The 229,514-nt window shown below is 67.1% G+C and carries 187 protein-coding genes, 1 tRNA gene and 1 riboswitch (2 of these 189 only partly in view); of the genes, 84 read left to right on the top strand and 104 right to left on the bottom strand.

Annotated features, from left to right (window positions below; translation table 11 throughout):
- From KSS95_RS17405 to KSS95_RS17430, 6 genes are all read right to left on the bottom strand, one after another.
- Window positions 1-2,975: the 5' end (the start) of a non-ribosomal peptide synthetase gene (locus tag KSS95_RS17405; protein ID WP_225935522.1), read on the bottom strand. Its footprint begins 6,163 nt before the window's first position; the window shows 2,975 of its 9,138 coding nt (coding positions 1-2,975); its start codon is at window positions 2,973-2,975; its stop codon lies off the left edge, out of view.
- 13 nt (window positions 2,976-2,988) lie between these two features.
- Complete coding sequence (locus tag KSS95_RS17410; protein ID WP_367616926.1) at window positions 2,989-6,378, bottom strand: non-ribosomal peptide synthetase; 3,390 nt, start codon at window positions 6,376-6,378, stop codon at window positions 2,989-2,991.
- Between the two features lie 11 nt (window positions 6,379-6,389).
- On the bottom strand, window positions 6,390-18,695 hold the full coding sequence (locus KSS95_RS17415; protein WP_217848304.1) for a non-ribosomal peptide synthase/polyketide synthase: 12,306 nt from the start codon (window positions 18,693-18,695) through the stop codon (window positions 6,390-6,392).
- 5 nt (window positions 18,696-18,700) lie between these two features.
- A complete protein-coding gene (locus tag KSS95_RS17420) occupies window positions 18,701-21,772 on the bottom strand; it encodes a non-ribosomal peptide synthetase (protein ID WP_217848305.1) in 3,072 nt (1,023 codons plus the stop codon).
- Window positions 21,773-21,785: 13 nt separating this feature from the next.
- Entirely contained in the window at window positions 21,786-22,844 is a 1,059-nt protein-coding gene (locus KSS95_RS17425; protein WP_217848306.1) for a TauD/TfdA family dioxygenase, read from the bottom strand.
- 69 nt (window positions 22,845-22,913) lie between these two features.
- Entirely contained in the window at window positions 22,914-32,105 is a 9,192-nt protein-coding gene (locus KSS95_RS17430; protein WP_217848307.1) for a non-ribosomal peptide synthetase, read from the bottom strand.
- A gap of 235 nt (window positions 32,106-32,340) precedes the next feature.
- On the opposite strand from KSS95_RS17430, the gene KSS95_RS17435 reads away from it, so the two are divergent.
- From KSS95_RS17435 to KSS95_RS17470, 8 genes are read left to right on the top strand one after another with little or no spacing between them, the layout of a single operon-like run.
- Window positions 32,341-33,540 carry a PepSY-associated TM helix domain-containing protein gene (locus KSS95_RS17435; protein ID WP_217848308.1) on the top strand — a complete coding sequence of 400 codons (1,200 nt, stop codon included), beginning with the start codon at window positions 32,341-32,343 and terminating at the stop codon, window positions 33,538-33,540.
- Window positions 33,537-34,076: a PA2404 family protein gene (locus KSS95_RS17440; protein WP_217848309.1), complete on the top strand. Its 540-nt coding sequence runs from the start codon at window positions 33,537-33,539 to the stop codon at window positions 34,074-34,076. The genes KSS95_RS17435 and KSS95_RS17440 overlap by 4 nt, the downstream gene beginning before the upstream one ends.
- Entirely contained in the window at window positions 34,073-34,390 is a 318-nt protein-coding gene (locus KSS95_RS17445) for a hypothetical protein (RefSeq protein ID WP_217848310.1), read from the top strand. The genes KSS95_RS17440 and KSS95_RS17445 overlap by 4 nt, the downstream gene beginning before the upstream one ends.
- Window positions 34,387-34,956: a DUF6162 family protein gene (locus KSS95_RS17450; RefSeq protein WP_217848311.1), complete on the top strand. Its 570-nt coding sequence runs from the start codon at window positions 34,387-34,389 to the stop codon at window positions 34,954-34,956. The genes KSS95_RS17445 and KSS95_RS17450 overlap by 4 nt, the downstream gene beginning before the upstream one ends.
- A 16-nt stretch (window positions 34,957-34,972) precedes the next feature.
- Window positions 34,973-35,881 carry a metal ABC transporter substrate-binding protein gene (locus KSS95_RS17455; protein WP_217848312.1) on the top strand — a complete coding sequence of 303 codons (909 nt, stop codon included), beginning with the start codon at window positions 34,973-34,975 and terminating at the stop codon, window positions 35,879-35,881.
- Entirely contained in the window at window positions 35,878-36,627 is a 750-nt protein-coding gene (locus tag KSS95_RS17460) for a metal ABC transporter ATP-binding protein (RefSeq protein ID WP_217848313.1), read from the top strand. Before KSS95_RS17455 ends, KSS95_RS17460 begins: the two co-directional genes overlap by 4 nt.
- The gene (locus tag KSS95_RS17465; protein ID WP_217848314.1) at window positions 36,624-37,523 is read left to right on the top strand and encodes a metal ABC transporter permease; all 900 of its coding nucleotides are present in this window, start codon (window positions 36,624-36,626) and stop codon (window positions 37,521-37,523) included. The genes KSS95_RS17460 and KSS95_RS17465 overlap by 4 nt, the downstream gene beginning before the upstream one ends.
- On the top strand, window positions 37,520-38,389 hold the full coding sequence (locus KSS95_RS17470) for a metal ABC transporter solute-binding protein, Zn/Mn family (protein WP_217848315.1): 870 nt from the start codon (window positions 37,520-37,522) through the stop codon (window positions 38,387-38,389). Before KSS95_RS17465 ends, KSS95_RS17470 begins: the two co-directional genes overlap by 4 nt.
- A gap of 139 nt (window positions 38,390-38,528) precedes the next feature.
- Here the strand turns inward: KSS95_RS17470 and KSS95_RS17475 are convergent, their stop codons facing one another.
- The 6 genes from KSS95_RS17475 to KSS95_RS17495 form a co-directional block, all read right to left on the bottom strand.
- The gene (locus KSS95_RS17475) at window positions 38,529-39,611 is read right to left on the bottom strand and encodes a DUF1615 domain-containing protein (RefSeq protein WP_437179622.1); all 1,083 of its coding nucleotides are present in this window, start codon (window positions 39,609-39,611) and stop codon (window positions 38,529-38,531) included.
- On the bottom strand, window positions 39,608-40,159 hold the full coding sequence (locus tag KSS95_RS17480; RefSeq protein ID WP_217848316.1) for an isochorismatase family protein: 552 nt from the start codon (window positions 40,157-40,159) through the stop codon (window positions 39,608-39,610). The genes KSS95_RS17475 and KSS95_RS17480 overlap by 4 nt, the downstream gene beginning before the upstream one ends.
- Window positions 40,160-40,167: 8 nt before the next feature.
- Entirely contained in the window at window positions 40,168-40,431 is a 264-nt protein-coding gene (locus tag KSS95_RS24875) for a hypothetical protein (RefSeq protein ID WP_437179557.1), read from the bottom strand.
- Between the two features lie 658 nt (window positions 40,432-41,089).
- Window positions 41,090-41,809, bottom strand: a complete 720-nt coding sequence (locus KSS95_RS17485) for a thioesterase II family protein (RefSeq protein ID WP_217848317.1) — start codon at window positions 41,807-41,809, stop codon at window positions 41,090-41,092.
- A 4-nt stretch (window positions 41,810-41,813) separates the two neighbouring features.
- Window positions 41,814-42,029: an MbtH family protein gene (locus KSS95_RS17490; protein WP_134693884.1), complete on the bottom strand. Its 216-nt coding sequence runs from the start codon at window positions 42,027-42,029 to the stop codon at window positions 41,814-41,816.
- A gap of 80 nt (window positions 42,030-42,109) precedes the next feature.
- The gene (locus KSS95_RS17495; protein ID WP_217848318.1) at window positions 42,110-42,358 is read right to left on the bottom strand and encodes a helix-hairpin-helix domain-containing protein; all 249 of its coding nucleotides are present in this window, start codon (window positions 42,356-42,358) and stop codon (window positions 42,110-42,112) included.
- A gap of 88 nt (window positions 42,359-42,446) precedes the next feature.
- On the opposite strand from KSS95_RS17495, the gene KSS95_RS17500 reads away from it, so the two are divergent.
- Window positions 42,447-43,064, top strand: a complete 618-nt coding sequence (locus KSS95_RS17500; protein WP_217848319.1) for a LysE family translocator — start codon at window positions 42,447-42,449, stop codon at window positions 43,062-43,064.
- Between the two features lie 3 nt (window positions 43,065-43,067).
- On the opposite strand, the gene KSS95_RS17505 is transcribed toward KSS95_RS17500, so the two are convergent.
- The 4 genes from KSS95_RS17505 to KSS95_RS17520 all read right to left on the bottom strand — a co-directional run bounded on the left by KSS95_RS17505 (window position 43,068) and on the right by KSS95_RS17520 (window position 46,400).
- A complete protein-coding gene (locus tag KSS95_RS17505) occupies window positions 43,068-43,463 on the bottom strand; it encodes a hypothetical protein (protein ID WP_217848320.1) in 396 nt (131 codons plus the stop codon).
- Window positions 43,464-43,637: 174 nt separating this feature from the next.
- Window positions 43,638-44,471 (bottom strand): IS3 family transposase, encoded by an 834-nt coding sequence (locus KSS95_RS17510; protein WP_217848111.1) that lies wholly within the window; start codon window positions 44,469-44,471, stop codon window positions 43,638-43,640.
- Entirely contained in the window at window positions 44,468-44,764 is a 297-nt protein-coding gene (locus tag KSS95_RS17515) for a transposase (protein ID WP_217848088.1), read from the bottom strand. Before KSS95_RS17515 ends, KSS95_RS17510 begins: the two co-directional genes overlap by 4 nt.
- A gap of 934 nt (window positions 44,765-45,698) precedes the next feature.
- Window positions 45,699-46,400 carry an NrtR DNA-binding winged helix domain-containing protein gene (locus KSS95_RS17520; RefSeq protein ID WP_217848321.1) on the bottom strand — a complete coding sequence of 234 codons (702 nt, stop codon included), beginning with the start codon at window positions 46,398-46,400 and terminating at the stop codon, window positions 45,699-45,701.
- A gap of 144 nt (window positions 46,401-46,544) precedes the next feature.
- Here KSS95_RS17520 and KSS95_RS17525 point away from each other — a divergent pair, with 144 nt between their 5' ends.
- Together KSS95_RS17525 and pncB are read left to right on the top strand one after the other, a co-directional pair.
- Entirely contained in the window at window positions 46,545-47,195 is a 651-nt protein-coding gene (locus KSS95_RS17525; RefSeq protein ID WP_217848322.1) for a nicotinamidase, read from the top strand.
- Entirely contained in the window at window positions 47,192-48,391 is a 1,200-nt protein-coding gene (gene pncB / locus KSS95_RS17530) for a nicotinate phosphoribosyltransferase (protein WP_217848323.1), read from the top strand. The genes KSS95_RS17525 and pncB overlap by 4 nt, the downstream gene beginning before the upstream one ends.
- A gap of 86 nt (window positions 48,392-48,477) precedes the next feature.
- Here the strand turns inward: pncB and KSS95_RS17535 are convergent, their stop codons facing one another.
- The gene (locus tag KSS95_RS17535) at window positions 48,478-48,747 is read right to left on the bottom strand and encodes a hypothetical protein (protein ID WP_217848324.1); all 270 of its coding nucleotides are present in this window, start codon (window positions 48,745-48,747) and stop codon (window positions 48,478-48,480) included.
- 265 nt (window positions 48,748-49,012) lie between these two features.
- Between KSS95_RS17535 and ppnN the strand changes: the two genes are divergently transcribed.
- Together ppnN and KSS95_RS17545 are read left to right on the top strand one after the other, a co-directional pair.
- Window positions 49,013-50,386 (top strand): nucleotide 5'-monophosphate nucleosidase PpnN, encoded by a 1,374-nt coding sequence (gene ppnN / locus KSS95_RS17540; protein ID WP_217848325.1) that lies wholly within the window; start codon window positions 49,013-49,015, stop codon window positions 50,384-50,386.
- Between the two features lie 277 nt (window positions 50,387-50,663).
- Window positions 50,664-51,314, top strand: a complete 651-nt coding sequence (locus KSS95_RS17545) for a TIGR04211 family SH3 domain-containing protein (protein ID WP_217848326.1) — start codon at window positions 50,664-50,666, stop codon at window positions 51,312-51,314.
- Window positions 51,315-51,403: 89 nt separating this feature from the next.
- On the opposite strand, the gene KSS95_RS17550 is transcribed toward KSS95_RS17545, so the two are convergent.
- The 4 genes from KSS95_RS17550 to KSS95_RS17565 form a co-directional block, all read right to left on the bottom strand.
- On the bottom strand, window positions 51,404-52,339 hold the full coding sequence (locus tag KSS95_RS17550; RefSeq protein WP_217848327.1) for a 5'-nucleotidase: 936 nt from the start codon (window positions 52,337-52,339) through the stop codon (window positions 51,404-51,406).
- A 31-nt stretch (window positions 52,340-52,370) separates the two neighbouring features.
- Entirely contained in the window at window positions 52,371-53,069 is a 699-nt protein-coding gene (locus KSS95_RS17555; RefSeq protein WP_217848328.1) for an MOSC domain-containing protein, read from the bottom strand.
- A 178-nt stretch (window positions 53,070-53,247) separates the two neighbouring features.
- Window positions 53,248-53,517, bottom strand: a complete 270-nt coding sequence (locus tag KSS95_RS17560; RefSeq protein ID WP_217848329.1) for a PA2433 domain-containing protein — start codon at window positions 53,515-53,517, stop codon at window positions 53,248-53,250.
- 140 nt (window positions 53,518-53,657) lie between these two features.
- Window positions 53,658-54,539, bottom strand: coding sequence for a LysR family transcriptional regulator (locus KSS95_RS17565; RefSeq protein WP_217848330.1), 882 nt, complete (start codon window positions 54,537-54,539; stop codon window positions 53,658-53,660).
- A 178-nt stretch (window positions 54,540-54,717) separates the two neighbouring features.
- Here KSS95_RS17565 and argC point away from each other — a divergent pair, with 178 nt between their 5' ends.
- The gene (gene argC, locus KSS95_RS17570) at window positions 54,718-55,656 is read left to right on the top strand and encodes an N-acetyl-gamma-glutamyl-phosphate reductase (RefSeq protein WP_217848331.1); all 939 of its coding nucleotides are present in this window, start codon (window positions 54,718-54,720) and stop codon (window positions 55,654-55,656) included.
- A 152-nt stretch (window positions 55,657-55,808) separates the two neighbouring features.
- On the top strand, window positions 55,809-56,495 hold the full coding sequence (locus tag KSS95_RS17575; RefSeq protein ID WP_217848332.1) for a GNAT family N-acetyltransferase: 687 nt from the start codon (window positions 55,809-55,811) through the stop codon (window positions 56,493-56,495).
- A gap of 102 nt (window positions 56,496-56,597) precedes the next feature.
- Here the strand turns inward: KSS95_RS17575 and KSS95_RS17580 are convergent, their stop codons facing one another.
- The 5 genes from KSS95_RS17580 to KSS95_RS17600 are packed head-to-tail and all read right to left on the bottom strand — an operon-like array spanning window position 56,598 to window position 61,035.
- Window positions 56,598-57,353, bottom strand: a complete 756-nt coding sequence (locus tag KSS95_RS17580) for an ABC transporter permease (protein ID WP_217848333.1) — start codon at window positions 57,351-57,353, stop codon at window positions 56,598-56,600.
- Entirely contained in the window at window positions 57,353-58,558 is a 1,206-nt protein-coding gene (locus KSS95_RS17585) for an ABC transporter substrate-binding protein (protein ID WP_217848334.1), read from the bottom strand. The genes KSS95_RS17580 and KSS95_RS17585 overlap by 1 nt, the downstream gene beginning before the upstream one ends.
- The gene (locus KSS95_RS17590) at window positions 58,545-59,366 is read right to left on the bottom strand and encodes an ABC transporter ATP-binding protein (protein WP_217848335.1); all 822 of its coding nucleotides are present in this window, start codon (window positions 59,364-59,366) and stop codon (window positions 58,545-58,547) included. The genes KSS95_RS17585 and KSS95_RS17590 overlap by 14 nt, the downstream gene beginning before the upstream one ends.
- Entirely contained in the window at window positions 59,363-60,427 is a 1,065-nt protein-coding gene (locus tag KSS95_RS17595) for an acyl-CoA dehydrogenase family protein (protein ID WP_217848336.1), read from the bottom strand. Before KSS95_RS17595 ends, KSS95_RS17590 begins: the two co-directional genes overlap by 4 nt.
- 47 nt (window positions 60,428-60,474) lie before the next feature.
- Complete coding sequence (locus KSS95_RS17600) at window positions 60,475-61,035, bottom strand: carboxymuconolactone decarboxylase family protein (protein ID WP_217848337.1); 561 nt, start codon at window positions 61,033-61,035, stop codon at window positions 60,475-60,477.
- Window positions 61,036-61,137: 102 nt separating this feature from the next.
- Here KSS95_RS17600 and KSS95_RS17605 point away from each other — a divergent pair, with 102 nt between their 5' ends.
- Both KSS95_RS17605 and KSS95_RS17610 read left to right on the top strand, forming a co-directional pair.
- On the top strand, window positions 61,138-62,055 hold the full coding sequence (locus KSS95_RS17605; RefSeq protein WP_217848338.1) for an AraC family transcriptional regulator: 918 nt from the start codon (window positions 61,138-61,140) through the stop codon (window positions 62,053-62,055).
- Between the two features lie 347 nt (window positions 62,056-62,402).
- On the top strand, window positions 62,403-63,398 hold the full coding sequence (locus KSS95_RS17610) for a hypothetical protein (RefSeq protein ID WP_217848339.1): 996 nt from the start codon (window positions 62,403-62,405) through the stop codon (window positions 63,396-63,398).
- 362 nt (window positions 63,399-63,760) lie between these two features.
- Here the strand turns inward: KSS95_RS17610 and KSS95_RS17615 are convergent, their stop codons facing one another.
- A complete protein-coding gene (locus KSS95_RS17615) occupies window positions 63,761-64,300 on the bottom strand; it encodes an RrF2 family transcriptional regulator (protein WP_134693863.1) in 540 nt (179 codons plus the stop codon).
- Window positions 64,301-64,557: 257 nt separating this feature from the next.
- Between KSS95_RS17615 and KSS95_RS17620 the strand changes: the two genes are divergently transcribed.
- Both KSS95_RS17620 and KSS95_RS17625 read left to right on the top strand, forming a co-directional pair.
- Complete coding sequence (locus tag KSS95_RS17620; protein ID WP_217848340.1) at window positions 64,558-65,757, top strand: NAD(P)/FAD-dependent oxidoreductase; 1,200 nt, start codon at window positions 64,558-64,560, stop codon at window positions 65,755-65,757.
- Window positions 65,758-65,992: 235 nt separating this feature from the next.
- Complete coding sequence (locus KSS95_RS17625) at window positions 65,993-67,603, top strand: methyl-accepting chemotaxis protein (RefSeq protein ID WP_437179623.1); 1,611 nt, start codon at window positions 65,993-65,995, stop codon at window positions 67,601-67,603.
- 203 nt (window positions 67,604-67,806) lie between these two features.
- Here the strand turns inward: KSS95_RS17625 and KSS95_RS17630 are convergent, their stop codons facing one another.
- Both KSS95_RS17630 and KSS95_RS17635 read right to left on the bottom strand, forming a co-directional pair.
- Window positions 67,807-68,907 carry an alkene reductase gene (locus tag KSS95_RS17630; protein WP_217848342.1) on the bottom strand — a complete coding sequence of 367 codons (1,101 nt, stop codon included), beginning with the start codon at window positions 68,905-68,907 and terminating at the stop codon, window positions 67,807-67,809.
- A gap of 34 nt (window positions 68,908-68,941) precedes the next feature.
- Window positions 68,942-70,135 (bottom strand): MFS transporter, encoded by a 1,194-nt coding sequence (locus tag KSS95_RS17635; RefSeq protein WP_217848343.1) that lies wholly within the window; start codon window positions 70,133-70,135, stop codon window positions 68,942-68,944.
- A 238-nt stretch (window positions 70,136-70,373) separates the two neighbouring features.
- Between KSS95_RS17635 and KSS95_RS17640 the strand changes: the two genes are divergently transcribed.
- The 3 genes from KSS95_RS17640 (at window position 70,374) to KSS95_RS17650 (ending at window position 73,256) form a co-directional block, all read left to right on the top strand.
- On the top strand, window positions 70,374-71,297 hold the full coding sequence (locus KSS95_RS17640; protein ID WP_217848344.1) for a LysR family transcriptional regulator: 924 nt from the start codon (window positions 70,374-70,376) through the stop codon (window positions 71,295-71,297).
- 95 nt (window positions 71,298-71,392) lie between these two features.
- A complete protein-coding gene (locus tag KSS95_RS17645; protein ID WP_217848345.1) occupies window positions 71,393-72,190 on the top strand; it encodes an SDR family NAD(P)-dependent oxidoreductase in 798 nt (265 codons plus the stop codon).
- 82 nt (window positions 72,191-72,272) lie between these two features.
- A complete protein-coding gene (locus tag KSS95_RS17650) occupies window positions 72,273-73,256 on the top strand; it encodes a zinc-binding dehydrogenase (protein ID WP_217848346.1) in 984 nt (327 codons plus the stop codon).
- A 99-nt stretch (window positions 73,257-73,355) separates the two neighbouring features.
- Here KSS95_RS17650 and KSS95_RS17655 read toward each other — a convergent pair whose 3' ends face one another.
- Window positions 73,356-74,408: an NAD(P)-dependent alcohol dehydrogenase gene (locus KSS95_RS17655; RefSeq protein WP_217848347.1), complete on the bottom strand. Its 1,053-nt coding sequence runs from the start codon at window positions 74,406-74,408 to the stop codon at window positions 73,356-73,358.
- A gap of 176 nt (window positions 74,409-74,584) precedes the next feature.
- Between KSS95_RS17655 and KSS95_RS17660 the strand changes: the two genes are divergently transcribed.
- Entirely contained in the window at window positions 74,585-75,490 is a 906-nt protein-coding gene (locus KSS95_RS17660; RefSeq protein WP_217848348.1) for an AraC family transcriptional regulator, read from the top strand.
- 92 nt (window positions 75,491-75,582) lie between these two features.
- Here KSS95_RS17660 and KSS95_RS17665 read toward each other — a convergent pair whose 3' ends face one another.
- Complete coding sequence (locus tag KSS95_RS17665) at window positions 75,583-76,179, bottom strand: TetR/AcrR family transcriptional regulator (RefSeq protein WP_217848349.1); 597 nt, start codon at window positions 76,177-76,179, stop codon at window positions 75,583-75,585.
- Window positions 76,180-76,271: 92 nt separating this feature from the next.
- On the opposite strand from KSS95_RS17665, the gene KSS95_RS17670 reads away from it, so the two are divergent.
- Window positions 76,272-76,871: an NAD(P)H-dependent oxidoreductase gene (locus tag KSS95_RS17670; RefSeq protein WP_217848350.1), complete on the top strand. Its 600-nt coding sequence runs from the start codon at window positions 76,272-76,274 to the stop codon at window positions 76,869-76,871.
- A 3-nt stretch (window positions 76,872-76,874) separates the two neighbouring features.
- Here KSS95_RS17670 and thpR read toward each other — a convergent pair whose 3' ends face one another.
- Window positions 76,875-77,420 (bottom strand): RNA 2',3'-cyclic phosphodiesterase, encoded by a 546-nt coding sequence (thpR, locus tag KSS95_RS17675; protein WP_217848351.1) that lies wholly within the window; start codon window positions 77,418-77,420, stop codon window positions 76,875-76,877.
- Window positions 77,421-77,635: 215 nt separating this feature from the next.
- Here thpR and lpxO point away from each other — a divergent pair, with 215 nt between their 5' ends.
- The 3 genes from lpxO to KSS95_RS17690 all read left to right on the top strand — a co-directional run bounded on the left by lpxO (window position 77,636) and on the right by KSS95_RS17690 (window position 79,689).
- Window positions 77,636-78,535 (top strand): lipid A hydroxylase LpxO, encoded by a 900-nt coding sequence (gene lpxO / locus KSS95_RS17680; protein WP_217848352.1) that lies wholly within the window; start codon window positions 77,636-77,638, stop codon window positions 78,533-78,535.
- A gap of 167 nt (window positions 78,536-78,702) precedes the next feature.
- Window positions 78,703-79,041, top strand: coding sequence for a carboxymuconolactone decarboxylase family protein (locus KSS95_RS17685; protein WP_217848353.1), 339 nt, complete (start codon window positions 78,703-78,705; stop codon window positions 79,039-79,041).
- A 78-nt stretch (window positions 79,042-79,119) separates the two neighbouring features.
- Window positions 79,120-79,689, top strand: coding sequence for a GNAT family N-acetyltransferase (locus KSS95_RS17690; protein ID WP_217848354.1), 570 nt, complete (start codon window positions 79,120-79,122; stop codon window positions 79,687-79,689).
- Window positions 79,690-79,806: 117 nt separating this feature from the next.
- On the opposite strand, the gene KSS95_RS17695 is transcribed toward KSS95_RS17690, so the two are convergent.
- Complete coding sequence (locus tag KSS95_RS17695) at window positions 79,807-80,553, bottom strand: outer membrane beta-barrel protein (RefSeq protein WP_217848355.1); 747 nt, start codon at window positions 80,551-80,553, stop codon at window positions 79,807-79,809.
- Between the two features lie 160 nt (window positions 80,554-80,713).
- Window positions 80,714-80,919, top strand: a riboswitch (cobalamin riboswitch).
- A 109-nt stretch (window positions 80,920-81,028) separates the two neighbouring features.
- Between KSS95_RS17695 and KSS95_RS17700 the strand changes: the two genes are divergently transcribed.
- The 11 genes from KSS95_RS17700 (at window position 81,029) to KSS95_RS17750 (ending at window position 94,575) form a co-directional block, all read left to right on the top strand.
- On the top strand, window positions 81,029-83,152 hold the full coding sequence (locus KSS95_RS17700) for a TonB-dependent receptor (protein ID WP_217848356.1): 2,124 nt from the start codon (window positions 81,029-81,031) through the stop codon (window positions 83,150-83,152).
- Between the two features lie 1,296 nt (window positions 83,153-84,448).
- Window positions 84,449-85,288, top strand: coding sequence for a glutathione-dependent disulfide-bond oxidoreductase (gene yghU / locus KSS95_RS17705; RefSeq protein WP_217848357.1), 840 nt, complete (start codon window positions 84,449-84,451; stop codon window positions 85,286-85,288).
- 157 nt (window positions 85,289-85,445) lie between these two features.
- Window positions 85,446-86,027, top strand: a complete 582-nt coding sequence (locus KSS95_RS17710) for a hypothetical protein (protein ID WP_217854017.1) — start codon at window positions 85,446-85,448, stop codon at window positions 86,025-86,027.
- 15 nt (window positions 86,028-86,042) lie between these two features.
- Window positions 86,043-86,627, top strand: coding sequence for a hypothetical protein (locus KSS95_RS17715; RefSeq protein ID WP_217848358.1), 585 nt, complete (start codon window positions 86,043-86,045; stop codon window positions 86,625-86,627).
- Window positions 86,628-86,846: 219 nt separating this feature from the next.
- Window positions 86,847-88,550: an amidase gene (locus KSS95_RS17720; RefSeq protein ID WP_217848359.1), complete on the top strand. Its 1,704-nt coding sequence runs from the start codon at window positions 86,847-86,849 to the stop codon at window positions 88,548-88,550.
- Between the two features lie 98 nt (window positions 88,551-88,648).
- Window positions 88,649-89,350 carry a helix-turn-helix transcriptional regulator gene (locus tag KSS95_RS17725; RefSeq protein WP_217848360.1) on the top strand — a complete coding sequence of 234 codons (702 nt, stop codon included), beginning with the start codon at window positions 88,649-88,651 and terminating at the stop codon, window positions 89,348-89,350.
- Window positions 89,351-89,365: 15 nt separating this feature from the next.
- A complete protein-coding gene (locus KSS95_RS17730; RefSeq protein WP_217848361.1) occupies window positions 89,366-90,280 on the top strand; it encodes a pyridoxal-phosphate dependent enzyme in 915 nt (304 codons plus the stop codon).
- A gap of 119 nt (window positions 90,281-90,399) precedes the next feature.
- Window positions 90,400-91,029, top strand: a complete 630-nt coding sequence (locus KSS95_RS17735; RefSeq protein ID WP_217848362.1) for a TetR family transcriptional regulator C-terminal domain-containing protein — start codon at window positions 90,400-90,402, stop codon at window positions 91,027-91,029.
- A 30-nt stretch (window positions 91,030-91,059) separates the two neighbouring features.
- Window positions 91,060-91,725, top strand: coding sequence for a M24 family metallopeptidase (locus tag KSS95_RS17740; RefSeq protein WP_217848363.1), 666 nt, complete (start codon window positions 91,060-91,062; stop codon window positions 91,723-91,725).
- A gap of 472 nt (window positions 91,726-92,197) precedes the next feature.
- Window positions 92,198-93,295 (top strand): carboxynorspermidine decarboxylase, encoded by a 1,098-nt coding sequence (locus tag KSS95_RS17745; protein WP_217848364.1) that lies wholly within the window; start codon window positions 92,198-92,200, stop codon window positions 93,293-93,295.
- A 35-nt stretch (window positions 93,296-93,330) separates the two neighbouring features.
- The gene (locus KSS95_RS17750) at window positions 93,331-94,575 is read left to right on the top strand and encodes a saccharopine dehydrogenase family protein (protein ID WP_217848365.1); all 1,245 of its coding nucleotides are present in this window, start codon (window positions 93,331-93,333) and stop codon (window positions 94,573-94,575) included.
- A gap of 51 nt (window positions 94,576-94,626) precedes the next feature.
- Here KSS95_RS17750 and KSS95_RS17755 read toward each other — a convergent pair whose 3' ends face one another.
- Window positions 94,627-95,673 (bottom strand): class I SAM-dependent methyltransferase, encoded by a 1,047-nt coding sequence (locus KSS95_RS17755; RefSeq protein WP_217848366.1) that lies wholly within the window; start codon window positions 95,671-95,673, stop codon window positions 94,627-94,629.
- A 185-nt stretch (window positions 95,674-95,858) separates the two neighbouring features.
- Here KSS95_RS17755 and KSS95_RS17760 point away from each other — a divergent pair, with 185 nt between their 5' ends.
- Window positions 95,859-96,347, top strand: coding sequence for a signal peptidase II (locus KSS95_RS17760; protein WP_217848367.1), 489 nt, complete (start codon window positions 95,859-95,861; stop codon window positions 96,345-96,347).
- A 150-nt stretch (window positions 96,348-96,497) separates the two neighbouring features.
- Here the strand turns inward: KSS95_RS17760 and KSS95_RS17765 are convergent, their stop codons facing one another.
- Window positions 96,498-97,343, bottom strand: coding sequence for a type 1 glutamine amidotransferase domain-containing protein (locus KSS95_RS17765; protein WP_217848368.1), 846 nt, complete (start codon window positions 97,341-97,343; stop codon window positions 96,498-96,500).
- A gap of 13 nt (window positions 97,344-97,356) precedes the next feature.
- The gene (locus KSS95_RS17770; protein WP_217848369.1) at window positions 97,357-97,662 is read right to left on the bottom strand and encodes a putative quinol monooxygenase; all 306 of its coding nucleotides are present in this window, start codon (window positions 97,660-97,662) and stop codon (window positions 97,357-97,359) included.
- A 96-nt stretch (window positions 97,663-97,758) separates the two neighbouring features.
- Here KSS95_RS17770 and KSS95_RS17775 point away from each other — a divergent pair, with 96 nt between their 5' ends.
- Window positions 97,759-98,685, top strand: coding sequence for a LysR family transcriptional regulator (locus tag KSS95_RS17775; RefSeq protein ID WP_217848370.1), 927 nt, complete (start codon window positions 97,759-97,761; stop codon window positions 98,683-98,685).
- Here KSS95_RS17775 and gspF read toward each other — a convergent pair.
- Genes gspF through gspG form a run of 7 tightly spaced genes read right to left on the bottom strand, consistent with a single transcriptional unit; the run spans window position 98,666 to window position 106,489 of the window.
- Window positions 98,666-99,871: a type II secretion system inner membrane protein GspF gene (gene gspF, locus KSS95_RS17780; protein ID WP_217848371.1), complete on the bottom strand. Its 1,206-nt coding sequence runs from the start codon at window positions 99,869-99,871 to the stop codon at window positions 98,666-98,668. The two genes, KSS95_RS17775 and gspF, sit on opposite strands and share 20 nt — an antisense overlap.
- Window positions 99,871-101,292 carry a type II secretion system ATPase GspE gene (gene gspE / locus KSS95_RS17785; RefSeq protein ID WP_217848372.1) on the bottom strand — a complete coding sequence of 474 codons (1,422 nt, stop codon included), beginning with the start codon at window positions 101,290-101,292 and terminating at the stop codon, window positions 99,871-99,873. The genes gspF and gspE overlap by 1 nt, the downstream gene beginning before the upstream one ends.
- Entirely contained in the window at window positions 101,289-103,661 is a 2,373-nt protein-coding gene (gene gspD, locus KSS95_RS17790) for a type II secretion system secretin GspD (protein WP_217848373.1), read from the bottom strand. Before gspD ends, gspE begins: the two co-directional genes overlap by 4 nt.
- Window positions 103,658-104,179 carry a type II secretion system protein M gene (locus KSS95_RS17795; RefSeq protein WP_217848374.1) on the bottom strand — a complete coding sequence of 174 codons (522 nt, stop codon included), beginning with the start codon at window positions 104,177-104,179 and terminating at the stop codon, window positions 103,658-103,660. The genes gspD and KSS95_RS17795 overlap by 4 nt, the downstream gene beginning before the upstream one ends.
- Window positions 104,169-105,089, bottom strand: coding sequence for a GspL/Epsl periplasmic domain-containing protein (locus KSS95_RS17800; protein WP_217848375.1), 921 nt, complete (start codon window positions 105,087-105,089; stop codon window positions 104,169-104,171). Before KSS95_RS17800 ends, KSS95_RS17795 begins: the two co-directional genes overlap by 11 nt.
- The gene (gene gspK, locus KSS95_RS17805) at window positions 105,086-106,018 is read right to left on the bottom strand and encodes a type II secretion system minor pseudopilin GspK (RefSeq protein ID WP_263974799.1); all 933 of its coding nucleotides are present in this window, start codon (window positions 106,016-106,018) and stop codon (window positions 105,086-105,088) included. The genes KSS95_RS17800 and gspK overlap by 4 nt, the downstream gene beginning before the upstream one ends.
- Window positions 106,019-106,042: 24 nt before the next feature.
- Window positions 106,043-106,489, bottom strand: coding sequence for a type II secretion system major pseudopilin GspG (gene gspG / locus KSS95_RS17810; protein WP_217848377.1), 447 nt, complete (start codon window positions 106,487-106,489; stop codon window positions 106,043-106,045).
- Window positions 106,490-106,636: 147 nt separating this feature from the next.
- Here gspG and gspI point away from each other — a divergent pair, with 147 nt between their 5' ends.
- Window positions 106,637-106,996, top strand: a complete 360-nt coding sequence (gene gspI / locus KSS95_RS17815; RefSeq protein WP_217848378.1) for a type II secretion system minor pseudopilin GspI — start codon at window positions 106,637-106,639, stop codon at window positions 106,994-106,996.
- Window positions 106,997-107,142: 146 nt separating this feature from the next.
- On the opposite strand, the gene KSS95_RS17820 is transcribed toward gspI, so the two are convergent.
- Window positions 107,143-108,138 (bottom strand): bile acid:sodium symporter family protein, encoded by a 996-nt coding sequence (locus tag KSS95_RS17820; RefSeq protein WP_217848379.1) that lies wholly within the window; start codon window positions 108,136-108,138, stop codon window positions 107,143-107,145.
- 80 nt (window positions 108,139-108,218) lie between these two features.
- Here KSS95_RS17820 and KSS95_RS17825 point away from each other — a divergent pair, with 80 nt between their 5' ends.
- The 4 genes from KSS95_RS17825 to KSS95_RS17840 all read left to right on the top strand — a co-directional run bounded on the left by KSS95_RS17825 (window position 108,219) and on the right by KSS95_RS17840 (window position 111,439).
- Window positions 108,219-109,013 carry an AraC family transcriptional regulator gene (locus tag KSS95_RS17825; RefSeq protein ID WP_217848380.1) on the top strand — a complete coding sequence of 265 codons (795 nt, stop codon included), beginning with the start codon at window positions 108,219-108,221 and terminating at the stop codon, window positions 109,011-109,013.
- Between the two features lie 21 nt (window positions 109,014-109,034).
- The gene (gene ampC, locus KSS95_RS17830) at window positions 109,035-110,174 is read left to right on the top strand and encodes a class C beta-lactamase (RefSeq protein WP_217848381.1); all 1,140 of its coding nucleotides are present in this window, start codon (window positions 109,035-109,037) and stop codon (window positions 110,172-110,174) included.
- A gap of 1 nt (window position 110,175) precedes the next feature.
- Window positions 110,176-110,799, top strand: coding sequence for a glutathione S-transferase family protein (locus tag KSS95_RS17835; protein ID WP_217848382.1), 624 nt, complete (start codon window positions 110,176-110,178; stop codon window positions 110,797-110,799).
- A 307-nt stretch (window positions 110,800-111,106) separates the two neighbouring features.
- Window positions 111,107-111,439 carry a hypothetical protein gene (locus tag KSS95_RS17840; RefSeq protein ID WP_217848383.1) on the top strand — a complete coding sequence of 111 codons (333 nt, stop codon included), beginning with the start codon at window positions 111,107-111,109 and terminating at the stop codon, window positions 111,437-111,439.
- Between the two features lie 132 nt (window positions 111,440-111,571).
- Here the strand turns inward: KSS95_RS17840 and KSS95_RS17845 are convergent, their stop codons facing one another.
- From KSS95_RS17845 to KSS95_RS17855, 3 genes are all read right to left on the bottom strand, one after another.
- A complete protein-coding gene (locus KSS95_RS17845; RefSeq protein ID WP_217848384.1) occupies window positions 111,572-111,877 on the bottom strand; it encodes a hypothetical protein in 306 nt (101 codons plus the stop codon).
- Between the two features lie 221 nt (window positions 111,878-112,098).
- Entirely contained in the window at window positions 112,099-112,287 is a 189-nt protein-coding gene (locus tag KSS95_RS17850) for a hypothetical protein (protein ID WP_134693981.1), read from the bottom strand.
- 138 nt (window positions 112,288-112,425) lie between these two features.
- A complete protein-coding gene (locus tag KSS95_RS17855) occupies window positions 112,426-112,746 on the bottom strand; it encodes a YbjQ family protein (protein ID WP_217848385.1) in 321 nt (106 codons plus the stop codon).
- A gap of 133 nt (window positions 112,747-112,879) precedes the next feature.
- Between KSS95_RS17855 and KSS95_RS17860 the strand changes: the two genes are divergently transcribed.
- Window positions 112,880-114,313 carry an MFS transporter gene (locus tag KSS95_RS17860; RefSeq protein ID WP_217848386.1) on the top strand — a complete coding sequence of 478 codons (1,434 nt, stop codon included), beginning with the start codon at window positions 112,880-112,882 and terminating at the stop codon, window positions 114,311-114,313.
- Window positions 114,310-115,050, top strand: coding sequence for a class I SAM-dependent DNA methyltransferase (locus KSS95_RS17865; RefSeq protein WP_217848387.1), 741 nt, complete (start codon window positions 114,310-114,312; stop codon window positions 115,048-115,050). The genes KSS95_RS17860 and KSS95_RS17865 overlap by 4 nt, the downstream gene beginning before the upstream one ends.
- A gap of 187 nt (window positions 115,051-115,237) precedes the next feature.
- Here the strand turns inward: KSS95_RS17865 and ribD are convergent, their stop codons facing one another.
- The 7 genes from ribD to KSS95_RS17900 are packed head-to-tail and all read right to left on the bottom strand — an operon-like array spanning window position 115,238 to window position 122,175.
- Window positions 115,238-116,152, bottom strand: a complete 915-nt coding sequence (ribD, locus tag KSS95_RS17870; RefSeq protein WP_217848388.1) for a bifunctional diaminohydroxyphosphoribosylaminopyrimidine deaminase/5-amino-6-(5-phosphoribosylamino)uracil reductase RibD — start codon at window positions 116,150-116,152, stop codon at window positions 115,238-115,240.
- On the bottom strand, window positions 116,149-116,808 hold the full coding sequence (locus tag KSS95_RS17875) for a class I SAM-dependent methyltransferase (protein WP_217848389.1): 660 nt from the start codon (window positions 116,806-116,808) through the stop codon (window positions 116,149-116,151). The genes ribD and KSS95_RS17875 overlap by 4 nt, the downstream gene beginning before the upstream one ends.
- A 12-nt stretch (window positions 116,809-116,820) precedes the next feature.
- On the bottom strand, window positions 116,821-118,512 hold the full coding sequence (locus KSS95_RS17880; protein ID WP_217848390.1) for a WD40 repeat domain-containing protein: 1,692 nt from the start codon (window positions 118,510-118,512) through the stop codon (window positions 116,821-116,823).
- A gap of 24 nt (window positions 118,513-118,536) precedes the next feature.
- Window positions 118,537-119,133, bottom strand: coding sequence for a GTP cyclohydrolase II (locus KSS95_RS17885; protein WP_217848391.1), 597 nt, complete (start codon window positions 119,131-119,133; stop codon window positions 118,537-118,539).
- A 34-nt stretch (window positions 119,134-119,167) separates the two neighbouring features.
- Window positions 119,168-120,178 carry a formylglycine-generating enzyme family protein gene (locus KSS95_RS17890; protein ID WP_217848392.1) on the bottom strand — a complete coding sequence of 337 codons (1,011 nt, stop codon included), beginning with the start codon at window positions 120,176-120,178 and terminating at the stop codon, window positions 119,168-119,170.
- A 60-nt stretch (window positions 120,179-120,238) separates the two neighbouring features.
- A complete protein-coding gene (locus KSS95_RS17895) occupies window positions 120,239-121,132 on the bottom strand; it encodes a VOC family protein (protein WP_217848393.1) in 894 nt (297 codons plus the stop codon).
- Window positions 121,132-122,175 (bottom strand): methyltransferase, encoded by a 1,044-nt coding sequence (locus tag KSS95_RS17900; protein ID WP_217848394.1) that lies wholly within the window; start codon window positions 122,173-122,175, stop codon window positions 121,132-121,134. Before KSS95_RS17900 ends, KSS95_RS17895 begins: the two co-directional genes overlap by 1 nt.
- A gap of 313 nt (window positions 122,176-122,488) precedes the next feature.
- On the opposite strand from KSS95_RS17900, the gene KSS95_RS17905 reads away from it, so the two are divergent.
- A complete protein-coding gene (locus tag KSS95_RS17905) occupies window positions 122,489-123,133 on the top strand; it encodes a helix-turn-helix transcriptional regulator (RefSeq protein WP_217848395.1) in 645 nt (214 codons plus the stop codon).
- A gap of 14 nt (window positions 123,134-123,147) precedes the next feature.
- Here the strand turns inward: KSS95_RS17905 and KSS95_RS17910 are convergent, their stop codons facing one another.
- The 5 genes from KSS95_RS17910 to KSS95_RS17930 form a co-directional block, all read right to left on the bottom strand.
- On the bottom strand, window positions 123,148-124,542 hold the full coding sequence (locus KSS95_RS17910; RefSeq protein ID WP_217848396.1) for an efflux transporter outer membrane subunit: 1,395 nt from the start codon (window positions 124,540-124,542) through the stop codon (window positions 123,148-123,150).
- Window positions 124,539-127,622 carry a MexW/MexI family multidrug efflux RND transporter permease subunit gene (locus KSS95_RS17915; protein WP_217848397.1) on the bottom strand — a complete coding sequence of 1,028 codons (3,084 nt, stop codon included), beginning with the start codon at window positions 127,620-127,622 and terminating at the stop codon, window positions 124,539-124,541. The genes KSS95_RS17910 and KSS95_RS17915 overlap by 4 nt, the downstream gene beginning before the upstream one ends.
- An 18-nt stretch (window positions 127,623-127,640) precedes the next feature.
- The gene (locus tag KSS95_RS17920) at window positions 127,641-128,735 is read right to left on the bottom strand and encodes an efflux RND transporter periplasmic adaptor subunit (protein ID WP_217848398.1); all 1,095 of its coding nucleotides are present in this window, start codon (window positions 128,733-128,735) and stop codon (window positions 127,641-127,643) included.
- Window positions 128,736-128,749: 14 nt separating this feature from the next.
- Entirely contained in the window at window positions 128,750-129,235 is a 486-nt protein-coding gene (locus KSS95_RS17925; RefSeq protein WP_217848399.1) for a DUF2165 family protein, read from the bottom strand.
- Window positions 129,236-129,486: 251 nt separating this feature from the next.
- The gene (locus tag KSS95_RS17930) at window positions 129,487-130,374 is read right to left on the bottom strand and encodes an EamA family transporter (protein ID WP_217848400.1); all 888 of its coding nucleotides are present in this window, start codon (window positions 130,372-130,374) and stop codon (window positions 129,487-129,489) included.
- 250 nt (window positions 130,375-130,624) lie between these two features.
- On the opposite strand from KSS95_RS17930, the gene KSS95_RS17935 reads away from it, so the two are divergent.
- The 3 genes from KSS95_RS17935 to KSS95_RS17945 all read left to right on the top strand — a co-directional run bounded on the left by KSS95_RS17935 (window position 130,625) and on the right by KSS95_RS17945 (window position 134,891).
- Entirely contained in the window at window positions 130,625-132,022 is a 1,398-nt protein-coding gene (locus KSS95_RS17935; protein WP_217848401.1) for a purine-cytosine permease family protein, read from the top strand.
- Window positions 132,023-132,267: 245 nt separating this feature from the next.
- Window positions 132,268-134,388 carry a TonB-dependent receptor gene (locus KSS95_RS17940; protein WP_217848402.1) on the top strand — a complete coding sequence of 707 codons (2,121 nt, stop codon included), beginning with the start codon at window positions 132,268-132,270 and terminating at the stop codon, window positions 134,386-134,388.
- A 251-nt stretch (window positions 134,389-134,639) separates the two neighbouring features.
- Window positions 134,640-134,891 carry a hypothetical protein gene (locus tag KSS95_RS17945; RefSeq protein WP_217848403.1) on the top strand — a complete coding sequence of 84 codons (252 nt, stop codon included), beginning with the start codon at window positions 134,640-134,642 and terminating at the stop codon, window positions 134,889-134,891.
- 9 nt (window positions 134,892-134,900) lie between these two features.
- Here the strand turns inward: KSS95_RS17945 and KSS95_RS17950 are convergent, their stop codons facing one another.
- From KSS95_RS17950 to KSS95_RS17985, 8 genes are all read right to left on the bottom strand, one after another.
- Entirely contained in the window at window positions 134,901-135,911 is a 1,011-nt protein-coding gene (locus KSS95_RS17950) for a DUF2955 domain-containing protein (protein WP_217848404.1), read from the bottom strand.
- A complete protein-coding gene (locus tag KSS95_RS17955; protein ID WP_225935524.1) occupies window positions 135,901-136,980 on the bottom strand; it encodes an HlyD family secretion protein in 1,080 nt (359 codons plus the stop codon). The genes KSS95_RS17950 and KSS95_RS17955 overlap by 11 nt, the downstream gene beginning before the upstream one ends.
- A complete protein-coding gene (locus tag KSS95_RS17960) occupies window positions 136,977-138,473 on the bottom strand; it encodes an efflux transporter outer membrane subunit (protein ID WP_217854019.1) in 1,497 nt (498 codons plus the stop codon). Before KSS95_RS17960 ends, KSS95_RS17955 begins: the two co-directional genes overlap by 4 nt.
- Window positions 138,474-138,486: 13 nt before the next feature.
- On the bottom strand, window positions 138,487-139,584 hold the full coding sequence (locus tag KSS95_RS17965) for an AI-2E family transporter (RefSeq protein WP_217848406.1): 1,098 nt from the start codon (window positions 139,582-139,584) through the stop codon (window positions 138,487-138,489).
- 26 nt (window positions 139,585-139,610) lie between these two features.
- Entirely contained in the window at window positions 139,611-141,335 is a 1,725-nt protein-coding gene (locus KSS95_RS17970; protein WP_217848407.1) for a monovalent cation:proton antiporter-2 (CPA2) family protein, read from the bottom strand.
- A gap of 69 nt (window positions 141,336-141,404) precedes the next feature.
- Complete coding sequence (locus KSS95_RS17975; protein WP_217848409.1) at window positions 141,405-142,295, bottom strand: DUF2950 domain-containing protein; 891 nt, start codon at window positions 142,293-142,295, stop codon at window positions 141,405-141,407.
- Complete coding sequence (locus tag KSS95_RS17980) at window positions 142,292-143,644, bottom strand: DUF3300 domain-containing protein (protein ID WP_217848411.1); 1,353 nt, start codon at window positions 143,642-143,644, stop codon at window positions 142,292-142,294. The genes KSS95_RS17975 and KSS95_RS17980 overlap by 4 nt, the downstream gene beginning before the upstream one ends.
- 200 nt (window positions 143,645-143,844) lie before the next feature.
- The gene (locus tag KSS95_RS17985; protein ID WP_217848413.1) at window positions 143,845-144,738 is read right to left on the bottom strand and encodes a LysR family transcriptional regulator; all 894 of its coding nucleotides are present in this window, start codon (window positions 144,736-144,738) and stop codon (window positions 143,845-143,847) included.
- A 164-nt stretch (window positions 144,739-144,902) separates the two neighbouring features.
- Between KSS95_RS17985 and KSS95_RS17990 the strand changes: the two genes are divergently transcribed.
- From KSS95_RS17990 to KSS95_RS18000, 3 genes are read left to right on the top strand one after another with little or no spacing between them, the layout of a single operon-like run.
- Window positions 144,903-146,261: an MFS transporter gene (locus KSS95_RS17990; RefSeq protein ID WP_217848414.1), complete on the top strand. Its 1,359-nt coding sequence runs from the start codon at window positions 144,903-144,905 to the stop codon at window positions 146,259-146,261.
- Complete coding sequence (locus KSS95_RS17995) at window positions 146,251-146,703, top strand: DUF4440 domain-containing protein (protein WP_217848415.1); 453 nt, start codon at window positions 146,251-146,253, stop codon at window positions 146,701-146,703. Before KSS95_RS17990 ends, KSS95_RS17995 begins: the two co-directional genes overlap by 11 nt.
- Window positions 146,704-146,723: 20 nt before the next feature.
- Complete coding sequence (locus KSS95_RS18000; RefSeq protein ID WP_217848416.1) at window positions 146,724-147,203, top strand: isochorismatase family protein; 480 nt, start codon at window positions 146,724-146,726, stop codon at window positions 147,201-147,203.
- On the opposite strand, the gene KSS95_RS18005 is transcribed toward KSS95_RS18000, so the two are convergent.
- Window positions 147,193-147,636: a YMGG-like glycine zipper-containing protein gene (locus KSS95_RS18005; RefSeq protein WP_217848417.1), complete on the bottom strand. Its 444-nt coding sequence runs from the start codon at window positions 147,634-147,636 to the stop codon at window positions 147,193-147,195. The two genes, KSS95_RS18000 and KSS95_RS18005, sit on opposite strands and share 11 nt — an antisense overlap.
- A 146-nt stretch (window positions 147,637-147,782) precedes the next feature.
- On the opposite strand from KSS95_RS18005, the gene KSS95_RS18010 reads away from it, so the two are divergent.
- From KSS95_RS18010 to KSS95_RS18020, 3 genes are all read left to right on the top strand, one after another.
- Entirely contained in the window at window positions 147,783-148,472 is a 690-nt protein-coding gene (locus KSS95_RS18010; RefSeq protein WP_217848418.1) for a response regulator transcription factor, read from the top strand.
- Between the two features lie 5 nt (window positions 148,473-148,477).
- On the top strand, window positions 148,478-149,647 hold the full coding sequence (locus tag KSS95_RS18015) for an ATP-binding protein (protein ID WP_225935525.1): 1,170 nt from the start codon (window positions 148,478-148,480) through the stop codon (window positions 149,645-149,647).
- 156 nt (window positions 149,648-149,803) lie between these two features.
- Complete coding sequence (locus KSS95_RS18020) at window positions 149,804-150,121, top strand: hypothetical protein (protein WP_217848419.1); 318 nt, start codon at window positions 149,804-149,806, stop codon at window positions 150,119-150,121.
- 59 nt (window positions 150,122-150,180) lie between these two features.
- Here KSS95_RS18020 and KSS95_RS18025 read toward each other — a convergent pair whose 3' ends face one another.
- The 3 genes from KSS95_RS18025 to KSS95_RS18035 all read right to left on the bottom strand — a co-directional run bounded on the left by KSS95_RS18025 (window position 150,181) and on the right by KSS95_RS18035 (window position 153,411).
- The gene (locus tag KSS95_RS18025; RefSeq protein WP_217848420.1) at window positions 150,181-152,373 is read right to left on the bottom strand and encodes an OsmC domain/YcaO domain-containing protein; all 2,193 of its coding nucleotides are present in this window, start codon (window positions 152,371-152,373) and stop codon (window positions 150,181-150,183) included.
- A gap of 102 nt (window positions 152,374-152,475) precedes the next feature.
- On the bottom strand, window positions 152,476-152,928 hold the full coding sequence (locus KSS95_RS18030) for a hypothetical protein (RefSeq protein WP_217848421.1): 453 nt from the start codon (window positions 152,926-152,928) through the stop codon (window positions 152,476-152,478).
- A gap of 138 nt (window positions 152,929-153,066) precedes the next feature.
- Complete coding sequence (locus KSS95_RS18035; protein ID WP_217848423.1) at window positions 153,067-153,411, bottom strand: hypothetical protein; 345 nt, start codon at window positions 153,409-153,411, stop codon at window positions 153,067-153,069.
- A 209-nt stretch (window positions 153,412-153,620) separates the two neighbouring features.
- On the opposite strand from KSS95_RS18035, the gene KSS95_RS18040 reads away from it, so the two are divergent.
- Both KSS95_RS18040 and KSS95_RS18045 read left to right on the top strand, forming a co-directional pair.
- On the top strand, window positions 153,621-154,913 hold the full coding sequence (locus tag KSS95_RS18040; protein WP_217848425.1) for an MFS transporter: 1,293 nt from the start codon (window positions 153,621-153,623) through the stop codon (window positions 154,911-154,913).
- Between the two features lie 9 nt (window positions 154,914-154,922).
- Complete coding sequence (locus tag KSS95_RS18045) at window positions 154,923-155,696, top strand: substrate-binding domain-containing protein (RefSeq protein ID WP_217848427.1); 774 nt, start codon at window positions 154,923-154,925, stop codon at window positions 155,694-155,696.
- On the opposite strand, the gene KSS95_RS18050 is transcribed toward KSS95_RS18045, so the two are convergent.
- Both KSS95_RS18050 and KSS95_RS18055 read right to left on the bottom strand, forming a co-directional pair.
- A complete protein-coding gene (locus KSS95_RS18050; protein ID WP_217848429.1) occupies window positions 155,682-156,590 on the bottom strand; it encodes a LysR family transcriptional regulator in 909 nt (302 codons plus the stop codon). The genes KSS95_RS18045 and KSS95_RS18050 overlap by 15 nt on opposite strands.
- A gap of 123 nt (window positions 156,591-156,713) precedes the next feature.
- Complete coding sequence (locus KSS95_RS18055) at window positions 156,714-156,908, bottom strand: DUF1289 domain-containing protein (RefSeq protein WP_217848431.1); 195 nt, start codon at window positions 156,906-156,908, stop codon at window positions 156,714-156,716.
- Window positions 156,909-157,080: 172 nt separating this feature from the next.
- Here KSS95_RS18055 and KSS95_RS18060 point away from each other — a divergent pair, with 172 nt between their 5' ends.
- Window positions 157,081-158,829: a S8/S53 family peptidase gene (locus KSS95_RS18060; RefSeq protein WP_217848433.1), complete on the top strand. Its 1,749-nt coding sequence runs from the start codon at window positions 157,081-157,083 to the stop codon at window positions 158,827-158,829.
- Window positions 158,830-158,834: 5 nt separating this feature from the next.
- Here KSS95_RS18060 and KSS95_RS18065 read toward each other — a convergent pair whose 3' ends face one another.
- The gene (locus KSS95_RS18065) at window positions 158,835-160,163 is read right to left on the bottom strand and encodes an alpha/beta fold hydrolase (protein ID WP_217848435.1); all 1,329 of its coding nucleotides are present in this window, start codon (window positions 160,161-160,163) and stop codon (window positions 158,835-158,837) included.
- A gap of 279 nt (window positions 160,164-160,442) precedes the next feature.
- Here KSS95_RS18065 and KSS95_RS18070 point away from each other — a divergent pair, with 279 nt between their 5' ends.
- The 3 genes from KSS95_RS18070 to KSS95_RS18080 all read left to right on the top strand — a co-directional run bounded on the left by KSS95_RS18070 (window position 160,443) and on the right by KSS95_RS18080 (window position 162,665).
- Complete coding sequence (locus KSS95_RS18070) at window positions 160,443-160,907, top strand: VOC family protein (protein ID WP_217848437.1); 465 nt, start codon at window positions 160,443-160,445, stop codon at window positions 160,905-160,907.
- Window positions 160,908-160,989: 82 nt separating this feature from the next.
- Window positions 160,990-161,607 carry a hypothetical protein gene (locus KSS95_RS18075; RefSeq protein ID WP_217848439.1) on the top strand — a complete coding sequence of 206 codons (618 nt, stop codon included), beginning with the start codon at window positions 160,990-160,992 and terminating at the stop codon, window positions 161,605-161,607.
- A gap of 47 nt (window positions 161,608-161,654) precedes the next feature.
- Window positions 161,655-162,665, top strand: coding sequence for a DUF1176 domain-containing protein (locus KSS95_RS18080; protein ID WP_217848441.1), 1,011 nt, complete (start codon window positions 161,655-161,657; stop codon window positions 162,663-162,665).
- 112 nt (window positions 162,666-162,777) lie between these two features.
- On the opposite strand, the gene KSS95_RS18085 is transcribed toward KSS95_RS18080, so the two are convergent.
- Window positions 162,778-173,583 carry a peroxidase family protein gene (locus tag KSS95_RS18085; protein WP_217848443.1) on the bottom strand — a complete coding sequence of 3,602 codons (10,806 nt, stop codon included), beginning with the start codon at window positions 173,581-173,583 and terminating at the stop codon, window positions 162,778-162,780.
- Window positions 173,584-174,199: 616 nt separating this feature from the next.
- Between KSS95_RS18085 and KSS95_RS18090 the strand changes: the two genes are divergently transcribed.
- The 4 genes from KSS95_RS18090 (at window position 174,200) to KSS95_RS18105 (ending at window position 180,093) form a co-directional block, all read left to right on the top strand.
- Complete coding sequence (locus KSS95_RS18090) at window positions 174,200-175,936, top strand: type I secretion system permease/ATPase (RefSeq protein WP_217848445.1); 1,737 nt, start codon at window positions 174,200-174,202, stop codon at window positions 175,934-175,936.
- A gap of 6 nt (window positions 175,937-175,942) precedes the next feature.
- Window positions 175,943-177,283 carry an HlyD family type I secretion periplasmic adaptor subunit gene (locus tag KSS95_RS18095; RefSeq protein ID WP_217848447.1) on the top strand — a complete coding sequence of 447 codons (1,341 nt, stop codon included), beginning with the start codon at window positions 175,943-175,945 and terminating at the stop codon, window positions 177,281-177,283.
- Between the two features lies 1 nt (window position 177,284).
- On the top strand, window positions 177,285-178,613 hold the full coding sequence (locus KSS95_RS18100; protein WP_217848449.1) for a TolC family outer membrane protein: 1,329 nt from the start codon (window positions 177,285-177,287) through the stop codon (window positions 178,611-178,613).
- A gap of 331 nt (window positions 178,614-178,944) precedes the next feature.
- A complete protein-coding gene (locus KSS95_RS18105; RefSeq protein ID WP_217848450.1) occupies window positions 178,945-180,093 on the top strand; it encodes a M14 family metallopeptidase in 1,149 nt (382 codons plus the stop codon).
- A gap of 27 nt (window positions 180,094-180,120) precedes the next feature.
- Here the strand turns inward: KSS95_RS18105 and KSS95_RS18110 are convergent, their stop codons facing one another.
- The 7 genes from KSS95_RS18110 to KSS95_RS18140 form a co-directional block, all read right to left on the bottom strand.
- Complete coding sequence (locus KSS95_RS18110; protein WP_217848452.1) at window positions 180,121-181,086, bottom strand: Csu type fimbrial protein; 966 nt, start codon at window positions 181,084-181,086, stop codon at window positions 180,121-180,123.
- On the bottom strand, window positions 181,083-183,416 hold the full coding sequence (locus tag KSS95_RS18115; RefSeq protein WP_217854021.1) for a fimbria/pilus outer membrane usher protein: 2,334 nt from the start codon (window positions 183,414-183,416) through the stop codon (window positions 181,083-181,085). Before KSS95_RS18115 ends, KSS95_RS18110 begins: the two co-directional genes overlap by 4 nt.
- A gap of 68 nt (window positions 183,417-183,484) precedes the next feature.
- Window positions 183,485-184,261, bottom strand: coding sequence for a fimbrial biogenesis chaperone (locus tag KSS95_RS18120; RefSeq protein WP_217848454.1), 777 nt, complete (start codon window positions 184,259-184,261; stop codon window positions 183,485-183,487).
- A 38-nt stretch (window positions 184,262-184,299) separates the two neighbouring features.
- Window positions 184,300-184,794 (bottom strand): Csu type fimbrial protein, encoded by a 495-nt coding sequence (locus tag KSS95_RS18125; RefSeq protein WP_217848455.1) that lies wholly within the window; start codon window positions 184,792-184,794, stop codon window positions 184,300-184,302.
- Window positions 184,795-184,799: 5 nt separating this feature from the next.
- Window positions 184,800-185,333 (bottom strand): Csu type fimbrial protein, encoded by a 534-nt coding sequence (locus KSS95_RS18130; RefSeq protein WP_217848456.1) that lies wholly within the window; start codon window positions 185,331-185,333, stop codon window positions 184,800-184,802.
- Between the two features lie 17 nt (window positions 185,334-185,350).
- Entirely contained in the window at window positions 185,351-185,887 is a 537-nt protein-coding gene (locus tag KSS95_RS18135; protein WP_217854022.1) for a Csu type fimbrial protein, read from the bottom strand.
- Window positions 185,888-185,911: 24 nt separating this feature from the next.
- Window positions 185,912-186,439, bottom strand: a complete 528-nt coding sequence (locus KSS95_RS18140; RefSeq protein WP_217848457.1) for a Csu type fimbrial protein — start codon at window positions 186,437-186,439, stop codon at window positions 185,912-185,914.
- A gap of 260 nt (window positions 186,440-186,699) precedes the next feature.
- Between KSS95_RS18140 and KSS95_RS18145 the strand changes: the two genes are divergently transcribed.
- From KSS95_RS18145 to KSS95_RS18155, 3 genes are read left to right on the top strand one after another with little or no spacing between them, the layout of a single operon-like run.
- Window positions 186,700-188,949 (top strand): ATP-binding protein, encoded by a 2,250-nt coding sequence (locus KSS95_RS18145; protein WP_217848458.1) that lies wholly within the window; start codon window positions 186,700-186,702, stop codon window positions 188,947-188,949.
- A 15-nt stretch (window positions 188,950-188,964) separates the two neighbouring features.
- A complete protein-coding gene (locus tag KSS95_RS18150) occupies window positions 188,965-189,426 on the top strand; it encodes a response regulator (RefSeq protein ID WP_217848459.1) in 462 nt (153 codons plus the stop codon).
- A gap of 11 nt (window positions 189,427-189,437) precedes the next feature.
- Window positions 189,438-191,822, top strand: a complete 2,385-nt coding sequence (locus tag KSS95_RS18155; protein ID WP_217848460.1) for a response regulator — start codon at window positions 189,438-189,440, stop codon at window positions 191,820-191,822.
- 79 nt (window positions 191,823-191,901) lie between these two features.
- On the opposite strand, the gene KSS95_RS18160 is transcribed toward KSS95_RS18155, so the two are convergent.
- A tRNA-Gln gene (locus KSS95_RS18160) sits at window positions 191,902-191,976 on the bottom strand.
- Window positions 191,977-192,300: 324 nt separating this feature from the next.
- Between KSS95_RS18160 and KSS95_RS18165 the strand changes: the two genes are divergently transcribed.
- A complete protein-coding gene (locus KSS95_RS18165) occupies window positions 192,301-192,543 on the top strand; it encodes a hypothetical protein (protein ID WP_217848462.1) in 243 nt (80 codons plus the stop codon).
- A gap of 108 nt (window positions 192,544-192,651) precedes the next feature.
- Window positions 192,652-193,752, top strand: a complete 1,101-nt coding sequence (zapE, locus tag KSS95_RS18170; RefSeq protein WP_225935526.1) for a cell division protein ZapE — start codon at window positions 192,652-192,654, stop codon at window positions 193,750-193,752.
- 29 nt (window positions 193,753-193,781) lie between these two features.
- Here the strand turns inward: zapE and KSS95_RS18175 are convergent, their stop codons facing one another.
- Window positions 193,782-195,671, bottom strand: a complete 1,890-nt coding sequence (locus KSS95_RS18175) for a propionyl-CoA synthetase (RefSeq protein ID WP_217848464.1) — start codon at window positions 195,669-195,671, stop codon at window positions 193,782-193,784.
- 153 nt (window positions 195,672-195,824) lie between these two features.
- Here KSS95_RS18175 and KSS95_RS18180 point away from each other — a divergent pair, with 153 nt between their 5' ends.
- Both KSS95_RS18180 and KSS95_RS18185 read left to right on the top strand, forming a co-directional pair.
- Entirely contained in the window at window positions 195,825-197,099 is a 1,275-nt protein-coding gene (locus KSS95_RS18180) for a leucine-rich repeat-containing protein kinase family protein (RefSeq protein ID WP_217848466.1), read from the top strand.
- Between the two features lie 276 nt (window positions 197,100-197,375).
- Window positions 197,376-198,242, top strand: coding sequence for a LysR family transcriptional regulator (locus tag KSS95_RS18185; RefSeq protein ID WP_217848468.1), 867 nt, complete (start codon window positions 197,376-197,378; stop codon window positions 198,240-198,242).
- Here KSS95_RS18185 and KSS95_RS18190 read toward each other — a convergent pair.
- The 5 genes from KSS95_RS18190 to KSS95_RS18210 all read right to left on the bottom strand — a co-directional run bounded on the left by KSS95_RS18190 (window position 198,216) and on the right by KSS95_RS18210 (window position 202,201).
- Window positions 198,216-199,373 carry an HPP family protein gene (locus KSS95_RS18190; RefSeq protein WP_217848470.1) on the bottom strand — a complete coding sequence of 386 codons (1,158 nt, stop codon included), beginning with the start codon at window positions 199,371-199,373 and terminating at the stop codon, window positions 198,216-198,218. The two genes, KSS95_RS18185 and KSS95_RS18190, sit on opposite strands and share 27 nt — an antisense overlap.
- 220 nt (window positions 199,374-199,593) lie before the next feature.
- Entirely contained in the window at window positions 199,594-200,913 is a 1,320-nt protein-coding gene (locus KSS95_RS18195) for a sensor histidine kinase (protein WP_217848472.1), read from the bottom strand.
- Window positions 200,910-201,578, bottom strand: coding sequence for a response regulator transcription factor (locus KSS95_RS18200; protein ID WP_217848474.1), 669 nt, complete (start codon window positions 201,576-201,578; stop codon window positions 200,910-200,912). The genes KSS95_RS18195 and KSS95_RS18200 overlap by 4 nt, the downstream gene beginning before the upstream one ends.
- Window positions 201,579-201,893 (bottom strand): PepSY domain-containing protein, encoded by a 315-nt coding sequence (locus KSS95_RS18205; RefSeq protein ID WP_217848475.1) that lies wholly within the window; start codon window positions 201,891-201,893, stop codon window positions 201,579-201,581.
- Window positions 201,893-202,201, bottom strand: coding sequence for a PepSY domain-containing protein (locus KSS95_RS18210; protein ID WP_050705079.1), 309 nt, complete (start codon window positions 202,199-202,201; stop codon window positions 201,893-201,895). Before KSS95_RS18210 ends, KSS95_RS18205 begins: the two co-directional genes overlap by 1 nt.
- 311 nt (window positions 202,202-202,512) lie before the next feature.
- On the opposite strand from KSS95_RS18210, the gene KSS95_RS18215 reads away from it, so the two are divergent.
- Both KSS95_RS18215 and queD read left to right on the top strand, forming a co-directional pair.
- Entirely contained in the window at window positions 202,513-203,592 is a 1,080-nt protein-coding gene (locus KSS95_RS18215) for a patatin-like phospholipase domain-containing protein (protein ID WP_217848476.1), read from the top strand.
- 53 nt (window positions 203,593-203,645) lie between these two features.
- Window positions 203,646-204,002, top strand: a complete 357-nt coding sequence (gene queD / locus KSS95_RS18220; protein ID WP_217848477.1) for a 6-carboxytetrahydropterin synthase QueD — start codon at window positions 203,646-203,648, stop codon at window positions 204,000-204,002.
- 9 nt (window positions 204,003-204,011) lie between these two features.
- Here queD and KSS95_RS18225 read toward each other — a convergent pair whose 3' ends face one another.
- Together KSS95_RS18225 and KSS95_RS18230 are read right to left on the bottom strand one after the other, a co-directional pair.
- Window positions 204,012-204,548 (bottom strand): hypothetical protein, encoded by a 537-nt coding sequence (locus KSS95_RS18225; protein WP_217848478.1) that lies wholly within the window; start codon window positions 204,546-204,548, stop codon window positions 204,012-204,014.
- A 183-nt stretch (window positions 204,549-204,731) separates the two neighbouring features.
- Window positions 204,732-205,199: a DUF1289 domain-containing protein gene (locus tag KSS95_RS18230; protein ID WP_217848479.1), complete on the bottom strand. Its 468-nt coding sequence runs from the start codon at window positions 205,197-205,199 to the stop codon at window positions 204,732-204,734.
- Window positions 205,200-205,604: 405 nt separating this feature from the next.
- Here KSS95_RS18230 and acnB point away from each other — a divergent pair, with 405 nt between their 5' ends.
- The gene (acnB, locus tag KSS95_RS18235) at window positions 205,605-208,214 is read left to right on the top strand and encodes a bifunctional aconitate hydratase 2/2-methylisocitrate dehydratase (protein WP_217854024.1); all 2,610 of its coding nucleotides are present in this window, start codon (window positions 205,605-205,607) and stop codon (window positions 208,212-208,214) included.
- Between the two features lie 123 nt (window positions 208,215-208,337).
- Here the strand turns inward: acnB and prpD are convergent, their stop codons facing one another.
- The 6 genes from prpD to KSS95_RS18265 all read right to left on the bottom strand — a co-directional run bounded on the left by prpD (window position 208,338) and on the right by KSS95_RS18265 (window position 216,822).
- Window positions 208,338-209,822, bottom strand: a complete 1,485-nt coding sequence (prpD, locus tag KSS95_RS18240; RefSeq protein WP_217848481.1) for a 2-methylcitrate dehydratase — start codon at window positions 209,820-209,822, stop codon at window positions 208,338-208,340.
- Between the two features lie 72 nt (window positions 209,823-209,894).
- On the bottom strand, window positions 209,895-211,085 hold the full coding sequence (gene prpF / locus KSS95_RS18245) for a 2-methylaconitate cis-trans isomerase PrpF (RefSeq protein ID WP_217848483.1): 1,191 nt from the start codon (window positions 211,083-211,085) through the stop codon (window positions 209,895-209,897).
- 154 nt (window positions 211,086-211,239) lie between these two features.
- Entirely contained in the window at window positions 211,240-213,828 is a 2,589-nt protein-coding gene (gene acnD / locus KSS95_RS18250) for a Fe/S-dependent 2-methylisocitrate dehydratase AcnD (RefSeq protein WP_217848485.1), read from the bottom strand.
- A gap of 157 nt (window positions 213,829-213,985) precedes the next feature.
- Window positions 213,986-215,113 carry a bifunctional 2-methylcitrate synthase/citrate synthase gene (prpC, locus tag KSS95_RS18255; protein WP_217848487.1) on the bottom strand — a complete coding sequence of 376 codons (1,128 nt, stop codon included), beginning with the start codon at window positions 215,111-215,113 and terminating at the stop codon, window positions 213,986-213,988.
- Window positions 215,114-215,218: 105 nt separating this feature from the next.
- On the bottom strand, window positions 215,219-216,109 hold the full coding sequence (gene prpB / locus KSS95_RS18260; RefSeq protein WP_217848489.1) for a methylisocitrate lyase: 891 nt from the start codon (window positions 216,107-216,109) through the stop codon (window positions 215,219-215,221).
- Window positions 216,106-216,822, bottom strand: a complete 717-nt coding sequence (locus tag KSS95_RS18265; protein ID WP_217848491.1) for a GntR family transcriptional regulator — start codon at window positions 216,820-216,822, stop codon at window positions 216,106-216,108. The genes prpB and KSS95_RS18265 overlap by 4 nt, the downstream gene beginning before the upstream one ends.
- A 286-nt stretch (window positions 216,823-217,108) precedes the next feature.
- Here KSS95_RS18265 and rloA point away from each other — a divergent pair, with 286 nt between their 5' ends.
- The 5 genes from rloA (at window position 217,109) to KSS95_RS18290 (ending at window position 222,595) form a co-directional block, all read left to right on the top strand.
- Entirely contained in the window at window positions 217,109-217,645 is a 537-nt protein-coding gene (rloA, locus tag KSS95_RS18270; RefSeq protein ID WP_134690189.1) for a retropepsin-like aspartic peptidase RloA, read from the top strand.
- Window positions 217,646-217,650: 5 nt separating this feature from the next.
- The gene (rloB, locus tag KSS95_RS18275; protein ID WP_217848493.1) at window positions 217,651-219,183 is read left to right on the top strand and encodes an osmotic stress tolerance membrane protein RloB; all 1,533 of its coding nucleotides are present in this window, start codon (window positions 217,651-217,653) and stop codon (window positions 219,181-219,183) included.
- Window positions 219,183-220,163, top strand: coding sequence for an alpha-L-glutamate ligase-like protein (locus KSS95_RS18280; RefSeq protein ID WP_217848495.1), 981 nt, complete (start codon window positions 219,183-219,185; stop codon window positions 220,161-220,163). Before rloB ends, KSS95_RS18280 begins: the two co-directional genes overlap by 1 nt.
- A 242-nt stretch (window positions 220,164-220,405) precedes the next feature.
- Window positions 220,406-221,749, top strand: coding sequence for an aminodeoxychorismate synthase component I (gene pabB, locus KSS95_RS18285; protein WP_217848496.1), 1,344 nt, complete (start codon window positions 220,406-220,408; stop codon window positions 221,747-221,749).
- Between the two features lie 111 nt (window positions 221,750-221,860).
- Window positions 221,861-222,595: a phosphoadenylyl-sulfate reductase gene (locus KSS95_RS18290; RefSeq protein ID WP_217848497.1), complete on the top strand. Its 735-nt coding sequence runs from the start codon at window positions 221,861-221,863 to the stop codon at window positions 222,593-222,595.
- 123 nt (window positions 222,596-222,718) lie between these two features.
- Here KSS95_RS18290 and cysB read toward each other — a convergent pair whose 3' ends face one another.
- From cysB to KSS95_RS18305, 3 genes are all read right to left on the bottom strand, one after another.
- The gene (gene cysB / locus KSS95_RS18295; protein WP_166888404.1) at window positions 222,719-223,693 is read right to left on the bottom strand and encodes an HTH-type transcriptional regulator CysB; all 975 of its coding nucleotides are present in this window, start codon (window positions 223,691-223,693) and stop codon (window positions 222,719-222,721) included.
- A 127-nt stretch (window positions 223,694-223,820) separates the two neighbouring features.
- The gene (locus KSS95_RS18300) at window positions 223,821-224,318 is read right to left on the bottom strand and encodes a universal stress protein (RefSeq protein ID WP_217848498.1); all 498 of its coding nucleotides are present in this window, start codon (window positions 224,316-224,318) and stop codon (window positions 223,821-223,823) included.
- Window positions 224,319-224,422: 104 nt separating this feature from the next.
- Window positions 224,423-225,370: a putative 2-dehydropantoate 2-reductase gene (locus KSS95_RS18305; protein WP_217848499.1), complete on the bottom strand. Its 948-nt coding sequence runs from the start codon at window positions 225,368-225,370 to the stop codon at window positions 224,423-224,425.
- A gap of 221 nt (window positions 225,371-225,591) precedes the next feature.
- Between KSS95_RS18305 and KSS95_RS18310 the strand changes: the two genes are divergently transcribed.
- Window positions 225,592-226,668, top strand: a complete 1,077-nt coding sequence (locus KSS95_RS18310) for a 3-deoxy-7-phosphoheptulonate synthase (RefSeq protein ID WP_217848500.1) — start codon at window positions 225,592-225,594, stop codon at window positions 226,666-226,668.
- Between the two features lie 57 nt (window positions 226,669-226,725).
- Here the strand turns inward: KSS95_RS18310 and KSS95_RS18315 are convergent, their stop codons facing one another.
- Window positions 226,726-227,007 (bottom strand): GNAT family N-acetyltransferase, encoded by a 282-nt coding sequence (locus KSS95_RS18315; protein WP_217848501.1) that lies wholly within the window; start codon window positions 227,005-227,007, stop codon window positions 226,726-226,728.
- A gap of 497 nt (window positions 227,008-227,504) precedes the next feature.
- On the opposite strand from KSS95_RS18315, the gene oprI reads away from it, so the two are divergent.
- Window positions 227,505-227,756, top strand: coding sequence for an outer membrane lipoprotei OprI (gene oprI / locus KSS95_RS18320; RefSeq protein ID WP_003259780.1), 252 nt, complete (start codon window positions 227,505-227,507; stop codon window positions 227,754-227,756).
- A 127-nt stretch (window positions 227,757-227,883) separates the two neighbouring features.
- On the opposite strand, the gene KSS95_RS18325 is transcribed toward oprI, so the two are convergent.
- The 3 genes from KSS95_RS18325 to KSS95_RS18335 all read right to left on the bottom strand — a co-directional run.
- Window positions 227,884-228,858, bottom strand: coding sequence for a L,D-transpeptidase family protein (locus KSS95_RS18325; RefSeq protein ID WP_217848502.1), 975 nt, complete (start codon window positions 228,856-228,858; stop codon window positions 227,884-227,886).
- A 106-nt stretch (window positions 228,859-228,964) separates the two neighbouring features.
- Window positions 228,965-229,246 (bottom strand): hypothetical protein, encoded by a 282-nt coding sequence (locus KSS95_RS18330; protein ID WP_217848504.1) that lies wholly within the window; start codon window positions 229,244-229,246, stop codon window positions 228,965-228,967.
- Between the two features lie 58 nt (window positions 229,247-229,304).
- On the bottom strand, window positions 229,305-229,514 hold the end of the coding sequence (locus tag KSS95_RS18335) for an arylesterase (RefSeq protein ID WP_217848505.1). Its footprint extends 396 nt past the window's final position; the window shows 210 of its 606 coding nt (coding positions 397-606); its start codon lies beyond the right edge, outside the window; it ends in the stop codon at window positions 229,305-229,307.

Genomic DNA, 229,514 nt, shown 5'->3' on the forward strand with positions numbered 1-229,514 from the left:
GGCAGCGCCGCAAGGAACACCAGCTGGTTGGGCACCATGTAGTCGGGCAGCACCGCCAGCAACTGCTCGCGCAGGGCTTCGCGCAGCTGGGCCTGGGCCTCGCCGGGCGCCAGCGCCGAGCTGGCGGCCGGTACCAGGTAGGCGACCAGTTGCTGGCCATTGGCGCTGGGCATGGCCAGCACCGCGGCCTCGACCACGCTGTCCAGCTCCAGCAGGCGCGCCTCGATCTCGCCCAGCTCGATGCGCAGGCCGCGGATCTTCACCTGGTGGTCGATGCGGCCGTTGTACTCGATCACGCCATCGGCGCGCTGGCGTGCCAGGTCGCCGGTTCGGTACAGGCGCTCGCCGGCCAGGAACGGGCTGACCACGAAGCGCTCGGCGGTGAGCCCAGGGCGGCGATGATAGCCTCGCGCCAGGCCGATTCCGCCCAGATAGAGCTCGCCGCTCACCCCCACTGGAACCGGCTCGAGTTCATCGTCCAGCACATAGGTGGCCAGGTTGGCGATCGGCTGGCCAATCGGCACGCTGTCGCGACCTTCCTCGCGGCAGGTCCAATGGGTGACGTCGATGGCGGCCTCGGTCGGGCCATAGAGGTTGTACAGGCGCGCCCCTGGCAGTTTGCCGAACACCCCGTGCTGGGCATCCACCTGCAGCGCCTCGCCACTGCAGACGATGCGCTTGATCGAGGTACAGCTGGCCACCTGCGGGTCGAGCAGAAACACCTGCAGCATCGAGGGTACGAAGTGCAGCGTGGTCACCGCCTCGCGGTTGATCAGGGCGATCAGGCGCGCCGGGTCCTTGTGTTCGCCGGGCGCTGCCAGCACCAGGCTGGCGCCGGTCATCAGCGGCCAGAAGAACTCCCACACCGACACGTCGAAGCTGAACGGGGTCTTTTGCAGCACCCGGTCGTGCGCCCCTAGCGCATAGGCCTGCTGCATCCAGCACAGCCGGTTGCTCAGCGCCCGGTGCCGGTTGCCGGCCCCCTTGGGCTTGCCGGTGGAACCCGAGGTGTAGATCACATAGGCGAGGTTTTCCGGGTGCCCCTGCCAGCTCGGCGCGTGCGCCGGCCAGGCGTCCACCGCGTCGTCGAGCAACAGCTGGCGCACCTGGCCCAGCTCGGGCAGGCGCGCGACCAGGTGGGCCTGGGTCAGCAGCAGCGCGATGCCGCTGTCCTCGAGCATGTAGGCCTGGCGGTCCTGGGGGTAGTCCGGATCGATCGGCACATAGGCACCGCCGGCCTTCAGCACTGCCAGCAAACCGACCACCAGCACCAGGCTGCGCTCGGCGGCGACGCCGACCAGCACCTCGGGGCCGACCCCCTGCTCGATCAGGCGATGCGCCCAACGGTTGGCCAAGGCATCGAGCTGGCCATAGCTCATGCGCTGCCCTTGGCAAACCAGCGCGGTGGCCTCCGGCGTGGCGCGCGCCTGCGCCTCGAACAGCTGGTGCACACCTTGCTCCAGCGGGTAGTCGGTCGCCGTGCGGTTCCACTCGACCAGCTGGCAGGCGCGCTCGTCGGCCCCCAGCAAGGGGATCTGCGCCAAGGGGCGCTGCGGTTCGGCCAGCACCGCTTGCAACAGGCCAATCCAGTGCGCGCCCATGCGTTCGACCGTGGCGCGATCGAACAAGTCGAGGGCGAAGGTCAGGCCAGCCGACAGTTCATCGCCACTTTCGTGGGTGTCGAGCATCAGGTCGAACTGCGAGGTGCCCTTGTTCCAGCGCAGCGGCTCGATCCGCAGGGCCTGGCCCTCGACCTGCAGCGCGCGCTGCGCCGGGCCGTCGCTCTGGTGGTTGAACATCACCTGGAACAGCGGGTTGTGGCTCAGGCTGCGCTCCGGGCGCAGCGCCTCGACCAGTTGTTCGAACGGCAGGTCCTGGTGGGTCTGGGCGTCGAGCACGGTCTGGCGCACCGCCTGGAGCAACGCGTGAAAGCTTTGCCCGGCGGTGAAGCAGGTGCGCATCACCTGGGTGTTGACGAAGAAGCCGATCAGCCCCTCGGTTTCAACCCGGTTGCGGTTGGCCGACGGCACCCCGACGCGGATATCGTCCTGGCCACTGTAGCGTTGCAACAACGCTTGGAAGCTGGCCAGCAACAGCATGAACAGGGTGACGTTTTCCGCCGCGGCCAGGCCCTTGAGGCCACGCACCAGTGCCTGCGGCAGGTGCAGCGCGACACGCTCGCCGCGAAAGCTCTGCACGGGCGGCCTCGGGCGGTCGCCGGGCAGTTCGAGCAGCGGGTGCTGGCTGCCCAGCTGGGCGGTCCAGTAGGCCAGCTGGCGTTCACGCTCGCCGGCCTCCATCCACTGCCGCTGCCACAGGGCATAGTCGGCGTACTGCAGGGTCAGCGGCGCCAGGTCGGCGGCGCGCTGCTGGCAGTCGGCGCCATACAGCTCGATCAGCTCGCGCAGCAGCAACTGCATCGACCAGGCATCGGAAACCATATGGTGCTGGACCAGCACCAGCAGATGCTCGTCAGCGGCCAACCTGAGCAATCGGGTGCGCAGCAACGGGCCCTGCCCCAGGTCGAACACCTGCGCCACCTGCGCCTCGACGAAGGCCCGCAGCGCGGCTTCGCTGCCGGCCTCGGCCTGGCCGCGCCAGTCGAGGCAGGCAAAATCGATGTCCACCTGCTGCTGGATGACCTGCAAGGCCCGTTCGCCTTCCTGCGCGAACGTGGTGCGCAACACCTCGTGGCGGGCATGCAGGGCCTCGAGCGCCCGCCGCAGCGCCGCCGCATCCAGCTCGCCGTGCAGGCGCAGGGCTAGCGGGATGTGGTAGTTGGCGCTGTCAGGCTCCATCTGCCAGAGGAACCACTGGCGCTCCTGTGCGTAGGAGAGCAGCAATGGCTCCTCGGGCTTTCTCCTGAACATCGGCGCGACATTGAACAGGTTGATCCCTTTTTGCTTCAGCAGTATCGCCAAGGCTTTGCGTTCTTTTGCCGAGAGCGCTTCAACGGCCCCGATCAGCTCTTGCACACCCAGATCCTCATTAGGAAATTAGCTTTTCAAGTTCATCTCCTGTTAAACGTTTGAGTGCTTCCAGAGATTTAGCCAATTCATCCTCCACCGGCGCGTGATCGTCCTGCAGGGCTTGTACCACCTCGGCGAACGCCCCCAGCACAGAGGCCTGGAACAGCTCGCGCAGCGGCACCTCCAGGCCCAGTTGCTCACGCACCCGGACCACCACCTGGGTCGCCAGCAGCGAGTGCCCGCCCAGGCCGAAGAAGTCGTCATCCAGCCCGACCCGCTGCACCTGCAGGACCTCCTGCCAGATCGCTGCCAGCTGCTGCTCCAGCGGCGAGGCCGGCGCCAGCCAGGGGCGCTGCGCCTGTTCGGCGTCGAACGCCGGCAAGGCCTTGCGGTCGAGCTTGCCGTTGGCGGTCAGCGGCCATTGCGCGACGAACATCATCCGTCCCGGCACCATGTAGTCCGGCAGGCTCTGCTGCAAGGTACGGCGCAGTTGCTCGAGGCGTTCGCGCTCGGCGCCTGGCGCCACCGGCGCATCAGCCGCGGCGATCAGGTAGGCGCCCAGTTGCGGGCCGCTGGCGCTGTCGAGCACCAGCACCAGCGATTCGCGCACCGTTTCCAGTGCATCCAGGCGCTCCTGGATCTCGCCCAGTTCGATACGGAAACCGCGGATCTTCACTTGATGGTCGATGCGCCCGGTGTACTCGACACTGCCATCGGCGCAGAACCGCGCCAGGTCGCCAGTACGGTACAAACGCTGGCCCGGCGCGCCGAACGGGTCGGGCACGAAGCGGCTGGCGCTGAGCCCACCGCGGTTCAGGTAACCCCGCGCCAGCCCGGCCTGGCCGACATACAACTCACCCACGCAGCCGCGCGGCACCGGGTTGAGCTGGCCGTCGAGCACATACCAGCTCAGGTCGCGGATCGGCAGGCCGATCGGGCTGCCGGGCACCTGCAAGTCCTCACGCGACAGCGGCCGGTAGGTCACGTGCACCGTGGTTTCGGTGATGCCGTACATGTTGACCAGGCGCGGCGAGCGATCGCCGAAACGCTCGAACCAAGGCGCCAGGCTGCGCACCTCCAGCGCTTCGCCACCGAATACCACATGGCGCAGGGCCAGTTCCGGCCGCGTGCGCGCCGGTGCGCAGGCCACCTGCATCAAGGCCTTGAACGCCGAAGGCGTCTGGTTCAATACCGTCACCCGCTCGCGGGCGAGCAACGCCAGGAACGCCTCTGGGTCGCGGCAGGTCTGCTGCGGCACGATCACCAGGCGCCCGCCATGCAGCAGCGCACCGAAGATCTCCCATACCGAGAAGTCGAAGGCGAAGGAGTGGAACAGCGTCCAGCTGTCGCGGTGATCGAAGGCGAACTCATCGGCGGTGGCGGCGAACAGGCGCAGCACGTTGCCATGGGCCAGCAAGGTGCCCTTGGGCCGACCGGTGGAGCCGGAGGTGTAGATCACATAGGCCAGGTTGTCCGCCTGCAGCGCCACCTCAGGGTTGTGCTCGGCGCCACCGGCCAGAGCGTCGATGGCCAAGCTGCGCACGCCGGCAGGCAGCGCCAGGCCCGGCAGCAGGTGGGCCTGGCCGAGCAACAGGGCGATGCCGCTGTCCTCGATCATGTAGGCCAGGCGATCCTGCGGGTAATGCGGGTCGAGCGGTACGTAGGCGGCGCCGGCCTTGAGAATCGCCAGCAAGCCGACCAGCAGGTCCGGATGGCGCTCGCTGACCAGGCCGACCCGGCAATCCAGGCCGACGCCCAGTGCGCGCAACTGGTGGGCCAGACGGTTGGCCCGCAGGTTGAGCTCACGGTAGCTGAGCTGCTGGTCGTCGAGGCTGACCGCGATGGCATCGCCATCGCGGGCCACCTGGGCTTCGAACAGCGCCGGCAGGCTGCCGTGCACCGGGAACGGGGTCGGCTGCGGATTCCACTGGGCGATGCTGGCCTGGCGCTGGGCCGGGGTTTCCAGCGCCAACTCGCCCAGGCGCTGCCGCGGTTCGGCGACAATGGCCCCAAGCAACTGCTCGAAGTGCATCAGCAGGCGTTCGGCCGTGGCCGCCTCGAACAGGTCGGTGGCGTAGTTGAGGTTGACGTGCAACCCGTCCGCGGCCAGCGCGGTGGTCAGGGTCAGGTCGAACTGGGCATCCTGGCTCTCCCAGGCCACCGGCTCGACGCGCAGCCCCAGCTCGGCCTGCCCTGCCCCATCCGCCGCTTCGCTGCGGTGGTTGAACATCACCTGGAACAGCGGGCTGTGGCTCATGCTGCGTTGCGGATGCAATGCCTCGACCAGTTGCTCGAACGGCAAGTCCTGGTGCGCCTGGGCGCCTACCGCGGCCTCGCGCACCTGGGCCAGCAGTTGCACGAACGACTGCTGCGGGTCGACCTCGGCGCGCAGCACCTGGGTGTTGACGAAGAAGCCGATCAGGCGCTCGGTCTCGGGCCGGTTGCGATTGGCCACCGGCACGCCGACGCGAATGTCGCGCTCGCCGCTGTAGCGCGCCAGCAAGGCCTGGAACGCGGCCAGCAGCACCATGAAGGGCGTGGCCTCGTGCTGACGGGCCAGGTCGTGCACGGCCCGCCCCAGATCGGTGGCAAAACGCCGCGCCAGGCGCGCGCCCTGGTAGCTGCGGGTCGCCGGCCGTGGCCGGTCGCTGGGCAAGCTCAGCACCGGCTGCGCCTGGCCCAGGCGCTGCAGCCAGTAGGCCAGTTGCCGCTCGCGCTCGCCGGCCTCCATCCAGTGCCGCTGCCAGATCGCATAGTCGCTGTACTGCACCGCCAACGCCGGCAGTTGCGCCGGCACCTGGCGCACCTCGGCGGCGTACAGGGCCACCAGTTCCTCGACCATCACCTGCATCGAACGGGCATCGGAAACGATATGGTGCTGGGTCAGGACCAGCACGTGGTCATCCTCGGCCAGGCGCAGCAGCTTGACGCGCAGCAGCGGCCCGCGGGCCAGGTCGAACAACTCGCGGGTCTGCTCCTGGATGTAGGCCTTGAGCGCCTGCTCCTCGGTCTGGCCCGGGGCACGGGGCAGGTCCAGCCGATCGAGCAACAGGTTGGCCTGGGCATCGATCACCTGGCAGGTGCCCTCGCTGTCCTGCACCAGGCGGGTGCGCAGCGTCGCGTGACGCTCGGCCAGGCGCGTCAGCGCCTGTTGCAGGGCAGCGGCTTGCAGCGCGCCGCGCAGGCGCAGCGCGGTGGGGATGTGGTAGGCCGCGCTGTGCGGATCGAGCTGCCAGAGGAACCACTGGCGCTCCTGGGCGAAGGACAGCGGCAGGCGCTCGAAGCCGGCGCTCACCGGCGGGATCGGCAGGTTGGCCAGGGTCACGCCTTCGGCCTGCATCTTTTCCAGGTACAGCCGGCGCTTGTCCAGCGGCAGCAGGATCACGCGCTGGGCAATCTTCAATGCCATGTCCCGATCCATCACAGCGCCTCCATTTCATCGAGCAAGGCGTCGAGCCGGTCGAGTTTGCCGCTGTCGAGCGCCGGACCGCCATCGGCCAGTTGTTCGACGAAGTGCTCCAGCTGCGGATGCTGGAAGAGAGTCTGCGCAGTCAATTTCATACCTAGCTCAAGTTGGATCCTCGAGACCGCGCTCACCACCAGCAACGAGTGGCCGCCCAGTTCGAAGAAGTTGTCGTTCAGGCCAACGCGCGGCACCTGCAGCACGTCCTGCCAGATGGCCGCCACCTGGCAGGCCAGTGGCGAAGTCGGCGGCACATGGCCGACAGTGCGCGGCAGGCTGTCCAGGCCAGGCAAGGCCTTGCGGTCGAGCTTGCCGTTGGGGGTCAGCGGCAGGCACTCGAGGAACAGCACATGGCCGGGCACCATGTAGTCGGGCAACTGCTGGCGCAGCTCCTGGCGCAGCCGCTCGGCCAACGCCCGGCGCTCGTCGGCGACCGCGGCCACCACATAGGCCACCAACTCGGCGCCACGGGGGCCGGCCAGGGCCAGCACCGCGCATTCGCGCACGGCCTGCAGACGCCCCAGGCGTGCCTCGATCTCGCCCAGCTCGATGCGGAAACCGCGGATCTTCACCTGGTGGTCGAGGCGGCCGATGTACGTCAGCTCGCCGTCGTCGCGATAGCGGCACAGGTCGCTGGTCCGGTACAGCCGCCCACCGGGTTCGCCGAACGGGTCGGGGATGAATCGCTCGGCGGTCAACCCAGGGCGCCCGAGGTAGCCACGGGTGACGCCGGCACCGGCCAGCATCAGCTCCGCCGCGCCGCCCAGGGGCGCTGGTTGCAACTGGCTGTCGAGCAGATAGGCCTGGGTATTGCCCAACGGCCGGCCGATGCTCGGCGTGCCGCCGGCCTGGCGCTGGGTCCAGGTGGAATAGGTGGTGTCCTCGGACGGGCCATACAGGTCATAGACCCGCTCGATGCCCGGCAGGGCGTACAGCTCATCCACCAGCGCCTGGCGCAATGGCTCGCCGGCCAGGTTGACGATCCGCACACTCGGCGGGATCTGCCCGGCGCGTGCCAGCGCGGCGATCGCCGATGGCACCGTGTTGACCAGGCTGACCTGATCGCGCGCGGGCAGGCTCGCCAGCTCCAAGGCGTTGCGCGCCATGATCACCCGACCGCCGTTGGCCAGGGTGACGAACAGCTCCCACACCGACAGGTCGAAGCACACCGAGGTGGACGCCAGCACGCCCTGGATGTCCTGCTGGTCATAGACCCCGGCCGACCAGGCGATCAACGCCGCAACGTTGCGGTGGGTGATGCTCACGCCCTTGGGCCGGCCGGTGGATCCGGAGGTGTAGATGACGTAGGCCAGGTTGTCGGCGCTCACCGGGACCGCCAGGTCCTCGCACTCGGCCTGCTCGGCCGGCGCCTGGGCCGGCACCTCGAGCACCGCCACGCCCGCAGGGACCTGCAACTGGCCAAGCACCTCGGCCTGGCTGAGCAGCACCTTGGCCTGGCTGTCCTCGAGCATGTAGGCCACACGCTCGGCCGGATAGTCCGGGTCCAGCGGTACATAGGCGCCACCGGCCTTGAGTACCGCCAGCAGCGCCACCAGCAGCTCGGCGCCGCGCGGCAGCGCCACGCCGACCCGCACTTCCGCGCCGACGCCAAGCGCCACCAGGCGCCGCGCCAGGTGGTTGGCCCGCTGGTTCAGCGCCGCGTAGCTCAAGCACTGCTCACCGGCGACCAGGGCGACAGCCTCGGCACGCACGCGCACCTGCGCCTCGAAGTGCTGATGGATGCAACGCTCGCCGGCAAACGCCAGGCGATTGTCGTTGCGCTCGCACAGCAGCAGGCCGCGCTCGTGCTCGCCGAGCATGTCCAGTTCACCCAGCGGCCGCAATGGCTCGTCGAGCATGCCCTGGAGCAGCTGCTGCAGGTGCCCGGCCATCGCAGCGATGGTCGCCTCGGTGAACGCGGCATGCTGGTGATTGAACTGCAACGTCACCTGCCCCTCGTGTTGCGAGACCAGCAAGGTCAGCGGGTAGTGGGTCTGTTCCCGGCTGTTCAGCGCACCGAAGCGCAGGGTGTCACTGCTGCCCTGGGCCAGCGCCTGCGACACCGGGTAGTTCTCGAATACCAGGATGCTGTCGAACAACGGCTCGCCGCTGCGCCCGGCCCAGCGCTGGATCTCGAACAGCGGGGTGTGCTCGTGTTCGCGCAGGTCGAGGTTGCGCGCCTGCACCGCTTGCAGCCATTGCGCCACCGGCAGCTGCGCCGGCGGTGTCGCCACCACCGGCAGGGTGTTGATGAACAGCCCCAGTTGCCGCTCGGCATCGACCAGCTCCACCGGGCGCCCGGCCACCGTGGCCCCGAAGGTCACGCAGGCCTGGCCGCTGTAGCGCTGCAACAGGACCAGCCAGGCGGCCTGGATCAAGGTGTTGAAGGTGATCTTCTGCTCGCGGCTGAAGGCTTGCAGGCGCTCGCCCAGGGTTGCCGCCAGCTCCAGGCGGAACTCGCCCTGCCCGGCCGGCGCATCCGCGCGGCCGGCGACGGCCAGGCGCGTGGGCTCGACCAGCTCACGCAGCTGTTCGCGCCAGAACGCTTCGCTGGCCTGGGCGTCGCGCCCCTGCAGCCAGGCGATGTAGTCGCGGTAACGGGCCACCGATGCCGAGGGTTGCTCCCCTCGATAGCGTTGCAGGACCTGGCCCATCAACTGCGAGTTGCTCCAGCCGTCCATCAAAATATGGTGGCTGGTGTAGATCAGCTGGTGGCGCTGTTCGTCGCAGCGCACCAGCAACAGGCGCAGCAACGGTGCCCGAGAAAGGTCGAAGCCCTGCGCGCGTTGCGCCTCGGCCAGCTCGGCCAAGGCCTGGGCCTGGTCGGCACGCCCGCGCCAGTCGAGCACCTGGAACGGCAAGTCCACCTGGCGGCGCACCCGCTGCAATGGCCGGGCCAGATCGCCCTGCCAGATGAAATCGCTGCGCAGGATGTCCTGGGCATCCAGGGTCTGCTGCCAGGCCTGGCCGAAGCGCTGCTCGTCCAGGCCGAACACCTCGACGCTCATCTGGTTCACATAACTGCCGGCCGCTTGCCCGTCCAGGCTATGGAACAGCATGCCGGCCTGCATCGGCGACAGTGGGTAGAGGTCTTCGCAGTTGCGCGCATCCAGCGCCAACGCATCGAGCTGCGCCTGGTCGAGGCCGGCCAGGGGCAGGTCCGAAGGGGTGAAGGCGCGGTTGCCAGCATCGCTGCAGTGCGCCACCACCTGCACCAGCTCGGCGACGTAGTCGTCTGCCAGGCGCTGCATCAGCGCCGGGTCGAACATCTGCTCGCTGAACGTCCAGCCGATGCTCAGCGCGCCCTCGTAGATACGCCCGTTGACCAGCAGCCAGTTGCCCAGCGGCGAGCCTTCGGCCTGTTCAGCGCCGCGTGCCTCGCCGGTGGGCAGGAACAGCGGCGTCTGTTCGCCGAAACTGCTGTCGAACTGGCCCATGTAGTTGAAGGTGATCCGCGGTACCGGCAAGGACGCCAGTAGCGCCTGGTCCTCGGCTTCGCCCAGGTAGCGCAGCAGGCCATGGCCCAGGCCCTTGTCGGGAATGGCGCGCAGTTGCTCCTTGACCCCCTTGACCGTCTCGCCCAGCGACTCATGGGCGGTCAGGCGCACCGGGAACAGGCTGGTGAACCAGCCCAGGGTGCGGGTCAGGTCGATGTCATCGAACAGCGCTTCGCGGCCATGCCCCTCGAGCTGGATCAGCGTGTCGGCACGCCCGGTCCAGCGGCTGACGACCCGCGCCAAAGCGGCCAGCAGCAGGTCGTTGACCTGCGTGCGGTAAGCGGCCGAGGCCTCTTGCAGCAAGCGTCGGGTGGCCTCGCTGTCAAGTCGGGCGCTGACGCTGTGGACATGCCGGCCGTCCAGCGAGGCGTCGGCGCGTAGGCAAGGCAGGTCGGTGTCCAGCCCTTCGAGCTGGCCACGCCAGTAGGCGCCCTGCGCTCGCAGCGCGGCGCTGCGGGCATGGCGCTGCATGCGCTCGCCCCAGGCCTGCAGCGAACTGGTCCGCGCCGGCAGCGCCGGCGCTTGCCCCGCCAATGCCGTGGCATAGGCTGCGGACAAGTCTTCGAACAGAATCCGCCACGACACGCCGTCGATCACCAGGTGGTGCACCACCAGCAGCAGCCGCTGGGTATCCGGCAACTGCAGCAGCACGGCCTTGAGCAGCGGGCCGTGGCTCAGGTCAAGGCTTGCCTGGGCCTGGGCCGCCGCCACTTCCAGCGCCGCCAGGTCGGCCACCGGCACCACCTGCAGCACCGGCTGCGCCGCCCAGGCCTGCTGTTGCGCCTGCTGCGAGCGGTAGGCGGCCTGCCACTGGCCCTGCTCTTGGGTAAAGCCCAGGCGCAGCGCATCATGGTGCAGCACCAGCGCCTGCAGGGCCTGCTCCAGGGCAGCTTGCTCGAGCGCCGCGGCCGGCTTGAGCAGGATCGACTGGTTCCAGTGATGGCGGGCCGGCAGCGGCATTTCGAAGAAATGCGCCTGGATCGGCAGCAACGGCACCGCGCCGGTCGCCGGCGCCTGGTCGATCTGCTGCACTGGCGCCGCCTGCTCGATGACCGCCGCCAGGCCTTGCACGGTCTGATGCTCGAACAACTGCTTGGGGGTGAAGCGGATGCCCTGGGCCCGTGCCCGGCTGACCACCTGGATCGAGACGATCGAATCGCCGCCGAGTTCGAAGAAGTTGTCGCCGCGCCCTACTGGCGCGCACCTGAGCACTTGCTGCCAGATGGCCGCCAGCTGGTTTTCCAGGGCTCCCTGGGGGGCGACGAAGGCTTGCGTGGACACCGCCTCGACCTCGGGCAGGGCCTTGCGCTCGAGCTTGCCATTGGGGCTTAACGGCATGCGCTCGAGCACCACGAACTGCGCCGGGACCATATAGTCAGGCAGGTTGTCCTGCAGGTGGCGCTCGACGCTGGCGCGCCAGTCGCCGACGTCAGCGGCCAGCACCAGGTAGGCCACCAGGCGTTGCTGGCGGGCCAGCACCACCGCCTCGCGCACGCTCGGGTGTTCAGCCAGGCGCGCCTCGATCTCGCCCAGTTCGATACGCAGGCCGCGAATCTTCACCTGGTGGTCGATGCGCCCGGCGTATTCGATCACCCCGTCGGCGCGGTAGCGCGCCAGGTCACCGGTGCGATACAGACGCCCGGCGCCGAACGGGTTGGCGACGAAGCGCTCGGCGGTCAAGCCGGGCCGGCGGTGGTAGCCACGCGCCAACCCCTCGCCGCCCAGGTACAGCTCGCCGACCACCCCGGCCGGCAGCAGCTGCAAGCTGGCATCGAGGATCCAGGTCTGCAGGTTGGCGATCGGCTCGCCGATCGGCACGCTGTCGGCGCCCTCGGCGCGGCAGCGCCAGTGGGTGACGTCGATGGCCGCCTCGGTGGGCCCGTACAGGTTGTACAAGCCAGCCGCCGGCAGGTGCTCGAACACCTGCGCCTGGGCTTCGACCGGCAGCGCCTCGCCACTGCAGATGATGCGCCGCAGCGTGGTGCAGGCGGCCACCGCTTGGTCCTGCATGAAGGCCTGCAGCATCGAGGGCACGAAGTGCAGCGTGGTCACCTGTTGCTCGCGGATCAGCGCCACCAGGCGCGCGGGGTCGCGGTGTTCACCCGGCTCGGCGATCACCAGGCGCGCGCCGAACATCAACGGCCAGAAGAACTCCCACACCGATACGTCGAAGCTGAACGGGGTCTTTTGCAGCACCCTGTCCGTGGCGTCCAGGCGATAGGCCTGTTGCATCCAGTTCAGCCGGTTGCTCAGGGCCAGGTGCCGGTTGCCGGCGCCTTTGGGCTTGCCGGTGGAGCCTGAGGTGTAGATCACGTAGGCCAGGTGCTCGGGGCCCGGGCACACCTGGGGGGCGTGCTCGGGGTAGCCCTGCGGCGCCTGGTCCAGGCACAGCGTGCGCAGTTGCGCCGGCAGCGGCAGGCTCGCCTGCAGCGCGGCCTGGGTCAGCAGCAACTGGATGCCGCTGTCCTCGATCATGTAGGCCAGGCGCTCGCTGGGGTAATCCGGGTCCAGCGGCACGTAGGCGGCGCCGGCCTTGAGCACGGCCAGCAGGCCAACGACCATTTCCAGGCTACGCTGGGCCGCGATGCCGACCAGGGTCTCGGGGCCCGCGCCCGCCTCGATCAGGCGGTGCGCCCAGGCGTTGGCGGCACGCTCCAGCTCGGCGTAGCTCAACTGTTGCCCGGCGAACACCAAGGCCACCGCCTCGGGTGTGCGCGCGGCCTGATCGGCGATCACCTGGTGCACGCAGCGGTTGTCGGCAAAACGCATCGCCGTGGCGTTCCAGCCCTCGCGGATGCCTGCCTGGGCCGCCGTGGGCAGCAGCGCCAGCTCACCCAGCGGGCCTTGCGCCTGGTCGATGAACCCCAGCAGCAGCTGTTGCAGGTGGCCGAACAACTGCTCCACCTGAGCTTGCGCGAACCAGCGACGGCTGTAGCTGAACTGGAACATCAAGCTGTCGCCGAGCCCGACCGCCACGGTCAATGGCAGGTGAGTCTGCTCATGCATCCGCACCTCGCCGAACACCAGCCCCTGCGGCGCCTCCTTTTGCAGGGCCTCGGCCACCGGGTAGTTCTCGAACACCAGCAAGTTGTCGAACAAGGCTTCGCCGGCGCGGCCGGCCCAACGCTGGATATCGGCCAGCGGCACATGCTCGTGCTCGCGCAGCGCGACGTTCTGCGCCTGGACCTGCTGCAACCACTGCGCAACACTCTGTTCGGGGGCCGGCGCGGCAATCACCGGCAAGGTGTTGATGAACAGCCCGACCTGCTGCTCGATCGCCGGCAGCTCGGTGGGGCGCCCCGCCACGGTGGCGCCGAAGACCACCTGGCGCTGGCCGGCATGGCGCTGCAGCAGCACCAGCCAGGCGGCCTGCACCACGGTGTTGAGGGTGACCTTGTGCTGGCGGGCGAACGCGCCCAGGCGCTCGCTCAACCCCGGCTCCAGCGCGGCCAGCCACTGGCCGTGGCCTTGGGCCGCGGGGTTTTCCTTGAGCCCCAGGGCATGGGTGAGCAGGGTCGGCGCCTCCAGGTCGCGCAGCTGGTTGCGCCAGAAGTCTTCGCTGAGCTGGCCATCCTGGCGCTGCAACCAACCGATGTAGTCGGCGTAGCGGCCAGGGGCCGCGCTCACGGCCTCGCCACGATAGCGCTGCAACACCTCGCCCATCAGCAGCGAACTGCTCCAGCCGTCCATGAGGATGTGATGGCTGGTGTAGATCAACTGGTATTGCTGCGCCGCGGTGCGCACCAACAGGATACGCAGCAGCGGCGCCCGGGCCAGGTCGAAACCCTCGGCGCGCTCGGCGTCGGCCAGGCGCTGCAGGGCGGCGGCATCGCCACCTGGCAGCTCGACCACCTGGAACGGCAGCTCGACCTGCTTGTGCACCACCTGCACCGGTGCCGGGGCGTCGTCGGGCCAGACGAAGCCGCTGCGCAGCACGTCGTGCCGGTTCAGGCAGGCCTGCCAGGCCTGGCGGAAACGCTCGACATCGAGCCCCTCGATACTCACCTGCAGCTGGTTGATGTAATCGGCCGAATCCTGCTCGTAAAGGGCATGGAACAGCATGCCCTGCTGCATCGGCGCCAGCGGGTAGATATCGTCGATCTGCGCCGCCGCCACCGGTAGCTGGTCGAGTTGCGCCTGGTCGAGCCCGGCCAGGGGGAAGTCCGAAGGCGTGACCCCGCGGTGGCTCGGGTCGCAGCAGTGGGCCACCAGTTGTTGCAGCTCGTGGCTGTAGGCATCGGCCAGGGCCTGGATCTGCGCCGCGTCGAACATCGCCGGGCTGAAGCTCCAGTCCAGGCTGAACTGCCCGTCGTAGACCTGCCCGTTGAGGGTCAGCCAGTTACCCAGCAACGCCTCGTCGGCATGCTCGCGGCCTTTGTTCCCGGCACAAGGCACGAACAGCGTATCGGCCTGATCGAAGCTGCCGTCGAACTGCCCCAGGTAATTGAAGGTGATGCGCGGCTGCGCCAGCCCGGCCAGCTCGGCCTGCGCCGCGGCGCCGCCCAGGTAGCGCAGGGCCGCGTGGCCGATGCCGCGATCCGGCACCTGGCGCAGTTGCTCCTTGACCTGGCGGATGGTGTCGGCCAGGGTCGCGCACGCGGTGAGGCGCAGCGGGAAGACGCTGGTGAACCAGCCCAGGGTGCGGCTCAGGTCGATGTCCGCGAACAGCTCCTCGCGGCCATGCCCCTCGAGGCGGATCAGCGTATCGGCGGCACCGCTCCAACGGCTGATGACCCGCGCCAGCGCCGCCAGCAGCAGATCATTGACCTGGGTCCGGTAGGCCGCAGGCGCTTGCTGCAGCAGTTGCCGGGTCAGCGCCGGGGTGAGGCGGCTCTGCACGCTGAGCGCGTCGCTGGCGCGCAAGCTGGCCTGGGCGTCGCGGCATGGCAGCGCAGGGGCCTCGCGCAGCTGGCCACGCCAGTAGGCGAGTTGCGCCTGTGCCGCCTCGCCCTGGGCCCAGGCCTGCAAACGCAGGCCCCAGGCTTGCAGGGGGCTGGTCTTGGCCGGCAACTGCACCGGCTGGCCCTGCTCGATCTGCCGGTAGGCCTGTTGCAGGTCTTCGAGCAGCACGCGCCAGGACACGCCATCGATCACCAGGTGATGGACCACCAGCAGCAGCCGTTGGCTGCCATCGGCATGCTGCAGCAACCCGGCGCGCAGCAAAGGGCCAGCCTGCAGGTCCAGGCTCTGTTGCACCTGGGTGCAGCATGCGCCGCCGTCATCGCCCTGCGCGAGCTGGAATTCACGCAGCAACCCGGCCTCGACCGACCATGGCCGGTAAGCGGCCTGCCAGGTCCCTGCGGCCTGGGCGAACGCCAGGCGCAGGGCATCATGCTGGGCGACCAGCGCCTGCAAGGCCTGCTCCAGCAGGCCAGCCTGCAGCGGCTGGCGGGGCGCCAGCAGCAGCGACTGGTTCCAGTGATGGCGGGCGCGCAGCGGCTGGGCGAAGAACGCCTCGGCGATCGGCAGCAGCACCTGCTCCCCCGTCACCGGGCCTTGGTCCACCTGTGCCAGCGCACCGCGCTCGGCGACCAGGGCCAGGGCGCGTACGCTCTGGTGCTGGAACATCTGCCGCGAGCTGAGCAGAATGCCCGCCTGGCGCGCACGGCTGACCACCTGGATGGCCATGATCGAGTCGCCGCCCAGTTCGAAGAAGTTATCGTTGCGCGCGACCGCCGCCACCTTGAGCACGCTGCTCCAGATAGCCGCCAGTTGCTGCTCCAGTTCGCCCTCGGGCGCCTCGAAGGCCGCGCTGCGCTGCACGCTCGGCAGCGGCAAGGCGGCGCGATCGAGCTTGCCGTTGGCGGTGACCGGCAGCTGCGCCATGCACAGGATATGCGCCGGCACCATGTAGTCCGGCAGGTGCTGCTGCAAGGCTTGCCGGCAACGGTCCGGCAGTTCGCCTGCCGTCTGTTCGTCTGCGGCCACCAGGTAGCCGACCAGTTGCAGGCCGCTACCGCTATCGCGCGCCAGCACCACGGCTTCGCGCACCCCAGGCACGGCCAGCAGCGCGGACTCGATCTCGCCCAGTTCGATGCGCAGGCCGCGGATCTTGACCTGGTGGTCGATGCGCGCCACGAACACCAGTTCGCCATCGAGCTGGCGCCGAACCAGGTCGCCACTGCGGTACAGGCGCGCACCCGGCGCGCCGTATGGATCAGGCACGAAGCGTTCGGCGGTCAGCCCAGGACGGCCATGGTAGCCCCGGCTCAGGGCCTGGCCACCGATGTGCAGCTCACCGACCGCCCCGACCGGCAACAGTTGCAAGGCATCGCCCAGCACCTGCAGGGTCGTGGCCGGCAGCGGCCGGCCGATCACCACGCTGGCCGCCTCGGGCAGCGCGCGCGCGGCGTGGCTGGCGTTGATGGTCGCCTCCACCGGGCCATAGCGGTTGAACAACGCCACCGCCGGCAACCGCGCCAGGACCTTGGCCTGCAACTCGCGGGAGAGTGCCTCGCCGCCGGAGAACAGGCAGCGCAACGCGGTGCAGCGCTCCAGCCCCGGGGTATCGATGAACGCCTGCAGCATCGACGGCACGAAATGCACGGCGCTCACGCCGTGTTCGCGGATCAGCGCCACCAGGCGCTCGGGCTCGCGCTGCGCGCCGGGCTCGGCCAGCACCAGCAAGCCGCCGCTGACCAGCGGCAGCAGCAACTCCCACACCGACACGTCGAAGCTGAACGAGGTCTTCTGCAGGACCGCATCATGCTCATCGAAACCATAGGCGTCGCGCATCCACGCCAACCGCCCGGCGAGGGCGCCATAGCGGTTGCCGGCACCTTTCGGGCGCCCCGTGGAGCCGGAGGTGTAGATGAGGTAGGCCAGGTTCTCGGCCTGCTGGCGAATCTCCAGGGGGCCTTGGTCGAATTCGTCCAGGCGCGGATCGTCGAGGTACTGCACGGCAACCTCGGCGGGGGGCGTCCAGCGCGCCAGGTGCGCACGGTCGCTGAGCAGCAGGCGCAGGCCACTGTCCTCGACCATGTAGCTCAAGCGTTCGGCCGGGTAATCGGGGTCCAGCGGCACGTAGGCACCACCGGCCTTGAGCACCGCGACCACTGCCACCACCAGCTCCACCGAGCGCTGCAGGGCGATGCCCACCAGCACATCGGGCCCGACGCCAAGGCTGCGCAGGCGATGGGCCAGGCGGTTGCTGCGCCGCTCCAGCTCGGCGCGGCTCAGGCGCTGCCCGGCGAACACCAGCGCCGTGCGCTGCGGCTGCAACTGCGCCAACCTGGCCATTTCGCCGAGCAGGCACAAGCTCGCTGCCGGCTGTTGCGCCTGGGCGGCCTGCAGCAACTGGGCATGCTCGGCCTGGTCGAACGGCGAGAGCTCGGCCAGGGGCAACCCAGGTTGCGCGACAGCCGCCTCGAGCAGGCGCTGCCAGTGCGCCGCCATGCGCTCGGCGGTGGCTGCCTCGAACAGGTCGCAGGCATACACCAGCGAAGCGCTGAGCTGGCCGGCGTCATCCTGGGTATTGAGGGTCAGGTCGAAGCGCGCGCTGGCCTGGTCCTGGTCCAGCGCCTCGATCTGCAGCCCTGGCAGCGACAGCTCGGCCGCCCGCGACTCGACCACCTGGTGGTTGTACATCACCTGGAACAGCGGCGTCTGGTCCAGCCGGCGCTCGGGCGCCAAGGCGTCGACCAATTGCTCGAACGGCAGGTCCTGATGGGCCTGGGCTTCCAGCACCCGGGCCTTGGCCTGCTGCACCAGCGCGGCAAAGCTCAGGCGGCCATCGACCTGCGCGCGCAGCACCTGGGTGTTGACGAACAGGCCGATCAGCGCCTCGGTTTCACGCCGGGTGCGGTTGGCCACCGGGGTGCCCACGCGAATGTCCTCGGCACCGCTGTAGCGGTGCAACAGCAGTTGGAACGCCGCCAGCAGCACCATGAACGGCGTCGCCCCCTGGGCGGCGGCGAACTGCCGCACGGCTTGCGACAGGCCCGCCGACAAGGCGATCGGCACGCGCCCGCCGCGCCCGCTGCGCACATCGGGGCGCAGGCGGTCCCAGGGCAAGGCCAGGGTATCCACCGCCTCGCCCAGGGTGTCGCGCCAGTAGGCCAGCTGCCGCTCGGCCTCTCCCGCTTCCAGCCATAGCCGTTGCCAGCGCGCGCAGTCGGCGTACTGCACCGCCAGCGGAGCCGGCGCGTCCTGCGCCGCCGCGCTGCAGGCGCGGGCATAAGCGCCCGCCAGGTCGTTGACCAGAATCGGTAACGACCAGGCATCGCAGATGATGTGGTGGGTGCAGAACAGCAGCAGGTGCTGGTCATCGGCCTGGCGGATCAGGGTGGCCCGCAGCAACGGGCCATGCTGCAGGTCGAAGCCCAACTGCCCCTGGCGCGCGATCTCGGCCTCGGCGGCTGCCTCCTGGTCTCCCAGGTCCAGCATCGGCAGGGCGAAAGGCCAGGCCGGCTCGATGTGCTGCATCACCACCCCGCCGTCGAGCTCGAAGCGCGTGCGCAGCGGTTCGTGGCGCTCGATCAGGGCCTGGAAGCTCTGGCGCAGCGCCGCCACATCCAGTTGCCCGCGCAGGCGCAGCACCGCCAACTGGTTGTAGGCGCTGGCAGCCGGCTCGAGTTGCCAGAGGAACCACATGCGCTGCTGGGCGTGGGACGCCGGCAACACCTGCTGCGCGGCATCGCGCGGCGGGATCGGCAATGCTTCCAGCGACAAGCCCTGCTCGCGCATGCGGGCCTGCAGGGAACGCCGTTCCTGGGCGGAGAAACCGATGAAACGCTCAGCCAGGGCCAGCATTCGTTGTTCAAGCATGCTCATCACTCCTGGGTCTCGGCAAACAGCGCCTCGAGCGCATCGACCTGTTCGGCGCCACCGGCACCGCCGCGGTGCGCCTCGATCTGCTCAGCCAGCAGCTCGATGGTTTCACCTTCGAAGAACACCTTCAGCGGCAGGTTGAGGTCCAGGCGCTGCTGCACTTGCGAACGGATTCGCGTGGCCAGCAGCGAATGGCCGCCGAGGGCGAAGAAGTTGTCCCTGACCCCGACCCGCTCCAGGCCCAGGGCCTCCTGCCAGATCGCCGCCAGCTCGGCCTCCAGGTCATTGCGCGGGGCCAGGTAGTCGACACTGGCCAGGCTGCGCTCGCTCAGGGCCAGGCGGTCGACCTTGCCGTTGGGGGTACGCGGCAACTGGTCGAGCACTTGCAGCGCGGTGGGCACCATGTACTCGGGCAGCGTATCGCGCAGACGCGCGAGCACGCCCTCGTCGGCCTGGCCGACGACGAACGCCACCAGCTGCTTGCCCGCCTGGGTTTCCCGCGCGATCACCACCGCCTCGCGCACGCCGGGCTGCTGGCCCAGCAGCGCCTCGATCTCGCCCAGCTCGATACGGTGGCCGCGAATCTTCAACTGATGATCCAGGCGGCCCAGGTAATCGACCAACCCGTCGACCCGCACACTGGCCAGGTCGCCGCTGCGGTAGCAGCGCTGCCCTGGCGTCGTGGCCAGCGGGTCGGGGATGAAGCGGCTGGCGGTCAGGCCCGGACGGCCCAGGTAGCCACGGGCCAGGTTGACGCCGGCCAGGCACAGCTCGCCCTCGCGGGCAAAACCGGCCCAACGCCCCTGCTCGTCCAGCACATACAGGCGCGTGCCGGCGATGGCCTCGCCGATCGGCACCCGCAGCGCCGCCGTGGCGTCGACCGTGGAGGTGATATAGGCACTGCACCAGACCGCGCCTTCCGACGGACCATACTCGTTGACCAGCTCGGCCCCCGGCAGCCGCTCACGATGGCGCAGCGCCAGCTCCGCCGGGCAGGTTTCGCCGGCCACGATGACGCAGCGCAGCGCCTCGGCCTGGCCCAGGCCATCGAGGATCTGCGCATACAGCGAAGGCAGTGCCAGGAAATGGGAAATCCGTTGCGCCTCGATCAGCCGTGCCAGCGCCTGGGGATCCTTGTGCTGCTGTTCCTGCGGCAAGACCAGGCTGCCACCCTGGGCCAACGACCAGAAGATCCCGGCCACCGAGCTGTCGAAGGAAAACGACGAGAGCATCAGGAAACGCTGCACCGGCTCGGCATAGAACTGCAAGCGCGCGCAGGTCGAAGCCCGCGCATTGGCGTGGCTGATCATCACCCCCTTGGGGGTGCCGGTAGAGCCTGAGGTGTAGATGATGTAAGCCAGGTCGGCCGGATCGGCCTGCAGCGGCGGGGCCTGCTCGCTCGCCTCGCGCACCGCGGCGTCCTCCAGGCGCAGCAGCGCCAGCCCCGGGTCCAGGGTGATGGCCGGGTCGAGCGCTTGCAGGGCGATCAGGCCAGCCACCTTGGCATCCTCGAGCATGAAGCCCAGGCGCGCCGACGGATAGCTTGGGTCCAGCGGCAGGTAAGCGGCGCCGGCCTTGAGCACGCCGAGCATGGCCACGACGATCTCCAGCGAACGCTCGCCGTACACCGCCACCACCGACTCCCGCCCGACGCCCTGCGCCCGCAGGGCATGGGCGACCTGGTTGGCGCGCCGATCGAGCGCTGCGTAGCTCAGTTGCTGGGCGCCGATGATCAACGCCGTGTGCTCGGGCTGGCGGGCCACCTGGGCTTCGAACAACTGCTGCAGCTGCCCCTGGCTGCCCGCGGCCGGCTGCCCGCTGCGGTCGAGCACAGCCCCCAGGCGCGCGGCCTGGGCGCTGTCGACCAGGGCCTGATGCGCCAGTGGCAGCGCCGGGTCGGCGAGCACCCCGGCGACGAAGGTCACGAACTGCTGCAACCAGATCTCGGCCAGCCCTGCCGGGAAGCCCTCGCCCAGGGTCAGGGTCAGGTGCACGCCGTCCGCCGCGGCCTGGGCATTCAGCCGCAAGCGTTGCAGCGAACGCGCCGGCAGGTGCAGCTCGAGGTCGTCGGCTGCTTGCCATTCGAAACCGAAGTCCGCCACTGCCCCAGCCTCGGCGGCCTGCGCCGCATCGAAGCAGTCCAGCCACGATTGGCTGAGTTGCGCCTGGGCGGCGTAGCGCTCGGCACGCTCGCCAAGACCGATGCCCGGTTGCGCCTGGAACAGCACCGGCAGGTCCAGGGCGAAGTGCCCCACCGCGTCCTGCAATTGGCTGTTGCGGCCAGTCACCGCCTGGCTGACCAACCAGCTCTGCTGCCCGCCCAGGCCGCCGACGAAGTCGCCCCACAGCACCATCAGCAAGGCCTGGGCGCCGTCCAGGCCTTGCTCGCCGGCCAGCTTGTCGAGACGCCCGAGCTCGACAGCCGCCGCCTGCCTCGCGCACTGCGGCGCCAGCGCGCTGCTGCCGCGCGGTTCGCCAGGCCATTGCGCCAGCGCTGGATGGGCCTGCAACAGCTCACGCCAGAAGCGCTCACCCTGCTGGCCGATAGCTTCCTCGCCCAACCCTGCCTGCCAATCCGAGTAATCGGCGTACTGCAGGCCTTCGAACGCGGCCAACGGCTCGCCTGCATAGAGCGCCAGCAGCTCGCGGCCGAGCAGTGCCAGGCTGACGCGGTCGACGCTGGCCAGCGGCAGGCTGAGCATGACCCGGTGCGCTTGCTCGCCGCTGCCCAGGCTCAGCACCAGGCTGTGCTCGGCCAAGGCTTCGACGGCACGCTCCGGCGCCTGGTCGAACGCCCCTGGCGCCAGCGCCAGCAGCGCCAGGCGCGGCTGCGCGGCGATGGCCTGCACCGCCCGGCGCATGCCGGGCACAGCACGGTACTCGGTGCGCAGGATCTCGTAGCGGGCACTGAGCGCACGCGCGGCCTGTTCCAGGCGCTCGGGCTGCACCGCAGCGTCCAGCGTCAGCCCCAGGTGGGCGCACAATGGTCGGCCCATCCGGGCCTGGGCATCGAGAATAGCGGCTTGCTGGCAGGAAACCTGGAAGACTTCGCAAGGGTCGGTGATGGCATTCATGGGGACGGATTCCTTAACCGATGGCCACGTCGGCGCTTTTCAGCGCGACGGCCATGGCGGTGAGTATTTTTCGCGGGCCGGTGTACTCGTTGCGTGCGTGCACCGTGAGAATGTTGTCCAGCAGCACCACGTCGCCGGTCTGCCACGGGAACTGCACCATGACCTCGCGATAGATCTGCTGGAGATGGGTGATGTAAGCCTCGGGTATTGCCGAGCCATCACCGAAGAAGGTGTTCTGCGGCAGCTCCATGGGCTCGAACTCGGCGATCAGGCTGGCGCGGATGCTGTCGGGCAGGGTCAGGGCGTTGAAGAAGGTGCCGTGGTTGAACCAGACGGTTTCGCCAGTGCGCGGGTGGCGCACCAGCGCCGGCCCGCGCTGGCGGGTACGCAGGCGATTGCCCGGCTTCCACTCAGGCTCAACGCCGATCTTCGCGCAGTAGGCCTCGACCGCCGCGCGGTCGTCGGTCTGGAACACGGTCTGCCAGGGCAGGCCCATGCCGTCGCCATAGTTGCGCACATAGAGGATGCCCTTGCGGGCGAACGCTTCGCGCACCTCAGGGTCGATCCGCTCGAGGATCAGCCGGGTATCGCCCAGCGGCGTCTCGCCGCCGGTTTGCGACGGCAGGTCGCAATAGAAATACAGGTGCAACGGAAACACCGGCGAATAGGAGTGCTCGTTGTGCGGGAAGATCTTCTCCGGCGCCGGGTAGTCGGTAGAGCTGTAGACATTCAGCTTGCGCGTGATCTGGGTGCGCGGCGAGGCGCGGAACAGGTACTCCAGGGCGCCGCCGGAAATCGCGTCGATGCAGCGGTTGAAGGTGTCGATGTCCTGCACGTCGAAGCCGCGGAACAGGATCGCCGCATGCTTGTCCAGCTGCGCCTCGATCAGCGCACGGTTCTCGCCCGCCCACTGCACCAGGCCCACCCCCGGCACGCTGGGCTGGCACAGCAACGGCATCGAGCCGCCCTCGAACAGCGGCGAGAAACTCACCAGCCGTTGCGGATCGACACTCAGGCCCTTGCGCCTGCCCCTGGCCAGAGCCGGTATGCCGTGCGACTCGAAATTCGACATTTGACACCTTCCATTCGCTGATTCGACATTGGCGACTGCGCCAACTCCACGCCCCCGCAGGGGCTTTCGTCACTTCGTTCCTTCGCTGGCATTGCGCGCTGAGGCGCGCCGGCGAATCGGGTGTTGCTGTTGCAGCTGCGCGCTGCGCGCCTGCAACTGGGCCTGCTGCGCCTCGCGCTGACGCTCGCGCGCCAGTTGCAACAGCGGCGCCAGCGTGCCCTGGGGCGAGTCGAGCAAGCGTTCGAACACCGCCACCAACTGGGCGAACAAGGCGTCGATGTCACTGGCCTCGTACAACCCGGCCATGCACTTGAAGCCCACTTCGATGGCCTGCGGCCCGTTGACGAACTCGGCGATCATCTCCAGTTCCGCGGCCGCCTGGCCGGCGGGCCAGCCCTGGACCTGCAGGCCATCGATCGCCGGCAGGCTCGCGCCCTGTTCCTGATAGATGAACTTGATCTCGAACAACGGCGAGCGCCCGGCCCGCCGTGGCAGGCGCAAGGCCTCGACCAGGCGGTCGAACGGCAGGTCCTGGTGGTCGCTGGCAGCAATCACCACGTCTCGGCAATGGGCGAGGAACCCAGCGATCGACTGCTGTTCATCCACCGTCAACTGCAGTACCAATTGATTGACGAAGAAGCCGACCATTTCTTCAACGCCGGTGTGGTTGCGGTTGGCAATGTCGCTGCCCAGGCGCACCCGCGACTGGCCACAACGCAGGCTTACCACCAGGGCGAAACCGGCCAGCAGCAACATGTACAGGGTCAGCCCCTGACGCTGCGCCAGGCTGCGCAAGCCTTGGCTGAGCGCCTCGTCGAAACGGTACTCGTGCACCGCGCAGCCCTGCCCGGCCCCCTGCGGGCCGCTGGCCGAACGCGGCAAGGCGCTGATGAAGTGCTCCCCGCCCAGCTGTTCGCGCCAGTAACCCAGCTGGCGCTGCATTTCGCCGCCCTCCAGCCACTGGCGCTGCCACACGGCAAAGTCCAGGTACTGCAGGCCGGCGGCCGGCAGCGGGTGCGCCTGGCCCTTGGCCAACGCCTGGTACAACGCCGCGAACTCACGGATCAGGATGGCGAATGACCAGTGATCGGCAACCACGTGGTGCAAGGTCACCAGCAGCACATGGCGCCGGGCTTCCAGGCGCAACAGTTGCACCCGCAACAGCGGCCCGCTGCGCAGGTCGAACGGCGCACTGGCGCTTTCCTGCATGTGTTCGGCCAGGGCCACCTGACGCGCCGCCGGCGCCAGCTCGCTCAGGTCGGTCAAGGTGAACGGCAGGCGCGCCTGCCCATCCACCTGCTGCCAGGCCTGCCCCTGCTCTTCGAAAAAGCGCGTGCGCAGGACCGTGTGACGCTGCAACAACGCCGCAAACGCCTCGCGTACCGCGTCCACCTGCAGCTCGCCGACCAGTTCCAGGGCCCGCGGGATGTTGTACATCGAGCTGTGCGGCTCCAACTGCCAGAGGAACCACAGGCGCTGCTGGGCGAACGACAACGGCTGCGCCCGGTGCTGATCCACCGCCTGCAAGGCGGGCACCTGGCCGGCCCGCGCGAGCCCCCCGAGGGTCGCGACGAACGCCTCCAACGACGGGCTGTCGAACAACGCCCGCAGGGCGAGCTGCAGCCCAAGCTCCTGGCGCAGGCGGCTGACCACCTGGGTGGCCAGCAACGAATGGCCGCCCAGGGCGAAGAAGCTGTCGTCCAGCCCCACCGGGCCACAGCCAAGCACCTGCTCCCAGACCGCGCCGACCTGACGCTGCAGCGCGCTTTGCGGCGCACGATGGGGGCGCTGCGCCTGTTCGCCGGCCAACTGCTTGAGCGCCGTACGATCCAGCTTGCCGTTGGGCATCATGGGCAAGCGCTCCAGCAGCTGCAGGCGGCCAGGCACCATATGCTCCGGCAGGGCCTGGCGCAGGTCATCGAGCAACCCTTGGGCCGAGGCCGTCGGCGCGACGACGAAGGCCTCCAGCCGCCCGTCCAGGGCCAGCACCGCAGCCTCGCGCACCGGGGCCAGCGCCAGCAGGCGCTGTTCGACTTCCCCCGGCTCGATGCGAAAACCGCGCACCTTGACCTGCTGGTCGGCGCGCCCGGCATAGACCAGCCCATCCGGCCCCTGCCGGCCCAGGTCACCGGTGCGGTAGAGCCGTGCGCCTGGCAGCTGGGCGTGTGGGTCGGGCACGAAGCGCTCGGCGGTAAGGCCTGGCCGGGCATGGTAGCCGCGGGCCAGGCTGGCACCGCCGATGCACAGCTCACCGACGACACCTTCGGGCTGCAACTGCAGGTCGCTGCCCAGCACCTGGACCTGAACCTGGTCGACCGGCCGCCCGATCGGCGCCATGGCGCCAGCGACGCTGGCCTCGAACTGCGCCCAGGTGATCTGGATGGTGGCCTCGGTCGGCCCGTACAGGTTGACCACCCGGCCCGGCCAACGCTGCAACAGGGTGTTGACCAGGCTGGCGCTCAGTGCCTCGCCCCCGACCATCAGGTAGCGCAGGCTGGCCAGGCGCGCCGCATCGGCCTCGCCGAGCAAGGCCTGGAGCAATGACGGCACGGCCTGCAGGACGCTGATCCGCAGCTGCGCCACACAGGCCCACAAGCCGGACATGTCGCGGCTCAGTGCCGGCTCGGCGAGCACCAGCTGGGCACCCGCCAGCAGCGGCAGCCAGCACTCCCAGACCGACGCGTCGAAGCTCAACGAGGTCTTCTGCAACACCCGATCCTCAGGCGTCAGGGCAATGGCCCGCAGCATCCAGCGCATATGGTTGAGCAAGCCGCCATGGCGCACCTGCACGCCTTTCGGGCGACCGGTGGAGCCGGAGGTGTAGATGACATAGGCCAGGCTGTCCGCGGCCGGGCGCACCTCCACCAGCGGCGCCGGGGCGTCATCGTGGTCGGGCTGCAGCGCCAGCACCTGCACGCCCGCCGGCACCGGCAACGCCAGGCCAGGCGGGCACAACAGCAGGCGCGCGCCACTGTCCTCGAGCATGAATGCCAGGCGCTGGCTGGGGTAGCTCGGGTCCAGGGGCAGGTAGGCGGCGCCGGTCTTGAGCACCGCCAGCAGCGCGATGAAGGTCTCCAGGCTGCGCTCGGCGCTGATCGCGACGACTTGCTCCGGCCCTGCGCCTGCGGCCTGCAGGCGCAGGGCCAGGCGGTTGGCACGCAGCTCCAGGGCCTGGTAGCTCAGGCGCTCGCCGCGCCACTCCAGGGCACAGGCCTGTGGCGTGCGGGCCACTTGCGCCCGCAGCAACTGGTGAATCCCACTGGCCTCGACCGCGGCCAGCGGTGCCCCGCTGGCGGTTGCCAGCAGCCGCTGCTGCTCTTGCGCGGCCAGCATCGGCAGGTTGCCGATGGCGATCCGGGCATCGCCCTGCAAGGCCTGCAGCAGGTTGTCGAAATGCCCGGCCAGGCGCTCGAGCGCCGCGGCGCCGATGGCCGCGCGATCGAAGTCGTATTGCAGGTCCAGGGTCTGGCCGAGGGTGACCGCCACTGCCAAGGGGTAATGGGTCTGCTCCAGGTTGCTCGGCGTGCCGAAACGCGGCCCACGCGCCTGTTGCAGCGCCTCGGCCAGGGGATAGTTCTCGAACACCAGGATATGGTCGAACAACCCCTCGCCCTGCACCCCGGCCCAGCGCTGCAGCTCGAACAACGGCGTCTGCTCGTGCTCGCGCAGGGCCAGGTTCAGCGCCTGCACCTGCTGCAACCACTCGCCCAGCGGCTGCTCGGCGCGCGGACGGGCAACCACCGGCAAGGTGTTGATGAACAAGCCGATCTGCTCTTCGATACCGGGCAGCTCAAGGCCGCGGCCAGAGACCGTGGCACCGACCACCACTTCATCGCGCCCGCTGTAGCGGTGCAGCAACAGCAGCCAGGCGGCCTGCACCAAGGTATTGAGGGTGACCTTGTGCTGCCGGGCACATGCCGCCAGCGCCGCAGTGCGCTCGGCATCGAAGTGTTGCCCAAGGGTGCCACGCCCCTGCCCGGCCACGCCGTCGGCCGGCAACAGCGCCGCCAGCCTGAAGGGTTCCTGCAACCCTTGCAGTTGCTCGCGCCAGAAGGCTTCGGCGGCCTGCACAGGCAGCTGCTGCAAGCGCTCGATATAGTCGCGGTAGCGGCTGGCCGGGCGCGCCGGTGCCTGGCCCTGGTAACGGGCCAGCACCTCGCCGAGCAGGCGGGCATTGCTCCAGCCATCCATGAGGATGTGATGGTGGGTGTAGATCAGGTGATGCTGCTGCTCGCCGCAGCGCACCAGGTCGAGGTTGAACAGCGGCGCGCGCTCCAGGGCGAAGCCGGCCTGGCGCCGCGCCTGCGCCAGCGCATCCAGGTGCGCTGGCAGGTCAGGCTGCTGGCGCCCCTCATGCACCTGCAACTCGAGCCTGACCTGGCGGCACACCCCCTGCAGCGGGCGCTCCAGGCCGCCCTCCCAGAAGAACCGACTGCGCAGGATGTCGTGGGCCTGCACGGTCGCCTGCCACGCCTGGCGGAAACGCTCCACGTCCAGGTCCTGCACATCGACACGCAACTGGTTGATGTACGCGCCGGCATCGTCGGCATACAAGGCATGGAACAGCATGCCCTGCTGCATGGGCGTCAACGGGTAGAGATCGTCGATGTCACCGAGCTGCGCCGCCAGGCTGTCGAACTGGGCGGGCGCAAGGCCGGCCAAGGGGAAGTCGGACCAGGTCGGCTGGCTGCACGGCTGCTGCACGCAGTGCTCGACCAGTTGCTGCAACTGCTCGCGCATATCGTCGGCCAAGGCCTGGATCAGCGCGCCGTCGAACATCGCCCGGCTGAAGCCGAACGCCAACTGCAGACGCCCTTCATGCACCTGCCCCTCCACCGTCAGCCAGTTGGCCAGCGGCGCATCCTCGGCCTGCCCGGCGCCCGGCCCTTCAGCGGCCGGGGTGAACAGCGCGCGCTCATCGAACTGGCCGTCGAAGCGCCCCAGGTAGTTGAAGGTGATGCGCGGCACGCCCGGGCACGCGGCCAGCTGCGCGCGCACCTGCGGCCCACCCATGTAGCGCAGCACGCCATAACCAAGCCCGCGATCGGGCACCGCGCGCAACTGCTCCTTGATGGCCTTGATCGACTCGCCAAGCCCCGCCTGCGGCGCCAGCCTGACCGGGTAGAGGCTGGTGAACCAACCCAGGGTGCGGCTGAGGTCGACCTGCTCGAACAACTCTTCGCGCCCGTGCCCTTCCAGTTGCACCAGGGTGTCGTCGCGACCGGTCCAGCGGCACACCGCGCGAGCCAGCGCGGCCAGCAGCAGGTCGTTGATCTGCGTGCGGTAGGCGGCAGGCGCCTGTTGCAGGAGGCGCTGGGTCCAGGCCTGGTCCAGGACCATGTGCACCTTGTCCTCGTCGCGGTTGCGCAAGGCCACGTCGCGGTTGGCGCCAGGCAGGTCGTCGGCTTGCGCCAGTTGCGCCAGCCAGTGCGGCAACTGCGCCTGGGCCTGCTCGCGATAACCGTGCAGGCGCAGGGCCCAGGCCTGGTAGGAGGTGGTCTTGGCCGGCAGAGCCTGAGGTTGCGGGCGGCACAGCCCCTGCAGGTCCTCCAGCAGGACGCGCCAGGACACGCCATCGACCACCAGGTGGTGGATCACCAGCAACAGACGCTGGCTGCCATCGGCCATCTCCACCAGCACGCCACGCAGCAACGGGCCCTGGGCCAGGTCCAGGCTGCGCTGGGCTTCATCGCACACTGCGCGCAAGGCCTGGCCATCGGCGGCCTGGCGCTGCCACAGCTGGGGCAGCGCCTCCAGGCCGGCATGCTGCTGGCGCCAACCGTCGAGCCCGTGTTCGAAGCGCAGGCGCAAGGCATCGTGATGGGCCACCAGCGCTGCCAGGGCCGCCTGCAACGGTGCTGCCTGCAGACGCTCGCGCGGCTTGAGCAGCAGCGCCTGGTTCCAGTGGTTCGGCGTGGCCAGCGCCTGCTCGAAGAACATCTGCTGCACCGGCGTGGGCAGCACCTCGCCCGTCACCGGCCCCTGATCGACCACTGCCTGGCTGCACGCCCGCGCCACCTGGGCCAGGCTGCGCAGCGTCTGGTGCTGGAACAGGTCGCGCGGCGCCAGCGCCAGGCCCGCCTGGCGGGCCCGGCCCACCACCTGGATCGACACGATCGAATCGCCGCCAAGCTCGAAATAGTTGTCATCCAGGCCTACCTGGGCAACCCCCAGCACCGCCTGCCAGATCTGCGCCAGGGTCTTCTGCGTCGCGGTCTGCGGCGCGCTGTAACGGGCACTGGCGGCGAACACCGGCAACGGCAGCGCCTTGCGGTCGAGCTTGCCATTGGCGGTCACCGGCAAGCACGCCAGTGCCAGCAGGTGGCTGGGCACCATGTACTCGGGCAACGCCTGGCCGACCCAGGCCTTGAGCGCCTCCTCCCAGCCAACCGTGGGCGCCGCATCCTCCGGCACCAGCCAAGCCACCAGGTGCTTGTCCTCCAGCACCAGCACCACCGCCTCGCGCACGCTCGCATGCTGGGCCAGGCGCGCCTCGATTTCCCCCAGCTCGATGCGCAGGCCGCGCAGCTTGACCTGGTGGTCGAAGCGCCCAAGGTACTCGATCACGCCATTGTCACGCTGGCGCACCCGGTCGCCGGTCCGGTACATGCGCGCACCGTCGATGAACGGGCAGGCGACGAAGCGCTCGGCGCTCAGGCCCGGCCGCTGGTGGTAACCGCGGGCGAGCCCGGCCCCTTGCAGATAGAGCTCGCCGGAGACCCCCGCGGGCACCGGCATCAGCGCGCTGTCGAGGACGAAGGTGCGCAGGTTGGCGATCGGCACGCCGATCGGCACGCTGTCGCGCCCCTCTTCGACACAGGTCCAGTGGGTGACGTCGATCGCCGCCTCGGTGGGCCCATACAGGTTGTACAAGCGGGCCTGGGGCAGGCGCGCGAACACCTGCTGCTGGGCGTCCAGCGGCAGCGCCTCGCCGCTGCAGACGATGCGCCGCAGGCTGTCACAGGCCTGCACCCCCGGCGCATGAATGAAGGCCTGGAGCATCGACGGCACGAAGTGCAAGGTGCTGACCTGCCAGCGGCGGATGCAGCCGATCAGTTGCTCGGGGTCACGGTGCGCCCCGGGCGCGGCCACGGCCAGGCGCGCCCCGACCATCAGCGGCCAGAAGAACTCCCACACCGACACGTCGAAACTGAACGGCGTCTTCTGCAAAACCGTGTCGCCCGGTTGCAAGGCATAGGCCTCCTGCATCCAGCACAAGCGGTTGGTCAGCGCCAGGTGACGGTTGCCAGCGCCCTTCGGCTGGCCGGTCGAGCCCGAGGTGTAGATGACGTAGGCCAGGCTTTCCGGAGCCAGCGGCCGTTGCGGGTCGTGCGCGGGCGAGGCGCTCAGGTCGAGGCCGTCGAGCGCCAGGCAGACCAGGCCGCCGGGCACCGGCAGCTGTTCGAGCAAGGCCTGCTGGGTCAGCAGCAGACCGATGCCACTGTCCTCGATCATGTAGCGCAAGCGTTCCTGCGGGTATTCCGGGTCCAGCGGGACATACGCCGCGCCGGCCTTGAGAATGGCCATCAGGCCGACCACCATCTCCACGCTGCGCTGCACCGCGATGCCCACCAGCACTTCGGGGCCGGCCCCCAGCGCGATCAGGTGGTGGGCCAGGCGGTTGGCCCGGGCGTTCAGCTCAGCGTAGTCCAGCGCCGTGTCGGCGAACACCAGGGCTGGCGCGCCAGGCATTTCGCGTACCCGTGCCTCGAACAGCTGGTGCACGCCCAGATCCTGCGGGTAGTGCCTGTGGCTGTCGTTCCACTGCTGCAACTGGCGCTGGTGCTCCTCGGCATCGAGCATCTGCAGCTGGCCGACTGGCAACTGCGGGGCCGCAAGCCACTGGCGCAACAGGTTTTGCCAATGGCGCGCCATGCGCTGCACCGTCGCCGCATCGAACAGGTCGCTGGCGAAGGTGAACGCCGCATGCAGCACGCCGGCCTTTTCATAGGTGTCCAGGCTCAGGTCGAACTGCGTAGTGCGGCTGCGCCAGTCCAGCACGTCGAGACGCAGCCCAGCCGCCAGCTCGATGGCCTGCACGTCGGCGACCTGTGGCTGGTGGTTGTACATCACCTGGAACAACGGTGAATGGGTAAGGCTGCGCTCGACCTTCAAGGCATCGACCAGGCGCTCGAACGGCAGGTCCTGATGCGCCTGGGCACCGAGCACGGTTTCGCGCACCGCCGCCAGCAACGCGTGCCCGTCCAGGGTCGGGTCGACACGGGTGCACAGCACCTGGGTGTTGACGAACAAGCCGATCAGCCCCTCGGTCTCGCTGCGGTTGCGATTGGCCACCGGGCTGCCGACCCGCAGCTCGCCCAGGCCGGTGTAGCGCTGCAAGAGCAGGTCGAACGCCCCCAGCAGGACCATGAACAAGGTCACGTTGTGCTCCCGGGCGAAGGCGCGGGCACGCTCGGCCAGGCCGGCATCGAGGGCGAAGTCGAAGCGCTCGCCGGCCTGGCTCGGCACTGACGGGCGCGGCCGGTCGCCAGGCAACTCCATGACCGGGTGCTCCTCACCCAGCACCTGTTGCCAGTAAGCGAGCTGGCGCGCCTGTTCGCCTGCCTCCAGCCACCGTCGTTGCCACAGGGCGTAGTCGGCGTACTGGATCGGCAATGGCGCCAGTACCGGCACCTGGCCCTGGGCGAAAGCGTCATAGCAGCGGCTGAACTCGTCGATCAGCACGTTCATCGACCAACCATCGGAAACGATGTGGTGCAGGGTCAGCAGCAGCACATGGGAGGTCGGCCCCAGGGTCAGCAAGCGCAGGCGCAACAGCGGACCGCGCGCCAGGTCGAACGGGCGCAACGACTCCTCCAGGGCGGCCTGGCGCACCTGGGCTTCGCGTGCCTGCGGCGGATACGCGCTGAGGTCGCTGCGCGCGATGACCAAGGCCTCGTCCAAGGGTACCTGGCTCAGGTTGTCGTCGGCGTCGCGCTGGAACACCGTGCGCAGGGCCTCATGCCGCCCCACCAACTGTTCGAAGCACGCCTGCAGCGCATCGATGTCCAGCGGGCCTTCCAGGCGCACGGCGCCGGGCAGGTTGTAGGCACCGCTGTGCGGGTCGAGCTGCCAGAGGAACCACATGCGCTGCTGGGCGTAGGACAACGCCTGGCGATCAGCCGCCTCGACCCCCGCAGGGATGGGGAACTGCGCGAAATCAATGCCTTCGCGGTTCAGACCTTCAAGAAACAGCCGGCGTTTTTCCAGCGGCAGCTCGATGAAGCGGCGGGCGAGTTGAAGGGACTTTTCGGCATTCATCGGCGTATTTCCGTAGACGAGGGGTCATCGGGCAAGGCCCGGTCATCCCTACCAAACGGATACTAGGGTGGAAAAATTACCGCGCGGCGCTGCCGCCGGGGCCGCACTTCCCGGCCCGCTGAAACATTTACTTTCACTTTCTCAAGCGGAATTCTCATTCTCATCCGTCCTATTAGTTGCAGCCGTATGGTTGAGCCTTGCCTCGACCCCACTTTCGTCCAGCAAAGAATGACCGATGGCCCAACAACCGAAAAAATCCAAATCCAGGCTGTGGTTCCTGGTGCACAGCTGGCTTGCCCTGCCGATCTGGTTCTTCGTGCTCATCGTGTGCTTCACCGGCATGCTGGCCGTGGTGAGCCAGGAGATCGTCTGGCTGGCCAACCCCGATGTGCGCGCCAGCAAACCGCACGACGACGCGCCGCGCTTGAGTTTCCAGGAGGTCCTGGAGCGCATGCAGCAGAGCAACCCGGAAATCGCCGTGCGCTTCCTCAGCCAACCGGACGGTTCGCACTTCGCCCTCCACGCCGGGGTGACCCTGCCCGACGGCTCGCTGCCGATCCTCTACGTCAACCCCTATACCGGCGCGATCCAGGGCAAGAGCCCGGACTTCAACTTCGAAGGCTTCACCCGGGCGCTGCACGGCTGGTGGCTGGTGCCCTTCACCAGCGGCTACAGCTGGGGCTGGTACCTGGTGTCGCTGCTGGGCCTGCCGATGCTCGCCTCGCTGGTGACCGGACTGGTGGTGTACAAGAAGTTCTGGAAGGGTTTTTTCAAGTGGCCAAGGCGCAGCCACGGCCCGCGCATCTTCTGGGGCGACCTGCATCGCCTGGCCGGGGTCTGGTCGATCTGGTTCGTCGCGGTGATTTCCATCACCGGCACCTGGTTCCTGATCCAGGCCATCCTCGGTGACAACCATGTCACCCTCTCCAGCGAACCCGTGGTGCCGGTGATCGCCCGCGACCAGGTGCCGCTGACCGCCGACGGCACGCCAGCGCCGCGCATCGGCGTGGACGAGGCCGCGCGTATCGCCACCCAGGCCATCGAGGGCCTGGACATCAGCTTCGTGTCGCTGCCCCTCACCGCCTACAGCCATATCAGCATGGGTGGCCGCGGTTGGTACCCGCTGATGTTCCAGACCGCCGAGGTCAACCCCTACACGCGCAAGGTCGACAGCCAGTTCCTGCTCGGCGACCGTTCGGCCCTGGAGTTCGTCACCGAATCCATGCGCCCCTTGCACACCGGCGACTTCGGCGGCTTGCCGATCAAGCTGATCTGGTTCTTCTTCGGCCTGGTGCTGACCCTGATGGTGCTCAGCGGCCTGCTGATCTGGACCAAGCGCACCGCCCAGGCCACCGCCGCCGCCCTCAAGCGCGCCGAACGCCCCGCACGGGTGCGCCAGCCCCCCCGTGAGACCCCCGTGGAGGCCCAGCCATGAGCCAGGCAAACCCGTTGCCGCAAGGCGCCCTGAAACAGTGGTGGCTGAAATGGCGCTTCCACCTCAACATCCTGCTGATTCTCATCCCGCTGGGCTTCATGCCCAAGTACTTCGCCGATGCCAGCCTGTTCCGCGGCGACAGCGGCCTGGGCGCCAACCTGATCCAGGGCATCCAGGTGGACCGCTGGCGCCTGGACCTGGCCGAGCTGCGTGACGAGGCGCCGCGCGCCGACGGCCCGGCCGGGCATTTCAAGGCGTTCAACGCCGCCTTGTGCGCGACCTGCACCGAAGGCGTCAAGGCGATCTACCTGCGTGTCGGCAAGCCGCGCAGCCTGCGCGCCGCCGGCACCATCTTCTTCGGCGCGCCCTACCGCATGGGCACCAACCTGCCGATCCCGCCACGCACCCGCCCCGACGCCGACCTGTGGATCACCCTCGAGGGCTGGGACGGCAAGATGTACCAGGCCTCGGTGCCGCTGGCCAAGGCATCGCCAGCCACCGCCGCCTGGCTCGCCAAACAAGGAGGCAAGAAATGAAACAGTCGTTGCGCAGGCTCGCCCTGCCCCTCTTGGCCCTGGCCGCCACCCCGGCGCTGGCGCACAACCCGATGTGCGAATGCACCGAGACCGGCGAGCAGGTCACCTGCAAGGGCGGCTTTTCCGACGGCAGCGGTGCGCCGGGGGTGACCCTGGACGTGATCGGCTACGACGAGCAAGTGCTGCTGGCCAGCAAGCTCGGCGACGATTCGACCCTGACCTTCAAGCGCCCGGACGGTGAGTTCTACGTGCTGTTCGACGCCGGCCCCGGCCACGTGGTGGAAGTCGACCACGCCGACATCGGTGCGCCATGAGCCGCGCCCAGCTGGTGCGCCCGGCCGGCGCCGGGCATGAAACCCTCTACGTGCTGCTGGCCGCCGCGCTGATCGTGCTGCTGGCGGCCAGCGTGGTGAGCCTGCGCGGCGAGCACGAGGACACGCCGACCCTCGCCGCCCACCAGCTCGACGCGCGCCGCGACCTCAACGCCGCCGAACAGGGTATCCATACCGACCTGTGGGTGGCGGTCGACGAGATCCGCCTGCTGAACGAGGACAACGGCGTGGCGCCCGAGGCCGCGGCCCTGGCCGAGGAAGGCCTGCCGCCCTTCGTCAGCGACGCCAGCAGCCAGCGCCGCGGCGGCCACCAGTGGTCGCGCCTGGCCAACGGCGCCTACCTGGGCCGCAGCCAGGACGCCCAGGTGGCCGGCAGCTTCCTGCTGATAGTGCCCCAGGACGGCAACGCCCAGCCTGATCTCTGGTTGCGCCGCGACAGCAGCACGCAAGCCCCGGACGACCTGGCCGCCGAGGCGCTGGTCGCCGCCGGCTGGCAACAGGTCGTCAGCCACTTCGATGCCGGGGTCACCCGCCAACACCGCCACTGAACCCAAGGACCCGCCCATGTTCCGCTTCGCCCGCGCCCTGGCGCTGTTTCTGGTCGCCACCCTGCCCGCCCTGGCGGTCGCCGACAACGGCAAGCCGCTGCGCATCGGCATCACCCTGCACCCCTACTACAGCTACGTGAGCAACATCGTCGGCGACAAGGCCGAGGTGGTGCCGCTGATTCCCGCCGGCTTCAACCCCCATGCCTACGAGCCGCGCGCCGAGGACATCAAGCGCATCGGCACCCTGGATGTGATCGTGCTCAACGGCGTGGGCCACGACGACTTCGCCGACCGCATGATCGCCGCCAGCGAAAAGCCGGCGATCAAGACCATCGAGGCCAACGCCAACGTGCCGCTGCTGGCGGCCACCGGCATCGCCGCCCGCGGCGCTGGCAAGGTGGTCAACCCGCACACCTTCCTGTCGATCAGCGCCACCATCGCCCAGGTCAACAACATCGCCCGCGAGCTGGGCAAGCTCGACCCGGACAATGCCAAGTTCTACCAGCGCAACGCCCGCGCCTACGCCAAGCGCCTGCGCGCGCTGCGGGCCGAGGCGCTGGCCAAGGTCACCCAGGCGCCGGACGCGACCTTCCGCGTGGCCACCATCCACGCCGCCTACGACTACCTGGTGCGCGACTTCGGCCTGGAGGTGACCGCGGTGGTGGAACCGGCCCACGGCATCGAGCCGAGCCCTGCGCAACTGAAGAAGACCATCGACCAGCTCAAGGCACTGGATGTGAAGGTGATCTTCTCGGAGATGGACTTCCCTTCGGCCTACGTCGACACCATCCACCGGGAATCCGGCGTGCGCATCTACCCGCTGACCCATATCTCCTACGGCGAATACACCAAGGACAAGTACGAGGTGGAAATGAAGCGCAACCTCGACACCGTGGTCCAGGCCATCCAGGAGAACCGCGCGTGACCGCCGCCGCCAACCTCGCCGTGGCCCACGGGCCGCGCATCGCGTTCGACGGCATCGACCTCACCCTGGGCCGTACGCGCATTCTGCAAAACGTGCGCTTCGACGTCGCCCCCGGCAGCGTGCACGCCATCGTCGGCCCCAACGGCGGCGGCAAGAGCTCGCTGATCAAGACCCTGCTCGGGCAGATGCCGCACCAGGGCCAACTGACCTTGCACTGGCCGGGCGAGCGCGAGGTGATCGGCTATGTGCCCCAGGCCCTGGAGTTCGACCGCGGCCTGCCGATGACGGTCGACGACTTCATGGCCGCCATGTGCCAGCGCCGCCCGGCGTTCCTCGGCCTGTCGCGGCAGGTGCGGCCGCTCATCGAGGCGGCCTTGGCCCAGGTGGGCATGCTCGACAAGCGCAAGCGGCGCATGGGCGCGCTGTCCGGCGGCGAGCGCCAGCGTGTGCTGCTGGCCCAGGGGCTGATCCCCGAGCCGCAGTTGCTGGTGCTGGACGAGCCGATGTCGGCCCTCGACGAGGCCGGCATCCAGGTGTTCGAGCAACTGCTGCGCGGCTGGCGCCAGGCCGGCACCACCGTGCTGTGGATCGAGCACGACCTCGAAGCGGTGCTGCGCCTGGCCGACCGGGTCACCGGGCTGAGCCGCCAGGTGCTGTTCGATGCCCCGCCCGCCGAAGCCCTGACCCCCGAGCGCCTGCTTGGGCTGTTTTCCGTTCACCCGCGCAGCGAGGGCCTTGCCCGATGAGTTTCGAAAGCTTCCGCCAGCTGGTCCAGGACCTGGCCAGCACCGGCTACCTGCCGGAGGCGCTGGCCTATGGGTTCGTGGTCAACGCCCTGCTCGCCGGCTTGATGATCGGCCCGGTGCTGGGCGGCCTGGGCACCCTGGTGGTGGTCAAGCGCTTTGCCTTCTTCTCCGAGGCGGTCGGCCATGCCGCGCTCACCGGCGTGGCCATCGGCATCCTGCTCGGCGAGCCCTACACCGGCCCCTACGGCAGCCTGTTCGGCTACTGCCTGCTGTTCGGCATCCTGCTCAACTTCCTGCGCAACCGCACCGGCCTGTCGCCGGACACCCTGATCGGCGTGTTCCTCTCGGTGTCCCTGGCACTGGGCGCCAGTTTGCTGCTGATGCTGGCCGGCAAGATCAACGTGCACATCCTTGAGAATGTGCTGTTCGGTTCGGTGCTCACCGTCAGTGCCCAGGACCTGCTGGTGCTGGGCATCGTCGCGGTGCTGGTACTGGCCCTGGCCCTGCCGCTGTACAACCGCATCATGCTGGCCAGCTTCAACCCGCAGCTGGCGGCGGTACGCGGGGTGGCGGTGAAGACCCTGGACTACCTGTTCGTGGTGCTGGTGACCTTGGTTACCGTGGCCTCGGTGAAGGTGATCGGGGCGATCCTGGTCGGCGCCCTGCTGGTGATCCCGGCGGCGGCGGCGCGGCTGGTCAGCCAGTCGCTGAAGGGCTTTTTCTTCGTCTCGGTGGTCATCGCCACCCTGAGCACCCTGGTCGGCATCCTCTTGCCGATCGTCTTCGACCTGCCGGTGCCCTCGGGCGCGGCGATCATCCTGGTCGCCGGGATCTGCTTCGCCCTCGCCGCCCTGGCCCGCGCCCTCGTACCCCGCCTGCAAGGAAACCCGGCATGACCCTGAACCAGCTCACCCTCGCCCTGGCCCTGAGCGGCCTGCCGCTACTGGCCAATGCCACCCAGGTGCTGACCACCCTGCCGGTGACCCACAGCCTGGCCAGCGCCCTGCTCGCCGGCACCTCGGTGCAACTCGAGCGCGCCGCCCCGGCCAACCTGCCGGCCAGCCGCCAGCCTTCGTACTTCAGCGGCCGTGGCGGCGCCAGCCTGCACAAGGTGGCCAGCCAGGCCGACGCGGTGATCGGCGTGCGTTCGATCTGGCGCGACGACCCGCTGTACCCCATGGCCCGCCGCAGCAATATCCGCATTGTCGAGATCGACGCCGCGCGCCCGGTGGACGGTGCCCTGCCGGGGATCGCGGTCAGGGGCGAGGAGGCTTTCGCCAGCTACCCCTGGCTGAACCCGAGCAACCTCGGGCGCATGGCCGATGTCGTGGCCAACGACCTCGAGCGCCTGGCACCGGCGGACAAGGCCAGGATCCAGGCCAACCTGGCCGGGCTCAAGCGCCAGATGCTGGAGTTGACCGCCAGCAGCCAAGGCCAGTTGGCCGAGGTCGACAACCTGAGCGTGGTGAGCCTGTCCGAGCGCCTGGGCTACCTGGCCAGCGGGCTCAACCTGGATGTGGTCGAGCAGCCATTGCTGGCCGACGAGCAGTGGGACCAGGCAGCGCTCGATGCACTGGGCGCCAACCTCAAGGGCCAGGACGTGGCGCTGGTGCTGCACCATCGCCAGCCGCCGGCCAAGGTCGCCGCGGTGATCGCCGCGGCGGGGGCCAAGCTGCTGGTGCTGGAGAGCGACCCGGAGGATACCGTGGCCGGGCTCAAGGCCAGCGTCGAGCAGGTGATCCAGGCCCTTGTCCAGGGCTGAGCCGCTGCGCGGCTCGTTCGCCAGCAAGGCTGGCGCCTACAGGGTACGCGCAGGCCTCAACCTGCTGTAGGCGCCAGCCTGGCTGGCGAACCAGGCGGCGCGGGGATCGCGCCCTTTCAGCAAACCCGCAGCATGCCCCTCAACGCTTCATGCAGCGCTGATAGCGCTCATCCACCCTGCCGGCAAACCACGCCGTGGTCAGCTTGCGGGTGATCTTCGGGCTCTTCAGCTCGATGCCCGGCAATACCGCGCGCGGCAGCGCCTTGCCGGCCTTGGCCTCGGCCAGGGCGAACACGCCGCGATACAGCGCGGTCTGCTCCAGCCCCAGGCTGCCCTCCTGTTCCAACTGCGCGCGGATCTGCGGATTGCGCAGCCGCAACTGCGGCCCGAGCGTGCGCGCGGCCCGTTCGGTGGTGCCGGGCATGATCGCGCCCGGGGCGATCAGGTCGCCATCGAGCGCCAGCGGCGCGCCGCTCACCCGGCTCAGCGCGGCCTGGAACGCGGCGTTGCGGCTGGCGTACCAACCGGCGTTGAAATCGGCGAAGCGGTACAGCTGGCGCTGGTAATGGGTGGGGTAGCCCAGCAGGTGGGCGATGCCGAAGTACAGGCCGCCACGGCGGCTGAACACCTCCTGGCGCACCGTCCCCTGGTAGTCGTAGGGGTAGCCCTTGGTGTGCTGCTCGGCAAAGTCGATGCTCACCTGCATCGGCCCGCCCGTGTGCACCGGGTTGAGCCCGCCCAGCAGCGTGCGGCCCAGCGGCAGGCGGCCGATCACCTCGTCGTACAGGGCACTGAGCTGCTTCTCGCTGCGTACCGCCTGCAGCCGTTGCTGGTAGCTCTTGCCGTTGCTCGAGGGGGTTTGCAGGGCGCCGTCCACCAGCAGTTTCGGAATGTGCAGGCGCGCCGCGCGGCGGTCGATTTCCGCGCGGGCGATGCGGCCAAGGTTGGGCACCTGGGGGTCGGCGTTGAAGGTCGACTCCTGTTCGGTCACTGCCAGCACCGCGCACAGGTTGCTCTTGCTCGGGGTCAGGCCCTGGGCCTGGAACGCCACCTGGATATCCGTGGCCCAGCCTTCACGATCCTTGACCTGGGCCGGTAGCAGGCGAAGCAGTTGGGCTCGGACCTTGGCCGGCTCGCTCTGCTGCGTCGCGTCATGGCGCCCGGCACAGCCCTGGAGCAGCCCCAGGCCCAGCAGCCCGGCGGCCAGCAGGCGGCCGTTCAGGGTTGTTCCCCGACCAGGTAGGTTTTGCTGATGTGGCGGAACAATGGATGGCTGGCGCTGCCCAGCAGCTCGAACAGCACCATCTCGCGGGTCACTACCTGGGCGCCGGCATCGCGCATGCGCGCCAGGCCTGCGGCCTTGCTGGCGGCGGTACGGCTGTCGCAGGCGTCCTCGACCACGAACACCTGCTTGCCCAGGGCGAGCAGGCCGAGCACGGTCTGCAGCACGCAGACGTGGGTTTCCATGCCGCAGACGATCACCTGCTCGCGGGCCAGCAGGCTGGCTGGCAGGCATTGGGCGGCAACGCAGGAGAAGTGCAGTTTTTCGACGATTTCGGCGCTGGGCGCGGCGGCCTTGAGTGCGGCCAGGGTGTGGCCGAGGCCTTTGGGGTATTGCTCGGAGATGACGGTCGGCAGTTGCAGCTCGGTGGTTGCGGCCAGCAGCCAGCGGGCGCGGGCTGCGGTGCCCTCGGGGTCGCGCATGGCGCCGATGAGTTTTTCCTGGATGTCGACGACCAGTAGCGTGGCCTGGCGGGGATCGATCAGCATGGGCGGTCTCATTGCCTTGGGGAAGGAGCGTTAGCCTTACCCAGGAGGGGGCTGGCGTCAATGGAGGCGCGGTCTCGCGCAGCGAAGCAGAGCGCCCAACGCAGTAAGCCGTTGCTACCGATCTTGATCTTGATCTTGATCTTGATCTTGATCTTGATCGGAAGATGAACCTCGGAACCCGCTAGCGGTAGCTGCGCCGGTACAGGCGCCGCCCGTAACTTCGCGACTTCAGGAGGCCGAACGCAGGCCTTGCGAAGGGAGGTGACGGGCATGGATGCCCGTCAAGCGCTGGGGCCCAGGATGGGCCCTACAGCGCGGTCCTCCCGGGAGCAAGGCCGGAGTGAGGGAACCCGGAGCGAAGCGTAGGGCCGGATGAATGGAGCGCAGCGTTTTTTGGTTACTTTTTGTCGCGTTTGACAAAAAGTGACTCGCCGTAAAGGCGAAAAGGTGACTGCGCGTCGACATAGCAAATGAATGCGCCTACAACTGTTAAAACAGACGCGGACCGACTTTGACTTTGACTTTGACTTTGACTTTCAGAGCGTGGGTTTTGAAAGTTATACGCTCATTCATTGGCGATGGCGACGCATAGTCACCTTTCCGCCCTTACGGCGGGTCCCTTTTTGAAGGATCAAAAAGGAACCAAAAAATCCTCGCTCCATTCATCCGGCCCCTACGCTTCGCTCCGGGGTTCCCTCGCTCCGTTCTTGCTCCCGTGGGGACCGCGCTGTACGCCCCATCCTGGGGCGCAGCGCTCGACGGCCATCCATGGCCGTCGCCCCACTACGCAAGAACTCCGCTCGGCCTCCTGAAGTCGCAATTTGTATTGCCTGAACTATCGCGCGCTTAGAAGCAAAATCAAAAGCAGAGCAGGAGCAGGAGCAGGAGCAGGAGCAGGAGCAGGAGCAGGAGCAAGAGCAGGAGCAAGATTCAAGCAGAAAGCCGCAGCGGCTCCAAAGTACGACTGAGCGCCTCGAGCACCCGATCCTCATGCTCATGAATGAAGAAATGCCCCCCAGGAAACTTGGCCAGCGAATAATCACCCACCGTCTCCCGCCCCCACGCCTGCAACTGCTCGTCACTGGCCCGATCTTCCTCGCCAGCAAGCACATGCAGCGGACAGCTCAAAGGCGCTCGCTGCCGATAGGCATAACGCCCGCAGAGCAGAAAGTCAGCCTGCACGATCGGCAAGGTCAAACTCATCAGTTCTTCGTTGCCCAAAGCCTCCTCCGGCGTCCCGCCCAGCTTGCGCAGCTCGGCGATCAGCTCGGCATCGCCGCGTGGCTCGGTCCAGCGGGGGCTGTCGTAATCTTCGCGGCGGGTGGGCGCGGCAGTACCACAGGCAAACAACGCCACCGGCGCCGGGCAGCCCAACGCACGTAGCTCGTGGGCCAACTCGAACGCCACCAGCGCCCCCAGGCTATGCCCAAGCAACGCATAAGGCGCCTGAGCCACCAGCCGCTGCTCGGCAGCCAACTGCCGGGCCAACGCCTGCAGGTCGGTGTGCAAGGGCTCGGCCATGCGCGCACCGCGCCCAGGTAACTCCAGCGGACGCACCTGCAGCCAGGCTGGCAGCTTGCGCCGCCAGCGACTGTAGACCATGGCACTGGCGCCGGAATACGGCAGGCACAGCAGGTTCAGTGCCGACACCGCCTTACTGCGCCGCAGCCATCTGCTGGCGCAGACTCAGCGGACGCATGTCGGTCCAGACTTCGTCGATGTAGGCCAGACAGTCCTTCTTCAGGCCGCTCTTGCCCACCGCGCGCCAGCCGTTGGGAATGGCCTTGTAGTCCGGCCAGATCGAATACTGCTCTTCATGGTTGACCACTACCTGGAACTGGATGTCGTCGCGGTCGAAAACGGAAGTCATTGCCTGTCTCCTTGATGATGAGGGCCGAACGCGCCTGGCGCAGGGCGGCTTTCAAGGGAACGAACAGCAACCAGGGAAAATTAGCCAGACGCGCCGATCGACTCGCGCGCCCGGGCGATGGCCGCCTGGATCGCCGCCCGGGCCTGCGGGCTGTTCTTCCAGCAACTGCTGCCCACCAGGCTCGCCGCCGCAGCGACGATCTGCAGGGCCTCGGCCTCGGCCAACTGCGCCAGCGAGTCGAACCCCAGCTGCTCCAGGCGCTGCACCACGGTCGGGCCCACGCCCTTGACCGCCAGCAACTGCGCCCGCTCATCCGCGCAAAACGCCATGTCCACCTCCTTGTGACCTTGCCACTTTGCAAGTGCCGCGGATGATGGCATATATCCCTCTCTGCCCCCACCCTCCAGGAGACTCCCCATGCTCGGCGTAACCGACTACGGCGCTTTCGTGATCGCGTTCCTCATTCTCCTGGCAATCCCCGGCCCCGGTAACTTCGCCCTGATCACCGCCACCGGCAAGGGCGGCATCAGAGGCGGCCTGGCCGCCACCTGCGGGGTGATCCTCGGCGACCAGGTGCTGATGTGGCTGGCGGTGGCCGGCGTCGCCGCGCTGCTGGCCGCCTACCCGGCCGCCTTTCACGTGGTGCAATGGGCCGGCGCGGCCTACCTGGCCTGGCTCGGCCTGCGCATGGTCCTGAGCAAGCCCGGCGCGGCGCCACGCGAAAGCGGCATGGCCAGCGGCCGCTACCTGCGCCAGACCATGATGATCACCTTGCTCAACCCCAAGGCGATCATGTTCTACATGGCCTTCTTCCCGCTGTTCATCGACCCGCTGCGCCACCAGGGCATGCTGACTTTCGCCTTCATGGCCCTGACCGTGGCCGGGCTGACCCTGCTCTACGGGCTGGTGGCCGTGCTGCTCACCCACCACCTGACCGAACGCATGCGTGCCAGCCCACGGGTGACGCATGCGCTCGAACGCTTGGCCGGGGTATGCCTGCTGGGCTTTGGCATCAAGCTGGCGGCGATGCGCTGAGGTTCAGGCGTCGCGCAGCAGGTCGTGGGCATCGAGCAGGCGGAAGGCCACCTGCGGGTTACGCTCGAGGCCGCGGCGGATGGCGGCCGGGATCGCCTGGCGGGTCTTGCGGCACAGGCCCGGCTGCGCCTCCAGCTCGATGGCGATGCCGCGCATGGTGCGCACTTCGTTGAGGCCGGGGCTGATGCGCACGCGGATGCCCAGCTGTGCGTAGAGGCGCGCTTGCAGGTGGTACAGGTCGTCGAGGTCCTTGAGGTTTTCCAGGCGGGCGACCAGGCGCTTTTCTTCCTCGCGGGTGAGCAGCAGGATGCGCCGCTGCGGGCCGTCGGCCAGGCGTTCGCGCCCGCAGTCACAGGCGCCTGGCGGGCATGGGTGGCGTAGCGGGGGCTGGCTGGTCATGGTGCAAGGATAGCTGCAAGGCTCTTCTGTCGCCTAGACGACGCGCCCATGGGAGCCAGCCTGCGCGTCGTCCGCTTCGCCAGCAAGCTGGCGCCTACCGGCCAGGCAGGTCGCGAACTGCGTAGGAGCCGGCTTGTAGTGGTCCAGTTTTTTTGGACCACGACGTAGGAGCTTTTAGGCCGCCAGCTCCTCAAAAGTAGCTGGTGGCAGATCGTTCGAAGCGTAGTGACAGCGGTGATGGTTGTAGTGAGCAATAAACTCCATCACATCTTTCTCCGCCTCTCTGTGATTTGTATAACCATCCTCCGGTACCCAGTCCTGCTTCAACGTCCTGAAGTAGCGTTCTACAACGGCGTTATCCCAGCAATTGGCTCGTCGGCTCATGCTCTGCACGATACTCTTTTCAGCCAAATACCCTACAAAACGATCAGAGGTGTACTGACACCCCTGGTCAGAATGAAACATCAATCCAGAACCCGGTTTGCGCAGGGCAACAGCTAACCGCAAGGCCCGGAGCGAGAGATCGGTATCAGCTGTTTTCGAACAGGCCCAACCCACGATCCGGCGGGAAAACAGGTCCATCACCACTGCCATGTACAGCCAGCGTCCACCTGCCCGTATGTAGGTGATATCTCCCGCCCACCGCACGTTGGGATGCACGGGGTTGAAGCGGCGATCCAGGAGATTGGCAGCTGTAGGGGCTGGTTTCGTGGCTCGCCGATAATGCGCGTAGCGCGGGCGTTTCCAGTGCAGATCCAGCCTCTTCATCAAGCTACGCATGCGATAGCGCCCGACCGCGAACCCTTTTTTTCGCAGTTCCTTGGAAAAACCTCGACTACCCAAAGCACCGCGAAATGTCCTGTGCAATTGGCGTATTTCCTTTTCCAAGCGTCGCTCAATGGGCTTGATCAGCCGAGGCTTACGGCTCGCGTAGTGACTGCTACGTGGCACGCTCAGAAGTCGACACAAATGACGCGTGGACAGTCGACCCTTGAGCCGTGCGATCACTTTCTTCGGCAGAACAGTGCCCTCAGATGAGAGGGCAACTGCTTTTTTAGAACGTCGTTCTCGGCCTCCAGCAGCTCTAGTCTGGCCTTCAGTGAATCAATGAGTTCCTGGTCTTGAGGCCGAGTCGTTTGCGTGGCTCCTTCATGCTCCTTGCGCCATGCTCGAACCCAGCGTCGCAGGGCTGTGGGCCCCACTCCCATCTGCTCACATGCCTTGGGCACGGAGTAGTTCATTTCCACGACCAAGCGAACAGCTTCGGCCTTTTCTTCAGCAGGAACGTTACGAAAACCCATGATGCGTCCTTAGGTTGATGCTCCTACATCATGGTCCAAAAACATTGAGCCACAACAGCTTGCCGGCGAACACCGGCAGAGCCGGTGCCAGCCACCGCGGCGCCTGGTTCGCCAGCAACGCTGGCTCCTACGGGACCAAGACCACCCGCAAACCCCGTAGGAGCCGGCCTTGCCGGCGAACACCGGCATAGCCGGTGCCAGCCACCGCGTCGTCCGCTTCGCCAGCAAGCTGGCGCCTACCGGCCAGGCAGGTCGCAATCCGTGTAGGAGCCGGCTTGCCGGCGAACACCGGCTTAGCCGGTGCCGGCCACCGCGGCGCCTGGTTCGCCAGCAACGCTGGCTCCTACGGGACCAAGACCACCCGCAAACCCCGTAGGAGCCGGCCTTGCCGGCGAACACCGGCGCAGCCGGTGCCATCTACCGCGTCGCCTGCTTCGCCAGCAAGCTGGCGCCTACCGGCCAGGCAGGTCGCAATCCGTGTAGGAGCCGGCTTGCCGGCGAACACCGGCATAGCCGGTGCCAGCCACCGCGGCGCCTGGTTCGCCAGCAACGCTGGCTACGGGACCAAGACCACCCGCAAACCCCGTAGGAGCCGGCCTTGCCGGCGAACACCGGCATAGCCGGTGCCAGCCACCGCGTCGTCCGCTTCGCCAGCAAGCTGGCGCCTACCGGCCAGGCAGGTCGCAATCCGTGTAGGAGCCGGCTTGCCGGCGAACACCGGCGTAGCCGGTGCCGGCCACCGCGGCGCCTGGTTCGCCAGCAACGCTGGGGCCTACGGGACCAAGACCACCCGCAAACCCCGTAGGAGCCGGCCTTGCCGGCGAACACCGGCGCAGCCGGTGCCATCTACCGCGCCGCCTGCTTCGCCAGCAAGCTGGCGCCTACCGGCCAGGCAGGTCGAAAACAGCATAGGCGCCGGGTTAGTAGCGGCGCCCTAGCCGCCCGCCAACAAACTACGGTCGAACATGAACGCCCCCGCGCCCTGCGGCGTGTGGCGGTACAACTGCTGGGGCCGCCCCAGCCGGGGCTGATGCTTCTGCCCGGTGTCCTCCACCCAGCCCGCCGCTTTCATGCGCTCCAGGCGCTTGCGCAGTGAGGTGCCGTTGACCGCCTGCCCCAGGCACGCCTGCACCGCGGCCAGGGCATCCAGCACGGTAAAGCGCGCCGGCACCAGGTACAGCGGCAGGTTGCTGTACACGGTCTTGGCCGCCAACCGCTCACAAGCGCGCTCGACCAGCAGGCGATGGTCAAACGGCAACAGCCGCTTGCGTGTCAACAGCTCGTCCAGGTCGACAAAGGCCAACTGCGTCTCGTCAACCTCCCCATCAGGGTCAAGCAGCGCCAGGTAGTAGGTGCTCAACGACCAGCCCCGCGGGTCGCGAAAGGCATTGCCCTCGGTGCCGACCTGCTCCAGATGCCGCGGCACCACCCGCGCCTTTTCCGCCAAGGCCCGCGCGGCGGCGGCATCCAGGCTGTTGTCCGGGGTACGGCCATTGACGATCACCCCCGGCAAGGCCCACTGCCCGGCATGCGGTTCGCGCTCGCGCAGGTGCAGCAACACCTGCAGGCGCTGGGTTTGCGGGGACAGGCGCAACGCGACGATATCCACGCTGGCCAGGACTTCTGCACTGCTCACACACTCACTCCATTCCGAGGCGCCACCATATTCCACCAGAGCGATTAAATAGATCAAGGATTAAATCCATCAGAAAAGGCCCCTTGACACACTTAATTTACCAGGTGGATTATATTGCCAATCCAGCCAGGGAGAGATGCCCAGATGAAGATCGCCAGCTTCGACGTCGACGCCCAAAACGGCTTCACCGCCAACGCGCCCCACGAACTGCCGGTGCCCGGCGGCGAGCAGATCGCCCCGGCCCTCAACGCCATGGCCCGGCGCGCCTCGCTGCGCCTGGGTAGCAAGGACGCCCACCCGGCCAACGCCGCCTGGGTAGTGGCCGACGCCAGGCAAATGCTGCAACCGCTGGCCCTGGCCAACGCCGACCTGACCTGGGTCAGCCACTGCGTCCCCGGCACCCCGGGCTTCGAGCTGCTGCCCGGCCTGCCCGCCCCCATCGACTACGACTACTTCGTGTGGAAAGGCGTCGAACCCGACCTGCACCCCTACGGCGCCTGCTACCACGACCTGGGCGAACGCCGCTCCACCGGCGTCATCGAATACCTCAAGGTGCAACAGGCACAGGCGATCATCGTCGGCGGCCTGGCCCTGGACTACTGCGTGCGCACCACGGCCCTGCAACTGCGCCGCGCCGGGTTCGAGGTGCTGTTGTACCTGCCGGCCTGCCGCGCACTGAGCGCCGCGGGCGCCGAGCAGGCCTGCGCACAGATGGCCGCCGCCGGCATCCACCTGTGCGCCGATGAACAGGCCCTGGACCGCCAACTGGCGCAACTCGAGGAGCAACGCCCATGAGCGACAGCGTTTTCGGCCCACGGATCATCCAGAACCTGCTGGACACCGACTTCTACAAGATCACCATGATGCAGGCGGTGCTGCACAACTACCCCAATGCCGAGGTGGAATGGGAGTTGCGCTGCCGCAACAACGAGGACCTGGCGCCCTACCTGGCCGAAATCCGCTACCAGGTCGAACAGTTGGCCGATGTCTCGGTGACCCACGACCAGCTGGCCTACCTGGAGAAGATCCCGTTCATCAAGCCGGACTTCATCCGCTTCCTCAGCCTGTTCCGCTTCAACCTGCGCTACGTGCAGGTGGGGCTGGACGATGCCGGGCAACTGGCGATCCGCATCCGCGGCCCATGGCTGCATGTGATCCTGTTCGAGATCCCACTGCTGGCGATCATCAGCGAGGTGCGCAACCGCTACCGTTATCGCGAGGTGGTGATCGAACAGGTCGGCGAGCGCCTGTACCAGAAGCTCGACTGGCTCAGGGCGCAGGCCAGCGACGACGAACTGGCCGGCCTGCAACTGGCCGACTTCGGTACCCGCCGGCGCTTCTCGTACCGGGTGCAGGAAGAAGTGGTGCACATCCTCAAGCGCGACTTCCCCGGCCGTTTCGTCGGCACCAGCAACCTGCACCTGGCCCGCGAGTACCAGGTCAAGCCGATCGGCACCATGGCCCACGAATGGTTCATGGCCCACCAGCAACTCGGCCCACGGCTGCTCGACAGCCAGGCCGCCGCGCTGGAGTGCTGGGTGCGTGAGTACCGTGGCCAGCTGGGCATCGCCCTGACCGACTGCATCGGCATGGAGGCCTTCATGAAGGACTTCGACCTGTACTTCGCCAAGCTCTTCGATGGCCTGCGCCACGACTCGGGCGAGCCGCTGGCCTGGGCCGAGAAGGCCATCGCCCACTACCAGCGGCTGGGGATCGACCCGAAGGGCAAGACGCTGATCTTCTCCGATGGGCTGAATTTCCAGAAGATGCTCGAGCTGTACCGAGCGCTGCACGGCAGGATCCAGGTCAGCTTCGGCATCGGCACCCACCTCACCTGCGACATCCCCGGCGTCACGCCGATGAACATCGTGATCAAGATGACCGCCTGCAACGGCGCGCCAGTGGCGAAGATCTCCGACAGCCCAGGCAAGACCCAGTGCCGGGACGAGAATTTCGTGGCCTACCTGCGCCACGTGTTCCAGGTCGCCTGAGCGCCAGACCCGCTACAGCCATGTCGCTCGATCAGGCGTGTCATCGGCCCTGGCGCGCTTGCCACGCGCCAGGCCCAGGTCAATGGTCACCACTGGCCGCTGGCCAGGCAGCCAACGATTTCCCAACCGCTGTACTCCCACCAGGAATAGCGTTCATCGGAGCAGCTTCTGGCGAGGCTGGCCAGCTGAACTTGCTGGGTGGGTTGCGCGCTGGCGAAGGGCGTCGCAAGCGAGGCGGCAACCTGATGGGCGGGTTGCGGCGCGGTGATCGGCGCCGGATGCACGGAAGCGTTCGCGACCGTGACGCTGAAGGTGAGCGCTGCGGATACAGCCAGGGCAGTCATGGGCTTTTTCATGTTGGAAATCCTTTCAGTGATCTGACAGGCGCACAGGCATTGGCTTGACCTGCCAACAGCGCAACAGGCCAGGCTATCGACAAACCTACCACCGCCGGGCCTGCGGCACAGTCGCTCAACTGTGCTATTGACAGGCCCTTCCCCTGGGCGCGGTTGCGCGCCGCCCCTGGCCGCCAAGGTTTTTCACCCGCCCCCTCGTTGCCACGCACGTTTGCTTGTATGGTGTTGTCCAAGAAGGATGTTTTACCCGCACAGGAAAGACCAGATGCCCCAACGCAATGTCATCAACGCCTCCGTCAGCCCCAAGGGCAGCCTGGAGACGCTGTCGCAACGTGAAGTCCAGCAACTGAGTGAAGTCGGTACCGGCAGCCTCTACACCCTGTTCCGCCAGTGCGCCCTGGCCATCCTCAACACCGGCGCCCATGTCGACAACGCCAAGACCATCCTCGAGGCCTACCAGGACTTCGAGGTGCGCATCCACCAGCAGGACCGCGGCGTGCGCCTGGAACTGCTCAACGCCCCGGCCGACGCCTTCGTCGATGGCGAGATGATCGCCAGCACCCGCGAGATGCTGTTCAGCGCCCTGCGCGACATCGTCTACACCGAGAGCGAGCTGGCCAGCCAGCGCATCGACCTGGAAAGCTCCCAGGGCATCACCGACTACGTCTTCCACCTGCTGCGCAACGCCCGCACCCTGCGCCCCGGCGTCGAGCCGAAAATGGTCGTGTGCTGGGGCGGCCACTCGATCAGCAGCGAGGAATACCAGTACACCAAGAAAGTCGGCCACGAGCTGGGCCTGCGCAAGCTCGACGTCTGCACCGGCTGCGGGCCGGGGGTAATGAAGGGCCCGATGAAGGGCGCCACCATCGCCCACGCCAAGCAGCGCATGCACGGCAGCCGGTACCTGGGCCTGACCGAGCCGGGCATCATCGCCGCCGAGGCACCCAACCCGATCGTCAACGAGCTGGTGATCCTGCCGGACATCGAGAAGCGCCTGGAGGCCTTCGTCCGCGTCGGCCACGGCATCATCATCTTCCCCGGCGGCGCCGGCACGGCCGAGGAGTTCCTCTACCTGCTGGGCATCCTCATGCACCCGGACAACCAGGACCTGCCGTTCCCAGTCGTGCTTACCGGGCCGCGCAGCGCCGAAGCCTTCCTGCAGCAACTGCACGCCTTCGTCGGCGCCACCCTGGGCGAGGCCGCCCAGCGCCACTACCAGATCATCATCGACGACCCAGCCGAAGTGGCCCGGCAGATGGTCGAGGGGCTCAAGGCGGTCAAGCAGTTCCGCCGCGAGCGCAACGACGCCTTCCACTTCAACTGGCTGCTGAAGATCGACGAAGGCTTCCAACGCCCGTTCGACCCGACCCACGAGCACATGGCCGACCTGGCCCTGCGTCGCGACCTGCCGCCCCATGAGCTGGCGGCCAACCTGCGCCGGGCGTTTTCCGGGGTCGTCGCCGGCAACGTCAAGGACAAGGGCATCCGCCTGATCGAGGAACACGGGCCGTACCAGATCCGCGGTGACGCAGCGATTCTCGACCCGCTGGGGCGGCTGTTGCAGGCGTTCGTCGACCAGCACCGCATGAAGTTGCCCGGTGGCGCGGCGTATGTGCCCTGTTACCAGGTGGTGACCTGACCCCTTCGTAGCGCCCGCTTCGCCAGCAAGGCTGGCTCCTGCAGCGATCCTGTGTAGGAGCCGGCCTTGCCGGCGAACAGCGGCAAAACCGCTGCCATCCCCCCGCTGATTCGCCAGTAATTCGCCACTAGCCTTTGCACCATCCTGCAGACAATTCCCACCCCAAGCGGTGAACCTGCCTCCAAAAAAACGGTCTTTCGCTGACGGTCAATTCACCCGACCGGATCAGCGGCCCAGCCATCGGGCCTTCATTCGTCCTGTTTCAGCGAAGACCAGCATGCCAGACAACCAGCCAGCCTCCCCTGCCTTCACCGCCCTGCGCGGCGGCCTGATCGCCGCCCTGATCACCCTCGCCGCCCCGGCCCATGCCGAGGAACCGGCCAGCGATGCACGCTGGGTCAGCGACAGCCTGAGCACCTACGTGCGCAGCGGCCCCACCGACGGCCATCGTATCGTCGGCACGCTCAAGTCGGGGCAGAAGGTGACGCTGGTGACCAGCCAGGGCAACTACAGCCAGGTGCGTGGCCAAAGCGGCGACCTGGTGTGGATCCTCAGCAGCGACTTGCAGGCCGTGCCCGGCCAGAGCGAGCGCCTGCCGCAGCTCGACACCCAGGTGGCCGAGCTGGCCGGCCAGCTCAAGAGCATCGACGACAGCTGGAAGAACCGTGTGCAGGGCATGCAGGAGACCCTGGATTCGCGCAAGGCGCTGATCGACGAGCTGGAGGCCCGCAACAAGGCCCTGAACGAACAGCTCGAGCAGAGCCAGTCGACGTTGCGCGACACCCAGGCGCGCCTGGGCGACGAGAACAAGCAGGTGATGATGCGCTACATGGTCTATGGCGGCAGCATCGCCGGCGCCGGGCTGCTGGCCGGGCTGATCCTGCCGGCGCTGACCCGCGGGCGCAAGCGTAACGACCGCTGGTTCTGACCCGCAACTGCTGGCACCGGCTGTGCCGGTGTTCGCCGGCAAGGCCGGCTCCTACCTCGATCGCGCCGGCGCAAGCTTCGCGAACAGGTTCAAGCCGGGCGGTTACCCACGCCGAACGGGATATGCACCGATGGCGCCACCGTACGGGTGCTCTTCAGGTGCCCGGACTGGTCGTCGAAGAAGATGTGCGGCTTGAGCACCTGCAACACCCGGCGCTTTTCGATGCCACCGAGGAAGAACGCATCGTTGGCCATCACCCCCCAGCTCTTCAGGGTATTGAGCGCGCGCTCGTGGGACGGCGCGTTGCGCGCGGTGACGATCGACACCCGCAGGCGATTCTCGTAGCCGGGGTGTTCGAGCTTGTACTGCTCCTCCGCCGCCTGGATCCGCGCGATGCGCACGAAGAACTCCTTCAGCGGCCCGGGGTTGTGCGGCTGGGCGACGTTGATCAGCTCATGGGCATGGAAACTGCCCAGCCCACCCGATTGCATCACCGCCTCCGACTCATCCCCGGCCAGCACGCCATCGAAGTCGAAGGCGATGCGCAGGTTGTCGTCGCGCTCGTCATCGTCGAACTGCGAATCGAGCACCTGGCCGGCCGGGTAGCCGGCCTTGATCGCCGCATCGACGTGCTGCTTGTCGGCGGACAGGAACAGGGCGATGTTCAGTGCCGGGATGTATTCGTAGGGTGAGCGGCCCTGGGTGAAGATCGCCCGGGTCATGTTCAAGCCGTAATGGCCGATGGTCTTCATCACCCGCATGCCGGTGTCCGGGTCGTTCTGCGACAGCAGCACCACTTCCACCAGCGGGTCCTCAGGGTCCTCGCGCAGGTCGTTCAGCGCCAGCAGGCGCTTGATGAAGGGATAGGCGATGCCCTTGCCCAACGGCACATCCAGGTGCTGTTCCTGGTACTTGCGGTACTGCGCCTCGCCGTCGCGGCGGAACACCGCATCCGACTCGCCGAGGTCGAACACCGCGCTCGAGGCCACGCCGATCACCAGGCGGTCGTCCAGTTCGAAGGCCATGGGCGCTCCTTGTCGTGTGAAAGTCAAACCGTCAGCCTTCGCTGCGGCCTTGCAGGCGCGATGTCCAGTCCTCGACTTCGCGCTGTTCCAGGCGCTTTTCCAGGGTTCGACGCCAGTTCGGCACCAGCGGCAGGGCCAGGCATTCGCGCAACAACCCAGGCTCCAGGCGCTTGTCGAACAGCACCGCCGACAGCCGCGCCACCGACCACTGGGCATGGGGCCGCTCGACCAGCTCCAGGGTATCGCCCGCCGCCACCGCGCCTTGCTCGAGCACCCGGTAGTACCAGCCGGTGCGCCCGCTCTGCTGCACCCGCAAGGCCATCTGCGCCAGCTCGAAACGGTCGTTGAGCTTCCAGCACGGCATGCGCCCCTGGGAGATTTCCAGCAACGCCGTGCCGACCCGGATGCGGTCGCCCAGGCAGACATCCGTCTCGCACCAGCCGCTGCTGCTGAAGTTCTCGCCAAAGGCGCCTGGCTGCTCCAGCAGCGGGTGCGCGCCGAGTTCGGCGGCCCAGACGGGGTAATGGTCGCGGGGGTAGTGGTGGATCGCTTTGTCGACGCCGCCGTGCACGCGCAGGTCGCCCTGTTCGTCGCCGGCCAGGCCGAGGAAGGTCACCTGCAAGCGATCCTGGCGGGGCTGTTTGTCGATGGCGCTATGCGAGCCTGGGCGGGTAAAGGGCCGGGCACTGCCGGTGAGCAGGCTGTCGAGGCGTGGGCTGGACGCAGGCATGGGGCGGTCTCGTGCAAAGGACCGGGCGAGCTTACACCAGCGCGATTACGCGCCCAAGACAGATGCGAGGCCTGCAGGCGCGGCCTTGTGTCGCGAAAGGGCTGCATCGCAGCCCCAGCCATTGATGTCGCACAGCCCATCGTGGCCCTTTCGCGGCACCAGGCCGCGCCTGCAACCGCTACTTGCCCCGCGCCTTGTTGTAGATGGTCTTGGCCTGCTCGGCCGAGGTCTGGCACTTGCCCATGTCACCGTTGTCCCGGGCGGCCTTGGCAGCCTTGAGGTGTTCCTTGTAGTCGTGGGCCATGCCACCATGCAAACCTGGACCATCGGTCTTGAGTATGTTCTCCAGCTCGGCGATTTTCGCATCGCAGTTGGTCTTGGCGCTGTCTTCGGCATGGGCGGCAACGCTGAGCACCGAAGCGATCACTAGCAGTGTCATGGATTTCATGGCGCGTTCTCCTGGGAAACAACCTGACGGCGGGAAAATGCGCCGGCCTGCGTGCCGGCGCAGCAAGGAGCATAGCCCCACATCGACCGATGCGCGGGCGCTTCTCGACAGGCCTGTTGCCGTTCAGCCGGCCTGGCCGGTTACTGGCGTAATCGTGCCAGGGCCTGCAACACATGCCCCGTGGCGCGCTCAGGCTCACCTTGGCGACAGGCAATGCCCAACTGACGCCACATCCCGGGGCGCAGGGGGCGCCGGACGATGCGCAGGTCATGCTGGGCGCCCTCGCCCTCCTGCGGCAGCAACGTCGCCCCGTACCCCGCCGCCACCAGGCTCTTGATCGCATCGTTGTAGTTCAGTTCGATACGCGCTTCAGGGTACAGGCCCGCCGCCGCGAACCATTGCGCGGTCACTCGCGACAGCTGGGTGGTGCTGTCGTTGAGGATCAGCGCCCGCCCCGCCAGCCAGGCCGGCGTGACCCGCGCCGGCGGCCGCCAGTCGGCGGGGACGTAGGCCATGATCGGATCGCGGCGCCACGGCGTGACCTGCAGCCCCTTGCCCGCCTCCTGGGGCAATGCCACCAGGCCGATATCCAGGCTGCCTTCGCGCAAGCGCGCAAGCGAAGCCTGGGAGGTCAGCACCTGGACCTCGACATCGATGCCCGGATGCTCGCCGCGCAAGGCATCCAGGGCCTGGGGCAACAAATGGGCGATGGCGCCGGTGGAGGCCCCCAGGCGCACGCGCCCGGTCAGGCCCTGGACCTGGCGACGGACCTCGTCCAGGGCCTGGTCGGCATCGGCCAGCAAGCGCCGGGCGCGGGCCAGCAGGGTTTCGCCAATTGCCGTGGGGCGCACCTGGCCCCGGGTGCGGCTGAGCAACGGGGCACCGATGCGCGCCTCCAGCTCGGCGATGTGCAGGCTGATGGTCGGCGGCGCCAGGTTGAGCTGGCGGGCAGCGTCGGCGAAGGAGCCGTTGTCGGCGATCACCACCAGGGTGCGCAGGCGGTCTAGGCTGATTTCTCGCATGGGCGTGGGGTTCTGCTGGCAAGGGGCACGTTCGCCAGCAAGGCTGGCACCTACGGGCGTGCACAGCGCAAGCCCATGTTCAGAATTTCTGAACAAGGTGGTCATGATATACAAATTTTCTTTCTGCCCAAGGCCGGCGAGGATGGCGGCATCATTTCCCTGCTGATGGACACCCCTCATGCACCAGCCCCTCGTTTTCATCGACGGCGACCAAGGCACCACCGGCCTGCAGATCCACGCCCGCCTGCACGGCCGCCAGGACCTGCGCCTGCTCACCCTGCCCGCGGCCGAGCGCAAGGACCCGGCACGTCGCGCCGAGGCGATCAACAGCGCCGACATCGCCGTGCTGTGCCTGCCGGACGACGCCGCCCGCGATGCGGTGGCGACGATTCACAACCCGGCGGTACGGGTGATCGACGCCAGCTCCGCCCACCGCACCACACCAGGCTGGGTGTATGGCCTGCCAGAGCTGGACGCGCAACAGGCCGAGCGCATCGCCCGCGCCACCCGGGTCAGCAACCCCGGCTGCTACCCCACCGGCGCCATTGCCCTGCTACGGCCGTTGGTCAAGGCCGGGCTGCTGCCAGCGGACTACCCGCTGAGCATCCATGCCATCTCTGGCTATTCCGGCGGCGGCCGGGCAGCGGTCGAGCGCCATGAACAACGCCGCGACGACTACCTGCCGGCCCTGCAGCTGTATGGCCTGGATCTGGCCCACAAACATGTACCGGAGATCCAGCGGCATGCCGGGCTCAGCGCGCGGCCGGTGTTCGTGCCTGGTTATGGCGACTACCGCCAGGGCATCGTGTTGAGCATCCCGCTGCAACTGCGCCTGCTGCCGGGGGTCAGCGCCGAACAGCTGCACGCCTGCCTGGAACAGCACTACCAGGGCGCGCGCCATGTGCAGGTGCTGGCGCTGCATCGGCAAGGCCCGGCGGCGGCGCTCGACCCGCAGGCGCTGAACGACAGCAACGACCTGCGCCTGGCGCTGTATGCCAACCCTGAGCATGGGCAGGTGCTGCTCACCGCGGTGTTCGACAACCTCGGCAAGGGGGCCTCGGGGGCGGCGGTGCAGAACCTTGATTTGATGTTGCCCGGGGTGCAGGGGATTGGCTGAGGTTTGGCGATAGTCTTGCGACGTCTGTTAGATCGAGCGCCGCGCGGGCGGCGCGCGATCTCCCTGGCGCTGAATGCCTAACGGCGAACACCCCACCCCCACCAACAGGTAGAATACCCGCCCCACACGCAGCACCCGGAGCCCTACCCGCGATGTTCATCCTCCGCCGCCTCGACGGCGTGCCGCCCGAATCCTTCCAGAACCAGATCCGCCAACTGGTGATCGACCATGTCGGCCAGCTCAGCAGCGTCGCCATCAGCCCGGACAACCCGCTCTACCCGCTGTACCAGTACGGCGTGGGCCTGGAGGTGCACCAGTACCTGATGGCCCTGGACGGCACCCGCGGCCTGGCGGTCGAGCTGATCCTGGCCCTGGATGCCGAGGCCCCGGACCAGTTGCTCGGTTTCGCCCTGGCATTACCGGCCCAGGACGACCCACAGGCCTGCGCTTTGGCGTTTCTGGCGGTGGCCGCCGGCCATCGCCGCCAAGGCGTCGCCCGCGGCCTGCTGGATGACCTGCGCGGGCGCTATGCCTGTGTCGAGCTCAGCGCCTTCCCGGCCCAGGTGCCGTGGTTCGAGGCCATGGGCCTGCAGGTGGTCGCCAGCGCTGGCCCGCAGGTGCTGATGAGCAGCACTGGGCAGGCCAGCGGCGCATTGATCGGCCGGCTGGACATCGCACCGATCTACCAGACCGTCGAAGTCATGCAGATTCACGCCTACCTGCTCAAGCAGCATGGCGACGAGGCGATGATGGCAGCGGAACAGTTGCGTGATGAGCGCCTGGACGCCCTGGCAGAACAAGCCCAGGCCTGCGCAAGGCAGCGCCTTACCCGGCATTGACCGCAGCCACTGTTCGCCGCAAGGCCGGCGCCTAAAGTGCCCGCGACCTACCTGGGCCTGTAGGCGCCAGCCTTGCTGGCGAAGAGGCTGTATACACACCCTCTAGGCATGCACCCAGCGCCGATGCAGCCCACGGGCCAGGGCATCGAGCATGAAGCCCAGCACGCCGATCAACAGCACCATGGCCATCAGCTCGGAATACGCCAGGCGGTCGCGGGTGTCGAGGATGAAATACCCCAGCCCCGCGCTGACCCCGAGCATCTCGCACGGCACCAGCACGATCCACAGGATGCCAATGGCCAGGCGCACCCCGGTCAGTACATGGCCGATCACCCCCGGCACGATCACCTTGCACAGGGTCTCCCAGCGCGTGGCGCTGAGGCTGCGCGACAACTGCAGCCAGCGCGGGTCGAGCTGGCGCACCCCGGCGGCCGTGTTGAGCAGGATCGGCCACAGCGCGGCGAACGCCAGCAGGAAGTAGATCGGCTGGTCGCCCACGCCCATCAGCATCACCACCACCGGCATCCACGACAACGGCGAGATCATCCGCAGGAACTGGAACGCCGGCGTGGTCGCCGCCTCCAGGTGGCGGTAGCTGCCCACCAGCAGGCCCAGCGGCACGCCGATCAGCAACGCCAGCAACAGGCCAACCAGGATGCGCTTGAGGCTCACCCAGATATGCCCGTATACCTCGCCCTGCCCCAGCAACTGCACCAGGCTCTCCAGCGTGGCCTGGGGCGAGAAGCGCGCCGACAAGCCATCGGCCGCGCCAAACAGCTGAACTCCGGCCCACCACAACACCAGCAGCACCGCCAGGCCGACCAGGCCCAGGGCGCCATGCACGACATGCCCACGCATCAGACCGCGAACTCCTCGCTGCGCTGGAAGTTCTCGGCGATGCCGAACGCCGCCGGGCCGCCCACCGCCTCGATGGCCTTGCGCACGAAGCGCTCGTCCACCAGGTCGCGGGCGGTCTGCGCCGGGTCCAGGCTGGCGAGAAAGCCGCTCTCGCCCTCGATCAGGGTGTTCTTCAGCCGCTTGACCAGTTCCTCGGTGTAGCTGGGGAACGGGTACGGCTGGAAGTCGATGCGCTTTTCATCCCACTGCTGGTGCTGGATCGCCCCGCTGGCAATGTAGCCGGCCCGGTCCTCGGCGGACGGCGCCAGGACCTTGGCCAGCACCGCCGGCTCGTGCGGGGTGTACTTGTTGGGGCCAGCCTTGGACAGCAGCGCGGCAGCCTCGGCACGGTGCTCGCGGGTCCACTGCTGGGCCTTGACGATGGCGTTGACCACCTTCTGCGACCACTCCGGGCGGTTGTTCAGGTCGTGCTCGTGCATGAACACCACGCAACAGGCATGGTTGCGCCAGACGTCACCGGTGAAGCGCTGCACGCGGCCAACCTTGAGGTGCTCGGCCAGGGCATTGAACGGCTCGGCGACGATGTAGCCGGCGATACGCTTGCTGGCCAGGGCCGGCGGCATGTCTGAGGGTGGCAGCACCAGCAGGTTGACTTCGTTGTCGGCCAACTGTGCGCCGGCGGGTTTGGACACCGGCTTGAGGCCGTTGTCGTTGAGCATCTGCTGCAGCACCACGTTGTGGATCGAGTACCAGAACGGGATGGCCACGGTCTTGCCGCCGAGTTGCTGCATATCGCTGATGTCCGGCGCCACGGTCAGGCCCGAGCCGCCGACATGGTTCCAGGCCACCACCTTGGCCGGCACCTTGCTGCCATAGCGCGCCCACACGGTCATTGGCGACAGCAGGTGGATGACGTTGACCTGGCCAGAGATGAACGCCTCGATCACCTGGGCCCAACTGCGCAGCAACACTGGGCGCTCGGCCTTGATGCCCTCGGCCTCGAACAGGCCATTGTTGTGCGCCACCAGCAAGGGCGTGGCGTCGGTGATCGGCAGGTAGCCGATGCGCACCGGGGCGTCCGGCTCGGCGGCGGCGCGCGCCTGCAGGCTGGACAGCAACGGCAACGCGCCGGCAGCGGTGAGCATGGCGCTCAGCTTGAGAAAGTCGCGACGCGAGGGGGTGGAGCAGCAGTCATCCATGCACATGGACAGCCTCCGAGGGCAAGGGGGATGGAGTGGGTTCGGCTGTGCGGCTTGCCCGCCGAAGGGTCTTGAGAATCTCGATACGCAGCGCGCCCAGCTCCTCGACCCGTTGCTCGCGGGGTTGCGGCAGGTCGATGTGCCACTGGCCAAGGGTGCGCGCCGGGTGGTTGCCCAGTAGCAGCACGCGATCGGACAGCAGCAAGGCTTCGTCGATATCGTGGGTGATCAGCACGGCGGCGGTGTTGTGGGTGGCGATCAGCTGCAGCAGCAGTTGCTGCATGTCGGCCCGGGTCACCTCGTCCAGCGCGCCGAACGGTTCATCGAGCAGCAACACCTCGGGTTGGCGCGCCAGGCAGCGGGCCAGCGCGGTGCGCTGGGCCATGCCGCCGGAGAGCTGCGCCGGGTACTGGCCGCGGGCGTGGGCCAGGCCCACCGCGTCGATGGCGTGGTCGATTCGCGCCCGCCGCTCGGCGGCCGGCAGCTTCGGCTGGCGCGCGAAGTCCAGGCCGAAGGCGACGTTTTTTTCCAGGTTCAGCCAGGGCAGCAGGCTGGGGTCCTGGAACGCCACCGCCAGGCGCGGGTGCGGGCCTTGCAGCGCCTCGCCGCGCAGGCTGACGCGCCCGCCACGGGGCTGCTGCAAGCCGGCCAGCACACGCAGCAGGCTGGACTTGCCGACCCCGCTGGGGCCGAGGATGGTCACCACCTCGCCCGGCGCCAGGCTCAGGTCGAACTGCTCCAGCACTGCCTGCCAGCCGCCCGCGCGCGGGTAGCCCAGGCTGATGTCGCGGGCCTCGAGCAACACTTCGCTCATGCAGCGGCCGCCTGGCGTTGCAGCTCGGCGCGCAGTTGCACCAGGCTCGGGGTGACGATCGGCACGAACGCCGACTCGCGCCAGCGCCGGGCGAACCCCTCGCCGTAGGCGCTCAGGTAGGCCTTGCCACCGCTGGCCTGCAACTCCAGCTGCACGGCATCGGCGGCGCTTTCGGCGAGGGTGATGCGCAGCTTGAACAAGGCCGCCGGCTGGCCGAGGAAGCGCCCGTCGAGCAGGCCCTGCTTGAGCTCGCCGACGGTATTCTGCAGGCGCTGCAGCAGTACCTGGCGCGCCTCTTCGAGGAACGAACCGCGGCCTTGCAGGTGCGCCTGCACTTCATCCAGGGCACGCCGGGCCAGGCCGATGGCCATGCCGCACTGCAGGGCGAGGAACGCCGGGCGCACCTTGGGCAGGAACTCGCGGGCATTGTCGTGCAGCAGCCAGTCGCGGCCCAGCGCTACCTGGTGGAAGGCCAGCGCCGCGGTATTGCTCGACTGCAGGCCCATCAGTTGCAAGTCGTCGGAGCGCTCCAGGCCCTGGGCCGTGGAGGGGATGGCCAGCACGAACGGCGCGCCACCGGCGTCATCCTCGATCGCGGCCGCCACCACGAAACCGCTCTTGCGCAGGTTGGTCACCCAGTGCAGGCGGCCTTCGAGGTGCCAGCCATCGGCCTGGGGCTGGCCACGGACCTGCAAGGCCTCGATGCCGGACAGGTACTTCATGGCGTTGGACAGCCCGGTGGCGCCCGCCAGCTCGCCCTTGAGCAGCTCGGGCAGCAGCCGCTCGCGCAGCGCCTGGTTGGGGCTGTGCAGCAGGTATTCGATAAAGGCGCGCTGGCCCCAGCAGACGAAGGCCGCGGCCAGCGAGCGGCTGGCGATGGCGGCGATGGCCTCGACCGCGTCGCTGACCTGGCCACCCGAACCGCCCAGGGCCGGGTCGATACCGACGCGCAGCAGTTGCGACTCGGCGATGTGCGCCAGCACCTGGTGCGGATCGCACTGGCCCTGGTCGATGGCTTCGGCATTGGCGTCCAGCCATTGGCCAAATGCGTGATCAAGCATGTCCCTACTCCTGTTGAAACGCCGGACGCGCCGGCACCAAGCCTCGATCAGGCCGAAGGCTGCCAGCGGTACTTGCTCAGCTCGTCGTTGAGCGGCGTCTGGGCGAACACATTAGCAAAGTTGCACAGGGTAGCGAGACTCACTCCGAGAATCACTTCCAGGGCGTTGCCCTCGCTGAAGCCTGCGTCGCGGAAGGCTTGATAGGTGGCGTCGCTGACATTGCCACGGGTGGCGATCACTTCGCGGGCGAACGCGGCCAGGGTCTCGTAGCGGGCATCGGGCAGCTCGCCGCGGGCACGCAGGGCATCGACCACCGCCTGGGGCAGCTTGGCCTTGTTCAGCGCCACGGCAGTGTGGCCGGCCACGCAGAAGTCGCAACCGTGCTGGGTGGCGGCGATCAGCTGCACCACTTCGCGCTCGGCCAGGCTCAGTTCCGACTTGCCATTGAGCGCCGAGACGGTGACGTAGGTTTCCAGCGCGGCCGGGGCATTGGCCAGGACGCCCAGCAGGTTGGGGATGAAGCCAGCGTTCTTCTGCGCGTTCTCAAGGAACGGACGTGCGGCTTCCGGGGCGGTCTGCAGGCTGTGTAGAGTGATGCGCGCGGACATGGAGTGGTCTCCTTTGATGTAGATCGCTACAGTCTGTTGGTTATAAGAAGTAGCATCCATATTCATCAGTCGCCTTTCCTTGCTCCAGAGTCCTTGCATTAGATGATTTCATCCAGCCATCTTGTCGATTGGTTATTAGAAGGCCTCGAGCTCGATGCCAGCCTGTTCCATGTCGGGCGCTACTGCGGCGGCTGGCACGCCAGCACCCAGGGCCTGGGCCGGGCCAGTTTCCACCTGGTGGTGCAGGGGCACTGCTGGTTGCATATCGACGGCCAGGCGCAACCGCTGCGGCTAGACAGCGGCGACGCGGTGTTCTTGCTGCGCGACCTGGCCTATCGGTTGTCCGGCGACCAGGACCCCGCCGCCGCCTGCGCCCAGCCACGCCAGGCCATGCAGGCGCTGGACAGCAGCGCCAGCGACGGGGTTGGCCTGGTGTGCGGCTTCTTTCATTTTCAGTCGGGGTTGTCGTCGCTGATCGTCGAAGGGTTGGCGGACTGGATCCTGCTGCGCGCCGACGACCCGGCAGGCAGTGCGGCGCGGGCGCTGTTCGGGCTGATCCTGGAGGAATGCCGGCGCACCCCGCAGCCGTCGCAGACGCTGCTGGAGCGGCTGACCCATTTATTGTTCCTGTATGTGCTGCGCCAACAGGTGCATGCCGGCCAGTCGCTGGGCGGGCTGGTCGCCCTCGCCCGCCAGCCGGCCTTTGCCGGCCTGCTGGAGCGGCTGATCGAGGCACCGGGGCAAGCCTGGACGCTGGAAAGCATGGCGGCCTGCGCCGGCCTGTCGCGTTCGGCGTTCTTCAAGCGCTTCAACGAGCTGGCCGGGCAGTCGCCGGGGCAGGTGCTGCTGGCGTTGCGCATGCGCCATGCGTGTCAGTTGCTCAAGGCGGGCAATACCGTCGAGCAAGTCGGCGCGCAGGTGGGCTATCAGTCGGTGGCGGCGTTCACCCGGGCGTTCGCCAAGGCCGTGGGGATGCAGCCTGGCGCCTATCGCAAGCAGCACGAAGGCCGAGCCCCGTAACCCGTGGGTGCCAGCCACCGCGTCGCCTGGTTCGCCAGCAAGGCTGGCTCCTACAGGTATTGCAGGTAACCAGCGTAGGAGCCGGCTTGCCGGCGAACACCGGCGCAGTCGGTGCCAACCACCGCGCCGCCTGGTTCGCCAGCAAGGCTGGCGCCTACGGGTATTGCAGGCCGCGACCGGCGTAGGAGCCGGCTTGCCGGCGAACACCGGCACAGCCGGTGCCAGCCACCGCAGCGCCTGGTTCGCCAGCAAGGCTGGCGCCTGCCTGTTATTTTTACCAGTAGCCACTGCTGACAACAGGCCCTTAGCATCGCCACTCAGCTACTCGCTCAGTCTGGAGAAAGGCCATGTCTCCCAATGCAACCGACAACACCATCTTCGCCACCCTGCTCCCTCATGCGATAGGCGCAACACCCGATCTTGGTCGACCCTACATAATGAGCGACGGCATTGATAAAAAAATCATTACCGTCCTTGTGCAAAGACAGGATAAGCAGCCGCTAACCCGCACCGAACTGGACGCTATCGAGTTAGTCGATGCCGGCAATAACGAATCATTGCCTGCTGCGCTGACGGTAACGCGTCACGCCATATCAGACAGTCACTCATCAGACGCGCCCGCTGAGCAGTCTATCTGCTTCGAGGTTACCGCAACGACACCTGGCACATGGCGGTTGGCGGCCCGCCTACGCACTAAGCAGGGCAGTATCGTGTTGAACCAATACGCTGAATCATCAGGAAATGAACAGGAGAGTAACTGTCTGGACATTGTCGCCAAAAGCGAAGCCGACTGTATCAAGGACAGCGACGGCCTGGAGTGGTACCCGAGTCCGCACCGTTCCTTTGAACGAGGCTATATCAAAACGGAGGCCAACCATGATTATGGTTACCACCAATTCCGCCTAAGAGATGGCCGACGCATACAATCTGTTACGACCCTACCCGACCTCAAAGAAAAACTTCTTCGTGATAGTTACGAGCCGTGGGAGGACCGTATGAGTCGAAATTTCTGTTACTACATTAGAAATGATGTAAAGACCTACACTTCACCCTTCCAAGGATTTGCAAAAATAACCTTTGAAGATAACAACTTACTTCGCATAATCCGTTTCGTCGAACAAACCAAGGGAAAACCACCCCGCCCGCCCTTTACAGACATCCGAGACGCTGAGCTGTACATGGTAATAATTGACGACAAGGGGGTTCGCCACGACGTCATGGCAAAACGATGGGATTTTCATCCATGGCCCGAACAACCCGAAACCCTATATAAACAGTTCACCCCTGATCAGGTTAAAGCGTTCTTTGAGGAGATCGAAAAAAACCTTAAAAAATGCGTTTAACCGCTGTGCTTTCTCTTAGTGCAGCATGAAGGCCGAGTCCCTTAACCCGTAGGAGCCAGCCTTGCTGGCGAACACCGGCGCAGCCGGTGCCAGCCACCGCGCCGCCTGGTTCGCCAGCAAGCTGGCTCCTACGAGTATTGCAGGCCGCGACCAGCGTAGGAGCCGGCTTGCCGGCGAACACCGACGCAGCCGGTGCCAGCCACCGCGCCGCCTGGTTCGCCAGCAAGGCTGGCTCCTACGGGTATTGCAGGCCGCGACCGACGTAGAAGCCGGCTTGCCGGCGAACACCGGCGCAGCCGGTGCCAGCCACCGCGCCGCCTGGTTCGCCAGCAAGGCTGGCGCCTGCAGGTTAATGCGTTGCGCTACACCGGCAGCAGCGGAATATCCCCAGCGCCCTTCCCTTCGCGCCGCTCGCTCATCCAGTCATTGACCTGCTGGCCGAACTCGGCCGGCGCCTTGCGCCCGAAGCGCCGCGCCAGGTCGAGGATAGTCTGCTGGGCCAGGGCCTCCTCCATGCGCTTCTGCGCGCCCAGCATCACCGCGTGGATGGCACAGGTGCCCGCGGTCGCCCAGCCCGGCGCTGAACCTTCGAACACCGCGCAGCGCTCGCGGATCTCGCGGCAGTCGAAGATCTTCTTCGGCCCATCGATGGCGTTGACGATGTCCAGCACGGTGATCTCGTCCGAGGGCCGCGCCAGGCGGAAGCCACCACGCACCCCCTCGGTGGCCGCCACCAGCCCGGCCCGGGCCAGCTTGGTGAAGACCTTGGCCAGGTATTCCTGGGGCACGCCTTGCAGCTCGGCCAGGTCGCGCACGCTCGACTCGCGGCTGTCGCCACGCTCATCGACCAGGAACAACAGGCAATGGATGCCGTACTCGACGCCGGCACTGTACAGCGACATGTCAATCTCCGACTAAATTTGTCGCAAATAGTACGCCCTCCCTGCACGCCTGGCAAAACCTCCTTCGACCACCCATCTTTTTTACAGCCCCCGAAGTGCCATGGCGCATGGGTTGCAGCCAGATTCGCGGGGCGCCGGGGCTGGCGCGGATGAAAAAAACACTTGCGGCAATAAACTACGACCAATAGAGTCGCAGTTACTCGACAGGTGCCCACGCCCTGATCGAACCCTCGTCCCCTACCTTGCGGAGCCTCTTCATGACCTCTCACATCCTGATCATCGGTGCCGGTTTTGCCGGCGTCTGGAGCGCCCTGAGCGCCGCCCGCCTGCTCGACCAGGCCCAGCGCGGCGATGTGCGCATCAGCGTGCTGGCCCCGCAACCACAACTGCGCATCCGCCCGCGCTTCTACGAAGCCGACGCGCACACCCTGCAGGCGCCGCTGGCAGAGTTGTTCGACGTGGTCGGCGTCGACTTCATCCACGGCCACGCCGAGCACATCGACAGCCAGGCGCGCCAGGTCGGCTATGTCGACGCCCATGGCCAGCCTCAGCAGATCGGCTACGATCGCCTGGTGCTGGCCGCCGGCAGCCAAGTCGCCCGCCCCGCCGTGCCGGGCCTGGCCGAGCACAGCTTCGACGTCGACCAGATGGAGTCGGCCGTGCGCCTCGAGCAGCACCTGGCGAGCCTGGCCGAGCAGCCGGCGAGCCCGGCGCGCAATACCGTGGTGGTCTGCGGCGGTGGTTTCACCGGCATCGAAACCGCGACCGAAATGCCCGCCCGCCTGCGCGCCATCCTCGGCGCCGGCCAGGCCCGGGTCGTGCTGGTCGACCGTGGCGCAAGCGTCGGCGCGGCGCTGGGTGCCGGTATCACGCCGTCGATCGTTGCCGCCTCCGAGCAGGCCGGCGTGCAGTGGCTGACCGGCGCCTCGGTGGTGGCGGTGGATGCCGGTGGCGTGACCCTCGACAACGGCGACTACATCGCCAGCAAGACCGTGATCTGGACCGTTGGCGTCAAGGCCAGCCCGCTGACCGCGCAGGTCGCCGGCGAGCGTGACGGCCTCGGCCGCCTGCGGGTCGACGACCACCTCAAGGTGGTCGGCCAGGCGCATATCTATGCCACCGGCGATGTAGCCTGGGCCGCGGTGGACGACAGCGGCAACCACGCGCTGATGACCTGCCAGCACGCCATCCCCATGGGCCGCCACTCGGGCAACAACGCCATGGCCGACCTGCTGGGGCTGCAGCCGGTGGTGTACCGCCAGCCCAAGTACGTGACCTGCCTCGACCTCGGCGACTGGGGCGCGACGTTCAGCGAGGGCTGGGAGCGCGAACTCAAGCTGCATGGCCAGGAAGGCAAGGCGATGAAGCGGCAGATCAACACGGTATGGATCTACCCGCCGGCCGCCGACCGCGCCCAGGCACTGGCAGCGGCGGACCCGCTGATCGCGATCGTCTGAGTGACCAAAAATGAAAAGCCCGTCACGCAAGTGACGGGCTTTTTATATTCGTCATTACATTGAACGACTGGTCAACAATAGTGGCACTATGTCATCATTTAGAAAAAACAACATGAACCGTGAGGATATAACCCCTTCGCAGCGCATCGAGAGCCTAACCCACCGAGCCCGGTAAAGCCGCGCTCTTGACGCCTGCCTGCCACCGTCAAGGAGCGTCGCAATGCAATTTCGGAACATGAAGATCGGCATTCGGGCCGCAAGCCTGTTCACCCTGCTCGGGATCCTGGTCCTGGCCATGGGCCTGGTCGCCCTCTACGAAACTCGCAAGATGGACCGCGCCACCGACGAGATCCGTATCACCTGGATGCCCGCCGTCCTCGCCTTGGGCGAAGTCAGCAGCAACCTTGGGCGCGCCCGTGCCCTCACCCTGCGCAGCGCCCTCGAGCAAAGCGCCGCCGCCCGCCACGCCACCCTGGCCAGGATCGTCGAGGTCAACCGCCAGCTCGAAGGCGACCTCAAGGCCTACGAAAAAACCATCATCCACGCCGACGACCGCGCCTTGTTCAGCACCTTCATGGGCCTGAGCGAGCGCTATCATGGCCTGCAGAAAGCCATCCGCGATGCCGCCGCCGACGAGCAACTGGACGAGGCCCGGCGCCTGATCAACGGCCCGCTGGCCGAGTACGCCGACAGCATGATGCAAGCCTTGGCGGCGCTGATCGACTACAACACCAAGGGCGCCGAACAGGCCTCGCAGCGCAGCAGCGACGCCTCCGACGAGGCCTTCAGCCTGATCGTCGCCACCCTGGCGCTGATCCTGCTGGCCCTGGTGGCCATTGCCACCCTGCTCACCCGCAGCATCGTCCTGCCCCTGGGCGACGCCGTGGCCATCGCCGAGCGGGTCGCCACCGGCGACCTGACCCGCGAGATCGCCATCACCGGCCGCGACGAGCCGGCCCTGCTGCTGCGCGCCCTGAGCCGCATGCAACACAGCCTGCGCGACACCCTGCGGCAGATCGCCGGCGCGTCCGACCAACTGGCCTCGGCCTCCGAAGAGCTGCACACCGTCACCGAGGACACCAGCCGCGGCCTGCACCAGCAGAGCGCCGAGATCGACCAGGCCGCCACCGCCGTCAACCAGATGACCGCTGCGGTCGAGGAAGTGGCCAACAACGCGGTGAGCACCGCCGATGCCTCCCAGGGCGCCGACCAGACCACCCGCGACGGGCGCGACCAGGTCAACCAGGCGCTGAGTTCGATCCAGCACCTGGTGAACGATGTCACGGGGACCTCCCATGAGATCGAGCAACTGGCCAATAGCGCCAACGAGATCAGCCGGGTGCTCGATGTGATCGGTTCGATTGCCGGGCAGACCAACCTGCTGGCCCTCAACGCCGCCATCGAGGCAGCCCGCGCTGGCGAGGCCGGGCGTGGTTTTGCCGTGGTCGCCGACGAGGTGCGGGCGCTGGCCCATCGCACCCAGCAGTCCACCGCGGAGATCGAGCAGATGATTGGCGGTATCCAGAACGGTACCGAGCGCGCGGTCAGTGCCATGCACAGCAGCCAGGGGCGTGCCAGCGGCACGTTGCAGGTGGCGCAGGCCGCCGACCAGGCCCTGGAGCTGATCGCCGACGCCATCGCCTCGATCAACCAGCGCAACCTGGTGATCGCCAGTGCCTCGGAGCAGCAGGCGCAGGTGGCGCGGGAGGTGGACCGCAACCTGGTGAACATCCGCGACCTGGCGATGCAGACCTCGGCCGGCGCCAACCAGACCAGCGCCGCGGCCCAGGACCTGTCGCGCCTGGCGGTGGAGATGAATGGGATGGTGGCGCAGTTCAAGTTGTAGAAGGCGCTGGGGCACTTTCCTGTAGGAGCCAGCCTTGCTGGCGAACCAGGCGACGCAGAAGATGGCACCGGCTGCGCCGGTGTTCGCCGGCAAGCCGGCTCCTACAGGTTTGCGCCGCACCCTGCCCCGTCGGAGCCAGCCTTGCTGGCGAAGCAAGCACCGCCGTGCACGATCATGCCGGCGTTGACCGAACCCCTATCCCTTCACGCCATCAGCGGATAATCCGTCAGCCCCCGCGCATCCCCGCCAAACAGCGTGGCCCGCTCATGCTCGGCCAGCGGCGCATTCACTCGCAGCCGCTGCGGCAAGTCCGGGTTGGCCACGAACGGCCGGCCAAAGCCGACCAGGTCCGCCCAACCCTCGCTCAACGCCTGGCGCGCGCGCTCGCCGGTGTACTTGCCGGCATACACCAGCACCCCTGGGAACACCGCGCGCAGTTGCTGCTTGAAGTCCACCGGCATGTCCGGCGCATCGTCCCAGTCGGCCTCGGCAATGTGCAGGTAGCCGATCGCCAACTCACCCAGGCGCTTGGCCGCGGCGGTGTAGGTGGTGACCGGGTCGGCATCGACACAACCATTGAGCGTGGTCAACGGCGCCAGGCGCACGCCGACGCGCTGCGCCGCGCCAGTGCCATCGACCAGCGCCTGGGTGACTTCGTCGAGAAAGCGCAGGCGGTTTGGCAACGAGCCGCCGTAGCGGTCGGTACGGTCATTGGCGCCGGAATCGAGGAACTGGTTGACCAGGTAGCCGTTGGCGGCATGCAGCTCGACCCCGTCGAAACCGGCGGCCATGGCATTGCGCGCGGCCTGGCGGTACTGCTCGACGATCTGGGCGATCTCGGCCTGGTCCAGCGCACGGGGCTTGGACGCCTGGACGAAGCCCGGGGTGCCGTCGGCATTGTCGATGAACACGTTGACCCCTTCGGCCTGGCGCGCGGTGGACGACACCGGCGGCTGGCCATCGAGCAGGCTGCTGTGGCTCAAGCGGCCGACATGCCAGAGCTGGGCGAAGATGCGCCCACCGGCGGCATGCACCGCGTCGGTGACCAGGCGCCAGCCGTCGATCTGCGCCTGGGTGTGAATGCCGGGGGTACGGGCATAGCCCTTGCCCAGCGGGGCGATCCAGGTGCCTTCGCTGACGATCAGCCCGGCACTGGCGCGCTGGGCGTAGTACTCGGCCATCAGCGCGGTGGGCACATCGCCCGGCTGGGCGGCGCGCGAGCGCGTCATCGGTGGCATCAACACGCGGTTGGGCAGGGTCAGTTCACCGAGTTGCAGGGGTTGGAACAGCGGATCGAGGTTCATGGTTGAAGTTCTCCAGTCAACGAATTCGGCAGGTTCAGGCGCGGCTGATCACAGGTTGCGGTTGTGCCGGCACCCGGCGATCGAGGCGGCCGCTGTAGACGGTCAGGGCCAGCGCGCCCAGGGTGACCAGCGCGGCGATCCAGGGGGTGTGGCCCAGGCCCAGGTGCTGCACGACTTGCGCGCCGCCCCAGGAACCGCCCGCCACGCCCAGGTTGAAGGCGGCGATATTGAAGCCGGCGGCCACGTCGACCGCATCCGGCGCGACCTTCTCGGCCTGTTGCACCACGTACACCTGCAGGCCCGGCACGTTGCCGAAGGCCACGGCGCCCCAGGCCAGCACGGTGGCGACCACCAGCAGCGGGTGTGGCGCGGTGAAGGTCAGCACCATCAGCACCACGGCCAGCAGCGCGAAGATGATCGACAGCGCTTGCACCGGGCCCTTGCGGTCGGCCAGGCGGCCACCCCAGATGTTGCCCAGGGCCACCGACACGCCATAGGCGAGCAGCACCAGGGCCACGCTGTTGGCGCCGAAGCCGGCGATGTCCTGCAGGATCGGGGCGAGGAAGGTGAAGGCAATCAGCGAGCCGCCGTAGCCGACGGCGGTCATGGCATAGACCAGCAACAGGCGTGGTTGCAGCATCACCCGCAATTGGCGCAGCAGCGGTGCCGGTTCGCTGTGGGCGATACGCTTGGGCACGAACAGCAGCGCGCCGATCAGGGCCATCAGGCCGAAGGCGGCAACCACCAGGAAGGTCACGCGCCAGCCGAAGTGCTGGCCGATGAAGGTGCCCAGCGGAATACCGGTGACGAAGGCCACGGTCATGCCGCTGAACATGGTGGCGATGGCGCTGGCAGCTTTTTCTTTGGCCACCAGGCTGGTGGCGATGATCGAGCCGACCGAGAAGAACACGCCGTGGGCAAGGCCGGTGAGGATGCGCGCCATGATCAGCGATTCATAGCTGGGCGCCTGCCAGGCCACCAGGTTGCCGGCGGTGAACAGCGCCATCAGGCCGACCAGCAGCAGCTTGCGCGGCACGCGGCCGGTCATGGCGGTGAGCAGTGGTGCGCCGATGGCGACGCTCAGGGCGTACAGGCTGACCAGCAGGCCGGCCGATGGCAGGGTGACGGCAAGGTCGTTGGCAATGGTCGGGATCAGGCCGACGATCACGAACTCGGTGGTGCCGATGGCGAACGCGGCGAGTGTGAGGGCTAACAAGGCGAGTGGCATGGGGGAATCACCAGTGAAATTGGAATGGGTGAATTCTCGGGGCTCGCGGGGGTAGGAAAAAGACAGCGGCGGGACAATGAGTTTTGATCTGAAAGCAAAGATAGTCGCCAAGATCGTGCATAGATGTGAGCGTCGGCCGCAGCCAGTGCCAGGTAATAGGTGCACGGGGGACAACCGGCGCTATCAATAAAAGACCCTCAAGGACATAATTAACGCCATACAAGTCCCTGGAGGTCTTATGCAAGATCTACGTCAACTGCGCTACTTCGTCGCCGTGGCCGAATGCGAGAACGTCGGCCGCGCCGCCGAACAACTGCACATTTCCCAGTCCCCCCTGAGCCGGCAGATCGCCCAGCTCGAGGACAACCTCGGCCTGGCGCTGTTCGAGCGCCGCAACCAGCGCCTGTACCTGACGAACGACGGCCGCACCTTCCTCGGCGAAGCCCGTGGCCTGCTCAAGCACGCCGAACGCCTGGAGTCCCTGGGCAAGCGCCTGGGCCGTGGCGAGGAAGGCGGCCTGTGCATCGGCTACGTCAACCATGCCATCCATGCCGGGGTGCTGCCCGGCGCGGTACGGGCGATTCGCGGCGAGCGCCCGCACATCCACATTGCCCTGTACAACATGACGCCCAAGGAACAGTTCGAAGGCCTGCGCCAGCGCAGCCTGGACATCGCCCTGGTGTGCGAGCCGCCACCGGCCAACGACCCGGACCTGCGTTCGCACCCGGTGTTCGACGACCCGATGCTGCTGGCCATCCCCGCCCAGCACCCGCTGGCGAACAAGGCCGAGCTGACCCCGGGCGACCTGCATGAACAGGAATGGATCATCACCGGTGGCCAGCCCGACCAGGCCAACAAGCGCGACGACTTCATCTCACGCTGTGGCGATGCCGGGTTCACCCCGCGCCTGTCCCTGGAGGCCACCGACCCGCTGAGCGTGCTCGGCCTGGTATCCGCCGGGCTGGGCCTGGCCATGGTGCAGGGCAGCCTCAGCGCCAGCGTCGGCCCGGCCGTGGTGCTGCGCCAGCTGGACTGGTTCCAGCCCAGCGTGCAGGTATGGGCGGCCTGGCACCAGGTTGACCTGCGGCCGATCGTGGGGATCTTCCGCGAACGGGTGCTGGACCTGACTGAGCGCGCGCAAACCGCTAAAAAGACCGCATAGGTCTTAACTCAGTCGAATTACGTCTTTTACAGTCTTGGAATGCGCGACTAGCCTTGTCTCCCATCGATGCAACCCACATCCACAGGAGCCATTCCATGAACATCGACCTCGGCGGACGCACCGCCATCATCAGCGGTTCGACCGGCGGTATCGGCCTGGCCATCGCCCGCGGCCTGGCCCGCGCCCACGCCGACGTGGTCATCGCCGGCCGTAGCCAGAAGTCGGTCGATGCCGCCCTGGCCGAACTGCGCGCCCAGGGCGGGCGTGGCCAGGTGCATGGCGTGGTCGCCGACCTGGGCAGCGCCGCCGGCGCCCAGACCCTGTTCGCCGCGCACCCCCAGGCCGATATCCTGGTCAACAACCTGGGCATCTACGACGACGTCGACTTCTTCGAAGTGCCAGACAGCGAGTGGGCCCGTTTCTACGAAACCAACGTGCTGTCCGGCGTGCGCCTGTCCCGTCACTATGCCCCGGGCATGGTGGAAAAAGGCTGGGGCCGCATCCTGTTCATCTCCTCGGAGTCGGGCATTGCCATTCCTGCCGACATGATCAACTACGGCGTGACCAAGAGCGCCAACCTGGCGGTCTCCCACGGCCTGGCCAAACGCCTGGCTGGTACCGGCGTCACCGTCAACTCGGTGTTGCCCGGCCCAACCTTCACCGATGGCGTCGCCAACCTGGTCGCCGAAGCCGCCAAGGCCTCCGGCCGCGACGTCCGTGAAGAAGCCGACAACTTCGTGCGCACCGCCCGCCCCAGCTCGATCATCCAGCGCGCCGCCGAAGTGGACGAAGTGGCCCACCTGGTGGTGTACCTGGCCTCGCCGTACTCCTCCGCCACCACCGGCGCGGCCCTGCGGGTCGACGGCGGCGTGGTCGACAGCATGGCTATCTGACTCGCCCCGAGCTGACTGAAGGGGCGGCGCAGCGCCGCCCCACGTACGTGCCCCACGTTATTCCTTCGTGAAAGGACCCACCATGTCCAATGACCATCAAGCCTGGGGCTGGACCCCAGGTGCCGGCCTCGACGGCCTGCAGTTGATCCGCAAACCCCTGCCTACCCCCGGCCCCGGCCAGGTGCTGGTGGCCAACCAGGCCATCGCCCTCAACCCGGTGGACTGGAAGATCTGCGAATGGGGCCACGCCGATTGGCGCCAGGGCACCGTGCCGGGTGTCGACGGTGCCGGGCTCGTGGTGGCCGTGGGCGAAGGCGTCGACCTGCCGCTGGGCAGCCGCGTCGCCTATCACCAGTCGCTGTCGCGCGACGGCAGTTTCGCCGAACACTGCCTGCTCGACGCCAGCCTGGTGATGCACATTCCTGCCAACCTCGACATCGCCGCCGCAGCCGCGGTGCCATGCCCGGCGCTGACCGCCTGGCAAGCGCTGGCAAAGGTCGCCGAGGGTGCCTCGCGCGATGTGCTGGTAATCGGCGCGGGCGGCGCGGTGGCGTTCTACCTGGTGCAGTTGGCCGTGCAGCGTGGCTTGCAGGTATGGGCCACGGCCGGGCAGCAGCACCATGCACGCCTGCGCGAACTGGGCGTGGCCGGGGTGTTCGACTACCGCGCCGGTGATTGGCAAGGGGCCCTGCAGCAGGCCCTGGGCGAGCGCCCGCTGCATGCGCTGTTCGACACCGTCAGTGGTGCCCACGCGGCCAGCCTGGCCCACCTGCTGGGATACAACGGCCACCTGGTGTGCATTCAGGATCGTCAGGAGCAGGCGCCGCTGCCGGCTTTCAGCAGCGCGATCTCGTTGCATGAGGTGGCGCTCAACAGCGTCCATGCCCATGGCCGCCTGCTTGACCGCCAGGCGCTGAAAGCCGAGGGGGAGCGCTTGTTGCAGGCGGTTGCCGATGGCCGCTTGTTGGCGCCGGCGCGCCAGGACTTTGCGTTCGAGGAACTGCCGGCGGCGTTGCGTCAGCTCAAGGATGGCAGCCGCGTGGGCAAGTGGGTGACGCGGTTGTAAGGCTTGAGGTAGGACGGGCGTTTTGCAGCGCCTGGAAGATCGAGCGCCGCGCGGGCGGCGCTCGACCTGATAGGCGCTGCCTATCTAACGGCGGGCCCCTCACCCCCGCAACGTAGCCATGTCGATCACGAAACGGTACTTCACATCCCCCGCGATCATCCGCGCGTACGCCTGATTGATATCAGCAATATCCAGCATCTCGACATCGCAACCGATCCCATGCTCGGCGCAGAAATCCAGGACCTCCTGGGTTTCGGCGATCCCGCCGATCATCGAGCCCGCCAGCACCCGGCGCTTGGTCACCAGGTGGGCAGCATGCACCGGTGTCTGGATCGGCTCGACCAGCCCGACCAGAATATGCACGCCGTCGAACTTCAAGGTCTCCAGGTACGGGTTGAGGTCGTGCGGCACCGGGATGGTGTCGAGCAGGAAATCGAAACGCTCGGCCGCCGCGCGCATCTGCTCGGCATCGGTGGACAGGATCACATGGTCCGCGCCCTGGCGTCGGGCCTCCTCGGCCTTGGCCAGGGAGCGGGTGAACAGGGTCACTTCGGCGCCCAGGGCCTTGGCGAACTTGATGCCCATATGGCCCAGGCCGCCCATGCCCAGCACGCCGACCTGGTGCCCGGGGCCGACGCCGTGGTGCTTGAGCGGCGAATAGGTGGTGATGCCGGCGCAGAGGATCGGTGCCGCGCTGGGGAGATCCAGGCCCTGCGGCAGGCGCAGCACGAAGTGCTCGCTGACCACGATGCTGCTGGCATAGCCGCCCAGGGTGTTGCTGGCATCGATGCGGTCAGGGCTGGCGTAGGTCATGGTCGGGCCTTCCAGGCAATACTGCTCGAGGTCCTGGCGGCAGGCTGCGCAGTGGCGGCACGAATCGACCATGCAACCGACACCGACCAGGTCACCAACCTGGTGGCGGCTGACCTGGTCGCCCACGGCGCTGACCCGGCCGACGATCTCGTGGCCCGGCATCAGCGGATACACGGCAATGCCCCACTCGTTGCGGGCCTGGTGGATATCGGAATGGCAGACGCCACAGTAGAGGATCTCGATCACCACATCGTCCGCGCGCGGGCTGCGGCGCTGGAAGGTCATGGGGGCCAGAGGGCTGGAGGGAGACTGGGCGGCATAGCCGATGGCGGTGTACATGCGGGACCTCTCGGGCGGAACGGAACAGGCCGCGCATTCTGCGCAGCCGGGCCGCCCTCGACCACGGTCGATTCTCCGGCATGCATGCCCGATTCTCCGGATCTGCCTATCGACAGCTGGCGCTTGCGCGTGAATTTGCGAAGATACGACTGTCCGATTCTCTACCCGGGGCCATCATGCACCTGACTCGCCACGTGGATGCCAACGCCACGCTCTGCTCGCTGATCCGTCGCCTCGCCACAGGCCCGGGGTTCGTGCCCACCGCCCTGGCGCAGGTGCAGGTGCTGAGCTGGGAGCACTACGTGGCCAGCAGCCCGCAGATCTACGAGCCCAGCCTGATCATCCTCGCCCAGGGCAGCAAGCTGGCACGCCTGGGGCCGCGCACCCTGGAGTACGGCGCCGGGCATTACCTGGTACAGGCGCTGTCGGTGCCGTTCATGTGCGAGACCTTCGCCACCCCCGACGCCCCGCTGTTGGGGGTGGCGGTGGATATCGACCGGAGCCTGCTCGGCGAGCTGGTACAGAGCATGAACCTGGCCCCCGACGCCGCCGTACAGGCCCAGACCCCGCAATCGATGACGTCGGCGGCGCTGGACGCGGCCATGCGCGACAGCGTCGAACGCCTGCTGCAGTGCCTGCAGGACCCGCTGGACGCCAAGGTGCTGGGCCCGGCACGGGTGCGCGAAGTGCTCTATACCGCCTTGCGCGGCCCGCAGGCCGGGGTGCTGCGGGCACTGGTCGAGCAGCAGGGGCACTTTGCCCGCATCGCCGCGGCGTTGAGCTACCTGCGCCTGCATTACGCCGAACCGCTGGGGGTCGATGAACTGGCCAGCCGGGCCAACATGAGCGTGTCGACCTTCCATGAGCACTTCAAGCGCTGCACCGACCTGGCGCCGATGCAGTACCTCAAGCGCCTGCGCTTGCTCAAGGCGCAGCAGATGCTGATCGGCGAAGGCCTGGGGGTGGCCCAGGTGGCGCACCGGGTTGGCTACCAGAGCACGTCGCAGTTCAGCCGCGAGTACAAGCGCCAGTTTGCCCGCAGTCCTGGGGAAGAGTTGCCCTATCAGCGCTTGCCGGTGTGAGGCACGCGCCAAGGCTGGCAGCGGATTCATCCGCGATGCGCCGCGCGGGCGGCGCTCGATCTGACAGGCGCCGTCCCCCCCCCGACCAACCCTCACTGGCGCAACACCATCGCCACGATGATCGCCTGCAACTCCCGCTTGGCCGCCTCAACCTCCAGCTCACCACAGGCCGCCGCCAGTGACAGCGCATCCGCCGCCCCCACCACGCCCCAAAGCCCGGCCACGCCGATCTCGCCAGCCGCGGCGAACGGCGCCAGGGCCTGTCGGCACTTGTCCATGAACGGCCCGTCATAGCCGCGCTTGAGCGCCTCCATCTCCGGCGAAGCGGCCAGCGCCGCGCTGACCCCGGGAATCTCCCGGCCCTGGGTGGCCACGCAATCCACATAGGCCTCGGCAATCACCCAGGCCCGGTCCGCCAGGTCGGCCGCGCAACCGGCCAGGGCACGCTCGAGCATCGCGGTCTGGCGCGCGTCGTACTCCTGGTACAAGGCCACCAGCAGCCCCGTACGGGTCTGGAAATGGTCATACACCACAGGCTTGGTCACCCCGGCCTGCTCGGCCAGGCGCCCCAGGCTCAGGGCCTCGGTGCCCTCCTCACGGACCAGTCGCCAGGCCACATCCAGCAACTGGCGCCGGCGCTCGTCGCGCGACAGGCGTTTGCGCGCCACGGGTTTGTGCTCGCTTGACATCGATTACCTACCAAAAGTAACTTACCAAAGGTAACTTACCGCGAGTATATAGCGCTCGCCGCGCCCTTGCATCCCGTTCCCGGAGATCCGCTATGCATGCCTTGATCGTCATCGGCCATCACGACCCCGACTCCCTCACCCACGCCCTGGCTCGGCAGATCGCCGCCGGCCTGCACGCCAGCGGCCACACCAGCGAATTGGCCGACCTCGCCGCCGAAGGCTTCGACCCGCGCTTCAGCCTGGCCGACCACGCCGTGCATCGCCGCCAGGGCAAGCCGCCCGCCGATGTGCTGGCCGAACAGGCGCGCATCGAGCGCGCCGATACCCTGCTGCTGGTCTACCCCATCTACTGGTGGTCGCTGCCCGCCCTGCTCAAGGGCTGGGTCGAGCGGGTGTTCAGCAACGGCTGGGCCTTCGACCAGGCCGCCGACGGCTCCACCACCAAGCGTCTGCGCGGCATGACCGCGCATCTGGTAGGCGTTGCCGGCGCCGATGCCAGCACCTTCGAGCGACACGGCTACCGCGAAGCCATGCGGGTGCAGATCGAGCACGGCATCTTCGACTATTGCGGGGCCCAGGTGCTCAGTTCGACACTGCTAGCCGACAGCGAGGGCGGTCATCCCCAGGCCCTGATCGAACAGGCCAAAGGCCTTGGCCAGTCGCTGTTCAACGAGCTCGACAGCGCCGCCTGACGCCTAATGCGCCAGGGGCCACTCGGCCAAGGGCCAATAGCGTCCCTTGCGCGACTCGTACAAGGTGAAGTGCCGCGCCGCCAGGAAAAACGCCGGTGCTTCACCGGCTTCCGGCAACTGCCCGCGAAAATCCCGCGACAGGGTCAGGTGAGGCCGGTACTCGCGGGTCGGCGCCTCGATTCCCAGCGGCAACAGCGTCTGGTGCAGGGCATAAACCAGCTGGCGCAAGGCGACGGGCGCCTGCTCGGGCTCCAGCACCAGCGCGTCGGCACGCGGCCACACCTGCAAGCGGTCCAGCACCACGCGCAACGGCCCCTGCGGGCGGCTCACCCGTTCGACCGCAGCGCAGATCGCCGGCACCTGGGCCGCGTCGACATCGCCCAAAAACACCAGGGTCACGTGGAAGTTCTCGGCCGGCACCGGCTTGCCGCTGCGCAGGCCCAGGCCTCGGCGCCATTGCGCCAGGGCCCGGCACTGCGCAGCGGCGACCGGCAGGGCGAAGAACAGGCGCTTGAAGGGCGCCCCGCTTGGGCGTGCATCCTGGACCATGTGGCGCTCCTTGGCAGCGGATCGAAGGTTCGAGTGTACCGTCCTGGCCATCGGAAAAGGCTGCACAACCTGTTGAATCGTTTACGCAACCTGTAGGCCATCCCACCTAAGTCGCGGGGATTTGTCGCAACAATAGGTACAAACCCAGCCCACGATTGTTTATGCTGGCGGGCTTAAGCCATGGCGCATGGCCATTTTTCGACAAGTAAACGTCCATGAAAATTGCACTCGTACTGATCTTCGTATGCTCGATCGCCTATGTTCACCTGCGCGGTCGGGTTCGCCACAAACTGACTCGCCAGCTGGGTGACCACTCCAGTTTCCTGGCCCCGGTCAACGCCTTCCTCTACCTGTTCTCCAAGCACCCGGCCAAGCCGTACCTGCCGGTGGAGGCCTTCCCCGAGCTGAAGGTGCTGCAGGACCACTGGCAGGAAATCCGCGCCGAAGGCCAACAGCTGCTGCAGGCCGGCGAGATCAAGAAGTCCGACAACTATGACGATGTCGGCTTCAACTCGTTCTTCAAGACCGGCTGGAAACGCTTCTACCTGAAGTGGTACGGCGAGAGCCACCCTTCGGCGATGACCCTGTGCCCACGCACCACCGAACTGCTGCAAGGCATCGGCTCGGTCAAGGCGGCGATGTTCGCCACCTTGCCGCCAGGCGCCAAGCTGGTGCGCCACCGCGACCCCTACGCCGGTTCCTACCGCTACCACCTGGGCCTGGACACGCCCAACGACGACGGCTGCTACATCGACGTCGACGGCGAGAAGTACTCCTGGCGCGACGGCGAGGGCGTGGTGTTCGACGAGACCTACATCCACTACGCCGCCAACACCACCGAGCACAACCGCATCATCCTGTTCTGCGACGTCGAGCGCCCGCTCAAGTACCGCTGGGCGAGCGCCTTCAACCGTTGGTTCAGCCGCAACGTCATGGCTGCCGCCGCAGCCCCCAACGACGCCAGCGACAAGACCGGCGGCATCAACCGCCTGTTCACCCGCATCTACAAGATCCGTGAACGCGGCAAGGCCATGAAAAAGCGCAACCGCACCCGCTACTACCTGGAAAAGTGGGCGGTGGTCGCGGCGCTGGTGCTGGTCTTCATCTACATCTGATCCCCCTGCGCAAACCGGCTCCTGCCCATCCGCAGGAGCCGGCCTTGCCGGCGAACATCGGCGCAGCCGCTCGTAGCCCGCCACACCCACGCAGCTCCCCTTCCCCCGAACAGCCCACTTTCGTCTAGCCTGAAAGCTCCTGTTGCCAACCTCGCAAGGTGAACACGATGAGCATGATGGACTGGGACGCCTACCGTAAGCAGTTGATGGCCGGCATCGGCGATCTCAAGCAGCTCTCCCCCGATACCGTGGCCGGCTACATGACCGCCAGCGGCGCCGGGGCCAAGACCAACCACCTGGATGCCAAGACCCGCGAACTGATCTCCCTGGCCGTGGCCGTCACCACCCGCTGCGACGGCTGCATCGCCGTGCACTCGCAGCAGGCGGTCAAGCACGGCGCCAGCCGCGAGGAAATCGCCGAAGCCCTGGGGGTGGCGGTGGCGATGAATGCTGGCGCCGCGCTGGTCTACTCGGCCCGGGCCCTGGATGCCGTGGGCAAGGCCTGACCCGGCCAGGCGTCGCCGCCCTTGCGCGGCGGCGCCGCGCCGCCCAGACTGAGCGGCTCAGTACCCGCAGGAACCGCCATGATCCAGATCCGCCCCATGACCCCGGAAGATTTCGAACGCTTCTGGCCGACCTTCCAGGCCATCGTCCAGGCCCGCCAGACCTACGCCTTCGACCCCGGGCTCGATTTCGAGCGGGCCCGCGCGCTGTGGCTGGAAACCCCGCTGCGCACGCTGGTGGCCGAAGAGGACGGCGCATTGCTCGGTTCGTATTTCCTCAAGGCCAATGCCGCCGGGCCCGGTGGCCACGTGGGCAACTGCGGCTACATGGTCTGTGCCAGCGCCCGTGGCCGCGGCGTGGCCAGGTTGATGTGCGAGCACTCGCAGAAACTCGCCCGCCAGGAAGGTTTCCTGGCCCTGCAGTTCAACTCGGTGGTGGCGACCAACGAGGTGGCCGTGGCGCTATGGCACAAGCTTGGCTTCGAGACGGTCGGGCGCTTGCCCAAGGCCTATCGCCATGCCGAACAGGGCCTGGTGGACTGCCTGGTGATGTACAAGTGGCTGGCCGATGAGCCAGTGCTGGAGAAACCGCCGCTGCTGATAGGCCGCAAGAATATCGAGGCGCGGGTATCACGCCGGCGCGGTCGCTGAGCGGCACGCCAGAGGCATAGGCGCCGGTTTGCCGGCGAACACGGGGCACACGGGGCCTGGTTCGCCAGCAAGGCTGGCGCCTACCGATTGCGAGGGGGGGTGAGATCGTTCAGGCGCTTAGAACGCCAACCCCACCTTCACCCCGAACTCGTCCCGCTTGAGCTTGGTGTTGTCCGCCACCGGGGTGTCCTCGTCGAGCTTGTACTCGGTGCGGGTGTAGTACGCCCCCAGTTGCACCGGCATGCCGCCCTGCTGGTTCATCAGCAAGGTGACCTCGGCATAGGGGTTGGTGCGGTCCTTCATGTCGACGCTGTCGCTGCCGTAGTCATCGACCTTCAGCCGCGCACGGCCATCGATGGTACGCCGCGCCCCCACTTCCACGCGCAGGGTCGAGGCGTCGAACTGGTGGTTGTAGCCCAGCGCCGCCTTGGCGAATGGCGACTTGTAGGTCAGCCGCGTATCGAGGTCGTTGATCTCGGGTTCGAAGCGCGTCCAGCTGTAGCCGCCGCCCAGGGTCAGGTCGACGAAGTTGCGCGCATCCAGCGCGGCGCGCCAGCCCAGGTCCAGGTCGGCCTGGGCCTCCTTGAGCTTGTTGTCGCTCTTCTTGCCGTACTTGGCCTCGGCACCGATCTGGTAGATGAAGCCGGATTCGGCGGTCATCTTGTTGCCGAAGGTGGCGAACACGCCGCCCTGACCCATGTGTTGCTTGTCCGATTCGCTGCCGCCCTCGAACTTGAACTTGTCGTAGGCGCCCAGCAGGCCGAGGGTGAACAGCGGATCGCTGCTCGGCGCCGCAGTGGCGGCCAGGGGCGCGCCGAGCAAGGCCAACAGGCAGGAATGACGCAGCAGGTGACGGGTAAACATGCGCAGAAGTCTCCATGACGTGAATGAATGAGCAACGACCGGTTCGAGGCAACGCCACTGGCGAAAGTTCGAAAAAAATTCGACAACTACCGCTAACTCGCTAAGGCGTCACAGATTTTGCGTTCATTCAAACGATTGACTCCCTGCCGGTTCGATGATCAGATGCGCGCCAGTTTCAGGTGTCCTGCGCCGCCGCGCGCAGGGTGAAACGGGAAGCCGGTGCGTCGTTGTCAACGACAAGTCCGGCGCTGCCCCCGCAACGGTAAGCGAGCGAAACCTTCGACACACCACTGTGCACAGGCATGGGAAGGTGAAGGCTTCATGACCCTCGCAAGCCCGGAGACCGGCCTGAGGCTTCACTTGGCAACCCGCGGTGGGCGGGCGCAGGCCGGTATCCGCGTGCGCGCCTGCCTACGCGATTCGCCGTTGCGTGTTCTCCACCGGGATCCATTCATTCCTGCAGCAGTGGAACGACATGTCCCGATTCAACAAGCTTCACACCCTGGCGGCCTGCCTGGCCGTGTCCCTGCCAGCGCTGGCCGACGAACAGCCCGGCGCCTCCCTGACCCTGCCCGCCACGGCCATCACCGACAACCGTGAGCCGCAGGCCGTCGACCTGGCCACCCCGAGCCAAGCCGGCTCGCGCCTGAACCTCAGCGCCCTGGAAACGCCGGCCAGCACCAGCACCCTCACCGCGGCGCAGATCCAGGGGCGCAACAACCAGACCGTGCAGGACGCCGTGACCCGCTCGCCGGGCATCACCTTCATCGGCACCCCGGGCGATGGCGGTACCGGCCTGTCGGCGCGCGGTTTCACAGGCCAGAGCTCGGTGATGACCCTGTTCGATGGCGCGCGCCTGTACGCCGGTGCCGGCACCCTCACCTACCCGGTCGACCCATGGATGGTCGAGCGCATCGAGGTGATCCGCGGCCCGGCCTCGGTGCTGCATGGCGAAGGCGCCACCGGCGCGGTGGTCAACGTGATCCCGAAAAAACCCTTCAGTGGTGACATTCGCAACCACCTGCGCCTGGGTTACGGCTCCTGGGACCGTCAGCAGCTCGGCCTGGACAGCGGCGGCAGCCTCAGCGAACGCCTGAGCTATCGCCTGACCCTGAACCAGCAGGCCGGCAACGGTTGGGTCGACCGCACTGACTCACGCAGCCTGGCGCTGTCGGCCGCACTGCGCTTCGACGCCACGGACGACCTGAGCTTCACCCTGTCCCACGAGCGCGGCGACGCACAACCGGCCAACTACTACGGCACCCCACTGATCGACGGCCACCTGCGCAGCAGCCTGGGCAAGAAGAACTACAACGTCAGCAACGACCAGCAGCGCTACCACGACGAGTGGACGCGGCTGACCAGCGACTGGCAGATCAACGACCACCTCAGCGCCAGCAACCAGCTGTACTACATCAAGAGCCGCCGGCACTGGCGCAATGCCGAGGAGTACAGCTGGGATGGCGCCAGCGGGCAGATCCTGCGTGGCAGTTTCCTTGAGATCAAGCACAACCAGGAGCAGATCGGCGACCTGCAGAGCTTCACCTTCGACCATTCGCTGTTCGGGCTGGCCAGCAAGACCGTGGTCGGGGCGCAGTACAACAAGATCCGTTTCAATGTCGACAGCAACTCACCCTACAACGACGACAGCAAGGACCCGCTCGACCCTTGGCAGCCCGCCCCCGGCGGTTTCCACAGTGGCTCGCCGCTACGCCCGCAGATGCTGTCCAAAACCAGTACCTTTGCTCTTTTTGCGGAAAACAGAACGCAACTGACCGAGCGCCTGTCGCTGGTCACCGGCGTGCGCCGCGACCAGAACCATATCGACCGCGACGACCTCACCAACGGCACCCGCAACGACCGCAGCCTGCGCGGCGGCAACTGGCGTGCCGGGCTGGTGTTCGCCGTCAGCGACGACCTGTCGCTGTACGGCCAGTACTCCACCAGCGAGGATGGCGTCGGCGACCTGTTGACCTTGCGCCCCGAGCAGCGCCTGGAACTGACCGAAGCCAAGCAGACCGAGCTGGGCTTGAAGCAGCGTTTCTGGGAGGGGCGCGGCGAGTGGACGCTGGCGGCGTACCACATCGTCAAGAAAAAGCTGCCGGTCTATGACGTGGTGACCAAGGGCAGCCAGCAAGCCGGCCAGCAGACCTCCGACGGGCTCGAAGCCAGCCTGGAGCTGGCCCTTGGCAACCAGTGGCAGGTGTCGGCGAACGCCGCACTGCTGCGGGCCAAGTACGATGATTTCCTGCAGCGCAGCGGGGGTGTGGTGTACGACCGGGCCGGCAATCGTCCGCAAGACGTCCCGCGCCGCACCGCCAACCTGTGGTTGAGCAAAGGCTTCGGCCAGGCCGTCGACGCCGGTATCGGCCTGCGCTATGTGGACGCGCGCTACACCAGTGCCGCCAACGACGCCCAGGTGCCGGGCTACAGCGTGGTCGACGCCAACCTTGGCTGGCAAGTGCTGCCCGATGTACGCCTGGGGCTGCAGGTGAACAACCTGTTCGACCGCCAGTATGCCCAGTCCAGCTATAGCGGCGAGCAGTGGCTGCTGGGGGCGCCCAGGTCGTACTTCGCCACGGTCGACTACAGCTTCTAGGGCCCCCGCCATGCGCTACTCCTGTAGGAGCCAGCTTGCTGGCGAACCAGGCGACGCGGTGGATGGCACCGGCTATGCCGGTGTTCGCCGGCAAGCCGGCTCCTACGCCCTGTAGGAGTCAGCCTTGCTGGCGAACCAGGCGACGCGGTGGATGGCACCGGCTGCGCCGGTGTTCGCCGGCAAAGCCGGCTCCTACGCCCTGTAGGAGCCAGCCTTGCTGGCGAACCAGGCGACGCGGTGGATGGCACCGGCTGCGCCGGTGTTCGCCGGCAAGCCGGCTCCTACACCCCGTAGGAGCCAGCTTGCTGGCGAAGCAAGCGACGCGGTGGATGGCACCGGCTGCGCCGGTGTTCGCCGGCAAGCCGGCTCCTACGCCCTGTAGGAGCCAGCTTGCTGGCGAAGCAAGCGACGCGGTGGATGGCACCGGCTGCGCCGGTGTTCGCCGGCAAGCCGGCTCCTACGCCCTGTAGGAGCCAGCCTTGCTGGCGAAGCAAGCGACGCGGTGGATGGCACCGGCTGCGCCGGTGTTCGCCGGCAAGCCGGCTCCTACGCCCTGTAGGAGCCAGCCTTGCTGGCGAAGCAAGCGACGCGGTGGATGGCACCGGCTGCGCCGGTGTTCGCCGGCAAGCCGGCTCCTACGCCCTGTAGGAGCCAGCCTTGCTGGCGAAGCAAGCGACGCGGTGGATGGCACCGGCTGCGCCGGTGTTCGCCGGCAAGCCGGCTCCTACGCCCTGTAGGAGCCAGCCTTGCTGGCGAAGCAAGCGACGCGGTGGATGGCACCGGCTGCGCCGGTGTTCGCCGGCAAGCCGGCTCCTACGCCCTGTAGGAGCCAGCCTTGCTGGCGAAGCAAGCGACGCGGTGGATGGCACCGGCTGCGCCGGTGTTCGCCGGCAAGCCGGCTCCTACACCCTGTAGGAGCCAGCCTTGCTGGCGAACCAGGCGACGCGGTGGATGGCACCGGCTATGCCGGTGTTCGCCGGCAAGCCGGCTCCTACGCCCTGTAGGAGCCAGCCTTGCTGGCGAAGCAAGCGACGTGGTGGATGGCACCGGCTGCGCCGGTGTTCGCCGGCAAAGCCGGCTCCTACGCCCCGTAGGAGCCAGCCTTGCTGGCGAACCAGGCGACGCGGTGCCTCTGGCGCTTGGCGGGGTTGCGTCACACCTGAGCCTACCTGTAAAGCCTCGCCATTCGATATCAGTTATGCATCGATTGCATTTGTCCCTCGCGCCGAACCCATGGCATGAATGCAGGTCCACGCCTTTACTTGGCCGCATTCCGCCTTCCAGGAGATTACGCGCATGAGCAAGCCCGAGTACATTCCGCCCAAGGTCTGGACCCACCAGGCCCCCTCTGGCGGCCAGTTCGCCAGCATCAACCGCCCCGTCGCCGGCCCCACCCACGACACACCGCTGCCGGTCGGCAAGCAGCCGCTGCAGCTTTACTCGCTGGCCACGCCCAACGGCGTCAAGGTCACCATCCTCTTGGAAGAGCTGCTCGCCCTCGGCCACACCGGCGCCGAATACGACGCCTGGTTGATCCGCATCGGTGAAGGCGACCAGTTCGGCAGCGGCTTCGTCGCGGTCAACCCGAACTCGAAGATCCCCGCCCTGCTCGACAATAGCGTCGAACCGCCCGTGCGGGTATTCGAGTCCGGCTCGATCCTGCTGTACCTGGCCGAGAAGTTCGGCGCCTTGCTGCCCAAGGCACCAGCCGCGCGCACCGAGAGCCTGAACTGGCTGTTCTGGCAGATGGGCTCGGCCCCCTACCTGGGCGGCGGTTTCGGCCACTTCTATGTGTATGCGCCCGAGAAGTTCGAATACGCCATCAACCGCTTCAGCATGGAAGCCAAGCGTCAGCTCGACGTGCTCGAGCGGCGCCTGGCCGAAAGCCCCTACCTGGGCGGCGACCAATACAGCATCGCCGACATCGCCGTATGGCCCTGGTATGGCCAGCTGGTGCGCGGCAACCTGTATGGCGCGGCGGAGTTTCTTGCCGTCCATGATTACCCGCATGTGCAGCGCTGGGCCGAAGCCATCGCCCAGCGCCCGGCCGTGCAGCGCGGCACCCGGGTCAACCGCACCTGGGGCGAGGAGGCCAGCCAGGTGCCAGAGCGACATAGCGCGGCGGACCTGGGCTGACACGGCTGGCCGCCCAGGCAGGCCAGCCCTGCCCGGGCGACCGGCAAAAACGGTGGCACTTTGCCCTAAAGTTATCGACCACCCAGCCGTAACCCTTGGTCTGACTTAGCTCGATCAAGGATGAAGCGACGTGAAGAAACTGCTGCTGGCCAGCGCCATGAGCGCCCTGCTGTCGATGACCGGTTGCGTCTCGTACAACGTCGTCGGCCCGGTCGGCGCGCCGGCCCATGGCGCCAGCGTCACCAGCCCACGCAGCGCCCAGCTCGCCGATGTGCAGGTCTCGGCGGTGGGTATCGACGCCGCGACCCGCCAGGCCATCAGCCGTTCGCTGACCCACCAGCTCAGCCACTACGTGAGCCAGGCCGGCTACTTCGAGCGCGTCACCGAATACCCCACCCGCCTGGGCACCCAGGACGTCCTGCTGAAGTTCGAGATGACCTCGCTCAAGGGCCATCGCGGCCCGCACCCAGCCTATGTGCCGGGTGCCTTGCTCACCCTGACCCTGTGGATCTGGTGCAACGGCCCGATCTACGTCGACCGCTTCGATGTCGCCGGCAACCTGGTGATCGTCGACCGTGACGGCGTCGAGCTGGCCCGGGCCAAGGACCAGCTCAGCCTCGCGCACAACGTCGGCCTGTATGGCGGCGAGTACTGGGCACCGACGATGGGCGGCAAGCAACTCACCCTCTTGGTCGGCAAGCTGCTCGACCAGGCCACCGTTCAACTGGCCAAACGCTAAAACAGGAAAAACCCGATGACCCTCTTCAAACACGGCTTGCTGCTGGGCGCCCTGCTGCTCGGCGGCTGCGTTTCGTATTCCACCGGCGACCTGGCCCCGGTCGGTACCTGGCCACCGGCTGCCAGCACCGCGCCAGTCAAGCCCAGCGCCTACCTGCGCAACACTTCGCTGTACCAGGTGAACGACGGTGCGGCCGTCGCCGCGGCGGGCGCCCCCGCGCAGCTGTGGGAAAAGGCGATCACCGAGACCTACGAGCAATCCGGGCGCTTTGCCCAGGTCAACACCCACAAGAGCGAAGCGGACCTGTACGCCGAATCGACCCTGCTCAATCACGAGGAGTTCATCACCGCCTCGGCGTTCATCACCGGCTTCACGCTGTTCCTGATCCCCTCCACGGCGAAGAACACCTTCACCTTGCAAACCGTGTTCAAGGACAAGGACGGCCAGGAAGTCGGGCGCATCAGCAAAAGCGAATCGGTGCGCACCTGGATGCAACTGGTGCTGATCGTCGGCCTGCCGTTCCAGGCCGATACCCGTGACGTGGTCCGCGAGCTGGCCCGCAGCACCCTGGACGAGGCCGTGCAGCGCAAGCTGTTGTAACACAAGGCCCTGGCAAGGCAGTGGGCCTGCCCGGCGCAAAGACAGGGGCCACTGCGCGCCCCTTTCGCGGCGCAAGGCCGCTGCCACCGAAACGGTCCAGGCCTGCCACCAGAGTGCCGCGCTGCAACGAAGCATTTCCCCACTGCATGCCTGCGTCCGACAAGACCTTCTTGCTACACTCGCCGCCATGATTTCCACCTGCACAACTGTGGTGACAGCATGATCGAGGTAACCGAGGTTTCCATTGCCGAGCTGCGCGACGCGCTCGAGTCCGGCCGCACGACCGCCGTCGAACTGGTCAAGGCCTATCTGGCGCGCATCGACGCCTATGATGGCAAGGACACCCCCACGGCACTCAACGCCGTGGTGGTACGCAACCCTGAAGCGCTGCAGGAAGCCGAGGCCTCCGACGCCCGCCGTGCCCGTGGCGCGACGCTCGGCCCGCTGGACGGCATCCCCTACACCGCCAAGGACAGCTACCTGGTCAAGGGCCTGACCGCCGCCTCAGGCAGCCCGGCCTTCAAGGACCTGGTCGCCCAGCGCGACGCCTTCACCGTCGAGCGCCTGCGCGCTGGTGGCGCCATCTGCCTGGGCAAGACCAACATGCCGCCCATGGCCAACGGCGGCATGCAGCGCGGCGTCTACGGCCGTGCCGAAAGCCCGTACAACGCCCACTACCTGACCGCGCCCTTCGCCTCAGGCTCCTCCAACGGCGCCGGCACCGCCACCGCCGCCAGCTTCAGCGCCTTCGGCCTGGCCGAGGAAACCTGGTCCAGCGGCCGTGGCCCCGCGTCGAACAATGGCCTGTGCGCCTACACCCCATCACGCGGGGTGATCTCGGTGCGCGGCAACTGGCCGCTGACGCCGACCATGGACGTGGTGGTGCCCTACGCCCGGACCATGGCCGACCTGCTGGAAATCCTCGACGTGGTGGTGGCCGACGACGCCGACCCACGCGGCGACCTGTGGCGCCTGCAGCCGTGGGTGCCGATCCCGGCCGCCTCCAGCGTGCGCCCGCAGTCGTACCTGGCGCTGGCAGTGACCGCCGACTCGCTCAAGGGCAAGCGCTTCGCCGTGCCGCGCATGTACATCAATGCCGACCCCGAGGCCGGCACGTCCGAGAAGCCGGGCATCGGCGGCCCGACCGGCCAGCGCATCAACACCCGTGCCAGCGTGATCGAACTGTGGAACCAGGCCCGTCAGGCCCTGGAAGCGGCCGGCGCGCAAGTGGTCGAGACCGACTTCCCGCTGGTTTCCAACTGCGAAGGCGACCGTCCGGGCGCGCCGACCGTGTTCAACCGCGGCATCGTCAGCAAGGAATTCCTCCACGACGAGCTGTGGGAGCTGTCCGGCTGGGCCTTCGACGACTTCCTGCGCGCCAACGACGACCCCAAGCTCAACCGCCTGGCCGATGTCGACGGCCCGCAGATCTTCCCCCACGACCCGGGCACCCTGCCCAACCGTGAGGATGACCTGGCTGCCGGCATGGACGAGTACGTCAACATGGCCAAGCGCGGCCTGAAGAGCTGGGAGCAGATCGCCACCGTGCCGGACGGCCTGCGCGGCCTGGAAGCCACGCGCAAGCTCGACCTGGAAGACTGGATGGACGCCCAGGGCCTGGACGCGGTGCTGTTCCCCACCGTGGCCGATGTCGGCCCGGCGGATGCCGACGTCAACCCGGTGTCAGCGGACATCGCCTGGAGCAACGGTATCTGGGTGGCCAACGGCAACCTGGCGATTCGCCACCTGGGGGTGCCGACCGTCACCGTGCCGATGGGCGTGATGGCCGATATCGGCATGCCAGTGGGGCTGACCTTCGCCGGTAAGGCCTACAGCGACAACAATCTGTTGAAATTCGCGGCAGCCTTCGAAGCGACCGGTTCGCGCCGGATGACTCCACCGCGCACCCCAAAACTCGGCTGATCCCTAGCCGCAGGCCCCCTGCGGCACGGCTGAACAACACTCGCCAAATTCAATTATTTGTGTAAAATTCAACACAATATTGAATCTGGCGAGCTCCCATGCCCCCTTGCGATCCCCGCTTCGAACGCCAACTCACCCTCACCGTCCTCAAGGCCACCCTCCAGGCCCTGGGCAGCGTCGTGCCCAATAACCTGGAAATCCTCCTGCACGACCTCGACCACCCGGAGCACTCCGTGGTGGCCATCGTCAATGGCCATCTTTCCGGCCGCCAGGTCGGCAGCCCGATCCTCGCCGCCCCTGAACAGGACCAGGGCTTCAGGGCGTTGATGCGAGCCACGGTCGAGCAGCGCGGCTGCGACCCAGTGGTTTTGCCCAACTACCCCACCACTCTCAAGGGCCGTACCCTGCGCAGCGCCACGGCGATCTTTCGCGACAGCACAGGTCACCCTTTTGCCAGCCTGTGCGTGAACAGCGACATCACCGGCCTCGAGGCGGCCATGACCTTCCTCCAGCATTTCCAGCCGCTGGGCGCGGCCTGCGGCACCGCCGTCAACACCGAGCTGGCGGACATGAGCGTGCTGATGGCCGAGATCATCCAGGACGCCTTGCAGCGCAGCGGCCAGGGCCGGATGAACAAGCAGGCCAAGGTCGAGGCCGTGCGGGTGATGCAGGAGCGCGGCCTGTTCATCGTCAAGGGCGGCGTCGAGAAGGCCGCCGAGGCCCTCGGCGTCACCCGCTATACCGTCTACAACTACCTGGAGCAACTGCGTGGCGACCAGCCCGCGGCTGCCCGCGACTGAGCCCCGGAGGCCGCCATGCCGTTGCACATCCATACCCCGCTGATCGAATCCCGCCCGCTGTCGCTCTGCGCCAAGCGCCCGGTCTGGCTCAAGCTCGAGGCCCTGCAACCCTGCGGCTCGTTCAAGCTGCGCGGGGTCGGCCATGCCTGTGAAGTGCAGCAGGGCCGCGGCGCCCGGCACTTTGTCTCGTCCTCCGGCGGCAACGCCGGGCTGGCCGTGGCCTACGCCGGGCGCAAGCTGGGCGTGCCGGTGACCGTCGTGGTACCCGAGACCACCACCGAGCGTGCCAAGCAGCTGTTGCACCTGGAGCAGGCCAGCGTGGTGGTGCGAGGCAGCTCCTGGCAGGAGGCCAACCAGCACGCGCAGACCCTGCTGGGGGCCGGTGATGCCTTCATCCATCCGTTCGACGACCCGCTGCTGTGGGCCGGCCATGCCAGCATGATCGACGAAGTCGCCGAGGCAGGCGTGAAGCCCGCTGCCGTGGTGCTGTCGGTAGGTGGCGGCGGCCTGCTGTGCGGTGTGGTCGAGGGCCTGCGGCGCAATGGCTGGCAGGATGTGCCGGTGCTGGCGGTGGAGACCGAAGGCGCTGCATCGTTGCACGCAGCCATGGCCGCCGGGCACACCGTCGAGCTGCCGACCATCGCCTCGGTGGCGACGTCGCTGGGCGCCAAGCGGGTGGCCGAGCAGGCTCTGGCCTGCACCCGCGAGCATCCGGTGCACAGCTACCTGGTCAGCGACCGTGAGGCGCTCCAGGCATGCGAACAGCTGCTGCTCGATCACCGCTTGCTGGTGGAGCCCGCCTGCGGCGCGGCGCTGGCCTTGCTGGCACGGCCCGAGGCGCTGGCGGCCTATGACAATGTCCTGGTGATCGTCTGCGGCGGCGCCACTGCCACGCTGGAACAGATCCACACCTGGCTCGCCCAGGCCTAGACGCTGTACGAGCCTGGTAATGGCAGCGGGCGTGCCCCGCGATGCGCCAGCATGGCTGTCGGTTGGCCCTGCATCGCTATATACTTTTGAATACATCGATTCAAACGTACCTGCCTGCCATGCCCAGCATCCGTGACCGCAACCAGCAACTGATCCTCAACGCCGCCAGCGGCGAGTTCGCCCGCCACGGTTTCGCCGCCGCCCGGGTCGACGACATCGCCGCCCGCGCCGGCCTGCCCCGGGCCAACGTGTTCTACTACTTTGGCAGCAAGCGCCTGCTCTATGCCGCCGTGCTCGACCTGGTCATGGAGCCCTTGCTCCAGGCCACTCGCGGCCTGCGCCCGCAGAGCCTCCCGGAACAGTCCCTGCCCTGCTACTTCAAGGCCAAGGCCGAGGTCGCGCGCAAGCACCCGGACGCGACGCGGGTGTGGCTCAAGGAAATGCTCCACGGTGCCCGCCACGTACCGGCCAGCCGTACCGAGGCCATGCGCTTCAGCGCCCGCCAGAGCCTGGCGTGCCTGGAGCACTGGATGGCGCAGGGCCTGATTGCCAAGGTCGCGCCCGAGCACCTGCTACTGTTCCTCTGGTCCGCGCCACTGGCCAGCTTCCGCTTCGCTGATGCGCCGGGCAGCTGCGCACGCCTGAAGCCCAGCCGGGCCGCGACTGAGGTGCTCGCCGGCATGCTCTGGCGGGCCTGCGCCCAGATACGCCACCAGGGCTGCAGAGTCGCCTACTCGCTATATAGATAAAAATACAACGCAATGATGAGGAGTACAGGAATGACCCTGAGCAACAGCGCCAAGGAAGCCACGGGCGCCCCCTATCAGCTGGCGCTGATGAAGCACGCGCAACGCCTGACCTGGGAAGCAGTCGAGCGGATTGCCGCGAATATCCACCCTGGCATGCGCGAATCCCAGGCCCGGGAAATGAGCCAACAGGTATTGCAGGCACTGGGCATGCAGCGCATCTGGCACCCCACCCATATTCGCTTCGCCAGCAATACGTTGAAAACCTTCAAGGAAGCTTCCGAGGGGGACCCGCTGCTGGGCGAGCAGGACATCTATTTCATCGACATGGGCGTGGTCTTCGAGGGCCATGAAGGGGATGCGGGTGCCACCTTCGTCACCGGCGACGATCCGCACATGCATGCCTGCGCACGGGCCGCCAAGACCCTGTTCGAAGAGGTCGAAGCCCATTGGCGCGCACAGGGGGTGAGCGGCGTGGAACTCTACCGCTTTGCCGCCGAGCGTGCCCAGCAGATGGGTTGGCGGCTGAACATGGATATCAAGGGCCATCGCGTCAGCGACTTCCCCCACGCCATCCATCGCGGTGGCAACCTGGGCGATTTTGCCGGGCAGCCCAGCGCCGGGTTGTGGATCCTGGAAATCCAGATCGCCCACCCCGAGCTGCCTTACGGTGCCTTCTACGAAGACCTGCTGAGCTGATCGCCCCCGTAGCCAGCCTTGCTGGCAAACCAGGCGACGCGGAAGATGGCACCGGCTGCGCCGGTGTTCGCCGGCAAGGCCGGCGCCTACGCCGATTACGGCCTGCAACACCCGTAGGAGCCAGCTTGCTGGCGAACCAGGCGCCGCGGAGGATGGCACCGGCAACGCCGGTGTTCGCCGGCAAGCCGGCTCCTACGCCGATTGCGAATGCAATACCCGTAGGAGCCAGCCTTGCTGGCGAACCAGGCGACGCGGTGGATGGCGCCGGTGTTCGCCGGCAAGCCGGCGCCTACAGCATGAGCCCAGCCAAGCGGCGCCTCACAGCAGGGCCGCTCAGGATGGTCACATTAGCCTGTTCAACTGAGCGTGCGCCGGCGCCTCGGACGAAATGCGCCCCGCGCCCTTTCGTACCGCGACAAGTGAAGGCACAATGCGTGTCCTTTTTTTGGCCGGCCTGGCCGGGGGCCTTTAAATGATCAAGACACCGTACTACCTCATCGACAAACAGAAACTGCTGGGCAACATGGAAAAGATCGCCTATGTCCGCCAGCAGTCCGGGGCCAAGGCCCTGCTCGCCCTCAAGTGCTTCGCTACCTGGTCGGTGTTCGACCTGATGCAGCAGTACATGGACGGCACCACTTCGTCCTCGCTGTTCGAGCTCAAGCTCGGCCGCCAGAAGTTCGCCGGCGAAACCCACGCTTACAGCGTGGCCTGGGCCGACGATGAAGTCGAAGAGATGCTCGAAAACTGCGACAAGATCATCTTCAACTCCATCGGCCAGCTCGAGCGCTTCGCCGAGCAATCCGCAGGCAAGGTGCGCGGCCTGCGTGTCAACCCGCAGGTGAGCAGCTCCGACTACCTGCTGGCCGACCCGGCGCGCCCGTTCAGCCGCCTCGGTGAGTGGGACCCGGAAAAGATCGAGAAGGTGATCGAGAAGATCTCCGGCTTCATGTTCCACAACAACTGCGAGAACGGTGACTTCGGCCTGTTCGACAAGATGCTCAGCCACATCGAAGAGCGCTTCGGCCACCTGCTGCACAAGGTCGAATGGGTCAGCCTCGGTGGTGGCATCCACTTCACCGGCGAAGATTACGCGGTAGACGCCTTCTGCGCGCGCCTGAAGCAGTTCTCGCAAACCTACGGCGTGCAGGTGTACCTGGAGCCGGGCGAAGCGGCCATCACCAACAGCGCCTCGCTGGAAGTGACCGTGCTCGACACCCTGTACAACGGCAAGCACCTGGCCGTGGTCGACAGCTCGATCGAAGCGCACCTGCTCGACCTGCTGATCTACCGCCTCAACGCCAAGATGGCCCCCAACGATGGCGCGCACACCTACATGGTCTGCGGCAAATCGTGCCTGGCCGGCGATATCTTCGGCGAGTATCAGTTCGACAAGCCGCTGCAGATTGGTGACCGCCTGTCGTTCGTCGACACGGCCGGCTACACCATGGTCAAGAAAAACTGGTTCAACGGTCTGAAAATGCCGTCCATCGCGGTCAAGCAGCTCGACGGCAGCGTCGAACTGGTGCGCGAATTCGGCTTCGACGACTACGTTTCCAGCCTGTCCTGACGGGCAGGCCTTTTCAGTAAGGAGCACAAGGTAAATTGAAGAAGAACGTTCTTATCATTGGTGCAGGAGGTGTCGCCAAGGTGGTGGCCCACAAGTGCGCGCAGCATAACGACGAACTCGGTCGTATTGCCATCGCGTCACGGAACATCTCCAAATGCCAGGCCATCATCGACAGCGTCAAGGCCAAGGGTAGCCTCAAGGTACCCGCCGACATCCAGGCCTTCTCGCTCAATGCCCTCGATGTCGAGGCGACCAAGGCACTGATCCGCGAGACCGAATCGCAGATCGTGATCAACGTTGGTTCCGCCTTCCTCAACATGTCGGTGCTGCGTGCCTGCATCGATACCGGTGTCGCCTACCTGGACACCGCGATTCACGAAGAACCGGGCAAGATCTGCGAAACCCCGCCCTGGTATGGCAACTACGAGTGGAAACACCTCGAAGAGTGCCAGCAGAAGAACATTACCGCCATTCTCGGTGTCGGCTTCGACCCGGGTGTGGTGAACAGCTACGCGAAACTCGCGCAGCAGCAGTATTTCGACCGCATCGACTCGATCGACATCCTCGACGTCAATGCCGGTTCCCACGGCAAGTACTTCGCCACCAACTTCGACCCGGAAATCAACTTCCGCGAGTTCACCGGGCAAGTGTGGAGCTGGCAGAACAGCCAGTGGACCAGCAACAGCATGTTCGAGGTCAAGCGCACCGACGACCTGCCAGTGGTAGGCTCGCAGAACCTGTACCTGACCGGCCACGATGAAGTTCACTCGATCTCGAAGAACCTCAACGTGCCGAACGTGCGTTTCTGGATGAGCTTCGGCGAGCACTACATCAACGTGTTCACCGTGCTGAAGAACCTCGGCCTGCTCAGCGAGCAACCGGTGAAAACCGCCGAAGGCCTGGAAGTGGTGCCGCTGAAAGTGGTCAAGGCGGTACTGCCCGACCCGGCCTCCCTGGCCCCGGGCTACACCGGCAAGACCTGCATCGGCGACCTGGTCAAGGGCACCAAGGACGGCCAGCCACGCGAGGTGTTCATCTACAACGTGGCCGACCACGAAGAAGCCTACGCCGAGACCGACAGCCAGGGTATCTCCTACACCGCCGGCGTGCCGCCGGTGGCGGCGGCGCTGCTGGTCGCCCGTGGCCAGTGGGATGCCGGACGCATGGTCAACGTCGAGGAACTGCCAGCCGAGCCGTTCCTCAAGGCGCTGGACGTGATGGGCCTGCCGACCCGCGTCAAGGATGAAAAGGGCGATCGTCCGTGGGACGCTGAAGCCTAAGCTGCAACACGAAGGGGCGCCGCAGGGCGCCCCTTCTGTTTGTGCCGATCGCTACTTCCTGGCCTCCAGGATCAGGTTGAACGGCGTCTGCGTCGCCCGCCGCAAGCGCGTGAACCCCGCCTCCTCGAACACCGCCCGCAACCGCGCCTCCCCCGCCTGCGCCCCCAACCCCAACCCCACTTCCTGAGACAGCGAGTTCGGTGTGCAGATGAAGGTAGACGCCGCGTAGAACAGCCTACCGATCGGGTTGATGTTGGCATCCAGCGAATCCTCGGCGAACGGCTCCACCAGCATCACCGTGCCATCGTCCTTGAGCGCTCGATAGGCATGGCGCGCCGCGCCCACCGGGTCGCCCATGTCGTGCAGGCAATCGAAGAAGCACACCAGGTCCAGGTCGTTGCCCGGATAGTCCTTGGCCGACGCCTGCTGGAAGCTCACCCGGTCTGCCACGCCCGCCTCGCGCGCCCGCTCGCTGGCAACCTGTACCGAAGGGGCGTGATAGTCGTAGCCGACAAAATGCGAGGCTGCAAAAGCCTGGGCCATGACGATGGTCGAGGCGCCGTGGCCACAGCCGACATCCGCCACCCTGGCACCGGCCTGCAACTTGGCCACCACCCCCTCCAGCGCCGGCAGCCAATCGGCCACCAGGAACGCCCGGTAACCGGGGCGGAAGAAACGCTCGGTGCCGCTGAACATGCACGGATGATGATCGCCCCAGGGTACGCCGCCATCGCCGCGCATGGCCGTCACCAGCTTGTCCTTGTCGTGGAACAGCGCCGCGATCACTGCGGCGCCACCGGCCATATAGGCGGGCGAATCCTCCAGCGCCAGGGCCATGGCCTGCTCTTCAGGCAGGGTGAAACGGCCCTCGTGGTGGCTCATGTAGCCTGCCGCCGCCTGGGCATTGAGCCACTCGCGCAGCAGACGTGGCTGGCAGCCGGTGCGTTCGGCCAGCCCCTCGGGTGTAATCGGCTGGCTGTCGGCCATGGCACGGTACAGCCCGAGTTCATCACCAAGGATGACATTGGCCAGCGTCGCCGCCGCGCCCATGTCGCCCACCAGCCTACCCATGAATGCGTGAAGCCGTGCCTCGTCCATGACCTGCCCTCCTCTTGCCAGAAGGCCACCGTCGGCGACGTCCGGTCCGGGAGGCGGTGGTCGGATGGATGATCGGGTCGCGTCTGCAACAGACCCGGGCTTTAAGTCTAGACCCGCCTGCGCTATCTTCGCCGCGCTGCGGGCGTGCCCGGCAGCCGCATTCGCGCACAAAAGGAACTGCCAGCATGTTTTCCAGCCGTACCCTTGTCCTGACCCTGGGCATCGCCTTCATCATCATCGACCAGTGGGTAAAGCTGATCGCCCTGGTCGCCCTGGACCAGCACAGCTATGTCTATGGCAACCAGAGCGTCTGGCTGGACCTGGCCCTGAGCCTCAATCCCGGCGCGTTTCTCAGCCTTGGCGCCGGGCTGGCGCCGTGGCTCAAGCAACTGGTGTTCGTGGCCGCCGTCGGCGTGGTGTGCGGCTGGGCCATGGTCTGGGCCTGGCGCCACTGGCCATCGACGCCGGTCAAGGCCAGCGCCGCCTGGTTCATCGCCGTGGGCGGGCTGGCCAACCTGATCGACCGGGTGTTTCGCGATGGCCACGTGGTCGATTACCTGGTGCTCAACATCGGCAGCCTGCATACCGGCGTGTTCAACCTGGCCGACGTCGCCATCATGGCCGGCGCCGCTGTGCTGCTGGTGGACGGTATTACCCGGCCGAGCAAAGGCTGATCGACCTCGCGGCAGCCCTTTCGAGGCCTTTGCGATTGTTTCGGATTTGCGCGTTCCAATTCTAGATTGATGGGGTCGCTTTGCGACCCTTCGCGACACAAGGCCGCTCCTACGGGGGATTGCGTCGGACCGCTCGCAACGGGCGGGCCTTTAGCGCGGTGCCGCCTCCAACTGCTCAAGCAACGCCTTGGCCAGCGCCTTGTCGGAGAACGGGTTCTGCCCGGTGATCAGTTCCCGGTCGACCACCACGTGCGGCTTCCAGGCCTGGGCGTAACTCATATCGCCGCCGGCGCCCGCCATGGCCTTGGCGGGATAGAACTGCAGGCGCTGTTGCTTGAGCGAGCCTTCGAATACCTGCTCCTCTGGGTCAGAGAAAATGGTCATGCGATAGCCCCGGTACGTCCAGTCGCTGGCCGCCGGGGTTTCGCCACGGGCGAGCGCGGCGCGGTAGGCGACCGGATCCTGCTGCGCCGACAGCAGCGTGATCGGGCCATGGCAGATCGCCGCGGTGGGCTTGCCGGCCTGGTGGAAGTGACGCAGCAAGGTGCCGACGTCAGGGTTGTTGGCCAGGTCGATCAGCGGCGCGTGGCCACCAGGAATGAAAATGCCCGCATAGCGATCCAGGTCGCCCGCCAGCACTTGCTTCACCGACAGTGTGTCGTGGATGCCCGGCAGGCCTGCGACGACCGTGGCGATACGCTGCATTTCGCCGGCATCACCGCCGAAGTACATCGGGTCCAGCGAGCGCTGGTCGACACTGGGGGCATTGCCCTTGGGCGTCACCAGCACCAATGTGTAGCCCGCCTTGAGCAACTGGTCGGCGGGCACGCCGAACTCATTGAGGTAATAGCCGGTGGGGTATGGCTTGCCGTCCTTGAGCGGCAGCTGGTTTTCACTGGACAGCAAAACCAGCACTTCGCCTTTCGACGCGGCAGCGGCCTGGCCGGCCAGCAATACGCCGGCCAGGGCCAGGGCGATGGGGGCAATGTTATTCATGGCGATTTCCTGATCAGTTGAACGGCGCGATATCCAGCGGGTGGGCGAGCTGCACTTGGGTCGGCGCCGCCAGCCATTGGCCGGTGGTAGCGCGGTAAGCCTGGTAATGGGCGCTGCTGCGATGGGCCTCGACAGCGGCCTGATCGACATACAGCTCGAACAGCTCGAAGGCCAATCCCTCGCCCTCGCCAATGAACAGGTCGTAACGTAGGTTGCCGGGCTCGCCGCGGCTGTGCGCAACCATCAGGCGCAGGGCCTGCTCGGTCGCATCACGGTGTTCGGGCCGGGGCTGGATGGTGGCGAAAATAGCGATGGGCATGGTGTTCTCCACACGGGGCTGTAAGTCAGTGGGCCCATCCTAGCCAACGCGCTAAGATTCGATAATTCGAAAGCTTTTATTTCTACGATCCAAAATATGAATATCGCCAGCAAAGACCTCAACCTGCTGCACCTGTTCCAGGTGCTCTATGAAGAGCGCAACGCCTCCCGCGCCGCGCAGCGCCTGGCCCTCAGCCAGCCGGCACTGAGCCACAAGCTGAACAAGCTGCGCCAGCAGTTCGGCGACCCGTTGTTCGTGCGCGCCCCACGCGGGCTCAGCGCCACGCCCCGGGCCCACGAGTTGGCGCCGCAGGTGCAGCATCTGGTCGAGCAGTTGCAGGCGTTCTACCTGCGCTGCGATGGCGAGGACTTCCTCGCCCGCCCCACCCGCCTGCACCTGTACAGTACCGACTACCTGGAACAGACCCTGCTGCCCGGCCTGCTGCCGATCTTGCGCAGCCAGGCGCCGAACCTCACGCTGATCACCCACAATACCCGTGGCGAACTGCCCCGCGAAGCGCTGGAAAAAGGCACCTGCGACCTGGCCATCGCCGGTTTCTACAACGACCTGCCCGACACCTTCCACCAGCAACGCCTGCTCAGCGAGGCGTTCGTGGTCCTGGCCGCGCGGGACAACCCACAGTTGGCGAAGGGCTTGGACCTGCGCGCGTTCCTCGCCTGCGAGCACCTGCTCACCACCCTGACCGGCGACCTCGACGGCCGGGTCGACCGTGCCTTGCGCGCGCTGGGCCACCAGCGCCGGGTAATCGCCGGGCTGTCCAGCTTCATCGCCCCCACGCGCCTGGTGCGGGGTACCGACCTGCTGCTGACCTGCCTGCGCGCCCTCGCCGAAGAGGCCGTGGCCCGCGACCCCGGGCTGGTCATCCATCCCCTGCCGCTGGCCTTGCCGCAGGTCGAGGTCATGCAGATCTGGCACGCGCGCACCCATGCCGACCCACTGCGGCGCTGGTTCCGCCAGCAGGTGTGGACGGTGGCGGCACAGCTCACTGCACCAGCTGGTTGATCTCGATGATCGGCATCAGTACCGCCATGACGATCAGCAGCACCACAGCGCCCATCACCACGATCATCAGCGGCTCGAGCAACGCGGTCATGCCCATGGCCCGGCGCTCGATGTCCTTGGCCAGGCTGTCGGCGGCACGGTCGAGCATCGGCGGCAGGTTGCCGGTTTTCTCGCCACTGGCGATCAGGTGGATGAGCAGCGGCGGGAACACTTTCTCCACCGCCAGCGCCGAGGCCAGGCCAGCGCCTTCGCGCACCCGCGCGGTGGCCTGGCTGACGCACTGGTCGAGGCGGTCGTTGCCCAGGGTCTGGCGCGCCGCCTCCAGCGCGCGTAGCAGCGGCACCCCGGCACTGCCGAGAATCGCCAGGGTGGAGGCGAACCGCGCGGTGTTCAGGCCCAGCACGAAGCGCCCGAGCAACGGCAGCCGCAGGATCCTTGCGTGCCAGGCCAACCGCGCCGCCGGGGCGCGCAAATAGACCCGCCAGCCCCATGCGGCCGCCGCCATGGCGGTAAAACACCACAGCCCCCAGGCGCGCACGAAGTCGCTGGCGCTGAGCATGGCCAGGGTCAGCCCCGGCAGGTCCTGGCGCGCTTGGGTAAACGCGCTGACCACCTGCGGCACCACATAGCTGAGCAGAAAAATCACGATGCCCACCGACACCAGGCCGACCACGCCGGGGTAGATGAAGGCGGTGAGGATCTTGCCGCGCAGGGTGTTGCGCTGCTCGATGTAGTCGGCCAGGCGTTCCATCACCTGGGCCAGGTCGCCGGACTCCTCGCCTGCGGCCACCAGCGCCCGGTAGATGTCCGGGAAATCCCGCGGCCGCTCGGCCAGGGCATCGGCCAGGCGCATGCCGCTGCGCACATCGCCGCGCACGGCAGCGAACACCTGGGCGATATGCTTGCGCTCGGCCTGCTCCAGCGTGGCGCCCAGCGCCGCCTCCAGCGGCAGGCCGGCGGCCAGCAGGCTGGCCAGTTGGCGTGTGGCCCAGGCCAGGTCGCCATCGGAAAGCTTCGGGCTGAACAACCCACCGCCCTGCCCAGGCGCTGCCTGCGCCTCCACCTGCAAGGCGGTCAGGCCCAGCGCCCGCAACTGCGCCAGCGCCGCGCCCGGGCCGTCGGCTTCGAGCAGGCCATTGACGATTTGGCCCTGGGCGTCGGCGGCTTCATAGCGATAGCGGTTCATCAGGCATCCCGTGTCACGCGAAGGATTTCTTCCAGGCAGGTGCTGCCGTTGTCGACCCAGCGCTGGCCATCCTCGCGCATGCTGCGCATGCCATTGCGCCGGGCGGCGGCGCGCAAGGCCTGCTCGTCGGCGCTTTGGTGCACCAGGGCGCGTACCTGGTCGTCAACACAGAACAACTCGTGGATACCCGTACGGCCGCTGTAGCCGCAGTGATTGCACTGCGCGCAACCCACCGCGCGGTACTGCCCAGGCGTGGCCGGGTCGGGCTCGCGGCAATGCGGGCACAGGCGCCGCACCAGGCGCTGGGCCAATACCCCAAGCAACGCCGAGGCCAGCAGGAACGGCTCGACGCCCATGTCGACCAGGCGGTTGACCGCCGACACCGCGTCGTTGGTGTGCAGGGTGGCCAGCACCAGGTGTCCGGTCAGCGAGGCCTGCACGGCGATCTGCGCGGTTTCCAGGTCGCGGATCTCGCCGATCATGATCACGTCCGGATCCTGGCGCAAAATGGCCCGCAGGGCCACGGCGAAGCTCATGTCGATGCGCGCGTTGACCTGGATCTGGCTGATCCCCGGCAGGTCGTACTCCACCGGGTCCTCGACGGTAAGGATATTGCTGACGCTGGCATCCAGGCGCGCCAGCGCGGCGTACAGGCTGGTGGTCTTGCCCGAGCCGGTGGGACCGGTGACCAGCACGATGCCGTGGGGCTGGCGGATCAACTGGTCGAGCCGCGCCAGCAGGCCGGCATCCATGCCCAGCGCCTCCAGGCGCAGACGCCCGGCCTGCTTGTCCAGCAGGCGCATCACCACCCGCTCGCCGTGGCCGGTAGGCACGGTGGACACGCGGATGTCGATCGGCCGCCCGGCCACGCGCAGGGCGATGCGGCCATCCTGGGGCAGGCGCTTCTCGGCGATGTCCAGTTGCGCCATGATCTTGATCCGCGATACCAGCGCGCCGTGCAGGGCCTTGCGCGGCGAAACCACGTCGCGCAGGGTGCCGTCGACCCGGTAGCGCACCAGGCAGTGGCTCTCGAACGGCTCGATATGGATATCGCTGGCCTGGTCGCGCGCGGCCTGGGTGAGCAAGGCGTTGATCATGCGGATCACCGGCGCGTCGTCCTGGGCTTCGAGCAGGTCGGTGACTTCCGGGATGTCCTGCAACAGCCGGTCGAGGTCGACCTCGTTCTCGGCGGCCCCGACCACCGCCGCGGCGCTGCCGGTGTCGGCATAGGCGCTGACCAGCAGGGCGTCCATCTGCGCCTCGCTGAGCGCCTCGACGTGCACCTGACCGTGTCGTCTGCGCACTTCGGCCAGGGCCCAGCCCGGGCTCGACGGGCAGCGCGACAGCAGCGCCGCGGCCTCGCCGTCTGCCTGCAACACCAGGCGCTGGGCCTTGGCCCAGGCATAGGGCAGCCGGCTCACCGGGCGACCTCATCCAGCGGTACCGCGCGGATCGACGCGCGCGGTGCGCGCAGCGCCGCCGGTTGCGCCCGCCCCTGCTCCGGCACGCCCTGCTCCACCGGCGGCAGCAACGGCATGTCCATGTCTGGCAGGGCCCAGGAGTGCTCGGGCTTGAGGTTGCCCTGGGCGCGGCGGATGAAGTCGTAGCGGTTGAGGGTGATGCTGCGCCCGACCCCGGCATCCCGCACGATGTACGGGCGCAGGAAGACCATCAGGTTGGTCTTGTTGCTGGCCCGGCGCTCGTTGCGAAACAGCGCGCCGACCCCAGGCAGGCTGGACAGCCACGGGATGCCTTCGTTGCTCTGGCTGTAGCCGTCCTGCAACAGGCCGCCGAGCACCATGATCTGGCCGTCGTCGAGCAAGATGCTGGTGTCGATGGCGCGCTTGTTGGTGACGGTACCGGCGGCGCTGGAGGCGCGCGCATCGACGCTGCTGACCTCCTGGTAGACATCCAGCTTGACCGTGCCACCCTCGGAAATCTGCGGGCGCACGTTCAGGCGCAGGCCGACCTCCTCGCGCTGGATGGTCTGGAACGGGTTGTTGCTGTTGCCGCCACCGTCGGTGACGTACTGGCCGCTGACGAACGGGATGGTCTGGCCGACGAAGATGCTCGCCGCCTCGTTGTCCAGGGTCAGCAGGTTGGGCGTCGACAGCACGTTGCTGCCGCCCTTGCTCTTGAGCGCATGGGCCAGCACCTTGAGGTCCAGCACCTCGCCGATGCCGGGAATCTTCACCGTGCCGTCGACCACCCCGACCGACAAGCCCTTGGGCAGCACATCGATGCTGGTGGCGCCCTTGGTCAGGCCACTGCCGCCAAGGTTGGCACCGCCGAACGCGCCATTCTTGCCCAGGTTGCCAGCCTGCCACTGGATGCCGAACTCATTGGCGTCGTCCTCGCCCACCTCGACGATCAGGCTTTCCACCACCACCTGGGCGCGGCGCTGGTCGAGCTGGTCGATCACCTCGCGCAGGCTGCGGTACAGCGGCTCGGGCGCGGAAATCAGCAGGGTATTGGTGGTCTTGTCGGCCTGGATGGTCGCGCCGCCGGCAGAGAACGCCGTGCCCTGCTCGCCCTGGGCCAGGCCGTTGCCATAGCCATTGGGCGTGCTGCCGGCGCCCAGGCCGTTGTGGCCCTGGCTCGGGTTGGCGCCACGGTTGCTGTTGCTCTGCGGCGTGCTGCTGGTGCCATTGGCGCCGTTGCCATTACCCCCGGTGAGCATGCCGCCGCCGCTGAGCAGCGCCCGGGTGCCGTCGCTGCTGGCGCTGTCGCTTTCGCCGGTGAGCAACCCGCGCAGGCTCTGTGCCAGCTTGTCGGCCTGGGCGTTGCGCAGGTACACCACGTGCAGGTTGCCGGCACTATTCTGCGCGTTGTCGAGCTTGTAGATCAGGTCGCGGGCCAACTGGGTGCGCTCAGGGCTGCCCGAGCGAATCACCACGCTGTTCGAACGCGGGTCGCCGAGCACGCTGATCTTCTGCGTCGGGTCGCTGGCCTGGCTGTCGAGCAGTTCGTTGACCATGCTGGCGATATCGCTGGCGATGCCGTTCTGGATCGCCACCACATCGGTGTCGATGGCGCTGGGAATATCGACCCGGTCGAGGATCTGCGCCACCCGCTCGAGGTTCTCGGCATAGTCGGTGACGACCAGGGTATTGTTGCCCGGGTAGGCGTTGATCGGGTTGTCGGGCGAAACGATCGGGCGCAGCACCGGGATCAGGTTGACGGCGTTTTCGTACTGCAGGCGGAAGGTGCGGGTGAGCATGCCGTTGCCGGCCACGTGATCGTCGTTGGCCAGCGCACCGCCGAGCAGCTTGGCGTCGGCCTGGGGCACCACCTGCGCCACGCCGCCCACGTCGACCACGCTCAAGCCCTGCATGCGCAAGGCCGCCAGCAACATGGCGTAGGCCTTGGCCGCCGGCACCTCGCCTTCGGAGACCAGGGTCAGCTGGCCCTTGACCCGCGGGTCGATCAGAAACTGCCGGCCCGTGGCGCGGGACAGGCCGCGCACCACTGCCTGTATATCGGCGTCGACGAAGTTCAACTGCACCGGCTGGTCGCCCAGGGGATTGCTCTGCGCCGCCAGCGGCGTCGCGCGGCTGTGCCGCTGGCCGACTCGCGCAGGTACCTGGCGCGCGGCCGGGCGCGGGCTTGGGCGGGCCTGGGCTGGATGCTCCAGGGCGGTCGGGGCAGCGCCGAGCGCGGCGAGCGGCCGGCCCAGCTCGCTGCTGGCCAGGGGCGCCTGCACGGCCGGCGGCGGGGTGGTGCAGGCCGCCAGCGCCAAGGCCAGCGCCAGGGGTGCGAACGGCAGCAGCCGGGAGTGAAGGCAGGTCATGAAGGGTCCTTAGCGCCAGGCGCCTGATCCATGCGAAGGGTTCCGGAAAATGTCACAGGCCCGCCCGCTGCGTTATCCGCATCGCGCTGCAGCATCAGTTGGCCGATATTCAGCCCCAGGCGCGCGGGTACCTGCTGCAACCAGGCCGCCGCGGCTTCGGCCGGGGCGCGCTGCCAGTCCAGTTGCCAGGCGCCGTCCATGCGCGCGAGGCGCGAGTGGTTGTGCAGCCCCGCCTGCGCCAGGCTCTGGCCCAGGGCCAGGTCGAGGTCGACCGGGGGCGCTACGGCGCGCTGGGCCAGCAACGCGTCGAGGGCCTGGGCCTGGCTGCGCAACTTGGGGGTTTCTGCCTCCCAGTGGGCGATACCAGCCAAGGCCGGCGCAATCAGCACCTGCCAGCAGAACAGCGCAGCCAGCAGCCCAGCGGCCAGGGCCACGGCGCGCCGCTCGCGAGGGGCCAGGGCTTGCCAGCGCTGGCGCCCCTGCGTCCGCGCGGCGCCCAGGCGCGTCTTAATCGACATGGGCCAGCTCCTGTTGCCGGGCGGCGCCGGCGCGCAAGGTCCAGCCCTGGGCATCGACACCTGCCTCGATACCGCGCGCCGCCAGGTCGGCCTGCCAGGTACTGCCAGCCGGCGCCTGGGTGCCTTCAGCCAACGGGGTGATGCGCAGCACGCCGTCCTGGAAGCTCAGCGCCGCCACGTTGCCGGCCAGAAACGGCATGCTCTGCCCGGCGCCTTCGAGCAGCGCCGGCAAACCCGATGCCGCCGCCCCCTGCCCGCCCTGCAACTGCTGGCGCGCTTGCTGCAGCGGGTTGAGCACCACCGGCAAGTGTGGAAACGCCTGGCGCACCTGGCTGACCATGCGCGCGCGCAGCTGTTCGCCGGCGCTGGCCAGCTGCGCGGCGTACAGGTTCAGCCCCAGGCACCAGACCGTGGCCGCCACGCCCCAGATCGCCAGCAGCCGCCCCCAGCCCAGCGCCTGCGCCGGGCCCAGCAGGCCGGCTGCCAGGTCCGGCGCCGGCAGGCCGTCGGCGGGCTGGGCGAACACCCCGCCCAGGCGAATCCGCTCGCCCTGCAACCAAACCTGCACGTGCGCCAGCTGCGGCTGCCCCAACCAGGCCACGGCGACGCGGCCATCGGGCTGGCGCAGGCCATGGGCCACATGCAGCTGTCCGGCATCGCCCAGCACCAGGCCCTGGACCGCGCAGCGCACCGCCGCCGACAGGCGCTTGCCGGTCAGCGGCGGCAAGGCGATGGCCAGGGCCAGGCTGTCGTCTTCATGCAGGTGCAGGCGCCACGCCGCGCCCTTGGCCCGCGCCGCCAGTTGCCCACGCGTGGCCTGGCCATGCTGCTCGCCATGGCGATAGTCGAGCAGCGATTGCGCCGTCAACTCGGCCAGCGGCGGCAGTTGGATCTCCAGCAGCTTGCTCATGCCCCCACCCGCGTCCAGATCACATCCGCCAACTGCCCTTCGCGCTGGCGCAGCAGTGCCTGCATCGGCAACGCGCGAGCCCCCAGGCGCGCCTGGCCATGGAGGCGGAACCAGTCGCTGTTGATGCCCACCCGCACATTGGCCGTGGCCAACTGCGGCATGCGCAAGCGGTTGACGAAATCACCACGGTTGATGAACCAGCGCCCAGCGTCGCGCTCGGCCACCAGGGCGCTGGCCTGGGGCAATGACAGCCCCGGCACCTGGGCGGCCAGCACTTCGGCGCTGGCGGTGTTGCCGTTGACCCAGGTCAGGGCCGGCAACACCGTGACGAACCGCTGCAAGTGCCGCAAGGTCTTGCCATTCATGCCCTCGAGCGAAGCCAGGGCGTCCAGGTTGCGCAGCATTGGCCGCTTGGCCGGCAAGGGTTGCGCGGCCACCGCCGGCGAGGTCAGGCGCCCGCTGTTCAGGCCTTGCTCGGCCTTGGCTGGCGTCTGTGCCGGGCGCTGCGGGTAGCTGTCGATCACCTGGCCGGCAATGGCCGTGGCCAGGCGCGCGTCGACGCCGATCAACGCGCACAAGCGCTGGAAGGTGGCCAGCGCCTCGGCATCGAGCTGGCCGTCGACCACCAGGTTGCGCAGGTTGAACTTGCCCTGCTCGTCCTCCAGGCGCCCATCGAACTGGACCATGCCCGAAGGCAGGCCCAGGATCGGGCGCGTCCAGGGTTGCCCGGTGCGCACCAGCGGGTCACGCATTCGTTGTTCCAGCAGCAGTTGGCGGCTGAGCTGCAAACCGCCCTCCAGCGCCCATTGCCCCTGTAACGCCAACTGGCGGTTCTCCAGCTGTCGGGTGAGCAGCCCCTGGCGCTCGATCATGCCCGCGGCGATCACTGCCACCACCGCGGCAATCAGCAGGGCGCTGATCACAGCCATGCCCTCTTCGCGCGCCATGGCCGGTCACAACTGCCAGGAGCCGATATCGGCATTCACCCCGTCGCCGCCGGCCTGGCCGTCGGCGCCCAGGGAGAACACATCGACCTCGCCGTTGGCGCCCGGGTTCAGGTACTGGTAAGGACGGCCCCAAGGGTCGTTGGGCAGGCGGTCGAGATAGGCGCGCCACTGGCCGTCCTTGGCCTGGGCCGGCTTTTCCACCAAGACCTTCAGGCCCTGGTTCTGGTTCGGGTAGCCGCCGTTGTCCAGGCGATAGAGCTTGAGCGCCTGCATCAACCCGGCGATGTCCTGGCGGGCCGCGGTGGCGCGGGCCTGGTCGGGGCGGTCGAGCACCTTGGGCACCACCATGGCCGCGAGAATCCCGAGGATCACCACCACCACCATGATCTCGATCAGGGTAAAGCCCTGCTGGCGGGAACGGCGGCCTGTGGCGCTGCGGCGGGCGATCTGCATCTCGGCATTCCTTGCGTGAGTTCGAATCGGGGGCCGATTGTGGCAAGCGGGTATGTCACTGATATTGAAAAAGCTCGGGAGTCGGCGTCGTCAAACGGTCATCGCGCCGCTCTAGAGTGCCCCTTTGCCTCAAAGCGAGCAGATGCCGTGCGCCGCCAGGAACAAGGCTTCACCCTGATCGAAGTGCTGGTGGCGCTGACCATCGTCGCCGTGGCCATGGCCGCCGCCCTGCGCGCCACCGGGTTGATGACCCAGGGCAACGGGCTGTTGCGCGACAAGGCGCTGGCCTTGCTGGCGGCCCAGGGGCGGCTGGCCGAGTTGCGCCTGGAGGGCGGCGCGAAGCCCGGCGTCAGGCAGTTCGAATGCGACCAGGGGCGTTTGCGCCTGCGCTGTGAGCAACGCCTGTCGCGTGCGCCGGGCGGCATGTTGGAGGTGTCGCTGCAGGTGTTCGAACGCCAACACGACGGGCCTGCGTTGGCGCGATTGCAGACGTTGGTGGGTCAATGAGCGCGCAGAGGACACCTTTCAGGTGTGTTCGACATTAGCGTTGCAGCGCCTGGTAGATCGAGCGCTGCAAGGCTTTCGGCGAACACCTGGAGGCCCTCACCCGATCAATAGCCCAAGCGCCCAAAACCCTTGAAAAACGATGCCCCTCACAACGACGCACGCACCTCAGGATGCCCCGCCTCAACCCGCGCCGCATACCGCTGGGCCAGCACCGCACAGACCATCAGCTGGATCTGGTGGAACAGCATCAACGGCAGGATCATCGCCCCGATACCACCGCCCACGAACAGCACCTGCGCCATCGGCACCCCCGTGGCCAGGCTCTTCTTGGAGCCGGCGAACAGGATGGTGATGCGGTCCTCGACATTGAACCCAAGCACCCGCCCCAACAACCGCGTCCCCAGCAGCACCACCGCCAGCAAGATCCCGCACACGGCGAACAACCCGGCCAGGTGCTGCGCCGACACGCTATGCCACAAGCCGCTGACCACCGCCTCGCTGAACGCGGTATACACCACCAGCAGGATCGACCCCTGGTCCACGACTTTCAGCCAGCGCGCGTTGCGCCTGACCCAGGCGCCGATCCAGCGCCGGGCGAACTGGCCGGCGACGAAGGGCACCAGCAGTTGCAGGGTGATCTTGAGCACCGCGTCCAAGCCCGAGCCGGTATCGCCGGAGGCCCCCAGCAGCAGCATCACCAGCAGCGGCGTGAGGAAGATTCCCAACAGGCTCGAGGCCGCCGCGCTGCAGATCGCCGCCGGCACATTGCCGCGGGCCAGCGAAGTGAAGGCGATGGCCGACTGCACCGTGGCCGGCAAGGCGCACAGGTAGAGCACGCCCAGGTACAGCTCGTTGCCCACCAACGGCACGAACAACGGCTTGAACGCCAGGCCCAACAGCGGAAACAGCACGAAGGTGCAGCTGAACACCAGCAGGTGCAGGCGCCAGTGCCCGGCGCCGGCGATGATCGCCTCGCGCGACAGCTTGGCGCCGTGCAGGAAGAACAGCAGGCCGATGGCCAGGTTGGTCAGCCAGCCGAACAGCACCGCGCCTTCGCCTGCGCACGGCAGCACGGTGGCGATGAACACCACCCCGAGCAAGGCCAGGGTGAAGTTGTCGAACAGCATGCGCAAATATCTCATCACAGATTCCGTCTTGTCTTTGTGCAAGCCAGAACGATAAGGTCTGGGCCTTTCTGCCGCTAACGCCGGAACCCCCAGCAGTGTCGCCCAACGGACACCCCGAGCATCGTCTCGCCGCCCTCAAGCAGTTGCCACGCCCGGTGTACGGCCAGGCCGAAAGCCTGCCGAACGTTGCCCTCGGCTACCGCCACCAGCACCGCTGGGGGCAGTTGTCCCATGCCCGTGGCGGGCTGCTGCGGGTGCGCACCGACGCCGGCCTGTACCTGGTGCCGCCACGGCACGCGGTGTGGGTCGCCGCGCGGGTGCCGCATCAGGTGCGTTGCGAGGCCGGCACGCACATCCGCAGCCTGTACATCGAGCCCACCGCCCTGCCCTGGCCCGCCGGGCAATGCCGGGTGATCGCGGTGGAGCCGCTGCTGGCCGAACTGATCGAAAGCTTCTCCGGGATGCCCATCGAGTACGACCGCGACGGCGCGGACGGCCGCCTGGTACAGGTGCTGCTCGACCGCCTCGGCGCGGCGCGGGAGGCCCCCCTGCTGCTACCGTTGCCCCGGGGTCGCCAGTTGCGTGGCATCTGCCAGCGTCTGCTGGATGCCGCGGACGACCCACGCACCCTGGGTGACTGGGCCACGCGCCTGGGCGTCTCGCAAAAGACATTGAGCCGAGGTTTTCTCCGGGAAACCGGCCTGACCTTCCGCCACTGGCGCCAACGCGCCCGCCTGCTCAACGCCCTGCCGGCCCTGGAGCGTGGCGAGCGGGTCACCGATGTCGCCCTGGCCTGCGGCTACGCTTCGCTGTCGGCGTTCATCGCCGCGTTCGCCGGGCACTTCGGGCAAACACCTGGCGAACTGCTGCGTCGCCGCCCCCATGACTGATCGACAAGGAACGCCAAGACCATGACACGCCCCAACCCCTGGCTACTGGCCGCCACCCTGACCCTGGCCGCCCCCCCGTTGCTGGCCGATGACCTGCAAGCCACCGTCGACGGCGTGATCGAGCCGCTGATGCGCGAGCAGCACATCGCCGGCATGGCCGTGGCGGTCTATGCCAAGGGTCAGTCGCACTACTTCAGCTACGGCTGGGCGAGCAAGGCCGACAAGCAGCCGGTAAGCCGCGACACGCTGTTCGAAGTCGGCTCGGTGAGCAAGACCTACACTGCCACCCTCGCCGCCCTGGCCAGCGCCGAAGGCAAGCTCGACCTTGCGGCCCCGGCCAGCCGCTACCAGCCGGCCCTGGCCAAGGCACCGCTCGGCAGTGCCAGCGTGCTGCAACTGGGCACCTACAGCGGCGACTGCCTGCCGCTGCAATTCCCCGAGGCCGTGCAAACGCCCGAACAGACCCTGGCCTGGCTGCAGCATTGGCAGCGCCGCTTCGCGCCTGGCACCTACCGCTGCTACTCCAACCCCAGCCTGGGCCTGTTCGGCGACCTGGCAGCCCGCGCGCAACAAAAGCCATTTGCCGAAGTCATGAGCGAACAACTGCTGCCGCGCCTGGGCCTCAAGCACACCTACCTGGAGGTCCCGGCCAGTGCCCGCGGGCTGTACGCCCAGGGCTACGACGCCAACGACAAGCCGGTACGGGTCAACCCTGGGCCCTACGCCGACCAGGCCTATGGCATCAAGACCAGCGCCAGCGACCTGCTGCGCTTCGTACAGCTGCAACTGCAACCGGGCGCTCTGGACCCTGCCTTGGGCCAAGCCATCGCCATCACCCAGTCCGGTTATTTCCAGGTCGGCCCGATGACCCAGGGCCTGGGTTGGGAACGCTACGCCTACCCGGTCAGCCTCGACACCCTGCTGGCGTACAACGGCGCCAAGATCATCCGCGGGGAAAACCCCGTCCGCGCGCTGCAACCGGCGCTGCCCGCCGAGCCTGCCGCCTGGTACAACAAGACCGGGGCGACCGGCGGCTTCGGCGCCTATGTCGCCTTCGTGCCCGCCAAGCAGATGGGCATCGTGCTGTTGGCCAACCGCAACTACCCCAACGAAGAACGCGTGCGCGCGGCACAACGCATCCTGTCCAGCCTGGAGCACTGACATGCTGAAGATCCTTGGTAAAGCGTCCTCGATCAACGTGCGCAAGGTGCTGTGGACCTGCACCGAACTGGGCCTTGGCTTCCAGCGCGAAGACTGGGGCAGCGGCTTTCGCGCCACCGACAGCCCCGAGTTCCTGGCGTTGAACCCCAACGCCATGGTGCCGGTGATCGTCGATGGCGATTTCGTGCTGTGGGAGTCCAACAGCATCCTGCGCTACCTGGTCAACCAGTACCCCGGCGAACACCTCTACCCCAGCGCCCCGCGCGCCCGCGCCGCGGTGGACCAGTGGCTGGACTGGCAGGCCACCGACCTCAACGACGCCTGGCGCTACCCGTTCATGTCGCTGGTACGCCAGTCCCCGAGCCACCAGGACCCGGCCCTGCTGGCTGCCGCCAGCGCCCAGTGGACGGCCAGGATGCGCCTGCTCGAACAGCGCCTGCAGGCCACCGGCGCCTATGTCGCCGGCAGCGATTTCAGCATCGCCGACGTGGCCATCGGCCTGTCGCTCAACCGCTGGCGACGCACGCCGCTGGAGCACCCGCCACTGCCGGCGCTGGAGGCCTACCACAGGCGCCTGCGCGAGCGCCCGGGCTACCTGGAGCACGGTGATAACGGCCTGGCCTGACAGCACGAGGTGGATTGTCAGACAAAATGTAGTGACAAAAAATAATCACTACAAAACCATTGACGCCCTTCCCGCGCCTTGTGCATGATGAGGCCGTCTCCCTGATCGGGAGCGGTGGCAAGGGTGTTCCAGACGGCTTGCGCGGTAACGCAGGCCGTCCGTGGAGAGGGAAACTGCCCAGAAGGCAGCGTGAGAAAGCCCCTGTTGCGATGCTGCTGTAGCAGCCTTGGTTAGCGCGCTACATGGTGTGGCGCCAAATGTGAACTTCAGCCGAATTTCACCAACGAATGAGAGTAATGGGGGCTTTATGATGAACTTGAACAACAATCCAACCATCGACCAATTGGCCCAGCTGTTCGCCGCGCGCAAGGACAGCCTCGACGACCACCTGCTGTGGGTCAGCCAGTCCGGCGACGTACGCCTGGACCGCCTGCCGCCGAACACGGTCGAAGCCGAATTCGAATCGCACATGCCCAGCATGCGCGCCCGCTTCAAGGTCTACCGCCGTGGCCAGGGCTACGTCGGCAAGAAGGCCGCCGCCGACACCACCTTCGTCGGTCGCGTCCTCCAGACCCTGCAACAAGAATGGCCTACCGCCCGTGAGCGGCAGGCAGTCAAGGTGATCGATACGCTGAACTGAGCACGTTTCAGCCAGGCGTACACCGCTGCTTGAGCCCGGCCCGCAAGGCCGGGCTTTTTCATGTGCGCAATCTGCGCACGACGCCCAATCCGTAGGAGCCAGCCTTGCTGGCGAAGCAAGCGTCGCGTTGCCTCAGGCCCAAGCACGCCGAAGCGCCTGCTCAGGCAGCGGCAAGGCCCCGGTGGCCAATGCCCGGGCCCGGTCGACACCCCATACCAACGCGCGGGTCATGGTTTCACCCGGCCGCGCCGGGTAATACTCCTCGAGCAGCGCCTTGCCCCCCTGGGCGTAGACGCCCACGAACAACTGCGTGGCGCCAAGCCGGGAAAGCCGCACCTGTACATCGATGCTGGTGCCATCGCTCAATTCCTCGTCATGGCTGCGGCTGTGCAACTGCGCATCGGCCCATTGCCAGTAGGTCTCTTCCCTGATTCGCATTGCGCTGATTACTCCGAGTCTGAAATGCCGCGCAAGAAAAGCACAGTCGCAGCCACCCGGCGAGGGCGACGCGCCGATACCATGAGCGGGATCAACAAATGCTGGGAAAACCGCGCCGTTGGGCGGGCGCCTGAACGCAAGCGCGGGGCAGGCACGCGCCCACAGGCCACTGCGCGGCACTTGTGGGAGCGGGCTTGCCCCGCGCAGGGATCAACGTCGATTTACTTTTTCGAAGGCACCCGTGGCATGAACCGGCCCTTCTTGGCCCGCTGCAAATGGGCAGGCTGCAACTGCTCCGACTCGTCCAGGGTCATGTTGGCAAAACCCAGGCGCAACGCCGCCTGGCCGCAACGCACCTGGCTGTTGATCGGAAACGCATCGTTCAAGTCTTCGTAATAGGATTCGCTCATGCCCTGTCTCCCTCCAATGGTGACCGTGCCGACAAGCAACGCGCTTGCCTAGAGAAGCGGCGGTCCGCTGAAGTGAGACTAGCCGGTCATTTGCAGACTGGCCGGGCAAAACAACCATGCCCGACCAATGGCAACCGCTTACTGCAGGCGCACCGCCGTGCCGGTGGCGAACACCACGACCATGCCCCCTTGTACCGACGGCATGCTGATCTCGAAGTCCACCCCCAGCACGGCATCGGCTTGCAACTGCCGTGCCCGCGCCATGAGCTCCTCGGTGGCCTGCTCGCGCGCCAGCTTCAGCGCGCTCTCCAGGGTCTGCGAACGGCCGCCGAAGAAGTCGCGAAAACGGGCGAAGAAATCGCGCACGAAATTGATCCCCTGCACCGATTCGGCGCTGACCACGCCGAGGTACTCGGCGACAGGGCGGCCTTCAAGCTGGCTGGTGGTGCTGATGATCATCGGTGCTACTCCTGGTGCGAACAAAAGAAGGCGATGCTAACAAATTCATGGCCCGCCAATTACACAAGCAGCTGCTTGAATATTAGACGGACGGCTCCTAGACTCCCTGCGCAGGATCACGCAAGGAGCCTTCATGACCGCCCTTCCCGAACAACCCCCGGCGCGCTGGAGCGAGCTGCTCAGCGGCGGCAATGCCCTGCGCTCGATCGCCCTGGCCGGGGGCGTCGCCCTGCATGCCATCAATGTGTATATCGTCACCACCCTGTTGCCGACGGTGATCGGCGAAATCGGCGGGCTGGCCTTCTATGCCTGGAACACCACGCTGTTCGTGGTGGCCTCGATCATCGGCTCCACCCTCTCCACCCGCCTGCTCGCCCGCAGCGGGCCACGCCAGGCCTACCTGTTGGCGCTGCTGGTGTTCGGCGTCGGCTCCGTGCTCTGCGCCCAGGCCGCCAGCATGCCGATGCTGCTGGTGGGTCGCAGCGTGCAAGGCCTGGGCGGCGGTATCCTGTTCGCCCTCAGCTATGCGTTGATCCACCTGGTGTTCGAGCACCGCCTGTGGCCGCGGGCCATGGCCCTGGTGTCGGCCATGTGGGGCGTGGCCACCCTGTGTGGCCCGGCGGTGGGCGGCGTGTTCGCCGAGGGCGGCCATTGGCGCTGGGCCTTCTGGGCACTGCTGCCGGTGGCCGCGCTGCTGGCGCTGATCGTGTGCTTGCGCCTGCCGGGGCGCCAGGCGCTGGACGACAACGGCGCCCGCCCGGCCTATGGGCTCATCGCCTGCCTGGTCGCCTCGGTGCTGGCGATCTGCGCGGCCAGTTTGTCCGAGGTGCTGTGGATCAACCTGCTGGGCATCGTCGCGGGCCTGGCGATTGCCGCGCTGATCGCCCGCCTCGACCCAGGCGCCCGCCATCACCTGCTGCCCAGCGGCGCCTACAGCCTGAGGCAACCGATGGGGGCGCTGTTCGCCATCATGTGCCTGCTGGTGGCAGCCATCACCACCGAAATCTATGTGCCTTACTTCCTCCAGCACATCCACGGCTTCGGCCCGCTGGCGGCCGGCTACCTGACCGCGGTGATGGCCGCTGGCTGGACCCTCGGCGCCCTGGCCAGCGCCGGACGCGACCACAACGGCGGTGCCCGGCAGATCCGCCTCGGCCCGCTGCTGGTGACAGTGGCACTGCTGGCCTTGGCGTTGCTCACGCCGCACCCGACCTGGCTGGCCCAAGCCCCCGGCCTGGCCCTGTATGCCGTGGCCCTGGCCGGTGTCGGCCTGGGCATTGGCCTGGGCTGGCCGCACCTGCTGACCCGCGTGCTGCAGGCCGCGCGCCCCGGCGAGGAGAACCTCGCCTCGGCGTCGATCACCACCGTGCAGCTCTATGCCACCGCCCTGGCCGCCGCCCTCGCCGGCCTGGTCAGCAACAGTGCCGGCCTGGTCGACCCAGGTGGCGTCGACGGCGCGCGCCAGGCCGCGACCTGGCTGTTCGCCCTGTTCGCCTGCGCGCCGCTGCTGGCCATCCCGCTGGCACGGCGCATCACTCGCCCTTCAGCTCGCAAGGAACAGCCATGAAAGAATCGAAGGAAGTCTACGAGCGCATCAGCGATCAATTCGAAGACTTCACCAGCCACGCCAGCCAGCGTGACGTCGAAGTCGATACCGTCCGCTACATGGTCCACGATTTGCTCGGCGGCGTGGCCGGCAACCAGGTCCTCGACCTGGCCTGCGGCCATGGCTTTTTCAGTCGCAGGCTCAAGGACTGGGGCGCGGCGCGGGTGCATGGCGTGGATATCTCGCCGAGCATGATCCACCAGGCCCGCCAGGCCAACGACGGCATCGCCTATGAAGTGCGCGACGTCGCGCAGATGGGCGAGATCGGCCAGTTCGACAAGATCACCGCCGCCTGGCTGTTCAACTATGCCGGCAGCGTCCAGGAGCTGCGGCGCATGTTCCAGACCGTCGCGCTCAACCTCAAGCCCGACGGGCAACTGATTGCCTACACCGCCAACCCCACGTTCGACCTGGCCCAAGGCAACTTCACCGCTTACGGCATCCGCGTTCTGGACGAACAGCCGGTGGAAGGAGGTTTTCGCTGCCAGGGCCAATTCATGAGCACACCGCCTGCGGACTTCACCTACTACCGCTGGCACAAGTCGGTCTACGAACAGGCCGCCCACGATGCGGGGCTGCGCAACGTGCGCTGGATCGCCCCGCTGATCAGCAGGATCCGCAAGAAGGCGCATCCACCGGGGTATTGGGACCTGTTCGAGCAGAACAGCCTGCAGGTCGGGTTGATCTGCAGTCGCTGAAAGGATCGGGGCTCACGCATGTCCCCTGTAGGAGCGGCCTTGCCGAGGCGTCGGACCGGTCGGAAAGGGCCGCAAAGCGGCCCCGGCAATCTTTGCATCAACGCTGAAATCCTGGGGCTGCTGCGCAGCCCTTTCCGACCGGTCCGACGCTTCGGCAAGGCCGCTCCTACAGGGAAAGCACAGGGCGCTAGACCCTCACCAGCCACTCATCCACCAGCCCCTGGCGCGCCAAGGCCTCACACCACGCGGGCTCGGCCTCGACCTGTACCTCGTTGCAGTCCAGTTCGTGAAGCACCTGCAACACCCGCGACGCACCGAGTTCCTCGAGCATGCGGCAACCAACCCGGGCAAAGCGTCCGTCAGCCATCGCCCGCCCGTCATGCAACACCAGGGTCGGCGCACGACCGTCGAGCACCTCGGCCAACGCTGGGCAGTCGAGCCCCTGGTCTACCATCACGCGCAATGGCACCACCGGCGTGGCACGTTGTGCCGACACCGGTGCCAGCAGTGACGTGTCGCACGCCTTGACCCATTCGCAGGTGGTCAGCAAGGCCGATGCCCGGCCCCGCCAGTGGGGCAGCGGCGCCTGCTCATCGCAATGGCTGAGCATCGCGCCGTCGCCCAGCGCGCCGATCGCCAAGGCATCGGGCCGCAATACCCGCACCCACGGGCGCTGGCGCTCGATACGCGAGAAGAACCCGCGATTGAGCGCCCGCGCCTCCGGGCACGGCAACACTTCGACGACGATGCCGGCCTGGCGCAGGCGTTCGCCACCGCTGCACTGGGAAGCATCGGCACTGGCGCTGACCACCCGGCGCACCCCGGCGGCCACCAATGCCTCGGCGCACGGTGGCGTGCGCCCATGATGGCCGCAGGGTTCAAGCGTTACATAGGCGGTGGCGCCCCGCGCCGCCTCCCCAGCCTCGCGCAACGCATGTACCTCGGCGTGGGCTTCGCCGGCGCGTTGATGCCACCCCCGGCCCACCACCCGGCCATCGTTGACGATCACGCAACCGACCCGTGGATTGGGCATGGTGCTGTACAGGCCCTGGCAGGCGAGCGCCAGGGCCATGTCCAGGTAATGGCGATCAGCCGTGCTCACGTGCGGACCAGGGCGAGCAGGTAACGCGCCTCGCCGTGCTGGCGCTCGATCACCTCCAGGCCCTGCCAGGTGAAGCCATGGCCCTCGAGGGTCTGGCGGATGCCATGGTCGGTGAAGAAGTAGCCCTGACGCTGATTGTCCATTTCGCGCCAACCTGGCTCGGGCTGGACATCGTCGACGCCGAACACGTTCAGCCCCACCAGCGCGCCAGGGCGCAACAAGCGGCGCACATGGGCCAGGTACGCAGCCCATTCATCCGGATGCTGGTGGTGGAAGCAGCCGTTGTCCAGGGCCGCATCGAACAGCGTGCCCGGCGCCGGCTGCCAGTCCTGCACCGCCTTGTTCACCAGGTTCAGGCGATCACCCCAGCGTTTGCGCAGCAGCGGCCAGCTGGAGTTCTCGACGATATCCAGGCCGGTCACCCGGTGCCCGGCGAGGATGAATGTCGAGGCATCGCGCCCACGGCCCACGCCGAGGTCGAGCACGTGCTGCTCGGCACCCGTCTCTAGGCGGTCGAGGAACGCCTGGGCCGCCTGGATCATGCCGACGTCCCACGACCATTCGTCCTCGCCATGGCTGTAGCGGTGCACGAACGAGGTGTCGAGCGCCTTGCGGTAGGCGTCCTGGGCCATGAAGCCCTGTGCTTGCTTGCTCATCAACGTCCTCCGTCAGGATGCCAGGCGGGCATCGATGCCATAGATGCGCCCGTCGTAGGAGCTGGCCAGGAAGGCCTCGCTGAGCGCGTCATGGGTCAGGCAGGAGATGCCGCTGGCGGTAGGCCGCTGTACCGGCAGCCAGCGCCGCGAAGCCAGGTCGAACAACGCCACGGTGCCGTTGTAGGCGGCGGTGGCGATCACCCGGCCATCGTCGGAGGCGGCAATGCACTTGATCGAGTGCTGGTGCGGCGAGTCGAACACCTCGTCGCCGGTGTCCAGCCACAGGCGCAGCTTGAGGTCACGGCCAATGCTGGCGAAACCGCCGGTGATGGTGCAGCAGCCATTGGAGATGCGCGTGTGCGCGCCTTCGATATGGCGCACGCAACTGAAGTCCTCGATGCTGTGCACGGCGGCATCGGCCGAGGCGCAGACGCTGAACAGGTGCCGCGCGTCCGCCGCCACGCCCTTGATCGCGTTCTCGTGCATGGGGATCGATGCCACCAGGCGCAGGCCGCCCTGGCCATCATGGGCGAACACCAGGCCTTCGCCGGTGTAGGTGCCGATCAAGGCATGCTCCTCGCCGTTGCGCACGAAGGTAGCGCCGCAGTTGAGCGGCGAACGGTGCTGGTACAGCAGGCGTCCGCTCAAGCCGTCGAACACCTGGCCCATCTGCCCGCCGGTCAGCAGCAGCGGGCCGAACGGCAGGAGGAAGTTGCACAGGCTGCCGACCGCGGTCACCGGCTGGTCGTCGCGGTGCAGGATGCCGGCGTCGCCAATGCTGTACTGGCGCTCGTCGCTGCGCACCACGGCGTTGATGCTCACCGCCGGCTCGATGCCGGACACCTGCCACTGGTCACGCTCGTAGTTCCAGGTGGCGTAGCGCGAGCCGAAGGTGGCGAACACCAGTTGCTCGTCGCCGACGAAGGCGCAGCTGCGCGGCCAGACGATGCTCGGCAGCGCGGTGCTGCGGCGCTTGACCAGTTGGTTGGCGGCGTCGAAGGTCCAGAGGATCGCCGAGCGGTCGTAGCTCAGGCTCACCAGCAGGCGCTTGTCGTCGTTCCAGACGATGCGCTTGATCCCGGCGGCATGGGCCGGCACGGTCTGCACCTGGCCCTGGGCGATGATCGAGATGCGCCCTTCGTCGTCACCGGCGAAGACCACGCCTTCGCGGGTGATGGCGATGGTGTCGGTCTCGACGCCACCGATGTCCACTTCATCGCTTTGCCGGCCTGTGGCGGTGTCCCACTGGCGCACGGTGCCGTCGTCGCTGCTGGAGATCAGACGCTGGCCATCCGGCGACCAGACCACCGAGATCACGTCGGCCTGGTGGCCATGGAACGCCTGCTGCAACACGCCGTCGAGGTCGAAGATGCGCAGCACATGGTCGCGCGAGCAGGTCGCCACGCGCTGACCGTCTGGGGAGAACACGGCCATTTCGACGTCGTCGTCATGGTCGCGCAGTACCGCCTTCAGGCGCATGCTCGGCACCTCCCAGATGCGCGCGGTGTAGTCGCTGCTGGCGCTGACCAGGTGCTTGCCGTCGGCGCTGAAGGCGCACTGGTTGGCCAGGTGGTCGTGGTGCACGCGGTGGATCGGCTCGCCGGTGACGGCGTTCCACAGGATCACCTGGTTGTCGTAGCCGGCAGTGGCGACGAAGTGCGCGGCATGGGCGGCGATGCCGCTGATAGGGCCAATGTGTTTCATCGAAAGATCCTTTTTCGCGGAAGGTCAGAGCTTGATCGAATGGCTGGACTTGTCGGCTTTCGCCTGCAGGTAGTTACGGTTGTGCTGGGTCAGGAACACCCCGGTGGGCACCTGCTCGACCACATCGATGCCGCCGGCGCGCAGCTGCGCGACCTTCTCCGGGTTGTTGGTCAGCAGGCGGCACTTGTCCACGCCCAGCGCCTGCAGCATCTGTACCGCCGGGTCGAAGCTGCGCGAGTCGGCCAGGTGGTTCAGGCGCAGGTTGGCCTCGTAGGTATCGAAGCCCTTGTCCTGCAGCAGGTAGGCCTCGAACTTGGAGTACAGGCCGATGCCCCGCCCTTCCTGGCGCAGGTAGATCAGGTAGCCACCGACCTCGTGCAGCGTGCGCAGGGCCTCCTGCAACTGTGGGCCGCAATCGCAGCGCTGCGAACCGAACACATCGCCGGTGATGCACTCGGAGTGCACCCGAACCAGCGGCACCTCGTCCCGCCCCGGGGAGATGCCCACGGCGAAGTGCTCCTGGTGGCGTTCGAAACCATGGAAACCATAGAAATGGGCGTCGACATCGCCGCCGAGAATGGAGATCGGCACGATGGTATGAAGCGAAACATCCTTGTTCATGGGATCAGACCTCTTGCACGGAAGACGCGGTTGCTTAGTTGTGGTGTTCCACCAGGCGAAAACCCATGACGTAGATCGGCCGTGGGTAGCGCCCGTGGCGGCGCGCGGTACGCGCCAGGTCGCGAAAACGGGTGAAGCTGCCACCGCGGGCCACGCGGTGGGTGCCGACATCGAGCACCAGGTCGTCCTCGATCAATGGGCCGCCGGGGTAGGCCTGGTAGTCCTCGGCCACGTACTCCTCGACATTGCCGGCCATGTCCAGCACCCCGAACGGCGACGGGGCGTCGCAGAACACCCCCACCGGAGTGCTGTCCAGGTAACCCAGCTCGGCGGTGTTGGCGTGCTCGACCTGGTAGCTGTCGCCCCAGGGAAACTGCCGCCCCTCGGGGCCGGCGGCGGCGTATTCCCACTCGGCCTCGCTGGGCAGGGCGAAGCGCCGCCCGGTGCGCGCACTGAGCCAACGCGCATAGGCGTCGGCGTCGCTGGCGGCAACGCTGTAGACCGGGTGGTTGGCGTGGTGCCGCGGGTAACGGCCAAAGGCCCAGCCCTCGGGGTTGCCGGGATGGCCGCTGTCGAGCAGGAACTGGCGGTACTCCTGGTGCGTCACCGGCAAGCGGGCGATGCGAAACGCCGCCAGCTCCACCGCGTGGCGCGGGGTTTCCTTGTCGATCCAGCTGCGGTCCAGGCCCAGGCCGTCGAACTGGTCCATCACCTGCTCCACCGCACGCGGGTCGAGGCCGATATGTACCCGCGCCGCCGGGATGTCGATCATCTGCGGGGCGAAGGTGTCGATGCGCGGGTCGCCGCGCAGGCCCAGCACCTCGCCGGCGGCGATACGCCGGGCCAGGGGCTCGCGCGGTTGCTGGACAATCCTCAGCAAGGTTTCCAGCGGGCCGTCGAGCAAGGCGTCGAAGGCTTCGCCGACCTTGGCTTGCAGCGGTTGCTCCAGGTAGTGCTCCGGGTAGCCCATCAGGGCCCGGTCACTGACATCCTTGGGCAAGGGGCTGGGCAGCCGTGGCCAATGCCACTGTTTGTAGCTGTTCATGCAAATACCTGCCTGGGCACACGCCTGCCGCGCGCCGCGGCAGGGTGTGGCGAGCTGGGATCAGAGGCGATCGGTGAGCAACCGCGGGTTGCTTTCGATCATCTCCACTTCGGCGCTGTAGACCTCGATGACCAGGCCGTCCGGGTCTTCGAAATACACTGCGCTGCGCACCTGGTCCGGGCCATGGTGGTAGCCCGGGGCCGGGCCGTTGCCCTTGACCAGCTTGATGCTGCCGGCGGCCGTGACCTGCTCGGCGATCCGCCGCACATCCTCGGGCAGCGCGCGGATGCCGATGTGGTAGCCGGCCGGGTAGCTGAACGCCTCGCTCTGCTCGATGAAGAAATCGAAGCCGTTAAGCTCCATCACCGCCTTGCGGGGGCCGAGGTTGTAGCAGTAGTTGGCGCCGAGGATGTCGGCGTAGAACGCCTTGGAGGCTTCCAGGTCGCGGGTGAGGATGTTGACGTGGTTCATCTCCGGGCGCTGCTTGGCCCGGGCCGCCTCGTCCAGCCCCAGGCCGTCGAGGGAGCGCCACAGCTTGCTGGCCGCGGCGAACTTGGCGAAGCCCGGCAACCAGGCCTTGATCACCTGCGCTGGCGCCTGGCCGCTGGCGATATCCAGCGCATAGGGATAGAGGAAGCCCTGGCTGGCCTGCTGCCACTGGGCGAGCACGCCGCTGGCCGATGGCAGTTGCGCCAGCGTGCCCTGCACGCGAATCAGCACCAGGGCGGTGTTGTGGCACAGCCCGCGGGCCTCGTTGAGCACGTTGCCCAGCGCCGCTGGCGGCGTCGCGCTGTCGAGCAGCAGGCAGACCGCATCCACCGGCCCCTGGCCTGTTGCCTGCTGGCTGACCTGTAGGCTGAAGCCCGCCGCCGCCGCCGCGCTGCCCAGGCTGTCGAGGGCCTGGGCCGCCGCCTCGCCCAGCGGCGCGGCATGCAATGCCAATAGACGCAGCATCAGGCAGCCCTCCGTCCGACCAGCAGGATGTAGCGGCCGATCGGCTCCTGCTCCACCGCCAGCCCCGCCGAAGCCATGCTGTCGATCAGGTAGCGGGTCGAGTGCAGCTCGCCGTTGACGGTGTTGAGCATCATGTGCAGGGAGAAGTCGGCCGACAGTGCCGGATGGATTTCGTCGTCCTCCAGCGCCATGCTCAGCACCAGCAGCGCGCCGCCGGCCTCGACCATGCCGGCGGCGCCGGCGATCAGGGTGCGCACCTGCTCACGGGTGAAATAGTGCAGGCAGTCGTTGAGCATCACCACGTCGGCGCGCTCGCCCTGGTACTGGGCCAGGTCCAGCAGGTTGCGCGCATGGAAACCCAGGCGCTGGTCGAGCTGGTACTTGGCGAAGGTGGTGGCGGCGGCCTCGCGGGTCGGCTCCAGGTCCCAGACTTCGCCCTTGACCTGCGGGTGGCGGCTGGCGATCTCGGCCAGGTAGGTGCCGTGGCCGCCGGCCAGGTCGATCACCCGCCGCGCCTTGTCGAACAAGGGCAGGTCGCGCAGCACATCGACCATCGGCTGGCTGAAGCGGACCATGGCGTCGTTGAACGCATCGCGCGCCGCCAGGTCGTGCTTGAAGCGGTTTTCCTGCTGGAAGTCCAGCGACTCGCGGCTGCGCAGCACCTCGCCCAGGCGTGGCCAGTTGTGCCATTGCAGGCGCTGGTGGTCGATGATCGGGCCAATGAACTCGGCGCTGTCGCTGACCAGGAAGCGCTGGCTCAACGGCAGGTTCTCGTAGCCTTGCGCGCTGCGCTTGAGCAGGCCCATGGCGACCAGCGCGTTGAGGAAGATCCGCCCCTTATTCGGCACCCAGCCCAGCGCATCGCTCAACGCCTGGGCCGCGATTGGCTGGCGGGTGTGGTCGAACACGCGCTGGGCCAACGCCGAATGCAGAATGGCGGATTGACGGTACTGATCGGACAGTTTCACCAGGTCGACCACGCCCTGCAGGCTGCTCACCTCGTCGGCGTGCTCGTAGATGGTCACGGGTTTCTGGGCATTCATGCACTCACGTCCCTGTCGAATTATTGGAGTAGGACCTGCGCCCGGCCGTTGGCCAGCCAAGGAATTCCACGAACTTGCACGCAACCCTCCCTGGGACCGGCAAGCACAGGCTCCGCAAAACAGCCTAGACGTGAGTCAAAGAAATACAACCAAAAACTTTTATATTTTTATCGAATATAAAATTAACTATCGATACTGGTTTTCTGGGCACCTATCCACACGAATACAGGCTATCCTTCGCCCACTTGCCTGCGCAAAGGATGGCCCAGAAGAGTGCCCGACCCGCTCATTCACCCCCGGTTTGCAACGCTCCATGACCTCGAACTCCGTTGACCCGAACTGCACCACCGACCGCATCCTGTTCCTGCTCAAGACCCGCGGGCCGCTCAAGACCGCCGATCTTGCCCAACTGCTCGGCATTACCTTCGAAGCCACTCGCCAACAGGTGCAGAAGCTGCAAGCCACGGCGCTGATCAGCGGCATCAGCGTGCCGGCCAAGGGGGCTGGCCGCCCCTCGCAGAAATGGACGCTGACCGCCACGGCCCAGCGGCGCTTTCCCGATTCCCACAGCGTGTTGACCCTGCAACTGATCGAAAGCGTCGAGCAGGTGTTCGGCAGCGACGGCGTCGACCGCCTAATCAGCCGCATGGAAGACAGCAACAGCCGCGAGTACCAACAGGCCTGCGGCGACGCCGAAACCTTGGAAGACAAGGTGCGCATCCTGGTGCAACTGCGCGAACGGGCCGGCTACATGGCCGAGATGCAGGCCGATGGCGCGGCCTGGCTGATCGTCGAGAACCACTGCCCGATCTGCATCGCCGCGACCCGCTGCCAGGGGTTTTGCCGCAGCGAGCTGCAGGTGTTCCAGGCGGCGATCGGCGAGCAGGCCACGGTCGAGCGCTGCGAGCACCTGATCTCTGGAGATCGCCGCTGTGTCTACCGGATTTCGCCGAAGTAGGCTGGAGGGTTCGCCTACCCCCCCTCACTCCCCCACCCCAGCGCCTTGTACAACGCAATCGCATCCAGGTACGAAGCGGTCTCCGCCTCAGCCACCTCGCGCTTGATGGCGAACAACGCGCGCTGGTTCTCAAGCACCGCCAGGTAAGTCCCCGCCCCGCGCCGATAACGCTTGTTGGCAATGTCGATGGCTTCGCTGCCATGCCCGGCGGACGCCACCAGGCTTTGTAGCCGCGACTGGTTGCGCACCAGTTGCGTCACCGCGTTCTCCACCTCTTCACGGGCCAGCAGCACGGTCTGCTCATAGCGTGCCCGCGTGCCATCGGCCAATGCCTCGCGCGCGCGCAACCGAGCCCGGGCATTGCCCAGGCGCAGGGCCGGCCAGGTGACCAGCGGCGCCAGTTCGTAGGCCCTGGCGGCACTGCCCAGGTCGCCGCTGCGCAAGGCGAAGAAGCCGATGAAGCCGCCCAGGTCCAGGCGCGGGTACAGCTCGGCGGTGGCCGCGCCAACCTCCTCGGTGCTGGCGGCCAGCTCACGCTCGGCACTGACCACGTCCGGGCGCTGGCCGATCAGCGCATCGACATCGCCCAACGGCAGTTGCCGCGCCAGCGGTGGCAGGAACGCCGCATCGGCCTGGGCCTGGGCCTGGCTGCCGGGGACTGCGCCGGTGAGCACATCGAGGCGGTAGCTGGCCTGCTGGATCGCCGCCTGCAACGGCGGCACCGCCGCCTCGCTGAGCAGCAAATTGGCGTGGGCATTCTGCTGGTCCTCGTACTGGCCGCTGCCGGCACGCACCTGGGCCGTGGTCAGCTGCAAGGTTTCGCGCCAGGCCTCGACCTGGTCCTCGGCCACGGTAAGGCTGCGCTTGAGCCCAAGCCTGAGGTAGTAATTGCGCGCCACCTCTGCGGCAATGCTCAAGCGGGCCTGCTGCAAGTCGGCCGCCGCCGCGTCGGCGCGGGCCTCGGCGGCGTCCGTCAGGCGTTGCAGGCGGCCAAACAGGTCGACCTCCCACTGCACGTCGAAGCCGGCGCGGTACTGCTCGCTGCGCATGCGCCGCGGGTCGCTGCCATCGGCCGGTTGCTGCTGTTGCAGGCTCTGGTTGTAGCCGGCCCGGGCAGTAACCCAGGGATAACGGTCGAGGCTGCGGTCGTCGAACAGCGCCCGCGCCGCCAGCAGGTTGGCGTGGGCCTGGCGGATGTCGTGGTTATGGGCCAGGGCCTGGTCCACCAGGCGGACCAGCTGCGGGTCGTCGAAGAACCGCCACCACTGCGCCGGCAGCTCGCCGCGCGCGGCGAACGCGGCCCTTTGCGGGCTGTGCACGCCGCTGGCGGCAAGCTCCGGCTTGCGATAATCCGGGCCGACGCTACAGGCGCCCAGCGCCAGCAATGCAATAGGCAACAGGCGCTTCATGGCTGGCGCTCCAAGGTTTCGGCCAGCGACCGGGAACGCGGCGAGCGCTCCGTGCTGGCGTGGTCGCGGGCAAGCAGGCTGTAGATGGTCGGCAGCACGAACAGGGTGAACAAGGTGCCCACCAGCATCCCGGTGACGATCACCACTCCCAGCCCGAAACGGCTGGCGGCCCCGGCGCCGGAGGCGAACAGCAGCGGGATCAGCCCCACCACCATGGCCGCCGTGGTCATCAGGATCGGCCGCAAGCGGATCTGCGCCGCCTGGCCGATGGCCGCGCGGCGGTCCAGGTGCTGCTCGGCCTGCAAGGTGTTGGCGAACTCGACCATGAGGATGCCGTGCTTGCTGATCAAGCCGATCAGGGTTACCAGGCCGATCTGGGTATAGATGTTCACCGTGGCCACCCCCAGGGCCAGGGGCAGCAGCGCACCGCTGATCGACAACGGCACGGTGATCAGGATGATCAGCGGGTCGACCAGGCTCTCGTACTGCGCCGCCAGCACCAGGTAGATCACCACCACCGCGGCAAGGAACGCCAGCATCAGCGCGTTGCCCTCCTGCTGGTACTGGCGCGCGTCGGACTGCCAGTCGATGCTGAAGCCCGCCGGCAGTTGCGCGGCCACCTGCTCGAGGAAGGCCACGGTGTCGCCCAGGGTCACGCCAGCGGCGGGGATGGCCTGGAAGGTCGCGGCGTTCTGCTGGTTGAACTGGGTCAGGCGGTTGGGTTCGACCTGCTCGCTGACCTGCACCACGGTGGACAACGGCACCAGCCGGCCCTCCTCGCTACGCACGTACTGGCGGGTCAGGGCCTGCGGGGTCAGGCGCTGGTCACGCGGGCTCTGGGCGATCACGTCGTAGGAGCGGCCATCGAGGCCAAAGCGGTTGAGGTAGTTCTCGCCCACCAGCACCGCCAGCGACTCGCCGATATCCTGCATGCGGATGCCCATGCTGTTGGCCTTGGCCCGGTCGACGCGCACCTGCACCACCGGGTTGTTGTAGTCCAGATCGCTGTCGACCACGGCGAACAGGCCGCTCTGGCGCGCCTTGGCCTTGACCTGCTCCATGGTGTCGAACAGCACGCGGTAGTCCTGGGAGCTGCGCAGCACCATCTGCACCGGCAGCCCGCCGGTGGAGCCCGGCAACGCCGGCAGCTGGAAGGCGAAGATGCTGGTGCCCTCGACATCGTTCACCGCCGCCTGCAACTCGAGCTGGATCTGCGACGCATTGCGTTCGCGCTCGTTCCAAGGCTGCAGGTTGATGCCGCCGATACCCGAGGCGATGCCGTCGCTGCCGTTGATGATCCAGGTGCTGACAGTCTCCGGCAGGGTGCGGTAGACCGCGTCGAGCTTGTCGGCGAAGCGTTCGACATAGGCCAGGTTGGCGTGCTGCGGGGCCTTGATCGCGGTCAGCAGGCCGGCCTGGTCCTCGGTCGGGGCCAGTTCGCGCTGGGGCAGGCTGTACAACAACGGCAGGCTGACCAGCACCAGCAGGGCGAAGCCGACGCTGATCCAGCGGTGCTTCAGGGAAAAACCCAGCACATGGGCGTAGCGCCCGGCCAGCCATTCGAAGAAGCGGTTGGCGGCATGGGCCATGCGCCCCTCGGACTGACGGGCGTCGAGCAGGAACGAGCTCATCACCGGCGACAGGGTCAGCGCCACCACCCCAGAGACCACCACCGCCCCGGCCAGGGTCAGGGCGAATTCGCGAAACAGCGCGCCGGTCAGCCCGCCCATCATGCCGATCGGCGCATACACCGCCGCCAGGGTGATGGTCATGGCGATCACCGGCCCGGCCACCTCGCGGGCGCCGATCAGCGCCGCGGCCACCGGCGTGCGCCCCTCCTCGATATGGCGGTGCACGTTTTCCACCACGACGATGGCATCGTCCACCACCAGCCCCACCGCCAGTACCATGGCCAGCAGCGTCAGCAGGTTGATGCTGAAGCCGAACGCCAGCATCAGCGCCGCGGCGCCGAGCATCGACAGCGGGATGGTCACCACCGGGATCAGCACCGTGCGCAGCGAGCCCAGGCACAGGTAGATCACCACCACCACGATCAGCAGTGCCTCGAGCAAGGTCTTGCTCACCTCGTCGATCGACGCCTGGATGAAGCGCGCGGTCTCGAAGGCCAGCTCGGCCTTGGTGTCCGGCGGCAGGGTCTGGCGAATCTGCGGCAGCAGCTGGCGGATGCCGTCGACGATCACCAGCGGGTTGCCGCCGGGGGTGGCGAACAGCCCCAGGTGCACCGCCGACACGCCGTCCATGCTGGCGCTGGTCTCGGCCGAGGCGGCGCCGAGCTCGACGGTGCCGATGTCGCGGATGCGCACCAGGCCGTTGCCGTCGTTGCGGATCACCAGCTCGCGGAAATCGCCGACCGAGGTCAGGTCGGTGTCGACGCGGATATTGGCGATCACGTACTGGCCCTTCACCTTGCCGGGGGCGGCCTGGTAGTTGTTGCGCCGCACCGCCTCGGCCACATCGGCCGCGGTCAGGCCGCGGGCGGCCAGGCGCGCCGGGTCGATCCACAACCGCATGGACAGGGTCTGGCCGCCGAACACCTGGACCTTGGCCACGCCCTCGATGGTGCTCAACAAGGGTTCGACCACCCGGGTGAGGTAGTCGGTCATCGCCGGAATCGGCAGGCTCGGGCTGGCGAAGCCGATATAGGCCACCGCCGTCGACTCGCCGGCGGAGCGTTCGATCACCGGGTCATAGGCCCGCTCCGGCAGGCGATAGCGCACCTGGTTGACCTTGGCCATCACCTCGGTCAGCGCCTGGGTGGAGTCACGGTTGAGTTCCATGCGCACGGTCACCAGGCTGCGGCCCTGCACCGAGGACGACGACAGGTAGTCGATGCCCTCCACCGAGGACACCGCCTGGGCGATCGGCTGGGTGACGAAGCCCTGCATCAGCTCGGCGGGGGCGCCGGGGTATTCGGTGGTGACGGTGATGGTCGAGCTTTCCAGCAACGGGTACTGGCGGATCGGCAATTGCAGCAGCGACAGCAACCCCAGCAGCAGGATCAGGGTGCTGACCACCAGCGCCAGCACAGGCCGGCGCACGAACAGGTCGGTGAATGTCATGGCGGGTTCTCGCGCGAATCAGGCGCCGCTGGGCGGGGTCTGCAGGGTGTCTTCGGTGGCTTGCACGGCGGTGCCGTCGATCAGGCGCAACTGCCCGGAGACCACCACCTGGTCGTCCTCGCGCAGGCCCTGCTCGATCACTACCCGACCGCCCTGGCGCTCGCCAGTGCGCACCGAGACGCGTTGCACCACCAGGGCATCGGCGCCGGCATCGTGGCGGGCGACGAACACCGTGTCGCCATAGGCGGTATAGGCCACCGCGGTTTCCGGCACGCTGAGCACCTGGCCGACCTCGGGGCTGGCGACCTCGACGCTGGCGTACATGCCAGCGGCCAGGCGCGCGTCGGGGTTGGCCAGGGTCGCCTGGACCTGCACCGTGCGCGAACGCCCGATCAGCGGGTCGATGGCGCTGATGCGCGCGCTGAACACGGTGTCGGGGAAGGCATCGAGACGCACCTGCACCGGTTGGCCGGGGCGCAGGCGGGCGCTGAGCTGCTCCTCGAGGGAGAAGTTGACGTACAGGCTGCGGGTATCGATGAGGCTGACCACCGGATCGCCGACGTTCAGGTACTGGCCCTGGTTGACCCGGCGGATGCCCAGGCGCCCGTCGAACGGCGCGCGCACGGTCTTCTGGGCGATCACCGCCTCGGTGCGGGCCAGCTCGCCCTGGGCCATGTCGCGGGCGGCCAGGGCGTTGTCCAGCTGCTCCTGGGTGGCGGCGTTCTCGCGCAGCAGGTCCTTGACCCGGCGGTGGTTGGTGCGCGCGTTGTCCAGCTGGGCCTTCAGGCGCAGGCGCTCGGCCTGCTCCGGGGCATCGTTGAGGGTGATCAGCACATCGCCCTTGCGCACCTTTTGCCCGGAGCTGAAGTTGATCGCCGTGACCCGCCCGCCAATTTCGGCGGAGACCAGTACCTGGTGCACCGCCTCCAGCTCGCCGACCCCGGCGAAGGAGCGGTTTTCCGGGCCTTTGTGCACGCGGGCCAAGGCCACCTTGACCAACTGCCGCGGCGCCGCCGCCGTGGCCTGGGCTTGACCGGCATGCTGCCAGGCCAGGCCAGCGGCGCTGAGCAGGGCCAGCGCCAGGGCGCTGCCGAGTATCGCTTTGCTGTTCATTGCGCGCCCTCCCCTCAGGCCCAGTTCAGGTTGAACAGGCAGAACGCCAGGGTCGCCCACAGCACCAGCACCAGGTGGGTCAGTTGCAGGCCTTCCTGGCGGATCCAGTAGCCGAACCACAGGCCGCCGAGCAGCATGGCGAAGGTGAAGGCGAGCATGGCGGCGAGTGCCAGGTTCAGCCAGGCCCGGGCCATCAGCGGGTCCTGGGCGATGACCAGGCCGTAGCTGCCGACCCAGGCCGACAGGCTGGCGACGACCTGCAGCAGGACAATCACCAGCAGCGCGGCGCGGGCCAGGGCAGGCGACTGGCAGGCGCGGCGCAACAGGGGGAAGTCGATGGCGGGCGGTTGGCGCAGTGGCGCCATGGCCAGGGTGGCACCGATGGCGCCGACGGAGCTGGAAAACGCCTGCAGGTTGTTCAATACCGCGATGCTCAGCCACAGCGCCAGGCCCACGGCCTGGATGGCCTGGAACAGCCACAGGGAGGTGTGCAAATCCATATCAACGTCCGTATCGATGGCCTGGTTCGGGGTGCCCAGGCAATTACACAAGAAAACGCTTGGATATTAGAGGCAGCCTTGCCGATACACAAGCGCTGCTATTACGGGCGCGTGGGGTGGAAGGGGCGTTGATGTGGGTCAGGGTTGGAAAGGGTCAGGGCGGGCGGGTGTTCGACGCGGCCTGTTCTGCGCCCGGGAGATCGAGCGCCGCGCGGGCGGCGCTCGGTCTAATAGGCGCTACACCTCTGACGTCAAGCCCCCTGAACGGCGCGCAACCTTTGTCCCAACCGCCCCCCAAACACATTGATCAGCAAGCCGAGCATCACCAGCAGCGCGCCCCAGCCCTGCACCTCGGTCAGCCGCTCGCCCAGCAACAACGCCGACGAACTCAAGCCAATCACCGGCACCAGCAATGAAAACGGCGCCACCTTGCCCGCCGGGTGACGCGACAGCAGCGTGCTCCACAGGCTATAGCCCACCATGGTGGCGACAAAGGCCAGGTACGCCAGGGCCAGCACCGAACTCCAGCCAATATTGGCCAGCGCCTGGCCAATCCGCTCGGGCCCCTCCAGCCACCAGGACAGGGCCAGAAACGGCAACGGTGGAATCAACCCGCCCCAGATCACCAAGGCCACCAGGTCGACCTGGCCAAAGCGTCGGGTGATGATGTTGCCCATGCCCCACATGGCCCCCGCGCACAGCGTCAACAGCAAGGCAATCAACGGCACATGCCCGCTGTCCTCGCTGCCGATCACAGCAAGCCCTGCGGCCGCCACCAGCAGGCCCAGGACACTGGCCAGGCGCAGCCGCTCGCCGAGGAACAGCGCGGCAAAACCGAGGGTGAAGAAGGCCTGGGACTGCAGCACCAGCGACGCCAGCCCCGGCGGCATGCCGCTGTACATGGCCTGGAAGAGGAAGGCGAACTGCCCCAGCGAGATGCAGGCGCCGTAGGCGATCAGCCAGCGCCACGGCAGGTTCGGTCGGCGCACCAGGAACACCGCCGGAAAGGCCACCAACAAGAAGCGCAAGGCCCCCAGCAGCATCGGTGGCAGGCCATCGAGGCCGACCTTGATCACCACGAAATTGACGCCCCAGGCGATGATCACCACCAGGGCGATCAGCAGGTCCTTGAGTGGCATGGCACGCATTCCTTCTACCGGCTTGTTTTAGTCATATTTAGTTACAGCATAAGGTTATTCCGTCGTCCCGAACCAGCACAGTTAGGCGCCAGGCTTGCGCAACAGTGGGCTGTGTGATGCCGCTGGCGATAGCCTAAGGCTTCACTTGACCTGACTTGTATATACATGCTCATATCAGGTCACGGCCGTCCGCCTGTGTCCCGCCGACCGCCGCCGCCCTCACAAAAACAACGAAGCGGAGCCCTCCCCGATGTCCAGCAAACCTGTGATCGAGCGCCGCTCGATCGACTACATCCCGGAATCCGAACGCCATGGACGCGTGTACAGCCAGTTCACCCTGTGGCTGGGTGCCAACCTGCAGATCACCGCGATCGTCACCGGCGCCCTGGCCGTGGTGCTCGGCGGCGATGTGTTCTGGTCGCTGATCGGCCTGTTCATCGGGCAACTGGTCGGCGGCGCGGTGATGGCCCTGCATGCCGCCCAGGGGCCACGCCTGGGGCTGCCGCAGATGATCTCCAGCCGCGTGCAGTTCGGTGTGTATGGCGCCGCCATTCCCATGGCCCTGGTGTGCCTGATGTACCTGGGCTTCACCGCCACCGGCACGGTGCTTTCCGGCCAGGCCATCGGCCAGTTGCTGAGCATCAGCGACAGCGCCGGCATCCTGATCTTCGCCGGGGTGATCGTGCTGGCGACCCTGGCCGGCTACCGGGTGATCCACTGGATCGGCCGCCTGGCCAGCGTGCTGGGCATCATCGCCTTCGTCTACCTGTTCAGCCGCATCCTGCTGCTGGCCGACATCGGCCAGTTGCTCGACAACCGCCATTTCAGCTGGGCCAGCTTCCTGCTGGCGGTGTCGCTGGCCGCCTCCTGGCAGATCGCCTTCGGCCCCTACGTGGCCGACTACTCGCGCTACCTGCCGAGCCACACCTCGCCGCTCAAGACCTTTCTCGCCGCAGGCCTGGGTTCGGTGCTCGGCGCCCAGGCATCGATGATCCTCGGTGTGTTCGCCGCGGCGATCGCCGGCGGCCAGTTCTCCGGGCGCGAAGTGGCCTACATCGTCGGCCTTGGTGGCGCCGGCACCACGGCGGCGCTGCTGTACTTCAGCATTGCCTTCGGCAAGGTGACGATTTCCACCCTCAACAGCTACGGCAGCTTCATGTGCATCGCCACCATCATCAGCGGGTTCCGCGGCCACGTGCAGATCAGCCGGGTGCAGCGCCTGGTGTTCGTGCTCGGCATCGTCGGCGCGGCCACGCTGGTGGCGCTGCTGGGCCAGCACTCGTTCCTCAGCGCGTTCAAGTCGTTCATCCTGTTCCTGCTGACGTTCTTCGTGCCGTGGAGCGCGGTGAACCTGGTGGACTACTACTTCATCACCAAGGAACGCTATGACATCCCGGCGCTGGCCGACCCTGACGGGCGCTATGGGCGCTGGAACTGGCCGGGTATTGGCGTGTACACCTTTGGCGTGCTGGTGCAGATGCCGTTCATCGATACCAAGCTGTACACCGGGCCGCTGGTTGCGCACCTGGGCGGGGTGGATGTGTCCTGGCTGATCGGGTTGGTGGTGCCGAGCGTGCTGTATTACTGCGTGGCACGCGGACGCGCGGCCCAGGCACCGGCGCGCATCGTGCTGCCGGAAGGAAACTGAGGCAGGGGGATCGCGACTACCTGGCGTGGTGTTTTATGAAACACCACGCCAGGGTTCGTCGAAAACGCCGGCGCGCGCTCTTCTGCTCGCTCCGACCCGAATCCTCCTGGGCTGCGCAGAAAACATTCATTTGAATACTTTTTAAGCCCTGAAAATATTTTTCCAAATGTATCGCCTTTACACTTGCTTTACATTTGCGAACCATTACCATTCGCGACCTCACAACAACAAATGAGTCGCATTCCATGGCAAAAAAGTCTGTTGCCCCGGCATCCCTGTCGATGCTGGGCCTGCTGGTGGTGCCTGCCGTCCATGCTGAAAGCCAAGCCCCGCTCGCCCTCCCCGCGACCTCGGTGACCAGCGCCTACGAACAGCAAAGCTACAAGGCCAGCGAGAGCAAGAGCGCACTGAAGATCGACGCGCCGCTGCGCGATATCCCGCAGACCGTCAACGTGGTGCCCGAAAGCGTGATCAAGGATCAGGGCGCCCAATCCATGGAAGAGGTACTCAAGAACGTGCCCGGCGTCGGCCTGTCCAACGGCGACGGCCAACGCGACCAGGTGACCATCCGCGGCTTCAGCGCCATTGGCGACATGTACGTCGATGGCATCCGCGACGACGCCCTGTACTTTCGCGACCTGTCCAACGTCGAGCGGGTCGAGGTGATCAAGGGCCCGGCCGCCGTCCTCTATGGCCGGGGCTCGTCGGGCGGGCTGATCAACAGCATCAGCAAGAAACCGGGCTTCGCGCCCAAGCAGGAGGTGGGCATGACCTTCGACACCGAGGGCAAGCGCCGCACCCAGTTCGACAGCGGCTGGGCCGACCCGCAAGGCAACCACGCCTACCGTGTCACCGGCGCCTTCGAAGACAGCGACACCTTCCGCGACGACGGCTACATCGACCGCAAGGCCATCGCCCCGTCGGCTTACTTCAAGCTGTCCGACGACCTGGAACTGAACCTCGGCGCCACCTACCTGTACGACAAGCGCCTGATCGACTTCGGCATCCCGGCCCTGGGCAACCGCCCGGTGGACGTCAGCCGCGACAAACGCTTCGGCTCGGGCAACGCCTCCCAGGACTACGCCCGCAGCGAGGTGTTCTCGTTCACCGCCAGCCTCGACTACCGCATCAACGACGATTTCACCCTGAGCAACACCAGCCGCTACTACCGCTACGACCTGGACCGCAACAACACCCTGGCCGACAGCAGCCCGACCCGCTTCGTCACCGCGGCCAACGGCGAGCTGCTGGTCAAGCTCAACCGTGGCAACGTCGCGCGCGACGAGTCCGGGGTGTTCAACCAGACCGAGCTCAAGCAGCGCGCGGAACTGGCCGGCATGCAGCACAACCTGCTGTACGGCGTGGAGGTCGGCTTCCAGGACAAGTACCAGCGCGTCTACAGCCAGAACAACGTGGCCCGCGTGCCGGTCTACCGCGACGCCCTGGTGGCGGTGCCGGAGCATGCCGCCAGCCTGTCGTCCAATGGCAGCAACTACCAGCAGACCAGCGGTTTCTACGTGCAGGACCTGATCGAGTTGAGCCCGCAATGGAAGGCCTTGCTGGGGGTGCGCTACGACATCTTCGGCCAGCAATACAACGACGCGCGGGTGCAGAACGTCGATCTCGACCGCACCGACAAGACCTGGAGCCCGCGCGTGGGCCTGGTCTACCAACCGGACCAGGTGCAGTCGTACTACGTGTCGGTCAGCCGCAGCTACCAGCCGTCGGGCGAGGTATTCGCCGTGTCGCCGACAAACGCCGGCCTGGAGCCCGAGGAAACCACCAACTACGAGGTGGGCGCCAAGTGGGACCTGCTCGACAGCCGCCTGGCCTTGACCGCCGCGGTGTTCCGCCTGGAACGCACCAACATGAAGACCGCCGACCCGGCCAACCCCAACCTCACGGTGCTGGCCGGCGAGCAGCGCACCGACGGTTTCGAGGCCACCCTCAGCGGGCAGTTGAGCGACAAGTGGCAGATCTATGCCGGCTATGCCTTCCTCGACGCCGAGATCACCAAGTCCAACAGCAAGACCAACGGCGTGGCCAACGAGGGCCAGGTACCGACCCTGACACCGCGCAACAGCGCCAACGTCTGGCTGGTGCGCACCCTCACCCCTGAATGGCGCGTGGCCGCGGGCGCCAACTATGTGGACGCGCGCTACACCGCGCTGGACAACCAGGTGGTGATGCCCGGCTACACCACGTTCGATGCCGCGTTGCTGTACGGCGTGGAGCACTGGGACGCGGCGTTGCGCCTGAAGAACGCCTTCGATCGCGACTACTATGCCTCGGCCCATGGCTCGGTGGATTTGATCACCCCCGGCGCCCCGCGGACCCTCGAGGCCAGCGTGAACTACCGGTTCTAAGCCACTGCGCAGCATGGCACCGGCTGCGCCGGTGTTCGCCGGCAAGGCCGGCTCCTACCGCGACCGCGCCGTCCCGCGGCCTGTAGGCGCCAGCCTTGCTGGCGAAGCAGGCACCGCGGGACATCGCGCTGACGCTTTCACGCCCAGCTCGATAGTCACTATCAAGCACAGCAATTTCTCATGCTTGGTCCTGGGCACTAACCTGGGTTCATCGATTCGGCCCCTGAATCCCGAACCCCGGAAGCATCCCGATGAATACCAGCGCCCGCCTGATGCTTGCTGCCCTGACCGCACTCGGCATTGCCGTGCTCAGTGGCTGTGCCAACCACCCCGAACTGCGCCCCTACAGCGCCGAGGAAAGCCGCCAGCTGCAGCTTGAAGCCCTGCAGCGCCAGGGGTTGAGCCTGCAAGCGTATGAACAGCGTCGGCTGGCCTTGTTGCGCGCGGAGCAGCCACAAGAGGTGACAGACATCCCGGCGAATGCGCGCTCGACGCGCGGCTGAGCGCAACTGTCAAACCCCCACCCCCCGCCTACGCCCATCGATCCACACCAACATCACACTGGCATACAACGACACCAGCACGAACAACCCCAGCCGCACGGCAAACGCGCGATACACATCCTGCCCCGCCAGGCTGTCCTGCACCGACTGCCCGAGCAGAATCAACAAGGTCGTCAGGCAACTGACCCAGTACGCCGGGCTGTGCCGGGTCGCCACCAGCCGTTGCAGGCGCCGCGCCTGCCACAGCGCAGCCAGCAGCACCCAGAGAAACAGCATCCACAGGTGCACGAACAGGCTCAATGCCCCCCACAGCAGCATCGCCAGGACCCCGGCCAGCAGCGTCGAGCCCACCAGTTCGCGGGCCGCCTGCCGCGCCTCGGTGCCATCGGCCTGCTGCCCCAGGCTCACCGCCTTCATGATCAGCGGCATGAAGCGATCCGGCGCCACCAGCGCCAGCAGGAACGCCGGCATCACGATCAAGGTGGCGCGCAAGGCAATCCAACCGGCGTCCGCCACCACGCTGGGCGCCTGGGCGGGCGCGGGGGCATGCGCAGGTTCCGGGCACAGCCCGTGGGCCACGGCGGTGCACAGCACCGCCAGCAACATGCCCTTGGCCATGGCCTCGACCACCGACAACGCCAACTCGAAATCGCGGGTGCCTGCGCCAGCAACCAAGGTCAGGCCAATCACCAGCAGGTTGGCCAGCAAACCGTTGCCACCGCGCTGGGCATAGCGAAACACCCAGAACAGCCCCAACGCCACCAGCAGCACACCGGTCAGCGGCGCATGGCGCAGCAGCGGGATCAGCAGCAGGCCACTGCCGCAGCTCAACAGCACCAGCACCGCCAGCACCGGCGCCAGGCGCAACGGCAAGGCCGCCGTGCGCATGGCCAGCAACAGCACGCACAGCACCGGCGCCAGGATCGGTACCGGCAAGCCGATGCCGAAGCTCGCCGCCAGGCTCAGCGCCGCGCCCCAGGCCAAGCGCCAGGCCCGCCGCCGGCGCAGCTCAATAGGCATAAGACAGCCAGCTCATCACGGCCATGAACAACCGCCCCAGCAGGTTCAGCGGGTTGCCCTGCCCCGGCAGCGCCATCACCTCGGCCTGGCCCCCGACCCGCAACTGCGAGGCCTCCAGCGCCTGGTCCGGGTCGAGTTCGACGATCACCGGGAAGCGCTGCGCCGAGCGCAGCCACTCCCGACTGTTCTGCACCGTTGGCAGTTGCCCTGGCGGCGGCGCCTGGCCGGTGCTGACAGCCTGGCCGATGCTGCGGATGCGTCCGCGCCACACCTCTCCAGGCAGGCCGTCGAGCACCACCAGCACCGGCGTGCCGCTGCGCAGGCGGCCGAGGTTGTTTTCGGTCATGTCGGCACTGATCCACAGGTCATGGGTGGCAACCAGGGTCAGCACCGGGCTGCCGGCACCGACGTAGTGGCCGACATCCACCCGCAGGTCGGTGATGCGCCCGTCGGCATCGGCGCGCACCTGGGTCCGCGCCAGGTCCAGGCGGGCCTTCTCCAGGTTGGCCGCGGCGCTGCGCAGTTGGGCGTTGTCGTCGCTGCTGCCGCCCTCCTGCTCCTTGGCCCGCTCGACTTCGGCGCGGGCCGCGGCGACCTGGCTGCGCGCCTGCTCGTAGCTGGCCTGGGCACCTTCCAGGCGGCGCACCGACACCGTGCCTGGATCCTCCTGATACAACCGCCGCAGGCGCTCGGCATCCTGGCGGGCCTTGCGCGCATTGGCCTCGGCCGCCGCCAGCGCGGCCTGGGCCGAGTCGATACCGGCACTGTGGGCGCCCACCTGGCGCCGCGCCGCCTCGTAGTCGGCCTCGGCCCGGGCCAGGGCGATGCGGTACTGCGCCGGGTCCAGCTCGAACAGCAGCTCACCGCGCCGCACCGGCTGGTTGTTGCCCACCGCCACCCGTCGCACCTGCCCAGCCACCTCGGCGCTCACCGCCACCACATAGGCCTGCAGGCGCGCCTGCTGGGTATAGGGGGTGAAGCGGTCGGCCAGCAGGTACCAGAGCAGGCTCACGGCAATCACCAGGAGGATCCAGCGCATGCCCCGGTCGGGGGCTTGGGCTTGAGTCATTCGCGCTCACCTTGTTCATCGAGCAGCTCGCCCCAGTCGGTGCGTCGCTGCATCTGTTCCCGGGTTGGCCGGTCGATGGCCGCGGCCTGGCGCTGCCAGCCGCCGCCGAGGGCCTTGTACAAGGCCACCAGGCTGCTGACCGCGTTGCCACGGCTGACCAGGTAGCCGTCCTGTTGCTGCAACAGCAACTGCTGGGCATCGAGCACCCGCTGGAAATCGGCGAAGCCCTCGCGGTACTGCGCGCTGGCCAGCGCCAGCGAACGTTGCGCGGCCTGGGATGCCTGGTCGCGAATGGCCGCGCTCTGCAAGGCACGCACCAGGCCGCTGGCGGCGTCGTCGGCCTCGCGCGCGGCGTCGCGCACCTGCTGGTGGTACAGGGTCAGCAACTGCTGCAGGCGCGCGTCCTCGACCCGCACGGCGTTCTTGCGCCGGCCATGGTCGAACGGGTTCCACAGCAGCGCGGGCCCCGCGGCGATATCGAAGCTGTCGGGCAGCCGACTGGACGACACCAGGCTCCAGCCCAGGCTGCCGAGCAGGCTCAGTTGCGGGTACAGATCGGCCTCGGCCACCCCGACCAGCGCCGACTGCGCCGCCACCGCCTGCTCGGCGGCGCGGATGTCCGGGCGCCGGCGCAGCAGCTCGGCGGGCACCTCGCGCAGCACCGCGCGATCCGGCAGCGGCAGTTGCCCATGGCCTGCGGCCAGCTCCGGCAGCGCGCCGGGCGGGCGTCCGAGCAAGGCGCACAGTGTGTTGCGCAAGGTGTTGAGCTGGTTCTCGAACTCAGGGATGGTCGCCTCGGTGGCCAACAGCTGGGTGCGCGCCTGCTGCCAGTCGAGCTCGTCGTTCTCGCCGTGCCGGAACAGCCGCTCGGTGATCTGCAGGCTGCGCGCCTGGCGCCGGGCGTTGTCGCGGGCGATGTCCAGCCGCGCCTCGGCGGTACGCAGGCCGAAATAGGTGTCGGCCACCTGTGCGCGCAGCAGCACCAGGGCATCGGCATGGTTGGCCCGGGAGGCGAAATAGGCCGCGTCGGCCGCCTCGATGGCGCGGCTGAAGCGGCCCCAGAAGTCGATTTCCCAGGCAACCTCGAAGCCCAGGCTCGACTGCCAGAACACCGAGTCGCGGGCGCTCGGGCTAGCGGACTGGTCCTGCTTGAGATACAGGCTCTGGGCGCGCAATTGCTGCAACTGCGGGTAGCGCCCGGCCTGCACGATGGCCAGTTGCGCGCGCGCCTCGGCGATGCGTAACCCGGCCACCTGCAGGTCGCCGTTATGGGCATCGGCCTCGGCAATCAGCGCATCGAGGGTCGGGTCGGCGAACGACGCCCACCACTGGCGCAGGTCGACAGCGCCGCGGGCGGTGGCCTGGGCCAGCAGCGGGGTATGCCAGCCGGCCAGCCACGGGTCCTGCGGCGGGGTGAAATCCGGGCCGACCTGGGTGCAACCGGCAAGCATCGCCAACAGGCTCAGCGCCCCGCGGCGCGTCGATCCGCCCATGGCCGCGGCGGGCTCACGCCGCCGGCCCATCGGGGCGCTCGGGCACCTGCTGGTCGACCCACTGCCAGAACAGGTTGTAGGTCACCGCCAGGATCACCGGGCCGAGGAACAAGCCAATGACGCCCTTGGCCACCATGCCGCCGAGGGCGCCGATCAGCACCACCGGCATCGGCACATCCACCCCGCGCCCCAGCAACAGCGGCTTGAGCACGTTGTCGGCCAGGCCGGCGACGAAGGTATACACGGCAAACAGGATGGTCATGGCAGTGAAGCCCTCGGTGCTGAACACATAGGCGATCACCGGCAGGGTGACCAGGGTCGCCGGCGCCTGGGCGATGCCCAGCATGAGGACGACGATGGCCAGCATGCCCGCCCCCGGCACGCCCTTGAGCACGAAACCGACGCCGATCAGCAGCATCTGGATGAAAGCGATGCCGATCACCCCCTGGGCCACGGCGCGGATGGTCGCGGTGCACAGCTGGGCGATCGGCTTGCCGCGCGCCTCGCCCGACACACGCATGGCGATGCGCTGGGCCGCCCGCTGGCCCTGCTCGCCGAAGGCCATGATCACCCCGGACACCAGGACCGCGCCAATGAACAGCAAGAAGGCGCCGCCGGCACTGGCGGCGGCGCCCAGCACCACGCGCCCGGCGCCCTTGAGGTCGGGCAGGTAGTGGTTGAGCACCCCGCTCAGGCTCTGCGACGCGGCCAGCCACAGAGCATGCAGCTTCGCCCCGAGCAGCGGCCAGCCGGCCACCGCGTCCGGCGGTGGCGGCACGCGCCAGGCACCGCTCTTGAGCAACCCGACCAGGCTTTCCAGCGACTCGCCGATCGACGCCACCACCAGGTAGATCGGCACCAGCAGCACCACCAGCACCAGTACCACCAGCAGCGTCGCCGCATGCCCCTGGCGCAGGCGCGTCGTGCGCAGCAGGCGGCGCTGCAAGGGGTACAGGGTGACCGCCAGGATCACCGCCCAGAGCATCAGCTCGAGGAACGGCTGGAACACCTGGTAGGCGAAGATCACCAGCGCGGCCACCAGCCCCGCCTTGATCAATACATCGAGCAGCCCCCGCGACAGGACGCTGTCCAGCTTGAAACCCGACTGCATGCTCCACCTCCGCGATTGTGCAAACCCTACTGGCGGTCCCCCGCCGACGGCCCATCCTCGTCGGGCAGGCGCCCCTGGCGGTGCTGCGCCAGCAGCCCGGCGCGCTCCTGCTGCTGGTAACCCTGCAGCCAGGCCGCCGCCTGCGCCTCGCTGCGCCCCAGCACGATCAAGGCCCGCCGCGCCATTTCCAGGCTGGAGTGGAAGGTCTCGCGCACCGGGCTCACCCCTAGTTCGAGCAAGCGCAGCACATCGCGGTGGTCGCGGGCCGCGGCGATCACCGGCAGTTGCGGGTACAGCTGCGCCAGCACATCGACAGTCTTCTGGTTGGCCTGGGCGTCGTCGCCGGCGACGATCACCAGCGCGGCCTCGCCGACCTTGGCCGCACGCAACACCTCCGAGCGCGACGGATCGCCGTAGTACAGATCGGCGGCGCCACGCGCCAAGGTCCGTGGCGAGGCATCCAGGGCCACCAGGCGGATGCCCTCGGCCCGCAGCATGCGCGCGATGGCCCGCCCCAGGCGGCCCATGCCAGCGATGACCACCTGCGCCGCTTCCTCCACCTCGGGGATCTGCCCGGGCGCGGCCTGTGGCGCAGGGCGCAGTTGCCGGGCCAGGGCCATCATCACCAGCGGCACCACCGCCATCGACAGGGTGATGGCCAGCACCAGCAGGTCGTGCAGTTGCTGGGCCAGCACCTGGTGCTGCAACGCCAGCTTGAACACCACGAAGGCGAACTCGCCGCCAGAGGCCAGCACCACCGCCAGGCACAGTGCCTGGGCGCGGTCCAGGCCTGCAGCCAGGCGGCCCAGGCCGAACAGCAACGGCAGCTTGATGCCCACCAGCAGCAGGGTCAGCCCCAGCACCTGCAGCGGCATGCCCAGCAACAGGCGCAAGTCGACGGCCATGCCCACGCCGACGAAGAACAGCCCCAGCAACAGCCCTTTGAGCGGTTCGATCTGCGACTCCAGCTCGTGGCGGAACTCCGACTCGGCCATCAGCACCCCGGCGAGGAACGCACCCAGGGCCATCGACACACCGACATGCTCCATCACCCACGCCGTGCCCAATACCACCAGCAGCGCCGTGGCCGTGGACAGTTCAGGCAGGCCGCAGCCGACGGTCCAGCGGAACACCGGGCGCAGCAGGTAGCGGCCAGCGACGATCACCACGGCAAGCCCCAGCACCACTGCCAGCACCGGCCAGGCGCCCTCGTCCGCGGTGCTGACGCTGCCGCCGAGCAACGGCACCACGGCGATCAAGGGGATTGCGGCGATGTCCTGGAACAGCAAGATGGCCACCGCCAGGCGGCCATGGGCCTTGCCCAGTTCCTTGCGCTCGGCCAGCACCTGCAAGCCGAAGGCAGTGGACGACAACGCCAGGCCCAGGCCGAGCACAGTGGCGCTGGCCGGCGCCTGGTCGAACAGCAGCCAGGCCAGCCCCCCCAGCACCAGGGCGGTCAGGCCCACCTGCAGCGAACCGATGCCGAACAGCGCCCGGCGCAAGGTCCACAGCCTGCGCGGCGACAGTTCCAGGCCGATGACGAACAGCAGCATCACCACACCCATCTCCGACAGCCGCGCGACGTTGTCGGGGTTGTCGATCAGGCCCAGCAGCGCGGGGCCGATCAGGATGCCGGCGAACAGGTAGCCCGGCACCGCGCCCAGTTTCAGGCGCTGGGCCAGCGGCACCAGGACCACCACCGCCAGCAAAAATACCACCGTGGCCTGCAACAGGCTGCCGTCATGGGGCATAGCGTCTCCACGTCATCGGGTATTGCCGGGGGCGCGTTGCGCCCGTTTTCGCGGCCCAAGGCTGCGCCTCTACTCGGTGCCGAGCGCCACCGCCTGCCAGCTGCTGTCCGGGTCGAAGCGCTGCATCGCCCGGGCCGCCTGCTCGCCGTCGGGGCCGAGGTCCTTTTCGAACACCTGCCCTTCGTGGCTGATCATGAAGCTCATCACCCCGCTGTCGGCGTAACGCGCAGGCCAGGCGACCAGGGCGAAACCACGCACCATGCGCGCGCCGATCAGGTAGTCGTAGGCGCCACCGGGCGCCGAAGGGCCCTGGGCGTCGAGGATGCGAAAGTGATAGCCGTACCAGTCGTCACCGCCCTTCTCCTCGCCGAACAACGGGCCCAGCGGGCTGATCTGGCCATCGCGCTCATCGGCCCAGTACAGGCCGTCATGCTCGCCGGGGGTGCTGAAGATTCGCCGGGCATACTCCAGGGCGCCATTGCCGTTGCGATCCTGGCTGGCGTACTCCATTTGCGCGTCGTGGTAGGCGAGCAGCGACTGCAGCACCGCCAGCTCGTTGCTGCCGATGCGCCGGGCGCGGATCTCGGCGCTGCCGGCCTTGAGGTCGAAATGCCAACCGTTGGTGCCCTGGCTCAGGGGAATGGGCAGCGTCCACCGCTCGTGGCCCACCGCCAGCAGCGCGCGATGCTCACCGCTCAGTTGCAGGCGATGCTGTTCGCGGTACTGCGCCAGGAAGCTATCGACATCGCGGCGCTGCACGCCGCCTCGGGGGATATAGGTGCGCCAGTCATCGCCCAGCAACTGGCTGAAGCGCGCCTCGTCGGGCGGCTCGGTGGCCAGCGCGGCGACGAAGGCCTCGACCGCCTGGCCGGGGCTGGCGAACATTTCCTGCGCCGGCAACAGGCTTGGCCAGGCCAGGCCTGCCGCCAGCAACCAGACGATCGGTAGGTGGTTGTTCATCGACGGCCTCCTCCCCGTTGGCGCATGCCCGCCCCTGACGGCCGCGACACCGGCTGCCCCATCGCCCGTGAGGGCGTGGCGCGCTGGGCGAAGGCCTGGCTGCTGCGGCCACGGTTGGCCTGGGCGCGGCTGCCGGCCGGCGCACGCACGCCCGCGAAGGCATTGTTGCGCGCCCGCCCGGCATTCTGGCGTTGCTGGGCCAGCGGCTGGCGAGCCTGGCCATCGCGCGGCCCCCGTTGGCCCGGCCGCTGCGCCGCCCTTGGGTTGTCGCGCTCGGCCTGGGCCTGGCGCACCCGGTCGCGGGCCTGCAGGTTGCTGGTGGCGGGCCGTTCGAGGCCATGCCGGTCCATGGAGTCCAGGGCCTGCTGCCGGGCCCGGGCGCGCTGGGCATCGTCGCCACGATAGGCCGCGCGCTGGCGCGCTCCGTCGAGCTGGCGGCCGTACTGCGCGCGGCTGCGGGCATCGCGATAGGGCACGCCGTCGCGGTGCACGGCGTTGTGCTGCCATTTGTTCTGGGTGTTGCCGATGCGGTTGTTGGCGTTGATGTTGTTGTAGCGGTTGACGTCGATGTCGATGTCGTTGTCATGCCAGTCGCAGTTGCCCCACAGCGATCCGATGATCGCCACCCCCGTGCCGAACGCCAGCCCGGCCAACAGCGCCGACCCCGGGTAATAGGCCGGCGGCGGCGGATAGTAGGCCGGTGGCGAGGCCGGATAGGACCAGGTGCCGTAAACCGTGGTCGGGTTATAGGCCGGGACGTAGACCGTCTGCGGGTCGGCGGGCTGGATGATGATGGTCGAGTTGCTGGCCGCCGGCGGTGGCTGGGTGGTGGCCGGTGGCGGCGCCTGCACGGTGACGTTCTGGTACTGGTTGCTTTGCAGGTTGCCGGCGACCTGGGCCTTGTGGCGCAGGCGCTGCACCGCGTTCATCAGGTCGTCCGGCTGGGCCAGGAAGGCATCGCCCAGGCGCTGTACCCAGACCGGGTCCTGGGCGAGCAGGGCCAGCACCTGGGGAAACGCCACCAGCGCCTGCACGCTGGGGTCCCAGGGTTGCCCGGCGACCTGCTTGACCGCGGCGTCGCCCTTGGCGTCGGGGTTGGCCTTGGACCATTTGGCCGCCTCGGCGACCTCGCCTGGGTAGGTGCTGGCCATCAGCACCTGGGCCAGCAAGGGGTCGGGATAGAGCGCGACGGGCGCGGCCATCTGGTCGAGTTGCGCCTGGTCGAACACGCGCTCCTCGGTGCTGGCCGCCTCGGGGCCGGGCGGCCCTGGGTCTGGGGTTTGCGCCAGCACGGGCGCTCCCTGCAGAAACAGCATCACTGCCAGAACGCATGAGAGTCGCGTGCGCATGCGCACCTCCCGATAGAGTCGTACCGCGCGATGAGGGTTTAGCCTGGGAGGTGAACGCTGGACAGCGAGCGACGGATTTCAGCCTCGGTGCTGAGGCTCAAGGGTAGCAGAGGGTTGCCGCGGTGTTGGCGTTCAGAGGTGCCCGCCGTTAGCCATGCAGCGCCTCTTCGGGCAAACACCCCGCCACCTAAAACCTCCCCCTACAAATGCTCACACAGAAAATCTATGAACAACCGGGTCCTGTACGGCACATGGCTACTGTTCGGGTACACCACGCTGACCGGCTGCGCCGGCAGGCTGTAGCCCGGCAACACCCGCTGCAACCGGCCACAGTCCAGGTCCTGCTCGACCAACCAGGCCGGCAACACCGCCACCCCTAGCGAAGCACAGGCCAGCGCGCGGATCGCATGGGACACATTGGCCTGGTGCGCCGCCCGCCCACTGACACTCACCGGCCCCGCCGCCGAGTGCAAGGTCCAACGGCTAGGGCTGGGCAAGTTGCTGTTGGCGATCCACGGCACGTTCGCCAAATCCGCGGGCCGCTCGATGGCATGCCGGGCCAGGAACCCCGGCGAGGCCACCAGCAGGATGTCGTACTCGGCCAGCTGTCGGCTGCGCAGGTTCGAATCGACCAGGGTACCGAGGCGCACCACCAGGTCGAGCCGCTCGGCCACCAGGTCGCTCAGCGCCGAGTCGATGACATAGCTGATCGACAGCGCCGGATAACGCGCGGCGAACAGTGGGATCAACGGCAGGATGAAGCGCTCGCCATACTCGCCGGTGGTGCTGATGCGCAGCCTGCCCGACACCGCGTTATGCCGCTGCAGCACGCTGTCGAAGGCACCCTCGACGTCAGCAACGATCGCCTTGAAATCATCATGGAACCCTTGCCCGATTTCGGTTGGCGCGACCGTCCGCGTGGTGCGCAGCAGCAACGTCACCCCCAGTGCCTGCTCCAGTGCCTTGACGTGCTGGCTGGCCATGGCCTTGCTGATTCCGAGAAAATCCGCCGCCTTGGTGAACGAGCCGAAATCGACCACCGCCAAAAAGGTCTGCACCCGGTTGAACTGGGTGTGGAGGGCCGTGCGCAGCATTGTTCAGTTCCATCAAACAGAGTTTCAAGGGTAGCGACATCGACAGGGGGCAGTCCATGCAGCTAGTGTGGTTTTTCACAAATAACGCGCCGATTATGGGTCGTATTTGCAAAACACCACACCAGGCTGCGCGCAACAAAACAGCCCCGCAACCAAGACTGCCTATGACTTATCGCTACCGCGTCGCAACGGTGTTCCTGCTCGGTTTCTTCATCGATTGCATCAACATTTTCATGCCCACCGTGGCCCTGCCCACCGTCACTGACGCATTCGCCGTGGGCAGCGCCGCCAGCGCCTGGGTCGGCAACGCCTATATGCTCGGGCTGACCCTGGTCATCCCGCTGAGCACTTGGCTGGCGGGGCGCTGGGGCGCCCGCCGGGTGCTGGCGGTGTCGATGCTCGCCTTCGCCGTGAGCGCCTGGGGCTGCGGCCAGGCCGCAAGCTTTGCGGCGCTGGTCAGCTGGCGCTTGGCCCAGGGCATGGCCGGCGGGCTGTTGATCCCGGTGGGCCAGGCGCTGACCTTCGACCTGTTCCAGGGCCCGGAGCGTGCCCGTGTCTCCACCCTGGTGATGGCCGTGGCCCTGCTGGCACCGGCACTGGCGCCCAGCCTGGGCGGGTTGATCGTCGATCGCTACAGCTGGCCCTGGGTCTTCCACGCCAACCTGCCCCTCGCCCTGCTGACCGCCCTGCTGGCCTGGGCCTGGATTGCCAAGACGCCGGGCAACCTGCAACCACGCCCGGATTTCAAAGGCTTGCTGCTGGTCAGTGGCGCCCTCGCCTGCCTGCTGCTGGGGCTGTCGTTGTACGGTGCCGACCACGGTCCCCTGGTGTCCCTGGCGAGCCTGGTCGCAGGCGTGGCCTGCGCCCTGCGCTACCACCGCCACTACCGACGTGCCGGCCAGGGCGTCATCGAGCTGGCACTGCTCGGCAGCGTTCGCCTGCGCGTGTCGATGCTGGTCTATCACGCCATCCCCGGGGTGTTCACCGGGGTCAATTTGCTGAACATCTTCTACTTGCAACAGGTGCTGCACCTGAGTGCCCAGGCCAGCGGCCTGTACCTGGTCGTCTATGCGGCAGGCGCGTGCATCGCCATGCTGGCGGCCGGCCGCCTGTACAACCGCGTCGGCGCCTGCCGTCTGCTGCTGCTCGGCATGGGCCTGCACAGCCTGGGCATCGCCCTGCTGGTGCTGGTCGACAGCCCGATGCACAGCCCCCTGCTGATCGCCGCCTACGGCCTGATGGGGGTCGGCGGCGGCATGGGCGCCAATGCCGCGCAAACCACCGCGCTGCTGGACTTCAGCGGCGAGCGCATGCAACAGGCCAGCGTGCTGTGGAATGTCAACCGCCAGATGGCGTTCAGCCTCGGCGCCACCTGGCTGCTGATGCTCTTCAACCTGTGGCCCGCAGGCACTGATGTGCTGCGCGCCTATCACCTGACCTTCGCCCTGGCGGCGGTGCTGGGGCTGCTCCCTGCCCTGTGCCTGCGCGCCCTTGCCCTGGAGCACCCTCGCCATGCCCGATAACACCATTGCCCGCGCCGAGCGCAGCATTCATCACGTCCATGAGCTGATCCACCTGATGTTCACCCGCCCGCCTGGGCAAACCCAGGCCGTGCTGGGCGGGTTGATGGCAGTGTTCGCCGAGGATTTCAGCATGGTCGGTACGGCGGGCAAGGTACTGGAGCGCCAGCAGGTCGAGCAGTTGTTCAGGACGGCAGCCGGCACCCGGGAGGGGCTTGCGATCAGCGTCGAGCAGGTGCGCGTGGTGTGGCAGGCCGGGGCGCATCTGGCGCTGCGCTACCAGGAGACCCATCGCTGCAATGGGCAGCAGACCCGGCGCTGGTCGCTGGCCATCGTCGAATGCACGGCCACCGGGGTGATCTGGCACTGCCTGCATGAAACGCCACAGGCCGAGCCCACGGCTGCCACGACAGCCGGGCACGACGGTATACTCGCCGGCCCTTGAACCTGGCCCGGGAACCCGCCATGCACCAAGTCCTGCTCATCGTCGACGTGCAGTCCACCTTCAGCCCCTCCGAGAAGCTGGTCGATGGCATCCGCGTCCTCTCGGCCCACATCCCCACCCTCGCCTCGATCGAGCTGCATGACGAGCAGGTCACCCCGTTCCAGCGCCAGCTCGGCTGGCACCCGGCCCGCGAGGACGTGGCCCTGGTCGAGGCCGACAAGGTGTTCGTCAAGCACGGCTACGGCCAAAGCGCCGAGACCCTCGCCTATATCAAGGGCCTGGGCGTCGAGCGCGTGCTGGTGTGCGGGCTGCAGACCGAAACCTGCGTGCTGGCCGCAGGCTTCGCCCTGTTCGACGCCGGCCTGTGCCCGACCCTGGTCACCGACCTGACCATGGGTTCGTCGCTGGACCGCTCCGGCCAGCTGGGCATCGACCTGTGGAAGCACCACTTCGGCAAGGTCACCACTGCCGCCGAGGTCCTGGCCGAGCTCAAGGGCTGACCTGGTAACCCCGCCCCTGCAAGCAGCCGCTGTAGGCGCTGGCCTGGGCCTCGTCCTGGCCGCGCCGGTCTTGCCGGCGCTCCTGGCGCTGGCGCATGCCACCGACCGCGGCGCCGGCCGCCGCCACCTCGCCGGCGCGGTTCTGCCGGTACTGCTGCTTGGCATCGTCGCTGGCCCGGTCATAGACCGCCTCGTGCTGGTTGCCCCGCACCTGGGCGCCGGCCGCGCCCGCTACCGCCCCGGCCGCGGCGCCCTTGACCCGGCCACCGACATGCGGGTCGCTGCTGCTCGAACTGCTGGCGAGGCTGTTGCAATCGGCCATGTCCTGCTGCAACTGCTGGCTGCTCTGGCCCTTGAGCGGGGTGACGGTCTGCGCCAGCACCGGCGTGGCCAGCACCAGCAACAGCAATGAACCCCGTGTGAACGTGCCCATGATCCACCTCCATCGGCTGAATGCCCCGCCTCACAGCATAGATGCGCCAGGCGCACGCAGCACCCGGGCCGCCTGCCGCTCAGCCATGCTAAGCTGCGCCGCCATCCGCCCCTGGCGGGCCCCGTTGCGAGATCGTCGAGGAACCCATGACCCCCAAGCGCGTGCTGATCGTCGAGGATGACGCCGATGGCGCCAGCATTCTCGAGGCCTACCTGAAGAAGGACGGTTTCGAGGTGGACATCGCCGAGGATGGCGCCCGTGGCCTGGCGCTGTTCCGCCAGCGCCCGCCGGCGCTGGTGCTGCTGGACATGATGCTGCCGAAGCTCTCCGGCCCCGAGTTGCTCAGCGAGATCCGCCGCGGCGCCGACACCCCGGTGATCATGGTCAGCGCCATCGGCGACGAGCCGGACAAGATCGGCGCCCTGCGCTACGGCGCCGACGACTATGTGGTCAAGCCGTGCAACCCCAAGGAAGTGGTGGCCCGGGTGCACGCGGTGCTGCGCCGCTACGCAGGGCACAGCGCCAGCCCCCAGCGCCTGGAGTGCCTGGGCGTGTGGGTCGATGCCGAGCGCTGCGCCGCCGGGGTGCGCGGCGGCGACGGTGCAGACCAGCCGCTCGACCTGACTCGCTCGGAGCTGCTGTTGCTCGCCACCCTGCTGCGCAGCCCAGCCAGGGCATTCAGCCGCGAAGCCCTGCTCGAGGCGTGCATGCCCGAGAGCGATGCCCTGGTGCGCATCATCGACACCCACGTGCACAACCTGCGGCGCAAGCTCGAGGCCGCCGGCATCGACGGCGTGCTGGTCACCGTGCGCTCGGTCGGCTACCGGTTCCGCTGAGCGCCATGCGCAAGACACCCTTGTGGCTGTGGGTCGGCCTGCGAATGACCCTGCTGGCGGTTGGCGCGGTGATCACCATCACCGTCTGCATGTACCTGTACTTCTGGGTCAGCGACTACCAGGTGCTGCAGACCATGACCGCCGAGGACCAGGCCGCGCTGGCCGCGGGCATGGCCGATGTCGCCCACCACGAACCGCGGCTGTGGCAGTTGCTGCAGACCTACTACGACATCCGCGAGTTCCTGCCGGGCCCGGGCGATCTTACCGACTGGCTGGTGCTCTATGGCTTTCTCATCGCGATCATCCCGGTCACCCTGATCGTCGGCCTTTACCTGTCACGCCCGTTGTCCCGCCAGTTCCACCAGATCACCGAGGCCGCGCGACGGGTCGCCGAAGGCGACCTGACCCCACGGGTCAGCCAGCACCCACGCCAGCCCAAGGAAATGCAACGCCTGTGCAGCGACTTCAACAAGCTGGTCGAACGCCTGGCGCTGTACGAGAACGAGGTGGCCGAGTCCAGCTCGAACCTGGCCCATGAACTGCGCACCCCGCTCAACGCCGCCCTGGGCCGGGTGCAAGGCATGCTCGACGAGGTGTTCGCGCTGTGCCCCGAGCAACTGCGCCTGGTCCAGGGCCAGCTGTACAACCTCAACACCCTGGTCGGCGACCTGCATTTGCTGTCGCTGGCCCATGCCGGGCAGCTGCCGCTGCACCTGAGCCTGTTTGCCCCGGCCCCCCTGGTCGAAGAGCGCCTGGCCTGGTTCGCGCCGCAGTTCGAGGCAGCTGGCATGCAGGTGCGCGCCAGCCTCGACGAGCCGCTGGCGATCGAGGCGGACCGCGCGCGGCTCGGCCAGTTGATCAACATCCTGATCGAGAACGCCATCAAGTACGCCTCCGATGGCCGCGAGTTGAGCGTGGCCGTGCGCCAGGCCGACGGCGCGCTGCACCTGGAGTTCCTCGATCGTGGCCAGGCGGTGGAGCACAAGGACCTGGGCAACATGTTCGTGCGCTTCTGGCGCGCCGAGCAGTCACGGGCCCGGGTCAGTGGGGGTGGCGGCCTGGGCTTGTCGATTGCCCAGGCGATCTGCGAGGCCCATGGCGGGCGTATCAGCGCCCAGCGCCGCGCCGAGGGCGGGCTGGCGGTACGGGTGAGCTTGCCGCTGCGTAGCGAATGAGGTGGCAGCCTCCACGCGGTCAAAACCCTCACCCCCAAGCCCCCCCAAAAAGGCAATACAGCTTTTTTTCGCTCCATTTCCCCACGCCCCCCTTCCGTTACGCGGCAAAACGCAGGAGAGTAACCGGGTGTTCCCGCAAAGAAACGGAGATTCGCCTTGACTACCGATCGCCTGAGCCTGCTCCAGTTCGAGCACCTCAGCCTGAAACCCGCCGCCGCCAGCCAGTTCGCCCTCTCGTTGAAGGCACTTGAACAGTTGCCACTCCCCGAACGCTACGCCTACCGCGCCGCCCACTACCTGGGCGACATGGCCGACGCGGAAAACCGCCAGCAGCTGGCTGAGGCCAAGGCGCAAAGCATCGGCTTCAGCCAAGGCCTGCTGACGGCCGCGGTCATCGAGAACACGCTGGCGAAAAAGCTGGACAAGGTCTTCGACGACGCCTTCACCCGCGCCCAGGCGCAGTTGCCGCACTAACGGCATTCGCACGAAGGGCCGCAAAAGCGGCCCCTCGTGGTTGGCGCACACGCCTGTGGTTACAGCCCTGCCGCCTTCGCCCGCGCGGCATGCAGTTTCTTGTAGCTCTGCACCAGGCGCAGGTGACGGTCCAGCCCTTCGAGCTTCATGCTGGTCGGGGTCAGGCCATGGAAGCGCACGCTGCCGTCCACCGAGCCGAGCACCGCGTCCATCCGCTCGTTGCCGAACATGCGACGCAAATTCACCTCGTAGTCGACCATCTCCAGCTCATCGTCCAGCACCACTTCCAGCACCACGTTCAGCGCCTGGTAGAACAACCCACGCTCGACGGTGTTGTCGTTGAACTGCAGGAACATCTCCACCAGCTCCTTGGCCTCGTCGAAGCGCTGCAATGCCAGGTGCACCAGCAGCTTCAGCTCGAGGATGGTCAACTGGCCCCACACCGTGTTGTCGTCGAATTCGACGCCGATCAGCGTGGTGATGGTGGTGTAGTCGTCCACCTCGGCGTTGTCCAGGCGCTTGAGCAGCAGCTTCAGCGAGCGGTTGTCGAGGCTGTGCAGGTTGAGGATGTCGGCACGAAAACCCAGGGCGCGGTTGGTGTTGTCCCAGATCAGGTCTTCGACCGGGTAGATCTCCGAGTAGCCCGGCACCAGGATGCGGCAGGCGGTGGCACCGAGGTCGTCGTAGACCGCCATGTACACCTCCTTGCCCAGCGTCTCGAGGATGCCGAACAAGGTCTGGGCCTCCTGCGCGTTGGAGTCCTCGCCGTGGCCGGAGAAGTCCCACTCGACAAACTCGAAATCGGCCTTGGCGCTGAAGAAGCGCCACGACACCACGCCGCTGGAGTCGATGAAGTGCTCGACGAAGTTGTTCGGCTCGGTCAGCGCGTGGCTTTCGAAGGTCGGCTGCGGCAGGTCGTTCAGGCCCTCGAAGCTGCGGCCCTGGAGCAGCTCGGTGAGGCTGCGCTCCAGCGCCACCTCGAAGCTTGGGTGGGCGCCGAACGAGGCGAACACGCCGCCAGTGCGCGGGTTCATCAAGGTCACGCACATCACCGGGAACTCACCGCCCAGCGAGGCGTCCTTGACCAGCACCGGGAAGCCCTGCTCCTCCAGCCCCTGGATGCCGGCGACGATGCCTGGGTACTTGGCCAGCACCGCCTGCGGCACGTCCGGCAGGCACAGCTCGCCTTCGAGGATCTCGCGCTTGACCGCCCGTTCGAAGATCTCCGACAGGCACTGCACCTGGGCCTCGGGCAAGGTGTTGCCGGCGCTCATGCCATTGCTCAGGTAGAGGTTCTCGATCAGGTTGGACGGGAAGTACACCGTCTGGCCGTCAGACTGGCGCACGAACGGCAGCGAGCAGATGCCCCGCTCCTTGTTGCCCGAGTTGGTGTCGTACAGGTGCGAACCACGCAGCTCACCGTCCGGGTTGAAGATTTCCAGGCAGTATTGGTCGAGGATCTCGGCCGGCAGCGCATCCTTGGGCCCAGGCTTGAACCACTGCTCGTTCGGGTAGTGCACGAACGGTGCGTTGGCGATCTCCTCGCCCCAGAACTGGTCGTTGTAGAAGAAGTTGCAGTTCAGTCGCTCGATGAACTCGCCCAGCGCCGAGGCCAGCGCCGCTTCCTTGGTGGCGCCCTTGCCGTTGGTGAAGCACATCGGCGACTGCGCGTCGCGCAGGTGCAGCGACCAGACGTTGGGCACGATGTTGCGCCACGAGGCGATCTCGATCTTCATCCCCAGGTTGGCCAGCAGCGCCGACAGGTTGGCGATGGTCTGCTCCAGCGGCAGGTCCTTGCCGGGGATGTAGGTGGCGCTGTCGGACACCGGCATCAGCAACCCCTGGGCGTCGGCGTCGAGGTTGGCGACCTGCTCGATGACGAACTCAGGGCCGGTCTGCACCACCTTCTTCACCGTGCAGCGGTCGATGGAGCGCAGGATGCCCTGGCGGTCCTTCTCGCTGATGTCCTCGGGCAGCTCGACCTGGATCTTGAAGATCTGCTTGTAGCGGTTCTCGGGGTCGACGATGTTGTTCTGCGACAGGCGGATATTGTCGGTGGGGATGTCGCGGGTCTGGCAGTACAGCTTGACGAAATACGCCGCGCACAGCGCCGACGAGGCCAGGAAGTAGTCGAACGGCCCCGGCGCCGAGCCGTCGCCCTTGTAGCGGATCGGCTGGTCGGCGATCACCGTGAAGTCGTCGAACTTGGCCTCCAGACGGAGGTTGTCGAGAAAATTGACCTTGATTTCCATGCGCGGGGTACCAGAAAGCGGGCGGGACGGATAAATGGCCGGCATTATCCGGGATTTTTGCCGGCAAGTGTTGCCGTCAGGCTATACGGCCAGCCAATCGCCTCAGCCAAGGGCTGGGTGACGGCGTTGCCTGGCGCCCAGCAGCAACAACAGGGCAAATGCCACGCTGCCCAGCAGCGGCCACCCCAGCAGGATCAGTTCAAACTGCTCGAGCCTGGGCAGCCAGCCCAGGAACACCAGATTTGCCGCAGTGCCGCAGGCCAGGCCAAGCCAGGCAGAACGTGCCCACGCCGGTGCTCGGGTACTGCGCAGAAAGTGTCGGTAAAGCCGACCTCCGGCCCTGAGGCCGAGCAAGCCCATGGCCACCACGACAACCGCGCCCAAACGGGCAAGGTGGTACGCCCAAGGATCATCGAGCCGCTCGAAGGACATGGCCGGGATGATGATCATGGCCGCCAGGCAGGCATAGCCTGCCAGCAGCATGACGGGGAGCACCACCACCAGCCCCAGGGCCCAAAGCAGCATTTTTCTCAGTAGCGAAGGGGTATCGTTCACTGCAACCGTCCTTGTCATCTGCACATCACCTGCGCCGCATCGTCATTGGCGGCCGGCGCACACTAGCAGAATCCGCCGGCAGGCACAGGTAGGAATGGGGCACTGCGGGCACCATGGATAGCACCACAGCCTTGCGCCCTACTCCGCGCGAAAGCTCCAGACGATCTCCACCACCCGCGACGCCAGCACCAGGTAGAGCACGCACAGCAGCACCTGCAGCACGCTGTGGTAAGGCAGCCTGGCCAGCCGGTGCAAGGTATCGCTGATATTGAGCAGCAACAGCAACGCCGAGACGATGATCAGGCCCCAGCCGGTGAGGCTCGAGGCCCACAGGCCGAGGAGGATCTGGTGGTTGCCATGGATGGCCTCGGTGCCGGCGGCGAACAGCAGGCCGCACACCAGCAGGTTCTTGAAATTGTCGAAGACCTTGGTGCTCAGGTCGGCGTCCAGCAAGTCCAGGTATTTGCGCCACAGTTTACGCATTTGCCGCTCTCCACGGGCAGCCGGTGTCTGCGCAAGTCTAGAAGCTATCGCGGTAGGCGCCTGGCTGGCTGCCACAGCAGGATTGATCGCGAAAATGCATCAATCCATGCAAAAACAACGATTATCCTCAGCCACGCTTTCACCCAGAATCTCCAGTTAAAAGCAGTTACAAGCACTTACAAATAAGTTCAAAAACGCTGGAGAACTCCATGCATCAGCCTGCGCCCCGTGGCCAGTCGAAGGCCGCCCAGGTCTTTCGGGTCACGTCCGGAAACTTCCTCGAACAGTTCGATTTCTTCCTGTTCGGCTTCTATGCCACTTATATTGCCGCCGCCTTCTTCCCTGCCAGCAACGAGTTCGCCGCGCTGATGATGACCTTCGCCGTATTCGGCGCAGGTTTCCTGATGCGCCCGCTGGGCGCCGTGCTGCTGGGCGCGTATATCGACAATATCGGCCGGCGCAAGGGCCTGATCGTCACCCTGGGGATCATGGCCAGCGGCACCCTGCTGATCGTGCTGGTGCCCGGCTATGCCAGCATCGGCCTGTGGGCCCCCGCGCTGGTGCTGCTCGGGCGCTTGCTGCAAGGTTTCTCCGCCGGGGCCGAACTCGGCGGCGTGTCGGTATACCTGGCCGAAATGGCCAGCCCCGGGCACAAGGGCTTCTACGCCAGCTGGCAGTCGGCCAGCCAGCAGGTGGCGATCGTCGTCGCCGCCGCCCTTGGCTTTGCCCTGAACCAATGGCTGGCGCCGGCACAGCTGGCGGACTGGGGTTGGCGCGTGCCGTTCGGCGTGGGCTGCATGATCATCCCGGTGATCTTCCTGCTGCGGCGCAACCTGGCCGAGACCGAGGAGTTCGCCGCGCGCCAGCATCGCCCGGACATGCAGGCCGTGCTGCGCACCCTGCTGGACAACGCCAGCGTGGTGCTGCTGGGCATGCTGATGGTGGCCATGACCACCACCGCCTTCTACATGATCACCGTGTACGCCCCGACCTTCGGCAAGACCGTGCTGCAACTGAGCACCCGCGATGCGCTGCTGGTGACCCTGCTGGTGGCGGTGTCGAACTTCTTCTGGTTGCCCATCGGCGGCACCCTGAGCGACCGTTTCGGACGCAAGCCGCTGCTGCTGGCCATGTCGCTGCTGACCCTGCTGACGGCCTACCCGGCCCTGGAATTCCTGGCTCAGGCGCCGAGCTTCGGGCACATGCTCGAAGTGCTGCTGTGGTTCTCCTGCCTCTATGGGCTGTACAACGGCGCGATGATCCCGGCGCTGACCGAAATCATGCCGGTGCAGGTGCGGGTGGCCGGTTTTTCCCTGGCCTACAGCCTGGCCACCGCGCTGTTTGGTGGCTTCACCCCGGCGATCTCGACCTGGCTGATTCACCTCAGCGGCGACAAGGCTGCGCCAGCCTACTGGATGATGGTCGCCGCCTGCTGCGCGTTCGCCGCCACGCTGGTGCTGTACCGCCGCCTGGCCGTCCGTGCTGCGACCGTGCCGGCCTGAGGAGCGACGATGAAGCCATTGCACAGGCTGCTGGCACTCGCCCTGGCCGTCAGCATGCCGGGTGGCGTCGCCCTGGCCGCCGACCTCAGGGTGATGACCTCGGGCGGCTTCACCGCCGCCTACCAGCGCCTCGGCCCGCAGTTCGCCGCCGCCAGCGACAACACCCTGAGCACCGTGCTCGGCCCGTCCATGGGCAAGGCGCCGCAGGCGATCCCCAATCGCCTGCAACGCGGCGAGCCCGCCGACGTGGTGATCATGGTCGGCTACGCCCTCGATGAACTGATCCGCCAGGGCAAGGTCGCCGCCGACTCGCGGGTGGAGCTGGCCGACTCACGCATCGGCCTGGTGGTGCGGGCCGGCGAACCCAAGCCAGACATCAGCACCACGGCCGCCTTGAAGAAGACCTTGCTGGCCGCCCGCTCGGTGGCCTACTCGGACAGCGCCAGCGGGGTGTATGTCGAGCGGCAGCTGTTCGAAAAGCTCGGCATCCAGGCGCAGCTGGCCCCGCGCGGCACGATGATCGAGCGCATCCCGGTGGCCTCGGTGGTCGCCAAGGGTGATTACCAGGTGGGCTTGCAGCAGGTGGCCGAACTGCTGCCGGTGCCCGGCGTGACCTTCGCCGGCAAGCTGCCCGAGGACGTGCAGTCGGTGACCCGCTTCGCCGCTGGCATCCCCACCGGCGCGCAGCACCCCGCCGAGGCGCGGCAACTGCTCGACTACCTGGCCTCGCCCCAGGTGCAAGGCACCGTGCAGGCCACCGGCCTGGATTCAGTGCCCCGCTAAAGTGCCCGGCAACTGCCGGATCAAGCGCTCGAACTCGAGCGCCGCGGGCGTCAAGGTGCGCCCGCGGCGCTTGAGCACGCCCATCTGCCGGGTCACCTGCGGCTCCACCAGGGCCACCTGGGCCAGGATCGGGTGTGCGCCGAGCGGCATGGCGATCGACGGCACGGCGGCAATCCCCACCCCCGCCTCGATCAGGCCCAGCAGGGTGGTGACATGCTGCGCCTCGCACAGGCTCTGTTTTTCCACCTGCATGCCCGCCAGGGCGCGGTCCAGCACCAGGCGGTTGCCCGAGGCCTTGCCCAGGGTGATGTAGTCGTGGCTGTAGGCCTCGGCCCAGGTGACCACCGCCTGCCGTGCCAGGGGGTGGTCCTGGCGGCAGGCGATGACATAGCGCTCCTCCAGCAGGGGGCTGAAGGCGATTTCCGGCGCCAGGTTGCCGGTGAAGCTCAGGCCGAAATCCGCCTCGCCCGAGGCCACCGCGGCGCTGACCTCGTTGGCCGAGGCGTCGAGCAGGCTGATCCGCACCTTGGGGTACTGGCCATGGAACGCGCGGATCGCGTGGGGCATGAAGTAGTAGGCCGCGGATGGCACGCAGGCGATGGTCAGGGTGCCGGTGCGCAGCGCGCCACCGTCGCCGACGCTGAGCAGGGCCAGGTCGAGGTCATCGAGCAGGCGTTCGACCTGGGGCAGGAAGGCCCGGCCGACGTTGGTCAGCGCGACCTTGCGCGTGGTGCGTTCGAGCAGCTTCACCCCCAGGGCGGTTTCGAGCTTGTCGATGCGCCGGCTCAGGGCCGACTGGGTGATGCGCACGGTATCGGCGGCGCGGCGGAAGCTGCCTTGCTCGACGACGGCGCGGAAGGCCTTGAGGTCGTTCAGGTCGAAGTTGATGCTCACCCTGGGGCTCCATGGGTTTGATCGAAGGTGTGCATCAATGGTAGGGGCAATTGGTTCGCCACAACAGGTGCAGCGCCTATCAGATCGAGCGCCACATCCCTGACGGCGAACACCATCAACCCACTACCCACCCCGCCGAGCATGCTTCTTCACCACCGCCTTCAACCGCACCGCCGCTCGCTGCACCGTGGCCATCTTCTCTGGGCGCTTCATCCCTCGCCACTTGCGAATCTCCTCGCGGGTACGCCCGCAACTCACACACAGCTCGCCGTTGAGCTGGCAGAGAGAAACGCAGGGGTTGTCGATATCTTTGGCCATGGGCAGCTCCAGTCAGGGACACGCAGGATACTGCAATCGCGGTCACTTGGCCGCAGAACAGGCGCGCCAGCGCCCCTCACCCCCAAGCCACCCACCCTTCTGCCAGCCTGGCTGAACGAAACCCTTGCCACGGCGGTCGCAACAGCAGTGCCACCGGCAAGGAAACCCACCCATGCCCTTACGTTGCGCAGCCTTCGCCGCCCTGATCTGCCTGCCCGGCTTCGCCGCCGCCGAAGCGCCACTGCGTGTTGAACGTCTGCAGCGCTGCGCCGACCTGCTGCAAAGCCACACGCAGGACTGGTGCCTGCACGTGCGCGGGATGCGTGGGCAAACGCCGCAACTGCGCCTGGGCGACGCGGCGCTGCCCGCCGAAAGCGTGCAACGCCAGGGCGATACGCTGCGCCTGCGCCTGGACGCCAGGCAGCACAGCAGCGCACCGCTGTGGCTGATCGATGACGAGCGCATCAGCAACGCGGTCTGGCTGAGCCTGCGCAACAACCACGTGTTGGCTGCCGGGCCACAGGAGGTGGCAACGAACATGGACGGCCTCAGCACCTATGTCGACCTGGTCAGCCTGTTGATCGAGGAACACCACGATGGTCGCCGCGAAGCCGAGCGCCTGGCGGCCAAGTACGGCGCGAAGGTGGTGGGCAGCATCGCACCGCTCAATCTGTATCAACTGCGCTTGCCCGCCCGTGACTTGCTGCAGCGCGACGCGCTGGTGCTGCGCCTGGGCAGCGAGACCGGCGTCGACGCGGTGGTGGTCGAGGAGTCGGCGGCCGAGGAAGCCGCGCCCGCAACGCAAACGAACAAGCCGCCAGCGGACTCGGACGAATGGGCGGCGAACCGTTTTCTGGATGCCGTGCACTATTACCGTGAACGGATCCCCGCGCCGCAAGCAGGCCTGCTGGCGCAACCGATACGTATCGGCGTGATCGAGCGCGACGTCGATTTCGACAGTGCCGACTTCGCCGACTACCTGGGCGGGTGCGCGCCGCCGCGTACCTGTGTCTATGCCCGCGACGCCAGCCGCCCGGATGGTCACGGCACCACGGTGGCCGGTGTCCTCGCCGCCGCCTGGGACCAAGGCGGCAACACCGGTTTGCTGCGTGGCCTGGACAAGCACAGCGGCGGCTTCGAGATCATCGTCGAGCGCAACAGCGATGCCGGCATCACCGCCAACATCGCAGCGTCGGTCAACCTGGTGCAGGACGGCGCGCGGGTGCTCAACTGGAGCTGGGGCATCCACCGTGTCGGTGCCCGCGATGTGCAGGGCGACACGGTGGATTCGCTGTTGCGCTCGAACATCGCCATGGGCGGCTACGAGGAACTGCTCGAGGAGTTCTTCCTGTGGCTGCGCAAGGCCCACCCCGACGTGGTGGTGATCAACTCGGCAGGCAATGGCGCGTCTTTCTCGGGGCGCGATGAATATCGCCTGCCCTCCTCGTTCGTCACCGAGCAACTGCTGGTCGTCGGTGGCCACCAGCGCAACAGCGAGCACGGGCTCGCGGTCGCGGACCCGGCCTATGCGGTGAAACGCCAGCGCTCGAACATCGACAGGCGGGTGGACATCACCGCCGCCGCCTGCGCCCGGGCCTCGACGCGCCAGCGCGGCGAACAAGGCGCGGTGCACTGCGGCACCTCCTATGCCACGCCCATGGTCGCCGGCCTGGTGGCGGCCATGCTGTCGATCAACCCGCAACTGCAACCCGAACAGCTGCGCATGCTGCTGCGCCGCAGCGCCATGAGCATCGGCGACAACCACGATTTCGAAGCCATGGACGCCGAGGACCTGACCGCGCCAATCCTGCCCTCGGAGCGTGGTTACCAACTGCACGACAGCGCCGTGGGGCGTTCGGCGCGGCTGGACATGCGCCAGGCGCTGGACCTGGCGCTACAGAGCCGCAAGCGGGTGCGCTGAACCGCTCACTCCAGCTGTTGCCGCGTGCGCCGGGCCGTTTCGTAGTGATAGTCGAAACAAGCGGCGAACTGGAACCCGTTTTCCCCGCGACAGGCCTTGAGGTAGTCGCGCCCTTGGGTACGTTCATAGATGGCCTTGCCCACCGCCGTGGCCAGGAACGCGATCACCTGGTCGCCAAAGATATCGTTGTGGCTGCCGATGAACGACTTCGAGGTGTAGATGAAGTTGACCGGCTCGTTGCTGTAGCACGGCATGCGTTGCACCTGCGGCCCGCCATTGTTGCCATCGGGCGTGCAATAGCTGGTCAGCTGCCAGTCGCCGAACCTGGTGTCTTCCAGGGTCTTGGCCGCAGCGTTGGTGTTCGCCTGCGCCGGCTCGATATCGCGGATCCGCGCCGTGTGAAACAGGCTGTAGTTGCCGAGCGCCGTGGTGTCCAGCGCCTCCTCGCGCAGGACGAACGGCATGCCGCGGTAACGGCGCTGAAGATCCACCTGGCTCCAGCTCAGGTTGACCCCCAGCCATTGCCCCGGCGGGAAGAACCAATGGGTGGCGCTGTCGTTTTCCGAGCTGATCACGTACAGCAAGGGCTGGGCCTGCGCGCCGGAAACACCGACCTTCAGGCTGTTCTCCTTGAGCAACAGCCCCTGGTCGGCCTCGATGGCCGGGTTGAGCATGATCACCGCGTCACCGAAGGCCCGTACCTTGTTGCCCAGCTGCTGGTTATGCAGGCGTTCGAGCAACTGGTCGTGCAAGGCGCTGAGGGTGATGGCCCCGCCGAAGCTGTGGCCGACGATCACCAGGTAGTTCCTGTCCTTGCGGTCGATCTGCTCCAGCTGGGTAAGCAGGTCGGTCACCCCGCCTCGGCCCACTTCCTCGGCTACCGCCTTGCGGTCCCAATAGGTCAGGTTCTCGCTGCCCAGGCCGTGCATCGACAGGCCGCGCCAACCGACGTAGATGCCGACCAGCTTGCGCTTGCCCAGCACACCGGACTGCGCCAGGTTGGCCAGCGCCTTGGTGAAGCTGACGACGTTGGCATCCTGCGGGTCGGCGTTGTGCTTCCAGCCGTGGATGAAGACCACCATGGCCAGGTCGCCTTCGGCGGAGTAACCCTTGAGGCGCTCGAGCAGTTGCTGGGTGCGCTCAGGGAAGAAATCGTTGCCACGCTCGCTGTACTCGACGAAACCGATCTCGTAGCGCGGCTTGGTATGCAGTTCGTAATAGCTGTGGCTGCACGACACCAGCGTGTCGCAGGTCACCACCTGATCGTCACGCAGGGGTTTGTTCAGGGCGCAGGCTGCCAACAGGCAGACGCAAAGCATCAGCAGGATCTTCATGATCGTATTCACCAGGTCAAGGTCACGCCGACGCGTGCTGCAGGTGCAGGCACGCGGCCAGAAGCAACGGCTTGAGCATCACGGTGGACGGGCCGGGAAACGCATCACCGGGGCACAGGTGGCGGGTGCGCGAGCAGGTATCGGCATGATGAACCCCACGGGGGTGACAGGCCCTTAATTCCGTTTAGACGCCTGGCAGATAGATGTCAAAGGGCCACATCAGCCGTTTGCGACTCTCCGCTCAACGGGCATACTGACTGCCCCTTCAGGAGCCCTGCCATGCAGCTCAAGTTCAGCCACGTGGATGTACTGGTCGCCCAGCTCGAAACTGCCTGCGCCTACTACCAACAGATGCTCGGTGCCGAGATCTCCACCACCCAGGTCTGGGACCGCGGCGGCCTGCTGGTGCGCTACGCGGTGGCACGCCTGGGCCAGGAGCGTTTCATGCTGGTCCAGCCGCTGGCCGGCAACCTCAAGACCCTGCTCGACCAGCACGGCGAGGGCATGATCTACCGCCACTGTTATTCGACCCCGGACATCGAGCTGGCCTACGACCAACTGCTGGCTGCCGGCGTGCAGCCCGAGGACGAGAACGGCCAGCCCCTGGCCCGCGCCGACCTGCAATCGCCGGCTGGCGCGCGTATCCTCTGGCTGCCCAAGCGCTTCGGGCATTTTTCCATCGAGATCCTCGAGCAGCAGTCCATCGAGCGCTTTATCGAGGGCGTGTTCGCCAGCCCGACCTAGTCGCCTTTGTCTTTCGGCACACGACAAGCCCCATGGGATTGGTGATACTGCACGCCGCCATCCCCCGAAAAGGACTTCGTCAATGAAGCGACTGCTCGCCTTGACCCTGCTCACCCTGGCCATAAGCGGCTGCGACAAGGCCGAACAGGCCACTGCGCTCACCGGCCAATGCGCCAAGGACACGGACTGCAAGGGTGAACGAATCTGCCAAAGCGCTCAGTGCGTCAACCCGCAGCCCCAGCAAGCACCCCTGAGCAAACCTGCCGCCGCCGTCCAATTGGCACCCGCGGCGCCGCGCGTGACCTATGCGCCATTGCCCGTCAGCGATGCCGGTGCCGGGCCGTTCACCTTGCAGCGGATGGGCATGGGCAGCGCATTGAACTACCCGTCCCGTGCCGGGCTGATCAACCTCATGCAGGCCATCGTCGAAGAGCCTGAATACACGGGGTACGTCACCCTCGAAAAAGCCTACGCATTCGGCCCCTCCCGCTATGTGCTGGTGATATCCACCGGCGAGGGCGGTAATGCCTGCCCCGCCTCCACCTACGTATTCAGCTTCGATAGCAGCGCTGAACAGGTCGATGGCAAGCAGCAGGTGGACGGCTGCTCGGAAATGGTCGAGAGCCTGGCCGAAGGCAACACCCTGACGATCAAGAAAGAGGGCTCGGCGAGCGTGGTGTACAACGGCCAGGTGAAGTGACAGTGCCAGGACAATCGCTCAAGGCCTGTGCGTTGCGCGGAGCACGGATGAAACTGCACGCGCTGTGCTGGCCCCTGCTGCTGCTCGGCACCCTTGCCCAGGCCCAGGTGCCCAGGGAGGGCGTCGAGTTCTCCCACAAGGATTGGGACCTGGTGTGTTTCAGGACCGGCACCTGCGTGGCCATGGGTTATTCACCCGGCGACAGCCTCGACGGCATCAGCCTGGCGCTCAATCGCCAAGCCGGCCCGCGCACGCCCTTCAGCGCCAACCTGCTGTTCGCCGACCTGGCCGGCGACCCACCGACCAGCCCGGTCAGCCTGGTGCTGGACGATGAGCGGGTCGGCCCGGCGACGGAGCATGGCCCGCGGGACTTCGTGCTCGACGAGTACGCCAGCCGACGCCTGGTCGATGCCCTGGCGGGCAACACCAGGATCCGCTTCGTCGATGCGCTCGGGCACGCCTGGCCCTTGTCCGGCGCGGGCGCGACCGCCGCGCTGCTGAAGATGGACGAACTGCAGGAGCGCCTTGGCACCCCTAGCGCCGCGGTCAGGCGCGGTGACGAGGACGAAGACCTGGTGCCAGGGCCCGAGCCTGCCTCGCCGCCCATCAGCCATCCGCCACTGCTCGACACCCGCCTCGAAGATGCCCGCCTGGCCGACGACCCGGCGCTGCGCCAAGCCCTGGCCGCCGCGCTGTCGCCCCATCAGCCCTGCCCCGACCTGCACGCCGAGCCCTTGCTGATCGAGCGGCTGGATGAGCGGCGGTTGCTGGTCAGCACGCAATGCACGGCCAACAGCTACAACACCGCGACCGGGTTCTGGGTCGCCGAGGACCGCCCCCCCTACCTGGCCCGCCTGGTGACCGAGGCCGGCAGCCGCTTCGACCGCGCGCGGGCCACCCTTGCTTCCTGGCAAATGCAAAGCCCGCGCGGCGACTGCATGAAGCGGGCGTTCTGGACCTGGGACGGCACGCGCTTCGTGCTGACCTACCGGGCCGGCTATGTGCGCTGCCGGGGGTTCAGGGACGGTGCCTGGACCGTGCCCAGCTATGTGAATTGAGGCGCTTGGCAGCGGCTATGCCGCTGTTCGCAGGCAAGGCCGGCACCTACAGACGCCTGCACGACAAAGGGGAGCGCTTCCTTGCGCTCCCCTTGCTCATGCCTGGCGCCCCTCAGCTCGCCAGGATGAAGTCCGCCGCCGTCACCGTGCCGGCATCCCCGACCCCGACCAGGCGGATCGAGTCTGGCCCGCCAAAGCTGATCAAGGTATCGGTGCCAACATCGGCGATGGTCACGCTGGCGGCGAAGGTCGCCGCGGTGATGTTGAGCGCGACGATATCCAGCCGGTCCTGGCCCCCCGCCGGGGCGGCATCGAAGCCGAACACCTGGTCGGTGCCGAAGCCTGCGGCGAACTGGAAGATATCGTTGCCGTTGCTGGCCACCAGCGAGTCGTTGCCGGCGCCACCGCTGACCGTGTCGTCGCCGGCACCGCCATCGATGAAGTCATCGCCGCTACCGCCCTGCAACGTATCGTTGGCGCCACCGCCCAGGACCGTGTCGTTGCCCTCGCCGCCCACCAGCAGGTCGCTGCCGACCCCACCATCGAGGTTGTCGTTGCCCGCACCGCCCTGCAGCGTATCGTTGCCGTTGCCGCCATTGAGCGTATCGTTGCCATCGCCGCCATCGAGGTTGTCGTCGCCCCCGTCGCCAACCAAGGTGTCGGCGCCGAGCCCGCCGAACAGCCGGTCGTTGCCGCCGTCGCCGTTGAGGGTGTCGTTGCCGGCGTTGCCATTGAGGGTGTCGTCGCCGGCATTGCCGCTGAGCAGGTCGTTGCCGCCCCCGCCGCTGATCACATTGTTCGAGCCGTTGCCGATACCGATGAAGTTGCCGACACCGGTATAGGTCAGGTTCTCGACGTTGGCGCTCAGGGTGTAGGCGGACAGCGAGGTCAACACCGTGTCGATGCCGCCACCGGCGGCCTCCACCACCGCATCCAGCACCGAGTCGACCACGTAGGTGTCGTTGCCCGCCCCCCCCACCAGCCGGTCGTCCCCCGCACCGCCGTTGAGCGTGTCGTTGCCGACCCCGCCGGTGAGGGTGTTGGCCTGCGCGTTGCCGGTACCGCTGAAGTCGCCGCTGCCGGTGTAGGCGAGGTTCTCCAGGTTGGCGCCCAGCAGGTAGCTGGCCAGGCTGGTCTGCACCAGGTCCACCCCGCCCCCCGCGGCCTCGATGACGGTGTCGGCGGCATTGTCGACGACGAAGGTGTCGTTGCCGGCACCGCCGTTCATGGCATCGGCGCCCTGCCCGCCATTGAGCAGGTCGTTGCCGTCCTCGCCGTTGAGGATGTCGTCGTCATCGCCGCCGTTGAGGGTGTCGTTGCCGGCGCCGCCGAGCAGTTGGTCCATGCCGCCGAAGCCATTGAGCGTGTCGTTGCCACCCAGGCCATTGAGCACGTCGTTGCCGACGCTGCCGTTGAGGGTGTTGGCCCCACCGGTGCCCAGCAGGTTGACGCCCGGTAGCAGGCGCACCGCGGTGGTGGCCGCGGAGGTCAGCGTCTCCTGGGCGCCGAAGCCATCGGTGTAGCGCACGATCACCCGCAGTTGCTGGCCGCCTTGCAGCAGGCCCGGGGTGAAGGTGGCGCCGGTGGCGCCGAGGATGTTGACGAAGTTGCCGGCCAGGCCCTGCTGCCACTGGAAGCTGAACGCCCCCAGGCCGTCCAGGTCGGCGATGCCGCCGGTCTGCGCGGTCAGCGCCTGGCCCAGGTCCGGGGTGGTGTCGCTGATCAGCACCGTGCCGGTAGGCGCGTCGTTGACGTTGGCCACGGGCCCGAGGATGTCCGAGGCCGCGCTTTCGACCACGCCGAAGTCATCCACGTAGCCGACCAGCACCCGCACGTTCAAGCCTACCTGGGCCTGGCCCAGGGCAAAGGTGCTGGCCGTGGCGCCGGGCGCGTTGACCCAGCCCCCGCCATTGTTGGTCTGCCACTGGAAGGTGAACGGCGCGGCGCTGATGCCGTCGGCATCGACGATGCTGGCCGGGTTGGCGGTGAGCACCTGGTTCTGCGCCAGCAGCCCGGTCACGGTCGGCCCCGCGCTGGGCGCGTTGTTGGCCGACGAGTCGACGATCTCCAGCGTGCCCTTGGCGTCCTGGTACACCGCGCGCACGCGGATGTTCAGGCCGGCGACGTCGTCCGCCACCCGATAGGTGCTGCCGATGGCCCGCGAGACCTCGCCGGCGGCGACGAAGGTGATGTCCTCGTAGACGCCGGTGCCGGGGATCGTCTCGACCTGCCAGTAGTAGGACACCGGCCCGCTCAGCGCACCGCTGGGGTTGCCGGCGCCCTGGTTGTCGGCATCGTGCACTGCCAGGTTGTTGACCCGCAGCAGTTGCCCGGCCACCGGGGTATCGTCGCGCAGGCCGGTGGCCGCATCGACGATCGCCAGGTGCCCGGTCGGGCCGTTGTTGAGCGCCGTGCCGACCCCGGATGCCTGGGCGCTGTCGGCGAACTGCAGGCGCTCGATGCCGGTCAGGCGGTCGACGCCGTCGCGGCCGACCACGGTGTCGGTGACGATCACCGTGTTGCCCTCGACGACGATGCGGTAGTCGTTGGCGATCCCGGAGAACAGCGCGGTGTCGTAGCTGTCGGTGCCCGTGAGGATCTCGCGCACGATCACCAGTTGGCCGGGGTTGTAGGTGCCCTTGAGCATCAGCGGCACCATCGGCTCCATGCTGTCGAAGCTCGCCAGTTCCGCCCCCGTGCCGTCGCTGTTGGCGCGCACGCTGATGCGCACGTTCAGCCACTTGTCACCGTCGATGATGTCGTCGCCGCCGCGGCCTTCGATCAGGTCGCTGCCGCTGCCACCGAGGATGATGTTGCCGCCGTCGTAGAACGTCGCCGCGGGCTGCAGCAGGCTGGCCAGGCCGTTGATCAGGCCGATGTTGGTCAGCACGCTGCCGTTGGCCCCGGCGGTGGGCAGCGAGGTGGCGTCCTCGTTGTCGCCGCGCAGGAAGTCGCCATGGGCCGAACCCGACAGGCCCTCCATGATGTCGAAGCGCACCAGCGCCGAGGCGCCGGAGCCAGGGACCGGCGGCACATCGAAGAAGCGGTCGCTGTAGTCGACGGTCACGCCCTGGGCCAGGCCCTTGAACGTCGCCCAGTCGTAGCCGGAGCCGCCGATGTAGCGGTCGCCGAAGCCGAGGCTGCCAACCATGATGTCGTCGCCGCCCTCACCGTTGAACTTGTCGTTCTCGTTGCCGCCGATGAACACGTCGTTGCCGATGACCGGGTCGTTGCCGAGCGGGTCGAAGTTGTCGCCGGGGGCGCCGTCCGAGGTGCCCTTCTCGATCCAGTCGTCGCCCTCGTTGCCCATGTCCTGCTCGTTGGCCTTGCTGCCGAGGATGAAGTCGTTGCCCTGCCCGCCTATGGCTTCGGAGGCATCCTCGCCGGTGACGATGAAGTCGTTGCCGAAGCCGCCGATGATCAGGTTGACGCCATTGCCACCGTGCAGCACATCGTTGCCGTCGCCGCCCTGGATGTTGTCGTCGCCGCCAACGTCGCTGATGATGTCGTCGCCGTCACCACCGCGCAGCTGGTCGTTGCCATAGCCGCCTTCGATACGGTCGTTGCCGCCATCGCCCCAGACCGTGTCGTCGCCTTCGCTGGACACCAGGATGTCATCGCCGTTGCTGCCGCCAAGCACGATGTGCTGGTCGCCGGCGTAGCGGATGTAGTTGCTGTCGGGGCCCACCGTCAACGGGCTGTCGCGGAACACCACCTGCTCGCCGTTGTCGCCCAGCGGATCGACGTTGCCCAGGCCGTCGTTGTACTGCTTGGCCTTGTTCACTTCCAGGTAGAACCCCGGGTCGGAGAACACCAGGCCCGGCAGGTGGGTGGCCGAGGTGTTGGCCATGATCAGCTTGGCGAACGAGTTGCTTTCCAGCTCGGCGTTCATCGACAGGCCGGCGGTGCGTTCCAGGTAGTAGAAGCGGTCGCCGTCCTGCAGCTTCTCCATCTGATTCTCGAACACGAAGTTGAAGGTACTGCCGAGCATGCCGCCGAACGGCGTGATCTGTTCGGCCAGGCCGCCGATCCACAGGTCGATGGCATCGACCCCGGTGACGGTCACGCCCTTGAGGTCATCGGCATTGCCCAGCACGCCGTCCTTGCCCGCCAGGTTGACGTTGGCCCAGGCGCCGGTGCCGTTGAGGAAGGCCAGGCGGTCGCTGGGTTCATTCACCCCACCGTCGCCGAACACCAGCAGCATGGCCGCGGCGCGCTTGCCTTCGAGCGTGGTCGCCGAGGTGATGGTGCCGTGGGTGCCATAGGCGGCGATGAAGTTGATCAGCGACTCGGGGTGCTTGAGGTGCTGCACCAGGTCGACCCAGCTGCTGTACGGCTTGAGCTGGGTGTCGCCGGTCTGGCCGAAGATTTCCCGGCGCACGGCGTTGAGCGACGGGATGCCGACGTCGCGGCCACGGGCGATGTTGATCGCCGGCAAGTCCAGCGGCAGGCCGAGCAGGTTGTTGCGCAGCGCCTCGGTGACGAACTCGTCGATCTCGTTGCCGGCCTGGCGGGTTACCCCGCGCACGATGGCGCTGGTCGCCTCCTCGGGGGTCACGCCACTGGCGGCATAGGCCAGCGGGTTGAGGAACGCGGCGATCAAGCCGAGTTGCTGGTTGGGGTCGCTGCTGGCCGGGTCGCCGATGGTCTTGAAGTCGATATCGAAGCGGTCGACGGTCTCGGTCAGCATCGAGTGGCCGAAGCGGTACACCGTGTGGGCGAACTCGGCGACGATCGAGGCGTCGAGGTCGACGTCATAGACCTGGGTCGGGGCGAAGAACAGGTCGACCCGCGGCTGGATGGTGCGGGCAAACTCCTCGAACACCAGGTGCTGGTACTGCATCTCGGTGCCGAACTTGGCCGCCTGGAACAGGCGTTCGCCGTTCCATACCAGCGCGTCGATCTCGGCCTGGCTGGTCGGCAAGGCCTGCACCGGCGTGAGCAGCCATTCGTTGAGAAAGCCCAGGTCGTTGGCCTCCAGCACGGTGTCCTGGGTCTGCGCCACCAGGCGGTTGTGCTCGGCATGGAAGATCGCGTGCACGGCGGTCAGGCCGATGTTCTCGTTGACCCGGCCGTCGCCGGCGATGTAGTGGGCATCCAGCAGTTCGTTGTCGTAGGCCAGGTTGGCCCCGGTCTGCGGGTTGACCGCCACGGCATTGCCGACGTCGCTGTCGGCGTCGGGCGCCAGTACGCCTGCGCTGAACACCGGCACGGCGTTGTGGGCGATGTCGGCGAGGAACTGGTGACCGGTGCGCACCGCGTTGCTCAGGTCGATCGGCGCCAGCGGGTTGCCCTCGACCAGCACATCGTCGGCGGTACCGCCCTTGCCGTCGGCGCCCTTCATCACCACCATCGGGTAGCCATGGGGGCCCTTGATGAAGTTGCCGTAGGCGTCGGTGGCCAGCAGCGGCACGTTGTCGACATCGGCGTCGGTCAGGCGGATACCGAGGATATCGCTGGCCTGGGCCTTGACCACCTTCCAGGTGGCCATGCCGCCGATCTCGTGGTCATCGCCGGTGCCGAACTTGCCGTCGCCGCCCAGGTCGCGGTTGGTGATCAGCCGGCCCGTGGCGATGGGGCCGCTGTCGGTCAGCACGTAGCCACGCAGGAACACCTGGTGCGACGGGTGCGAGCTGTAGGTCTGGTTCTGGTCGACGAACGGCGTGGTGGTGTTGGTGTGCTCGTGGATGTCGTCGCCATTGCCGAGGATGCCATCGGGCCCCGGCAGGTTGGTGGCGCGGGTCAGCACCATGAAGTTGGTGTGGCCGCCGGGCACGTACAGCGGGTCGTCCGGTTGCAGCGGGATATAGACCGTGCCCGAGCCGCCCTTGGTGACCAGGTCCAGGCCATGGTCGAAGAACTGCCCGAAGAAGGTCATCCAGGCGTTGAACGGTGCCGACAGGCCGGCGTCCGGGGCGGTGTTCTCGAACAGGAACACGTCCTTGTCGTCGCTGCTGCCGAATTCGCCGTCCATTCCCGGGCTGGTGACGATGCGCACGCCGTCCTTGAGCACGTCGTCGCTGCCCGGCGCGCCGAAGTCGAGCTTGCCGTTGGCGCCAGGGTCATAGGCGCTGGCGTAGGCGGCCGGGTTGTGCGCGGTCTGGTCGACGATCAGGTTGCTGATGGTGCGCGGCTGCGAATCGAACACCGCGCCGCTGGTCTGCTGGTACGAGGTGCCCGGTATGGCAGGCGAGCCGGGGCCAAAGAAACCGGCCGGCGCGCCCTCGGCGGGGTTGAACACCGGGTCGGTGAGCCGCGGGAAGACATTGTCGGCGGCGCCGTACTCGGTGTGGTCGTTGCCATTGAGGTTCATCAGGTTGTTGTTCGAGCCATCCACCGCGCGCAGGCCCAGCGGCGCGCGGATGTTGGGGACCAGCGAGAGGATGTCCTGCCCGGCCGCGTCGGCTTCGGCGAGCTTGATCTGGGCGAGGATGAAGTTGAGGTCGGAGCGGACCATGTGCAGGCCGGCGCCGCCGGCGCTGGCATCGACCACCGGGGTGGCCGCCGTGGGCACCTGCGGGGCGCCGGCCGCCACCACCGTGGTGGGCGCCGAGAACAGCATCTCGGTGGTGCCATGGCCGTCCTGGTAGATCGCCTTGACCCGCAGGCTCAGGCCGACCAGGTCGGGCGAGACCTTGAACGCGGTGCCATCGGCGCTCTGGAACGCCAGGTCGCCGGCCGGCAGCAGGATGATGTCCTCGAACACGCCGCTACCGGGGTCGGCCTCGAACTGCCAGTAGTAGGACACCGAGGTGTTGGCCAGGGTGCCCTGCAGGTTGCCGAGGGCGACGTTGTTGCCATCGCGCACGCCGGCCATGCTCACGCTGAGGACGTCGCCCACGGTGATCGCCCCGCCGTTGCCATCGCTGACGGTCGGGCTGCCGGTGGGTTGCAGGTTCTGCCCCGGCACCAGCACGCGCTGGCCGTCGGCGAACTGCAAGCGCTCGATATGCAGCAGGGTGTCGACGCCGTCGCGCCCGGCCACCGAGTCGCTCACCGTCCACACATCGTCGGCCAGGTCGGCGGTGCCGCGGGTGTCCTGGGTAACCTGGTAATCGGCCTGCACCCCGGAGAAGATCGCCGTGTCGAACGCCGCGCCGCCGCTCGAGGTGCCCGGCAGGATCTCGCGCACGGCCTTGAGCTGGCCAGGGTTGTAGGTGCGATCGAGCATGAACGGGATCATCTCGACCATGCTGTCGAAGCTGGCGATCTCGGGCCCGCTGTGGTTCACGTCGTCGGCGGCATACACCGCGATGCGCACGTTGATCCACTTGTCGCCGTCGATCAGGTCGTCGCCGCCGCGGCCTTCGATCAGGTCGCTGCCATTGCCGCCCAGGAGGATGTTGCCGGTGGCGAAGCCGCTGGTGGGCAACCCGGCATCGGCGAGGAACTGCGCCAGGCCGCGAATCAGTTGCACGTTGGTCAGCGCGCTGCCGGTGGTGCCGCCATGGTTGAGGATGGTCAGCGCATCGACGTCGTCGCCCTTGAGCACGTCGGCGAACTTCGAGCCCGACACCCCCTCGACTTCGGCGAAGCGGTCGAGGATCGAGGCCGGCGAGGCGCCGACCGGGTTGAACACACCGGCATTCTGGTTCGGCGCGTTGCCATGGGGCTGGGCCAGGGCCGCCAGGCTCAGGTCGACGGTGACGCCGACCTGGTCGTTCTTGTAGGTCACCCAGTCGAAACCGGACATGCCGTCCATCTTGTCCTGGGCATCGCTGCCGACGAAGATGTCGTCGCCGCCCTCGCCGATCATTTCATCGAAACCACCGCCGCCGACGAAGATGTCGTTGCCGACCACGTCGTCGGTCAGCAGCGGCGCGAAGTTGTCGCCCGGCGCGCCGTCCTGGGTGCCCTTCTCGATCCAGTCGTCGCCCTCGTTGCCGGTGGGCGGCAGGTTGGTCTTGGCGCCGAGGATGAAGTCATCGCCCTGGCCGCCGAAGGTGGTGGTGATGTCCTCGGTAGTGACGATGAAGTCCTGGCCGTCGCCGCCGAGGATCAGGTTGCCGGCGGCGAGCATGCTGCCGACCACGATCACGTCGTTGCCGGCGTTGCCTTCCAGGCGGTTGTCGCCGAACGAGTCGCAGATGATGTCGTCGCCGGCACCGCCGAGCACCGCGTCGTTGCCGGCGCCGCCTTCGAGGTAGTCGTTGCCGGCATCGCCGTAGAGCGTGTCGTCGCCGTCGCCGGAAATGATGATGTCGTTGCCGGCGGTGCCGCCGAGCACCACGTGGTCTTCGCCGGTGTAGTGCAGGTAGTTGCTGTCGGGGTCCGGCGTGTCGGGGTTGTCGCGGATCACCAGCGGCACCACTTCGACGCCGTTGATCATGATGCCGCCGGTGGGGTCGGCGCGGCCGTCGTCACCCAGCCCGGTAAACTGGTTGGCGGCATTGACCTCGAGGGTGAAGGTCGGGGTCAGGAATACCGTGTTGGACAGGTGGGTGACGTCGGAGTTGGCCATGATCAGCTTGGCGAACGAGTTGTTCTCCAGCTCCGTGCCGAAGTTCAGGCCCGCGGTGCGCGACAGGTAGTAGAAGCGGTCGCCGTTCTGCAGGGCCTCAAGCTGGGTCTCGAAGACGAAGTTGAACGACGAGCCGAGCATGCCGCCGAACGGCATCTTCTCCTCGGCCAGGCCGCCGACCCAGAAGTCGATGGCATCGACCCCGGTGACGGTCACCCCGGTAATGTCGTCGGCAGTGCCCAGCACCCCGTCCTTGCCGGCCCGGCTGACGTTGCTCCAGGGGCCGGTGCCGTTGAGGAAGTCCAGGCGATCGCCCGGCGCGCCGGGGCCGCCGAACACCAGGGCCATGGCCGCGGCGCGCTTGTCGGCGACGCTGCTGACCGAGGTGATCGATGCGTGGGTGCCGTAGGCGGCAATGAAGTTGACCAGCGAGGCCGGGTGCTTGAGGTGGTCGGCGAAATCGACCCAGCTGATGTACGGCTTGAGCTGGCTATCGCCGGTCATGCTGTAGAACTCGCGGCGCGCCTCGTTCAGCGAGGGGATGCCAGTGTCGCGGCCACGGGCCAGGTTCAGTGCCGGCAGGTCCAGCGGCAGGCCGAGCAGGTTGTTGCGCAGCGCCTCGGTGACGAACTCGTCGATCTCGTTGCCGACCTGGCGGGTCACGCCACGGATGATCGCCCCGGCGGCCTGGTCGGCGGTGGCGCCGCTGCCGGCGAAGGCCAGCGGGTTGAGAAACGCGGCGATCAGGCCCAGTTGCTGGTCGGGGTTGTCGGGGTCGGACAGCACCGGGTTGAACGCCGGGTCGAAGCGGTCGACGGTTTCGGTCAGCATCGAGTGGCCGAAGCGGTACACCACATGGGCGAACTCGGCGAGGATCGCCGGGTTGATCGAGGTGTCGTAGCCGTTGGGCGCGAGGAACTCGTCGATCTGCGGCTGCAGGGTGCGGGCGAACTCTTCGAACACCAGGTGCTGGTACTGCATCTCGGTGCCGAACTTGGCGGCCTGGAACAGGCGCTCGCCGTTCCACGCCAGGGCGGCGACTTCGGCCGCGCTGGTGGGCATGGCGGCGACCGGAGTCAGCAGCCACTGGTTGAGGAAAGCCACGTCGCCGGCACCAAGCACGGTGTCCTTGGTCTGCTGCACCAGGCGGTTGTGCTCGGAGTGGAACACATGGTGCACGGCGGTCAGGCCGATGTTCTCGTTGACCCGGCCATCGCCGGCGATGTAGTGGGCATCGAGCAGCTCGTTGTCGTAGGTCAGGTTGTTGCCGCCCGCACCGACCACCTGGGCATTGCCAATGGCGCTGTCGCCGTCGGCCTGCAGCACGCCGCCAAGCGACACCGGCTCGGCGTTGTGGGCGATGTCGTCGAGGAAGCCATGGCCGGTGCCCACCGCGTTGAACAGGCTGATGGGCGCGGCGCGGTTGCCTTCGACCAGGGTGGTGACGTCGTCGGCGGTGCCGGCGATGCCGTCGGCGCCGTTGCCCACGCGCATCACCACCTGGGGCATGCCATTGGGCCCGCGCAGGAAGTTGCCATAGTCGTCGGTGGCCAGCAGCGGCACGTTGTGCACGTTGGCGTCGGTCAGGTCGATGCCGAGCACGTCGCGGGCCTGGGCCTTGACCACCGCCCAGGTGGCCATGCCGCCGCTCTCGCCGTTGCCGTCGTCAAGGGTGCCGAACTTGCCGTCGGCGCCCAGGCTGCGGTTGGTGATCAGGCGCCCGGTGGCCACCGGGTCGCCGTCGGCGTTGAGCGCGTACTCGCGCAGGAACACCTGGTGCGAGGGGTGCGAGCTGTAGGTCTGGCTCTGGTCGACGAACGGCGAGGTGGTGTTGGTCTGCCCGCCCTGGGCGTCGCGCACGGCCCGCGGCAGGACCATGAAGTTGGTCGGGCTGGCCGGGTTGAACAGCGGGTCGTCCTGCTGCAGCGGGATGAACACGAAGGCGCTGCTGCTCTTGGTCACCAGGTCCAGGCCATGGTCGAAGAACTGGCCGAAGAAGGTCATCCAGGCGTTGAAGCTGGCGGTCAGGCCGGCATCCGGCGAGACGTTGGGGATGAAGAACACCTCCTTGTCGTCGTTGGTGCCGAACACCCCATCCAGACCGGGGCTGAGCACCGGCGCGGCGCCGCCGTTGGCCTCGAGCGCCGCCGGGTTGTGCGCGGTCTGGTCGACGATCAGGTTGCTGATGACCCGTGGCTGGCTGTCGCTCAGGGTGCCGGTGCCGGCGTAGCTCGCCCGGTACTGGGCGTCCAGCAGGCGCAGGAAGGCATTGTCCGAGGCGCCGAACTCGCTTTGCCCAGCCACCAGATTGTTGTTGCTGCCATCGACGCTGCGCAGGCCGAACGGCACCTGGCTGTTGGGCAACAGCTCGACCAGGCTGATGCCCTTGGCATGGGCCTCGGCAATGAAGATCTGCTTGAGGATGAATTCCAGGTCGGACTTGTTGAAATTGGCCATTTGGCTTGACCTCGATCTTGTGGTGGGGGCACACGCGGGCGCGCCGCGTCTGGCCGAAGGCATGCACGGTGGAAGGTGACGTCGTGGCGAGGCGAACGCGGGCGCGCAAGCGCGCCACGCAGCGTCAGCCGCTGGGGCGTGGCTGGCCGCGGGCCTTGGGTGGCCCGTGGTTGGGCGAGGATGAGGCGAACTTCCTGTAGGACCCATTCACTCGGAAAAAGAACAGGGATCGGGCCATGTTCTGCTCCTACAGGAATGTCGGCAGGGGCTCGGGGTGCGCAGGGGACAACAGCAGCGCGACAAAAAATCCCACGAACTGAATAAGACTAAAGTTGTAACAAAAAAAATTGTCAATATTACGTCAATAAAAAACTTCACTCATCGCTAACGCTTCTCAACTCACTGTTTTTAATAGGAAGTTGGAGGATCATTTAGAGCAAAACGATATTACAAAATGTTTCTACGCCACCTACGCTGCCGATAAGTGGAATACGCCGCAGCGAATTCGGCTAACGCGCCAAAAGAGCGTCACACCGCCTGCAGACCGTCAACCACGAGGCTTTCAGCCAGTCCGCCGCAACGGCGACCGGTTTTTCGTAGAGGGAGGTCAGCGCTAATGTCCCGGCAAACAGCTACCCGTTCCGAACTGGCCGACGCACTGTTTCGCCTGCGACACAGTTTTTATGCCTTGGCCGGGTTCAGTGGCGTGATCAATGTCATGATGTTGACGCCCGCCATCTACATGCTGCAGGTCTACGACCGCGCGCTGGTCAGCCGCAATGTCACCACGCTGGGCATGCTCACGGTGCTGGTGGTGGGGCTGTTCCTGCTGATGGCCACCCTGGAGATGGTTCGCACCCGGGTGCTGATCCGGGTTGGCAACCGCCTGGACATGGACCTCAATCGGCGCCTGTTCAGCGCCGCCTTCGAACGCAACCTGAGCCGGGCCGGCGGCAGCCCCGGGCAGGCCCTGCAGGACCTGGCGCAGGTGCGCCAGTTCCTCACCGGCAACGGCCTGTTCGCCTTCTTCGATGCACCCTGGACGCCGATCTACCTGCTGGTGGCCTACCTGATCCACCCGTTGCTCGGGCTGGTCACGCTGATCGGCTCGCTGATCCTGGTGGCCCTGGCCTGGCTGACCGAGAAGGCCACGCAGAAGCCCCTGGCCGAAGCCAACAACGCCGCCCTCGCCTCGGCCAACTACGCCAACAACAACTTGCGCAACGCCGAGGTCATCGAGGCCATGGGCATGCTCCCGGCGATCAGCCAGCGCTGGTTCCACAGCCACCTGCGCATCCTGCGCATGCAGGGCCTGGCCTCCGACCGCGCCGCCCTGATCAGCGGCAGCGGGCGCTTCGTGCGCATCACCCTGCAATCGTTGATCCTCGGCACCGGCGCCCTGCTGGCGATCGAGGGCAAGATCACCCCCGGCATGATGATCGCCTGCTCGATCCTCACCGGCCGTGCCCTGGCCCCGGTGGAACAGGTGATCGCCTCGTGGAAGCAACTGCTCGGCTGCCGCCTGGCCTGGGGCCGGCTCAACGACCTGTTGCAGGAGTACCCACGGCGCCCACCGAGCATGTCGCTGCTGCGCCCTGTGGGCATGCTGGCGGTGGAGAACGTGTATGCCGGCGCTCCCGGCACCGGCAACACCATCCTGCGCGGGGTCAGCCTGGCCCTGGCGCCCGGCGAAAGCCTCGGCGTCATCGGCCCATCGGCCTCGGGCAAGTCCACCCTCGCCCGCCTGCTGGTCGGCGTGTGGCCGACCCAGGCCGGCAAGGTGCGCCTGGACGGCGCCGACATCTTCACCTGGAACAAGGCCGAACTCGGCCCCTGGCTCGGCTACCTGCCCCAGGACGTCGAACTGTTCGAGGGCAGCATCGCCGAGAACATCGCCCGCTTCGCCGAAGTGGACAGCGACGCGGTGATCCGCGCCGCCCGCAGCAGCGGCGTGCACGAGATGATCCTGCGCTTCCCCCAGGGTTACGACACCCGCCTGAGCGCCGACGGCAGCCCGCTGTCCGGCGGCCAGAAACAACGCATCGCCCTGGCCCGGGCGCTGTATGGCGAACCCAACCTGGTGGTGCTCGACGAGCCCAACGCCAACCTCGACGACCTCGGCGAAAAGGCCCTGGTCGAGGCCCTGGCCGAACTCAAGGCGCGCGGGGCCACGGTGGTGCTGATCTCGCACCGGCCCAACGTGCTGTGCGCCGTGGACAAGGTGCTGATGCTGCGTGACGGCGGCGTGCAGATGCTCGGCACCCGCGACGAAGTGTTCGCCGCCCTGCGCACCGCCAGCGTCATCCCTGGCGGCGCTGCGGCGCCCCTGGCCGCCGTCAAGGTACGGGAGTAACCGACCATGCAGATGAGCCCGCACACCGAGATGATTCGCCCCGACGCCGGCGAAGTGATCGACCTGGACGTCGGCAAACCCGCACGCTGGGGCCTGTGGCTGGTGCTCGCCGGTTTCGGCGGGTTCCTCCTGTGGTCCTGGCTGGCACCGCTGGATGCCGGGGTGGTGGCCACCGGCACGGTCAAGGTCACCAGCAACCGCAAGGCCGTGCAGCACCTCACCGGCGGCACCGTGGAGGCAATCCTGGTGCGCGAGGGCGAGGTGGTACAAAAAGGCCAGGAGCTGGTGCGCCTGGATGCCTTGCCCGCCATCGCCGAGCAAGGCGCGGTCAGCGCCCAGTACATCGTCAGCAAGACCGTGGAGAACCGCCTGGAGGCCGAGCGCGACGACCGCGCCAGCATCCGCTTCGACCCGGCGCTGCTCGAGCACTACGCCGGCGATCCGCGCCTGAGCGCGGCCATGGACCTGCAACAACACCTGCTCGACACCCGCCGCGCCGGCCTGGCCGGCGAGGTCGGCATCCTCGAGGAAAACCTCGCCGCCTCGGCGGTGCAGCTCAAGGGCCTGCAACAGGTGTATGGCGCCCGCGCCGCGCAGATCAGCTTCCTCGACCAGGAACTGCGAGGCACGCGCATGCTCGCCGCCGAAGGCTATGTGCCGCGCAACCGCCTGCTCGAACTCGAGCGCAGCAACGCCGAGCTGTCCGCCGGCCAGGCCGAGAACCTCAACAACATCGCCCGGGCGCGCAGCCAGACCACCGAGATCAAGCTGCGCATCCTCCAGCGCCGCCACGACTACCTCAAGGAGGTGCAGTCGCAACTGACCGACACCGCCAAGGAAAGCACCACCCTGGCCGACCGCCTGCGCGCCCTGGACTACGAAGTCACCCACACGGTGATCCGCTCGCCCATCGACGGCATGGTCCAGGCCCTGGGCATTGCCACCGTCGGCGGGGTGATCCAGCCCGGCAGCAAGATCATGGAGGTGATCCCCCTCGACCAGCCGCTGCAGGTGGACGCGATGATCCCGGTGCAGGCGATCGACAAGATGGCCCCCGGGCTGCCGGTGGACCTGGCCTTCCCCGCCTTCAACCACGCGCAGACACCGAACATCCCCGGGCGGGTCAAGACCGTGTCGGCCGACCGCCTGCTCGACGAAGACAGCAAGCAACCGTTCTACCTGGCCCAGGTGGAAGTCACCGGCGCCGGCATGGCGCTGCTGGGCAGCAACCACATTCGCCCCGGCATGCCCGCCACCGTGACCATCAAGACCGGCGAGCGCAACCTGCTCAGCTACCTGCTCAAACCCATGCTCGAACGCGTGGATGCCGCGTTCAAGGAGCAATGAAATGAACCGTCATTGCCTGTGCCTGTGCGCCCTGGCGCTGTCGTTGCCGGCGGGCGCCATGGACCTCAAGCAAGCCTGGGACCTGCTGCAGTACCAGGGCCCGATCTACCGCGCCGCCGTGCACGAACAGCAAGCCGGGGCCGAGAACCGCGCCATCGGCCAGGCCGGCCTGCTGCCGCAGATCAACGCTTCGGCCTACGCCAACAAGATCAACGGCAGCCAGCGCCAGAACGGCATCGACAACGACCTGGACTACGACTCCACCGGGGCCAACGTGCGCCTGCGCCAGCCGTTGTTCAACAAGCAGAAGATGGCCGAGTACCGCCAGGGCCAGCAACGCGCCGACTACAGCGTGGCGGTGTTCGACGCCAAGAGCCAGGACGCCGCGGTGCGCCTGGCCGACAGCTACTTCGACGTGCTCCTGGCCAGCGAGACCATCACCCTGGCCAAGGCCAAGCTGGGCGCGTTCGAGGAGCAGCTGGCCTCGGCGAGACGGCGCCTGCAGCTGGGCGACGGCACCGTCACCGACATCGACGAATCGGTGGCCCGCCGCGACTTGGCCGAAGCCGAGTTGATCGAGGCCCAGGACAACCTGGTCAACGCCCGGCGCAAGCTCGCCGAGTACATCGGTGAAACCCCCGACGCGCTGACCACCCTGCAGGCCGACTTCGCCACCCCGCCGCTGCTGCCGGACAACCTGCAGGCCTGGCTGGCCAAGGCCCAGGCCGACAGCCCGTTGATCCACGCGCGCCGGCACAACTACGCGCTGGCCGAGGAAGAGGTCAAGCGTGCCCGCGCCGGCCATTGGCCGACCCTGGACCTCGTCGCCGGCTACACCGCGGGCAAGAGCCAGTCGATCTCCGAGCTGAATCAGCGCAACCACTACAGCTCGATCGGCCTGGAGCTGAACATTGCGCTGTACAGCGGCGGCGGCGTCAGCGCCCTGACCCGCCAGGCCAGCGCCAACAGTGCCAAGGCCCTGGACGAGCTCGATGCCACCCGCCAGGAAGTCATCAGCGGCACCACCCGCGAGTACCGCGGCGTGCAGAGCGGTGCGTTGCGCGTGCACGCGCTGGAAAAGGCGGTGGCGTCCAACGAGCGCTCGCTGCTGTCGACGCGCAAGGGCTTCACCCTGGGTGGCACCAGCACCAACTCGGATGTGCTCAATGCCCAGGAGCTGCTGTTCGTCGCCCGCCACGACCTGTTCGAGGCCAAGCTCAACTACCTGATGGCGCGCCTGCGCCTGGCCTCGACGGTGGGTAGCCTGGGGGATGATGACATCGACCAGATCAACGATTACCTGGGGCCGGAATTGTTGGTGACCAACTAGTGTGGTGTTTTGCAAATACGATCAATAATTCGCGAGTGATTTTTGTGCCCAAGCAAGGCGTCGCGACGAGTCGTAGCCCAGCTACGGCGAGGAGCGACAACGCAGCATGGGCGCAAAAAGCACCGTGAATTGTGGTCGTTATTTGTGAAACACCACACTAGGCTTGTACGAAAAGCCTTGATACGCGTTCATGCTGGGTTGAAGACAGCCTCGCCTGACCTTCCTCAAGACTTTTCATCCACAGCCTGGCCAAGCGTCGCAAGACAGTTGCGCACCCCCACCGCCAAGCGGTGTAGAGTACGCTCACAACAACGCCAACAGGAGGCTGGCAATGACCGTGACGCGCTCCCCGCTGCACATCGACTGCGATTTCGATTCCGGCAACATCCTGATCAAGGACGCCAGCGACCCTGCGCATGTCCACCTGAACATCCGCAAGGACAGCCATAGCGACCACTTCCAGTGGTTCCACTTCAAGGCCAGCGGCCTTACCCCGGGCCAGGTCCATCGTTTCAGCCTGGACAACGCCCACCAGTCCTCCTACAAGAACGCCTGGAGCGGTTATCACGCCGTGGCCTCCTACGACCAGCAAACCTGGTTCCGGGTGCCCAGCCAGTTCGACGGCAAGGCCCTGAGCTTTGAACTCAAAGCCGAACAGGCGCAGGCCTGGTTCGCCTACTTCGAGCCCTACCCCCGCGCCCGCCACAACCAGCTGATCGAACGCGCCGGGCAAATCCCTGGCGTCGAGCTGCTGGCCAGCGGGCGCAGCGTGCAGGGCCGCGACATCCCGCTGCTGCGCGCCGGCGACGGTGCGCCAGGCAAACGCAAGCTGTGGATCATCGCCCAGCAACACCCCGGCGAGCACATGGCCGAATGGTTCATGGAGGGCGTGATCGACCGCCTGCAGGCCAACGACAACGCTGTTCAGCAACTGCTGGCCAAGGCCGACCTGTACCTGATCCCCAACATGAACCCGGACGGCGCCTTCCTCGGCCACCTGCGCACCAACTTCAAGGGCAAGGACCTCAACCGCGCCTGGCAGGATGCCAGCGTCGAATCGACCCCCGAGGTGTTCTTCGCCCAGAGCCAGATGAAGCTGCATGGCGTCGATGCCTTCGTCGACGCCCATGGCGACGAGGAAATCCCCCACGTGTTCACCGCGGCCTGCGAGGGCAACCCGGGTTACACGCCGCGCATTGCCAAGCTCGAAGAGCAGTTTCGCAGCACCCTGTGCAGCCTGACGCCCGACTTCCAGACCCAGTACGGCTATACCCGCGACGAACCGGGCCAGGCCAACATGACCCTGGCCTGCAACGCCGTTGGCCAGGCCCATGATTGCCTGTCGCTGACCCTGGAGATGCCGTTCAAGGACCATGACGACGCGCCCAACCCACGCACCGGCTGGTCGGGCGAGCGCTCCAAGGCGCTGGCCGGGGCGGTGCTGGGAACCCTGCTGAAGATGGTCGACGACTTGCGCTGAGCGACATGCCCACCTTTGTGGTGTCACTCAAAACTGCACATCCAGGATTACGCTGTCGGTATAGCTCGCCGCCGGCGGCGTGGCCTGGTCGGTGTAGACCTTGGCGTTGTAGTTGAACACCTGGCTGCCGGTGCCGGTGCCATTGCCCGGATTCACATCGGCATCGCTGCTGGCCCGCCGCGCCGCGCCTACCGATCCCCAGCGCACCGCGCCGGCACTCTTGAAGATGTCGTACGCCAGGTAGTTGTTGGCCCCGGACTTCATCCGCCGCCGCCCGCCCGAGACGTTCTGCCCGTCGTTCAGCCCCACCGTGTAGCTGCTGCCCTTGGTGCACGACAGGCTGACGTTCTGGTTGACCGCGGCGAACCCGGCCACCACCGGCGCACTGCCAAAGCTGATGTTGGGGGTGGTGATCTGGCAATCGTTGCTCACCGTCAGGCTGACATTGAGGGTCTTGCTGCCACTGCCGATGTCGCGGCCCAGGCAGATACTGCCGATGCCGATGCCGGAGCAGTAGTTCCAGCTCCAGGCCACGGTCAGGGTCTCCTGGTACAACCCGGCGGCGACGTTGCTGCCGACCTGGGTGCGCAGGTAGATCGGCACGGCCTTGGGTGTCGGCCCGTTGAGCAGCCCCAGCAGGTCGATGATGCCATTGCGGGCAAAGTCGAAGGCCACGCCGCGGGTGATCGGGTAGTTGACGCTGTTGTCGGCGTACAAGGTGTAGTTGATGACATCGCCGGTCGGGCCGACCAGGCCGCCGGAGGCCGGGGTGATGGTGGCGTAGAAGTGGTCGTTGCTGGTCAGCAGGCTGAGCAGCGAGCCGGTGCACTGCAAGCCCGAGTTGCTGCTCGAGGCGGTCTGCACGGTGGTGCGCACCAGCGTCGAGTTGAGCGTGCCGAACGCCGCCGGCGTGGTCGCCACCGACGAACACAGCGCCCAGGCCTGGCCGGGCAGCAGGAGCACGGCCAGCAGACAGCGGCGCAACCCGTTCACTGGCACACCAACGGGCCGATCAAGGGGATCGGCCCCTGCCCTTCGGGCAGGTCGAACGCCACCTGGCAGTGCCCGCCGTCGGCCTTGTCCACTTGCAGGCGGTTGTGCGCAGCGAGGTTCTCCAGGTACACCAGGCCATCCCAGCCCACCACCGCTTCGCCGCCGCTTTCCTGGTGCAGCACACGGCTGCCCAACTTGAGTTCCTGCTGCTGGCCGTCGACCAGCACCAGGCTTGCCGCCAGCACCCGCCTGAGCGGGAACTCCAGCAGGTAGCCGCTGCCCCGGCGCACGGCCACGCGCTGCTCCACCTGCGGCGCGAGGATATCGGCCGGCAGCTCCATCGGGTCGATCTCGTACTTGCCCCGGTAATAGCCACTGCTGTACGGCACCAGCAAATGGCCGTTGCGGTCGGTCCGGCCGATCTGCTGGTTCTCGTAGCGCACCGGCACATCGGCATAGCCATTGGTGCTGACCACCACGAAGGCATCGTCGATGCGGTTGGCGGCGAACAGCCCGGCGTCCATCAGCACCAGCGAGCCGCTGGCATCGGCCCAGCGGGTCATCTCGCCGCTGCTGCCATACAGCCCAGCCTGCAACTGCACCGATTGCAGGCGCCAGGTCAGGTCGGCCTGGCGGTAGTCCTGGGTGTTGCCGCCGGTGGCATAGCCGAGGTTGTAGCCGACCCCGCCGCCCACCGGCACCGCCTGGCTGTAGTTGACCCGCTGCAGGTCCTGGCCGTCCTTGCTGCGCTCGGCGCTGAAGGCCAGGGTGCCGCGCAGGTCGAACGGGATCACCAGCTGCGCCTGCACCGCCCATTGGCTGTCGCCGACTTCCCGGTTGGCCGACAGGTACAGGCTGCTGCTGCCCCACAACGGCTTGCTCCAGCTGAGGTTGAGCAGCCGCGTGCGCGTGCCGTCGCCGGCACGCACATCGAAATAACCGGCACCGAGGCTGCCGTAGCGGTCGAGGTTGAGGCTCAGGGTGGCCTGCTCGCTGCGCCGGCTCAGGCGGGTGAAGGGGTTGTCCACCAACGACAGGTCGGCATAGTCGCCGTGGCGCTCGATACGCTGGTAGTTGAAGCCGATGTGCCGGCTGTTGTACTGGTAGCCCAGCGCCACCTGCTGGCCGCTGTCGCCGTCGAAGCGGCTCTGCGCCAGCGCCGCGTTGAGCACGCCATAGGTGCCCAGGCGCAGGTTGCCGCCCAGGCCGCCGAGCTGCATCGACTCGGCGGTCTCGGCGTGGGTCTCGAGGGTGAAGGAGTCGGACACGCCATGGCGCAGGCTGGCCGTGGCCACCCCCGGGCCATAGGCGAAGTCGCGCACGGCGTAGTCGCGGCGCAGGCTGCCGGCGGCCACCGAAAAGTCCGACAGGCCCTTGGCCAACAGGCTGCTGGTGACATAGAACGGCAAGGTGGTCGAAACCTGGCGGCCAAGGGCGTCGGTGGTCACCACCACCGCCTCGCCGGCACCGTTGATGAACGGCACGTTGGTCAGGGTGTAGGGGCCGGGCTGCAGCTCGGTGCTGCTGCTTTTGTAGCCATTGATGAACAGGTCCAGCGAGGTCGGCACCGCCGCCTCGCCGGCGAACGCCGGCAGCGGGTAGGTGACCAGGTCCGGCCGCGCGCCGAAGTCGCGCGACAGCTGCAGGCCGCCCATGCGCACCGAGGTGGTCCATGGCAGCGCGCCGCTGACCAGGTCGCCGACCTCGTAGGTCAGCAGGCGCTGCTCGTCGGTCTGGCGAAAGGTCGTGTCATAGCGCAGGAAGCCCTGGCGGGTCTGGCTCTGCGCGCCATTGAACGACTGGCGCCATTGGCCGGTGGTGGAAAAGGTGCCCCAGTCGTCGAACAGGCGCAGTTCGTTCCAGGCTGCCAGGTAGGTACCGCCCTCGTCGGTGTCGTTGAGGTAGGCGTCATAGTTGAGCAAGGCACCGAAGCTGGTGCGCGCCGCACTGGCCGGATACAGGTTGCGATCGCCCACGCGCTGGTCGGGCAGCCAGGCCGGTGGCACTTGCAGGAGCAGGCGCTGGTTCTGGCTGTCGTAGTCGCTGTGCAGGCCTGGGATATCCTCCAGCGCCAGCTCGCCCTGGGGATCGCCCGGCAGCGTCACGCCCGCCGCGCGCAGCACGTCGCTGCCCAGGTACAGGCGCCCGGCGCGCTGCTGCACCGGCACCAGCTCAGCCTTGGCCACCTGGTTCACCAGCAGGTCGAGGTACAGCGTGGCATCGGCAACCACCGCACTTTCCGAAGGCGGTGGCGGCAGCGCGTCGGCCACACCGCTGCCGGGCCCCAGCACCGCCAGGCCCAGCCACAACCGGTGCGTCGCCACCCGCACCCAGCTCACACACGATTTCCAACCATGGGCGGGTCCTCCCTGGCCCCTGCGACAGCCTCACACCTGGGTTACTGGCCTTGCCTGATGGCCTGCGCCACCTCCTGGCCGTTGATCCGGCCCTTGAGCACGCTGGCCGCCCCCGGGGCGACCGGCACCGGCCAACGCATGCTGGCGCCAGGCAGCACATAGCCAAGCAACCCCTCGACCAGGGGCTTGTCCTGGCCGGCCTGTTGCAGCACCACATCGGTCAGCCGCGCATGCACCGGCCCGGTGTTGCGCAACTCGACATAGGGCTTGCCCTGTACCGTCACCGCGCGCCAGCTCAGTTGCGGCTTGCCGACCCCTTCGGCGCTGCGCTTGCCCTCTGGATCAGGCTTGCCCCACAGCCCTTCGCCATAGACGAACAGCGGCACCGAGTAGCGCATCTGCAGGCGGATCGCCGCCTTGGGCCCCTCGCTGGCGGCGTCGGCCGGCAACGGCGACGGGATCTCGTCGATGATGATGCGATAGGCCAGCTCCTGACCGGCCGGCGAGCTGGCGGTACGGGTCAGGCGGATCAGCTGCTTCTGGCCCGGCGCGATCGTGGCCACCGGCGGGCTGCCGATGATGTCGCGCTGGGCCTGGAACTGCTCCTGGTACTCGCCCTGGCGCCAGGCGAACACCCGCACCTGCAGGCTGGCCGGCGCCGAGCCGCGGTTCTCCAGCCACAACGCACCGGCTTTCTGATCGGCCTCCAGCACCGGGTCGATCGGCCAGATCAGCACCGATGTGGCGGCGAAGGCCGGCGCGCTGGCCAGCCACAACACCCCGATGATTCCTCGCGCCCACTTCGCGCCTGCCCCCATGCCTCTCTCCTTGCTGGTTCTTGTGGTTGCCGGCGGCTTCACCAGCTCACCGTCACTTGCACCACATCGGTATAGGTCCCGGCCGGCAGGGTGCCGGTCAGGGTGGTGCGTCCATAGACCGGCAGCTTGATCGCCGTCGGATCGCTGTAGCTCAGCGCCACGCTGCTGCCGATGCCCAGGCTCTGGCTGAACGCGGCGTCGCGAAACAACTGGTAGGCCAGCAGCTGGGTGCCGCCCGTGCGTTTCAGGTTGCGCGTGCCGGCGGCGCTGTTCTGGCCGCCGTCCAGGCTCATGCTCAGGGCCACGCCGGGGGTGCACTGGAAGGTCACCGTGGTGCCGCCGAGGGCGCTGCTCAAGGTGGCGGTGGACAGCGCCGAGCGGGTGCCGAAATCGAGCACGCCGTAGGCCGTCACGCCGCCCACCACCAGGCAGCCGGCGGCGATCTGCGCGCTCACCTGGAAGGTGCTGCTGGTGGCCGCCTGGGTGCCCTGCGCCAGCGCCAGGCACAGGCCAAGCGCCAGCAGCCGCGCCATGCGCTTCAGAAGCTCAGCTCGACCGCCACCGTGTCGGTGTACACCCCGGCCGGCAAGCCGGCCTTGCCGCGCGCCTGGCCGTACAGGTTGACGGTCTGCGCAACGCCAGTACTGGTCGGCAGGGTGATGATGCCGTCGACGGCCAGCAACTGCGTGTGCCCGGCGTCGGTGTAGAAGTCGTAGGGCACGAAGTTGCCGGCACCATCGGCCAGGGCCCGGGTGCCACCGGCGGACTGACCGTCGTGGATGCCCGCGCCGACCTTGATCGCCGGTACCGTGCCCGCCGAGCAGAGGATGCTCATGGCCCCGCCGCCACCGCCCAGCACCTGGCCGTTGGCGGTGGTGAACAGCGAGTCCTGGGTGCCGAAGTTGAGGCTACCGAAGTTCAGCCCCGAGGTGCCGCCGGTGCCATTGACCTGGCAAGCGGCGGTCAAGGTCAGGGTCGAGCTGATGGTGCCGGTCACGGTGGCGGCCTGGGCCTGGGCCGCCAGGGCGAGGCCAAGGCCGGCGAGGATGCAGCGGGTGATAGCGGTGGGCATCGGAATCTCCTTGCGTGTTACCAGTCCAGGGTCACCCTGAGGGTGTCGCGATACAGCCCGGCGGGCAGCGCGCGCGGCTGCGCGATGACCACGCCGTAGATGGGCACAGGTACTTGCTGGGTGCTGCTGATGGTGAAGGTTCGCGCCTGGCCGATGCCGTAGCGGCTGTTGCCGCCTGGGTCGATGGCCAGCTGGTAGGGAATCAGTTCGCGGCCGTTGCTCAGCCGGCGCACGCCGTCGCCGCCATTGAGGCCGCCATTGATGCGCACGCTGAAAGCGCGCACCTGGGGCGTGCAACTGATCTGCAGGCTGCCCTCGCCGCCCGCCTCGTCGACCCGGCTGGTCAAGGGCCGGTCCCAGGTCGGGCCGCGGGCGCCGAAGTCGAGCAGCCCAGGGTTGCCCAGCGAAGCCGGCTGCTGCGGGTCGCTGCTGATCTGGCAGGCGGCACTGATCACCAGCCGCGCCTGGATGAAGCCGGTGCTGCTGCCATGGGCCACGCCGCCGGGCAACAACAACGGGCCGAGGGTGAGCAACAGCAGTGAAGTGCGGTGCAGCGCGTCCATGGGCGGTGCCTCCTCCTACCAGGTGACCGTGACTTTGAGCAGGTCGGCGTACAGCCCGGCGCGCGGGACCCAGGCCAGCTTGTCGATCCTGGCGTACAGCGGCAGTTCCACCACGCCGCTGTCCGGGACCCGCGCCGCTTGTGCGACATTCACCGCCAGCGGCTGGCGCCAGCTGGGGTCAGCGTACAGGCGGTACGGGATCGGCCGGGATCGGGCGTCGCTGCTGGCCAGGTAGCGCAGCTCGCCGACACCGCCGTGCTGGCCGCCGTCGACGCGCACCTGGTACGGGGTGTCGGGGTTGCATTCCAGGCGTGGCGGACGCTGGCTGAGCAGCACGCCGCTCAAGGGCGCATCGGCGCCATCGAGGCGCGGCGCGGCCCCCAGGTCGACGACACCCAGGGCCTGGGCACCGGCATCGCGTTGCTGGCCGACCAGCATGCAGCCACGCTGCACCAACACCTGGACCTCGACGAGAAAGTCTGCGGCCAGGGCACTGGAGCAGGCACACAGGGCCAGCAGCACGGCGACTACGCGTTCCAACACCAGCGGGTTCCTTGTCTGGAGGGCTTGAGCTTGAGCGTAGCAGCGCGATTGGCTGACGAACGCGCAGCCCTACCCTTCTTTGGCATTAATGAAAATGGCGAGTGCTGCGCCAGCCAGGCTGGCGCCTACCGACCACAGGGTTCAACGAAACCTCTGCGCCGATCGCCCCTCCAACACCCAGACACCGGCAAAACGACCGGCCTTCTGATACCGTGCATGGCAAGCTGCAACCCGTGCCCAGGCCTGACAGGAGTTTTCCCTTGAGCAACGCGCCCACACCACTGGACCAAGCCATCGAGCGCTGTGCCGAGGAACCGATCCAGGTCCCGGGCAGCATCCAGCCCCAGGGGTTCCTGCTGGTGCTGGACGAGACCGCGCTCGAGGTGCTGCAGGCCAGCGAAAACGTCGAGCAGTGGCTCGGCCTGCGCGCCAGCGCAGTGCTCGGCATGCCGTTCCGCGCGCTGGTGCGCGAAGGCTTCGAGCTGCGCGACCAACTGGCCCAACTGCCCGAGGCGCAGGCGTTTCCCTTCCATATCGGCGATCTGCACCTGCGCCAGGACGCGCCCTGCCAGGGCCTGCTGCGGGTACTCGCGCACCGCCACGAGCAGCTGCTGATCCTCGAGTTCGAGCCCAGCCAGCGCCGCAGCGGGCCGCTCCAGGGCGACTACTACCCACTGGTGCGCGCCTTCGTCGGCACCTTGCACCAGGCCAACAGCATCGAAGAGTTGCTGCAGCACTCGGTCGAGCAGATCAAACGCATCACCGGCTTCGGCCGGGTCAAGGCCTACAGCTTCGACAGCGAGGGCAACGGTACGGTGCTGAGCGAACTGGCCGATCCCGGCTACCCCAGCTACCTGGGCTTGTGCTTTCCGGCCTCGGATATTCCGCGCCAGGCCCGCGAGCTGTATCGGGTCAACCGCATCCGCCTGATCGAGGACGCCAACTACCAACCTTCGCCGTTGCATCCGACCCTCAACCCGCGCACCGGGCGCCCCCTGGACATGAGCTTCGCCACGCTGCGCAGCGTATCGCCCGTGCACCTGCAATACATGCGCAACATGGGCACGCTGGCGTCCATGTCGCTGTCGATCGTGGTCGACGACAGGCTGTGGGGGCTGATCTCCTGCCACCACGCGCAACCCCGCGCCGTCGACTTCCAGACCCGCACCGCCTGCGAACTGCTGGCCAGCGTGCTGTCGCTGCAGATCGAATCGCGCGAGTCCCACGACAGCACCCGCACGTTACTGGCGCTGCGCGAACGCATCGTGCGCATGCTGGCCTCGATGGCCGACCACGACAGTGTCAGCGCAGGCCTGCTCGACCTTCCCGAGGTCCTGCTGGCCTTCGCCGGCGCCAGCGGCGCCGCGATCATCAGCGCCGAACGCTGCGACCTGATCGGCGACACGCCCTCCCAGGCCCAGGTCACCGCCCTGGTGCACTGGCTGTCCCGCCGGGGGGACGAGCTGGTGTTCCATACCGACAATGTCGGGCGGGACATCGACGAACTGCCTGAACTGGCCGACCAGGTCGGCGGTGTGCTGGCCGTGGCGATTTCCCAGATCCACTCGCACTACCTGGTGTGGTTCCGCCCGGAGCAGGTGCGTCGGGTCAACTGGGCCGGGCGTCCCGACAAGGCCATCAGCCCCCTGGGACAACTCAGCCCGCGCCACAGTTTCGCCCGCTGGCAGGAAGTGGTGCGCGGCTTCAGCCTGCCCTGGAGCCCGATGATCCTCGATGCGGTGCTCGAGCTGCGCAGCGCTGTGCTCGGTATCGTCCTGCGCAAGGCCGAGGAACTGGCGCAACTGGCCGGCGAGCTCAAGCGCTCGAACAAGGAGCTCGAGGCGTTTTCCTATAGCGTGTCCCATGACTTGCGGGCGCCACTGCGCCATATCGCCGGCTATTCGGAACTGCTCGGCGAGATCGAAGGCGAACACTTGAGCGAACGCGGTCGCCGCTTCCTCACCCACATCGGCGAGGCGGCGCATTTTGCCGGCTCGCTGGTGGACAATCTTCTAAACTTCTCGCAAATGGGACGCTCCGCCCTGCGCCTGTCGGACGTCGACCTCAATGCCTTGGTCGACAGCATCCGCGTCGAGCTCGAGCCCGACTACCAGGGGCGTGAGGTCATCTGGGAGGTCGCCCCCTTGCCCAAGGTCATCGCCGACCCGGCGTTCATCAACATGGTGTTGCACAACCTGCTGTCCAATGCCATCAAGTACAGCCGCGACCGTGCCCCGGCGCGGATCGAGGTCGGCGCCGTGCAACACGAGCGGGAGACGGAAGTGTATGTCCGCGACAATGGCGTCGGCTTCGACATGACCTACGCCAACAAGCTGTTCGGGGTGTTCCAGCGCCTGCACCGCATGGAGGATTTCGAGGGCACGGGTATCGGCCTGGCCAGCGTGCGCCGCATCATCGAACGCCATGACGGTCGGGTCTGGGCCGATGGCCAACCTGGCCAGGGCGCCAGCTTCCATTTCGTACTTCCGCGCTTCCAAGCGCACTCTTGAGGCACCGTTACCCACATGCTCAAACCTATCCTGCTGGTCGAAGACAACCCCAGGGACCTGGAGTTGACCCTCCTTGCACTGGAGCGCAGCCAGTTGGCCAACGAAGTGATCGTGCTGCGCGACGGCGCCGAGGCACTGGACTACCTGCTGCGCCGCAACAGCTACGCCGAACGCGACGACGGCAACCCCGCCGTACTGCTGCTGGACCTCAAGCTGCCCAAGGTCAATGGCCTGGAAGTGCTCAAGCAGGTGCGCGATACCGCAGAGCTGCGCAGCATCCCCACCGTGATGCTGACCTCCTCGCGGGAAGAGCCGGACCTGCTGCGGGCCTATGAGCTGGGTGTCAATGCCTATGTGGTCAAGCCGGTTGAGTTCAAGGATTTCGTCGCCGCCATTGGCGAACTGGGGGTGTTCTGGGCCGTGCTCAATGAACCACCACCCGGCTCGCTGCGCCTGAACCGGCGCAGCAAGCATTGAGCGCCGCGACGATGCCGAACACGCCCATCAGGCTGTTGCTGGTCGAAGACAGCAGCATGGACGCCGAACTGACCCTGCTGCGTCTGGAGCGCAGTGGGCTGCACGTGCAATCGCGGCTGGTGTTCGACCACGTCGGCGTGGAACACGCCCTGCTCGAAGCCAGCTATGACCTGATCCTGTGCGATTGCGTGCTGCCAGGTTCATCCGGAACCGACGTGCTGGCGATCGCCCAGCGCCTGGCGCCGGATGTGCCATTCATCTTCCTCTCCGGCATTTATGGCGAAGAGCACGCGGTGGAGATGATCCGCCTGGGCGCTACCGATTACCTGCTGAAAAAGAACCTGCCGCTGCTGCCCAAGGCCGTGCGCAGGGCCATGACCGAAGTGCAGGAGCGCCAGCGCCGGCGCCGCGCCGAAGAAGCGCTGGCGGACGTCGAGGCGCGGGCGCGCATCGCCATCGACGCGGCAGGCATGGGGACCTGGGACTTCCGCCCGCAGGACCAGCTGCTGCTGTGGGATGACCGCTGCAAGACCTTGTTCGGCCTGCCGACCGATACCGAGATGACCCTCGAGGTCTTCTATGCCGGGATCTACCCAGACGACCGGGCGCGGGTGCGCGACGCCGTCGAGCAAGCCATGCAACCGGACAGCGACGGCCGGTATCGCGCCGAGTTTCGCATCGACCAGCCGGCTGGGCTGGAGCCACGCTGGCTGCTTTCCAGCGGCCAGACCCAGTTCGTCGACGGACGCTGCGTGCGTTTCTCCGGGGTATTGCAGGACATCCATCAACAGCGCCAGGCCACCCGCGCGCTGGAACAACTCAACGAGATGCTCGGCGAGCGGGTCGAGCGCCGCACCCGGGAGCGTGACCGCGCCTGGGAGTTGTCCCAGGACCTGCTGGCGGTGCTGAACAAGGACCTGACCCCCGTGGCCCTGAACCCAGCATGGGAAGCCAGCCTGGGCTTTACCCGTGAGCAACTGGGACGCATCTCGCTGTTGCAGCTGCTGCCTGAAACCGACCAGGACGGTTTTCTCGCGGAGCTCGCGGCGCTGTCGCTGGGGCGCACCAGCGCCCGCTTCGTCGGCCGCATCCTGCACGCCGCCGGCCAGCAGCGCTGGTTGTCCTGGGTGGTGGTGCCGGATGACAGCATGCTCTACGTGGTCGCCCGCGACATCACCAGCGAGCGCGAAGCCGCCCTGGAGCTGGCCGAAGCCAACGCGCGCCTGCGTGAGCAGATCGCCGAACGCGAACGTATCGAGGCCGCGTTGCAGCAGATGCAGCGCCTGGAAGCGGTCGGTCAGCTCACCGCCGGAGTGGCGCACGACTTCAATAACCTGCTGACGGTGATTCTCACCGGCGCCAGCTTCTTGCAGCGCGACCTGGAGCGCGGTTCAGTGGACAAGGCGCACAGCCGCCTGCAACACATTCGCGAAGCCGGCGAGCGCGGCGCCAAGCTGACCGCGCAATTGCTGGCGTTCTCGCGCAAGCAAAGGCTCGAGCCGGTGCCGCTGAACCTCAACCGCACCCTGTCTGGCCTGGAAGAACTGCTGCGGCGCACCCTGGGCGGCAGCATCTCGGTGCGCCTGGACCTGGACCCCGGCTTGTGGCAGGCGTTGATCGACCCGACCCAGACCGAGATGATCATCCTCAACCTGGCCATCAACGCCCGCGATGCGATGCCCGGGGGCGGCCAGCTGACCCTGAGTACCCGCAACAACCGGGTCAGCGCCCGGCCGCATCGCCCAGAAGACCCGGAGCCAGGGGAATACGTGGTGTTGTCGATCCGCGACAGCGGTTGCGGCATGAGCGAGGAGGTGCAGGCCAAAGTGTTCGAGCCGTTCTTCACCACCAAGGATATCGGCAAGGGCTCGGGCCTGGGCCTGGCCCAGGTGTTCGGCTTCGCCAAGCAAAGCGGTGGTGGGGTTCGCATCGAGACTGCACCGGGCCGTGGCACCCAGGTCACCGTGTACCTGCCGGCGGTCCATCAACAGGCCGTGGAGATCGCCCCCGAACAGGACACTTCCAGTGCCTTGGCGCAACGCGTGGTGGACCGCCATGTGCTGTTGGTGGATGACGACCACCTGGTGCGCGAAATGATTGGCGACGTCCTGCGCCGCTATGGCTGCAACGTGCGTCAGGCCCACAGCAGCGAGCAGGCGCTGGCGTTGCTCGATGAACAGGTCGAGCTGCTGCTCACCGATTTCGCCATGCCGGAATTCAACGGTGCGCAACTGGCGCTGGCCGCCCGCGAGCGTTTCCCCAGGCTGCCGGTGGTGTTTCTGACCGGCTATGCAGAACTCCAAGGGCTGGAATTGCCGCACAGCGCGGTGATCCAGAAGCCGGTGAGCGAACAGCTGCTGGCCCAGGCCCTGGCAGAGCTGCTCGACCCGCGCTAGACGGTGTCCGGCGCGCCTGGCGGCGGACTTTTACCCACGCAGAAACGAAAAAATCGCCTTTCGGCGATTTTTTCAAATATGGCAGGGGCGGCTGGATTCGAACCAACGCATGGCAGGATCAAAACCTGCTGCCTTACCGCTTGGCGACGCCCCTGTAGAGACTGCTGTGGCTGCGTGTGTCGCTGCTCAGCAATGGCGCGCACTTTAACAACGTTTTTCTCAGGTGGGAAGCTTTTTTTTAAAAAAAATCATAGGAAAACAGCAAGTTAGTAGTTTTGCCGATTTTCCGTCGATTTACCTCGCCTCCTTGCCCGCAGGCGCCGGCCTCGCCGGCGAACACCGCAGCAGCCAGTGCCAGGCAGCGCGACCCGTGGTTCATGCGCCATTCGTCGCTTTTCCACCGCCTCGCTTCAACACATTCGGCTGCGCCCCTTCCAATCAGGTAGAGACCTATCTGCGCATTCACAAGGAGGGCGCCATGCCAGTTTCCCATGACCTCTACCAGGACCTGCACTACCCTCGCGAAATCGTCCAGCAGCGCCGCCAGCAGGACCAGCAACTCGATCGCCTGCTCGACGAGTACGTCGACATCGACAACCAGGTGCTGGCCGCCGAATCGATCTCGGCGGGTAACTTCGAGGACGAAGACCTGCGCCACCTCAAGGAACGCCGCCTGGCGATCAAGTACATGATCGAACGGCAACTGGCGCGTACCGACTGAGCGACCTATCACCTTTCACGATCATTGCCTGGCATTTTCTCGATTGGTCAAAATGCCTGCGCGCGCGCAAGCTGCGCGCTGCCCTGTTTCGACCGCGAGGAAGCCACCGTGCCCACCTGGATACCCGCCGTGCTGCGCCGCCGCAGCCCTGCGCCCATCGCCCTGCTCGACGATTTCCAGGGCCGGGCGGCGGCGTGCGGCTATACCCTGAGCGCCGGCCAGCGCCGGGTCATCGAGGCCATGGCCAGGCAACTGGCTGCGCTCGACCACGGCCGGGCACGCAGCCTGTACCTACATGGCGCCGTGGGGCGGGGCAAGAGCTGGTTGCTCGACGGTTTCTTCCAGGCCGTGCCGACACCCGCCAAGCGGCGCCTGCACTTTCATGACTTCTTCGCCCGCCTGCACCAGGGCATGCACCGCCACCGCCTGCGGGACGATGCCCTCGGCGCAGCGCTGAATGAATTGCTCGGCGATGTGCAGGTGCTGTGCTTCGATGAGTTTCACGTGCACGACATCGGTGACGCCATGCTGCTCACCCGTTTATTCGATGCCTTGTTCGGGCGCGGTGTGTTTCTTTTGCTGACCAGCAACTATGCCCCCGAGGGGCTGCTGCCCAACCCGCTTTATCACCAACGCTTCCTGCCGGTGATCCGCCTGATCAACCGCCATATGCAAGTGCTGGAGGTCGACGGCGAAACCGATTTTCGCAGCCTGCCGGCCAACCGCGCGCAGCAGCGGTTCACCCAGGGGCATTACCTCTGGCCGGGGAACGCGGCGCAACGCCAGGCCTTGGCTGTACCGCCAGTGCAGCCTGTGCTGCTGCAGATCAACCAGCGCCCGCTGCGGGTGCTGGCCGAGGCTGACGGCCAGGTGATGTTCGCCTTCAGCGACCTGTGCGAGCAAGCCACCGCGGTCATCGACTACCTGGTGCTGGCCGCGCGCTACGAGCACTGGATCATCGACGGCCTGGACGACCTGGCCGCGTGCTCGTTGGCCGCGCAACAGCGCTTCATCAACCTGGTGGACGTGCTGTACGACCAGGACCGTCAGCTAACCCTGATCGGCAAGCGGGCACTGGCCGAAAGCCTCGGCGGGACGCTCACCGACCTGATGCGCACCCGCAGCCGGCTGGGGCAGCTGCATCAGCTCGACGCCAGCGATCGCCAGGCAAGTGCCATCGGCGCAGCGCCGCGCCCACCCTTGTCCTGAAGGCGCCTGGTGGGAACGGCGCGGTGGGCTCAGCCCGCCCTGGGCAGGTCCGCCAGCACGCCCTCGATCTCACCCAGCACCGCCGGATCATCCAGGGTCGAGGGCGGCACGTAGTCCTGGCCATCGGCAATCTTGCGCAGCACCGCGCGCAGGATCTTGCCCGAACGGGTCTTGGGCAGGCGCTTGACCAGCCGCACCCGGCTGAAGCAAGCCAGGGCACCAATCTGCTCGCGCACACTGGCCACCAGTTCGCCCTGCAGCTGCACCTCGCCAATGCCCTGCCCGTCCTTGAGTACCACCAGCGCCAACGGCACCTGGCCCTTGATCTCGTCGTGCACGCCGATCACCGCGCACTCGGCCACCGCGGGGTGGCGCGCCACCAGGTCCTCCATCTCGCCGGTGGACAGGCGATGGCCGGAGACGTTGATGACGTCATCGGTGCGGCCCATGATGTAGACGAAGCCGTCATCGTCCAGGTAGCCGCCGTCACCGGTGTGGTAATAGCCTGGATAACTGTGCAGGTAGGCTTGCAAGTAACGTTCATGGTCGCCCCAAAGGGTCTGGCTGCAACCAGGAGGCAGCGGCAAGGCAATGACGATGGCGCCCTGCTGGTTAGGCCCCAGCGGCTTGCCGTCGTCGTCCAGCACCTGCACGTGGTAACCCGGCACCGCGCGGTTGCTCGACCCCGCTCGCGCCGCGCTGCCTTCGAGCCCCACGCACGGCGCGGTTACCGGCCAGCCAGTCTCGGTCTGCCACCAGTGGTCGTGCACCGGCTTGCCGGTGACCCGCTCGAGCCAGGCGTGGGTGCTGGAGTCGAGCTTCTCGCCGGCGAGGAACAGCTGGCGCAGCGAGCTCAGGTCATGCCCGCGGAGCAACTCGCCTTCCGGGTCTTGCTTGCGGATCGCCCGCATGGCGGTAGGCGCGCAGAACAGCCCATTGACCCGATACTGCTCGACGATACGCCAGTAGGCCGCGGCATCCGGGGTGCGAATCGGCTTGCCTTCGTAGAACACCGTGGTGCAGCCGCTCATCAATGGCCCGTAGACGATCAGCGAATGGCCGACCACCCAGCCGACGTCGGAGATCCCCCACCACACGTCACCGGCCTGCATGCCATAGATATGCCGCATGGCATAGCACAGGGCGACCGCATTGCCGCCGTTCTCGCGGACGATGCCCTTGGGTTTGCCGGTGGTACCGGAGGTGTACATGATGTACAGCGGGTCAGCGGCATCCAGCGCCACCGGTGCCACCGCCTCGGCGCCGACCAGCGCCTGCCGCCAGTCCAGGTCGCGCCCGGCCTGCAGCTCGGCACGGGCCTGGGGCCGCTGCAGCACCAGCACATGCCGCGGCTGGTGGCCGGCCAGTTGCAGGGCGCGATCGACCAGCGGCTTGTATTCGATCACCCGGTCGAACTCCAGGCCGCAGGAGGCGGTGAGCAGCAAGCTGGGCCGGGCATCGTCGATCCGCAGTGCCAGCTCGTTCGCGGCAAAGCCACCGAACACCACCGAGTGCACCGCGCCGATGCGCGCGCAGGCGAGCATGGCCATGGCCGCCTGGGGCACCATCGGCATGTAGATGATCACCCCGTCGCCCTTGCCCACGCCCAGGCTGCGCAGCAGGCCGGCCAGGCGCGCGACTTCGTCGCGCAGTTGCAGGTAGGTGAAGGTTTGCTGCGCACCGGTCACGGGCGAGTCGTAGATCAACGCCAGTTGTTCGCCACGGCCCTGTTCGATCTGCTGGTCGAGGGCCAGGTAGCAGCTGTTCAGGCGACCGTCGGCGAACCAGCGGTGGGTGCCGTCGGCGTTGCGCTGCAAGGTGATGGAAGGCTTGCGCTGCCAGGCCAACTGGTCGGCCTGGGCCTGCCAGAAAGCCGCGGGATCGGCAATGGAATGGGCGTAGCTGTGCTGATAGGTCATTGGTTCGCAACCCGGTACTTGTTGTTATTGAAGGGCGAGCCTGGAGTATGGACCGGCCCTGCGCCCTCGCCATCGGACTTAAGTCGCAACCCATATGCAGATTTGCAGGGATTAAATCTCTAGAATGGTCAGCCCCGACCCAAGAGCCGCTCCATGCATACCCTCGACGACCTGCGCGCCGGCCGCCTGCACGGTATCACCCGCCTTGACCTGAGCCAGGGCCTGACGCACTTCCCCGCCGAGATCTTCGCGCTGGCCGACAGCCTGGAAGTGCTCAACCTCACCGGCAACGCCCTCACCGACCTGCCCGCGGACCTGCACCGGTTGCACCGGCTCAAGGTGCTGTTCTGTTCGGAAAACGCCTTCAGCCACCTGCCCCTGGGCATCGGCCGCTGCCCGGTGCTGGAGACCGTGGGCTTCAAGAGCAACCGCATCACCCAGGTCGATGGCCAGGCCCTGCCGGCGAGCCTGCGCTCGTTGGTGCTGACCGACAATGCCCTGGAGCAACTGCCCGAAGCGCTCGGCGACTGCGCCCAACTGCAGAAATTGATGCTCGCCGGCAACCGACTGACGGCACTGCCCAGCAGCCTGGCGCGCTGCGAGCGCCTGGAACTGCTGCGCATCGCCAGCAATCGCCTGACGGCCCTGCCCGACTGGCTGTTGCAGCTGCCGCGCCTGGCCTGGCTGGCCTACGCCGACAACCCCCTGCCCCAGGGTTTTGTCGCCCCGGCTGCCGATGGCCACTGCCCGACGCTGCACTGGCGCGACATCCGCCTGGCAGCGGAGCTTGGCCGCGGTGCCTCGGGGCTGATCCACCGGGCGCACTGGTCAGGCCAGGCCGCGCCGGTGGCGGTCAAGCTGTACAAGGGCGCGATGACCAGCGACGGCTCGCCGCTGGCGGAGATGAGCGCCTGCATCGCTGCCGGTGAACATCCGCAACTGGTACGCCTGGCCGGGCGTATCGACGATCATCCGCAGGGCCTGCCGGCGCTGGTCATGGCGTTGATCGATGGGCACTGGGCGAATCTCGCCGGCCCGCCCAGCCTCGACAGCTGCACCCGCGACCGCTACCCCGAGGCCCGGCGCCTGACGTTGCCGGCAGTCCGCCGCCTGGTGGCCGGCATCGCCTCGGTGTGCGCCCACCTGCATGGGCGCGGCCTCAACCATGGCGACTTGTACGCCCATAACATCCTGTTCGATGAGGACGGCCAATGCCTGCTGGGGGATTTCGGCGCGGCATCGTTCCATCCGCCCGCGGCCAGGGCATTGGAGCGCTTGGAAGTACGCGCCTTCGGCATTCTCGTGGAAGAGTTGCTGGGCTGCTGCGAGCAGGACGACCAGGGCCTGCGCGAGCTGGCCAGGGTTTGCCAGCAAGCGCAAGTGCTGGCGCGCCCGTCCTTTGCCGAGATCGCCGCAGGTTCGCTGTAGCCGCCGTGGTGGCTGGCTCCTACCGCAAACGCGACCGGCCGCCGTCCCGTAGGAGCCAGCCTTGCTGGCGAACCAGGCGCCGCGGTGGATGGCACCGGCTACGCCGGTGTTCGCCGGCAAGGCCGGCTCCTACGCCGATTACGGCCTGCAACACCCGTAGCCAGCCTTGCTGGCGAACCAGGCGACGCGGTTGAGGACAGCGACACCCCAGGTGTTCGCCCCATTACGGTGCAAAGCCTCTAGAATAGGCCACCCCTCCAGCCACAGAGCGTCACCATGGACATCGATCAGGCCCGAACTTTCCTGGAAATCGTGCGTTGCGGCAGCCTGGTCGCCGCCGCCGAGCGCCTGTTCGTGTCGCAGACAGCCATCACCGCACGGGTCCAGCGCCTGGAACAGCAACTCGGTTGCCAACTGTTCGTGCGCAGCCGCAACGGCGCCAGCCTGACCAGCGACGGCGAGGCCTTCGTCACCTACGCCAACCAGCTGGTGCAAACCTGGGAAGCGGCGCGCCGCGACCTGCCGCTGCCCCAGGGCTGCCAGCAGGTCCTGCATGTGGGCGGTGAAGTGAGCCTGGGCAACCCGATGATGCTCGACTGGGTCAGCGCCCTGCACCATGAACTGCCCAGCCACGCGATCCGCAGCGAGGTGAGCGATGGCGAGTCGCTGCTGCGCAAGGTCGAGATGGGCCTGCTGGACGCCGCGCTGGTCTACCAGCCGACCTACGGCCCAGGCTTGCAGGTGGAACAGCTGATGGAGGAGAAGCTGATCCGCGTGCGCCGTGTCGACGCCCCCGAGCCGTACATCTACATCGACTGGGGCGAGGCGTTCCGCCGCCAGCACGATGCCGCCCTGCCCGACCTGTCACGCCCGGCGCTGAGCTTCAACCTCGGGCCGCTGGCCTTGCAGTTCATCCTCGACCAGGGCGGCAGCGGCTACTTCCGCACCCGGGTGGTGCAGGCCTACCTGCAAAGCGGGGTGTTCGAGCGGGTGCCGCAGGCGCCGGAATTCACCTACCCGACCTTCCTGGTCTACCCGCGCAAGCGCGACAGCGAGGCCCTGCAACAGGCCTTCACGGTGCTGCGCCGGCTGGTGGCCGCCGGCGACAGCGATTGGTCACAACGCTGGGACCCGCTGATCTGAGCCCTGCGCCGCGGCATTGAGCAAGTGCCGCTTGAGCCCGGCGATCAGGTCGGTCTGGGTGATCACCCCCACCAGCTGGTCAGCGTCGAGCACCGGCAGGCAGTGCAGCCCCTGCTCGCTGAGCAGCGGCAGCAAGCGCTCCAGTGGGTGCTGGCTGCTGACGCTGACCACCCGGCGGCTCATCACCTGCTCCAGGCGCACCACCTTGCGCCGCCACATGCCGCGCCAGCTGAAGCGGCCACGGTCCATCGCCGGGCCGACCAGGTCGCTGAGGCTGACGATGCCCACCAGGCGCCCGCCATCGAGCACCGGCAAGGTTTTCAGGTGATGGCTGGCGAGCATCTTCCAAGCCTGTTCGAGGGTGGTGCGCGGCGTCGCCGACTGCACATCGCGGGACATCACCGCGCTGGCGGTGATGCCGCCCAGGCTGCGCTGCAAGGCATGTTGCTCGGTCGCCAGGATGATCCGCTCCAACTCGTCGCGGGTGACGTCGACGAACTCGCCGATCTCTTCCAGGGCCTGGTCCAGGTCCTGGGCGTTGATCCCGACCCGCTCGCCGGGCAGCGGGTCGTGGGTGTGGTGCAGGTCCTTGCGCGGCGCCGTGCCCTTGGGGTAGCGCACCCCGGTCAGGCGGTTGTAGAGCACCGCCACCACGACCAGGATCACGGCATTGAGCAGCACCGGCTCGAGCAGGTGGTCGCCCAGCGCCACCAGCCCCGGATCGGCCAGTACCGCACTGACCGCCACGCCGCCGCCCGGCGGGTGCAGGCAGCGCAGCAGGCACATCACCAGGATGGCGATGCCCAGCGCGGCAGCGGCGACCCACAGGCCATCGCCGAAGCCATGGCGCATGGCCAGGCCCACGGCACCGGCCAGGGCATAGCTGCCCAGCACTGGCCAGGGCTGCGCCAGCGGCCCTGAGTGCACGGCGAACACCAGCACCGCCGAGGCCGCCAGCGGCCCGAGCAGGTGCAGGGCAACCGACGGCCCGTACAGCAGGCTGCACAGGTAACCGGCAAGGAACAGGCCGAGCAGCGCGCCAAGGCCTGCGCGCAGCCATTCTCGGGGAGGGATGTTCAGGGGGGCCGGGAGCAGGCGCTGCAGACGGCTTTCGGGACGCGAGGCAGACATCGGGAGATCGGATCGTGTGTTCTGATTGAAAAAAGAAAGCCCAGCGTTACCGGCCTGGGCCCTGTATTGCCAAGGCAATAGCGCAAGGGGCTCCGTCCATGGAGAGATGGAAACCAAGCGGTTTCGTGAGGGGCGATTGTGCCGAGTCGCTCGGCAATGGGCCAATTCAAAAAACTGCGGCTGTACTGCAATTTTTTTGCACGGTTGATCGGCGACAGGATCAACGCCCCTTGCGCGGCAGCTCGATGCTCACCCGCAAACCGCCAAGGGTGCTGTCGAGCAAGGCGATGCGCCCGCCCCAGGCTTCGACGATATCACGCACGATCCCCAGCCCCAGGCCATGCCCGTCGACCTGCTCGTCCAGCCGCGCGCCCCGCTCCAGCACTTGCTGGCGCAGGTCCTGGGCAATCCCTGGGCCATCGTCGTCGACCCACAGCTGGAAACCCTCGGTGGTCGGCGCGATGCCCAGGCGCACCTCGCTGTCGGCCCATTTGCAGGCGTTGTCCAACAGGTTGCCGAGCAGCTCCAGCAGGTCCTCGCGGTCCCACGGCAGCAACAGCCCGGGCGGCACGTCGCGTTCGAGCGACAGGCCTTCGCCATGGATCATGCCCAGGGTCGACAACAGCCCGGGCAATTCGGCGTCGCAATCGAACTGCGCGCCGGGCAACGCGTCCCCGGCCAGGCGCGCACGGTTGAGTTCTCGGGCCAGGCGCTGCTGGATCTGCTGCAGCTGCTCGCGCATCTGCTCGCGCACCTGCGGCAACGCTTGCAAACGCTCGCTGGCGGCCAGGCTGAGCAACACTGCCAGCGGCGTCTTCAGCGCGTGCCCCAGGTTGCCCAGGGCAGTGCGCGAACGGCGCAGGCTGTCTTCGGTGTGGGCCAGCAGGTGGTTGATCTGGTCCACCAGCGGTTGCAGCTCGCTGGGCACTTCGGCATCCAGCTGCGAACGCTGGCCCTGTTGCAACTGGGCGATCTGTTGCCGCGCGCGCTCGAGCGGGCGCAACGAGCGGGTCACGGTGAAGCGCTGCAACACCAGCACCAGCAACAGCGCCAGCGCGCCCATGCCCAGGCCGATCTGCTGCATGCGCCGGAAAGCCTCGCGCACCGGCGAGTAGTCCTGGGCCACGCTGATGGAAACATCCTGCCCCAGGCGCCGGTAGTCGCCCCGGTAGGCCAGCAGTTGCTGGCCTTCGGGGCCGAGTTCATGGCCATCGTCCAGCCCCGGGCGGGCCGGCTTGGGCATGTCCAGGTCCCACAGCGAGCGGGAGCGCCAGGTGCCCTGGTCAAAATCGATGCGAAAGTAATACCCCGAGAACGGCTGCTGGTAGGCCGCCGACAGCCGCCGCTCATCGAGCTGCAAACCGGAAGGCCCGCGCACCAGCGCCACCAGCAGGTTCTCGCTCTCTTTGCGCAGGCCACTTTCCAGGTAGCGCTGCAGGCCGGCCTCGAACAACCACAGGGTCACCTGCGCCAGGCCCACGCCGACCAGCACCAGCACGGCCACCAGGCCCAGGCTCAGGCGCGCCTGGATCGACTTCACGCGACGTTCCCGGCGTAGACGTAGCCCTGGCCACGGCGGGTCTCGATCACGCTGCGCCCAAGCTTGCGGCGCAAGTGGTTGACGTGCACCTCGAGCACATTGGAGTCGCGCTCGGTCTCGCCGTCATACAAGTGCTCGGCCAAATGGCTCTTGGACAGCACCTGCCCTGGGTGCAGCATGAAATAGCGCAGCAGGCGAAACTCGGCGGCGGTCAGTTGCACGTCGGCACCGTCGCGGCTCACGCACTGGCGCGACTCGTCCAGGTGCAGCCCGGCGGCCTCCAGCGTTGGCTGGTTGGCCAGGCCCTTGGCCCGGCGCAGCAGCGCCTGGATGCGCAGTTGCAGCTCCTCGGGGTGGAACGGCTTGGTCAGGTAATCGTCGGCACCGGCCTTGAGGCCTTCGATGCGCTCGGCCCACGAACCGCGCGCGGTGAGGATCAGCACCGGGGTGGCCAGGCTCGCCGCGCGCCACTGCGCCAGCACCTCGAGGCCGGACAAGCCCGGCAGGCCGAGGTCGAGCACGACCAGGTCGTAGGGTTCGCTCTGGCCCTGGTACACCGCGTCACGGCCATCGGCCAACCAGTCCACGGCATAGCCCTGGCGTTGCAGCGCGGCGGTCAGTTCATCGGCCAGGGGCACGTTGTCTTCGACAAGCAGCAGGCGCATTCAGTCGTCTTCCTCGTCCTTGAGCAGGGCGCCGGTTCGGGCATCGTACTTGATTTCGCGGACCACGCCGGCCGGGGTCAGCAGCTCGACCTCGTACTCGTAGCGGCCGTGCTTTTCTTCCAGCTCCGCCTCCAGCAGGCGCGCCCCGGGGTAACGCCCCAGGGCGGCATCGAGCAGTTGCTCCAGCGGCAGGATGATGCCCTGTTGCCGAAGCTCCAGGGCTTCATCCTGGTCCAGGTCGCGGGCGGCGGCGAGCGAACTGACGGCCATCAGGGCCAAGGCCAGCCAGCGCGCCGTTCGCGGCAGATCGGGCATCAGTTGTCTCGCTCGTCCTTCAGGACTTCACCGGTCTTGGCGTCCAGGTCCACATCCCACTCGACGTTCTGGGCGTCACGCAGGTCGACCTTGTAGATGTAGCGGCCGTATTCGTTTTCAAGCTCCGAGTCGGTCACGGTGGCGCCCGGGTGCTTGGCCACGGCGGCGGCCTTGAGTTCATCCAGGGACTTGATGGTCTTGGCGTTCACCAGCTTGACCACTTCGTCGGGCTGCACGTCCTTGGCGAAGGCGGCATTGGCACCGAAAGCGAGGGCGGCGGCGGTGAACAGGGCAGTCAGGGTTTTCATGAGGTTCTCTCCATCGAGCTGTGTAATTTGTCTACGGGGTTAAGATTAACCACCGGTCCTTAACTCAACCTGAAAACAGCTGGCCGCATGATAGCGCAGCTCATGCAAGCCCGTACGCAATCCCTTGTAGGAGCGGCCTTGTGTCGCGAAAAGGCTGCACAGCAGCCTCAGGGATTTCAGCGTTTTTGCAAAGATCGCCGGGGCCGCTTTGCGGCCCTTTCGCGACACGAGGCCGCTCCTACAGGGGGATGTGTACGTCCAGCCCCGCGATACGCTCTATACTGCCCGCCTGCCCCACCCGAGTCCCCGCCATGAGCGCCATCCACATCAAGCACCCCGCCCTGACCTTCAAGGCCGGCCAGCGTGCCCTGCGCCAGATCCGCGAGCGCGGCTTGCGGGCCGAAGACGTCGGCGTGCTGCCCGGCGCCGCCGGTGGCCCCAAGCCACTGGGGATCCAGGGCCTGGACCTGGCCCTGTTCGGTCAATGGCTGCCCAGCGCGCCGCGACCGCGCGCGCTGATTGGCGCCTCGATCGGTGCCTGGCGCTTCGCCAGCGCCTGCCTCGACGACCCGGTGGCCGGCATCCGTCGTCTCGGCGAGCTGTATACCGAACAGGACTTCGCCAAGGGCGTGAGCGCCCGGCAGATCAGCCAGAGCTGCCAGCGCATGCTCGACGAGCTGCTGCAAGGCCGCGACGGGCAGATCCTGGCCAACCCGCACTACCACCTGAACATCCTGGTGGTGAAGAGCCATGGCCAGCTGGCCCACGACCACCGTGGCCGCCTGGGCCTGGGCCTGGGCGCGGTGATCGCCAGCAACCTGCTGGGCCGCGCGCGCCTGGCCCGGCATTTCGAGCGGGTGATCCTGCATGACCCGCGCGCCACGCCGCCGCTGGACACCCTCAGCGACTTCCCCTCGCGCTGCCTGCCGCTGGCCCCAGCCAACCTGCGCCATGCCCTGCTCGCCTCGGGTTCGATTCCGATGGTCATGGAAGGCGTGCGCGACATTCCCGGCGCAGGTAGCGGCACCTACCGCGACGGCGGCCTGCTCGACTACCACCTCGACCTGCCCTACAAGGGTGACGACCTGGTGCTGTACCCGCACTTCACCGACAAGGTGGTGCCCGGCTGGTTCGACAAGGCCCTGCCCTGGCGCAAGGGCGACGCCACGCGCCTGCAGAACGTGCTGCTGATGACCCCGTCGCCGCAGTACCTGGCCGCGCTGCCCTACGGCAAGCTGCCGGACCGCAACGACTTCAAGCGGTTCATGGGCGATGCGCCAGCACGCAGGCGCTACTGGTACCAGGCCATCGCCGAAAGCCAGCGCCTGGGTGACGAGTTACTCGAGCTGATCGCCACCGGGCGGCTGCACCATCAGTTGCAAGCCTTGTAACGGCCTTGCTGGTAGACTGCGCGCATTATCGATTCATACAGAGTTAAGACAGCGTGGAAATCTTCAAAGAATTTACCTTCGAATCCGCCCACCGCCTGCCCCACGTCCCGGCCGGGCACAAGTGCGGCCGCCTGCATGGCCACTCGTTCAAGGTCGCCCTGCACCTGACCGGCCCGCTCGACCCGCACACCGGCTGGATCCGCGACTTCGCCGAGATCAAGGCCGTGTTCAAGCCGATCTACGAGCAGCTGGACCACAACTACCTCAACGACATTCCCGGCCTGGAAAACCCCACCAGCGAAGTCATCGCCAAGTGGATCTGGGACCAGGTCAAGCCGCTGTTGCCGGAGCTGTCCAAGGTACGCATCCACGAAACCTGCACCAGCGGGTGCGAGTACACCGGCGACTGAGCGCATCACTCAGCCTCGCGAGGCGTAGGACGCCAACGCTGGGAAAGGGCGCTTCAGCACCTCCAGGCTGACGCGCCCCTGGTACGCCGCAGAGCCGGTGTACAGATAAGCTTGTCGATGCTGCAGGCGCCGGGTCACCGGATTGTCGTCGACATCGGCCATGGCCAGGTTGACGCAGCGCTCGCCCTGGATCAGGTCCTGCGGATCCAGGCCCTTGAGCTGCCACATGTCTTCGCCAACGTACACCACCCACTCCGGCACCTCGCTGAGCCCCTGGTACATTCCCATGTAGCCGACGACATCGGTATCCAGATAACTGTTGACGATGCCGAGGTTGCCTGCGATGTCACCACTCACCGGGCGAACCTGATAGTAGTAGCGCCCACCGCGCTCATAGACGCCGAACCAGAACAGGTCATGCAGCGTCCCCCCGCCATGCCCCTGCAAAGGCGACCAGGGCTCCAGCGATCCTTCGCGGCTTTCGATACGCAGGTAACCATCTTCGCCGTCACCCCGCTCGAACCCAACCCAGATGGGTTTGAGCATGGGGCGGGCGGCTTGCCATTCGAAAGGGTCGATACGTTGGCCATCCGCTTGCCACCACCAACGGGCAATGAATGAAAGCTGTGGTTGAAACTTGAAATAGAACGCCATCCGCTCGCCACTCCGCGCGATATTCAGAGTGGTCACACTATTGAGCGACAGGCATCGACGGCAGAGGGAAGCCCGCTACCCCAACGCGCCCTTGAGAAAGCCGGGTGCAATGTAGCGCTGGTAATGGGCTTCGGAAAGCAGGAAGAATTCGCGATCGATGGCATCGCGCAACTGCGGCAGTTCCCAGTCGCGAAACTCCGGCAGCAAGGCCATGCCGTAGGCCTCCAGGTCGCGGATCATCCGCGCCCCGCGGGCGATCAGCTGGTAGGCCCAGCAATATTCGGACTGCTGCGCGACGAAACGGATCGAGCGCTGCTCCAGCTGCTGGCGCAGCAGGCCTTTGTCGAACACTTCCAGCTTGGCCATCATCACCTGCACCAGCAGTTGCTCCAGGCGCAGCCAGACCGCGCGCTTGTGTTCATCGTCGTAACCGTTCCAGTGGATCACTTCGTGGTGGAAGCGCTTGCAGCCACGGCACACCAGGTCTCCGTACACCGTGGAGCAGAGGCCGACGCAAGGGGTCTTGATGGACTGGTTGGACATGGAAAAACAACGGCTTGGCGGGGGAACACCGGGTCATGTTAGCCCTTTGTCTAACCAGGGTCACCCGTTAAAGTCATGATCGGCGCCTTACCTTCGGCTTTTTTTTGCCGTAGAATCACACCGCCTTTTCAAGGCAACCATGTCCGTTGGAAGCTGTTTTCAAAGCGTCACGAGCACAGTTGATCCGGCAGAACGGCGTTGGCCCGGGCCATGCACCCCTCGCATGCCCGCGCCAGCCCTCATCAGCTCCCGTTCTGCAGGCGTAAAACTTTGAAAGCAGCTTCTGTAAGGATTCTCTGCGACCCTGGCTGGGCGACTCAAAAAGTCGTCGCTGCGCATGGGTGCATGGAATGCTGGATGAGCGTCCCGGACTCCCTTTAGGGACCACTGATGAGGGTAATAACTGTGCTTGAAGCCTACCGCAAACACATCGAAGAGCGTGCCGCTCTGGGTATCGTGCCCCAGCCGCTGAACGCCGAACAAACTGCAGGCCTGGTCGAGCTGCTGAAAAACCCGCCGGCCGGCGAAGAAGCCTTCCTCGTAGACCTGATCACCAACCGCGTACCGCCAGGGGTGGACGAAGCCGCCTACGTCAAGGCTGCGTTCCTGTCCGCCATCGCCAAGGGCGAAGCCAAGTCGCCACTGATCGACCGCAAGCACGCCACCGAGCTGCTCGGCACCATGCAGGGCGGCTACAACATCGAAACGCTGGTCGCGCTGCTGGACGACGCCGAACTGGGCGCCGTCGCGGCCGAACAGCTCAAGCACACCCTGCTGATGTTCGATGCCTTCCACGACGTGGCCGAAAAAGCCAAGGCTGGCAATGCCCACGCCAAGGCCGTGCTGGAATCCTGGGCTGCCGGCGAGTGGTTCACCAGCCGTCCGGCGATCGCCGACAAGTACACCCTGACCGTGTTCAAGGTGCCTGGCGAAACCAACACCGACGACCTGTCCCCTGCCCCGGACGCCTGGTCGCGCCCTGACATCCCGCTGCACGCCCTGGCCATGCTGAAGATGGCCCGCGACGGCATCGAGCCTTCGCAACCCGGTTCGGTCGGCCCGCTGGCCCAGATCGAAGCGGTCAAGGCCAAAGGCCACCCGGTCGCCTACGTCGGCGACGTGGTCGGCACCGGCTCCTCGCGTAAATCGGCCACCAACTCGGTGCTGTGGTTCTTCGGCGACGACATCCCGTACGTGCCGAACAAGCGCGCCGGTGGCTTCTGCTTCGGCACCAAGATCGCCCCGATCTTCTACAACACCATGGAAGACGCCGGCGCCCTGCCGATCGAGTTCGACTGCACCAACCTGGCCATGGGCGATGTCATCGACGTCTACCCGTTCAAGGGTGAAGTGCGCCGCAACGGCAGCGAAGAGCTGGTCACCAGCTTCGAGCTGAAAACCGAAGTGCTGCTCGATGAAGTCCGCGCTGGCGGCCGTATCCCGCTGATCGTCGGCCGCGGCCTGACCGAGAAGGCCCGTGCCGAACTGGGCCTGGCCCCATCGGACCTGTTCAAGAAACCCGAGCAACCAGCCGCTTCGACCAAGGGCTTCACCCTGGCGCAGAAGATGGTCGGCCGTGCCTGCGGCCTGCCAGAAGGCCAGGGCGTGCGCCCAGGTGCCTACTGCGAGCCGAAGATGACCACCGTCGGTTCCCAGGACACCACCGGCCCGATGACCCGCGACGAGCTGAAAGACCTGGCTTGCCTGGGCTTCTCCGCCGACCTGGTGATGCAGTCGTTCTGCCACACCGCGGCCTATCCGAAGCCGATCGACGTCACCACCCACCACACCCTGCCAGACTTCATCCGCACCCGTGGCGGCGTGTCGCTGCGCCCAGGCGACGGCATCATCCACAGCTGGCTGAACCGCATGCTGATGCCGGACACCGTCGGTACCGGTGGCGACTCGCACACCCGCTTCCCGATCGGCATCTCGTTCCCGGCCGGTTCCGGCCTGGTGGCCTTCGCCGCCGCCACCGGCGTCATGCCGCTGGACATGCCGGAGTCGATCCTGGTGCGCTTCAAGGGCAAGCTGCAGCCTGGCATCACCCTGCGTGACCTGGTGCATGCCATCCCTTACTACGCCATCCAGAAGGGCCTGCTGACCGTCGAGAAGAAAGGCAAGAAAAACGCCTTCTCCGGTCGCATCCTGGAAATCGAAGGCCTCAACGACCTGACCGTCGAACAAGCCTTCGAGCTGTCCGACGCCTCGGCCGAACGCTCTGCCGCCGGTTGCACCATCAAGCTGCCGGAGAAGGCCATCGCCGAGTACCTGCAGTCCAACATCACCCTGCTGCGCTGGATGATCGGCGAAGGCTACGGCGATGCCCGCACCCTGGAGCGCCGCGCCCAGGCCATGGAAGCCTGGCTGGCCAAGCCCGAGCTGCTGTCGGCCGACGCCGATGCCGAGTACGCCGAAATCATCGAAATCGACCTGGCCGACGTCAAGGAGCCTGTGCTCTGCGCGCCGAACGACCCGGACGATGCCCGCCTGCTGTCTTCGGTACAGGGCGAGAAGATCGACGAAGTGTTCATCGGTTCGTGCATGACCAACATCGGTCACTTCCGCGCTGCCGGCAAGCTGCTGGACAAGGTCAAGGGTGGCATTCCGACCCGCCTGTGGCTGGCCCCGCCAACCAAGATGGACGCCCACCAGCTGACCGAGGAAGGCTACTACGGCATCTACGGCAAGGCCGGCGCGCGCATGGAAATGCCAGGCTGCTCGCTGTGCATGGGTAACCAGGCACGCGTGCAGACCGGTTCGACCGTGGTCTCCACCTCGACCCGTAACTTCCCGAACCGCCTGGGCGACGCCACCAACGTGTACCTGGCCTCGGCCGAGCTGGCCGCTGTCGCCTCGATCATCGGCAAGCTGCCGACCGTCGAGGAGTACATGCAGTACGCCAAGGACATCGACAGCATGGCTGCCGACGTCTACCGCTACCTGAGCTTCGACCAGATCGCCGAGTTCCGCGAAGCCGCGGCCAACGCCAAGATCCCGGTGGTCCAGGCGTAAGCTGAGCAGTACGCTGTAAAACAAAGCCCCGGTAGCAATACCGGGGCTTTTTCGTTCCACCCTGTTGGCCGGTAAGCCGGCGCCTACACCCACCTGCAGGAGCCGGCTTGCCGGCGAAGCTTTTCAGATCACGAACAGATCGACAAACCTGTGCACCGGCATGGCCTCAAGCGCAGCCTGGTCCTTGCACACAGCCAAGATTGCCTCGCAGCGCTGCCGCGCGAACCGCGTCGCCAGGTTCTCGCGGAACTTCGCCTCGAGCAACGGCATCCCCTCCTCCCGCCGGCGCCGATGCCCGAGCGGGTACTCCACCACCACCTGTGGCGTATGGCTGCCATCCTTGAAGAACACCTGCACGCCATTGGCGATGGAACGCTTGTCGGCCTCCAGGTATTCGCGGCTGAAACGCGGCTCCTCGACGATCACCATCCGCTCGCGCAAACGGTCGATGCTCGGGTGCGCGGCATGGAAGGCATCCTCGTAGTGCTCGGCCACCAGGTCGCCGAAGATCAACGGCACGGCGGTCATGTACTGCAGGCAATGGTCGCGGTCGGCGGCGTTGGCCAGCGGCCCTTCCTTGGAGATGATGCGGATCGCCGACTCATGGGTGGTGATGACGATACGGTCGATTTCGTGCAGGCGATTGCGCACCTGCGGGTGCAGGATCACCGCTGCCTCGCAGGCGGTCTGGGCGTGGAACTCGGCGGGGAAGCTGATCTTGAACAGCACGTTCTGCATGACATAGCTGCCGAACGGTTGCGCCAGGCGTAGTTGGCGCTGGCCTTCGGGCTTGAGCGCCAGGTCCTGGTTGGTGTGGCTGAACGATACATCATAAAAGCCCCACTGCGGCGCGCTGAGCACCCCAGGCACCCCCATCTCGCCGCGCATCGCGATATCGGCCAGGCGCACGCCGCGGCTGGCAGCATCCCCCGCCGCCCACGACTTGCGCGAACCGGCGTTGGGCGCATGGCGGTAGGTGCGCAGGGCCTGGCCATCGACAAAGGCGTGGGACAGCGCCGACAGCAGCTGCTCGCGACTGGCGCCCATGAGCCTGGCGCAGACCGCCGTGGAGGCGACCTTGACCAGCAGCACATGGTCCAGGCCAACCCGGTTGAACGCGTTCTCCAGCGCCAGCACGCCCTGGATTTCGTGGGCCATGACCATGGCATCGAGTACTTCGCGCATGAGCAGCGGCGCCTCGCCGTTGGCCACGCGCTTCTGCGACAGGTGGTCGGTGACCGCCAGGATGCCGCCGAGGTTGTCCGAGGGGTGGCCCCACTCCGCTGCCAGCCAGGTGTCGTTGTAGTCCAGCCAGCGGACGATGCAGCCGATGTCCCAGGCGGCCTTGACCGGGTCGAGGCGGTAACCGGTGCCGGGCACGCGGGCGCCATGGGGGACAACGGTGCCCTCGACCAGCGGGCCGAGGTGCTTGGTGCATTCGGGGAAGCGCAGGGCCAGCAGGCCGCAGCCGAGGGTGTCCATCAGGCAGTGGCGGGCGGTGTTCAGCGCCTCGGCGGATTCGACACGGTAGCCGAGCACGTAGTCGGCGAGGGTCTGCAGGACCTGGTCGTAGTCGGGGCGGGTGTTGAGGTCTGCGTTTGCGCTCATATACAACTCCCTTCAAGAGTGCCGGGGCCGCTTTGCGGCCCCAACCAACGAAAGCCGAACGCTGATGATGCCTTAGAAACTATCGCCGGGCACGCGCACCCAGCCTTCCATCAGCACCCGCGCGCTGCGGCTCATGATTGCCTTGGTCACGCTCCACTGCCCGTCCACCTGACGCGCCTGCGCCCCCACCCGCAAGGTCCCGGACGGATGCCCGAAACGCACCGCGCTGCGTTCACCGCCACCGGCAGCCAGGTTGACCAGCGTCCCCGGGATCGCCGCGGCGGTGCCGATGGCGACCGCCGCGGTACCCATCATCGCGTGGTGCAGCTTGCCCATCGACAGCGCGCGCACCAGCAGGTCGACGTCCTCGGCGGCGACAACCTTTCCACTGGAGCAGGTATAGCCGGTCGGCGCCGCGACGAACGCCACTTTCGGCGTGTGCTGGCGCCCGGCGGCCTGGTCGATATGCTCGATCAGGCCCATGCGTACCGCGCCATGGGCGCGGAGGGTCTCGAAACGCTGCAGTGCCGCGGCATCGCCGTTGATGGCGTCTTGCAGCTCGGTACCGGTATAGCCGATATCCACGGCATTGACGAAGATGGTCGGGATGCCGGCGTTGATCAGGGTCGCCTTGAACGTGCCGACACCGGGCACCTCGAGGTCGTCGACCAGGTTGCCGGTGGGGAACATTGCCCCGCCGGCGCCGTCCTCGTCGGCCGCCGGGTCGAGAAACTCCAGCTGCACCTCGGCGGCCGGGAAGGTCACGCCGTCGAGTTCGAAGTCGCCGGTTTCCTGCACCTCGCCGTCGGTGATCGGCACATGGGCGATGATGGTCTTGCCGATATTGGCCTGCCAGATGCGCACGGTGGCGATGCCGTTGCGCGGAACCCGCGCGGGGTCGACCAGGCCGCTGGCGATGGCGAACGAACCGACCGCGGCCGAGAGGTTGCCGCAGTTGCCGCTCCAGTCGACGAAGGCGGTGTCGATCGACACCTGGCCGAACAGGTAGTCGACGTCGTGGTCGGCCTTGATGCTCTTTGACAGGATCACCGTCTTGCTGGTGCTGGACGTCGCGCCGCCCATGCCGTCGATCTGCTTGGCGTATGGGTCGGGGCTGCCGATCACCCGCAGCAGCAGGGCGTCACGGGCCTGGCCCGGGACCTGGGCGCGCTCGGGCAGGTCTTGCAGGCGGAAGAACACGCCTTTGCTGGTGCCGCCACGAATATAGGTGGCGGGGATTTTTACTTGGGGTACGTGGGCCATTGCAGTTTTTCCTGATCTTTTCGTTTCGACGAAAATCCCTGGGGCTGCTTTGCAGCCCTTTCGCGACACAAGGCCGCTCCTCCAGGAGGTCGCGGTCGCCTGTAGGAGCGGCCTTGTGTCGCGAAAGGGCCGCCAAGCGGCCCCCGTTACATGCTCAGCCGGTCGCTTCGAGGAAGTCCTGGGCAAAGCGCTGCAACACCCCGCCGGCCTCGTAGATAGAGACCTCCTCGGCGGTATCCAGGCGGCAGGTCACCGGCACCTCGACACGCTCGCCACTGCGCCGCGTGACCACCAGGGTCAGGGTCGCGCGCGGCGTGCGCTCGCCGAGCACGTCGTAGGTCTCGCTGCCGTCCAGGCCCAGGGTCTTGCGGTCGGTGCCCGCCTTGAACTCCAGCGGCAGCACGCCCATGCCCACCAGGTTGGTGCGGTGGATGCGCTCGAAGCCCTCGGCGACGATGGCCTCGACCCCGGCCAGGCGCACGCCCTTGGCCGCCCAGTCACGGGACGAACCCTGGCCGTAGTCGGCACCGGCGACGATGATCAGCGGCTGCTTGCGCTGCATGTAGGTTTCGATCGCCTCCCACATGCGTGTCACCTTGCCTTCCGGCTCGATGCGCGCCAGCGAACCCTGCCGCACGCTGCCATCGTCCTTGCGCACCATCTCGTTGAACAGCTTGGGGTTGGCGAAGGTGGCGCGCTGGGCGGTGAGGTGGTCGCCACGGTGGGTGGCGTAGGAGTTGAAGTCCTCCTCGGGCAGGCCCATCTTCGCCAGGTACTCACCGGCAGCGCTGTCGAGCATGATCGCATTGGAGGGTGACAGGTGATCGGTGGTGATGTTGTCCGGCAATACCGCCAGCGGGCGCATGCCGCGCAAGGTGCGCTCGCCGGCCAGGGCGCCTTCCCAGTACGGCGGACGGCGGATGTAGGTGCTCATCGGACGCCAGTCGTACAGCGGCGCGACCTTCGGCCCCTTGTCTTCCTCGATGGCGAACATCGGGATGTACACCTGGCGGAACTGCTCGGGCTTGACCGAGGCGCGCACCACGGCGTCGATTTCCTCGTCGCTCGGCCAGATGTCCTTGAGGCGGACTTCCTTACCGTCGACCACGCCCAGCACATCCTTCTCGATGTCGAAACGGATGGTGCCGGCGATGGCATAGGCCACCACCAGTGGCGGCGAAGCGAGGAAGGCCTGCTTGGCGTAGGGGTGGATGCGCCCGTCGAAGTTGCGGTTGCCCGACAGCACCGCGGTGGCGTACAGGTCGCGGTCGATGATTTCCTGCTGGATCACCGGGTCCAGCGCACCGGACATACCGTTGCAGGTGGTGCAGGCGAAGGCCACGATACCAAAGCCCAACTGCTCCAGCTCCTGCTCCAGCCCTGCCTCCTTCAGGTACAGCTGCACGGCCTTGGAACCCGGCGCCAGCGACGACTTGACCCAGGGTTTGCGTACCAGGCCGAGCCTGTTGGCGTTGCGTGCGATAAGGCCAGCGGCGATGACGTTGCGCGGGTTGCTGGTGTTGGTGCAACTGGTGATGGCGGCAATGATCACCGCGCCGTCCGGCATCTGCCCCGGCACTTGTTCCCAGGCACCGGCGATACCCTTGGCCGCCAGGTCGCTGGTGGCCACCCGGGCATGCGGGTTGGACGGGCCGGCCATGTTGCGCACCACGCAGGCCAGGTCGAAGCTCAGGGTGCGCTCGTACTCGGCCTTGGCCAGGCTGTCGGCCCACAGGCCGGCGGTCTTGGCGTAGGTCTCGACCAACTGCACCTGCTGCTCGTCGCGGCCCGTGAGCTTGAGGTAGTCGAGGGTCTGCTGGTCGATGGCGAACATCGCCGCGGTGGCGCCGTATTCCGGCGCCATGTTGGAGATGGTGGCGCGGTCGCCCAGGGTCAGCGCGCTGGCGCCAGCGCCGTGGAACTCGAGGTAGGCGCCCACCACTTTCTGCTTGCGCAGGTATTCGGTCAGGGCCAGCACCAGGTCGGTGGCGGTGATGTTCGGCGCCAGGCGCCCGGTCAGCTCGACGCCGACGATTTCCGGCAGGCGCATCCACGAAGCGCGGCCAAGCATGACGTTTTCGGCCTCGAGGCCACCGACGCCGATGGCGATCACGCCCAGGGCATCGACATGGGGGGTATGGCTGTCGGTGCCGACGCAGGTGTCGGGGTAGGCCACGCCACCTTCGCTGTGGATCACCGGCGACATTTTCTCCAGGTTGATCTGGTGCATGATGCCGTTGCCCGGCTGGATCACGTCGACGTTCTTGAACGCCTGCTTGGTCCAGTTGATGAAGTGGAACCGGTCCTCGTTGCGCCGATCCTCGATGGCGCGGTTCTTCTCGAACGCCTGCGGGTCAAAGCCGCCGCATTCGACGGCCAGCGAGTGGTCGACGATCAGCTGCACTGGCACCACCGGGTTGACCTGGGCCGGGTCGCCGCCCTTGTCGGCGATGGCGTCGCGCAGGCCGGCAAGGTCGACCAGCGCGGTCTGGCCGAGGATGTCGTGGCACACCACGCGGGCCGGGAACCAGGGGAAGTCGAGGTCGCGCTTGCGCTCGATCAACTGCTCGAGCGAGGCGTTGAGGGTGGCCGGGGCGCAGCGGCGCACCAGGTTTTCGGCCAGCACCCGGGAGGTGTACGGCAGGCCGTCGTAGGCGCCGGGCTTGATCGCCTCGACCGCGGCACGGGCGTCGAAGTAGTCCAGGGCGGTGCCTGGCAGGGGCTTGCGGAATTCTGTATTCATGGCACAGGGACTCAATCACGGTAAGGTCGGTGCTGTTGCGGCCGCCCTGCTTCCTGTAGGAGCCAGCCTTGCTGGCGATGGGGTGCGAAGCACCCCCTGCCCCGGCGTCGCCAGGGTTCGCCAGCAAGGCTGGCTCCTACGGGGATCGCGGGCTGGCTCAGCGTTGCTCGATCGGCACGAACTGGCGCTGCTCGACGCCCACGTACTCGGCGCTCGGGCGGATGATGCGGTTGTTGGCGCGCTGCTCGAACACGTGCGCGGCCCAGCCGGTCAGGCGCGAGCAGACGAAGATCGGGGTGAACAGCTTGGTCGGGATACCCATGAAGTGGTAAGCCGAGGCATGGTAGAAGTCGGCATTGGGGAACAGGCGCTTCTGCTCCCACATGGTCTTGTCGATGGCTTCGGACACCGGGTACAGCACCTTGTCGCCGACCTCGTCGGCCAACTGCTTCGACCAGCCCTTGATCACCTCGTTGCGCGGGTCGGACTCTTTGTAGATCGCATGGCCAAAGCCCATGATCTTGTCCTTGCGCTCGAGCATGCGCAGCAACTCGGCGGTGGCTTCCTGCGGGCTCTGGAAGCGTTCGATCAGCTCCATGGCCGCCTCGTTGGCACCGCCATGCAACGGGCCGCGCAGCGAGCCGATGGCGGCGGTGACGCAGGAGTACAGGTCGGACAGCGTCGAGGCACAGACCCGGGCGGTGAAGGTCGAGGCGTTGAACTCGTGCTCGGCGTAGAGGATCAGCGAGACGTTCATCACCTTGACGTGCAGCGCGCTCGGTTTCTTGCCATGCAGCAGGTGCAGGAAGTGGCCGCCAATCGTTTCTTCGTCGCTGGAGCAGTCGATGCGTACACCGTGATGGCTGAAGCGGTACCAGTAGCACATCACCGCCGGGAACAGCGCCAGCAGGCGGTCGGTCTTGTCGCGCTGCTGCTCGAAAGTCAGCTCCGGCTCCAGGGTGCCGAGCAGCGAGCAACCGGTGCGCATCACGTCCATCGGGTGGGCGTCGCGCGGGATGCGCTCGAGCACTTCCTTGAGCGCCTGGGGCAAATCGCGCAGGCCCTTGAGCTTGCGCTTGTAGTCGGCAAGCTCGGCCTTGCTCGGCAGCTCGCCGTAGAGCAGCAGGTAGGCTACCTCCTCGAACTCGGCGCCTGCGGCCAGGTCGCGCACGTCATAGCCGCGGTAGGTCAGGCCGGCGCCGGCCTGGCCGACGGTCGACAGCGCGGTCTGCCCGGCCACCTGGCCACGCAGGCCTGCGCCACTGAGTACTTTTGCTTCGGCCATGGTGTTTCTCCTTTCTTGAATTTGTTATCGAAGTCTTTTCTGGCTAATCGGGTGCCTGGCCTGTTCGCCGGCAAGCCGGCGCCTACCGGGCGATGTGCGCTTGAATCAGCCCTTCTTCTGCGCGAACAGCGCATCCAGGCTCTGCTCGAAGGCGTGATAGCCGATGGCGTCGTAGAGCTCCATGCGGGTCTGCATGGTGTCGATCACGTTCTTCTGCGTGCCATCGCGGCGCAGCGCGGTGTAGACGTTCTCGGCGGCCTTGTTCATGGCGCGGAACGCCGACAGCGGGTAGAGCACCAGCGACACGTCGACCGAGGCCAGTTCCTTGGTGGTGTACAGCGGCGTGGCACCGAATTCGGTGATGTTGGCCAGGATAGGCGCCTGCACCCGGTCGGCGAAGGTCTTGTACATCGCAAGCTCGGTGATCGCCTCCGGGAAGATCATGTCGGCGCCGGCTTCGATGCAGGCGGCGGCGCGGTCCAGCGCGGCATTCAGGCCCTCGACCGCCAGGGCGTCGGTGCGCGCCATGATCACGAAGCTGTCGTCGCTGCGGGCGTCCACCGCGGCCTTGATACGGTCGACCATCTCCTGCTGCGAGACGATCTCCTTGTTCGGCCGGTGGCCGCAGCGCTTGGCGCCGACCTGGTCTTCGATGTGAATGGCCGCGGCGCCGAACTTGCTCATCGAACGCACGGTGCGCGCGACGTTGAACGCCGAGGCGCCGAACCCGGTGTCGACATCCACCAGCAGCGGCAGGTCGCACACGTCGGTGATCCGGCGCACGTCGGTGAGCACGTCGTCCAGCCCGCTGATGCCCAGGTCCGGCAGGCCCAGGGAGCCGGCGGCGACCCCACCGCCGGACAGGTAGATGGCCTTGAAGCCGGCGCGCTTGGCCAGCAGGGCGTGGTTGGCGTTGATGGTCCCGACCACCTGCAGCGGGTGTTCGGCGGCAACCGCGTCACGGAAACGCTGGCCGGGGGTGCTCTTGACTGTCATGACTCACCTCGTGGGCTATTGTTGTCGGCGCCCTGGTAGTGGCGCTCGATATTGCGCTTGGACGCGCCGATGTGGCGGCGCATCAGGAGTTCTGCCAGTTCGCCGTCGCGGGCCTCGATGGCGTCGAGGATGCGGTGATGCTCGGCAAAGGCCTGGCGTGGACGGTTGGGCGTGGTGGAGAACTGGATGCGGTACATGCGCACCAGCTGGTACAGCTCGCCGCAAAGCATCTTGTACAGGGTCTGGTTGCCGCTGCCCTGGATGATCCGGTAGTGGAAGTCGTAGTCGCCTTCCTGCTGGTAGTAGCCCTGCCCGGCCTGGAACGCGGCGTCGCGCTCGTGGGTGTCGAGCACATGGCGCAGCTCGTCGATGGCGGCCTGGCTCATGCGCTCGGCGGCCAGGCGGCAAGCCATGCCTTCCAGCGATTCACGGATCTCGTACAGCTCGATCAGTTCGGCGTGGCTCAGCGATACCACCCGTGCGCCGACATGGGGTACCCGCACCAGCAGGCGCTGGCCTTCGAGGCGGTGGATCGCCTCGCGCAGCGGGCCACGGCTGATGCCGTAGGTACGCGCCAGCTCCGGCTCGGAGATCTTGCTGCCCGGCGCGATCTCGCCCTTGACGATGGCGGCCTGGATGCAGCGAAAGACGTGCTCCGAGAGGGTCTCGGTCTCGTCCTGGGGGAGCAACGTGGCCTGGGCTGTGTCCAGCATGATTGTCGACACCTTCAAAATCAATGACGGCAAAACTAGCCAAATAGAGGCGAGCAGTCAAAGACAAAAAGAACATTGTCGACAATCGTCTAATAACGAACTTCACCCACCCCCTCGCGGTCTGATCGCGGGCGCGCTGGCGTCAAGGCACCGGCGTGATAGAATGCCGCGCTCCTTCGGGAGCATGGACACTGTGTCTGTCATCATTTCATGGTGTCGACAGACCTTTCGAGGACGCTTGGCCAGTCGCCTTGCCCTGAACCCCGCACAGCACCGCGCCAGGATTATGAGACTCATACCCGCTTCATTGCTGCTCTGCCTGACCCTGCTGCCGGCGCTCGCGCCCGCGGCAGACAAGACCGTTTACGGCCTGAACGAATACGCCCGCCTCGGCGGCCTGGACCTGGAAGTGGCGGCCAAGCTCGACACCGGCGCCAAGACCGCCTCGCTCAGCGCCCGCGACATCAAGCGTTTCAAGCGCAATGGCGAGAGCTGGGTGCGTTTCTACCTGGCCATCGACGCCGCGCACCAGCACCCCATCGAACGCCCCCTGGCCCGTGTCAGCAAGATCAAGCGCCGCGCCGGGGACTATGACGCCGAATCCGGCAAGGCCTACACTGCTCGTCCGGTGATCGAACTCGAGATCTGCATGGGCCAGACGCAACGCACCATCGAGGTCAACCTCACCGACCGCAGCGCCTTCCAGTTCCCGCTGCTGATCGGTTCCGAGGCCCTCAAGCACTTCGGTGCACTGGTCGACCCAAGCCTTAAATACGCGGCCGGCAAACCTGCCTGTGCCACCGAAGCTCCCAAAGCAGAGTAATTCCGATGCGCTCTCTTACCCTCCACCTGAAAGTCCTGATCACCGTCCTGGTGCTGCTGGGCATCGCGGTCACGGCCTATCAGATCTTCTTCCTCGGCATCCCGGTGACCGAGGACGAAACCGACGACCTGTGGAACATCGACGCCAAGGTCGAGTTCGTCGCCAGCGCCAAGGACCCGGTCAAGGTGCAGATGTTCGTGCCGCCGCTGAACCGTGACTACGTCAGCCTCAACGAGAGCTTCATCTCCAACAACTACGGGGTCAGCGTCAACCGCGCCGACGGCAACCGCAAGGTCACCTGGTCGGCGCGCCGCGCCAGCGGCAACCAGACCCTCTACTACCGCCTGGTGCTGACCAAGCGCTACAGCAGCGAAAAGGCCAAGATCAAGGGCCCGACCTTCCGCGACAGCCTGGCCGTCGAAGGCCCGGAGAAAATCGCCGCCGAGGCGCTGATGGCGCCGATCCGCCAGCATTCGGCCGACGTCGAGACCTTCGTCAGCGAAACCATCAAGCGGGTCAACAACGCCAACGACGACAACGCCAAGCTGCTGCTGGCCGGCGACAACTCGCCGATGAAGAAGGCCCAGGTCATCGACCTGCTGCTGTCCATCGCCCACGTGCCGATGGAAAAGGTCCACACCATCCGCCTGGTCGCCGACACCCCGCAAAACCCCGAGCTGTGGCTACGCAGCTTCAACGGCAACGACTGGCTGTACTTCAACCCGGAGACCGGCGAGCAGGGCCTGCCCAGCGACCGCCTGCTGTGGTGGACCGGTGACGACAACCTGATCAGCGTCGATGGCGGCAAGAAGGCCACCGTCACCTTCAGCATGAACAACAGCGAGATGAACGCCATCCGCCTGGCCAAGCTGACCGACGAGAACACCGACGCCGACTTCCTCGAGTACTCGCTGTACGGCCTGCCGCTGCAGACCCAGCAGACCTTCATGATCATGGTGATGATCCCGATCGGCGTGCTGGTGATCCTGGTGCTGCGCAACCTGATCGGCATCCAGACCCTGGGCACCTTCACCCCGGTGCTGATCGCCCTGGCCTTCCGCGAGACGCAACTGGGCTTCGGCATCATCCTGTTCACGGTGATCACCGCGCTGGGCCTGTCGCTGCGCTCGTACCTGGAACACCTCAAGCTGCAGATGCTGCCGCGCCTGTCGGTGGTGCTGACCTTCGTCGTGGTGCTGATCGCCGCCATCAGCCTGTTCAGCCACAAGCTGGGCCTGGAACGCGGCCTGTCGGTGGCGCTGTTCCCGATGGTGATCCTGACCATGACCATCGAACGCCTGTCGATCACCTGGGAAGAGCGTGGCGGCGGCCATGCCATGAAGGTGGCCATCGGTACCCTGTTCGCCGCGTCCATCGCGCACCTGCTGATGACCGTGCCCGAGGCGGTGTACTTCGTCTTCACCTTCCCGGCGGTACTGCTGATCCTGGTGGGCTTCATGCTGGCGATGGGTCGCTACCGCGGCTACCGCCTGACCGAGCTCGTTCGTTTCAAGGCTTTCGTGAAGGCTGACGCCTGATGTTCGGACTGATCAAGACCTGGAAGGCCCTGGAAGCCCGGGGCATCATGGGTATCAACCGGCGCAACGCGGACTACGTCCTGAAGTACAACAAGCGCCATTTGTACCCGATCGTCGACGACAAGATCATCACCAAGGAGCGCGCCCTGGCGGCCGGCATCCATGTGCCGGAGATGTACGGCATCATCGAGACCGAGAAGCAGATCGAAAAGCTCGACCAGATCATCGGCGGGCGCAACGACTTCGTCATCAAGCCGGCCCAGGGCGCCGGCGGTGATGGCATCCTGGTCATCGCCGACCGCTTCGAGGACCGCTACCGCACGGTCTCGGGCAAGATCATCAGCCATGAGGAGATCGAGCACCAGATCTCCAGCATCCTCACCGGCCTGTACTCGCTGGGCGGGCACCGCGACCGCGCGCTGATCGAGTACCGGGTCACCCCGGACCAGATCTTCAAGAGCATCAGCTACGAAGGCGTGCCGGACATCCGCATCATCGTGCTGATGGGCTACCCGGTGATGGCCATGCTGCGCCTGCCAACCCGCCAGTCCGGCGGCAAGGCCAACCTGCACCAGGGCGCCATCGGCGTGGGTGTGGACCTGGCCACCGGCCTGACCCTGCGCGGCACCTGGCTGAACAAGATCATCAGCAAGCACCCGGACACCACCAACGCGGTGGACGGCGTGCAGCTGCCGAACTGGGACGGTTTCATGAAGCTCGCCGCCAGCTGCTACGAGCTGTGCGGCCTGGGTTACATCGGCGTGGACATGGTCCTGGACCAGGACAAGGGGCCGTTGATCCTCGAGCTCAACGCCCGTCCGGGCCTGAACATCCAGATCGCCAACGACTGCGGCCTGACCCAACGCACCCACGCCATCGAGGCGCACATCGAGGCGCTGGCCAAGGAAGGCCGCAGCGAGGATGCCGAGCAACGGGTGAAGGTCTCGCAAGGCCTGTTCGGGCACGTCAACCCGCTATAGCCCAGGCCCTGCGCAGCCCCTGTAGGAGCGGCCTTGTGTCGCGAGAGGGCCGCAAAGCGGCCCCGGCGATCTTTGCATCAACGCTGAAATCCTGGGGCCGCTTTGCGGCCTATCGCGACACAAGGCCGCTCCTACAGGGGGATTGCGCAGATCCGGATGGCGAATGTCGTTGCCAGCGCTAGGCGCATTTCCTACACAGGTCTACAATCGCCCTCCTCGCCTGTTCATCGCCGTCCATTCTGATGCCGACCTGTACGCTCCACCCCCTGCCCTACCAGCCCGACCCTGCCTTCTACTTCGAACGCCTGCGCCGCGCGCCCGGCGCGATCCTGCTCGACAGCGCCCGTCCGGGCGCCGAACGCGGCCGCTACGACTTGCTCAGCGCCTGGCCACTGCAGCAGTTGCAGGCACACCCCGAGGAAGACGGTCGCGACTACCTGCAGCGTCTGCGCCAGGCCCTGGCCGACCTGGAGACGGCACAACTGCCCGAGGGCATCGAGTTGCCGTTCGCCGGCGGCCTGATCGGCTACCTGAGCTACGACTTCGGCCGGCGCCTGGAGCAGCTGCCGACGCACGCGGTCGACGACCTTGGCCTGCCCGATGCCCGGCTGGGGCTGTATGCCTGGGCACTGGTGTCCGACCATCGGCTGTGCAACAGCCAACTGGTGTTCCACCCGAGCCTGCCCGAGGCCGAGCGGCAACGGCTCATCGCGTTGTTCGAGGCGAGCACCCCGGACGATAGCGGTGACTTCCACCTGCTCGCGCCCATGACCGGCGATCTTCGCCCCGAGCAATACCGGGCGGCGTTCGACCAGGTGCAGCGCTACATCCAGGCCGGCGACTGCTACCAGATCAACCTCACCCAGCGCTTTCGCGCCCCCTGCCAAGGCGACCCGTGGCGCGCCTACCAGGCCCTGCGCGCCGCCTGCCCGACGCCGTTCTCCGGCTACCAGCAGCTGGATGAAGGCACGGCGCTGCTGAGCTTCTCCCCCGAGCGCTTCATCCGCGTCAGCCAGGGCGAGGTCGAGACCCGCCCGATCAAGGGCACCCGCCCACGGGCCGCCGACCCGGCCGAGGACGCCCGCAATGCCGCCGAGCTGCTGGCCAGCCCCAAGGACCGCGCGGAAAACCTGATGATCGTCGACCTGCTGCGCAACGACATCGGCCGCACCTGCGAGATCGGTTCGGTGAAGGTACCGGAGCTGTTCAGCCTGGAAAGCTACCCCAATGTCCATCACCTGGTCAGCAGCGTCACCGGCCGCCTGGGCGCAGGCCGCGACGCCCTGGAGCTGATTGCCGGCAGCTTCCCCGGCGGCTCGATCACCGGCGCGCCGAAGATCCGCGCCATGGCGATCATCGACGAGCTGGAACCGACGCGCCGGGCGCTGTATTGCGGCTCGCTGCTGTACCTGGACGTGCGCGGCGAGATGGACAGCTCGATCGCCATTCGCAGCCTGCTGGTCAAGGATGGCCAGGTCAGCTGCTGGGGCGGCGGCGCGGTGGTGGCCGATTCGGATTGGCAGGCCGAGTACGAGGAATCGATCGCCAAGGTGCGGGTGCTGATGGAAACACTGCAGGCGCTTTGAGCACCTGGCCGCGGGCTTGCCCCGCGATCACCAGGCATCTGCCCCGCCATTTTTTGTTACCATCCGACCACTACGAGCGCTCAGCGCCACTCACCCGATGGAAACCGCCTGATGAGCCAACCCTTCGACGTCGCCGCCCTGGCCGCGACCTATGCCAGCAAGTCCCCGCAGGAGATCCTCAAGCTCGCCTTCGAGCACTTTGGCGACGACCTGTGGATCTCCTTCAGCGGCGCCGAGGACGTGGTGCTGGTGGACATGGCCTGGAAGCTTAACAAGCAGGTCAAGGTGTTCAGCCTCGATACCGGGCGCCTGCACCCTGAAACCTACCGCTTCATCGACCAGGTGCGTGAGCAGTACAACCTGCCGATCGAGATCCTCAGCCCGGATCGCGACAAGCTCGATCCCTTCGTCAAGGAAAAAGGCCTGTTCAGTTTCTACAAGGACGGCCACGGCGAATGCTGCGGCATCCGCAAGATCGAGCCGCTGCGGCGCAAGCTGGCCACCGTCAGTGCCTGGGCCACCGGCCAGCGCCGCGACCAGAGCCCCGGCACCCGCAGCCAGGTGGCGGCGCTGGAAGTTGACAGTGCCTTCTCCACCCCGGAGCGCACCCTGTACAAGTTCAACCCGCTGGCGCAGATGACCAGCGAGGAAGTCTGGGGTTACATCCGCATGCTCGAGCTGCCCTACAACAGCCTGCATGAGCGTGGCTTCATCAGCATCGGCTGCGAGCCGTGCACCCGCCCGGTGCTGCCGAACCAGCACGAGCGCGAAGGGCGTTGGTGGTGGGAAGAGTCGACCCAGAAGGAATGCGGGTTGCACGCGGGCAACCTGATCAGCAAGGCTTGAAACAGCAGGGGCCGCTGCGCGCCCCTTTCGCGACACAAGGCCGCTCCTACAGGAGATCGCACAATCCTGTAGGAGCGGCCTTGTGTCGCGAAAGGGCCGCAAAGCGGCCCCAGCCATTGCAGATCAATGCACCGGCAGCTCGACACCCTCGAACAGCTCTTCGAGCTCCTGCTTGTTATGGCACTGGATGGCCTTGGCCATCACCTCGCGGGTCAGGTGCGGGGCGAACTTCTCGATGAAGTCGCACATGAAGCCACGCAGGAAGGTACCGCGACGGAAGCCGATCTTGGTGATGCTGGCTTCGAACAGCTCACTGGCATCCAGGCACACCAGGTCGCTGTCGAGTTTCGGATCGACCGCCATCTTGGCCACGATCCCCACGCCCAGGCCCAGGCGCACATAAGTCTTGATCACGTCGGCGTCGGCGGCGGTGAACACCACCTTCGGCGTCAGGCCGCGGTGATTGAAGGCTTCGTCGAGCTTGGAGCGCCCCGTGAAGCCGAACACGTAGGTCACGATCGGGTAGTCGGCCACAGCCTCGAGGGTCAGCTTCGGCAGCTTGGTCAGCGGATGGCCCTGGGGCACCACCACGCAGCGATTCCACTTGTAGCACGGCATCATGATCAGGTCGCCGAACAGTTCCAGCGCCTCGGTGGCGATGGCGAAATCGACCGTGCCATCGGCGGCCATCTCGGCGATCTGCATCGGCGAGCCCTGGTGCATGTGCAGGGCGACTTCCGGGTATTGCTTGATGAAGCTGCTGATCACCGGCGGCAACGCGTAGCGCGCCTGGGTGTGGGTGGTGGCGATCGACAGGGTGCCTTTCTTCTCGTTGGAGAATTCCTGGGCGATCTGCTTGATGCTCTCGACCTTGCGCAGGATTTCGCCTGCGGTGTTGATGATGCGCTCGCCGGCCGGGGTGACGCGGGTCAGGTGCTTGCCGCTGCGCGCGAAGACTTCGACGCCCAGCTCGTCCTCAAGCAGGCGAATCTGCTTGCTGATCCCGGGCTGGGAGGTGTACAGGCTCTGCGCCGTCGCGGAAACGTTGAGGTCATGGTGCGCCACTTCCCAGATGTAGCGCAGTTGCTGAAGCTTCATAGAAATCCCTCAAAGACGGTAGGTCACCGGCGCGCCGGCAGCGACGAGTTATAACTATATTAGTGGCTCAGGAAATAAATCTAGAACTATTTTGTTACGATCGCCGTAAAAAGACCTACCACCAACTTCACGTTTTCCTACGCCCAAGGTGCTGCGCCAGCGGCACCATATACACCGGTACCGTCGACAGTTGCAGCAGCCGCACAGCGGTTCGGCCAATCGGCACATCCACCCCGGCACCTGCGCTGTGGCTGCCGAAGATGAGCAAGTCGACCGCCAGGCGCTGGGCCTGCTCGAGGATCACCTGGGCCGGATCGCCCTGGCGCACACGCACCGCGCGGATCAACGCCAAGTCGGCGGCTTCGCCCAGTTCATCGCGAAAACTCTCCAGCACCCGCTGCTCGATATTGGCCATCACCGTGTTGACGCCTTCGCCATGGAGGGTGTCCAGGGTCTGCTCGTCGAGGTAGCTCTGCAGCAGGGATTCGGCGAACTGGCCCATGGGTTCGACGGCATGGATCACATACAGCTCTGCATTGAAGCTGCGCGCCAGGGCCAAGGCATGTTGCAGCACGAAAGGCGCGTATACGCCGAGGTCAGTGGCGTAGAGCATGGAACGGATCATTCGACCTCCTCGACTGCCGCAGCGGCAGAGCAAGCTTGAGCTTAGCAGTGCCACGGGCAGTCGTTTTGCCGTCCGGCGCACTGGCGCCGCGGGCTGCGCCGGGTTTAGCGCAGGCGGTTGCGCCTGTCGATGAAGGCCAGTGCCTGGTGCAACGCTTCCATGCGCGGCAAGCTGCAACCGGCCGCCCGTGCCCGGGCCAGCGGCTCGGCATAAATGGCCTGCAGCTCCAGCGGACGCTGCTGCACATGATCGTGGTGCATGCTCGGCCAGTAGTCCGGCATCTGCTCGGTGACCCGGAACAGGTGCTCGGCGTACCCCGCCGGCAACAGCTGGCCACAGGCACGGGCGCCCTCCACCACTTCGGCCATCAGCGCCTGGATCAGCACGCGGCTGTCAGGGTCCGCCATCAACGCCGTGGTGCTGGCCTGCAGCAGCACCGACAGGCCGTTGTAAGGCACGTTCCACACCAGTTTCTGCCAACGCGCCTGGTCGAGGTTGGCCATCGCCTGGGAGTCGATGCCGGCGGCGCGGAACAACCCGGCCCCCTCCTCGACCAGCGCCGCGCCGCCGTCTGCGGCCGGGCCGCTGTGATAACCGAGGTTGACTGCGCCCAAGGCCTGGTGGCGGATCATCCCGGGGCCTTCGCGGTTGACACAGATGAAGCACAATCCGCCCAGCAGGTGCAGGCCTGCGGGCAGCGCCGGGCGCAACTGCTCCTCGACCCCCAGGCCGTTCTGCAACAGCACCACCCGCGCTTGCGGCGCGGCCGCCTGCTCGATCAGCGGCGCCAGCTCGGCATTGCTGGTGGCCTTGGCGCCGACCAGCAACCAGTCGCAGGGCGGCATGTCGGCGGCGTTGGCATAGGCTTGCACCCGCTGGCGCACAAGACCATGCAGCGCACTGTCGAGGCTCAGGCCCTGCTCACGGACCACGCCGTACTCGCTGCGCAACAGAAAATGCACGTCGAAGCCGGCTCGGGCCAGCATCAGCCCATAAAAGCCACCAATGGCGCCGCTGCCGATAATACCGATGCGAATGTTGCCTGGGTGCATGCCGTACTCCTGCCGTGAGTTGTTGTTATCTGGCGATTTTTAGCACGCTCACCGGCGATCCCGCGACCCTGGCAGGCAAAAACCCCGTGTCGACGGGCCCCAGCCCATTGTCGCGCCCCCGCTAACGCGCTAAGGTTCGGCCCTCCCCGCTGCGAACATTCTGCTGCTGGGCCGCACGGGGATTGCTGGCGGCCGGCACCCGTGACCTGACGAGTAACACGATGGCTGATTTACCGATCGATGACCTTAACGTTGCCTCCAACGAGACTTTGATCACCCCTGATCAGCTCAAGAAGGAAATCCCCCTCAGCGCCAAGGCCCTGCAGACCGTGACTGCCGGCCGCGAAGTGGTGCGCAACATTCTCGACGGCAAGGATCACCGCCTGTTCGTGGTGGTCGGCCCCTGCTCGATCCACGACATCAAGGCTGCCCACGAGTACGCCGAGCGCCTGAAGGTGTTGGCCGAGGAAGTTTCCGACACCCTGTACCTGGTCATGCGCGTGTACTTCGAAAAGCCGCGCACCACCGTCGGCTGGAAAGGCCTGATCAACGACCCGTACCTGGATGACTCGTTCAAGATCCAGGATGGCCTGCACATCGGCCGCCAGTTGCTGCTGGACCTGGCCGAGAAAGGCCTGCCCACCGCCACCGAAGCGCTTGACCCGATCTCCCCGCAGTACCTGCAGGATTTGATCAGCTGGTCGGCCATCGGCGCGCGCACCACCGAATCGCAGACCCACCGCGAGATGGCCTCGGGCCTGTCCTCGGCGGTCGGGTTCAAGAACGGCACCGACGGCGGCCTGACCGTGGCGATCAACGCCCTGCAGTCGGTGTCCAAGCCGCACCGTTTCCTGGGCATCAACCAGGAAGGCGGCGTGTCCATCGTCACCACCAAGGGCAATGCCTATGGCCACGTGGTGCTGCGCGGCGGCAACGGCAAGCCCAACTATGACTCGGTCAGTGTCGCCCTGTGCGAACAGGACCTGGCCAAGGCCAAGATCAAGCCCAACATCATGGTCGACTGCAGCCACGCCAACTCCAACAAGGACCCGGCCCTGCAGCCGCTGGTCATGGAGAACGTGGCCAACCAGATCCTCGAAGGCAACCAGTCGATCATCGGCCTGATGGTCGAAAGCCACCTGAACTGGGGCTGCCAGTCCATTCCGAAGAACCTCGACGAACTGCAGTACGGGGTCTCGGTGACCGACGCCTGCATCGACTGGGCGGCGACCGAAAAAACCCTGCGCAGCATGCACGCCAAACTCAAGGACGTGCTGCCCAAGCGCCAGCGTGGCTGACACTTGCGCAAACGAAAACGCCGGGCACTGCCCGGCGTTTTCATGTGTGCGTCCCGTTCAGGCCTTGCTCGAATGGCGCTGCTGGCGCTCCATGTAGCGCTCTACATAGGAACACGACGGAATCACCGTGTAGCCCATCTGCTCGGCGTACTCCAGGGCCTTCTCGGTCAGTGCGGCGGCGATCCCGCGGCCACGCAGGGCGTTGGGCACGAAGGTGCGGTAGATGTCCAGCGTCTGCTTGCCCAGGTCCATGTACGTCAGGTAAGCCCGGTGACCGTCCACAGTGGTCTCGAACTGATGACCGGCCTGGTCATGGTGGATGGTCAGCGTGTCGCTCATCACTACTCCTCGCAGGTCCTCTCGACAGACCTTTACCCTTGTGGTTATTCGGCGCAGCAATCCCTACACCACCCTAGCCCCTTGGACAGCAGCCCGACCTTGATCGTTCTGCCGCCCTGTGACACCTCCAAATAGTAGGCGTCACCGGCGTGATTGCTCAAGCAACCTGGGTGAAAAAGCCGCGACGGGGGTTAGCGCCCCCGCCTTGGCCTTGCAAGAGCCACTGAATGTTTCTTTGGTCTAAGACGCTGAACGACCATTAAAGTCACCCTTAGTTCAACAAAAAAGTTCCCGTACTACAGAAGCTTGCGCGCCCTGCCAGGTTTTTTCACACTTTCTTTACAAACCCCGTCAGCGCCACCGTCTTGCAGCATTTTTTTTGCAGTTCTTGCGCTCAGTCAGTTTACTTACTACAAGTAATGGGTACTATGTACGCCGGCCAGTTTCTCTTTTCCGAGAGATGGCTCTTTAATAGAAAGTCCTTGAAGGGGAACACGATGAACAACGTTCTGAAATTCTCTGCTCTGGCTCTGGCCGCAGTTCTGGCTACCGGTTGCAGCAGCGTATCCAAAGAAACCGAAGCTCGCCTGACTGCTACCGAAGACGCAGCAGCTCGCGCCCAGGCCCGTGCAGACGAAGCCTACCGCAAAGCTGACGACGCTCTGGCAGCTGCTCAGAAGGCTCAGCAGACCGCTGACGAAGCCAACGAGCGCGCTCTGCGTATGCTGGACAAAGCCAGCCGCAAGTAATAATCCTCACGGATTGTTATGGAGCCGACCCACTTGTGGGTCGGCTTTTTTATTGCCCGCGCACAGGCCGATCGGCACAAACGAAAAGGCCCGCACTGAGGCGGGCCTTGGGCAAGTAGCGAATCGCTTACTGCAGTTCGGGCGGAATGCTCGAGACCATCGGTGCACTGCCCCCTGCCACCGGCACGGCGATTTCCACCGGCATGCCATCTTCGGCGGCAACTACATCGCGAACCATGTCCCAGTTCATGCGCAAGTTGTTGGCCAGGTCTTCACGCTTGAGCAAGGCATTGATCACCGCGGTGTGCTTGTCGACCACCGACGGGTTGCCATGGTCATCCAGCGGCGTGTGCGCCTCGAGGTATACCTTGCCGCCACTGATGCCGAACTTGTAGGGCTCGTTGATGATGCGCACCGGGGTACCGACCGGCACCATCTTCGACAGTTCCAGCACGTTGTTGTTGAGCATGCGGAAGCAACCATGGCTGGTGCGCATACCGATGCCGAACTTCTTGTTGGAGCCGTGGATCAGGTAGCCCGGCACGCCCAGGGTGAACTTGAACGGCCCCAGCGGGTTGTCCGGGCCCGCCGGCACCACGCTCGGCAGGATGTCGCCGTCGGCGGCGTGCTCGGCGCGGATCGAGGCCGGCGGGGTCCAGGTCGGGTTCGGCGTCTTGGCGGTGATCTTGGTGTTGGCGATCGGCGAGCCCCAGCCTTCACGGCCAATCCCCAGGGGGAAGGTGTACACCACGCCCTGGCCTTTCGGGTAGTAGTACAGGCGGTACTCGGCCAGGTTGATGACCACGCCGTCGCGCGGGCCTGGCGGCAGGATATAGCGGGTCGGCAGGATGATCTCGGTGCCGGCGCCCGGCAACCAGGGATCGACCCCCGGGTTGGCGGCGATCATCTCGAGGTAGCCGAGGTCGTTGGCGGTACCGATGTCGGCGAAGGTGTCTTCGTACTTGGCCTTGATCACCTGGACCTGGCCGACCACGTCCTCACCGGGGGGCGGCAACGGCAGTTCCAGCGCAACAGCGGGGCCGGCGGCCAACAGGGCGGCCAGCGAGAGGCTACGGGTGACGGCAGGAAAGCGCGGCAACATCCGGTAAATCCTTCGAAAGGTCAGTCAAGGGAATCGATTGTACACCTGCGCCGATACAAGCGGGAGGCATCGGCCGGCGGCAAGGGTTTCAGATGATGAAAGGCACTCAGAGTTCCGGCCATACCGGGCGCATGCCACGACGCTGGGCATCGAGGATCGCCCGGCACAGCGGGCACAGCCGCTCGTCGCGGTAGATCGCCCGCTCTACCCCAGACCAGCGCGGCTGCGCCGGCAGCAGGCCGCCGCACAGGGTGCGATCGACAGGCACGCCCAGTTCGAGTTGGCGGGCGGCAAGATGAATGCGGACTTCCTGGCAGGCAAACAGGTCGAGCTGCTCATCGGGCTCGATCAGTTGGTAGGCAAACAGGGACCAGGCGGGGCGCGGCATCGGGGGCACTCGAAACGGGGGGCGCAACATTAGCCGAAAGCGGCCCCCGATAAAAGCGTCACAGCAAGGGTTTTATCGCCGGCCAGGCATTTTCCAGCAGCCGCTGCTGGGCGCCTGCCGCCGGGTGGATGCCATCGGCTTGCATCAACGCCGGCACGCCACCTACGCCTTCGAGGAAGAACGGCACCAGTGGCACCTGCTTGTCGACCGCCAACTGCTCATAGACCCGGGCGAACGCCGTGGTGTAGCGCACGCCGTAATTCGGTGG

Origin of the sequence: Pseudomonas muyukensis (assembly GCF_019139535.1) — a bacterium.
GTDB classification, from domain to species: Bacteria; Pseudomonadota; Gammaproteobacteria; order Pseudomonadales; family Pseudomonadaceae; genus Aquipseudomonas; species Aquipseudomonas muyukensis.

Bases quoted from the DNA above. Each gene is read 5' to 3' on its own strand.
- KSS95_RS17410 (WP_367616926.1), bottom strand. From the start codon at position 6,378: ATGGCATTGAAGATTGCCCAGCGCGTGATCCTGCTGCCGCTGGACAAG.
- KSS95_RS17415 (WP_217848304.1), bottom strand. From the start codon at position 18,695: ATGCTTGAACAACGAATGCTGGCCCTGGCTGAGCGTTTCATCGGTTTC.
- KSS95_RS17420 (WP_217848305.1), bottom strand. From the start codon at position 21,772: ATGAATGCCATCACCGACCCTTGCGAAGTCTTCCAGGTTTCCTGCCAG.
- KSS95_RS17425 (WP_217848306.1), bottom strand. From the start codon at position 22,844: ATGTCGAATTTCGAGTCGCACGGCATACCGGCTCTGGCCAGGGGCAGG.
- KSS95_RS17430 (WP_217848307.1), bottom strand. From the start codon at position 32,105: ATGAATGCCGAAAAGTCCCTTCAACTCGCCCGCCGCTTCATCGAGCTG.
- KSS95_RS17435 (WP_217848308.1), top strand. From the start codon at position 32,341: ATGGCCCAACAACCGAAAAAATCCAAATCCAGGCTGTGGTTCCTGGTG.
- KSS95_RS17440 (WP_217848309.1), top strand. From the start codon at position 33,537: ATGAGCCAGGCAAACCCGTTGCCGCAAGGCGCCCTGAAACAGTGGTGG.
- KSS95_RS17445 (WP_217848310.1), top strand. From the start codon at position 34,073: ATGAAACAGTCGTTGCGCAGGCTCGCCCTGCCCCTCTTGGCCCTGGCC.
- KSS95_RS17450 (WP_217848311.1), top strand. From the start codon at position 34,387: ATGAGCCGCGCCCAGCTGGTGCGCCCGGCCGGCGCCGGGCATGAAACC.
- KSS95_RS17455 (WP_217848312.1), top strand. From the start codon at position 34,973: ATGTTCCGCTTCGCCCGCGCCCTGGCGCTGTTTCTGGTCGCCACCCTG.
- KSS95_RS17465 (WP_217848314.1), top strand. From the start codon at position 36,624: ATGAGTTTCGAAAGCTTCCGCCAGCTGGTCCAGGACCTGGCCAGCACC.
- KSS95_RS17470 (WP_217848315.1), top strand. From the start codon at position 37,520: ATGACCCTGAACCAGCTCACCCTCGCCCTGGCCCTGAGCGGCCTGCCG.
- KSS95_RS17480 (WP_217848316.1), bottom strand. From the start codon at position 40,159: ATGCTGATCGATCCCCGCCAGGCCACGCTACTGGTCGTCGACATCCAG.
- KSS95_RS24875 (WP_437179557.1), bottom strand. From the start codon at position 40,431: ATGCCCGTCACCTCCCTTCGCAAGGCCTGCGTTCGGCCTCCTGAAGTC.
- KSS95_RS17490 (WP_134693884.1), bottom strand. From the start codon at position 42,029: ATGACTTCCGTTTTCGACCGCGACGACATCCAGTTCCAGGTAGTGGTC.
- KSS95_RS17495 (WP_217848318.1), bottom strand. From the start codon at position 42,358: ATGGCGTTTTGCGCGGATGAGCGGGCGCAGTTGCTGGCGGTCAAGGGC.
- KSS95_RS17500 (WP_217848319.1), top strand. From the start codon at position 42,447: ATGCTCGGCGTAACCGACTACGGCGCTTTCGTGATCGCGTTCCTCATT.
- KSS95_RS17505 (WP_217848320.1), bottom strand. From the start codon at position 43,463: ATGACCAGCCAGCCCCCGCTACGCCACCCATGCCCGCCAGGCGCCTGT.
- KSS95_RS17515 (WP_217848088.1), bottom strand. From the start codon at position 44,764: ATGGGTTTTCGTAACGTTCCTGCTGAAGAAAAGGCCGAAGCTGTTCGC.
- KSS95_RS17525 (WP_217848322.1), top strand. From the start codon at position 46,545: ATGAAGATCGCCAGCTTCGACGTCGACGCCCAAAACGGCTTCACCGCC.
- pncB (WP_217848323.1), top strand. From the start codon at position 47,192: ATGAGCGACAGCGTTTTCGGCCCACGGATCATCCAGAACCTGCTGGAC.
- KSS95_RS17535 (WP_217848324.1), bottom strand. From the start codon at position 48,747: ATGAAAAAGCCCATGACTGCCCTGGCTGTATCCGCAGCGCTCACCTTC.
- ppnN (WP_217848325.1), top strand. From the start codon at position 49,013: ATGCCCCAACGCAATGTCATCAACGCCTCCGTCAGCCCCAAGGGCAGC.
- KSS95_RS17545 (WP_217848326.1), top strand. From the start codon at position 50,664: ATGCCAGACAACCAGCCAGCCTCCCCTGCCTTCACCGCCCTGCGCGGC.
- KSS95_RS17550 (WP_217848327.1), bottom strand. From the start codon at position 52,339: ATGGCCTTCGAACTGGACGACCGCCTGGTGATCGGCGTGGCCTCGAGC.
- KSS95_RS17555 (WP_217848328.1), bottom strand. From the start codon at position 53,069: ATGCCTGCGTCCAGCCCACGCCTCGACAGCCTGCTCACCGGCAGTGCC.
- KSS95_RS17560 (WP_217848329.1), bottom strand. From the start codon at position 53,517: ATGAAATCCATGACACTGCTAGTGATCGCTTCGGTGCTCAGCGTTGCC.
- KSS95_RS17565 (WP_217848330.1), bottom strand. From the start codon at position 54,539: ATGCGAGAAATCAGCCTAGACCGCCTGCGCACCCTGGTGGTGATCGCC.
- argC (WP_217848331.1), top strand. From the start codon at position 54,718: ATGCACCAGCCCCTCGTTTTCATCGACGGCGACCAAGGCACCACCGGC.
- KSS95_RS17575 (WP_217848332.1), top strand. From the start codon at position 55,809: ATGTTCATCCTCCGCCGCCTCGACGGCGTGCCGCCCGAATCCTTCCAG.
- KSS95_RS17580 (WP_217848333.1), bottom strand. From the start codon at position 57,353: ATGCGTGGGCATGTCGTGCATGGCGCCCTGGGCCTGGTCGGCCTGGCG.
- KSS95_RS17585 (WP_217848334.1), bottom strand. From the start codon at position 58,558: ATGTGCATGGATGACTGCTGCTCCACCCCCTCGCGTCGCGACTTTCTC.
- KSS95_RS17590 (WP_217848335.1), bottom strand. From the start codon at position 59,366: ATGAGCGAAGTGTTGCTCGAGGCCCGCGACATCAGCCTGGGCTACCCG.
- KSS95_RS17595 (WP_217848336.1), bottom strand. From the start codon at position 60,427: ATGCTTGATCACGCATTTGGCCAATGGCTGGACGCCAATGCCGAAGCC.
- KSS95_RS17600 (WP_217848337.1), bottom strand. From the start codon at position 61,035: ATGTCCGCGCGCATCACTCTACACAGCCTGCAGACCGCCCCGGAAGCC.
- KSS95_RS17605 (WP_217848338.1), top strand. From the start codon at position 61,138: ATGATTTCATCCAGCCATCTTGTCGATTGGTTATTAGAAGGCCTCGAG.
- KSS95_RS17610 (WP_217848339.1), top strand. From the start codon at position 62,403: ATGTCTCCCAATGCAACCGACAACACCATCTTCGCCACCCTGCTCCCT.
- KSS95_RS17615 (WP_134693863.1), bottom strand. From the start codon at position 64,300: ATGTCGCTGTACAGTGCCGGCGTCGAGTACGGCATCCATTGCCTGTTG.
- KSS95_RS17620 (WP_217848340.1), top strand. From the start codon at position 64,558: ATGACCTCTCACATCCTGATCATCGGTGCCGGTTTTGCCGGCGTCTGG.
- KSS95_RS17625 (WP_437179623.1), top strand. From the start codon at position 65,993: ATGAAGATCGGCATTCGGGCCGCAAGCCTGTTCACCCTGCTCGGGATC.
- KSS95_RS17630 (WP_217848342.1), bottom strand. From the start codon at position 68,907: ATGAACCTCGATCCGCTGTTCCAACCCCTGCAACTCGGTGAACTGACC.
- KSS95_RS17635 (WP_217848343.1), bottom strand. From the start codon at position 70,135: ATGCCACTCGCCTTGTTAGCCCTCACACTCGCCGCGTTCGCCATCGGC.
- KSS95_RS17640 (WP_217848344.1), top strand. From the start codon at position 70,374: ATGCAAGATCTACGTCAACTGCGCTACTTCGTCGCCGTGGCCGAATGC.
- KSS95_RS17645 (WP_217848345.1), top strand. From the start codon at position 71,393: ATGAACATCGACCTCGGCGGACGCACCGCCATCATCAGCGGTTCGACC.
- KSS95_RS17650 (WP_217848346.1), top strand. From the start codon at position 72,273: ATGTCCAATGACCATCAAGCCTGGGGCTGGACCCCAGGTGCCGGCCTC.
- KSS95_RS17655 (WP_217848347.1), bottom strand. From the start codon at position 74,408: ATGTACACCGCCATCGGCTATGCCGCCCAGTCTCCCTCCAGCCCTCTG.
- KSS95_RS17660 (WP_217848348.1), top strand. From the start codon at position 74,585: ATGCACCTGACTCGCCACGTGGATGCCAACGCCACGCTCTGCTCGCTG.
- KSS95_RS17665 (WP_217848349.1), bottom strand. From the start codon at position 76,179: ATGTCAAGCGAGCACAAACCCGTGGCGCGCAAACGCCTGTCGCGCGAC.
- KSS95_RS17670 (WP_217848350.1), top strand. From the start codon at position 76,272: ATGCATGCCTTGATCGTCATCGGCCATCACGACCCCGACTCCCTCACC.
- thpR (WP_217848351.1), bottom strand. From the start codon at position 77,420: ATGGTCCAGGATGCACGCCCAAGCGGGGCGCCCTTCAAGCGCCTGTTC.
- lpxO (WP_217848352.1), top strand. From the start codon at position 77,636: ATGAAAATTGCACTCGTACTGATCTTCGTATGCTCGATCGCCTATGTT.
- KSS95_RS17685 (WP_217848353.1), top strand. From the start codon at position 78,703: ATGAGCATGATGGACTGGGACGCCTACCGTAAGCAGTTGATGGCCGGC.
- KSS95_RS17690 (WP_217848354.1), top strand. From the start codon at position 79,120: ATGATCCAGATCCGCCCCATGACCCCGGAAGATTTCGAACGCTTCTGG.
- KSS95_RS17695 (WP_217848355.1), bottom strand. From the start codon at position 80,553: ATGTTTACCCGTCACCTGCTGCGTCATTCCTGCCTGTTGGCCTTGCTC.
- KSS95_RS17700 (WP_217848356.1), top strand. From the start codon at position 81,029: ATGTCCCGATTCAACAAGCTTCACACCCTGGCGGCCTGCCTGGCCGTG.
- yghU (WP_217848357.1), top strand. From the start codon at position 84,449: ATGAGCAAGCCCGAGTACATTCCGCCCAAGGTCTGGACCCACCAGGCC.
- KSS95_RS17710 (WP_217854017.1), top strand. From the start codon at position 85,446: ATGAGCGCCCTGCTGTCGATGACCGGTTGCGTCTCGTACAACGTCGTC.
- KSS95_RS17715 (WP_217848358.1), top strand. From the start codon at position 86,043: ATGACCCTCTTCAAACACGGCTTGCTGCTGGGCGCCCTGCTGCTCGGC.
- KSS95_RS17720 (WP_217848359.1), top strand. From the start codon at position 86,847: ATGATCGAGGTAACCGAGGTTTCCATTGCCGAGCTGCGCGACGCGCTC.
- KSS95_RS17725 (WP_217848360.1), top strand. From the start codon at position 88,649: ATGCCCCCTTGCGATCCCCGCTTCGAACGCCAACTCACCCTCACCGTC.
- KSS95_RS17730 (WP_217848361.1), top strand. From the start codon at position 89,366: ATGCCGTTGCACATCCATACCCCGCTGATCGAATCCCGCCCGCTGTCG.
- KSS95_RS17735 (WP_217848362.1), top strand. From the start codon at position 90,400: ATGCCCAGCATCCGTGACCGCAACCAGCAACTGATCCTCAACGCCGCC.
- KSS95_RS17740 (WP_217848363.1), top strand. From the start codon at position 91,060: ATGACCCTGAGCAACAGCGCCAAGGAAGCCACGGGCGCCCCCTATCAG.
- KSS95_RS17745 (WP_217848364.1), top strand. From the start codon at position 92,198: ATGATCAAGACACCGTACTACCTCATCGACAAACAGAAACTGCTGGGC.
- KSS95_RS17755 (WP_217848366.1), bottom strand. From the start codon at position 95,673: ATGGACGAGGCACGGCTTCACGCATTCATGGGTAGGCTGGTGGGCGAC.
- KSS95_RS17760 (WP_217848367.1), top strand. From the start codon at position 95,859: ATGTTTTCCAGCCGTACCCTTGTCCTGACCCTGGGCATCGCCTTCATC.
- KSS95_RS17765 (WP_217848368.1), bottom strand. From the start codon at position 97,343: ATGAATAACATTGCCCCCATCGCCCTGGCCCTGGCCGGCGTATTGCTG.
- KSS95_RS17770 (WP_217848369.1), bottom strand. From the start codon at position 97,662: ATGCCCATCGCTATTTTCGCCACCATCCAGCCCCGGCCCGAACACCGT.
- KSS95_RS17775 (WP_217848370.1), top strand. From the start codon at position 97,759: ATGAATATCGCCAGCAAAGACCTCAACCTGCTGCACCTGTTCCAGGTG.
- gspF (WP_217848371.1), bottom strand. From the start codon at position 99,871: ATGAACCGCTATCGCTATGAAGCCGCCGACGCCCAGGGCCAAATCGTC.
- gspD (WP_217848373.1), bottom strand. From the start codon at position 103,661: ATGACCTGCCTTCACTCCCGGCTGCTGCCGTTCGCACCCCTGGCGCTG.
- KSS95_RS17795 (WP_217848374.1), bottom strand. From the start codon at position 104,179: ATGTCGATTAAGACGCGCCTGGGCGCCGCGCGGACGCAGGGGCGCCAG.
- KSS95_RS17800 (WP_217848375.1), bottom strand. From the start codon at position 105,089: ATGAGCAAGCTGCTGGAGATCCAACTGCCGCCGCTGGCCGAGTTGACG.
- gspK (WP_263974799.1), bottom strand. From the start codon at position 106,018: ATGGCTGTGATCAGCGCCCTGCTGATTGCCGCGGTGGTGGCAGTGATC.
- gspG (WP_217848377.1), bottom strand. From the start codon at position 106,489: ATGCAGATCGCCCGCCGCAGCGCCACAGGCCGCCGTTCCCGCCAGCAG.
- KSS95_RS17820 (WP_217848379.1), bottom strand. From the start codon at position 108,138: ATGAGATATTTGCGCATGCTGTTCGACAACTTCACCCTGGCCTTGCTC.
- ampC (WP_217848381.1), top strand. From the start codon at position 109,035: ATGACACGCCCCAACCCCTGGCTACTGGCCGCCACCCTGACCCTGGCC.
- KSS95_RS17835 (WP_217848382.1), top strand. From the start codon at position 110,176: ATGCTGAAGATCCTTGGTAAAGCGTCCTCGATCAACGTGCGCAAGGTG.
- KSS95_RS17840 (WP_217848383.1), top strand. From the start codon at position 111,107: ATGATGAACTTGAACAACAATCCAACCATCGACCAATTGGCCCAGCTG.
- KSS95_RS17845 (WP_217848384.1), bottom strand. From the start codon at position 111,877: ATGCGAATCAGGGAAGAGACCTACTGGCAATGGGCCGATGCGCAGTTG.
- KSS95_RS17850 (WP_134693981.1), bottom strand. From the start codon at position 112,287: ATGAGCGAATCCTATTACGAAGACTTGAACGATGCGTTTCCGATCAAC.
- KSS95_RS17855 (WP_217848385.1), bottom strand. From the start codon at position 112,746: ATGATCATCAGCACCACCAGCCAGCTTGAAGGCCGCCCTGTCGCCGAG.
- KSS95_RS17860 (WP_217848386.1), top strand. From the start codon at position 112,880: ATGACCGCCCTTCCCGAACAACCCCCGGCGCGCTGGAGCGAGCTGCTC.
- KSS95_RS17865 (WP_217848387.1), top strand. From the start codon at position 114,310: ATGAAAGAATCGAAGGAAGTCTACGAGCGCATCAGCGATCAATTCGAA.
- KSS95_RS17875 (WP_217848389.1), bottom strand. From the start codon at position 116,808: ATGAGCAAGCAAGCACAGGGCTTCATGGCCCAGGACGCCTACCGCAAG.
- KSS95_RS17880 (WP_217848390.1), bottom strand. From the start codon at position 118,512: ATGAAACACATTGGCCCTATCAGCGGCATCGCCGCCCATGCCGCGCAC.
- KSS95_RS17885 (WP_217848391.1), bottom strand. From the start codon at position 119,133: ATGAACAAGGATGTTTCGCTTCATACCATCGTGCCGATCTCCATTCTC.
- KSS95_RS17890 (WP_217848392.1), bottom strand. From the start codon at position 120,178: ATGAACAGCTACAAACAGTGGCATTGGCCACGGCTGCCCAGCCCCTTG.
- KSS95_RS17895 (WP_217848393.1), bottom strand. From the start codon at position 121,132: ATGCTGCGTCTATTGGCATTGCATGCCGCGCCGCTGGGCGAGGCGGCG.
- KSS95_RS17900 (WP_217848394.1), bottom strand. From the start codon at position 122,175: ATGAATGCCCAGAAACCCGTGACCATCTACGAGCACGCCGACGAGGTG.
- KSS95_RS17905 (WP_217848395.1), top strand. From the start codon at position 122,489: ATGACCTCGAACTCCGTTGACCCGAACTGCACCACCGACCGCATCCTG.
- KSS95_RS17910 (WP_217848396.1), bottom strand. From the start codon at position 124,542: ATGAAGCGCCTGTTGCCTATTGCATTGCTGGCGCTGGGCGCCTGTAGC.
- KSS95_RS17915 (WP_217848397.1), bottom strand. From the start codon at position 127,622: ATGACATTCACCGACCTGTTCGTGCGCCGGCCTGTGCTGGCGCTGGTG.
- KSS95_RS17920 (WP_217848398.1), bottom strand. From the start codon at position 128,735: ATGAACAGCAAAGCGATACTCGGCAGCGCCCTGGCGCTGGCCCTGCTC.
- KSS95_RS17925 (WP_217848399.1), bottom strand. From the start codon at position 129,235: ATGGATTTGCACACCTCCCTGTGGCTGTTCCAGGCCATCCAGGCCGTG.
- KSS95_RS17930 (WP_217848400.1), bottom strand. From the start codon at position 130,374: ATGCCACTCAAGGACCTGCTGATCGCCCTGGTGGTGATCATCGCCTGG.
- KSS95_RS17935 (WP_217848401.1), top strand. From the start codon at position 130,625: ATGTCCAGCAAACCTGTGATCGAGCGCCGCTCGATCGACTACATCCCG.
- KSS95_RS17940 (WP_217848402.1), top strand. From the start codon at position 132,268: ATGGCAAAAAAGTCTGTTGCCCCGGCATCCCTGTCGATGCTGGGCCTG.
- KSS95_RS17945 (WP_217848403.1), top strand. From the start codon at position 134,640: ATGAATACCAGCGCCCGCCTGATGCTTGCTGCCCTGACCGCACTCGGC.
- KSS95_RS17950 (WP_217848404.1), bottom strand. From the start codon at position 135,911: ATGCCTATTGAGCTGCGCCGGCGGCGGGCCTGGCGCTTGGCCTGGGGC.
- KSS95_RS17955 (WP_225935524.1), bottom strand. From the start codon at position 136,980: ATGACTCAAGCCCAAGCCCCCGACCGGGGCATGCGCTGGATCCTCCTG.
- KSS95_RS17960 (WP_217854019.1), bottom strand. From the start codon at position 138,473: ATGGGCGGATCGACGCGCCGCGGGGCGCTGAGCCTGTTGGCGATGCTT.
- KSS95_RS17965 (WP_217848406.1), bottom strand. From the start codon at position 139,584: ATGCAGTCGGGTTTCAAGCTGGACAGCGTCCTGTCGCGGGGGCTGCTC.
- KSS95_RS17970 (WP_217848407.1), bottom strand. From the start codon at position 141,335: ATGCCCCATGACGGCAGCCTGTTGCAGGCCACGGTGGTATTTTTGCTG.
- KSS95_RS17975 (WP_217848409.1), bottom strand. From the start codon at position 142,295: ATGAACAACCACCTACCGATCGTCTGGTTGCTGGCGGCAGGCCTGGCC.
- KSS95_RS17980 (WP_217848411.1), bottom strand. From the start codon at position 143,644: ATGCGCACGCGACTCTCATGCGTTCTGGCAGTGATGCTGTTTCTGCAG.
- KSS95_RS17985 (WP_217848413.1), bottom strand. From the start codon at position 144,738: ATGCTGCGCACGGCCCTCCACACCCAGTTCAACCGGGTGCAGACCTTT.
- KSS95_RS17990 (WP_217848414.1), top strand. From the start codon at position 144,903: ATGACTTATCGCTACCGCGTCGCAACGGTGTTCCTGCTCGGTTTCTTC.
- KSS95_RS17995 (WP_217848415.1), top strand. From the start codon at position 146,251: ATGCCCGATAACACCATTGCCCGCGCCGAGCGCAGCATTCATCACGTC.
- KSS95_RS18000 (WP_217848416.1), top strand. From the start codon at position 146,724: ATGCACCAAGTCCTGCTCATCGTCGACGTGCAGTCCACCTTCAGCCCC.
- KSS95_RS18005 (WP_217848417.1), bottom strand. From the start codon at position 147,636: ATGGGCACGTTCACACGGGGTTCATTGCTGTTGCTGGTGCTGGCCACG.
- KSS95_RS18010 (WP_217848418.1), top strand. From the start codon at position 147,783: ATGACCCCCAAGCGCGTGCTGATCGTCGAGGATGACGCCGATGGCGCC.
- KSS95_RS18015 (WP_225935525.1), top strand. From the start codon at position 148,478: ATGCGCAAGACACCCTTGTGGCTGTGGGTCGGCCTGCGAATGACCCTG.
- KSS95_RS18025 (WP_217848420.1), bottom strand. From the start codon at position 152,373: ATGGAAATCAAGGTCAATTTTCTCGACAACCTCCGTCTGGAGGCCAAG.
- KSS95_RS18035 (WP_217848423.1), bottom strand. From the start codon at position 153,411: ATGCGTAAACTGTGGCGCAAATACCTGGACTTGCTGGACGCCGACCTG.
- KSS95_RS18040 (WP_217848425.1), top strand. From the start codon at position 153,621: ATGCATCAGCCTGCGCCCCGTGGCCAGTCGAAGGCCGCCCAGGTCTTT.
- KSS95_RS18045 (WP_217848427.1), top strand. From the start codon at position 154,923: ATGAAGCCATTGCACAGGCTGCTGGCACTCGCCCTGGCCGTCAGCATG.
- KSS95_RS18055 (WP_217848431.1), bottom strand. From the start codon at position 156,908: ATGGCCAAAGATATCGACAACCCCTGCGTTTCTCTCTGCCAGCTCAAC.
- KSS95_RS18060 (WP_217848433.1), top strand. From the start codon at position 157,081: ATGCCCTTACGTTGCGCAGCCTTCGCCGCCCTGATCTGCCTGCCCGGC.
- KSS95_RS18065 (WP_217848435.1), bottom strand. From the start codon at position 160,163: ATGAAGATCCTGCTGATGCTTTGCGTCTGCCTGTTGGCAGCCTGCGCC.
- KSS95_RS18070 (WP_217848437.1), top strand. From the start codon at position 160,443: ATGCAGCTCAAGTTCAGCCACGTGGATGTACTGGTCGCCCAGCTCGAA.
- KSS95_RS18075 (WP_217848439.1), top strand. From the start codon at position 160,990: ATGAAGCGACTGCTCGCCTTGACCCTGCTCACCCTGGCCATAAGCGGC.
- KSS95_RS18080 (WP_217848441.1), top strand. From the start codon at position 161,655: ATGAAACTGCACGCGCTGTGCTGGCCCCTGCTGCTGCTCGGCACCCTT.
- KSS95_RS18085 (WP_217848443.1), bottom strand. From the start codon at position 173,583: ATGGCCAATTTCAACAAGTCCGACCTGGAATTCATCCTCAAGCAGATC.
- KSS95_RS18090 (WP_217848445.1), top strand. From the start codon at position 174,200: ATGTCCCGGCAAACAGCTACCCGTTCCGAACTGGCCGACGCACTGTTT.
- KSS95_RS18095 (WP_217848447.1), top strand. From the start codon at position 175,943: ATGCAGATGAGCCCGCACACCGAGATGATTCGCCCCGACGCCGGCGAA.
- KSS95_RS18100 (WP_217848449.1), top strand. From the start codon at position 177,285: ATGAACCGTCATTGCCTGTGCCTGTGCGCCCTGGCGCTGTCGTTGCCG.
- KSS95_RS18105 (WP_217848450.1), top strand. From the start codon at position 178,945: ATGACCGTGACGCGCTCCCCGCTGCACATCGACTGCGATTTCGATTCC.
- KSS95_RS18120 (WP_217848454.1), bottom strand. From the start codon at position 184,261: ATGGGGGCAGGCGCGAAGTGGGCGCGAGGAATCATCGGGGTGTTGTGG.
- KSS95_RS18125 (WP_217848455.1), bottom strand. From the start codon at position 184,794: ATGGCGCGGCTGCTGGCGCTTGGCCTGTGCCTGGCGCTGGCGCAGGGC.
- KSS95_RS18130 (WP_217848456.1), bottom strand. From the start codon at position 185,333: ATGCCCACCGCTATCACCCGCTGCATCCTCGCCGGCCTTGGCCTCGCC.
- KSS95_RS18150 (WP_217848459.1), top strand. From the start codon at position 188,965: ATGCTCAAACCTATCCTGCTGGTCGAAGACAACCCCAGGGACCTGGAG.
- KSS95_RS18155 (WP_217848460.1), top strand. From the start codon at position 189,438: ATGCCGAACACGCCCATCAGGCTGTTGCTGGTCGAAGACAGCAGCATG.
- KSS95_RS18165 (WP_217848462.1), top strand. From the start codon at position 192,301: ATGCCAGTTTCCCATGACCTCTACCAGGACCTGCACTACCCTCGCGAA.
- KSS95_RS18175 (WP_217848464.1), bottom strand. From the start codon at position 195,671: ATGACCTATCAGCACAGCTACGCCCATTCCATTGCCGATCCCGCGGCT.
- KSS95_RS18180 (WP_217848466.1), top strand. From the start codon at position 195,825: ATGCATACCCTCGACGACCTGCGCGCCGGCCGCCTGCACGGTATCACC.
- KSS95_RS18185 (WP_217848468.1), top strand. From the start codon at position 197,376: ATGGACATCGATCAGGCCCGAACTTTCCTGGAAATCGTGCGTTGCGGC.
- KSS95_RS18190 (WP_217848470.1), bottom strand. From the start codon at position 199,373: ATGTCTGCCTCGCGTCCCGAAAGCCGTCTGCAGCGCCTGCTCCCGGCC.
- KSS95_RS18200 (WP_217848474.1), bottom strand. From the start codon at position 201,578: ATGCGCCTGCTGCTTGTCGAAGACAACGTGCCCCTGGCCGATGAACTG.
- KSS95_RS18205 (WP_217848475.1), bottom strand. From the start codon at position 201,893: ATGCCCGATCTGCCGCGAACGGCGCGCTGGCTGGCCTTGGCCCTGATG.
- KSS95_RS18210 (WP_050705079.1), bottom strand. From the start codon at position 202,201: ATGAAAACCCTGACTGCCCTGTTCACCGCCGCCGCCCTCGCTTTCGGT.
- KSS95_RS18215 (WP_217848476.1), top strand. From the start codon at position 202,513: ATGAGCGCCATCCACATCAAGCACCCCGCCCTGACCTTCAAGGCCGGC.
- KSS95_RS18225 (WP_217848478.1), bottom strand. From the start codon at position 204,548: ATGCTCAAACCCATCTGGGTTGGGTTCGAGCGGGGTGACGGCGAAGAT.
- KSS95_RS18230 (WP_217848479.1), bottom strand. From the start codon at position 205,199: ATGTCCAACCAGTCCATCAAGACCCCTTGCGTCGGCCTCTGCTCCACG.
- prpD (WP_217848481.1), bottom strand. From the start codon at position 209,822: ATGAGCGCAAACGCAGACCTCAACACCCGCCCCGACTACGACCAGGTC.
- prpF (WP_217848483.1), bottom strand. From the start codon at position 211,085: ATGGCCCACGTACCCCAAGTAAAAATCCCCGCCACCTATATTCGTGGC.
- acnD (WP_217848485.1), bottom strand. From the start codon at position 213,828: ATGAATACAGAATTCCGCAAGCCCCTGCCAGGCACCGCCCTGGACTAC.
- prpC (WP_217848487.1), bottom strand. From the start codon at position 215,113: ATGGCCGAAGCAAAAGTACTCAGTGGCGCAGGCCTGCGTGGCCAGGTG.
- prpB (WP_217848489.1), bottom strand. From the start codon at position 216,109: ATGACAGTCAAGAGCACCCCCGGCCAGCGTTTCCGTGACGCGGTTGCC.
- KSS95_RS18265 (WP_217848491.1), bottom strand. From the start codon at position 216,822: ATGCTGGACACAGCCCAGGCCACGTTGCTCCCCCAGGACGAGACCGAG.
- rloA (WP_134690189.1), top strand. From the start codon at position 217,109: ATGAGACTCATACCCGCTTCATTGCTGCTCTGCCTGACCCTGCTGCCG.
- rloB (WP_217848493.1), top strand. From the start codon at position 217,651: ATGCGCTCTCTTACCCTCCACCTGAAAGTCCTGATCACCGTCCTGGTG.
- KSS95_RS18280 (WP_217848495.1), top strand. From the start codon at position 219,183: ATGTTCGGACTGATCAAGACCTGGAAGGCCCTGGAAGCCCGGGGCATC.
- pabB (WP_217848496.1), top strand. From the start codon at position 220,406: ATGCCGACCTGTACGCTCCACCCCCTGCCCTACCAGCCCGACCCTGCC.
- KSS95_RS18290 (WP_217848497.1), top strand. From the start codon at position 221,861: ATGAGCCAACCCTTCGACGTCGCCGCCCTGGCCGCGACCTATGCCAGC.
- cysB (WP_166888404.1), bottom strand. From the start codon at position 223,693: ATGAAGCTTCAGCAACTGCGCTACATCTGGGAAGTGGCGCACCATGAC.
- KSS95_RS18300 (WP_217848498.1), bottom strand. From the start codon at position 224,318: ATGATCCGTTCCATGCTCTACGCCACTGACCTCGGCGTATACGCGCCT.
- KSS95_RS18305 (WP_217848499.1), bottom strand. From the start codon at position 225,370: ATGCACCCAGGCAACATTCGCATCGGTATTATCGGCAGCGGCGCCATT.
- KSS95_RS18310 (WP_217848500.1), top strand. From the start codon at position 225,592: ATGGCTGATTTACCGATCGATGACCTTAACGTTGCCTCCAACGAGACT.
- KSS95_RS18315 (WP_217848501.1), bottom strand. From the start codon at position 227,007: ATGAGCGACACGCTGACCATCCACCATGACCAGGCCGGTCATCAGTTC.
- oprI (WP_003259780.1), top strand. From the start codon at position 227,505: ATGAACAACGTTCTGAAATTCTCTGCTCTGGCTCTGGCCGCAGTTCTG.
- KSS95_RS18325 (WP_217848502.1), bottom strand. From the start codon at position 228,858: ATGTTGCCGCGCTTTCCTGCCGTCACCCGTAGCCTCTCGCTGGCCGCC.
- KSS95_RS18330 (WP_217848504.1), bottom strand. From the start codon at position 229,246: ATGCCGCGCCCCGCCTGGTCCCTGTTTGCCTACCAACTGATCGAGCCC.